The 226,844-nt window shown below is 71.2% G+C and carries 202 protein-coding genes, 2 tRNA genes and 1 pseudogene (1 of these 205 only partly in view); 95 read left to right on the forward strand and 110 right to left on the reverse strand.

Going from position 1 to position 226,844, the window contains the following annotated elements:
- Nucleotides 1–738: 738 nt before the first annotated feature.
- Entirely contained in the window at nt 739–2,181 is a 1,443-nt protein-coding gene (locus RC1_RS12630; RefSeq protein ID WP_012567787.1) for a M23 family metallopeptidase, read from the forward strand.
- A gap of 82 nt (nt 2,182–2,263) precedes the next feature.
- Complete coding sequence (locus tag RC1_RS12635) at nt 2,264–2,968, forward strand: rhomboid family intramembrane serine protease (RefSeq protein WP_012567788.1); 705 nt, start codon at nt 2,264–2,266, stop codon at nt 2,966–2,968.
- 78 nt (nt 2,969–3,046) lie between these two features.
- Here the strand turns inward: RC1_RS12635 and clpB are convergent, their stop codons facing one another.
- Entirely contained in the window at nt 3,047–5,692 is a 2,646-nt protein-coding gene (gene clpB / locus RC1_RS12640) for an ATP-dependent chaperone ClpB (RefSeq protein WP_012567789.1), read from the reverse strand.
- Between the two features lie 218 nt (nt 5,693–5,910).
- On the opposite strand from clpB, the gene RC1_RS12645 reads away from it, so the two are divergent.
- Nucleotides 5,911–6,717 (forward strand): MOSC domain-containing protein, encoded by an 807-nt coding sequence (locus RC1_RS12645; protein WP_012567790.1) that lies wholly within the window; start codon nt 5,911–5,913, stop codon nt 6,715–6,717.
- Nucleotides 6,718–6,823: 106 nt separating this feature from the next.
- Here the strand turns inward: RC1_RS12645 and RC1_RS12650 are convergent, their stop codons facing one another.
- The 3 genes from RC1_RS12650 to prfA form a co-directional block, all read right to left on the reverse strand.
- Complete coding sequence (locus RC1_RS12650; RefSeq protein ID WP_012567791.1) at nt 6,824–7,225, reverse strand: DUF4167 domain-containing protein; 402 nt, start codon at nt 7,223–7,225, stop codon at nt 6,824–6,826.
- A gap of 237 nt (nt 7,226–7,462) precedes the next feature.
- Nucleotides 7,463–8,341: a peptide chain release factor N(5)-glutamine methyltransferase gene (prmC, locus tag RC1_RS12655; RefSeq protein ID WP_012567792.1), complete on the reverse strand. Its 879-nt coding sequence runs from the start codon at nt 8,339–8,341 to the stop codon at nt 7,463–7,465.
- 5 nt (nt 8,342–8,346) lie between these two features.
- Complete coding sequence (gene prfA / locus RC1_RS12660; RefSeq protein ID WP_012567793.1) at nt 8,347–9,429, reverse strand: peptide chain release factor 1; 1,083 nt, start codon at nt 9,427–9,429, stop codon at nt 8,347–8,349.
- Nucleotides 9,430–9,566: 137 nt separating this feature from the next.
- On the opposite strand from prfA, the gene RC1_RS12665 reads away from it, so the two are divergent.
- Both RC1_RS12665 and RC1_RS21790 read left to right on the forward strand, forming a co-directional pair.
- Nucleotides 9,567–9,878, forward strand: coding sequence for a BrnT family toxin (locus RC1_RS12665; RefSeq protein WP_012567794.1), 312 nt, complete (start codon nt 9,567–9,569; stop codon nt 9,876–9,878).
- A gap of 25 nt (nt 9,879–9,903) precedes the next feature.
- The gene (locus tag RC1_RS21790; protein ID WP_184446392.1) at nt 9,904–10,065 is read left to right on the forward strand and encodes a hypothetical protein; all 162 of its coding nucleotides are present in this window, start codon (nt 9,904–9,906) and stop codon (nt 10,063–10,065) included.
- Nucleotides 10,066–10,140: 75 nt separating this feature from the next.
- Here the strand turns inward: RC1_RS21790 and RC1_RS12670 are convergent, their stop codons facing one another.
- From RC1_RS12670 to RC1_RS12695, 6 genes are all read right to left on the reverse strand, one after another.
- Nucleotides 10,141–10,563 (reverse strand): hypothetical protein, encoded by a 423-nt coding sequence (locus RC1_RS12670; RefSeq protein WP_012567796.1) that lies wholly within the window; start codon nt 10,561–10,563, stop codon nt 10,141–10,143.
- Nucleotides 10,550–11,683: a flavodoxin-dependent (E)-4-hydroxy-3-methylbut-2-enyl-diphosphate synthase gene (ispG, locus tag RC1_RS12675; RefSeq protein ID WP_012567797.1), complete on the reverse strand. Its 1,134-nt coding sequence runs from the start codon at nt 11,681–11,683 to the stop codon at nt 10,550–10,552. The genes RC1_RS12670 and ispG overlap by 14 nt, the downstream gene beginning before the upstream one ends.
- Nucleotides 11,684–11,878: 195 nt before the next feature.
- Nucleotides 11,879–13,120, reverse strand: coding sequence for a helix-turn-helix domain-containing protein (locus tag RC1_RS12680; protein WP_012567798.1), 1,242 nt, complete (start codon nt 13,118–13,120; stop codon nt 11,879–11,881).
- 233 nt (nt 13,121–13,353) lie between these two features.
- Entirely contained in the window at nt 13,354–15,651 is a 2,298-nt protein-coding gene (gene ptsP, locus RC1_RS12685; protein WP_049766705.1) for a phosphoenolpyruvate--protein phosphotransferase, read from the reverse strand.
- A gap of 259 nt (nt 15,652–15,910) precedes the next feature.
- The gene (locus tag RC1_RS12690) at nt 15,911–16,939 is read right to left on the reverse strand and encodes an NAD(P)H-dependent flavin oxidoreductase (protein WP_012567801.1); all 1,029 of its coding nucleotides are present in this window, start codon (nt 16,937–16,939) and stop codon (nt 15,911–15,913) included.
- A 70-nt stretch (nt 16,940–17,009) separates the two neighbouring features.
- Nucleotides 17,010–18,245: an aspartate kinase gene (locus RC1_RS12695; protein ID WP_012567802.1), complete on the reverse strand. Its 1,236-nt coding sequence runs from the start codon at nt 18,243–18,245 to the stop codon at nt 17,010–17,012.
- A 354-nt stretch (nt 18,246–18,599) separates the two neighbouring features.
- Between RC1_RS12695 and ubiG the strand changes: the two genes are divergently transcribed.
- The 3 genes from ubiG to RC1_RS12710 all read left to right on the forward strand — a co-directional run bounded on the left by ubiG (nt 18,600) and on the right by RC1_RS12710 (nt 22,567).
- On the forward strand, nt 18,600–19,391 hold the full coding sequence (gene ubiG, locus RC1_RS12700) for a bifunctional 2-polyprenyl-6-hydroxyphenol methylase/3-demethylubiquinol 3-O-methyltransferase UbiG (protein WP_012567803.1): 792 nt from the start codon (nt 18,600–18,602) through the stop codon (nt 19,389–19,391).
- A gap of 63 nt (nt 19,392–19,454) precedes the next feature.
- Nucleotides 19,455–21,293 carry a sensor histidine kinase gene (locus tag RC1_RS20190; protein WP_012567804.1) on the forward strand — a complete coding sequence of 613 codons (1,839 nt, stop codon included), beginning with the start codon at nt 19,455–19,457 and terminating at the stop codon, nt 21,291–21,293.
- 86 nt (nt 21,294–21,379) lie between these two features.
- The gene (locus RC1_RS12710; RefSeq protein ID WP_012567805.1) at nt 21,380–22,567 is read left to right on the forward strand and encodes a zinc-dependent alcohol dehydrogenase; all 1,188 of its coding nucleotides are present in this window, start codon (nt 21,380–21,382) and stop codon (nt 22,565–22,567) included.
- A 12-nt stretch (nt 22,568–22,579) separates the two neighbouring features.
- On the opposite strand, the gene RC1_RS12715 is transcribed toward RC1_RS12710, so the two are convergent.
- A complete protein-coding gene (locus tag RC1_RS12715) occupies nt 22,580–23,728 on the reverse strand; it encodes a pentapeptide repeat-containing protein (protein ID WP_012567806.1) in 1,149 nt (382 codons plus the stop codon).
- A gap of 226 nt (nt 23,729–23,954) precedes the next feature.
- Between RC1_RS12715 and RC1_RS12720 the strand changes: the two genes are divergently transcribed.
- A complete protein-coding gene (locus tag RC1_RS12720) occupies nt 23,955–24,314 on the forward strand; it encodes a hypothetical protein (protein WP_148213448.1) in 360 nt (119 codons plus the stop codon).
- Here the strand turns inward: RC1_RS12720 and RC1_RS12725 are convergent.
- From RC1_RS12725 to RC1_RS12740, 4 genes are all read right to left on the reverse strand, one after another.
- Complete coding sequence (locus RC1_RS12725) at nt 24,271–25,473, reverse strand: putative nucleotidyltransferase substrate binding domain-containing protein (RefSeq protein WP_012567808.1); 1,203 nt, start codon at nt 25,471–25,473, stop codon at nt 24,271–24,273. The two genes, RC1_RS12720 and RC1_RS12725, sit on opposite strands and share 44 nt — an antisense overlap.
- 157 nt (nt 25,474–25,630) lie before the next feature.
- Nucleotides 25,631–27,352 carry a cation acetate symporter gene (locus RC1_RS12730; protein WP_148213577.1) on the reverse strand — a complete coding sequence of 574 codons (1,722 nt, stop codon included), beginning with the start codon at nt 27,350–27,352 and terminating at the stop codon, nt 25,631–25,633.
- A 17-nt stretch (nt 27,353–27,369) separates the two neighbouring features.
- Nucleotides 27,370–27,675, reverse strand: a complete 306-nt coding sequence (locus tag RC1_RS12735) for a DUF485 domain-containing protein (protein WP_012567810.1) — start codon at nt 27,673–27,675, stop codon at nt 27,370–27,372.
- A 351-nt stretch (nt 27,676–28,026) separates the two neighbouring features.
- Entirely contained in the window at nt 28,027–28,506 is a 480-nt protein-coding gene (locus RC1_RS12740; protein WP_012567811.1) for a DUF1178 family protein, read from the reverse strand.
- A gap of 282 nt (nt 28,507–28,788) precedes the next feature.
- Here RC1_RS12740 and RC1_RS12745 point away from each other — a divergent pair, with 282 nt between their 5' ends.
- Complete coding sequence (locus RC1_RS12745; RefSeq protein ID WP_012567813.1) at nt 28,789–30,525, forward strand: PAS domain-containing sensor histidine kinase; 1,737 nt, start codon at nt 28,789–28,791, stop codon at nt 30,523–30,525.
- Nucleotides 30,522–30,938 carry a response regulator gene (locus RC1_RS12750; protein WP_012567814.1) on the forward strand — a complete coding sequence of 139 codons (417 nt, stop codon included), beginning with the start codon at nt 30,522–30,524 and terminating at the stop codon, nt 30,936–30,938. Before RC1_RS12745 ends, RC1_RS12750 begins: the two co-directional genes overlap by 4 nt.
- 44 nt (nt 30,939–30,982) lie before the next feature.
- On the opposite strand, the gene RC1_RS12755 is transcribed toward RC1_RS12750, so the two are convergent.
- The 3 genes from RC1_RS12755 to RC1_RS12765 all read right to left on the reverse strand — a co-directional run bounded on the left by RC1_RS12755 (nt 30,983) and on the right by RC1_RS12765 (nt 33,072).
- Nucleotides 30,983–31,807, reverse strand: coding sequence for a carbon-nitrogen hydrolase family protein (locus RC1_RS12755; protein ID WP_012567815.1), 825 nt, complete (start codon nt 31,805–31,807; stop codon nt 30,983–30,985).
- A 109-nt stretch (nt 31,808–31,916) separates the two neighbouring features.
- Nucleotides 31,917–32,180 carry a glutaredoxin 3 gene (gene grxC, locus RC1_RS12760; RefSeq protein ID WP_012567816.1) on the reverse strand — a complete coding sequence of 88 codons (264 nt, stop codon included), beginning with the start codon at nt 32,178–32,180 and terminating at the stop codon, nt 31,917–31,919.
- Nucleotides 32,181–32,280: 100 nt separating this feature from the next.
- On the reverse strand, nt 32,281–33,072 hold the full coding sequence (locus RC1_RS12765) for a ComF family protein (RefSeq protein ID WP_012567817.1): 792 nt from the start codon (nt 33,070–33,072) through the stop codon (nt 32,281–32,283).
- 211 nt (nt 33,073–33,283) lie between these two features.
- On the opposite strand from RC1_RS12765, the gene RC1_RS12770 reads away from it, so the two are divergent.
- Nucleotides 33,284–34,213: a methyltransferase domain-containing protein gene (locus RC1_RS12770; RefSeq protein ID WP_012567818.1), complete on the forward strand. Its 930-nt coding sequence runs from the start codon at nt 33,284–33,286 to the stop codon at nt 34,211–34,213.
- A 27-nt stretch (nt 34,214–34,240) separates the two neighbouring features.
- Here RC1_RS12770 and RC1_RS12775 read toward each other — a convergent pair whose 3' ends face one another.
- The 4 genes from RC1_RS12775 to RC1_RS12790 form a co-directional block, all read right to left on the reverse strand.
- The gene (locus tag RC1_RS12775) at nt 34,241–34,696 is read right to left on the reverse strand and encodes a (deoxy)nucleoside triphosphate pyrophosphohydrolase (RefSeq protein WP_012567819.1); all 456 of its coding nucleotides are present in this window, start codon (nt 34,694–34,696) and stop codon (nt 34,241–34,243) included.
- On the reverse strand, nt 34,686–35,234 hold the full coding sequence (locus RC1_RS12780) for a GNAT family N-acetyltransferase (RefSeq protein ID WP_049766707.1): 549 nt from the start codon (nt 35,232–35,234) through the stop codon (nt 34,686–34,688). The genes RC1_RS12775 and RC1_RS12780 overlap by 11 nt, the downstream gene beginning before the upstream one ends.
- 70 nt (nt 35,235–35,304) lie before the next feature.
- Nucleotides 35,305–36,549, reverse strand: a complete 1,245-nt coding sequence (argJ, locus tag RC1_RS12785; protein WP_012567821.1) for a bifunctional glutamate N-acetyltransferase/amino-acid acetyltransferase ArgJ — start codon at nt 36,547–36,549, stop codon at nt 35,305–35,307.
- A 248-nt stretch (nt 36,550–36,797) separates the two neighbouring features.
- The gene (locus tag RC1_RS12790; protein ID WP_012567822.1) at nt 36,798–37,745 is read right to left on the reverse strand and encodes a peptidylprolyl isomerase; all 948 of its coding nucleotides are present in this window, start codon (nt 37,743–37,745) and stop codon (nt 36,798–36,800) included.
- A 325-nt stretch (nt 37,746–38,070) separates the two neighbouring features.
- On the opposite strand from RC1_RS12790, the gene secA reads away from it, so the two are divergent.
- On the forward strand, nt 38,071–40,827 hold the full coding sequence (secA, locus tag RC1_RS12795) for a preprotein translocase subunit SecA (RefSeq protein ID WP_012567823.1): 2,757 nt from the start codon (nt 38,071–38,073) through the stop codon (nt 40,825–40,827).
- Between the two features lie 126 nt (nt 40,828–40,953).
- On the opposite strand, the gene RC1_RS12800 is transcribed toward secA, so the two are convergent.
- The 9 genes from RC1_RS12800 to RC1_RS12840 form a co-directional block, all read right to left on the reverse strand.
- Nucleotides 40,954–41,310, reverse strand: coding sequence for a HepT-like ribonuclease domain-containing protein (locus RC1_RS12800; protein WP_012567824.1), 357 nt, complete (start codon nt 41,308–41,310; stop codon nt 40,954–40,956).
- The gene (locus RC1_RS12805) at nt 41,310–41,564 is read right to left on the reverse strand and encodes a nucleotidyltransferase family protein (RefSeq protein ID WP_234703776.1); all 255 of its coding nucleotides are present in this window, start codon (nt 41,562–41,564) and stop codon (nt 41,310–41,312) included. Before RC1_RS12805 ends, RC1_RS12800 begins: the two co-directional genes overlap by 1 nt.
- 85 nt (nt 41,565–41,649) lie before the next feature.
- Complete coding sequence (locus RC1_RS12810; RefSeq protein WP_012567826.1) at nt 41,650–42,603, reverse strand: acetyl-CoA carboxylase carboxyltransferase subunit alpha; 954 nt, start codon at nt 42,601–42,603, stop codon at nt 41,650–41,652.
- 141 nt (nt 42,604–42,744) lie between these two features.
- A complete protein-coding gene (locus RC1_RS20195) occupies nt 42,745–43,398 on the reverse strand; it encodes a YbjQ family protein (protein ID WP_012567827.1) in 654 nt (217 codons plus the stop codon).
- Nucleotides 43,379–43,732 carry a YbjQ family protein gene (locus RC1_RS12820; protein WP_012567828.1) on the reverse strand — a complete coding sequence of 118 codons (354 nt, stop codon included), beginning with the start codon at nt 43,730–43,732 and terminating at the stop codon, nt 43,379–43,381. The genes RC1_RS20195 and RC1_RS12820 overlap by 20 nt, the downstream gene beginning before the upstream one ends.
- Nucleotides 43,733–43,770: 38 nt before the next feature.
- A complete protein-coding gene (locus RC1_RS12825) occupies nt 43,771–44,451 on the reverse strand; it encodes a DUF2889 domain-containing protein (RefSeq protein WP_012567829.1) in 681 nt (226 codons plus the stop codon).
- Between the two features lie 123 nt (nt 44,452–44,574).
- Nucleotides 44,575–45,930 (reverse strand): HlyC/CorC family transporter, encoded by a 1,356-nt coding sequence (locus RC1_RS12830; protein ID WP_012567830.1) that lies wholly within the window; start codon nt 45,928–45,930, stop codon nt 44,575–44,577.
- Nucleotides 45,931–46,116: 186 nt separating this feature from the next.
- Nucleotides 46,117–47,301, reverse strand: coding sequence for a 3-dehydroquinate synthase (gene aroB, locus RC1_RS12835; RefSeq protein ID WP_012567831.1), 1,185 nt, complete (start codon nt 47,299–47,301; stop codon nt 46,117–46,119).
- Entirely contained in the window at nt 47,298–47,894 is a 597-nt protein-coding gene (locus RC1_RS12840) for a shikimate kinase (protein ID WP_012567832.1), read from the reverse strand. Before RC1_RS12840 ends, aroB begins: the two co-directional genes overlap by 4 nt.
- A 275-nt stretch (nt 47,895–48,169) precedes the next feature.
- Between RC1_RS12840 and RC1_RS21795 the strand changes: the two genes are divergently transcribed.
- The 4 genes from RC1_RS21795 (at nt 48,170) to RC1_RS12855 (ending at nt 51,860) form a co-directional block, all read left to right on the forward strand.
- Complete coding sequence (locus RC1_RS21795; RefSeq protein ID WP_012567834.1) at nt 48,170–48,310, forward strand: hypothetical protein; 141 nt, start codon at nt 48,170–48,172, stop codon at nt 48,308–48,310.
- Entirely contained in the window at nt 48,291–50,138 is a 1,848-nt protein-coding gene (locus RC1_RS12845; RefSeq protein ID WP_012567835.1) for a hypothetical protein, read from the forward strand. Before RC1_RS21795 ends, RC1_RS12845 begins: the two co-directional genes overlap by 20 nt.
- Nucleotides 50,139–50,143: 5 nt before the next feature.
- Nucleotides 50,144–51,136, forward strand: coding sequence for a site-specific tyrosine recombinase XerD (locus RC1_RS12850; protein ID WP_012567836.1), 993 nt, complete (start codon nt 50,144–50,146; stop codon nt 51,134–51,136).
- A 73-nt stretch (nt 51,137–51,209) separates the two neighbouring features.
- Nucleotides 51,210–51,860, forward strand: a complete 651-nt coding sequence (locus RC1_RS12855; RefSeq protein WP_012567837.1) for a BglII/BstYI family type II restriction endonuclease — start codon at nt 51,210–51,212, stop codon at nt 51,858–51,860.
- Here RC1_RS12855 and RC1_RS12860 read toward each other — a convergent pair.
- The 4 genes from RC1_RS12860 to RC1_RS12875 all read right to left on the reverse strand — a co-directional run bounded on the left by RC1_RS12860 (nt 51,843) and on the right by RC1_RS12875 (nt 55,722).
- Entirely contained in the window at nt 51,843–52,502 is a 660-nt protein-coding gene (locus RC1_RS12860; RefSeq protein WP_012567838.1) for an MT-A70 family methyltransferase, read from the reverse strand. The two genes, RC1_RS12855 and RC1_RS12860, sit on opposite strands and share 18 nt — an antisense overlap.
- 213 nt (nt 52,503–52,715) lie before the next feature.
- Nucleotides 52,716–53,378, reverse strand: a complete 663-nt coding sequence (locus tag RC1_RS12865) for a dTMP kinase (protein WP_012567839.1) — start codon at nt 53,376–53,378, stop codon at nt 52,716–52,718.
- Nucleotides 53,379–53,514: 136 nt separating this feature from the next.
- On the reverse strand, nt 53,515–54,165 hold the full coding sequence (locus tag RC1_RS12870) for a Uma2 family endonuclease (protein ID WP_012567840.1): 651 nt from the start codon (nt 54,163–54,165) through the stop codon (nt 53,515–53,517).
- Between the two features lie 114 nt (nt 54,166–54,279).
- Nucleotides 54,280–55,722: a helix-turn-helix domain-containing protein gene (locus tag RC1_RS12875; protein ID WP_012567841.1), complete on the reverse strand. Its 1,443-nt coding sequence runs from the start codon at nt 55,720–55,722 to the stop codon at nt 54,280–54,282.
- 355 nt (nt 55,723–56,077) lie between these two features.
- On the opposite strand from RC1_RS12875, the gene aceA reads away from it, so the two are divergent.
- Both aceA and aceB read left to right on the forward strand, forming a co-directional pair.
- A complete protein-coding gene (aceA, locus tag RC1_RS12880) occupies nt 56,078–57,373 on the forward strand; it encodes an isocitrate lyase (RefSeq protein ID WP_012567842.1) in 1,296 nt (431 codons plus the stop codon).
- Between the two features lie 818 nt (nt 57,374–58,191).
- A complete protein-coding gene (gene aceB, locus RC1_RS12885; RefSeq protein ID WP_012567844.1) occupies nt 58,192–59,796 on the forward strand; it encodes a malate synthase A in 1,605 nt (534 codons plus the stop codon).
- 146 nt (nt 59,797–59,942) lie between these two features.
- Here the strand turns inward: aceB and RC1_RS12890 are convergent, their stop codons facing one another.
- The 6 genes from RC1_RS12890 to motA form a co-directional block, all read right to left on the reverse strand.
- Nucleotides 59,943–60,815: a manganese catalase gene (locus RC1_RS12890; RefSeq protein ID WP_012567845.1), complete on the reverse strand. Its 873-nt coding sequence runs from the start codon at nt 60,813–60,815 to the stop codon at nt 59,943–59,945.
- Nucleotides 60,816–61,007: 192 nt separating this feature from the next.
- A complete protein-coding gene (locus tag RC1_RS12895) occupies nt 61,008–61,712 on the reverse strand; it encodes an orotate phosphoribosyltransferase (RefSeq protein WP_012567846.1) in 705 nt (234 codons plus the stop codon).
- Between the two features lie 88 nt (nt 61,713–61,800).
- Nucleotides 61,801–62,454, reverse strand: a complete 654-nt coding sequence (locus RC1_RS12900) for a flavin reductase family protein (protein WP_012567847.1) — start codon at nt 62,452–62,454, stop codon at nt 61,801–61,803.
- A 37-nt stretch (nt 62,455–62,491) separates the two neighbouring features.
- Nucleotides 62,492–63,322: an enoyl-CoA hydratase/isomerase family protein gene (locus RC1_RS12905; protein WP_012567848.1), complete on the reverse strand. Its 831-nt coding sequence runs from the start codon at nt 63,320–63,322 to the stop codon at nt 62,492–62,494.
- A 132-nt stretch (nt 63,323–63,454) separates the two neighbouring features.
- Entirely contained in the window at nt 63,455–64,012 is a 558-nt protein-coding gene (locus RC1_RS12910) for a DUF2087 domain-containing protein (protein ID WP_012567849.1), read from the reverse strand.
- Between the two features lie 232 nt (nt 64,013–64,244).
- Nucleotides 64,245–65,105, reverse strand: a complete 861-nt coding sequence (gene motA, locus RC1_RS12915) for a flagellar motor stator protein MotA (protein WP_012567851.1) — start codon at nt 65,103–65,105, stop codon at nt 64,245–64,247.
- A gap of 264 nt (nt 65,106–65,369) precedes the next feature.
- On the opposite strand from motA, the gene RC1_RS12920 reads away from it, so the two are divergent.
- Together RC1_RS12920 and RC1_RS12925 are read left to right on the forward strand one after the other, a co-directional pair.
- Nucleotides 65,370–66,899: an acyl-CoA synthetase gene (locus tag RC1_RS12920; RefSeq protein ID WP_012567852.1), complete on the forward strand. Its 1,530-nt coding sequence runs from the start codon at nt 65,370–65,372 to the stop codon at nt 66,897–66,899.
- 196 nt (nt 66,900–67,095) lie between these two features.
- The gene (locus RC1_RS12925; RefSeq protein ID WP_012567853.1) at nt 67,096–68,793 is read left to right on the forward strand and encodes a methyl-accepting chemotaxis protein; all 1,698 of its coding nucleotides are present in this window, start codon (nt 67,096–67,098) and stop codon (nt 68,791–68,793) included.
- A 12-nt stretch (nt 68,794–68,805) separates the two neighbouring features.
- Here RC1_RS12925 and RC1_RS12930 read toward each other — a convergent pair whose 3' ends face one another.
- Nucleotides 68,806–69,528: an endonuclease V gene (locus tag RC1_RS12930; RefSeq protein ID WP_012567854.1), complete on the reverse strand. Its 723-nt coding sequence runs from the start codon at nt 69,526–69,528 to the stop codon at nt 68,806–68,808.
- Nucleotides 69,529–69,865: 337 nt separating this feature from the next.
- On the opposite strand from RC1_RS12930, the gene RC1_RS12935 reads away from it, so the two are divergent.
- A complete protein-coding gene (locus tag RC1_RS12935) occupies nt 69,866–71,860 on the forward strand; it encodes a transglycosylase domain-containing protein (RefSeq protein WP_012567856.1) in 1,995 nt (664 codons plus the stop codon).
- A gap of 57 nt (nt 71,861–71,917) precedes the next feature.
- On the opposite strand, the gene RC1_RS12940 is transcribed toward RC1_RS12935, so the two are convergent.
- Together RC1_RS12940 and RC1_RS12945 are read right to left on the reverse strand one after the other, a co-directional pair.
- Nucleotides 71,918–73,021, reverse strand: a complete 1,104-nt coding sequence (locus RC1_RS12940) for an alkene reductase (protein WP_012567857.1) — start codon at nt 73,019–73,021, stop codon at nt 71,918–71,920.
- A gap of 141 nt (nt 73,022–73,162) precedes the next feature.
- Nucleotides 73,163–78,031 (reverse strand): NAD-glutamate dehydrogenase, encoded by a 4,869-nt coding sequence (locus RC1_RS12945; RefSeq protein WP_012567858.1) that lies wholly within the window; start codon nt 78,029–78,031, stop codon nt 73,163–73,165.
- A 361-nt stretch (nt 78,032–78,392) separates the two neighbouring features.
- On the opposite strand from RC1_RS12945, the gene RC1_RS12950 reads away from it, so the two are divergent.
- The gene (locus tag RC1_RS12950) at nt 78,393–79,517 is read left to right on the forward strand and encodes a COX15/CtaA family protein (protein ID WP_012567860.1); all 1,125 of its coding nucleotides are present in this window, start codon (nt 78,393–78,395) and stop codon (nt 79,515–79,517) included.
- Between the two features lie 23 nt (nt 79,518–79,540).
- Here RC1_RS12950 and RC1_RS12955 read toward each other — a convergent pair whose 3' ends face one another.
- Nucleotides 79,541–81,154: a maltoporin gene (locus RC1_RS12955; protein ID WP_083759309.1), complete on the reverse strand. Its 1,614-nt coding sequence runs from the start codon at nt 81,152–81,154 to the stop codon at nt 79,541–79,543.
- Nucleotides 81,155–81,274: 120 nt separating this feature from the next.
- Complete coding sequence (locus RC1_RS12960; protein ID WP_012567862.1) at nt 81,275–83,653, reverse strand: sodium:solute symporter family protein; 2,379 nt, start codon at nt 83,651–83,653, stop codon at nt 81,275–81,277.
- A 282-nt stretch (nt 83,654–83,935) separates the two neighbouring features.
- On the opposite strand from RC1_RS12960, the gene RC1_RS12965 reads away from it, so the two are divergent.
- The 4 genes from RC1_RS12965 to RC1_RS12980 all read left to right on the forward strand — a co-directional run bounded on the left by RC1_RS12965 (nt 83,936) and on the right by RC1_RS12980 (nt 87,249).
- The gene (locus tag RC1_RS12965) at nt 83,936–84,817 is read left to right on the forward strand and encodes a transporter substrate-binding domain-containing protein (RefSeq protein WP_012567863.1); all 882 of its coding nucleotides are present in this window, start codon (nt 83,936–83,938) and stop codon (nt 84,815–84,817) included.
- A 95-nt stretch (nt 84,818–84,912) separates the two neighbouring features.
- Entirely contained in the window at nt 84,913–85,839 is a 927-nt protein-coding gene (locus tag RC1_RS12970; protein WP_012567864.1) for a transporter substrate-binding domain-containing protein, read from the forward strand.
- Between the two features lie 8 nt (nt 85,840–85,847).
- Nucleotides 85,848–86,558, forward strand: a complete 711-nt coding sequence (locus tag RC1_RS12975) for an ABC transporter permease (RefSeq protein WP_012567865.1) — start codon at nt 85,848–85,850, stop codon at nt 86,556–86,558.
- Nucleotides 86,559–86,568: 10 nt separating this feature from the next.
- Nucleotides 86,569–87,249: an ABC transporter permease gene (locus RC1_RS12980; protein WP_012567866.1), complete on the forward strand. Its 681-nt coding sequence runs from the start codon at nt 86,569–86,571 to the stop codon at nt 87,247–87,249.
- Nucleotides 87,250–87,346: 97 nt separating this feature from the next.
- On the opposite strand, the gene RC1_RS12985 is transcribed toward RC1_RS12980, so the two are convergent.
- Both RC1_RS12985 and RC1_RS12990 read right to left on the reverse strand, forming a co-directional pair.
- On the reverse strand, nt 87,347–87,694 hold the full coding sequence (locus tag RC1_RS12985) for a hypothetical protein (RefSeq protein ID WP_012567867.1): 348 nt from the start codon (nt 87,692–87,694) through the stop codon (nt 87,347–87,349).
- 186 nt (nt 87,695–87,880) lie between these two features.
- Nucleotides 87,881–88,108 carry a hypothetical protein gene (locus tag RC1_RS12990; RefSeq protein WP_012567868.1) on the reverse strand — a complete coding sequence of 76 codons (228 nt, stop codon included), beginning with the start codon at nt 88,106–88,108 and terminating at the stop codon, nt 87,881–87,883.
- A gap of 470 nt (nt 88,109–88,578) precedes the next feature.
- Between RC1_RS12990 and ahcY the strand changes: the two genes are divergently transcribed.
- The 5 genes from ahcY to RC1_RS13015 all read left to right on the forward strand — a co-directional run bounded on the left by ahcY (nt 88,579) and on the right by RC1_RS13015 (nt 94,439).
- Nucleotides 88,579–89,895 (forward strand): adenosylhomocysteinase, encoded by a 1,317-nt coding sequence (gene ahcY / locus RC1_RS12995; RefSeq protein ID WP_012567870.1) that lies wholly within the window; start codon nt 88,579–88,581, stop codon nt 89,893–89,895.
- A gap of 351 nt (nt 89,896–90,246) precedes the next feature.
- Entirely contained in the window at nt 90,247–92,712 is a 2,466-nt protein-coding gene (locus RC1_RS13000; protein ID WP_012567871.1) for a PAS domain-containing sensor histidine kinase, read from the forward strand.
- A gap of 127 nt (nt 92,713–92,839) precedes the next feature.
- Complete coding sequence (locus RC1_RS13005; protein WP_012567872.1) at nt 92,840–93,319, forward strand: hypothetical protein; 480 nt, start codon at nt 92,840–92,842, stop codon at nt 93,317–93,319.
- A gap of 446 nt (nt 93,320–93,765) precedes the next feature.
- Nucleotides 93,766–94,212, forward strand: coding sequence for a PA2169 family four-helix-bundle protein (locus RC1_RS13010; protein ID WP_012567875.1), 447 nt, complete (start codon nt 93,766–93,768; stop codon nt 94,210–94,212).
- Between the two features lie 38 nt (nt 94,213–94,250).
- The gene (locus RC1_RS13015) at nt 94,251–94,439 is read left to right on the forward strand and encodes a hypothetical protein (protein WP_012567876.1); all 189 of its coding nucleotides are present in this window, start codon (nt 94,251–94,253) and stop codon (nt 94,437–94,439) included.
- Between the two features lie 15 nt (nt 94,440–94,454).
- Here the strand turns inward: RC1_RS13015 and RC1_RS13020 are convergent, their stop codons facing one another.
- Nucleotides 94,455–94,667 carry a DUF1289 domain-containing protein gene (locus RC1_RS13020; RefSeq protein ID WP_012567877.1) on the reverse strand — a complete coding sequence of 71 codons (213 nt, stop codon included), beginning with the start codon at nt 94,665–94,667 and terminating at the stop codon, nt 94,455–94,457.
- Between the two features lie 442 nt (nt 94,668–95,109).
- Between RC1_RS13020 and RC1_RS20200 the strand changes: the two genes are divergently transcribed.
- Nucleotides 95,110–97,071: a sensor histidine kinase gene (locus RC1_RS20200; RefSeq protein WP_049766712.1), complete on the forward strand. Its 1,962-nt coding sequence runs from the start codon at nt 95,110–95,112 to the stop codon at nt 97,069–97,071.
- Nucleotides 97,072–97,084: 13 nt separating this feature from the next.
- On the opposite strand, the gene prmB is transcribed toward RC1_RS20200, so the two are convergent.
- The 10 genes from prmB to RC1_RS20835 all read right to left on the reverse strand — a co-directional run bounded on the left by prmB (nt 97,085) and on the right by RC1_RS20835 (nt 107,929).
- On the reverse strand, nt 97,085–98,101 hold the full coding sequence (gene prmB, locus RC1_RS13030) for a 50S ribosomal protein L3 N(5)-glutamine methyltransferase (protein ID WP_012567879.1): 1,017 nt from the start codon (nt 98,099–98,101) through the stop codon (nt 97,085–97,087).
- An 89-nt stretch (nt 98,102–98,190) separates the two neighbouring features.
- Nucleotides 98,191–99,354 (reverse strand): hypothetical protein, encoded by a 1,164-nt coding sequence (locus tag RC1_RS13035; RefSeq protein ID WP_012567880.1) that lies wholly within the window; start codon nt 99,352–99,354, stop codon nt 98,191–98,193.
- Nucleotides 99,355–99,423: 69 nt separating this feature from the next.
- Complete coding sequence (locus tag RC1_RS13040; RefSeq protein WP_012567881.1) at nt 99,424–100,557, reverse strand: hypothetical protein; 1,134 nt, start codon at nt 100,555–100,557, stop codon at nt 99,424–99,426.
- A 127-nt stretch (nt 100,558–100,684) separates the two neighbouring features.
- The gene (gene mtnA / locus RC1_RS13045; RefSeq protein WP_012567882.1) at nt 100,685–101,812 is read right to left on the reverse strand and encodes an S-methyl-5-thioribose-1-phosphate isomerase; all 1,128 of its coding nucleotides are present in this window, start codon (nt 101,810–101,812) and stop codon (nt 100,685–100,687) included.
- A 108-nt stretch (nt 101,813–101,920) separates the two neighbouring features.
- Complete coding sequence (locus RC1_RS13050) at nt 101,921–102,559, reverse strand: hypothetical protein (protein WP_012567883.1); 639 nt, start codon at nt 102,557–102,559, stop codon at nt 101,921–101,923.
- A 152-nt stretch (nt 102,560–102,711) separates the two neighbouring features.
- Complete coding sequence (locus tag RC1_RS13055; RefSeq protein ID WP_012567884.1) at nt 102,712–104,865, reverse strand: peptidase domain-containing ABC transporter; 2,154 nt, start codon at nt 104,863–104,865, stop codon at nt 102,712–102,714.
- Nucleotides 104,866–105,007: 142 nt separating this feature from the next.
- Nucleotides 105,008–105,160 (reverse strand): hypothetical protein, encoded by a 153-nt coding sequence (locus tag RC1_RS21800; protein ID WP_184446394.1) that lies wholly within the window; start codon nt 105,158–105,160, stop codon nt 105,008–105,010.
- A 124-nt stretch (nt 105,161–105,284) separates the two neighbouring features.
- Entirely contained in the window at nt 105,285–105,419 is a 135-nt protein-coding gene (locus RC1_RS21480; RefSeq protein ID WP_148213450.1) for a class IIb bacteriocin, lactobin A/cerein 7B family, read from the reverse strand.
- 404 nt (nt 105,420–105,823) lie between these two features.
- A complete protein-coding gene (locus RC1_RS21485) occupies nt 105,824–106,501 on the reverse strand; it encodes a hypothetical protein (RefSeq protein WP_148213451.1) in 678 nt (225 codons plus the stop codon).
- Between the two features lie 361 nt (nt 106,502–106,862).
- Nucleotides 106,863–107,929 (reverse strand): IS630 family transposase gene (locus tag RC1_RS20835; RefSeq protein ID WP_085978997.1). Its coding sequence is split into 2 segments (ribosomal slippage): nt 106,863–107,441 and nt 107,444–107,929, totalling 1,065 coding nucleotides; the frame shifts between segments, so codons are not numbered across the junction.
- A gap of 18 nt (nt 107,930–107,947) precedes the next feature.
- On the opposite strand from RC1_RS20835, the pseudogene RC1_RS20840 reads away from it, so the two are divergent.
- Nucleotides 107,948–108,435 (forward strand): annotated as a pseudogene (locus RC1_RS20840) (transposase).
- A 556-nt stretch (nt 108,436–108,991) separates the two neighbouring features.
- On the opposite strand, the gene RC1_RS21490 reads toward RC1_RS20840, so the two are convergent.
- From RC1_RS21490 to RC1_RS13085, 5 genes are all read right to left on the reverse strand, one after another.
- The gene (locus RC1_RS21490) at nt 108,992–109,327 is read right to left on the reverse strand and encodes a hypothetical protein (protein ID WP_148213452.1); all 336 of its coding nucleotides are present in this window, start codon (nt 109,325–109,327) and stop codon (nt 108,992–108,994) included.
- A gap of 60 nt (nt 109,328–109,387) precedes the next feature.
- Nucleotides 109,388–109,642, reverse strand: a complete 255-nt coding sequence (locus RC1_RS21495; protein ID WP_148213453.1) for a hypothetical protein — start codon at nt 109,640–109,642, stop codon at nt 109,388–109,390.
- A gap of 158 nt (nt 109,643–109,800) precedes the next feature.
- Complete coding sequence (locus RC1_RS13075) at nt 109,801–111,039, reverse strand: beta-barrel domain-containing protein (RefSeq protein WP_012567889.1); 1,239 nt, start codon at nt 111,037–111,039, stop codon at nt 109,801–109,803.
- A gap of 430 nt (nt 111,040–111,469) precedes the next feature.
- Nucleotides 111,470–111,546: transfer RNA gene (locus tag RC1_RS13080), tRNA-Asp, on the reverse strand.
- 28 nt (nt 111,547–111,574) lie between these two features.
- A tRNA-Arg gene (locus RC1_RS13085) sits at nt 111,575–111,651 on the reverse strand.
- A gap of 213 nt (nt 111,652–111,864) precedes the next feature.
- Here RC1_RS13085 and gpt point away from each other — a divergent pair.
- Nucleotides 111,865–112,350 (forward strand): xanthine phosphoribosyltransferase, encoded by a 486-nt coding sequence (gene gpt / locus RC1_RS13090; protein ID WP_012567890.1) that lies wholly within the window; start codon nt 111,865–111,867, stop codon nt 112,348–112,350.
- On the opposite strand, the gene RC1_RS13095 is transcribed toward gpt, so the two are convergent.
- From RC1_RS13095 to RC1_RS13105, 3 genes are read right to left on the reverse strand one after another with little or no spacing between them, the layout of a single operon-like run.
- Nucleotides 112,331–113,428 (reverse strand): P1 family peptidase, encoded by a 1,098-nt coding sequence (locus RC1_RS13095; RefSeq protein WP_012567891.1) that lies wholly within the window; start codon nt 113,426–113,428, stop codon nt 112,331–112,333. The two genes, gpt and RC1_RS13095, sit on opposite strands and share 20 nt — an antisense overlap.
- Nucleotides 113,425–113,958 (reverse strand): hypothetical protein, encoded by a 534-nt coding sequence (locus tag RC1_RS13100; protein WP_148213454.1) that lies wholly within the window; start codon nt 113,956–113,958, stop codon nt 113,425–113,427. Before RC1_RS13100 ends, RC1_RS13095 begins: the two co-directional genes overlap by 4 nt.
- Nucleotides 113,959–113,969: 11 nt before the next feature.
- Nucleotides 113,970–114,536, reverse strand: a complete 567-nt coding sequence (locus RC1_RS13105; RefSeq protein ID WP_012567893.1) for a TrmH family RNA methyltransferase — start codon at nt 114,534–114,536, stop codon at nt 113,970–113,972.
- Between the two features lie 133 nt (nt 114,537–114,669).
- Here RC1_RS13105 and RC1_RS13110 point away from each other — a divergent pair, with 133 nt between their 5' ends.
- On the forward strand, nt 114,670–115,857 hold the full coding sequence (locus tag RC1_RS13110; protein ID WP_083759312.1) for an asparaginase: 1,188 nt from the start codon (nt 114,670–114,672) through the stop codon (nt 115,855–115,857).
- Nucleotides 115,858–115,942: 85 nt separating this feature from the next.
- Nucleotides 115,943–116,917: an NADPH:quinone oxidoreductase family protein gene (locus RC1_RS13115; RefSeq protein WP_012567895.1), complete on the forward strand. Its 975-nt coding sequence runs from the start codon at nt 115,943–115,945 to the stop codon at nt 116,915–116,917.
- Between the two features lie 168 nt (nt 116,918–117,085).
- Here the strand turns inward: RC1_RS13115 and RC1_RS13120 are convergent, their stop codons facing one another.
- On the reverse strand, nt 117,086–118,414 hold the full coding sequence (locus RC1_RS13120) for an ammonium transporter (RefSeq protein WP_041785354.1): 1,329 nt from the start codon (nt 118,412–118,414) through the stop codon (nt 117,086–117,088).
- Between the two features lie 430 nt (nt 118,415–118,844).
- On the opposite strand from RC1_RS13120, the gene glgC reads away from it, so the two are divergent.
- The 3 genes from glgC (at nt 118,845) to RC1_RS20205 (ending at nt 124,353) form a co-directional block, all read left to right on the forward strand.
- On the forward strand, nt 118,845–120,137 hold the full coding sequence (gene glgC, locus RC1_RS13125) for a glucose-1-phosphate adenylyltransferase (RefSeq protein WP_012567898.1): 1,293 nt from the start codon (nt 118,845–118,847) through the stop codon (nt 120,135–120,137).
- Between the two features lie 12 nt (nt 120,138–120,149).
- Nucleotides 120,150–121,667: a glycogen synthase GlgA gene (gene glgA / locus RC1_RS13130; RefSeq protein WP_012567899.1), complete on the forward strand. Its 1,518-nt coding sequence runs from the start codon at nt 120,150–120,152 to the stop codon at nt 121,665–121,667.
- Between the two features lie 154 nt (nt 121,668–121,821).
- A complete protein-coding gene (locus RC1_RS20205; protein WP_012567900.1) occupies nt 121,822–124,353 on the forward strand; it encodes an ATP-binding protein in 2,532 nt (843 codons plus the stop codon).
- Between the two features lie 125 nt (nt 124,354–124,478).
- On the opposite strand, the gene RC1_RS13140 is transcribed toward RC1_RS20205, so the two are convergent.
- The gene (locus RC1_RS13140) at nt 124,479–124,718 is read right to left on the reverse strand and encodes a hypothetical protein (RefSeq protein WP_012567901.1); all 240 of its coding nucleotides are present in this window, start codon (nt 124,716–124,718) and stop codon (nt 124,479–124,481) included.
- 132 nt (nt 124,719–124,850) lie between these two features.
- Between RC1_RS13140 and RC1_RS13145 the strand changes: the two genes are divergently transcribed.
- The gene (locus RC1_RS13145; RefSeq protein ID WP_012567902.1) at nt 124,851–125,309 is read left to right on the forward strand and encodes an acyl-CoA thioesterase; all 459 of its coding nucleotides are present in this window, start codon (nt 124,851–124,853) and stop codon (nt 125,307–125,309) included.
- A complete protein-coding gene (locus RC1_RS13150; protein WP_012567903.1) occupies nt 125,306–126,655 on the forward strand; it encodes a class I SAM-dependent RNA methyltransferase in 1,350 nt (449 codons plus the stop codon). Before RC1_RS13145 ends, RC1_RS13150 begins: the two co-directional genes overlap by 4 nt.
- Nucleotides 126,656–126,671: 16 nt before the next feature.
- Here the strand turns inward: RC1_RS13150 and RC1_RS13155 are convergent, their stop codons facing one another.
- The 6 genes from RC1_RS13155 to RC1_RS13180 form a co-directional block, all read right to left on the reverse strand.
- Nucleotides 126,672–127,340: a GNAT family N-acetyltransferase gene (locus RC1_RS13155; RefSeq protein ID WP_012567904.1), complete on the reverse strand. Its 669-nt coding sequence runs from the start codon at nt 127,338–127,340 to the stop codon at nt 126,672–126,674.
- Between the two features lie 8 nt (nt 127,341–127,348).
- Entirely contained in the window at nt 127,349–128,224 is an 876-nt protein-coding gene (locus tag RC1_RS13160; protein ID WP_202795540.1) for a class I SAM-dependent methyltransferase, read from the reverse strand.
- Nucleotides 128,225–128,304: 80 nt separating this feature from the next.
- On the reverse strand, nt 128,305–128,601 hold the full coding sequence (locus tag RC1_RS13165) for a toxin-antitoxin system HicB family antitoxin (protein ID WP_012567906.1): 297 nt from the start codon (nt 128,599–128,601) through the stop codon (nt 128,305–128,307).
- Nucleotides 128,556–129,026, reverse strand: a complete 471-nt coding sequence (locus RC1_RS13170) for a putative toxin-antitoxin system toxin component, PIN family (protein ID WP_012567907.1) — start codon at nt 129,024–129,026, stop codon at nt 128,556–128,558. The genes RC1_RS13165 and RC1_RS13170 overlap by 46 nt, the downstream gene beginning before the upstream one ends.
- A gap of 47 nt (nt 129,027–129,073) precedes the next feature.
- A complete protein-coding gene (locus RC1_RS13175) occupies nt 129,074–130,105 on the reverse strand; it encodes an NUDIX hydrolase (protein ID WP_012567908.1) in 1,032 nt (343 codons plus the stop codon).
- A 286-nt stretch (nt 130,106–130,391) separates the two neighbouring features.
- A complete protein-coding gene (locus tag RC1_RS13180) occupies nt 130,392–132,668 on the reverse strand; it encodes a S9 family peptidase (protein WP_012567909.1) in 2,277 nt (758 codons plus the stop codon).
- Nucleotides 132,669–133,006: 338 nt separating this feature from the next.
- Between RC1_RS13180 and RC1_RS13185 the strand changes: the two genes are divergently transcribed.
- From RC1_RS13185 to RC1_RS13210, 5 genes are all read left to right on the forward strand, one after another.
- Nucleotides 133,007–133,225 (forward strand): hypothetical protein, encoded by a 219-nt coding sequence (locus RC1_RS13185; RefSeq protein ID WP_041785357.1) that lies wholly within the window; start codon nt 133,007–133,009, stop codon nt 133,223–133,225.
- Nucleotides 133,226–133,228: 3 nt separating this feature from the next.
- Nucleotides 133,229–133,558 carry a type II toxin-antitoxin system RelE/ParE family toxin gene (locus tag RC1_RS13190; RefSeq protein ID WP_012567911.1) on the forward strand — a complete coding sequence of 110 codons (330 nt, stop codon included), beginning with the start codon at nt 133,229–133,231 and terminating at the stop codon, nt 133,556–133,558.
- Nucleotides 133,559–133,649: 91 nt separating this feature from the next.
- Nucleotides 133,650–137,147: an FAD-dependent oxidoreductase gene (locus RC1_RS13195; RefSeq protein ID WP_012567912.1), complete on the forward strand. Its 3,498-nt coding sequence runs from the start codon at nt 133,650–133,652 to the stop codon at nt 137,145–137,147.
- Nucleotides 137,148–137,275: 128 nt separating this feature from the next.
- Nucleotides 137,276–138,001 carry a class D beta-lactamase gene (gene blaOXA, locus RC1_RS13200; RefSeq protein ID WP_202795541.1) on the forward strand — a complete coding sequence of 242 codons (726 nt, stop codon included), beginning with the start codon at nt 137,276–137,278 and terminating at the stop codon, nt 137,999–138,001.
- 1,415 nt (nt 138,002–139,416) lie between these two features.
- Entirely contained in the window at nt 139,417–140,109 is a 693-nt protein-coding gene (locus tag RC1_RS13210) for an HAD family hydrolase (RefSeq protein ID WP_012567915.1), read from the forward strand.
- 7 nt (nt 140,110–140,116) lie between these two features.
- On the opposite strand, the gene RC1_RS13215 is transcribed toward RC1_RS13210, so the two are convergent.
- The 5 genes from RC1_RS13215 to RC1_RS13235 all read right to left on the reverse strand — a co-directional run bounded on the left by RC1_RS13215 (nt 140,117) and on the right by RC1_RS13235 (nt 146,350).
- Nucleotides 140,117–141,013 (reverse strand): alpha/beta hydrolase family protein, encoded by an 897-nt coding sequence (locus RC1_RS13215; protein ID WP_012567916.1) that lies wholly within the window; start codon nt 141,011–141,013, stop codon nt 140,117–140,119.
- Between the two features lie 94 nt (nt 141,014–141,107).
- A complete protein-coding gene (locus RC1_RS13220) occupies nt 141,108–143,810 on the reverse strand; it encodes a bifunctional acetate--CoA ligase family protein/GNAT family N-acetyltransferase (RefSeq protein WP_012567917.1) in 2,703 nt (900 codons plus the stop codon).
- Between the two features lie 227 nt (nt 143,811–144,037).
- Complete coding sequence (locus tag RC1_RS13225) at nt 144,038–144,496, reverse strand: DUF4870 family protein (protein WP_012567918.1); 459 nt, start codon at nt 144,494–144,496, stop codon at nt 144,038–144,040.
- Nucleotides 144,497–144,646: 150 nt separating this feature from the next.
- The gene (gene ppa / locus RC1_RS13230; protein WP_012567919.1) at nt 144,647–145,186 is read right to left on the reverse strand and encodes an inorganic diphosphatase; all 540 of its coding nucleotides are present in this window, start codon (nt 145,184–145,186) and stop codon (nt 144,647–144,649) included.
- Nucleotides 145,187–145,333: 147 nt separating this feature from the next.
- Nucleotides 145,334–146,350, reverse strand: a complete 1,017-nt coding sequence (locus RC1_RS13235; protein WP_049766714.1) for an adenosine kinase — start codon at nt 146,348–146,350, stop codon at nt 145,334–145,336.
- A gap of 159 nt (nt 146,351–146,509) precedes the next feature.
- Between RC1_RS13235 and RC1_RS13240 the strand changes: the two genes are divergently transcribed.
- Nucleotides 146,510–147,190 (forward strand): EI24 domain-containing protein, encoded by a 681-nt coding sequence (locus RC1_RS13240; RefSeq protein ID WP_012567921.1) that lies wholly within the window; start codon nt 146,510–146,512, stop codon nt 147,188–147,190.
- Between the two features lie 208 nt (nt 147,191–147,398).
- Nucleotides 147,399–147,998 carry a bactofilin family protein gene (locus RC1_RS20210; protein ID WP_049766715.1) on the forward strand — a complete coding sequence of 200 codons (600 nt, stop codon included), beginning with the start codon at nt 147,399–147,401 and terminating at the stop codon, nt 147,996–147,998.
- A gap of 103 nt (nt 147,999–148,101) precedes the next feature.
- Here RC1_RS20210 and nth read toward each other — a convergent pair whose 3' ends face one another.
- Together nth and RC1_RS13255 are read right to left on the reverse strand one after the other, a co-directional pair.
- On the reverse strand, nt 148,102–148,788 hold the full coding sequence (nth, locus tag RC1_RS13250; protein ID WP_012567923.1) for an endonuclease III: 687 nt from the start codon (nt 148,786–148,788) through the stop codon (nt 148,102–148,104).
- A 107-nt stretch (nt 148,789–148,895) separates the two neighbouring features.
- A complete protein-coding gene (locus RC1_RS13255; RefSeq protein WP_049766716.1) occupies nt 148,896–151,283 on the reverse strand; it encodes a penicillin acylase family protein in 2,388 nt (795 codons plus the stop codon).
- Nucleotides 151,284–151,570: 287 nt separating this feature from the next.
- Here RC1_RS13255 and kynU point away from each other — a divergent pair, with 287 nt between their 5' ends.
- Nucleotides 151,571–152,809: a kynureninase gene (kynU, locus tag RC1_RS13260; RefSeq protein WP_012567925.1), complete on the forward strand. Its 1,239-nt coding sequence runs from the start codon at nt 151,571–151,573 to the stop codon at nt 152,807–152,809.
- Between the two features lie 17 nt (nt 152,810–152,826).
- Here kynU and RC1_RS13265 read toward each other — a convergent pair whose 3' ends face one another.
- Nucleotides 152,827–154,458: a peptide ABC transporter substrate-binding protein gene (locus RC1_RS13265; RefSeq protein ID WP_012567926.1), complete on the reverse strand. Its 1,632-nt coding sequence runs from the start codon at nt 154,456–154,458 to the stop codon at nt 152,827–152,829.
- A gap of 208 nt (nt 154,459–154,666) precedes the next feature.
- Between RC1_RS13265 and RC1_RS20845 the strand changes: the two genes are divergently transcribed.
- A complete protein-coding gene (locus tag RC1_RS20845) occupies nt 154,667–155,317 on the forward strand; it encodes a DUF3800 domain-containing protein (protein WP_083759314.1) in 651 nt (216 codons plus the stop codon).
- A 101-nt stretch (nt 155,318–155,418) separates the two neighbouring features.
- On the opposite strand, the gene kynB is transcribed toward RC1_RS20845, so the two are convergent.
- From kynB to RC1_RS13285, 3 genes are all read right to left on the reverse strand, one after another.
- Nucleotides 155,419–156,063: an arylformamidase gene (kynB, locus tag RC1_RS13275; protein ID WP_012567929.1), complete on the reverse strand. Its 645-nt coding sequence runs from the start codon at nt 156,061–156,063 to the stop codon at nt 155,419–155,421.
- A gap of 125 nt (nt 156,064–156,188) precedes the next feature.
- Nucleotides 156,189–156,494 (reverse strand): hypothetical protein, encoded by a 306-nt coding sequence (locus RC1_RS13280; RefSeq protein WP_012567930.1) that lies wholly within the window; start codon nt 156,492–156,494, stop codon nt 156,189–156,191.
- Nucleotides 156,495–156,499: 5 nt separating this feature from the next.
- On the reverse strand, nt 156,500–156,850 hold the full coding sequence (locus tag RC1_RS13285) for a hypothetical protein (protein ID WP_012567931.1): 351 nt from the start codon (nt 156,848–156,850) through the stop codon (nt 156,500–156,502).
- A 148-nt stretch (nt 156,851–156,998) separates the two neighbouring features.
- Between RC1_RS13285 and RC1_RS13290 the strand changes: the two genes are divergently transcribed.
- Nucleotides 156,999–157,484 (forward strand): Lrp/AsnC family transcriptional regulator, encoded by a 486-nt coding sequence (locus tag RC1_RS13290; RefSeq protein WP_012567932.1) that lies wholly within the window; start codon nt 156,999–157,001, stop codon nt 157,482–157,484.
- 24 nt (nt 157,485–157,508) lie between these two features.
- Here RC1_RS13290 and RC1_RS13295 read toward each other — a convergent pair whose 3' ends face one another.
- From RC1_RS13295 to RC1_RS13305, 3 genes are all read right to left on the reverse strand, one after another.
- On the reverse strand, nt 157,509–158,417 hold the full coding sequence (locus RC1_RS13295; protein WP_012567933.1) for a tryptophan 2,3-dioxygenase: 909 nt from the start codon (nt 158,415–158,417) through the stop codon (nt 157,509–157,511).
- A 112-nt stretch (nt 158,418–158,529) separates the two neighbouring features.
- Complete coding sequence (locus RC1_RS13300; protein WP_012567934.1) at nt 158,530–159,324, reverse strand: carbonic anhydrase; 795 nt, start codon at nt 159,322–159,324, stop codon at nt 158,530–158,532.
- 144 nt (nt 159,325–159,468) lie between these two features.
- Nucleotides 159,469–160,734, reverse strand: a complete 1,266-nt coding sequence (locus RC1_RS13305) for a UbiH/UbiF/VisC/COQ6 family ubiquinone biosynthesis hydroxylase (RefSeq protein WP_012567935.1) — start codon at nt 160,732–160,734, stop codon at nt 159,469–159,471.
- Nucleotides 160,735–161,035: 301 nt separating this feature from the next.
- On the opposite strand from RC1_RS13305, the gene RC1_RS13310 reads away from it, so the two are divergent.
- The 3 genes from RC1_RS13310 to RC1_RS13320 all read left to right on the forward strand — a co-directional run bounded on the left by RC1_RS13310 (nt 161,036) and on the right by RC1_RS13320 (nt 166,028).
- Nucleotides 161,036–161,374, forward strand: a complete 339-nt coding sequence (locus tag RC1_RS13310; RefSeq protein ID WP_012567936.1) for a P-II family nitrogen regulator — start codon at nt 161,036–161,038, stop codon at nt 161,372–161,374.
- A gap of 453 nt (nt 161,375–161,827) precedes the next feature.
- Complete coding sequence (locus tag RC1_RS13315; RefSeq protein WP_012567937.1) at nt 161,828–163,054, forward strand: aminotransferase class I/II-fold pyridoxal phosphate-dependent enzyme; 1,227 nt, start codon at nt 161,828–161,830, stop codon at nt 163,052–163,054.
- Between the two features lie 241 nt (nt 163,055–163,295).
- Nucleotides 163,296–166,028, forward strand: a complete 2,733-nt coding sequence (locus RC1_RS13320; RefSeq protein ID WP_012567938.1) for a DNA translocase FtsK — start codon at nt 163,296–163,298, stop codon at nt 166,026–166,028.
- 53 nt (nt 166,029–166,081) lie between these two features.
- Here the strand turns inward: RC1_RS13320 and RC1_RS13325 are convergent, their stop codons facing one another.
- Nucleotides 166,082–167,239, reverse strand: a complete 1,158-nt coding sequence (locus tag RC1_RS13325; RefSeq protein ID WP_012567939.1) for an ISAs1-like element ISRce1 family transposase — start codon at nt 167,237–167,239, stop codon at nt 166,082–166,084.
- Between the two features lie 226 nt (nt 167,240–167,465).
- Between RC1_RS13325 and RC1_RS13330 the strand changes: the two genes are divergently transcribed.
- The 6 genes from RC1_RS13330 (at nt 167,466) to RC1_RS13355 (ending at nt 171,464) form a co-directional block, all read left to right on the forward strand.
- Nucleotides 167,466–168,167, forward strand: coding sequence for a LolA family protein (locus RC1_RS13330; protein WP_148213456.1), 702 nt, complete (start codon nt 167,466–167,468; stop codon nt 168,165–168,167).
- 85 nt (nt 168,168–168,252) lie between these two features.
- A complete protein-coding gene (locus RC1_RS13335) occupies nt 168,253–169,059 on the forward strand; it encodes a gamma-glutamyl-gamma-aminobutyrate hydrolase family protein (protein WP_012567941.1) in 807 nt (268 codons plus the stop codon).
- Between the two features lie 76 nt (nt 169,060–169,135).
- The gene (locus tag RC1_RS22645; protein WP_012567942.1) at nt 169,136–169,411 is read left to right on the forward strand and encodes a type II toxin-antitoxin system RelE/ParE family toxin; all 276 of its coding nucleotides are present in this window, start codon (nt 169,136–169,138) and stop codon (nt 169,409–169,411) included.
- 65 nt (nt 169,412–169,476) lie between these two features.
- Nucleotides 169,477–169,773 carry a HigA family addiction module antitoxin gene (locus RC1_RS13345; RefSeq protein WP_012567943.1) on the forward strand — a complete coding sequence of 99 codons (297 nt, stop codon included), beginning with the start codon at nt 169,477–169,479 and terminating at the stop codon, nt 169,771–169,773.
- A gap of 76 nt (nt 169,774–169,849) precedes the next feature.
- Entirely contained in the window at nt 169,850–170,632 is a 783-nt protein-coding gene (locus tag RC1_RS13350; RefSeq protein ID WP_049766718.1) for a ferredoxin reductase domain-containing protein, read from the forward strand.
- Nucleotides 170,633–170,663: 31 nt separating this feature from the next.
- Entirely contained in the window at nt 170,664–171,464 is an 801-nt protein-coding gene (locus RC1_RS13355; RefSeq protein ID WP_012567944.1) for an exodeoxyribonuclease III, read from the forward strand.
- A 6-nt stretch (nt 171,465–171,470) separates the two neighbouring features.
- On the opposite strand, the gene RC1_RS13360 is transcribed toward RC1_RS13355, so the two are convergent.
- From RC1_RS13360 to hemE, 6 genes are all read right to left on the reverse strand, one after another.
- On the reverse strand, nt 171,471–171,767 hold the full coding sequence (locus RC1_RS13360) for a hypothetical protein (protein ID WP_041785364.1): 297 nt from the start codon (nt 171,765–171,767) through the stop codon (nt 171,471–171,473).
- Between the two features lie 209 nt (nt 171,768–171,976).
- On the reverse strand, nt 171,977–173,245 hold the full coding sequence (rho, locus tag RC1_RS13365; protein WP_012567946.1) for a transcription termination factor Rho: 1,269 nt from the start codon (nt 173,243–173,245) through the stop codon (nt 171,977–171,979).
- Between the two features lie 323 nt (nt 173,246–173,568).
- Nucleotides 173,569–173,943, reverse strand: a complete 375-nt coding sequence (locus RC1_RS13370; protein ID WP_012567947.1) for a bleomycin resistance protein — start codon at nt 173,941–173,943, stop codon at nt 173,569–173,571.
- Between the two features lie 10 nt (nt 173,944–173,953).
- Nucleotides 173,954–174,385, reverse strand: coding sequence for a protoporphyrinogen oxidase HemJ (gene hemJ / locus RC1_RS13375; protein WP_012567948.1), 432 nt, complete (start codon nt 174,383–174,385; stop codon nt 173,954–173,956).
- An 88-nt stretch (nt 174,386–174,473) separates the two neighbouring features.
- Nucleotides 174,474–175,544: a ferrochelatase gene (gene hemH, locus RC1_RS13380; protein WP_012567949.1), complete on the reverse strand. Its 1,071-nt coding sequence runs from the start codon at nt 175,542–175,544 to the stop codon at nt 174,474–174,476.
- 44 nt (nt 175,545–175,588) lie between these two features.
- On the reverse strand, nt 175,589–176,629 hold the full coding sequence (gene hemE, locus RC1_RS13385) for a uroporphyrinogen decarboxylase (RefSeq protein WP_012567950.1): 1,041 nt from the start codon (nt 176,627–176,629) through the stop codon (nt 175,589–175,591).
- Nucleotides 176,630–177,062: 433 nt separating this feature from the next.
- On the opposite strand from hemE, the gene RC1_RS13390 reads away from it, so the two are divergent.
- The 5 genes from RC1_RS13390 to dnaQ are packed head-to-tail and all read left to right on the forward strand — an operon-like array spanning nt 177,063 to nt 180,847.
- Entirely contained in the window at nt 177,063–177,926 is an 864-nt protein-coding gene (locus RC1_RS13390; RefSeq protein ID WP_184446380.1) for a pyruvate, water dikinase regulatory protein, read from the forward strand.
- A 54-nt stretch (nt 177,927–177,980) separates the two neighbouring features.
- Entirely contained in the window at nt 177,981–178,592 is a 612-nt protein-coding gene (locus tag RC1_RS13395; RefSeq protein WP_041785365.1) for a Maf family protein, read from the forward strand.
- Nucleotides 178,589–179,437, forward strand: coding sequence for a shikimate dehydrogenase (locus tag RC1_RS13400; RefSeq protein WP_012567953.1), 849 nt, complete (start codon nt 178,589–178,591; stop codon nt 179,435–179,437). Before RC1_RS13395 ends, RC1_RS13400 begins: the two co-directional genes overlap by 4 nt.
- Nucleotides 179,438–179,489: 52 nt before the next feature.
- Nucleotides 179,490–180,164 carry a dephospho-CoA kinase gene (gene coaE, locus RC1_RS13405; RefSeq protein WP_012567954.1) on the forward strand — a complete coding sequence of 225 codons (675 nt, stop codon included), beginning with the start codon at nt 179,490–179,492 and terminating at the stop codon, nt 180,162–180,164.
- Nucleotides 180,164–180,847, forward strand: coding sequence for a DNA polymerase III subunit epsilon (gene dnaQ / locus RC1_RS13410; RefSeq protein WP_012567955.1), 684 nt, complete (start codon nt 180,164–180,166; stop codon nt 180,845–180,847). The genes coaE and dnaQ overlap by 1 nt, the downstream gene beginning before the upstream one ends.
- Nucleotides 180,848–180,886: 39 nt before the next feature.
- On the opposite strand, the gene RC1_RS13415 is transcribed toward dnaQ, so the two are convergent.
- The 3 genes from RC1_RS13415 to RC1_RS13425 all read right to left on the reverse strand — a co-directional run bounded on the left by RC1_RS13415 (nt 180,887) and on the right by RC1_RS13425 (nt 184,794).
- Entirely contained in the window at nt 180,887–181,861 is a 975-nt protein-coding gene (locus tag RC1_RS13415) for a quinone oxidoreductase family protein (protein ID WP_012567956.1), read from the reverse strand.
- A 52-nt stretch (nt 181,862–181,913) separates the two neighbouring features.
- Entirely contained in the window at nt 181,914–182,609 is a 696-nt protein-coding gene (locus tag RC1_RS13420) for a dienelactone hydrolase family protein (RefSeq protein WP_012567957.1), read from the reverse strand.
- A 118-nt stretch (nt 182,610–182,727) separates the two neighbouring features.
- Nucleotides 182,728–184,794 carry a thioredoxin domain-containing protein gene (locus RC1_RS13425; protein WP_012567958.1) on the reverse strand — a complete coding sequence of 689 codons (2,067 nt, stop codon included), beginning with the start codon at nt 184,792–184,794 and terminating at the stop codon, nt 182,728–182,730.
- A gap of 222 nt (nt 184,795–185,016) precedes the next feature.
- Between RC1_RS13425 and RC1_RS13430 the strand changes: the two genes are divergently transcribed.
- From RC1_RS13430 to RC1_RS13465, 8 genes are all read left to right on the forward strand, one after another.
- On the forward strand, nt 185,017–185,277 hold the full coding sequence (locus tag RC1_RS13430; protein ID WP_012567959.1) for a DUF6489 family protein: 261 nt from the start codon (nt 185,017–185,019) through the stop codon (nt 185,275–185,277).
- Nucleotides 185,274–185,672 (forward strand): (2Fe-2S) ferredoxin domain-containing protein, encoded by a 399-nt coding sequence (locus RC1_RS13435; RefSeq protein ID WP_012567960.1) that lies wholly within the window; start codon nt 185,274–185,276, stop codon nt 185,670–185,672. The genes RC1_RS13430 and RC1_RS13435 overlap by 4 nt, the downstream gene beginning before the upstream one ends.
- Nucleotides 185,673–185,734: 62 nt before the next feature.
- Nucleotides 185,735–187,054: a tRNA uridine-5-carboxymethylaminomethyl(34) synthesis GTPase MnmE gene (mnmE, locus tag RC1_RS13440; RefSeq protein WP_012567961.1), complete on the forward strand. Its 1,320-nt coding sequence runs from the start codon at nt 185,735–185,737 to the stop codon at nt 187,052–187,054.
- Nucleotides 187,055–187,109: 55 nt separating this feature from the next.
- Nucleotides 187,110–188,969, forward strand: a complete 1,860-nt coding sequence (gene mnmG, locus RC1_RS13445) for a tRNA uridine-5-carboxymethylaminomethyl(34) synthesis enzyme MnmG (RefSeq protein ID WP_012567962.1) — start codon at nt 187,110–187,112, stop codon at nt 188,967–188,969.
- A 31-nt stretch (nt 188,970–189,000) separates the two neighbouring features.
- Nucleotides 189,001–189,651: a 16S rRNA (guanine(527)-N(7))-methyltransferase RsmG gene (rsmG, locus tag RC1_RS13450; RefSeq protein ID WP_012567963.1), complete on the forward strand. Its 651-nt coding sequence runs from the start codon at nt 189,001–189,003 to the stop codon at nt 189,649–189,651.
- A gap of 5 nt (nt 189,652–189,656) precedes the next feature.
- Entirely contained in the window at nt 189,657–190,481 is an 825-nt protein-coding gene (locus RC1_RS13455; protein ID WP_012567964.1) for a ParA family protein, read from the forward strand.
- Complete coding sequence (locus tag RC1_RS13460) at nt 190,474–191,373, forward strand: ParB/RepB/Spo0J family partition protein (RefSeq protein ID WP_012567965.1); 900 nt, start codon at nt 190,474–190,476, stop codon at nt 191,371–191,373. Before RC1_RS13455 ends, RC1_RS13460 begins: the two co-directional genes overlap by 8 nt.
- 25 nt (nt 191,374–191,398) lie before the next feature.
- A complete protein-coding gene (locus RC1_RS13465; RefSeq protein WP_012567966.1) occupies nt 191,399–191,842 on the forward strand; it encodes a DUF6841 family protein in 444 nt (147 codons plus the stop codon).
- A gap of 27 nt (nt 191,843–191,869) precedes the next feature.
- On the opposite strand, the gene RC1_RS20215 is transcribed toward RC1_RS13465, so the two are convergent.
- Together RC1_RS20215 and RC1_RS13475 are read right to left on the reverse strand one after the other, a co-directional pair.
- Nucleotides 191,870–192,673, reverse strand: a complete 804-nt coding sequence (locus RC1_RS20215) for a class I SAM-dependent methyltransferase (RefSeq protein WP_012567967.1) — start codon at nt 192,671–192,673, stop codon at nt 191,870–191,872.
- A 36-nt stretch (nt 192,674–192,709) separates the two neighbouring features.
- Nucleotides 192,710–193,468: an alpha/beta hydrolase gene (locus tag RC1_RS13475; protein ID WP_012567968.1), complete on the reverse strand. Its 759-nt coding sequence runs from the start codon at nt 193,466–193,468 to the stop codon at nt 192,710–192,712.
- Between the two features lie 25 nt (nt 193,469–193,493).
- Here RC1_RS13475 and RC1_RS13480 point away from each other — a divergent pair, with 25 nt between their 5' ends.
- From RC1_RS13480 to infC, 4 genes are all read left to right on the forward strand, one after another.
- Entirely contained in the window at nt 193,494–194,834 is a 1,341-nt protein-coding gene (locus RC1_RS13480; RefSeq protein WP_083759316.1) for a glycosyltransferase family 4 protein, read from the forward strand.
- Nucleotides 194,831–195,799 (forward strand): glycosyltransferase family 9 protein, encoded by a 969-nt coding sequence (locus tag RC1_RS13485; RefSeq protein ID WP_049766719.1) that lies wholly within the window; start codon nt 194,831–194,833, stop codon nt 195,797–195,799. Before RC1_RS13480 ends, RC1_RS13485 begins: the two co-directional genes overlap by 4 nt.
- 182 nt (nt 195,800–195,981) lie before the next feature.
- Nucleotides 195,982–197,937 (forward strand): threonine--tRNA ligase, encoded by a 1,956-nt coding sequence (gene thrS, locus RC1_RS13490; RefSeq protein WP_012567971.1) that lies wholly within the window; start codon nt 195,982–195,984, stop codon nt 197,935–197,937.
- Nucleotides 197,938–198,105: 168 nt separating this feature from the next.
- Complete coding sequence (gene infC / locus RC1_RS13495; protein WP_041785368.1) at nt 198,106–198,645, forward strand: translation initiation factor IF-3; 540 nt, start codon at nt 198,106–198,108, stop codon at nt 198,643–198,645.
- A 171-nt stretch (nt 198,646–198,816) separates the two neighbouring features.
- On the opposite strand, the gene RC1_RS20850 is transcribed toward infC, so the two are convergent.
- The 3 genes from RC1_RS20850 to RC1_RS13505 form a co-directional block, all read right to left on the reverse strand.
- Nucleotides 198,817–199,029 carry an antitoxin MazE-like protein gene (locus tag RC1_RS20850; RefSeq protein ID WP_148213459.1) on the reverse strand — a complete coding sequence of 71 codons (213 nt, stop codon included), beginning with the start codon at nt 199,027–199,029 and terminating at the stop codon, nt 198,817–198,819.
- 157 nt (nt 199,030–199,186) lie between these two features.
- On the reverse strand, nt 199,187–200,785 hold the full coding sequence (locus tag RC1_RS13500) for a phosphoenolpyruvate carboxykinase (RefSeq protein WP_012567974.1): 1,599 nt from the start codon (nt 200,783–200,785) through the stop codon (nt 199,187–199,189).
- Between the two features lie 268 nt (nt 200,786–201,053).
- Nucleotides 201,054–201,815 (reverse strand): HugZ family pyridoxamine 5'-phosphate oxidase, encoded by a 762-nt coding sequence (locus RC1_RS13505; protein ID WP_012567976.1) that lies wholly within the window; start codon nt 201,813–201,815, stop codon nt 201,054–201,056.
- A gap of 217 nt (nt 201,816–202,032) precedes the next feature.
- Here RC1_RS13505 and RC1_RS13510 point away from each other — a divergent pair, with 217 nt between their 5' ends.
- The 3 genes from RC1_RS13510 to RC1_RS13520 all read left to right on the forward strand — a co-directional run bounded on the left by RC1_RS13510 (nt 202,033) and on the right by RC1_RS13520 (nt 207,029).
- Nucleotides 202,033–202,731, forward strand: coding sequence for a response regulator transcription factor (locus RC1_RS13510; protein ID WP_012567977.1), 699 nt, complete (start codon nt 202,033–202,035; stop codon nt 202,729–202,731).
- Nucleotides 202,732–202,773: 42 nt separating this feature from the next.
- A complete protein-coding gene (locus tag RC1_RS13515; protein ID WP_012567978.1) occupies nt 202,774–204,594 on the forward strand; it encodes a stimulus-sensing domain-containing protein in 1,821 nt (606 codons plus the stop codon).
- Between the two features lie 200 nt (nt 204,595–204,794).
- On the forward strand, nt 204,795–207,029 hold the full coding sequence (locus tag RC1_RS13520) for a PAS domain-containing sensor histidine kinase (protein WP_012567979.1): 2,235 nt from the start codon (nt 204,795–204,797) through the stop codon (nt 207,027–207,029).
- A 10-nt stretch (nt 207,030–207,039) separates the two neighbouring features.
- Here the strand turns inward: RC1_RS13520 and RC1_RS13525 are convergent, their stop codons facing one another.
- Nucleotides 207,040–207,738: a 2OG-Fe(II) oxygenase gene (locus RC1_RS13525; RefSeq protein ID WP_012567980.1), complete on the reverse strand. Its 699-nt coding sequence runs from the start codon at nt 207,736–207,738 to the stop codon at nt 207,040–207,042.
- A gap of 446 nt (nt 207,739–208,184) precedes the next feature.
- Between RC1_RS13525 and trpB the strand changes: the two genes are divergently transcribed.
- The 7 genes from trpB to RC1_RS13560 are packed head-to-tail and all read left to right on the forward strand — an operon-like array spanning nt 208,185 to nt 214,025.
- On the forward strand, nt 208,185–209,399 hold the full coding sequence (gene trpB / locus RC1_RS13530; protein WP_012567981.1) for a tryptophan synthase subunit beta: 1,215 nt from the start codon (nt 208,185–208,187) through the stop codon (nt 209,397–209,399).
- Nucleotides 209,396–210,256, forward strand: coding sequence for a tryptophan synthase subunit alpha (trpA, locus tag RC1_RS13535; protein WP_012567982.1), 861 nt, complete (start codon nt 209,396–209,398; stop codon nt 210,254–210,256). Before trpB ends, trpA begins: the two co-directional genes overlap by 4 nt.
- Nucleotides 210,257–210,260: 4 nt before the next feature.
- Entirely contained in the window at nt 210,261–210,728 is a 468-nt protein-coding gene (locus RC1_RS13540; protein ID WP_012567983.1) for a hypothetical protein, read from the forward strand.
- Complete coding sequence (locus RC1_RS13545) at nt 210,725–211,147, forward strand: hypothetical protein (protein ID WP_012567984.1); 423 nt, start codon at nt 210,725–210,727, stop codon at nt 211,145–211,147. Before RC1_RS13540 ends, RC1_RS13545 begins: the two co-directional genes overlap by 4 nt.
- Nucleotides 211,144–212,283 carry an acetyl-CoA carboxylase, carboxyltransferase subunit beta gene (gene accD / locus RC1_RS13550; RefSeq protein ID WP_012567985.1) on the forward strand — a complete coding sequence of 380 codons (1,140 nt, stop codon included), beginning with the start codon at nt 211,144–211,146 and terminating at the stop codon, nt 212,281–212,283. The genes RC1_RS13545 and accD overlap by 4 nt, the downstream gene beginning before the upstream one ends.
- A gap of 7 nt (nt 212,284–212,290) precedes the next feature.
- Nucleotides 212,291–213,601 (forward strand): bifunctional folylpolyglutamate synthase/dihydrofolate synthase, encoded by a 1,311-nt coding sequence (locus tag RC1_RS13555; RefSeq protein WP_012567986.1) that lies wholly within the window; start codon nt 212,291–212,293, stop codon nt 213,599–213,601.
- A 43-nt stretch (nt 213,602–213,644) separates the two neighbouring features.
- Nucleotides 213,645–214,025, forward strand: coding sequence for an MAPEG family protein (locus RC1_RS13560; protein ID WP_012567987.1), 381 nt, complete (start codon nt 213,645–213,647; stop codon nt 214,023–214,025).
- Nucleotides 214,026–214,099: 74 nt separating this feature from the next.
- On the opposite strand, the gene trxA is transcribed toward RC1_RS13560, so the two are convergent.
- The gene (trxA, locus tag RC1_RS13565) at nt 214,100–214,423 is read right to left on the reverse strand and encodes a thioredoxin TrxA (protein WP_012567988.1); all 324 of its coding nucleotides are present in this window, start codon (nt 214,421–214,423) and stop codon (nt 214,100–214,102) included.
- Between the two features lie 315 nt (nt 214,424–214,738).
- On the opposite strand from trxA, the gene RC1_RS13570 reads away from it, so the two are divergent.
- Together RC1_RS13570 and RC1_RS13575 are read left to right on the forward strand one after the other, a co-directional pair.
- Nucleotides 214,739–215,851: a hypothetical protein gene (locus RC1_RS13570; RefSeq protein ID WP_012567989.1), complete on the forward strand. Its 1,113-nt coding sequence runs from the start codon at nt 214,739–214,741 to the stop codon at nt 215,849–215,851.
- Nucleotides 215,852–215,864: 13 nt separating this feature from the next.
- Nucleotides 215,865–217,226 carry a hypothetical protein gene (locus RC1_RS13575; protein ID WP_012567990.1) on the forward strand — a complete coding sequence of 454 codons (1,362 nt, stop codon included), beginning with the start codon at nt 215,865–215,867 and terminating at the stop codon, nt 217,224–217,226.
- 27 nt (nt 217,227–217,253) lie between these two features.
- Here RC1_RS13575 and RC1_RS13580 read toward each other — a convergent pair whose 3' ends face one another.
- Entirely contained in the window at nt 217,254–218,126 is an 873-nt protein-coding gene (locus tag RC1_RS13580; RefSeq protein ID WP_012567991.1) for an ion transporter, read from the reverse strand.
- A gap of 205 nt (nt 218,127–218,331) precedes the next feature.
- On the opposite strand from RC1_RS13580, the gene RC1_RS13585 reads away from it, so the two are divergent.
- Both RC1_RS13585 and RC1_RS13590 read left to right on the forward strand, forming a co-directional pair.
- Nucleotides 218,332–218,649 carry a type II toxin-antitoxin system HigB family toxin gene (locus RC1_RS13585; protein WP_012567992.1) on the forward strand — a complete coding sequence of 106 codons (318 nt, stop codon included), beginning with the start codon at nt 218,332–218,334 and terminating at the stop codon, nt 218,647–218,649.
- Between the two features lie 2 nt (nt 218,650–218,651).
- On the forward strand, nt 218,652–219,014 hold the full coding sequence (locus RC1_RS13590) for a helix-turn-helix domain-containing protein (protein ID WP_012567993.1): 363 nt from the start codon (nt 218,652–218,654) through the stop codon (nt 219,012–219,014).
- A 36-nt stretch (nt 219,015–219,050) separates the two neighbouring features.
- Here RC1_RS13590 and RC1_RS13595 read toward each other — a convergent pair whose 3' ends face one another.
- Nucleotides 219,051–219,917, reverse strand: coding sequence for a MaoC/PaaZ C-terminal domain-containing protein (locus RC1_RS13595; RefSeq protein WP_012567994.1), 867 nt, complete (start codon nt 219,915–219,917; stop codon nt 219,051–219,053).
- Nucleotides 219,918–220,194: 277 nt separating this feature from the next.
- Between RC1_RS13595 and RC1_RS13600 the strand changes: the two genes are divergently transcribed.
- A complete protein-coding gene (locus tag RC1_RS13600; RefSeq protein ID WP_012567995.1) occupies nt 220,195–221,607 on the forward strand; it encodes a spinster family MFS transporter in 1,413 nt (470 codons plus the stop codon).
- Here RC1_RS13600 and RC1_RS13605 read toward each other — a convergent pair.
- Complete coding sequence (locus RC1_RS13605; protein WP_202795543.1) at nt 221,556–222,638, reverse strand: alpha/beta fold hydrolase; 1,083 nt, start codon at nt 222,636–222,638, stop codon at nt 221,556–221,558. The genes RC1_RS13600 and RC1_RS13605 overlap by 52 nt on opposite strands.
- Nucleotides 222,639–222,842: 204 nt before the next feature.
- On the opposite strand from RC1_RS13605, the gene RC1_RS13610 reads away from it, so the two are divergent.
- Both RC1_RS13610 and RC1_RS13615 read left to right on the forward strand, forming a co-directional pair.
- Nucleotides 222,843–224,411 (forward strand): class I SAM-dependent methyltransferase, encoded by a 1,569-nt coding sequence (locus RC1_RS13610; RefSeq protein WP_012567997.1) that lies wholly within the window; start codon nt 222,843–222,845, stop codon nt 224,409–224,411.
- Nucleotides 224,412–224,592: 181 nt separating this feature from the next.
- On the forward strand, nt 224,593–225,435 hold the full coding sequence (locus RC1_RS13615) for a hypothetical protein (RefSeq protein ID WP_012567998.1): 843 nt from the start codon (nt 224,593–224,595) through the stop codon (nt 225,433–225,435).
- Between the two features lie 13 nt (nt 225,436–225,448).
- Here the strand turns inward: RC1_RS13615 and RC1_RS20220 are convergent, their stop codons facing one another.
- Nucleotides 225,449–226,844 carry the 3' portion of an ATP-binding protein gene (locus RC1_RS20220; RefSeq protein ID WP_012567999.1) on the reverse strand. 665 nt of this gene lie beyond the right edge of the window, so 1,396 of the gene's 2,061 nt are visible here — the last part of the coding sequence; the start codon falls outside the window, past its right edge; it ends in the stop codon at nt 225,449–225,451.

Consider the following 226,844-nt stretch of genomic DNA (forward strand, 5'->3'; position numbering starts at 1 on the left):
ACGGGGTCGTAACATTTTCTCCAAACGCCCGGTCCGGCGGGCTTTTCCGGGTCCCGGCCCGCACCCCGCCGGCGCCCCCCGGCGCGAAGCAACACAGGGGAACCGGGCAGGCCGCCTGGACCCCGAGCCGATGGCCGGCCGTGCGATCGAGAGGGACGGACGCGGAGGACAGAGGGCGGAAGGCGGAAGGCGGAGGACGGCGGAGAGGAGTGCCTGCAGGCGGAACCGCGCGGCGAGGGCGCACGCGGGAGCGCGGTGCGCGCGCGTGCATGTGTGCGAGGGTGCCTGGAAGAGGGGCAGGGAAAGGGGGGCACGATACGGCAGCCCCCCCTGGCCGCCGCACGAGCGGACCGACTCAGCCGCCCTGCCCCACTCCAGCCTCCCCCCCCCGAGCGGGCGGGGGAAGAGCCACCCCGCCGGCCATCCTCCCACCCGATCGGGTGGTGCAAATCCTTGCCGGATGCGCGAAAACCGACCGGAACAGGCGTTCCGGCCCGGATGTACGAACTATGTTCCCATTGACAGTGTTAATCCTGACACGCAAGGTTCGGAAACATTTGCCACAGGCGCCCTTTCCGGAGCGTCTGTGACCGGGTGGGGCCGGGAACCGGGAGACCGGGTTGCCCGAAACCTGGGGCGGGACAGGGGAGTCCCGCGAGGAAGACGTCACCGGGCGGGGACATTCCCGGCCGGTTCGCACTGTCCGAGTGGGGGGACGATGACCATGGAGATCGAGCTTTGCTGAGCCGGGGCGCCGTCACGGTGGCTGTCGCCGCCGCGATCGGTGGTCTGGCCCTGGCTGCGACCCTGATCCCGAGCCGCACACCGCAGACGGAGACCGCGGTCGCGGATTCCGCCGGTGCCGGAGAGATGGCCCTGGCCGCCAAGGCCCTTGCCAAGGCCCTGCCCGTCCCGCCCGACATCGACGCCCAGCAGGGCCTGGCGCTGGCCGGCGACGCCTGGGGCGACAACGAGGCGGTGGATGACCCGATCGAGCGCCGCCTGATCAGCCTGCGCCCCGGCGACACGCTGATGCAGATTCTGCTCAGGCAGGAGGTCCCCAAGGAGCACGCGCACGAGCTGGTGTCGGCCCTGCGCTCCGTCTACAACCCGCAGCGGCTGAAGAGCGGGCAGGAGATCGCCTTCCTGTTCGACCGCTCCGAGGGCGACGGCCGCTTCGTCGGGATCGAGTTCCAGCCGGCGGTCGAACGCTCCGTCTCCGTCAGCTTCGACGGCGTGCGGTTCCAGGCGGCCGAGGTGGCCAAGCCGCTCCAGCACCGGCTGTTCGCCGTGCGCGGCACCATCGATTCGAGTCTCGCCCAGGCCGCCAGCGAGGCGGGCGTGCCGATCGCCGTCCAGTCGATCCTGATCAACAAGATGTTCAACTATGATGTCGACTGGCAGCGCGACATCCAGCCCGGCGACCGTTTCGAGGTTCTGTACGAGCTGCTGACGACGGAGACGGGCGAGATCGCGCGGGTCGGCAAGGTCAGCTACGCGGCGCTCACGCTGTCCGGCAAGCGCCGGGAACTGTTCCTGTTCGAGGATGCGGACGGCCGCCCCGACTACTTCACCCGCAAGGGCGAATCGGTGCGCAAGGCCCTGCTCCGGACCCCGGTGGACGGGGCCAAGCTGACCTCCGGCTTCGGCATGCGGATGCACCCGCTGCTGGGCTACAGCAAGATGCACAAGGGGGTGGATTTCGGTGCCCCCACCGGCACCCCGATCTACGCCGCCGGCGACGGCGTGATCGAGGAGATCGGGGCCAAGGGAGCCTACGGCAACTACATCCGCATCCGGCACAACCGCGAGATCGCCACGGCCTATGCCCACCTGTCGCGTTTCGGCAGCGGTGCGCGGCGCGGCAGCCGGGTCTCCCAGGGCGAGGTGATCGGCTATGTCGGCACGACCGGCCGTTCCACCGGCCCGCACCTGCACTACGAGGTGATGCGCGGCGGCAAGCAGGTCAACCCGCTGTCGGTGGATCTGCCGACCGGACGCATCCTGGCCGGAAAGGAGCTGAAGAAGTTCCTGGCCGTGGCCGCAGAGCTGGAGCGCACCTTCACCGAGGAGCTGCAAGGCACCGAGGAGATGAAAGGCGGTGTCGATCTCCTGACCGTGAGCGGCAGCAGCCAACGCCCGGCCTCCCGCGGCGCATGCAGCAAGGCACCGGGCTGCTGAGCCTTCCGCCGAGCCCTCCGCCCCCTGTCCTCTGCAACGGCCGGTCTCCCACGACCGGCCGTTTCCGTTCGGGGAGCCATGGATGATCCCGCTCAGGACCGATGTCCCTGTCCGCCGACGCCCGCGGGTCGTCTGGACCCTGCTGGCGGTCAACACGCTGGTGTTCCTCTGGCAGACGACCCTGGGGCCGCGGCAGTCCTTCCTGCTGGCGGTGCACTGGGCGCTGGTGCCGCGGCGCTATTCCGACCCCGCCTGGGCCCTGGCTGTGGGGCTGGACCCGGCGAACCAGTGGCCGCTGCTGACCAACACCTTCCTGCACGGCGGCTGGCTGCACCTGATCGCCAACATGTGGACGCTCTGGCTGTTCGGCGCGGCCGTGGAGGACCGCATGGGCCATCTCCGGTTCGCCCTGTTCTATGTCCTGTGCGGGGTGCTGGCGAGCTGGGCCCACATGGCCGCCTATCCGACGAGCGAGGTGCCGGCGCTGGGTGCCTCGGGCGCCATCGCGGCCGTTCTGGGCGCCCACATCACGCTGCATCCGCGCTCGCGGGTGCTGCTGCTGGTGCCGATTCTCTTCATCCCCCTGATCCTGCCGGTGACGACCTGGGCCTATGCCGCCGTCTGGTTCGGTCTGCAGGTGCTGCAGGGAGCCGGCGACCTGCTGATGCCCGAGATGGGCGGCGGCATCGCCTGGTGGGCGCATATCGGGGGATTCGTCGCCGGGCTGGCGGTCGTGCGCTTCCTGGCCCCGCCCGACCCGCCGGACCCGTCCGCCCGCCGGCCGTAGCGGGCGGAGCGTCCGGAGAGAAGGACCCCGCGGCCGGGAACCGGCGGACCGGCTCCCGGGACCGCGGGGGTCACCGGGTCAGTGCAGAGTCGTCGGGCGCGCCGGGCCGCCCCAGCGCCCGGCCGGGGGCGGCATGCTCTCGTCCACCGCCTCGCCGTCGATCAGCAGCCCGTCGGGGCCGGCGGTGACGGGCACCGTCTGCCCGTCCGCGATCCGGCCTTCCAGGATGCGGGTCGCCAGCGGGTTCTGCAGTTCGCGCTGGATCACCCGTTTCAGCGGCCGGGCGCCGTAGACCGGGTCGTAGCCGGCATCGGCCAGCCAGCGCAGGGCCGCCTCGTCCAGTTCCAGGGTGATGGCGCGGTCGGCCAGCATCCGGCGCAGCCGGTCGAGCTGGATGTCCACGATGCCGGTCATGTGCTCACGCGACAGGCGGTGGAACAGCAGGATCTCGTCCAGCCGGTTCAGGAACTCCGGCCGGAAGGCGCCGCGCACCACCTCCATCACCTGCGCCCGCGCGGCGGCGCTGTCCGCCCCCTCCGGCAGTTCGGCCAGGAACTGCGAGCCGAGGTTGGAGGTCATCACGATGAGCGTGTTGCGGAAGTCCACCGTGCGGCCCTGACCGTCGGTCAGGCGGCCGTCGTCCAGCACCTGGAGCAGCACGTTGAAGACGTCGGGGTGGGCCTTCTCCACCTCGTCGAACAGAATCACCTGATAGGGCCGGCGGCGCACCGCCTCGGTCAGCGCCCCGCCCTCCTCGTAACCGACATAGCCCGGGGGCGCGCCGATCATGCGGGCGACGGAGTGCTTCTCCATGTATTCCGACATGTCCAGGCGGACCATGGCGGTCTCGTCGTCGAACAGGAACCCGGCCAGGGCCTTGGTCAGCTCGGTCTTGCCGACGCCGGTGGGGCCGAGGAAGAGGAAGCTGCCGATCGGCCGGTTCGGGTCCTGCAGGCCGGCGCGGGCGCGGCGGACGGCGTTGGAGACGGCGACGATCGCCTCGTCCTGGCCGACCACGCGGGTGCGCAGCTTCTCCTCCATCTTCAGCAGCTTCTCGCGCTCGCCGGCCAGCATCCGGTCCACCGGGATGCCGGTCCAGCGGCTGACGACGGCGGCGATGTCCTGGTCGCGCACCTCCTCGTTCAGCATGCGGTGCTGGTTGGCCTCCTGGGCACCGGCCAGCTTCTTCTCAAGCTCGGGGATGACGCCGTAGGTCAGTTCCCCGGCGCGGGCCCAGTTGCCCGCCCGCTGCGCCTGGTCCAGCTCGGCCCGGGCGGCCTCGAGCTGTTCCTTCAGCTTCTGGGCGCCGGTCAGGGTCTCCTTCTCCGCCTGCCACTGGGCCGTCAGCTCGGCCGAGCGCTGCTCCAGCGCCGACAGCTCCTCCTCCAGCTTCTCCAGCCGCTCGCGCGAGGCGCTGTCGGTCTCCCGCTTCAGGGCCTCGCGCTCGATCTTCAGGCGGATGATGCTGCGGTCCAGCTCGTCGATCGCCTCCGGCTTCGAGTCGACGACCATGCGCAGGCGGCTGGCCGCCTCGTCGATCAGGTCGATGGCCTTGTCCGGCAGGAAGCGGTCGGTGATGTAGCGGTTGGACAGGGTGGCGGCGGCGACGATGGCGCCGTCGGTGATCCGCACGCCGTGATGGACCTCGTACTTCTCCTTCAGCCCGCGCAGGATGGAGATGGTGTCCTCCACCGAGGGCTCGTCCACGAAGACGGGCTGGAAGCGCCGGGCCAGCGCGGCGTCCTTCTCGATGTACTTGCGGTACTCATCCAGCGTGGTGGCGCCGACGCAGTGCAGCTCGCCGCGGGCCAGCATCGGCTTCAGCATGTTGGAGGCGTCCATCGCCCCTTCGGCCTTGCCGGCGCCGACCAGGGTGTGCAGCTCGTCGATGAAGACGACGATCTCCCCGGCCGCGGCCTGGATTTCCTGCAGCACGCCCTTCAGCCGTTCCTCGAACTCGCCGCGGAACTTGGCCCCGGCGACCAGGGCGCCGAGGTCGAGCGAGAGGATGCGCTTGCGCTTCAGCCCCTCCGGCACGTCGCCGTTGACGATGCGCTGGGCCAGCCCCTCGACGATGGCGGTCTTGCCCACGCCGGGCTCGCCGATCAGGACGGGGTTGTTCTTGGTGCGCCGGGCCAGCACCTGGATGGTGCGGCGGATTTCCTCGTCGCGGCCGATCACGGGGTCGAGCTTCTGCTCGCGCGCCGCCTGGGTCAGGTCGCGGGCGTACTTCTTCAGCGCGTCGTAGGACTGTTCGGCGTTGGCGCTGTCGGCCGTGCGGCCCTTGCGGATCTCGTTGATGGCGCCGTTCAGCCCCTGCGGGGTGACGGCGGCGTCGGCCAGCGCCTTGGCAGCCGGCGTGCCGGTGGTCAGGGCGATGGCCAGCAGCAGCCGCTCGGCCGTGACGAAGCTGTCGCCGGCCTTCTGCGCCACCTCCTCGGCGGTGGCGAAGACCCGCGCCAGTTCGCGGCTGAGGGCGACGCCCCCGGCGCCCGGCCCTTCGACCTTCGGGATGCGGGCAAGCTCGCGCTCCACCCCGGCCAGCGCCCGCGCCGGGTCGCCGCCGGCCGCGCGGATCAGGTTGGCGGCCAGCCCCTCCTCGTCGTCGAGCAGGACCTTGAGCATGTGTTCGGGGGCGAGCTGCTGATGCCCGCTGCGCAATGCCAGCGCCTGCGCCGCCTGGACGAAGCCCTGCGCGCGCTCGGTATACTTCTTGAAGTCCATGGGACCTTCACTCCCTCGGCTAGCGGCCGGATCAGCGTCCCGCATGGGCCCGCCCCGGCCATGATCCACGTCAAAGTGCGATCCTGGGGATGCATCGGGAGATGTGGGACGCCCCGGCCGGCCGCGCAAGGGAGCGGACGGGAAGCGCGGGGCGCATCCGAAGGTCCCGGCGGCCCCCGCGTTGACAGGACCGGACCGCACGGCCATAAGCTTGGGGCATGTCGCAGACGTCCGGCCCGGCGCGCATCGCCGCCATCCATTATTATCCGGTCAAGGGCCTGTCGGCCCAGTCGCTGCCGGCGGTGACGCTGGCCCCGGGGATGGGCCTGCCCCACGACCGGCGCTTCGCCATCCTGCACGGGGCCAGCAGCTACGACCCCGAGGACCCGGTCTGGCGGCCGAAGACGAACTATCTGACGCTGATGCGGGACGAGAAGCTGGCCACGCTGGAGGCCCGCTACGACCCCGACACCTGCATGCTGGTGCTGAACCGCGCCGGCAAGCCGGTGGCACGCGGGCGGATCGACACGGCCACGGGCCGGCTGCTGATCGACCAGTTCCTGGCCGCCTACATGAAGGGCAGCGCCGCCCCGGGTCCCTACAAGCTGATCGATTCGCCGCCGCCCGCGGCCGGGGCGCCGCACGGGCACATGTTCTCCGACATCCAGGACAGGGCGGTGTCGCTGATCAACCTCGCCAGCGTCCACGACCTGGAGCGGGTGACCCAGCGGCCGGTGAACCCGCTGCGCTTCCGCGGCAACCTGCACCTGGAAGGGCTGGAGCCCTGGGCCGAGGCGGCCTGGGTGGGGCGGCGGGTCCGCGTCGGCACGGCCCTGCTCGAGGTGTTCAAGACCATCACCCGCTGCGCCGCGACCGAGGTGGACCCGGAGACGGGGGAGCGCGACCTGCCGGTGGTGAAGTCGCTGCAACGGGGCTTCGGCCACGTCACCTGCGGCATCTATGCCCGCGTCCTGGCGGGCGGCATGGTGACGGTGGGCGACACGATCGGGCCGGTCGAGGCCTGATCCGGGGACTCGTACCGGCGAAGCCCCAGACTGGCGAGACGTGACACTGGCGAAACGTGACCCGCCGCGCCGGGCGGCGGCCGGATGCCGCCGCCGCGGGGAAGGGTCAGGCCGTCATCGGCTCGCGGTCGTCCTCGCCGCCCTCGGCATCGTCGCCATCGTCGTCACCGTCGTCCATGCCGTTGCCCTGGGCATGGCCGTTGCCGTCGCCACGGGCACCGCCCTGGCGCTGGCGGCTCTCCTGCTCGTTGATCTGGCAGATGATCCGGTAATAGTGCTCGGCGTGCTGGAGATAGTTCTCCGCCGCGACGCGGTCCCCCGAGGCCTGCGCATCGCGGGCCAGGGCCTGGTACTTCTCATAGATCTGGAAGGCATTGCCCCGGATGCGCACATCCGGGCCGTTGCTGTCGAACGTCTGGTGACGCAGCGGTACGTTCTGACGGCGGCCCTGGTTGTTGTTGTTACCACCCCGGCCGCGCGAACGCCTCGAGTTCGGTCCCTGTCTCATTCGGATTTTGCTCTAGCCCCAGAAGTTGGCTGCCCTCCGGACATCGCCTGCGCATTCCGCTTCAGGCCATCGGCGCCGCCGTTACCGGCTTCCGCCCCCTGCCCCTGTCCGGGAGTCGTGACGCAGGACCGCGCCGGAGCGCCGGAGTCCGCGTGTGGCTGCGACCCTAAACGCAGCAGGGCGCCATTCCAACAGGTTTTTTCGCGTACAATGAAACGTCATTCCGGGAAAACGGCACTATTCCGAGGTGATGGCCGGGGTGGGAGCAGCCTGCGCGATGGCGGCCCGGTCGCGCCCGGCAAGGTCGCGTACCGTCCCGACGGGGCCCAGCCCCGCCGCTTCCAGCAGTGCGGCCACCGCCGACGCCTGGTCGGCCCCGTGCTCCAGCACGGCCAGCCCGCCGGGCAGCAGCAGCCGCGGCAGCTCCGCCGCGATGGCGCGGTAGCAGTCCAGCCCGTCCGCGCCGCCCGCCAGCGCCCGGCGCGGTTCGTGCCGGGCCACCTCCGGCTCCAGCCCGTCGATCTCATCGTCGGGGATGTAGGGCGGGTTGCCGACGACGACGTCGAAGCGGGCGGCCTCCCCCAGTGCCGCGGCCCAGCTTCCGGCCAGGAAGCGGGCGCGGCCGGACAGGCCCAGCCGGCGGGCGTTCAGGGCGGCGGTGGCCGCCGCCGCCGGGCTGAGATCGACGCCCAGCCCCGTCGCCCGCGGATATTCGCTGAGCAGGGCCAGCAGGATGGCGCCGCTGCCGGTGCCGAGGTCGAGCAGGCGCAGCGGCGCCGTGCGGTCGGGCCGACGGCGCAGCACGGCCTCCACCACCGTCTCGGTATCCGGGCGGGGGATCAGCGTGTCCGGCGCCAGGGTCAGGTCCAGGCCCCAGAACTCCCAGCTTCCCAGCAGGCGTTGCAGCGGCTCGCGCGCGGCGCGGCGGGCCACCAGGGCGGCGAAGCGGGACGCGGCAGCGGCCTCGGGGCTGTCGGTGCCGTGCCGGCGCAGCGCGGCGCGCGGCAGGCCGAAGGCGGCCTCGGCCAGATACTCGGCATCCAGGCGCGGGCTGTCCACCCCCGCCGCCGCCAGCCGGGCCGCGGCCTCGCGCAGCAGGTCGGACAGCGTCGCCATGGCCGCTACTGCAGCTCCGCCAGCCGCTCGGCCTCGTCGCTGGCGACCAGGGCGTCCACCAGTTCGTCCAGCGCCTCGCCCGCCATCACCTTGTCGATCTTGTAGAGGGTCAGGTTGATGCGGTGGTCGGTGACGCGGCCCTGCGGGAAATTGTAGGTGCGGATGCGCTCCGAACGGTCGCCGGAACCGACCTGGGTCCGGCGGCTGGCGGCGCGCTCGCTGTCGCGCCGCTGCCGCTCGATCTCGTAGAGGCGGGCGCGCAGCACCTTCAGCGCCTTGGCCTTGTTCTTGTGCTGGCTCTTCTCGTCCTGGCACTGCACGACGATGTTGGTCGGCAGATGGGTGATCCGCACGGCACTGTCGGTGGTGTTGACCGACTGCCCGCCCGAGCCCTGGGAGCGGAACACGTCGATGCGCAGGTCCTTCTCCTCGATGTGGATGTCCACCTCCTCCGCCTCGGGCAGCACGGCGACGGTGGCGGCCGAGGTATGGATGCGGCCGCCGGCCTCGGTCTCGGGCACGCGCTGGACGCGGTGGACGCCGCTCTCGAACTTCAGCCGGCGGAAGACGTTGCGGCCGGTGATGCTGGCCGACGCCTCCTTGTAGCCGCCCAGCCCGGTCTCGTTCACCTCGATCGTCTCGAAGCGCCAGCCCTGGATGCCGGCATAGCGGCGGTACATCTCGAACAGCTCGGCAGCGAACAGGGCGGCCTCGTCGCCGCCGGTGCCGGCGCGCACCTCCAGGATGGCGTTCTTCTCGTCCGCCTCGTCCTTCGGCAGCAGCGCCAGCATGATGCGGCGCTCCAGCTCGGGGATGCGGCGGTCGGCCTCCACCAGCTCGTCGCGGGCGAGCGTCGCCATCTCGGCATCGTCGCCTTCCGCCATGGCCTGGAGATCGGCCATGTCGGCGCGCGCCCTGCGCAGCTCGGCGATGGCCGTGGCGACCGGCTCCAGCTCCGCATACTCCTGGCTGGAGCGGACGAAGACCTCGCCCGACAGCGTGCCCGAGGCAAGCTGGTCGCGCAGCTCGTCGTACCGGAGCATCACCCGGGCCAGGGGCTCACCGAAGCGGGTTTCGAAGTCGGACATCAGATCGCTGGTCGTGTCGGGGCGGTCCAAACCGCTGGATATAGGCGATCCGCGTATCCCGGTCACGGGTTAACACGCACGGCTTTACGGCCGCAGGGGCATGAGCGAGGATGGGGCATCAAGGAGCGTCCGCACCGATGCCGCCCCGGTTCCGTCGGCATTTCCTGGTCACCGACCCGTCTCGGATCGAGTTCGATCCGGACAAGAGCGATCGGACGTTCGTGAACCGCGGGTTCGACTTCGCCTTCGCCGCCCTGGTCTTCCGAGGGGAGATCCTGCGCCGCCGGGATACGCGCCGGCAGGACGAGGACGTATTCCAGGTGATCGGAGAGGCTTCCGGCGTCGTCCTGTTCGTGGTCTATACTCAGCGGCACGGCCGCATCCGCATCATTTCCGCCCGCGCGGCAACCCGGGACGAGGCCCGCCTGTACCATGAGCGATCCGGTTAGGACTTCTGCCCCCCCCAGGGTGGACATGTCGCGCCTGCGCCAGGGGCCGAGCGCAGCGGACCTCCAGGACATTCCGCCGACCAGCGCCGCGGACTGGGAGGATGCGGAGTTGCTCGTCCCCGTCGATCCGGAGACCTGGAAGGATTTCCTGGCATTCCGGGAGAACCGCCGCCGGTCGAGCCGCTGACCGGTCGGCACACGGTCCTGACAGCCGACCGCCAGGACAGCCGACCACGGTCAAGGACCCGGCCGACCCGGCGCGTCACGCCCCCTGGCAGGCCGCGATCTGGCTCGGCACCGGGCGGCAGTGGCGGGTCAGGTTGCCGGGCATGACGACCTGCCGGTCCATGTAGACCGTGTGCGGCGTCCAGCCGGGGGCGCCGTAATCCTCCCGCATCGCCGGCGTGGGGGCATCGCTGCACAGGATCAGGAACTCGTGGCCGCGCCCGTCGTCATCGGTGGCGACGCCGACCATCTCGCCGCAACCGCGCACGCCGCGGGAGACGATGACGCGGCCGACCCGGAGGTCGTCCTGCGGGGAGAGCGGGCCGATGGCGCGCGCGGTGATCGCCCGCACCCGCTCCCCGGCCTCATCCTCCCCGCCGCAGCCGGCCAGCAGCGGCAGGACCAGCGCCAGCGCCGCCAGGGCGCCGGCGCGCGCGACGACGGGCCTACTCCGCCGCAACGGCGGCCTCGTCCTTCTTCGCCGCCTCGATCTCGGCGGCCTTCTGCTCGACCAGCCCGACCAGATGCTCGACGATGCCTTCGTCCTTCAGCCGGTGCGCCGGCACGCCGCCGAGATAGACCTGGTGGGTGCCCTTGCCGCCGCCGGTGAAGCCGATGTCGGTCATCGTCGCCTCACCCGGGCCGTTCACGACGCAGCCGATGACGCTGACCGTCAGCGGCGTCGTGATGTGGGACAGCCGCTCCTCCAGCACCTCCACGGTCTTGATCACGTCGAAGCGCTGCCGGGCGCAGGACGGGCAGGAGATGACGGTGACGCCGCGGCGGCGCAGGCCGAGGCTCTTCAGCATCTCATAGGCGACCTTCACCTCTTCCACCGGGTCGGCGGAGAGCGAGACGCGGATCGTGTCGCCGATGCCCGACCAGAGCAGCATGCCCAGGCCGATGGAGGACTTCACGGTGCCGGCGCGCAGGCCGCCGGCCTCGGTGATGCCGATGTGCAGGGGATAGTCGCAGGCTTCCGCCAGCCCCTGATAGGCGGCGACGGCCAGGAACACGTCCGACGCCTTGACGCTGATCTTGAAGTTCCGGAAGTCGTGGTCCTCCAGGATGCGCGCATGGTCCATCGCGCTCTCCACCAGCGCCTCCGGGCAGGGCTCGCCGTACTTCTCCAGCAGGCTCTGCTCCAGGCTGCCGGCGTTCACGCCGATGCGGATGGAGCAGCCATGGTCCTTCGCGGCCTTCACCACCTCGGCCACGCGGTCGGCGCTGCCGATGTTGCCCGGATTGATCCGCAGGCAGGAGGCGCCGGCCTCCGCCGCCTCGATGGCGCGGCGGTAATGGAAATGGATGTCGGCGACGATCGGGATGCGCGCCGCCTTCACGATCTCCTTCAGCGCCTCCGTGCTCTCCTGGTCGGGGCAGGAGACGCGGACGATGTCGGCTCCGGCCTCCTCGACCCGGCGGATCTGCTCGATGGTCGCCTTGGCGTCGGCGGTGACCGTGTTGGTCATGGTCTGGACGCTGATCGGCGCGTCGCCGCCGACGGGCATCGTGCCGACCATGATCTGGCGGCTCTTGCGGCGCTGGATCTGGCGCCAGGGTCGGATGGCAGCGGTCATGGCTCGATCGGGTCCGGTTTCCGGTTGCAGCCCCGGGACGCGGCGTCACGGGGGACGAACGACTGCCCCGCAGAGCGGCTCACCGCCCCCGCGGGGGTGAAGAGAAAGTGCGGCCGATGCGCACCGGGATCAAGGGCGCAAACCAGCGCGGCACCCCCGCGCGCCGGCATCACCCGCCGCGCGCCGCCGGCCGCGTCACCGCTGCGCGCGCCCGGCCAGATCCTGGGGCGTCAGGCGGATGTCGCGCATCACCTGGGCGCGGCCGCCGAGCGGCGGCAGATCCTGCCCGTCCAGGCTGACGACAAGGCCGCCGGCGTTACCCGTGTTCATCACCAGCCCCGGCACGTCCGGGGCGCGGAAACTGTCGCCCGGGCGCAGCACGCGCGACGCCCAGAGGGTGCCCTTGCCGTCGCGCACCTGGATCCAGCTGTCCTCCGTGGCGCGGACGACGACGCGGACGGTCCCGTCGGTCTGGCCGAAGACGCGGCCCGGCGGCGGCGCGGCCGGGGGCGGGGACGGTGCGGCCGAGGCCGCCGGTTCCTGCTGGGCCTCGGCGACCTCGGCCGGGGCCTCGGGCTCCTCCGCGGCGGAGGGCGGTACGGCGGGGCTGCCCAGATCGGGAAGCTGGGGCACCTCGCTCTCCTCCGCCTCGCCCTGCGGTTCGGCCGGCGCGGCGGCCGTGGTCTGGCCGGGGACGGAAGACGGGGCGGTCTGCGGACCGGCAGGCGCCGGCTGGACGGAGGGAGACTGGCCAGAGGGAGACTGCGCGGAGGGAGGCTGGGCCGGGGCGGACTGGTCCACGGAGGCGCCGACCTCCGGCGCCGTCGGCTGCGACTGCCCGACCAGCGCCTCGACCTGCCCGGGCGGCAGCACGGCCGCCGGGGCGGGGCTCTCTTCCGGGGCCGAGTCGCCGTAGATCAGGCCGGCCAGCCGGTCGGGCAGGGCCGGCACCATGTCCGACAGGCTGCGGTCGGAAGCCGACAGCATGTACCAGCCGCCATAGACCACCAGCCCGGCCAGCAGGGCGATCAGGATCAGCGCACCGCCAGGGACCCGGCTTTCGTTCGCAGGTTCAGGGAAATAGAGTTCGGCCGGCGGCGGCGCCCCTGCCGTATCCTCCTTGTAGCGGCGCAGGACGGGGCCGGGCTCCAGCTCCATGGCCGTGGCGTAGCTGCGCAGGAAGCCGGTGACATAGGCCTGGCCGGGCAGATCGGCCCAGCGCCCCTGCTCGATCGCCTCCAGATAGTTGAGGCGGATGCGCAGCATCTCGGAGAGCTGCGGCAGGTCGTAGCCAAGCTCCAGGCGGCGCTGCCGCAGCAGCTCGCCGACATGGCGGATGTCATGGCGGGGGGCCGGACCCGGTTCGGGGGAGCCCTGCCCGGCCTGTGCCGGATCACCCTCGATCACGTCGAAATACCTGCGCTTCTGTTCGGGCATGGGTCCCGCCGGCACTGTCTGGCACAGCACCCGTCAGGAGTGCTGCACGCCTATGGCGCTACACGTCCACGGCGCTGCCCTGTCGGGCATCGCACGCACCGGCCCTGCTGCACCGACTGGCACCTCCGGCCGGGGTCGTGCCTGCGCCCTGTCCCTCACGTCGCTCGTCCGGTTTCTTAGCAACCGGCGGACGGACTCGCAACGGCGGAGGGCCCCCGCGGGGTCCCGTCACCTTAAACTTTCACGCCATGGTCACGCGCATAGGCCCTGAGCTTCGGGCGCAGGCTGTGGTCGCTGCCGTCCAGCAGCCTGTCCAGATAAGCGGCGACACGCCGCAGCTCCAGCGAGCGCAGCATCCCTTTCACCTCACCGAAGGCCGGCGGCGCCAGCGACAGGGTGCGGAAGCCCAGCCCCACCAGCGCCATGGCGTCCAGCGGCCGGCTGGCCATCTCGCCGCAGAGCGACAGCGGCACGCCGGCCGCGTCGCAGGCCCGCACCAGATCGCGCAGCAGCCGCAGCATGGGCGGCGACAGCACGTCGTAGCGGTTGTTCAGGATCGGGTTGCCGCGGTCGCAGGCGAACAGGTACTGCAGCAGGTCGTTGGACCCGACCGACAGGAAATCCACGCGCGGCAGCAGGGCCGGCAACTGGAACAGCAGCGACGGCACCTCCACCATCACGCCCACCAGCAGGCGGGCGGGCGGCGTGCCGCCGTCGGCCCGCAGCCGCGCCAGTTCCAGGTCCAGCACGCGGCGGGCCCGGTCCAGCTCGGCCACCTCGGCCACCATGGGGAACATCAGCCGCAGTTCGCGCCCCGCCGCCGCCCGCAGCATGGCGCGGAGCTGCTTGCGCAGCATGGCCGGCCGGTCCAGCCCGATGCGGATGGCCCGCCAGCCCAGCGCCGGGTTCTCCTCCGACAGGTCGGGGAAGTAGGGCAGCGTCTTGTCGCCGCCGACATCCAGGGTGCGGAAGACGACCGGCCGGTCCCCGGCGGCGTCCAGAACCTTGGCGTAGGACTCCTGCTGGGCCGCGACCTCCGGATAGGAGGCGCGGACCATGAAGGGGATTTCGGTGCGGTAGAGGCCGATGCCGTCCGCCCCGGTGGCGTGCAGGTGCGGCAGGTCGATGTGCAGCCCGCAGTTCAGCATGAGCTGCACCGCCACCCCGTCGCGCGTGACGGCGGGCAGGTCGCGCAGGGCGGCGAACTCGCGCTGGCGCTGCTCGCGGGCCAGCAGGCTCTTGCTGAAGGCGTCCTGGATGTCCTCCGCCGGACGGACGAAGACCTGGCCGTTGTCGCCGTCCACGATCAGGTAGTCCAGCGGCTCCACCCGCCCCAGCACCTCGTGGCACTGGCCGACGACGGGAATGTCCATGGCCCGGGCGACGATGGAGACATGGCTGTTGCTGGAGCCTTCCTCCAGCACCAGCCCCTTCAGCCGGCGGCGGTCGTAGTCCAGCAGTTCGGCCGGCCCCAGATTGCGGGCGACCAGCACGAACTCGTCCGGCAGGGTGCCGCCCTGCACGTCGTCGCCGCGGCCGGCCAGATGCTGGAGCAGGCGGTTGGTGACGTCGTCCAGGTCCAGCAGACGGTCGCGGATGTAGGGGTCGGCGGCCTGCGACATGCGGGCGCGGTTGTCGTTCTGCACCCGCTGCACCGCCGCCTCGGCCGTCAGGCCGGAGCGGATCGCCTCGCGGATGCGGCTCAGCCAGCCGCGGTCGTTGGCGAACATGCGGTAGGTCTGCATGATCTCGGCATGCTCGCCGTCGCGCTCGCCCAGGGCGATCAGGATCTGGTCGATGGCCAGATGCATGCCGTCCACCGCCTCCTGGAGGCGGCGCAGCTCGTGCTCGGGATCGTCTGCCACCATCTGCCGGATGGTGAGCTGCGGCCGGTGCAGCACGGCCAGCCCCATGCCGACGCCGCGGTTCAGGCTGGTGCCGTCCAGGCGGGAGGGCAGCAGGATCAGGTCGTCCGCGACCGACAGTTCCCGCCCGTCCACCAGTTCGCCGGCGGCGACCAGTTCGGCCACCACCATGGCGACGGTCTGGAGCGTCTCCACCTCCTGCTCGTCATAGTCGCGGCGGTCGGTGTGCTGGATCGCCAGCACGCCGCGCACGCGGCCGCCGCGCAGGATGGGCACGGCCATGAAGCTGTTGAACGGGTCCTCGCCCGTTTCCGGGCGGTAGGCGAAGTTGGGATGCGTCGGCGCGTTGCCCAGGGCGATCGGCCGGGCGTGCGCCGCCACGTCGCCGACCAGCCCCTCGCCCACCCGCAGGCGGGTGCGGTGGACGGCCGAGGGGTTCAGGCCGATGGTGGCGAACAGCTCCAGCACCTCGCCCGCCCGCATGACGTAGCAGGAGCAGACGTCGGCGCCCATCTCGTGCGCGATGGTCTTGACGATCTTGTCGAGGCGGTCCTGCGCCGTGCCGCTGCCGGCCATGACGTCGCGCAGACGCGCCAGCAACCGGCGTCCGGCGGCGGCCAGGTCCGGAGCGTGGCGCGGTCCCACGGTTCCCAGCGGAAGCGTCATCTCGATCCTGGTCCCTGTCGGCCGGACAAGCCGGACCCTTGCCTCTCGCGTTGCTCGGACGGCGCATCATCGCACGGACCGCTGCCGCTGCCCATGCCGGAACGCCCCCTTCCCCGCGGCCCCCGCCCCGCCGGTTCTATAGGCCGCGCGGCCGGAGCGGAAGGGGGTAAAGGGATGCCCCGCCCGCCGACACCCTGCCGGAGCGGGGGCCGGGCGGCCGGTCGCCGCCCGGTGAGGGAGGCCGCGCGGTACGGGCGCGCTATTCGGAGGCGGGGTCGCGGCGGCGCAGGGCGGCGAGGGCCTGGTCGACCAGGTCGGCGATGATCTCGGCCGTGGGCTGCTCCCGCGTCACCATGCCGACCGACTGGCCCGCCATCAGCGAGCCGGTCTCCACATCGCCCTCGACCACGGCGCGGCGCAGGGCGCCGGCCCAGAAATGCTCGATCTCGAGCTGGGCCTCCTTCTGGTCCAGCTCGCCGCGGTCGAAGCGCGCGATCACCTCGTGCTGCTTCTCCTGGAACCGGCGGGTGCCCTCGTTCTGCAGGGCGCGCACGGGGATCACGGGGAAGCGGGTGTCCACCGCGCTGGAGAGCACGGCGTCGCGCGCACCGGCCCGGATGAAGGCCTGCTTGAAGCGGGGATGCGCCCGGCATTCCGTGGCGCAGACGAAGCGGGTGCCGAGCTGCACCCCGGCCGCCCCCATCTCCAGATAGCTCAGGATGGCCTCGCCGCGGCCGATGCCGCCGGCGACGAAGACGGGAACCTCGTGCCCCACCTCCGGCAGGATCTCCTGCGCCAGCACCGAGGTGCTGACCGGGCCGATATGGCCGCCGGCCTCCGCCCCCTCGATCACCAGGGCGTCCACGCCGCTGCGGATCAGCTTCTTCGCCAGCACCAGGGCCGGGGCGAAGCACATCACCCGCGCCCCGCCCTCCTTCAGCGTCCGGATGGCGCCGCCCGGCGGCAGGCCGCCGGCCAGCACGACATGCCCGACCTTCTCCTCCAGGCAGACGCGCATCAGCGCGTCGAGCTGCGGGTGCAGCGTGATCAGGTTGACGCCGAACGGCCGGTCCGTGAGCGCGCGGGTGCCGCGGATCTCCTCCCGCAGCACCTCGGGCGGCATGGAACCCGAGGCGATGACGCCGAAGCCGCCCGCGTTGGAGATGGCGGAGACGAGGGTGCGCTCGGACACCCAGGCCATGGCGCCGCCCATCACGGCGACGTCGCTGCCCAGGAACTCCCGACCGCGCTGCCAGAGCCGGTCCAGATGCTGGCGATGCGCCGTCATCGCGGCCCCCCGGTATGCGGAAGGGCCGGGCGGGCGGCGGCTCGGGCCGCGGTCACGGATACCGGCATGGTCACGCCTGGTCCAGGCCGTAGACGGTGTGCAGGGCGCGCAGGGCCAGCTCGGTGTACTCCTCGGCCACCAGGACGCTGACCTTGATCTCGCTGGTCGAGATGACCTGGATGTTGATGCCGCGGTCGGCCAGCGCCTTGAACATGCGCTGCGCCACGCCGGCGTGGCTGCGCATGCCGACGCCGATGACGCTGATCTTCACGACGTCGCTGTCGGCGACGATGCGGCGGTAGGACAGTTCGTCCTTCGCCTTCTCCAGCACCTGCACGGCGCGGTCCAGATCGGCCTTGCCCACGGTGAAGGTCATGTCGGTGGTGGTGCCGTCCTCCGACACGTTCTGCACGATCATGTCCACGTTGATGGCCGCGTCGGCGAGCGGCCCGAAGATGCGGGCGGCCACGCCGGGGCGGTCGGCGACCCCGACCAGGGTGACCTTCGCTTCGTCGCGGCTGTAGGCGATGCCGCTGACCAGTTCCTGTTCCACGATTTCGTCCTCGTCAACGACCAGTGTTCCCGGCAGGTCGCTGCCGGGGGCCTCCTCGAAGGTGGAGAGCACCTGCACCCGCACCCGGTGTTTCATCGCCATCTCGACCGACCGGGTCTGCAGTACCTTGGCGCCCAGGCTCGCCATCTCCAGCATCTCCTCGTAGGTGATGCGGGAGAGCTTGCGGGCCTTCGCCACGATGCGCGGGTCGGTGGTGTAGACGCCGTCCACGTCGGTGTAGATGTCGCAACGCTCCGCGCCCAGTGCTGCGGCCAGCGCCACCGCCGAGGTGTCGGAACCGCCGCGGCCCAGCGTGCTGATCCGGTTGCGGTGGGACACGCCCTGGAAGCCGGCGACCACCGCGACCTCGCCGGTCTTCATGCGGCGGTCGATCTCGGTGGTGTCGATCCGTTCGATCCGCGCCTTGGCGTGCACGTCGTCGGTCAGGATCGGGATCTGCCAGCCCTGCCAGGAGCGGGCGGTGATGCCCAGATCCTGCAGTGCGATCGCCAGCAGACCGCTGGTCACCTGCTCGCCCGAAGCGACCACCGCGTCGTACTCGCGCGCATCGTAGATGCGGCTGATGCTGCGGCAGTATTCCACGAGCTGGTTCGTCACGCCGGACATGGCGGAAACGACGACGGCCACCTCGTGCCCGGCATCGACCTCCTGCTTCACCTTGCGGGCGACGTTGCGGATGCGTTCGATGTCGCCGACCGAGGTGCCGCCGAATTTGAGGACGAGTCGCGCCATAATCTGTCCGCCGAAGGTCCTGACCGCCGAAGCGCCTGTCCAGGGGACCCGCGACGCCGGGCCGCATTGGGCCGGCACCGGGGGCCGTGGTCCGATCGGGCCGCCGCGGCGACCCGGTTCCGTGCGGAACCGGACGGGCGCCCGGCCCCCGCCCCCGGAACGGATGAAGTTGGCGCGCGGAAGCCGCGCCAGCCTTGCCGTCAAGGGGCGGGCTATCCATACTCGCTTGGCCGGGGTGGCGCAAGCCGGGCCCGGACCGGCGGGCATCCCTGCCAAATCTTGTTGCCACCCTGGAAGGATGCCGCCATGAAACGGCCCATCCGACGCCCCCCGTTGAACGTGAGGATTCCCCCGATGAACGCCGCGGCCAACGCGCCCCGCTCCACCCCCGGTTCCGGTGCGACCCCCGGTCCCCGCACCACCGTGGACCCCGGCGAGGTCGAGCGATTCTCCGCCATGGCGGCGGAATGGTGGGACCCGCGCGGCAAGTTCAGCCCGCTGCACAAGTTCAACCCGGTGCGTCTGGCCTATATCCGCGACGCCCTGTGCGACCGCTGGGGCCGCGATCCCATGGCGGAGCGCCCGCTGGAGGGCATCCGCATCCTGGACGTGGGCTGCGGCGGCGGCCTGATCGCCGAGCCGCTGGCCCGGCTGGGGGCGGAGGTGGTCGGCATCGACGCCTCCGAACGCAACGTGAAGACGGCCGCCACCCACGCGCTGGAGACCGGCACGACGGTGGACTACCGCGTCGGCACGGCGGAGGCCCTGGCCGCGACGGGCGAGCGTTTCGACGTGGTGCTGGCGCTGGAGATCGTGGAGCACGTCGCCGACGTGGATCTGCTGCTGACCGCCATCACCACCCTGACGAAGCAGGACGGCCTGCTGTTCATGGCGACCGTCAACCGCACGGCGAAGTCCTTCGTCATGGCGATCGTCGGCGCCGAGTACGTGCTGCGCTGGCTGCCGCGGGGCACGCATGACTGGCGCAAGTTCATCCGCCCGTCGGAGCTGGCGACCGGCCTGCGCCAGCTCGGCTTCGGCATCAAGAACCTGACCGGGCTGATCTACAACCCGATGACGGACCGCTTCTCGCTCGCGGAGCGCGACGTGGACGTGAACTACATGCTGTATGCCGCGCGGGACTGATGGCCTGTTCCCGCTCCCGTGGTAGAGTAACGCGCTTCTGCTGACGGGAACGCCACGACGACCATGGACGCCCAGCCCCCCCGGCCGGCTCTGCCCGGAACCCGCCCGGCATCGGGGTCCGCCGCGGCACAGGCCGCCGGCGCGACCCCCGCCGCGCACGGGACGGCGGGTCCGGACGGGAAGAGCGGGCCGGACGGGGTGGCGGGCCGGGACGGGAAGGACAGCCTGTCGGCAACCACCCTGGTCGGCGTGGCGGCGGGCGTGGTGCTGCTGTTCGTGCTGGCGATCCTGCTGCTGGTCGCGCGCGAGGACCGGCGGGAGATGGTCGCCCATGCCGGCCGGCTGGCCGCCAACACCGCCCTGCTGCTGGCGGAGCAGGCCGGACAGCTTGTCGCCGCCAGCGAGGTGGTGCTGGACGAGGCCGCCGCTCTGGCCGGCCCGCCCGACGCACCGATCCCGGACACCCTGGATGTCCATCGGGAACTGCGCCGGCTGGTCGCCACCTGGGACCATGCGAACTCCGTCTACCTGATGGATGCCGGCGGCCGCAGTGTCGTCAGCAGCCGCGAATTCCCCATGCGGGTCTTCGAAGTGCCCGAACGGCATTACCTGCAGGTCCAGCACCGGCGGACCGTGGCGGGAGAACCCCCGCTGATGGTCCTGGACCGGGTGGAGAACAGCATCTTCACCGGCGGCAACCTCCTGATCCTGACCAAGCCGCTGCCGGCACCGACGGGCATCTTCCGCGGCGTGGCCGGACTGGCCGTGGCGGAGGAGTTCTTCCGGAATTTCTACCAGCAGGTGGATGTCGGCTTCGGGCTGGCCATCCTGCTGCTGGGCGCGGACCGGCAGGTGCTGGTGCGGCATGTCCAGGGCGCCGATGCGGGAGCGGAAGAGAGAACGGCCCCGGAAGAGAGCCCGGCGCCGCCGGCCCCGCCGCCCGGCGGCATGCTGCGCCTGTCCACGCCCGGCGAGGGCGACCGCCTCTATGCCGAGGCCCCGGTCCGCGGCCGCGACCTGCGCGTCATGGTCGGGCTGGACGCCACGGCGCTGGAGACGCGCTGGCGGGAGCGGCTGCGCGTCTATCTGCTGATCGCCGCCATCGCCGCCACGGGCGTGGCGGGGCTGGGCCTCTTGGCGCTGCGCTGGGCGCGGCGCGAAGCAGAGGCGCGCGACCGGCTGGAGGAAGCCAACCACCTGCTGGAACAGCGTGTCGGCGAGCGCACGGCCGAACTGTCCGAAAGCAATGCGGAGCTGGAACTGGCGCTGAAGGACAGGGAGGTGCTGTTCCGCGAGGTCCACCACCGGGTGAAGAACAACCTCCAGCTCGTCTCCAGCCTGCTGCGGCTCCAGGCCATGCGACTGCCGGCGGAGCTGCGCCAGGGCTTCGAGGACAGCCTGTCCCGCATCCAGTCCATGAGTCTGGTCCACGAACTGCTGTACCGCACCAACCAGCCCTCACGGGTGGATTTCGCGGACTATCTGCGCCGGCTGGCGCCGACCCTGGCCGAGTGCTTCCTGCCCGACCCCGACCGGATCGCCATCGAGGTGGCGGCGGAACCGCTGGAACTGGAACTGGACACCGCCATCCCGCTGGGCCTGCTGGCCGGGGAGCTGATCACCAACGCCCTGAAGCACGCCTTTCCCGACGGCCGCGCCGGCTGCCTCACGGTCCGGCTGGAGCGCGGGACAGAGGGCGACGGGGTGCTGCTGACCATCGCCGACGACGGCGTCGGGCTGGCGCCCGGGCCGGCGGACACCCGCGCGGACGGCGGCGGGCTCGGCATGGTGCTGGTGCAGTCGCTGGCCGCCCAGGTGCAGGCCACGCTTTCGACCCGGCCCGGCGCGCCCGGCACGCGCCACCACGTCCTGCTGCCCGGGGCCGTAACGACCAGGGACTGACCGCGCCCCCCGCCCGGCCGTGGCCGGGGACGTTCCGCGCCGTCCGCTGTTGCAGGCCCGGCAACGGCAAAGGACGGAGGAGCGGCATGAAGGCCCTGTGCTGGCACGGCAAGGAGGATGTCCGGGTGGAGCGGGTGCCCGATCCCCGTATCGCGGAACCCGGCGACATCATCGTCAAGGTCACCTCCACCGCCATCTGCGGGTCCGACCTGCACCTCTATGACGGCTACATCCCGACCATGCGCCAGGGCGACATCCTGGGGCACGAATTCATGGGCGAGGTGGTGGAGACCGGCCGCGAGGTGAAGACCCTCAAGGTCGGCGACCGGGTGATCGTGCCCTTCACCATCGCCTGCGGCGGCTGCTTCTTCTGCAACCGCCAGCTCTGGTCGCTGTGCGACAACAGCAATCCCAACGCCGGGGTGGCGGAGACGATCTTCGGAAAGTCGCCCTCGGCGCTGTTCGGCTATTCCTTCCTGATGGGCGGTTTCGCCGGCGGACAGGCGGAATATGTCCGCGTGCCCTATGCCGATGTCGGGCCGATGAAGATCCCGCATGTCCGCGACGGCGGACCGGAAGACGACAAGGTCCTGTTCCTGACCGACATCTTCCCCACCGGCTGGATGGCGGCGGAGAACTGCGCGATCCAGGACGGCGACGTGGTCGCCGTCTGGGGCTGCGGCCCGGTCGGCCAGTTCGCCATCCGCAGCGCGCAGTTGCAGGGCGCGGCCAGGGTGGTCGCCATCGACCGCGTGCCGGAACGGCTGCGGCTGGCCGCCGAGGCGGGGGCGGAGACGATCGACTTCGACCGCAACGACGTGCGCGCCCGCCTGGACGAGCTGACCGGCGGCCGCGGCCCGGATTCCTGCATCAACGCGGTGGGGATCGAGGCGCACGGAACGGGCAGCGTGGATGCCGTGCTGGACCGCGCCAAGACGGCCGTGGGCCTCGCCACCGACCGCGGGCATGTGCTGCGCCAGGCGATCATGGCCTGCCGCAAGGGCGGCACCATCTCCATCCCCGGGGTCTATGCCGGGGTGCTGGACAAGGTGCCGTTCGGCGCCGCCTTCGCCAAGGGCCTGAACTTCCGCATGGGTCAGACGCACATGATGCGCTACATGCGGCCGCTGCTGGAACGGATCGAGAAGGGGGAGATCGACCCCTCCTTCCTGATCACCCACCGGCTGAGCCTGGAGGACGGGCCGGGGGCGTACCGCACCTTCCGCGACAAGCAGGACGGCTGCATCAAGGTGGTGATGCGGCCGGGCGGCTGAGCCGGCGGGAACTCACGCTGCCGGTGCCGCCGAGCCCGGCAGGACGGTGGCGCCGGCCAGCCCGTCGGGGTCGAGCACGGCGCCGTCGAACTGGCAGTGCTCGAACCGGGCGTCGGTGAGCCGGGTCCGCAGCATGCCCCCCGTTGCCAGCGGCAGGCCGGACAGATCCGCCGTCTCGAAGCTGCTGTACATCGCCTCGGCCCCCGTCAGGTTGGCGCCGCGCAGGTCCGCCCCCGACAGGTCGGTGTAGTGCAGCTTCGCCCCGGACAGGTCGGCAGCGGCCAGTTTCGCGTGCGCCAGCTTCGTCCCGGTCAGGTCGGCACCGCGGAAGGAGATGGCAGACAGCTCCCGCCCGCGCAGATCCACGCCCTTCAGCGAGCGCCCGGCGAAGTCGGCACGGCGGCCGGCCTTGCCGCGCGCCTCCACCCAGTCCTCGTGCCCGGCGGCGATGGCCTCCACCTCCTTCAGATTGCTCAGATGCTCCTCGAAGGCGGGCAGGCCGCGGAACATGCGGCGGGTCGTGTCGTCCAGATCGAAGACCGCCCCCGCGACTTCGGCCCCGAAGACGTTGGCGCCGTTCAGATGCGCCCCCAGCAGAACGCTGCCGCTGAGGTCGGAGCCGGAGAGGTCGGCCCCGCGCAGGTCGGCGTTGCGGAGGTTCGCCCCGACCAGCTTCACGTTGCGCATCACCGCCCCCTCCAGGGTCGCGTCCTGCAGATTGCAGTGCGACAGGTCGGAGCGGTACTCCCGCGCCACCAGGTCGGGCGTGCCCGGCCGGGCGCCGGCCCGGTGGATGGCGACGGAGCCGACCCGCAGGTCCGATCCGTCCAGCCGGACGTCCTGGAGGTCCGCCTTGTAGAAGCGCACCCCGCGCAGGATGGCGCGGGACAGGTCGCAATGGCGCAGATTGGCCGACAGGAACAGGCTGTTGGACAGGTCCGCCTCATGGAAGCGGCAGTTCTCCAGCACCGCATGCGACAGGTTGCAGGCGAACAGCGTGGCGCGCGACAGGTCGAAGCCGCGGAGACGCAGCCCGCTGAGATTGCTCAGCCGCAGTTCCAGACGTGTGCCCCCGCGGCCGCGGAGATAGAGGCTGTGCAGCGCGAAGGGCCTGGTGAGGTCGGCGGCGGCGGACCCGCCGGAAGCCTGAGAGGGCAGCATGGTGGATATGGACCGACGACTGTCATGCGGACGTCATATCGGAAAGTCATACGTCCGGATGCCGGCACCGATACAGGACCGAAATGCGCGCAGGCCGCCATGACGCACCCCCGTATGGACAGGCGATCCCGATGCATCGACCGGATACGAACGGATAGATGGTCCCGGGCGTGCCGCGGCCCCACCCTTGGAAGACCTGCGCCCCGCGCCCGACGATCCCCGCATCATGGCCCGCCACCGATCGACCCGGCTCCAGATCTCCCAGCTTCCCTTCGTCGCCCTGCGCGGCGACGGACGGCTGGGATTCTGGGTCGTGCCGGAGCCCGGCCCCGGGAACGCGACCGATCCGCGTCTTCTGGGCCGCACCTATGCCGGCTGGTTCCTGCTGTTCGAGGAAGCGAACGGCGCCGCGGCGGCCGACGATCTGCTGACCCGCATCGGCCGCGAGATGCCGTCGGCCCGGCCGGAGGTGGATGCCGCCTTCCAGGCGGCGCTCGCCGACCGCGCCGCACCGCGCCCGGACGGCCCGGGGGCCGCGGCGGTCAGAGCACCGCCAGATGGAAGTGGTAGGACAGCAGGTCCTTGAACCGCCGGACACTGCGCAGGGCGTCGCGCAGCGCGTCCCGGTCGGCGGCGGACAGCCGGGCCGGGGTCACCAGAGTGTCCGGCACCGCCCCGACGCCCACACGGCCATCCGCCCGGCCATCCTCCCGGCCGTCCCCCTGGGTGTCCACCGGGGCGTCCCCCTCCAGCCGGGTCCGCAGCCGCAGTCCGACCAGGACGTCGAAGGCCCGCCGCAGCTCCGCCGCGGTCACCCCGTCCAGCTTCCCCGCCTCGACCAGCAGTCCGATCCGGTCCAGCGTGTTGGTGGCGCCCTCCAGCCGCGCCTCCAGCGCCAGCGAGCGGACGCCGTGGACGATGGGAAAGATACCGCCCTTCTTGAGATCGAGCCGGCCCCTGTGCTCCCCGCCCTCGGTCACCAGATGACCGAACCAGCCGAGCGGCGTGTCGAACTGCAGGGCGATGCGCGCGAACTGCCAGAGAAAGGGCGTGTGGCCGCGGATCAGCTCCAGCAGCACGGCCCGGGTGCGGGCCAGCAGCGCCGCGTCGCCCGCCACGGCGGCAGCGTCGGCGAAGATGGCGACGGCCATGATGCCGTCCTCCCCCGGGCTGCGCACCCAGTGGCGGACGGCGTCCTGCCACTGGCGCTCCGTCATCACCCAGGCCGGATTGGTGACCATGACCCGCCCCGGACAGGGCGGCCAGCCCAGCCGGGCCAGCCCGGCGGAGAAGGCCGCCAGCCGCCCGGGCAGATCCGGCCAGTCGGCCCCGTCGGGGAGGATCAGCCCGTTGTCCTGGTCGGTCTTGAGGATCTGCTCGGCGCGCCCCTCGCTGCCCATGACGATCAGACAGCAGGACCGCGCCTGCTCGGGCGTCAGGACCAGATGGTAGAGCCGCTCCATCACCCGGTCGTTCAGGAGCGCCACGGCCCGGGACAGGGCCGCCACCGGGGTGCCGCTGGCCGCCAGGGTCCGAACCAGCCGGGCATGTCCGCCCCCCTCGGGCCCGCTCCCGCCGGAACCGCGCCCGTCCGCCCCGAGGGCGGCGGCGAGGTCGTCGAGGCTGGCGGCGGCGGCGACCCGGTCCAGCAGGTCCGGCGCGTGCGCCTCCAGCAGCGCCTGCGGAGACGGCGACCCGGCATCGCCTCCGCCCGGACCGTGCCGCCCGTCCTGCCGCATGGTCATGGGTCCCCTCCGTCACAGCCGCGCCGGTCACGCGCCTGACGCCGGCCCGCCGGGGGGAGCCGGCGCCGAGGACAGGAAGCACGCGGGCGGAAGGGCGGGATTCCCGGCATCCGGCCGGAGACCCCGCCCGCCGCCCTCCTGTCCGGGCCGCGCTCGCTCAGTGCGCCGCCGCCCCTTCCGCGCCCAGGCCCGTCTGCGAGCGGACGAACTGCGCCGCATAGGCCTGCTCCTCGGCCCGCGCCACCGCACTCCGGTCGGTCACCGAGAACAGCCAGGTGCCGAGGAAGGCCAGCGACATGGAGAACAGGGCCGGATTCTCATAGGGGAAGATCGGGGTGGCGTTGCCCAGCACCTTGACCCAGACGACCGGGCCCAGGATGACGCCGACCACCGCCGAAACCAGCCCCAGGAAGCCGCCGACGACGGCGCCCCGGGTGGTCAGCCGCGACCAGTACATGGAGAGCAGGATGATGGGGAAGTTCGCCGACGCCGCCACGGCGAAGGCGAGACCGACCATGTAGGCCACGTTCTGCTTTTCGAAGGTGATGCCCAGCAGGATGGCGACGATGCCCAGCGCCACCGTGGCGATCCGGGAGACGCGGATCTCGTCCCGCTCGTTGACCCGGCCGCGCCGGAACACGGAGGCATAGAGATCGTGGCTGACGGCGGAGGCGCCGGCCAGCGTCAGGCCCGACACCACGGCCAGGATGGTGGCGAAGGCCACGGCCGAGATGAAGCCCTTGAAGTAGTCGCCGCCCACCGCGTCGGACAGATGGATGGCCGCCATGTTGCCGCCGCCGATCAGCCCGCCGGCCGGGTCCACATAGGCCGGGTTGCCGGTCAGGTAGATGATGGCGCCGAAGCCGATGATGAAGGTCAGGATGTAGAAGTAGCCGATGAAGCCGGTGGCGTAGAACACCGACTTCCGCGCCTCCTTGGCGTCGGCCACGGTGAAGAAGCGCATCAGGATGTGCGGCAGTCCGGCCGTGCCGAACATCAGCGCCAGCCCCAGGCTGATGGCCGAGACCGGGTCCTTGATCAGCGCCCCGGGCTCCATGATGGAGGTGCCCTTGGGATGCACCTCGACCGCCTTCTGGAACATGGCCTCGGGACTGAAGCCGAAGGCGAACAGCACGGCCACGGCCATGAAGGTGGCGCCGGACAGCAGCATCACCGCCTTGATGATCTGCACCCAGGTCGTCGCCAGCATGCCGCCGAAGGTGACATAACCGATGATCAGCACACCGACCACCACCTCGGCCACCCAGTACTCCCAGCCGAACAGCAGCTTGATGAGCTGGCCCGCGCCGACCATCTGCGCGATCAGGTAGAAGGCCACGGTGACCAGCGAACCGCAGGCCGACAGCGTGCGCACCGGCGTCTGCTGCAGGCGGTAGCTGGCCACGTCGGCAAAGGTGTACTTGCCGAGGTTGCGGAGCTGTTCGGCGATCAGGAACAGGATGATCGGCCAGCCGACCAGCCAGCCGATCGAATAGATCAGCCCGTCGAAGCCCGAGGTGAAGACCAGCGCCGAAATGCCCAGGAAGCTGGCCGCCGACATGTAGTCGCCGGCGATGGCAAGGCCGTTCTGGAAGCCGGTGATGCCGCCGCCGGCGGCGTAGAAATCCTTGGCGGACTTGGTGCGCCGCGCGGCCCAGTAGGTCACGCCCAGGGTCAGGGCGACGAACACCAGGAACATGCTGATGGCATGCCAGTTGGTCGCCTGGAGTTCCGTCTGGCCGGCAATGGCATCGGCCAGGGCGGTGCCGGGCAGCAGCGCCGCCCCGACCAGGGCAGCGACGGTTCCGGCCGCAGCCCTGACCAGGGTCCCGGCCACGGCCGGAAGCGTGCGCGGACCCGTCCCGGCGGCCGCATGCATCATGGGGAGGGCGGGCATCAGACAGTGTCCTCGATGATCTGGCGGTTCAGCTCGTCAAACTCCGCGTTGGCACGGCGCACATAGATGCCGGTCAGCAGGAACGCCGTCACGATGATCAGGATGCCGATCGGAATGCCGACAGTGGTGACGCCGCCCGCCAGCGAGGCGCCCAGCGCCTTCGGGGCGAAGGCCACCGCCAGGATGAAGGCGAAGTACATCGCCATGACGATAAGGGAGAGGATGAGGCCGAGACGGGTCCGCCTCGTGACAAGCTCCGCGAACTTCGGGTGCGAGCTTATCCTCTGGGTTGTATCCTGTTGCATGCTCCGCGCTTCTCCCTGATCGACCGCTCTGGCGCAGGGGAACCGAGTCCCCGGATGCGCCCACGGCCTGTTCTGCCACGGTGCATGGGGTTTTTGTCCAGCGCAACGGCTACGAAAGGAAGAAAGCCTGTCGAGGGTTTGATTTTTGTTTTTATTGCTTTTGTGTGCCGTCTGGAAAAATCTTGTTTCGCGCCGCGGCGCATCCGCGCACCGGACCCGGAAGGGGCGGTGCTTTTCGGAGCGGTCCGGCATCGGAAGAGGGGCGAATCGGTTCCCGCGTGCAAGCTCTGCGCGCGAGTCCGCGAAGAAAGCCCCCGGCCCCCGAAGGGGCAACCCGCGCCGGAACCGCCGTCAGGCGTCGTGACCGGGAACCCAGGGGATGCGGCTGACGGCGACGCCTTCCTCGCGCAGTTCCTCCGCCTCCTGCGGGCTGGCCTCACCATAGATGGCGCGGCTCTCCACCTCGCCGTAATGGATGCGGCGGGCTTCCTCGGCGAAACGCTCGCCGACATAGTCCGCATTGGCCTCGACATGCCGGCGCAGCTCGCGGAGCTGGCGCATCAGTTCGGCCATGGGGGCACTGGCCGGAGCCGGTGCCCCGCCGGCATCGGGGGCGGTTCCCGGTGCGGCTGCGGGCGCGGCTGTGGGCGCGGATGCCGCGCCGCGGCCCTTCGTGATGCTGGGCGCCATCGGCGCCTTGCTGACGCCGCGGTCCCCGCAGACCGGGCAGGAGATCTCGCCCGCGGCCGCCTGCTGATCGTAGACCGCCCCGCTGCGGAACCACCCGTCGAAGGAATGGCCGGCACTGCACTGAAGCTGGTAAAGGATCATCATCCCCTGCCCGCGGCCCGACCTGCCGGCCGCCCTGCAACCGTGGTGTCATATACGATCGCCCGGGGAATGCTCAATCCCGGCCGGCTGACGGAACAGCCTCCATCCGGTCAGGACCGGGGCCGCCGGACGCCCCCCCTATTGCTTCCGCCAGGGCGATCCTATGACCCTTGTCGGGTTGACGCCCTCCCATCGGTCTGCGACTGAACCGAATCCCTGAACCGTCCGGCCGGCCTTGAACTGCTCTGGCACGGATGCGCCAGTATTTCGGAGTACGGATCGATGGATCTGTTTCGGCTGCTGTTCGATCCGGCGCCCTTCATGCCCCATGGCATGTGCCTTCTCTGGCATCCGGCCCTGATCTGGACGCATCTCGTCTCGGACCTCCTGACGGCTGCCGCCTATTTCACCATCCCGGCCGCGCTGGTCTATTTCGTCCGCCGCCGCACCGACATCGTGTTCGGCTGGATCTTCGTGCTGTTCAGCCTGTTCATCTTCGCCTGCGGCACCACCCACCTGTTCGGCGCCATCACCCTCTGGTATCCGTCCTACGTGCTGGAGGGGGCGGTGAAGGCCGTCACGGCCCTGGCATCGGTGGCGACCGCCATCGTCATCTGGCCGCTGCTGCCGCGCGCGCTGGCCCTGCCCAGCCCGGCCCAGCTCCGCCTCATCAACACGGCGCTGAGCGCCGAGGTGGAGGAGCGGATGCGCGCCGAGCGCGCCGTGCGCGAGGCCAACGCCCGGCTGGAGGAGCGCGTGGCCGCCCGCACGGCGGAGCTGGCCGCCGCCAACGAGGCCCTGCGCGAGGCGAACGAGACGCTGGAACGCCGGGTCGCGGAGCGCACCGCCGAACTGGAATCCGTCGTCCGCGCGCTGCGGGAGAGCGAGGCCCGCTACGCCGGCATCGTGCAGCATGCGGCAGACGCCATCTTCGTCGTGGATGTCGGCAGCGACGGCAGCTTCCGCTATGCCGCCGTGAACCCCGCCCTGGTGCGGGAAACCGGCCTGACCGAGGCGGTCCTGATCGGGCGCACCCCGGAGGAAGCGCTGGGCGGGGATTACGGCGCCGAGGTGGCCGGCTGGTTCGCCGCCTGCGCCGAGGCCCGGGCGCCGCGCCAGATGGAGCATGTCGTCGAGCGCAACGGCAGCCGCACCGTCTGGCTGACGGCCCTGGTTCCGGTGTTCGATCCGGAGACCGGGCGGGTGATCCAGCTTGTCGGTACCGCGCGTAACCTCACCGAATACCGCCAGCTCCAGGAGGAACTGGCGCAGGCGGCGAAGCTGGCCACCCTGGGCACCATGGCGGCCGGCGTGGCGCACGAGGTCAGCCAGCCGCTGAACGCCATCCGCATCACCGCCACCGACTGCGCCCTGCTGCTGGACGAGGAGGGGCCGCCCGACCTGGACTATCTGCGCAGCGGCCTCGCCACCATCCGCGACCAGTCGGCCCGGATGGGCGGGATCGTGGACCAGATGCGCCAGTTCGGCCGCCGCGCCCCGGAGCGGCCCCAGCGCTTCGATCCGGCGGAACCGCTGCGCCGGGCCGCGGGGCTGCTGGAGCGCCACTTCGCCAGCGCCGATATCAGCCTCTGCCTGGAGATCGAGGAGCCGCTGCCGGCAGTGACAGGCCATGCGGTGAAGCTGGAACAGGTGGTGCTGAACCTGCTGACCAACGCCCGCGACGCCATCGAGGAGGCGCGGGCGCACCCGGCACCGGACAGCGCCGACTCCCCCCCGCCGGGCCGCATCGGGCTGCATGCCGCCGCCGCCCCGGGCCGCACCGCGGTGACGATTTCGGTGGAGGATGACGGCGCCGGCTTGCCCGCCGGGATGGCCGACCGCATCTTCGATCCGTTCTTCACCACCAAGGCGTCGGAGAAGGGAATGGGGCTGGGCCTGTCCATCTGCGCCAGCATCGTCGCCGCCATGGGGGGCCGGATCGAGGCGGTCCCGCAGCCGCGCGGCACCCGCTTCGTCGTCACCCTGCCCGTGCCGGCAGCCCTGGAGAGTGCGGCATGATCGGAATCGACAGCATGACCGGCGACAGTCCCGCAACGACGGACAACGCCATGGAGCCCCACATCCTGGTGGTGGACGACGAGGTCGTCGCCACCATGGCGCTGGAGCGTTTCCTGGAGCGCCGGGGCTTCCGCGTCACCACCGCCTTCGACGGGCGGCAGGCGCTGGACGCCCATGCCCGCGACGCGGCCGACGTGGTGGTCACGGACATGCGCATGCCCCGGCTGGGCGGTCGGGAGCTGATCCAGGCCCTGCGCGGGCCACAGCCGGAGCTGCCGGTGGTGGTGGTCACGGGCTTTCTCTCCAGCGACGACGAGGCCGCCGCCCTGGTCGGGCCGCACACGGCGGTGATGACCAAGCCGCTGGACCCCGAGGCGCTGCTGCGCACCCTGAAGGGGCTGCTGGGCAGGTAGGGGCCGGCGGGCCGGGGGCACCGGCCCGGGTTCAGGGGCCGGGTTCAGGGACCCGCGAAACCGCGGTCGTGGCCGAGAGCCGGCACCATGCGCCGCGCCTCGTCCACCTCGGCGAGATCCAGGTCGGCGACGGCGAAGCCCGGCTCCTCCCCCGCATCGGCCAGCACCTCCCCCCAGGGCCCCACGATCAGGGCATGGCCGTAGGTGCGGCGGCCCTCGTCATGGCTGCCGGTCTGCGCCGGGGCCAGCACGAAGGCGCCGGTCTCGATGGCGCGGGCGCGCAGCAGCACATGCCAGTGGGCGCGGCCCGTGGGTACGGTGAAGGCGGCCGGCACCGTGACCAGCCGCGCCCCGCCCTTGGCCAGCGCTCGGAAAAGATAGGCGAAGCGGACATCGTAGCAGATGGTCAGCCCCAGCCCGCCCCAGGGGGTGGGGGCGATGACCGCGCGGTCCCCCGGCCGGTAGGTGGCGCTCTCCCGGTAGCTCTCGCCGCCCGGCAGGTCCACGTCGAACATGTGGATCTTGTCGTAGCGGGCGACGACGGCGCCGGCCGGGTCCACCACGAAGGCGCGGTTGGCGACACGGCCGTCCTCCAGCAGGCAGGCCAGCGTCCCCGTCATCAGCCAGGCCCCCGTCTCCCGCGCCAGATCCTGGAAGAAGGGCAGGCCGGGATGCTCGGCCTCGGGCCTGGCGCGGGCCAGCACCTTCTGCCGGCCCTGCACCATCATGGCGACGTTCTCCGGCAGGCAGATCAGCTCCGCCCCGGCGTCGCGGGCGCGGCGGACCAGGGTGCCGGCCGCCTCCAGGTTGGGGCCGATCTCGGGGCCGGCATTGACCTGCACCACGGCGGCACGGAGAGTTGCGGTCATGGTCCTTCTGTCCTTGCAGTGAACCCGGGCAGTGAGGCCCCGCCGGACAGTGAGGCCCCTGCCCGGCGCTGGCGGGTCGTGCGGGGAAACGGGAAGAACGGTCCGGGGATCAGCCGGCGAGCCCCAGGAGGGGGTCCAGCCGCCCCTCCCGGTCCAGGGCGTGGATGTCGTCACAGCCGCCCAGGCCGCGGTCGTCCACGAAAACCTGCGGCACCGTGGTGCGGCCCTCGGCGCGGCGGGTCATCTCCGCCCGGCGGCCGGGCTGCTCCATCACGTCGATCTCCTCATAGGCGACACCCTTGGCGTCCAGCAGGCGCTTGGCGCGGACGCAATAGGGGCAGAAGGGGCTGGTGTAGATCTCGACCTTGGGCATGGCGGAACGGCGTGCGGTGGGAGGGACCCCCACTATGACCGCCCCGCCCCGCCCCGCCAACCCCCGCCGGGCAGGCCCGGACGGGTGGGGGCGGCCCCCCTCACGACACGTCCACCGGCCGGACCACGCGGGCCAGTGTCAGCACGTCCACGCGGGCGGCGCCGGCGCGTTTCAGGACGCGGGCGCATTCCTCCACCGTGGCGCCGGTGGTGAAGACATCGTCCAGCAGCACGATGCGGGCGCCGCGCACCCGGTCGCGGCAGGCCGCGCGCACGGCGAAGGCGCCGGCGACGTTGCGGGCGCGGCCGCGGCGCGACAGCCCGCCCTGGCTGGGCGTGCGGCGCCGGCGCAGCAGCAGGTCGGGGCAGGCCGGCAGGCCGCTGCGGCGGGCCACGGCCAGGGCCAGCAGCGCCGCCTGGTTGTAGCGGCGGGCGAACAGGCGCCAGCGGTGCAGCGGCACGGCCGCGACCAGATCGGCATCCGCCAGCAGCTCCGCCCCGGCCCGCGCCAGCCAGGCGCCGAAGCCCTCGGCCACGTCGGTGCGGTCGGCATGCTTGAAGGCCAGGACCAGACCGCGGCTGCCCTCGTCGTACACCAGGGCGGAGCGGCAGCGGTCGAAGCGCGGCGGGGCGGCGATGCAGGCCCCGCACAGGCTGCGGTCCGGCGCGGCGTAGTCGAACGGCCGGCCGCAGCAGGCGCAGAGCGGCGGGCCGATGAAGGTGACCCGGCTCCAGCAGGCCGGGCAGAGCGTCCCCGGCGCCTCCACATCCGTCCCGCAGGCGAGGCAACGCGGCGGCAGCAGCAGGTTCAGCGCCCGGCCGCGCCAGTCGCGCAGGACGCGCACCGCCTGTCGCCATCGCTGCCCTACGGTCGTATCGCCTGCGGTCTCCATGCCGTCAGGGTAGCAGAAGCCGCCGGCCGGGGCGAGCCGCGCCGTGGGACGCTGGCGGCGGAAACAGCGGCCGCGGACGGTGGCGGGGGTTGTCCCGCGCCGCCGACGGTTATACCAACGCCCCGGAACCGGACCTTGGAACCGGACCGCGGCGCCGGGCCGGGACGCCGGACCGGAACGCCGGACCGCGGGTGGGAAGGAGACGCCGAGGATGCCCGACGCCGATACGATGACCGTGTTCGACCGGCGGATCGTCCGCCGCCACCGGGACCGGGCGGCCCCCGATCTGGGCCTGCACGACTTTCTGCTGACGGAGGTGGCGCAGCGTCTGGCGGAACGGCTGGACGGGCTGCGCCGGCAGTTCCCTCTGGTCCTGGACCTGGGCTGTCACGGCGGCGAAATGGCCCCGGTCCTGAAGGGCCGTTCCGGTATCGAAACGATCATCCATGCCGACCTGTCGCCGGCCATGGCGCGGCTGGCGGCAACGCGGACGGGCGGACCCGCCCTGGCCGCGGACGAGGAGTTCCTGCCGCTGGCGCCGGCCAGCCTGGATCTGGTGGTCAGCAACCTGTCCCTGCACTGGGTCAACGACCTGCCCGGCGCGTTGCTCCAGATCCGCCGCGCGCTGCGGCCGGACGGGCTGTTCCTGGCCGCCATGCTGGGCGGCGACACGCTGATCGAGCTGCGCCGGGCGCTGCTGGAGGCAGAGGCGGAGACGGCGGGCGGCGTCAGCCCGCGGGTCAGCCCCATGGCCGGGCTGCGCGACGCCGCGGGCCTGTTGCAGCGGGCCGGCTTCGCCCTGCCGGTGGCGGACAGCGACACGCTGACGGTCTCCTATCCCGACCCGCTGCGCCTGATCCGCGACCTGCGCGGCATGGGCGAGACGAACGCCGTGCTGGACCGGCTGAAGCGGCCGACCCGGCCGGCCGTGCTGGCCCGCGCGCTGGACCGTTACGGCGAGCTGTTCCGGGAGCCGGACGGCACCGTGCCGGCGACCTTCCAGGTGCTGTACCTGGCCGGCTGGGCGCCCGATCCGGGCGTGCAGCAGCAGCCGGCCCGCCGCGGCAGCGCCGACGCCCGGCTGGCCGACGCCCTGCGGACGGAGGAGATCGGCACCGGCGTCAGGCCGGACGGGACCTGACGGGGCAGCACGACGACAGGGGCGGCACTACAGCAGGTCGCGCAGCATCGCCACCAGCGGCAGGTCGGCCGGCGGCATCGGATAGTCGCGCATCCGCGCCGGCCGCACCCAGGCCAGCGCCTGCCCCTCCTGCGGCGTCGGCTCGCCCTTCCAGACGCGGCAGGCATAGAGCGGCATCAGCAGGTGGAAGCCGTCATAGCGGTGGCTGGCGAAGGTCAGCGGGGCGAGACAGCTCGACGCCGTGTCGATGCCCAGCTCCTCCCGCAGCTCGCGGACCAGGGCCTGCTCCGGCGTCTCGCCCTCGTGCACCTTGCCGCCGGGGAACTCCCAGAGCCCGGCGAGCGACTTGCCGGGCGGGCGCTGGGCCAGCAGCACGCGGCCGTCCACGTCCACCAGGGCGGCGGCGACGACCAGCACCGTGCGGACCGGCGGCAGCGACCGCACCTCCTCCTGCCAGCAGGGGGTATCGCCCTCAGCGGCCATGCATCCTCTCCCATTCCGTCCGCGTGATCCGCCACAGATTGGCCGGCCCCGGCGGGCCGCGCAGCCCGCGGTCGTGCGCCGGATCGACCCGTTCCAGCATCAGCCCGGCCTTGGCCAGCACCCGGTTGGAGGCGGTGTTGCCCGGCTCCGCCGCCGCCCGCACCGCGATCAGGCCGAGGTCGCGGAAGCCGGCCGCCACGAGGGCCGAGGCCATCTCCGTGCCGTAGCCGCGGCCCCAGACCTCCGGCGCCAGCCAGTAGCCCAGCTCCGCCTCCGGTGCGTCGGCCCGGCTGCGGACCAGACTGACGGCACCGACGATGCGGTCGCCCCCGCGCGGCAGCGCCACCCGGTGCAGCAGGGTGCCCGCCGCGCCCGCGGTGGTGCAGACACGCAGCCAGGCGCGGGCGTCGGCCTCGGTATAGGGATGCGGCACCCGGATCAGCCAGCGCGCCACCTCCGGGCGGCCGACACCGTCGATCAGCGCCGGCAGGTCCGCCTCGACGAGCGGCCGCAGCGACAGCCGCGCCGTCTCCAGCACGCCGGCAGGCCCGAGGGGAGGCCCCCCTTGGGAAGAGCCGCCTGCGGACGGGCCGGGCGCGCCCACCCCGTCAGCTCCGGTAGCTGCCGTTGATGTCGATGTAGCCGTGGGTCAGGTCGCAGGTCCAGACCGTGGCCTCGCCCTGGCCGACGCCCAGGTCGATGTCGATCCCGATCTCCGTGCCCTTCATGTGGGCGGCGACCGGCGCCTCGTCGTAGCCGGGCACCTCCATGCCGTCGCGGCAGATCGGAACGCCGCCGATGGCGATGACCAGCCGGTCGCGCTCGGCCCGCTCGCCGGCGCGGCCGACGGCGGCGACGATGCGGCCCCAGTTGGCGTCCTCGCCGGCCACGGCGGTCTTCACCAGCGGCGAGTTGGCGACCGTCAGCGCCACCCGCTTGGCCGCCGCATGGCTCTCCGCCCCGGTGACGCGCAGGGTGACGAACTTGGTCGCCCCCTCGCCGTCGCGCACGATCTGCTGCGCGAGGTCGAGGCAGACCGCCTCCAGCGCCGCGCGGAACCCGTCCAGGCGCGGGTCGCTGGCCTCGGTCACCGGGGCATGGGCGGCCTTGCCGGTGGCGGCCAGGATCACCGTGTCGGAGGTGGAAGTGTCGCCGTCCACCGTGATGGAGTTGAAGCTCCGCTCCGTCGCCCGCGCCAGCAGGCGCTGCAACGCCGCCGGAGCGATGGCCGCGTCGGTGAAGAGGAAGCCCAGCATCGTCGCCATGTCGGGCGCGATCATGCCGCTGCCCTTGGCGAAGCCGGCCACGGTCACCGGCACCCCGTCGATCTCCGCCACGGCGAAGGCGCCCTTGGGGAAGGTGTCGGTGGTCATGATGGCGCGCGCCGCCGTCTCCCAGGCGCCGCCCTGCGCCGGCCCCAGCGTCGGCCAGATCGCCGGCAGGTGGCGGGCGATCAGGTCGGCCGGCATGGGCTGGCCGATCACGCCGGTGGAGGCGGTGAACACCTCCGACGGGTCGCAGCCCGCGAGCCGGGCCGCCGCCGCGACGGTGGCGTCCACGAACGCCTCCCCGGCCTTGCCGGTGAAGGCGTTGGAGTTGCCGGCATTGACCACCAGCGCGCGGATGCTGCCGCCGGCCAGCGAGCGCCGGCAGCGGTGGACCGGCGCCGAGGCGGTGAGCGAACGGGTCAGCACGCCGGCCACGGTCGTGCCCGGTTCGAACAGGGCGACCATGGTCTCGTCCCGCGGGGTCTTGTAGCGGATGCCACATCGCCCGGCGGCCAGACGGACCCCCGCCACGGGGGGAAGCTGCGGAAAGGAAGCGGGCGCCAGCGGCGAAACCTTGGACGACATGGAACGGCTCCGATCTCGGGAAGCGCGGCCATGAAGCCGATGGGGCGGGAGGAGGTCAAGGGCCGGGTGCCCCGCCACGGCCCGGAACCCCGACGCCCGGCGCATGCCGGCGCTGACACAGGCGCAGGCCGGCAGGCGTCCGGTGCCGCTGGAACCGGAAAAGAAAAGGGCGGGCGCGGTCGCCCGCGTCCGCCCTGTCGTCTCTGTCAGCCTGGGGCCTGTCAGCCCGAAGACCGTCAGCCTCTGGCCTACTTGCCGTCCTTGCCGGCCGGCTTGGCCGCACCGTTGCCGGCGGGCGGGGCCGGCGGCGGCGGCATCGGGCCGCCGTCGATGCCGAACATCTCCACCTTCGCCTGCTTGCGCAGCCCTTCCACCACGTCGCCGGCGATGTCCTGCGCCACCACCTGACGCAGCTCCGGCGCCGCCTCCTCATAGGTCGGCGGGGTCTGCTTGCGCTTGTCCTCGACCTTGATGACGTGCCAGCCGAACTGCGTCTCCACCGGGGTCTGGCTGACATCGCCCGGCTTCATGGCGAAGGCTGCCTTGGCGAAGGGTTCCACCATCTGGTCCTTGGTGAAGTAGCCCAGATCGCCCTGCTGCTGCGCGGCGGCGGTGTCGATCTTCTGATCCGCGGCCAGCTTGTTGAAGTCGGCGCCGCCCTTGATCTGCTTGATCAGGGCCTCGGCCTCTTCCTTGGTCTGGACCAGGATGTGGCGGGCGCGCACCTCATCCTGCGGCGGATTCTCCTTCAGCCACTCGTCGAACTTCTTCTTGACCAGGGCGTCGGACATCTTCGCGTCGATGGCCTTCTTCAGGAACGCCTCCTGGACGAATCGCTCCTCAGCGGCCTTCAGGCGCTGCTTCACCTCGGTGGTGTCCTGGAGCTTGTCCTTGAAGCCGGCCTGGGTCACCAGATGGGCGTTGACCACCTGCTCCAGCACGGCCGGGTAGACCATGGGGAGCGGAAGCTGCTGCACCTGCGGCGGGAGCTGCTGCAACGCGGCCAGCACCTCGGTCCGGCGGATCTCCTTGCCGTTGACGCGGGCGACGACCGGGTTGTCGTCAGCCTGTCCGGCGGGGGCCTGGGCGGCCGGCTTCGCCTCCTGGGCAAGGAGGGGGCTCTGGCCCATCGCCACCGTCGCCACGGTGCCCAGTGCCGCGGCGGCGATCGCGGCGCGCACCTTCTTCGAAATCATGCCTTGGCGTTCCTTCGCGCGAGTTCTTGCTGACCAACCGGGTTGACGGACGCCCGGGTCGCGCCCGGGATGCGCGCCAGCGGTTAAAGCATGCCGGCCCGCCCCGGGCAAGCGGCGGCACCGGGCAGCGGCATCAAGGCAATTGGAAAATGGCGCGATCATGGTATGGTCCGCGCCCGTACCGTCCCCCCCCTGCCGCCCGGCCGCCGGGGTGCTGTCTCGCGTGTTGGCCGGGCGCGCGTTGACCGGGACGGCGCGCGGTCCCATGTGACAGCCTCGCGCGGCCGGTCCCGTGCGCAGCGTCTTCAAGAGTCCCGAGGTCTTCATGTTCGGTGCCATTGCCCGCAAGCTGTTCGGCAACGCGAACGACCGCGTGGTGAAGGGCCTGCGGAAGCAGGTCGAAGCCATCAACGCGATCGAGCCCAAGCTGACCGGCCTGTCCGACGCGGAACTGCAGATGCGCACCGACTGGCTGCGCGACCGGCTGGCGAAGGGCGAAACGCTCGACGACATCCTGCCCGACGCCTTTGCCACCGTGCGCGAGGCGGCCAAGCGCACCCTGGGCCAGCGGCACTTCGACGTGCAGCTCATGGGCGGCATGGTGCTGCACACCGGCAAGATCGCCGAGATGCGCACCGGCGAAGGCAAGACGCTGGTCGCCACGCTGGCAGTCTATCTGAACGCGCTGGAGGGCAAGGGCGTCCACGTCGTCACCGTGAACGACTATCTGGCCAAGCGCGACAGCGGCTGGATGGGCCAGATCTACCGCTTCCTGGGCCTGTCCGTCGGCTGCATCGTGCACGGGCTGGACGATGCCGAGCGGCGCGCCGCCTATGCCGCGGACATCACCTACGGCACGAACAACGAGTTCGGCTTCGACTATCTGCGCGACAACATGAAGTACCGGCTGGCCGACATGGTCCAGCGGCCCTTCAACTTCGCCATCGTGGACGAGGTCGACTCGATCCTGATCGACGAGGCGCGCACCCCGCTGATCATCAGCGGCCCCTCCACCGACAGTTCCGAACTGTACATCGCCCTGGACAAGGTGGTGCGGGAGACGGTGCAGGACGGCGACTTCGAGAAGGACGAGAAGGCGCGCGCCGTCAGCCTGACCGAAGGCGGCACCGAGAAGGTGGCGCAGCGCCTGATCGAGATCGGGCTGCTGAAGACCGGCGACCTGTACGACATCCACAACGTCACCCTGGTCCACCACGTCAATCAGGCGCTCCGGGCGCACAAGCTGTTCACCCGCGACGTGGACTACATCGTCAAGGACGACAAGGTCGTCATCATCGACGAGTTCACCGGCCGCATGATGGAAGGCCGCCGCTACTCCGAGGGGCTGCATCAGGCCCTGGAGGCGAAGGAGGGCGTGACCATCCAGCGCGAGAACCAGACGCTGGCCTCCATCACCTTCCAGAACTACTTCCGCCTCTACCCCAAGCTGGCCGGCATGACCGGCACCGCCATGACCGAGGCGGCGGAGTTCATGGAGATCTACGGCCTGCCCGTCGTGGACATGCCGACCAACCTGCCGGTCAGGCGCAAGGACCAGGACGACGAGGTCTACCGCACGGCGGACGAGAAGTACGCGGCGATCATCACCCTGATCGAGGAGTGCCGTGCCCGGCAGCAGCCGGTGCTGGTCGGCACCGTCTCCATCGAGAAGTCGGAGCTGCTGTCGGATTTCCTGAAGAAGAAGAAGGTCCCGCACAACGTCCTGAACGCCCGCTACCACGAGCAGGAGGCGTACATCGTCGCCCAGGCCGGCCGGCCGGGGGCGGTGACCATCGCCACCAACATGGCCGGCCGCGGCACGGACATCCAGCTCGGCGGCAATCTTGAAATGCGCATCGAGCACGAGCTGTCCGACCTGCCCGAGGGGCCGGAGCGCGAGGCCGCCATCGCCCGCATCCGCGATGAGATCGCGGCGGCGAAGGAGGTGGTTCTGAAGGCCGGCGGCCTCTATGTCGTCGGCACCGAACGGCACGAGAGCCGCCGCATCGACAACCAGCTCCGCGGCCGCTCCGGCCGTCAGGGCGACCCCGGCGCCTCGAAGTTCTTCCTGTCGCTGGAAGACGACCTGATGCGCATCTTCGGCAGCCAGCGCCTGGACGGCATGCTCCAGAAGCTGGGCCTGCAGGAGGGCGAGGCGATCATCCACCCCTGGATCAACAAAGCGCTGGAGAAGGCGCAGACCAAGGTGGAGGCGCACAACTTCGATATCCGCAAGAACCTGCTCAAGTACGACAACGTGATGAACGACCAGCGCAAGGTCGTCTATGAGCAGCGCCGCGACGTGATGGATGCCGAGGACGTCCAGGACACCGTCGTGTCCATGCGGCACGAGGTGATCCAGGAGATGGTGTCCAAGGCCATCCCGCCGAACGCCTATGCCGAGCAGTGGAACACCGACCAGCTGCACGAGGAGGTGATGCGCGTCCTGGGCGCGGACCTTCCGGTCAAGGAGTGGGCCAAGGAGGAAGGCATCGCCGACGCGGAGATCGTCGAGCGCCTGACCCGTTTCGCCGACGAGACGATGGCGGAGAAGGAGGCGGCCTACGGCGCCACCCTGATGCGCTCCATCGAGAAGAGCCTGCTGCTGCAGATCCTGGACCAGCAGTGGAAGGACCACCTGCTGAACCTGGACCATCTGCGCCAGGGCATCAATCTGCGCGCCTATGCCCAGCGCGACCCGCTGAACGAGTACAAGCGCGAGGCCTTCGGGCTGTTCGAGACGATGCTGGCGAGCCTGCGCGAGCAGGTCACCACCGTGCTGATGCATGTCCAGGTCCGGCAGGCCGACGCCGACCTGCCGACGCCGCCGGAGCCCGTGGGCGAGCTGACCCGCGAGGACCCGGCGCTGGTCCCGGCCGGGGCCGAGGCCCTGCCCCCGGGTATGGTGCGCCGGGCCGACGACCAGCGGCTGCGGCCCCAGGCCTACGGCGCCGGCGCCCTGCCGGTGGCCGAGACGCTGGAGCGCGACACGCCGGAATCCTGGCGCAACACCCCGCGCAACGCCCCCTGCCCCTGCGGCAGCGGCAAGAAGTACAAGCACTGTCACGGCCAGGCGCGCTGACGGCGCGCCAGAGGTCAAGGTCAGGCGCGCTGACAGGCGCGCCCGGGACCGGGCAGGAAACACGAAGGGCCGGAGCAGCGATGCTCCGGCCCTTCGTATTTCGGGGTTCTGCACATCCCTCCCGCGCTATCCGTCCGGGTCGGGGCGGGGCTCCCGCAGCGCGGCCTCGATCACGCCCGCCAGCGCCGCCAGCCTGGACGTGGCGATCTCCCAGATGATCGCCGGCTCGACATGGTGGTATTCGTGCCGGAGATGGTTCCCGATCGCGGCGATCGCCTTCCAGGGGATTTCCGGATGGCGCGCCTTGACATCGGCCGGGACATGGCGGCTCGATTCCGAGATGATCTCCAGGCCCCGTTCGACGGCACGCTGCATCTGCCAACTGGCGGTGTAGCCTGCAAGGTCCACCCCGGCCACGGTGTCCTGAACGCCCCTGATCGCGTCGCGGATATCGAGCAGCCGGAGATGACCGGATCGCGGCATCAGAAGACCCGTCTGGCCTCCCGCAGGATGGCGGGAGCGAGCACCGGGTGCAGGCCGCCCCGGGTTGTCAGGTCCGCGCGGCGCCCCAGCACCGTTTCCAGGTGCTGCTCGATCTCGATCAGGTCGATCAGGGAGAAACCGGCACCGGGCCGATAGTCCAGGAACAGGTCCACATCGCTGTCCGGCCCCGCCTCGTCCCTCGCGGTGGACCCGAAAAGATAGAGCGCCGCCACGCCGCGCCGCCGCAACGGCACAGCTTCCTTCCGGAGGAGGCGCAGCGCGGTTTCCCTGTCCATGCGGACAGGATAAGGCAGCCGGCCGGCCCCTTCAACCGGGGGCTCAGCCCAGGCCCTTCTGGCCTATGTCCAGGAACTTCTGGCGGCGGTTCAGGCGCAGGGTGGCGCCGTCCTGTTCGCGCAGATCGTCCAGCGCGTCCTCGATCGCGTTGCCGAGGGTGGCGATCATCTCCTCCCGGCGGCGGTGGGCGCCGCCCACCGGCTCCATCACCACGCGGTCGATGACGCCCAGCTCCTTCAGGTCCTGCGCCGTCAGCCGCAGCGCCTGCGCCGCGTCGGAGGCGTTGGCGGCGGAGCGCCAGAGGATCGAGGCGCAGCCCTCCGGGCTGATGACGCTGTAGATCGCGTGCTCCAGCATCAGCACCCGGTCCGCCGTGGCGATGGCGATGGCGCCGCCAGACCCGCCCTCGCCGATCACGGCGGAGACCAGCGGCACCTTCAGCCGCAGGCAGGTCTCGATGGACCTGGCGATGGCCTCGGCCTGACCGCGCTCCTCCGCGCTGACGCCGGGGAAGGCGCCGGCCGTGTCCACCAGCGTGACGACGGGCAGCCGGAAGCGGTCCGCGAGCTGCAGCAGGCGCTGCGCCTTGCGGTAGCCCTCCGGCTTCGCCATGCCGAAATTGTGCCGCACGCGGCTTTCGGTGTCGTGGCCGCGCTCTTGCCCGATGACGACGACGCTGCGGCCGCGGAAGCGGCCCAGCCCGCCGACGATGGCGCGGTCCTCGGCGAACAGCCGGTCGCCTGCCAGCGGCGTGAAATCGGTGATCAGGCGCTGGATGTAGTCCAGGCAGTGCGGCCGTTCAGGGTGCCGGGCGACCTGCACCTTCTGGGCGGGAGTGAGCTTCGCATAGGTCGAGCGCAGGAGCTTGTCGACCTTCTCCTGCAGCTTCTTGACCTCGTCGGCGATGTTGATGTCGCCACCGTCGGTCAGGGTGCGAAGTTCCTCGATCTTACCCTCGAGGTCCGCGATCGGCTTCTCGAATTCCAGGAAGTGCATCGGTCGGGAGTGGTAGGGGGACCAAGGCGCGGTGCTTACCACAGCCCACCCCCCGGTGCCAGAACGGAGTGTGCCGCAGCCGCATCGGCCGACCTGCGTCGCGTTGCCCGCTTCCCGCTTGCGGCGGAGGCGGCAGGGGGATCAGAGGAAGGGCAGCAGCCGCAGCAGCCGGCCCAGCGCCGGGAAGTCCTCGGCCAGCCGTTCCAGCCCCGGCACGACCAGGGCGCCCACGACGGCGGCGAGCGTGCCCGCCGCAACCAGCCCGACCAGCAGCCAGGGCCGGGGCGACGGCGAGCCCAGGGCCTCCGCCGGGCCGGCCGGCCCGCCATCCGCGGCCGTGCCCCGGATGGCCGTGCCCCGGATGGCCGTACCATAGGCGATCTGCGCCACCATGCCGGTGCCCAGCCGCACATCCGTCAGCCGCACGCCCAGCACGGCCGTGGCCCCCCGGGCGTGCGCCGCCTCGCGCAGGCGCAGCAGCACCTCGCGCCGGGTGCGGTCGGCCAGCCGGTGGCGCACCGCGACCCGGCCGCCGATCAGCCGGCGGACCAGCACCTGGAGCTGGCCCAGGGGGGAGGGCGACAGGGTGACGCAGGCCGAGACGAGTCCCAGCTCCTCCGGCCGGTCGCCGCCGGCCGCCCCGTCGGCGAAGAGGCCGACCGTCCAGGCGTCGCTGCGGGTGGCGAGACGGCGGTACTGGCGCAGCTCGATCGCCGCCCCGACCGCCAGCAGCGGCAGGGCGAGCGCCAGCGCGATGAGGGCGGCGGTCAGGAAATCAAGCGACGGAATCGGCATGGGCCGCGCCCTGCGCGGCCGGCTCCACCACCACGGCGGTGCCGTAGACCAGGATCTCGGCAGCACCGTCGGCGATGGAGGTGGAGCCGAAGCGCATCCCCACCACGGCGTTCGCCCCGGCCTGCCGCGCCGCGATCTGGAGGCGCTCCACCGCTTCGGCCCGGGCCTCGTTCAGCAGCTCGGTGTAGCCGACCAGCTCGCCCCCCACGAGGGTCTTCAGCCCGGCCATCAGGTCGCGGCCGAGATGCTTGGAGCGGACCGTGGAGCCCTGGACGAGGCCGAGCTGGCGCACGATGCGGAAGCCGGTGAGGTGGTCGAGGGTGGTGAGATGCATGGTCCTGGCCCGCTGACCCTTTCGCGTGGGGATCGAGCTTACCGGCGGGTGCCGGTGGCGGCAACGGGCGGCGGCGACATGCCCCGGTCGGAACCGGCAGGGTCGCCGCCGACGGGGCCGGTATCTGCGGGGGCCTTATCTGCGGGGCCGGCATCGGGGCCGGTGTAGAACTCCGGCCAGCGCTGCTTCACCACCGGCCCGTCGCTGGCGAAGGCGTGGCAGGTGTTCAGCAGCGGCGGGCGCCGGGGCGGCGCGGACCCGGCCCCCGCCGGCCGGTCCGGCGCCAGCCGGGAGAGATAGGGATAGATGGTCTGGAAGGCGGTAGTGGCGACGGGACCCAGCAGCTCGACCAGATGGGTGCAGCCCTTGACCCCGCCCAGCCGCTCCTTCACCGCCTGGGTCCAGCCGCTGGCGATGCGCAGCCCGACCAGCCGCTGGAAACTGGGGACGATGGCGGGACAGACCTCGAACGGGCTGGCGTCGGTGGTCACCTCCACCGCCCGGACCTGCATCCCGTCGTCCACGGTCAGCCGCACCCACATCTCATGCACCGGCATTCCCGGCTCCAGCCGGCCGCGCCAGGCGTTGTCGAAGGCGTAGCTCTTGGTATCGACCAGATGGCCCTCGATGTCCCACAGCCCGTCCGCCCGGCGGTAGCCGCGGCAGGTGACGGTGCGGGTGTGGACGGGCTCGCGCTCGGCAGGCGGGGACAGCGGCATCGGGGCTCACCGGATTGCGGGAGCAGTCAATATCGGCGGCCCGCCCGGACCGGGCAAGCGGGCGGCCGCGGCCCGTCCGCGCGCGACCGCTCCGCGGATGCCGTGGTCAGGGGCCGCGCCCGGTCACGCCCGTTCGGCCGGCGGGGTGGAAGCGGCCGGCGAAGCCGGCGGGGGAAGCGGCCGCGGCGGCGCCACCGGCGGCAGGTGCGGGCGCAGATGCTCGGGCGGGGTGATGCGCAGCGCCGTGATCTGATGGCGCTGCCGGCGCAGGATCTCGAACTTGAAACCGTGGAAGCTGAAGGCCTGCCCGACCTCGGGGATGCGCCGCGCCTCGTAGAGCACGAGGCCGGCGATGGTGGAGGCCTGCTCGTCCGGCAGGCCCCATTCGAACTCCCGGTTCAGGTCGCGGATCGTCACCCAGCCGTCCACGATGTAGGTGCCGTTGGGCTGCGGCCGCACGCCGGCCACGGCCACGTCCAGCTCGTCGGTGATGTCGCCGACGATCTCCTCCAGGATGTCCTCCAGGGTGACGATGCCCATCAGGCTGCCGTACTCGTCCACCACCAGGGCGAAGTGCTCCCGCCGCTGGCGGAACGCCTGGAGCTGGTCGAACAGGGTGGTGGTGTCGGGGATGAACCAGGCCGTGGCGGCGATGGCCTTCACGTCGATTCCGCCGGCCGCCCCGCCGCGGTTGCGCAGCTCCCGCAGCAGCGCCTTGACGTGCAGGACGCCGACGATGTTGTCGGGGTTGCCCTCCCACAGGGGCACACGGGTGAAGGGGCATTCCAGCACCTCCTCCGCGATGCGCTCGGCCGGCTGGCTGGCGTCCACCATCACCAGGTTGCGCCGGTGGGTCATGATCTCCAGCACCTCGACATCGGCGAGGTCGAGGATGGAGCGCAGCATGGCGCGCTCGTGCCGCACCTCCTCCTCCGGGCCGCGGTGCAGCTCGATGTAGCCGCGCAGCTCGTCCGCATGGTCGCCGACCGTGACATTCTGCACGTCGGCGCCCAGGGCCCGCAGCACCAGCCGCACGATCGCCGTGACCGCCAGCGTCACCGGGGCCAGCAGCCGGACGACGAGGCGCAGCGTCGGCGCCACGGCCAGGGCGGCACGGTCGGCATAGTGCAGCGCATAGGTCTTCGGCAGCACCTCGGAGAAGATCAGGATCAGCAGGGTCATGGCCAGGGTGGCCACGGCCACCCCCGCCTCCCCCACCAGCACGATCAGCACCGAGGTGGCGAGCGAGGAGGCCAGGATGTTGACGAGGTTGTTGCCCAGCAGGATGGCGCCGATCAGCCGGTCCTTGTGCTCGCGCAGGTCCTGCACCATGCGGGCGCGGCGGTCGCCTTCCTGCGCCAACTGGTGCAGCCGGGCGCGCGAAGCGGCGGTGAGCGCCGTCTCCGACCCCGAGAAGAAGGCGGAGAGCACCAGCAGCACGAGGATGCCGGCAACGGTGAGCCAGAGCGTCAGGTCCATGGGGCCCCTTCACGGCGGTGACGGCGGAACGGCGGCGCCACTATCGCGGAGACGCGCGGGAAAGGAAACGCCGGACGGACGGCAGGGCCGCCGCCGACCGGACACGGCGGCGCGGGCCTATCTGAGGGTGATCGGGAACGACCCGGACGCCGTGCGCCGGGCGCTGGCCGCGGAATAGGTCCCGCCCTACCCGGCCAGACTCTCCGCCAGCACGGCGGCGACGTCGGCCTGGGCCACGTCCCGGCAGCGGAAGGCGCGGCCGATGCCGCGGGCCAGGATGAAGGTCAGGCGGCCATCCTTCACCTTCTTGTCCTTCGCCATGTGGGCGAGCAGGCGGGCGGGGCTCCAGTCGCCGCCGGGCAGGGCGGCCCGGAGCGGGGCCGCCGTCACCGGCAGCCCGGCGGCCGCCAGATGGTCGCGCAGGCGCCGGGCATCCGCCGCCGGGCAGAGCCCCATCCGCACCGACAGGTCGAAGGCCATCACCATGCCGATGGCGACGGCCTCCCCGTGCAGTAGCGCGCTGCCGTAGCCGGCCTCCGCCTCCAGCGCATGGCCGAAGCTGTGGCCCAGGTTCAGCAGCTCGCGCAGGCCGCTTTCCGTCTCGTCCGCCGCCACGATGGCGGCCTTGGCCTCGCAGCTCACGCGGATGGCGTGGGCGCGCGCCGCCGCGTCGCCGTCCAGCACGGCCGGCCCGTGCGCCTCCAGCCAGTCGAAGAAGTCCGGCCGGTCGATCATCCCGTACTTCACCACCTCGGCATAGCCGGCCAGCAGTTCCCGCCGCGGCAGGGTGTCGAGCGCGGCCGTGTCGGCCAGCACCAGCCGGGGCTGGTGGAAGGCGCCGATCAGGTTCTTGCCGTGGCGGGAGTTCACCCCCGTCTTGCCGCCGACCGAACTGTCCACCTGCGCCAGCAGCGTGGTCGGCACCTGCACGAAGTCGATGCCGCGCAGCGCGATGGCGGCGGCGAAACCGCCCAGATCGCCGACGACGCCGCCGCCCAGCGCCACCAGGACGGAACGGCGCTCGATGCCGCGGGCCAGCAGCCCGTCCATCACCTCGGACAGCCGGCCCATCTCCTTGGTCGCCTCGCCCGCCGGCACCACGAGAGGCTCCGCCACCGCGGCCCCGGCGGCGGCGAGCCCGTCCAGCAGGGGGCGGAGATGGTGCCCGGCGACGGTCGCGTCGGTCAGCACCAGGAGCGGCCGGCCGGGCAGCCGGTCCGCGATGAGGCGCCCCGCCCGGGCGATCAGGCCGGGGCCGATCAGGATGTCGTAGCTGCGCGCGCCGAGATCCACCCGCACGGTGGCCGTGCCGCCCGTCGCCGTGCCGTCTTCCGCCCTGCCGTCCGCCGCCTTGCCGTCCGTCGTCGTCATGCGTCCCGTCCCCGACCGTCCGTCTGCACCGCGCCGTCCGCCGGCACGGCCGCCGCCGCGAGATGGTGGCGCAGCGCCGCCAGCACCCGCTCGGCCGTCTCCTCCGGCGGGCGCTCGTCGCTGTCCACGGTGATGTCCGCCTCGGCATAGACGGGATAGCGCTGCGCCATCAGGGCCGCCAGGATGTCGCGCGGGTTGCCCTGCTTCAGCAGCGGCCGGTTGTCGCGCCGGCCGGTGCGCGCCACCAGCAGGTCCAGCGGCGCGCGCAGCCAGACCGACAGGCCGCGCTCGCGGATCAGGGCGCGCGTCTCCGGGTGCATGAAGGCGCCGCCGCCGGTGGAGAGCACCCGGACCTGTCCTTCCAGCAGGCGCGCGATCACGCGCCGCTCGCCGTCGCGGAACTGGGCCTCGCCGAAGCGGTCGAAGATTTCCTGGATGGTGCAACCGGCGGCCGATTCGATCTCATGGTCGGCATCGACGAAGGGCAGGTGCAGCTTGGCCGCCAGCCGCTTGCCGATGCTGGTCTTGCCCGCCCCCATCAGGCCGACGAGCACGAGGGTCCGGGGCGGGACGAAGGCAGGATGCTGCGCCATGCCCTCAGCCCTCCCGCCGGGCGCCGCCGGAGGTGGCGTTGCCACGCCGGAAGGCGGACGGTAGAGTGCGGGCGGGGCGAGGCATGCGGCGTCTCTCCGGTCGGGCTGCCAGGTCCGGGCTTCGGGCTCCGGTCGGGGCCGCCGCGGAACCGCCACGGTCCCGGTCCAGGATGGCACCCCGGCTGCGATCCTTAAGCACCCGGCCGCGTTCTGTCCATCCCCGCGGCCGGGGTCCCCCGCACCGGGAACGGTGTCCGCGACCAACGTACCGAGTCATGAGCAAGCTGATCCAGATCCTCGTGCTGCTGCTGCTGATCCTCGTCATCGGCGGTGTCGTCTTCCTTGCGACCTGGGACATGCCGCCGCCCGCGGCGCCGGTCGAACGGGTGATCCCCAATGAACGCTTCGGCGGCTGAGCCCCCCGCCCCCCGCGCCCGCCGGCTGGCCGCCCTGCTGCTGGCCGGGGCTGTCGCCCTGCCCGCCGCCCTGGCACTGCCCGCTGCCGCCGCGGCCCAGGTGCCGGCATCCCGGCCGCCGCCGACCGGCGGGCCGATGCGGCTGGGACCGCCGCCCCAGGGGGACAGCTTCTTCCGCCCCCCCCTGCCGGAGCCGGGACCGGAGGTGTCCGTCGGCCGCGCCCCCGCGGGCATCGAGGTGGAGACGCTGGGCACCCTGTCGGCCGATGCCGGCGGCACGCTGGACCCCGCGTCGGGCGGGCTGCCCGCCGACCTCTGGTCCGCGACCCCGCGGGCCGCGGTGGAGCGGCTGCTGACCGGGCTGCCGGACCGCATGGCCTCGGGCGCCGCGCGCGACCTGACCCGCCGGCTGCTGCTGAGCCGCGCCGTGCCGCCCCGGGGCGAGGGCGGGCCGCGCGGCCTGACCGCGCTGCGGCTGGAGGCGCTGGCCCGCACGGGCGACGCCGCCGCGGCGGCCGCCCTGGCCGATGCCGCCCCCGCCGCCCTGGAGGATGAGGACGCTGCCCGCGCCTGGATGCTGACCCAGCTCCTGGCCGGCGACGCCGCGGCCGCCGAGGCTGCCTGTACCAAGGCGCCGGACCTGCTGGCCCGCTTCCGCCATCCGGAATGGCAGAAGGTGCAGATCGCCTGCCAGGTCCGCGCCGGGCAGGCGGGCGGCGTGACCCTGGGGATCGACCTGCTGCGCGAGCAGGGGGAGAAGGACGACCTGTTCTTCCGCCTTGCCGAAGGGGCAGCGGCCGGGACCAAGGCGCCCGTGAAGGGCATCGCCCAGCCGACGCTGCCGCAGCTCGCCCTGATCCGCGCCGCGGGGCGCGGCTTCGCCGGCGAGGTGACGGTGGACAGCCCCGCCGCCCTGGCCGCGGTGGCCCAGGCGACGGACACGCCCCTGGCCGTGCGGCTGGCGGCAGCGGAGCGGGCGGCGGTGTTGGGCACCCTGTCCGGCCGCGATCTCGCCCAGGTCTACCGGGCGGTGAAGGTGACGCCGGAGGACCTGAAGGACCCGGTGTCCGCCGCCGGCCGGCGCAAGGGCGCGGAGGCGCGGGCGCTGCTGGTCCGCGCCCTGGAGGGAGAACCGGCCCCCGCCGACCGGCCCGCCCTGCTGGCCCGGGCGGTGGCGGCCGGCGACGTGGCCCTGCTGTCGGGCGGCTATGGCGATCTGCTGATGCAGCAGGTCGGGCTGCTGCCGCCCACGGCCGCCGCCCTGGCCGCGGCCCCGGCGGCGGCGCGGCTGGCCCTGGTGCAGGGCCGCCCCGATCTGGCCCGGCCCTGGGTCGATCTGGTGCGCGCCGAGGCCGCTTCCGGCAGGCCGGCGTCCCGGGCCGCCTGGGCGCTGCTCTGGCCGCTGGCCGCCATCAACGGCCTGTCCGCGCCGGGGGAGATGGAGCTTGACGGCTGGCTGGACCTGTTCGGTGTGGAGGCGGATGCCACCGCCCGGCGTCAGGCCGGGGCCGTGCTGACCCTGCTGGTGGCCTCGGGCGTGCCGGTCGATCCGGCCCGGCGGCTGCGCACCCTGCCCGCCCCCGGCGACCCGCCGGAGCGGGGTGCGCTGCCCGACCCGACGCTGTGGTACGGGCTGGAGGCCGCGGCCGCGGAGCGCCGGCCCGGGGAGGCGGCGCTGCTGGCGCTGCACCTGCTGGGCACGGACGGGCCGGCGGGCGTGCCGCCCCTGGTCGCCACCCATGCCGCCCTGCACCTGTCGGGAGCGGGGCTGGGCGAGGCCGGGCGGCGGGTCGCCACAGAGGCCGCCCTGGCGCTGCTGGGACCGTGACCGCCATGGCGGGCGCCGGCAAGCCCCGTCCCGGCCGGCCGAAGGCGCCGCCGCGGCCGCTGCCGCCCGGGGTGGACGCCTTCCTGGACATGCTGGTGGCCGAGCGCGGCGCCGCCGCCAACACGCGTGACGCCTATGCCCGCGACCTGCGCGACGTCGCCGCCTTCCTGGCGGCCCGGCGCGGGGGCACGGCGCTCGACCGGGCCTCCACCGACGATCTGCGCGCCTATCTGGAGCATCTGCACCGGGATACCGGCAAGACGCCCTCGGCCGGGCGGACGGTGGCGCGGCGGCTGTCGGCACTGCGCCAGTACTACCGTTTCCTGGTGTCGGAGGGGCTGCGGGCGGAGGACCCGGCCGCCGTGCTGGACGGGCCGAAACCGGGCCGTTCCCTGCCGAAGATCCTGACGGAGGCGGATGTCGCCCTGCTGCTGGAGGGGGCGGCCCGGCGCGGCGGGCCGGAGGGGCGACGGCTGACGGCCCTGCTGGAACTGCTCTACGCCACCGGCCTGCGCGTCTCGGAACTGGTGGGCCTGCCGCTGGCGGCGCTGACCCGCGACGGCCGCGCGCTGGTGGTGCGCGGCAAGGGCGGCAAGGAACGGATGGTGCCGCTGTCGCAGCCGGCCAAGGAGGCGCTGGCCGCCTGCCTGCCCGACCGGCCCTACTTCATGGTGCCGGGGCGGGAGGCGCGGCAGCAGGGGCTGCTGTTCCCCTCGCGCAGCGCCGCCGGCGTGCTGACCCGGCAGCGCTTCGGGCAGTTGATGAAGGAGCTGGCGCTGGAGGTCGGGCTGGACCCGGGCAAGGTCAGCCCGCACGTCCTGCGCCACTGCTTCGCCACCCACCTGCTGGACCACGGCGCCGACCTGCGCAGCGTTCAGAAGATGCTGGGCCATGCCGACATCGGCACGACCCAGATCTACACCCACGTCGCCGGCGACCGCCTGCGCCGCACGGTGGAGACGCACCACCCGCTGGCGAAGCGGCGCGGAAGCGGCTGAGTGCGATGCTGGCGGACTGCGCGCCGGACGGGTATAAGCCCGGCCGGTTGCAGCAAACGTGACGGCGTGCCCGATGTCCACGGTCCATCTGGTTCCCGACGATCTACGGGATCTCTACCACGTCAAAGAATGGCGGAACGCGACCGGGGTCCTGGCCACGGCCTGCCCGCAGGAATGGGCCGAGATCATGGAGGTCCTGCGGTCCTTCCGGCTGCACCGTTCGGACGTGGTGGCGCCGGGGAAGAACCGCTCCCCCATCTCCCGCGGCATGGACGAAGCGTTCCGGGCCCGCGGATGGGTGGAGAAGAAGTTCGAAACGTCGATCAGGATCGATTCGGTCGAGTATGTGAGCCCGACCCACAAGGTGGACTGCGTCAAGGGACGGGTCGCGCTGGAGGTGGAATGGAACAACAAGGATCCGTTCTACGACCGAGACCTGAACAATTTCCGCCTTCTGTTCGACCTGCGGGCGATTGATGTCGGCGTCATCGTCACGCGGTCGAGCGAGCTTCAGCGGATCTTCGACGCCCTGGGCAAGGGCAGTTCCTACGGCAACTCCACGACCCATCACGAGAAGCTGTGGCCCCGGCTGGATGGTGGCGGCGGCGGAGGCTGCCCCGTGCTGACCTTCGCCATTACCCCGAAACTCTGGGTGGATGACGGCGACGACGCGCCGGGGTCCCCCGCCGGCGGCGGAGTGGAGACGCTATTCGGCGGCCGCTAGCCGGCGGTCGGCCGCGGAATTGTGCGAATAGGTGGTCCAGGTCGGCTCGTAACTCTCATCGGCCTGATTGCCCCAGACGCTCCAGTTCGGGCGGGTGCCCCGCGCGAACAGTTCGAGGTAGGGGCCAGGACTGCACGATTCGATGAGGCCGTACTGTTCGTCGGGCTTGCGGGAATGCTCGCGCTTGCGCGTCCCGATGTAGTTGACCTGGGTCCGGCCGGCATCAAGGGTGCGGGCATTCCGGCCCCGGACCCCGAACAGGATGAGTTCGGTCACGTTCCTGAAATAGAAACCGACGCCACGGCCGTCCGACCCCCCGTCCTTCCGGATCTTGTGCCAGACGATGTTGGATTTGTACTCGAACCCCCAGGCGCGGAGGACCTGGATGCCCTCGGGCAGGAGCGCGTTCGGCACCCAGAGATAGAGATGAGCCGTGGGGGCGACGATCCGCTGCACGGGCAGGGCGCAGATCCCGTCCAGTGTCATGGTGCCGTACCGGGACAGCCGTCGATGCTCCGGCGCCATTTTCCCGGTCCGGTTCGTGAAGCGCCACGGCGGGTCCGCGAGCACGGTGCTGAACGTCCGCCCCGCGGCGAACGCCAGCAGGTCCCTGCCCGGATCAATGGCCGCTTCACCCGTCATAAAAACCGCCTCCTGACTTCCCGCCCCAGATGATGGAGGCGACACGCGCGGATGACACTACATGCGGATGGCGACCGCAAGCGCGCCGAAGTCATGCCCGCATGTCATGTCACAGATCATGACGCCCCGGCCGGGCCGGTGAACCACCCGGAATAGTAAGGCCGGAACGGAACATTGCAAGAACATTCTGGCCGGTAACGATCGCGTCTGCCGCTACGGCAGCAGGGCCGCGACGACCTCGGCGGCGAGGTCGGCGGGGGGGCGCAGGGTACCGTCGCGGACGGGGTGCAGCACGATCCAGCGCCCCAGCACGCCGCGCGCCGCCAGATCGTGGTAGGTGGCCAGCACCCGCGCCTGGAGCGCGCGGTTCGCCTCCAGCGCGTCGAACGCCTTGTCCGTGTAGTCGCGCCCGCCCTTGCGGCGGATCAGGTCGGCCGCCGCCGTCTCCGGCGTTGCCACCAGCACCGTGGCGTCCGGCACGGGCAGGCCGTAGAGCCCCGTCTCCAGCGACAGGATCCAGGCCTCCAGCCCCGGCCCCTCCGCCGCGGGGGCGCGGGCGCGCTGGTAGGCGATGTTGGAGGCGATCCAGCGGTCGATCAGCACGACGTCGTGGCCCGCGCGCAGCCCGGCCAGCAGGCCGCGGCTTTCGAAACGGTCCAGCGCGTACCAGGCGGCGGCCTCGCGCGGGTCGATCCGGGCCAGCTCCTCCGGCCCCAGATTCAGCAGATCCTGCACCCCGCGCGCGGCACGGGTGCGGCCGTACTGCGGGAAGGAGGTGGCCGAACAGGTCAGGCCGCGCTCGGCCAGCAGCGTGGCGACGGCGTCGGTCAGCGTCCGCTTGCCGGCACCGTCGATGCCTTCAATGGCGATCAACATGGGGGGCGATCAGCATGGGGAACGATCAGCATGGGAAAACCGGCTTGAAAGGACGTCCGGTCCGGCAGGGTCCGGAAGCGGACGCCCAGGAATGGCGGCTCCGCCGCGGGATGGCAAGCCGGAAGGACGGTCCGTGTCAGCCGGGGCCGGTCGGGGCGGCCGTCTCCGGATCGCTGTCCGGTTCCAGGCCCAGCCCCTCGTAGAGGCGGGCGAGCGGCAGGTCCAGCCCCGCCGTCTCCAGCCGCAGCACCGCCCCCTCCCCCGCCAGCACGGCGGGCGCGGGCGGCCAGCCGCCATCGGGGGCGCGGCGGTGCAGTTCCGCCCGCACGGCCCGGCTGTCCAGGAACAGGATCTCCCGCACGGTCGGCAGGGCGGCGAACAGGTGCAGCTTGGCCCGCTGCTCCCGCTCCTGGCCGGGGGAGAGGATCTCCACGATCAGCACCGGCGCCTCGACCCAGGGCGGCGCGGTCGGTCCCGTCTCCTCGCAGGTGACCGCAAGGTCAGCGACACGGTAATTGTGCTCCGGGTCCAGCCGGGTACGGATGCCCGCCTCCGTCACCGGCTCGCAACGGGTGCCGTCGCGGGCATTGCGACGGTCCAGCGCCTGGCCCAGCGCACGGGCCAGCCTGGACTGTAGCCGGCCATGGACCTGATGCGGCGAGGCCTGGGAGACCGGCGCGCCGTCGATCAGCTCCCAGCGGCGGCCGGGGGCGAGCGGGGCCGCGAGGAATTCCGCCACCGTCATGCGGGGCGGGTCGTGCCGGGGGCTGCGGGCGGGCGCGGCCATGGGCGTCTCCGGGCAAGCGTCTCGGGGCCAAGCGTCACGGGGCCAAGCGTCACGGGGGCAGGCATCTCCGCGGTCCGTGATCCTACCATGCGGCGGCCGGGGGACCCAAGAGCGTCAGACCTCGCCCACCGCCACGTAGCTGCTGAGGCCGCGGATGTTCTCGTCCACCTCCAGCCGGTGGTTCAGCGGCGGGAAGGCGCGCTGGGTGCAGTCCAGCCGGGGGCAGAGGCGGCAGTTGACGCCGATCGGCGTCGCCGCCGCCTTGTTGTGCAGGTCCACCCCGTCGGCATAGACGAGCTGGCCGGCATGGGCGATGTCGGTGCCCAGCGCGATGGCGAACTGCCGGGCCGGGTTCTTCCAGCCGCCGCCGGCCTTCACCACGCGCCGCGAGACGGAGAAGTAGACGGTCCCGTCGGCGAGCTGCGCGAGCTGGGTCTGGATCGCGCCCGGCATGCGGAAGGCGTCATGCACGTTCCAGCGCGGGCAGGCGCTGCCGAAGCGGGCGAAGTGGAAGGCGGGCAGGGCGCTGAACCGCTTGGAGATGTTGCCGGCATTGTCGATGCGCAGGAAGAAGAAGGGCACGCCCTTCGCCCCCGGCCGTTGCAGGGTCGTCAGCCGGTGCGCCACCTGTTCGAAGCTGGCGACGAAGCGGTGCATCAGGATTTCCAGGTCGTAGCGCAGCGCCTTCGCCGCCTCCAGGAAGCGGCCGTAGGGCATCATCACCGCCGCGGCGAAATAGCTGGCCAGCCCGATCAGGGCCAGCCGCTTCGCCTCCTCGCTGGCGAAGGCGCCCTGCTCCACGATGCCGTCCAGCACGTCGCGGTGGCGCAGCAGGGCGAGCTGGGCGGCAAGCTGGAAGGTGCGCCCGGTCGGCGGCAGCATCTCCGAAACCAGCACCCGCTTGGAGTGCCGGTCGTAGCGCCGGACGGTGCCGCCCATCACCTCCACCGGCATCAGCTTCACCCGGACGCCGTGCCGCTTCTGGAGATGCGTCGCCAGACTGCCGTAGAGGTCGCCCGCATCCAGGTCGCCGTCGATCCACAGGCTCTCGGCCATGATCTCCAGATCGGGGAAATGGTTGGCATTGGCCTGGAAGAACTCCCCCACCTCCTCCTGCGGGAAGGCCTGCACGCTCTGGGTCTGGAGCTTGTCGCCGTCGGCCATGCTCTCGGCCAGGACCGAGAGGTCCTGCCGCGCCTCGCGGTAGGCGCGGTAGAGCTGCACCACCGCCTGCCCCAGGGTGGGGGCGACGGCCGCCAGCTCCTTCATGTCCTGGTTCTTGATGTCGCTGGTCTCGAACAGCGGATCGGCGAACACCTCCTTCAGCCCGGCGACGAGGCGGGTCTCGTCCGTCTCGGCGAAGGTGGAGAGGTCCACGTCGTAGATCTGGCCGATCTTCAGCAGCAGCGGCACGGTCAGGGGCCGCTGGTTCGATTCGATCAGGTTCAGATAGCTGGGGCTGATCCCCAGCTCGTCCGCCATCTGGGCCTGGGTCAGCTTCAGGTCGCGGCGCAGCCGGCGGACCTTGTGGCCCAGCATCGCTTTCTTCTCGGTCATGGCTCCCTCCCGGGGTCCGCCGCGGCGCCGGAGCGCAGCGATTCCAGGGGCTTGACTATTTACAGAATTTACAACTTTACAGCCCGGATGTCCACAAGCGTGACCGCAACACAATTTTACGCCCCGGCCGGTACCGGAAAGAATTGAACGCTTCCCCGCCGCCAGCCTTATTACCGGGTGTGCGCCGCACCAATGGACCGCCGCTTCCTTCCGGGCCTGGAGGGGAACCGGCGGAGCGGCCGCCGACGACAGACGTAGCGGACCACAGACCCCGCGGACCACTGAACCCGCGGCCCACTGAACCCGCAACGGCACGAACGCGACGACAGCAACCGGACGACGGACAAGGAGTGAGATGATGTCACCGCTCGACCACGGCGCCCCCGCCAAGGCCGACCTTGAGGCGATCCACGCGAAGCGCTGGGACGGCATCAAGCGCGACTACACGATGGAGGACGTCCGTCGCCTGTCGGGCTCCGTCAAGATCGAGTACACCCTGGCCGAGATGGGTGCGCGCCGCCTGTGGGAGCTGCTGCACACCCGCCCCTATGTCCATACGCTGGGCGCCTTCACCGGCAATCAGGCGGTGCAGCATGTGAAGGCCGGCCTGGAAGCCATCTACCTGTCCGGCTGGCAGGTCGCCGCCGACGCCAATCTGGCCGGCCAGATGTATCCCGACCAGAGCCTCTATCCGGCCAACTCGGTCCCGGCGGTGGTCAAGCGCATCAACAACGCGCTGCAGCGTGCCGACCAGATCCAGACGGCCGAGGGCAAGGGCGACACCCACTGGTTCGCGCCGATCATCGCCGACGCCGAGGCCGGCTTCGGCGGCCCGCTGAACGCCTTCGAGCTGATGAAGGCGATGATCGAGGCGGGCGCCGCCGGCGTCCACTTCGAGGACCAGCTCGCGTCGGAAAAGAAGTGCGGCCATCTGGGCGGCAAGGTGCTGATCCCGATCCAGCAGTTCATCCGCACGCTGAACGCCGCCCGCCTGGGCGCGGATGTCTGCGGCACCAGCACGCTGGTGATCGCCCGCACCGACGCCGAGTCGGCGCAGCTCATCACCTCCGACGTGGATGAGCGCGACCATCCCTTCATCGACCGCAACGACCGCACGCCGGAAGGCTTCTTCCGGATCAAGAAGGGCGTGGGCGTCGATTACTGCATCGCCCGCGCGCTGGAGTACGCGCCCTATTCCGACCTGATGTGGTGGGAGACGTCCAAGCCGAACCTGGACGACGCCCGCCGCTTCGCGGAGGCCGTCCACAAGAAGTTCCCCGGCAAGATGCTGGCCTACAACTGCTCGCCCTCCTTCAACTGGAAGGCCAACCTGGACGACGCGACCATCGCCAAGTACCAGGCTGAGCTGGGCGCCATGGGCTACAAGTACCAGTTCGTCACGCTGGCCGGCTTCCACTCGCTGAACCTCGCCACCTTCGAACTGGCGAAGGGCTACAAGGAGCGCGGCATGGCCGCCTACTCCGAGATGCAGCAGCGCGAGTTCGCGGCCGTGGAGAAGGGCTTCACCGCCGTGAAGCACCAGCGCGAGGTCGGCACCGGCTACTTCGACCAGGTCAGCCTGGCGATCTCCGGCGGCCTGTCCTCCACCACCGCCATGAAGGACTCGACCGAGACCGACCAGTTCCACTGATCGCCTCCCTCCGGATGCCGCCGGCCGCGCTGAAGCGGACGGCGGTCCCGGAGCCGGCGGGGGTGCGCTGGACCGCCCCCGCCCCGTACCAAGGACCCCGCCACGGGGATTGCACCGGGACCGCCCCGTTCTGCTGAAGGGACGGACGCGGCGCCCGACCGGAAACCGGCGCACTGGATCGCCGTGGACCGGCAAGCCCCGTGCGGGTCGCTTCTCTTCCCTCCGACCGGCCGGCGTCCGCAGCCGCGGGGGCCGGGAACCCAAGAAAGGTGGCGCGATGGATCGCTACATTGCCGATGGTTCCAAAGGTAGGACTGAAACCGCCCGCCCGACGGCCCCGATGGACGGGCACCGGGCACGACCCGAACCCACGCCGTGGATGGCATTCTGCTCCGTCGGTGGCTTCGCCGCGGTGCTGACGCACTGGAAGGAGCCGGACCCCGCCCCGGCCGGCGGTCTCTAGACCCCGGCGCGGACCGCTCTCCCGGAGCCGCCCGTCCGGCGGCTGCCGGGAGGTCCATGCCCTCCGCCACCGGGCCGTCCGCCGGTTCCGGTCGGGCGGAGCGTTCGCCGTTCCCCGACCCGTCGCGCTTCCGCAGAACGAGCGCCTGCAGCACGACCGCCCGCAGCACGGCCGTCCCCTTCCCGCCTGCCGCCCCCGGCGGCCGGCGCATCCCGATCCGGGCTCGACAGCCAGGGCCGCAGCCGCCATATCGGCGGCAGCGCCGGCCGTCACCCGGCCCGATCCCGACCAGCCGCGGCACGACCGGACCGCGGACCGAACCAACCGGACAGAGACCACCAGGAGGATGTGAGCGATGACCACCCTGCCCGCCGGCGTCACCTTGAAGGGCGCCGTGCAGCCCGGCTTCGAGCAGATCCTGACCCCCGAGGCGATCGCCTTCGTGGTCGAGCTTGAGCGCCGTTTCGGGGCCCGCCGGCTTGAGCTGCTGGCCGCCCGCGAGGCGCGGCAGGCGCGGCTGGACCGCGGCGAAAAGCCGGACTTCCTGGCGGAGACGGCGGACGTGCGCGCCGGCGACTGGACCATCGCGCCGCTGCCGCAGGACCTCCAGGACCGCCGGGTGGAGATCACCGGCCCGGTGGACCGCAAGATGATCATCAACGCCCTGAACAGCGGCGCGCGCCTGTTCATGGCGGACTTCGAGGACAGCAACACCCCGACCTGGGCCAACCAGATCGAGGGTCAGATCAATCTGCGCGACGCCGTGCGCCGGACCATCGAGTTCACCGATCCGGCCAGCGGCAAGCACTACCGGCTGAACGAGAAGCCGGCCGTGCTGAAGGTCCGGCCGCGCGGCTGGCACCTGGAGGAGCGGCATCTGCTGGTGGACGGCAGGCCGATCTCCGGCGGCCTGTTCGACTTCGGCCTGTTCTTCTTCCACAACGCCAAGGAGCTGCTGGCCCGCGGCAGCGGCCCCTACTTCTACCTGCCGAAGATGGAGGGCCATCTGGAGGCGCGGCTGTGGAACGACGCCTTCACCTACGCCGAGCAGGCGCTGGGCGTGCCGCACGGCTCGATCAAGGCCACCGTGCTGATCGAGACGATCCTGGCCGCCTTCGAGATGGACGAGATCCTGTACGAGCTGCGCGACCACTCGGCCGGCCTGAACTGCGGGCGCTGGGACTACATCTTCAGCTTCATCAAGAAGTTCCGCACCGACCCCGGCGCCGTGCTGCCGGACCGGGCGGAGGTGACGATGGCCACCCACATGATGAACAGCTACAGCCTGCTGGCCATCAAGACCTGCCACCGCCGCAACGCGCCGGCCATCGGCGGCATGGCCGCCTTCATCCCGATCAAGGGCGACGAGGAGGCGAACAGGGCCGCCTTTGCCAAGGTGAAGGCGGACAAGGAGCGCGAGGCGTCCAACGGCCATGACGGCACCTGGGTCGCGCATCCGGGGCTGGTCCCGGTGGCGCTGGAGGTGTTCGACCGGCTGATGCCGGGGCCGAACCAGATCGCGCGCCAGCGCGACGACGTGACGGTCACCGCCGCCGACCTGCTGCGCGTGCCCGACGGGCACAAGACCGAGGCCGGGCTGCGCATGAACGTCTCCGTCTCCATCGGCTATCTGGAGGCGTGGCTGCGCGGGCTGGGCTGCGTGCCGCTGTTCAACCTGATGGAGGACGCGGCCACGGCCGAGATCAGCCGCACCCAGATCTGGCAGTGGCTGCACAACGGCTCCGCCCTGGACGACGGCCGCAGGGTGGACCGGGCCATGGTGGAGACGGTCATCGCGGAGGAGCTGGCCGCCTGGAAGGAGCGCGTCGGCGCCGACCGCTATGCCGCCGGCAAGTACGAGGATGCCGGGCGGATGCTGGCCGATCTGGTCTTCACCGACCGCTTCGTGGAGTTCCTGACCCTGCCGGCCTATGAGCGCATCGTCGCCGAAGGCGCGTGAGACGGCCGTCGCCGAAGGCGCGTGAGAAGATCGTCGCCGACGGCGCGTGAGACGGCTCCCGCCGACGGCGTATGAGCCTGCACGGACCCGCCCGTCCCGGACCCTCCGGGGCGGGCGGTGCCGTATCCAGGGAAGGCCGCGGGCCGTCAGGTGCCGGAGGGCACCGGCTTCGCCGGGGTGCCGTGCAGGCGGGGATCGACCTGACCCAGCACCGGCGCCTCCCCCATCGGCCTGGGATCGGCGACATATTCCAGATCGCCGCGCCCGTCCGGCGCGCGGCCCCGGGCCCAGCGCCCCTGGGCGCTTTCCGTCCCCTCCGAGAAGTTCATGAACTGGTAGGCGACCTGCCCCAGCTCGCGCTCCTGCGGGAAGCTGGAGGGGCAGGGCGTCGATTCCAGCCCGTCGGCCTCCAGCTCCTGGATGGCGGCCAGCCACTGGTTCTGGTGCATGGTGTCGCGGGCGATCAGGAAGGACAGCAGGTCCCGCACGCCGTGATCCTCCGTCAACGCGTAGAGGCGGGTCGCCTGCAGGCGGCCCTGGCTCTCGGCCGTGACGTTGAAGCGGAAGTCGGCCAGCAGGTTGCCGCTGGAGACGATGTAGCGCGACGACCAGGGATTGCCGTTGCTGTCCGACGGAGCCGCCCCGCCGCCGCTGACGATGGCGTGCTGCGGGTTCATGCCGGCCAGGATGACGTCCTCGACCCGACTGCCGCCCAGCACGGCCCCGACGATGGAGTCCTTGGCGGCATCCTCCTGCGCCTCCACGGGCGAGCTTTCCAGCAGCCGTGCGACCATCGTCGCCAGCATCTCGACATGGCCGATCTCCTCGGTGCCGATGTCCAGGATCATGTCGCGGTACTTGGCGGGGCCGCGGCAGTTCCAGCCCTGGAACAGGTAGCCGAGCATGACCGACATCTCGCCCCACTGGCCGCCGATCAGCTCCTGGAGCTTGCGGGCATAGAGCGGGTCGGGCTTCGACGGCCGGGCGTGGTACTGAAGCCGGTTCTGGCGGATGAACATCGGGGCGGGCCTCCGTGCAGGGCGGCCGGCGGGATGCCGGGCGCGATCACCGATGCCGCACGCCCCGCATCGGCGGGCGCCCGGCATCGGCGGAGGCAACAGCGCCCGGCCCGGCCGGTCACCCGGCGGGTCGCCGCTTTCCGGTGTTTCCCCCTGCAAAGACGGGGGGCCCCCCGCCCGAAGGCGGGGCGGCTAGGCCCCGTCATCCTCCTCCACCCGGCGGCAGGTGGGGCACCAGCGGTCGGGGTTCCTGAGGAAGCGGTCGATCTCGTCCAGCGCGTCCTGCGGCAGGTAGGCGCCCTCCCGCGCCACCTCCAGCAGGTCCCACCAGGTCGCCAGCGCATGCAGCCGCACGCCCAGCGGCGACAGGTTCTCGTGGATGCGGTCGAAGACGCCGTACTGGAACAGCACGAACAGTTCCTGCACGTTCGCCCCGGCCTGCTGGAGCGGAGCGATCAGGCGCGCCTTGCGGTGGCCGTCGGTGGCGAGCTGTTCCACCAGCATCACCCGCCAGCCCCGCTCGACCCGGCTTTCCACCACCGACTTGTGCGGGTCGTCGCTGGGACCGCGGCGGACGAACAGCAGCGGCAGGTCCAGCCGGTCCGCGATCAGGGTGGCGAAGGGCACCCCCTGCCCCTCGGTGCAGGCGGCGATGGCGTCCAGCCCGTCGCCGCCGACATCCCGCTCGATCGCCTCCACCGCCAGATCGATCAGCCGGTTGCGCGGCCCCGGCCAGGCCAGCACACGGCGGGCGTCCACATGCAGGGGGCTTTCCACCCCCTCGCCGATCCTGAAGGTCGTGCCCGTGTCGAACCGCACCGCCCCGCAGTCCAGCAGCAGCCGGGCCGTGGCCAGGGCCTCCTTGCGCAGTTCCATGTCGGCATAGTCGGGAACCATGGCGTGCCTCCCCCCCTGATGGTGTCGGTTTCACGTCCAAACCCACCCCAACAGTACCAGCACCCGCCCCGTGCCGGGGTGAGACAGATCAATCCCCCGTTGAAGGGCCGACTTCTCCTTCCTTCGTCCGTTCGGGGTAGGTCATACGCTCCATCCGGAACAGGTCGCCCGTACGGGCGTACCAGCCGCTGCCATGCATGCGGGCGATCAGGCCCATCGCCTCTGTCCGGACATGGCGGCGGTCGGCATCGAAGAACTCGTCCCGGATGTGCAGCGAGACGATCCGGCCGATGTTCAGCGTGCCGCCGCCGCCCAGGTCCACCGCCTGCATCAGGCGGCATTCGAAGCTGGCCGGGCTTTCCGCGATCAGGGGCGGCCGCACGCACGCGGCGGGGACCGGGGTCAGCCCGGCCCGGCGCAGCTCGTCCTCCCCCGGCGGGAAGGGGATGGCACAGACGTTCATCGCCCCGGCCATCGCTTCGGAGACCAGATTGACGACGAACTCCCCCGTCTCCCGGATGTTGGCGCCGGTATCCTTGGGCCGGCCGTCGGCATGGCGTTCCGTGCCGATGACCAGGACCGGCGGGTCGCCGCCCATGACATTGAAGAAGCTGAAGGGGGCCGCGTTGACCCGGCCGGCCGCGTCCACCGTGGTGGTGAGCGCGATGGGCCGGGGCACGACGGCGCTGACCACCAGCCTGTAGCGGTCGCGCGGCGACAGGGTGTCGAGGTCGATCCGCATGGCAGGTCCCGGAGGGAGGGGGGAAGGGGGCGCCCCGTCAGCGGCCCTTGAAGGCAGGCCTGCGCTTCTCCAGGAAGGCGGCCATGCCCTCGCGGAAGTCGGCGGTGGCGACCAGCGTCAGCAGTTGCAGATAGACATGGTGGACATGGTCCGGGAAGGTCTGGTTCTGGCCCATCCGCATCATGCGCTTGGACGCCTGCACGGCAAGCGGCGCGTTGTCCGCGATCTCCCGCGCCAGCGCCGCGACGGCGGCGGGCAGGTCGGCATCCGGGACGACGCGGCCGACCAGCCCCAGCGCCTTCGCCTCCTCCGCCGGCAGGACGCGGCCGGTGAAGATCAGCTCGGCCGCCGTCTCCCAGCCGACCATGCGCGGCAGCAGCCAGGTGGAGCCGGACTCCGGCAGCACGCCGCGCCGGCAGAAGGCGGCGGACAGCTTGGCCGAGGCCGCCATCACCCGCAGGTCGCAGCCCAGCGCCAGATCCATGCCGTAGCCCGCCGCCGCCCCGTTCACGGCGCAGATCGTCGGCTTGTCCATGGCGTGCAGCACCGTCGGCGGGCTGCGCGTGAGGTCGATGCTGGTGGGGGTGGCGGACGGGGCGACGGGACCGTCGCCCGCCTCGAACTGGAGCCCGGTGCGCAGGTCCAGCCCGGCGCAGAAGGCCCGGCCGCTGCCGGTCAGCACCACCACCCGCACCGCCGGGTCGCGGTCGGCCCGCAGCAGCAGCTCGGCCAGCCGGTCCAGCATGGGGCCGGAGATGGTGTTCATCCGGTCCGGCCGGTTCAGGGTGATGGTGGCGATGCCGTCCGCCTGGGCGTACAGCACCTCCTCCCCCGCGGCGGTATCCGCCCGCTCGGCCTCTGTCTTCATGGCTCGTCCTCCCGTCGCCTGTTGCCGTCGCCCGTCGCCGTAGCGCGATGCGGCGGCAGTGTCGCCAGGGCCGGGGCCGCGGGGCAAGGCGCACCACGGCCCTGCCCGCGGGCCGGTCAGCCGGCCGGCCAGTTACCCGGTCCGGGCGCCGCCCCGGGTCTCCGCCACGAGGCGGATGAGGGCGCGGGCGTCCGGCGGCGGCTGCCGCTCCACCCGCCGGTAGGCGCTGCCATCGACGGCGCGCATCATCATGCCGTAGTCGATCAGCTCCCGCCGCAGCAGCGCGTGGTCGCCGAAATCGTGGTTCGCCGCCAGCAGGGCGTTGACCTCCCGCTCCGCGAAGGTGCGGCGGGCCGGGATGCGCGACCACAGCACCCAGAGGCAGGGCTCCTGGTGGCTGAACTTCGACGGCCAGCGGGCGAGCCGGCCCTGCGGCCCGAAATAGCGCAGGAGCTGCGCCAGCCGGACCTGGTCCACCGTCGGCTCCGGCACCGGCGGGCGGGCCAGCCGGTCGCGCGCCGCGATCTGGGCGCGGTAGTGCTGGAAGTTGCGGTAGCCGGCGGAGCGCGCCAGCATGTTCAGCATCTCGCAATGGCCGGGCGGGCGTTCTGCCGCGCCGAGCTGGGCCCGCAGCGACTTCGCCACGGCGGAGATGTCATCGGCAAGGAAGGGTATGTCGAGCTTGGTCATGGCGTATCCCCGGACGTGCCGGTCCTGCGGCGGGACTGCCCACCGTCGGGACCTGTCGGGGTCGCCCTTGCGACGCGGCACGGGAAGGATGGCCGTGGAAGCGCGTGTCCGTCGAAGCGGATGATGGCAGGTTCAGCATTCCCTTTCGGGATGGCGACGCCTGGGTGAACTGCCGACCGGGACGGAGCATAGCCCGGCGGGCGGCCGGGCTCAACCCGCCCGACAGGCCGCCTCAACTGATCGCCGAGAGCGCCTCTTCCAGCTCGTTGAAGTCGGGCATGTAGTCGCTGGGCACCTTCTTGCGCGCCGCTTCGATCGAGACCTGCGGCGCGTAGCCGGCGAGGTGCGCGGTGATGGCCGCCTGGATGACCATGTAGAACTGCATCTCCTCCTCCGTGATGGCCTTCAGCCGCGAGGCGATGGGCGCCACGATGCAGTAGGAGAGGAAGATGCCCATGAAGGTGCCGACCAGGGCGCCGCCGATCAGCTTGCCCAGCACCTCCGGCGGTTCGTTGATCGATGCCATGGTCTTGATGACGCCCAGCACCGCCGCGACGATGCCGAGCGCCGGCATGGCGTCCGCCATGGTCTGGAGGGCGTGGGAGGAGTGCAGATCCTCGTGCTTCGCCTTCTCGATCTCCTGCTCCATCAGCGACTCCATCTCGTGCGGATTGTCCACACCGATGGAGAACATGCGCAGGTAATCGGCAATGAACTTGATCGTGAAGGGGTCCTTCATGATGCTGGGATAAGCATTGAAGATATTGCTCTCCATCGGCTTTTCAATGTGCTGCTCGATGGCGAGGACGCCCTTGGTCTTCATCGTCTTGAGAATCTGGTACAGGAGCGACAGAAGCTCCATGTATTCTTTCTTATGGAAACGCGCGCCGCCGAAGATGCGCTTGATGTCCGCCATCGACTTCTTGATGACGTGCGAGCTGTTGGCGATCAGGAAGGAGGCCACGGCGGAACCGCCGATGATCATCACTTCCTTCGGCAGGGCCTCCACGATGATGCCGATCTTGCCGCCGAAGATGATGTATCCGCCGAAAACGCAGAAGAAGACGCCGAACAGGCCGATGGCGGGAAACATGGACTACCCCGGGTGGCTGCATCACTCCCGGTCTAAAGGTCGATGGTAAAGGAAGGGTTTGTCAAATCCCATCTATCGGGATGGGGCCGGGATGTGGCCGGGCTGCGGCCATACGAATCCGGTTCCCGCTCCCGGCGCCCGCCGGGCCGCACCCGCGCAGCGGACAGGCCGGCCCCGGCCCGGCGTCCCCTGCGGCACCCCTGCGCTACACTGCCCCGACCGCCGCCAGAGCGGGACAACGATAATCGGTCAGGGAGGAAACGGATGCAGGCCGGACTGGTCAGCGGCGACCGTGCGCTGTCGCTGCAGGAGCTTCGGCTGCGCGCCTTGCGCGCGGCCCGCGGGTTCGATGCGCTGGGGGTGGGGCGTGGCGACGCGGTGGCGCTGATGCTGCGCAACGACTTCCCGCTGCTGGAGGCGTCGCTGGCGGCGGGCGACCTGGGCGCCTATGCCACGCCCGTCAACTTCCACTACCGGGCCGACGAGACCGCCTACATCCTGAAGGACTGCGGTGCGAAGGCGCTGGTCATCCATGCCGACCTGATCCCCCGGATCGGTGCCGCCCTGCCGGCCGACATCCCCGTGCTGGTGGTGCCCGCCCCGCCGGAGGTCCGGGCGGCGCACGGCGTGCCGCCGGAACAGGCGGCCGTACCGCCGGGCATGACGGGGTGGGAGGACTTCCTGGCCGCGCACGCCCCCTGGGACCGGCCGCCGCAACTGCCGCCGGCCAGCCTGATCTACACCAGCGGCACCACCGGCCGGCCCAAGGGCGTGCGCCGGCTGCCGCCGACGCCGGAGCAGTACGCGCTGGTCAACCGCATGCGGGTGCTGGTGTTCGGCATCGACGGCCCGGTGCGCAGCGTGATGGCGGCCCCGCTCTACCACACGGCGCCGAACGCCTACGGCCTGTCGGTGCTGCGCGAGGGCGGGCTGCTGGTGCTGCAACCCCGCTTCGACCCCGAGGATCTGCTGCGGCTGATCGAGCGGCACCGGATCACGCATCTTTATCTGGTGCCGACCATGTTCGTGCGGCTGCTGAAACTGCCCGAGGCGGTGCGGCGGCGTTACGACGTCAGCTCGCTGCGCTTCGTGCTGCATGCCGCCGCCCCCTGCCCGCCCGACGTGAAGCGGGCGATGATCGCGTGGTGGGGGCCGGTCATCAACGAGTTCTACGCCTCGACCGAGGCGGCGACGGTCACCTTCGTCACGTCGGAGGAGTGGCTGCGCCACCCCGGCACCGTGGGCCGGCCGCCGCCCGACGTGGAGGTCCGCATCCTGGACGACCGGAAGCAGCCGGTGCCGCCCGGCACACCGGGGGAGGTCTACAGCCGGCACCGGCACATGCCCGACTTCACCTATCACGGGCAGGAGGAGCGCCGCCGCGAGGTGGAGCATGACGGGCTGATCACCTCGGGCGATGTCGGGTACGTCGATGCCGACGGCTATCTCTATCTCTGCGACCGCAAGCGCGACATGGTGATCTCCGGCGGGGTGAACCTCTATCCGGCGGAGGTCGAGCATGCCCTGATCACCATGCCCGGCGTGCAGGACTGCGCCTGCTTCGGCATCCCCGACGACGATCTGGGCGAGGCGATGATGGCCGTGGTGCAGGCCGAAGACGGCGTGGACCTGACGGCGGAGGCGATCCGGGCCTGGCTGCGCGCGCGGCTGGCCGGGCTGAAGGTGCCGAAGCGGATCGAGCTGCGCGACAGCCTGCCCCGGGAGGACAGCGGCAAGATCTTCAAGCGCAAGCTGCGCGAACCCTACTGGCGCGACGCCGGCCGGGCGATCTGAGTCCCGCTTCTGCCGGGCAGGCAGGCGGGCACGCACACCCCGCCTGCCCTGTGCGCGCAGGGGGCAGGCGCGGTGCGTCGCCGCAGCCCGTACTGGTCCCTTTCCAACGACCTGGGGGTTAATCGTTCATCAACCTATACTATCGAGAGTCGTGCGAAACGGCAGTCCGCTGCCGTGCCGGGAAAGGAGCACAGCCATGGTTCGCACGCTCAACAACCTCCCCCTGCTTGGAAAACTTGCCATCCCCATGATCGTCCTGGTTGCCGTGCTGGTCGCGGTCGGCTGGCAGGGATATGCCGGGGTGCAGCAGCTCAGCCGGGCGTCCAACGCCGCGATCGAGGGCGTGGCCAAGCGGCAGGCCCTGGCCCTGACCGTGGTCGCCCGCCTGAACGAAGCGACCGTGGCCGAAAAGAACGCCATCATCGAGTCGGAGACCGCCGCCAAGAAGGCGGCGCGGCAGAGTTTCGAGACCGCCTCCAAGTCCGCCCTGGACGCGGCCGAGGAGCTGGTGGCGCGCAGTTCCTCGGCGGAGCGCCGGGTCGGCAACGAGGCCCTGCGCGACGCGGTCGCCGCCTTCCGGGACGGCGCGACGCGGACCGTCGCACTGGCCATGGAGAACCGCGACGCCGAAGCGGCATCGCAGTCCGCCACCGTTGTCCGGATGCTGCGCCTGAAGGCCGAGGATCTGGCCGGCACGGTCGTGGGCCTGACCTCCGCCGACATGGACCGCACGGTGGCCGAGACGAAGGACCTGACGGCGAGCGTCGAGACCCGCCTCGTGCTGGTCTCCGCCATCGGCCTCGTCGGCGGGCTGGGGCTGCTGGCCTGGATCGTGCTGGCCTTCGTGGTCGGGCCGCTGGCGCGGATGGCCGGCGCCATGCAGACCATCGCCGGCGGCGTCCTGACCCTGGAAGTCGTGGGCACCGAGCGGCGCGACGAGGTCGGCACGCTGGCCCGCGCGCTCCAGGTCTTCAAGGACAACGGTCTCGCCATGCGGCGGATGGAGGCGGAGGCCGCGGAGCAGAAGGCGGCCGCCGAACGGCAGCGGCGCGAGGCCCTGCTGCGCATGGCCGGCGAGTTCGAACGCAGCGTGAAGGGCGTGGTCGAGGCCGTCGCCTCCGCCGCCACGGAGATGGAGGCCGCCGCCCAGGCCATGGGCGCCACCGCCGAGGAGACGACGCGGCAGGCCACGGCCGTCGCCAGCGCCGCGGAACAGGCCAGCGTGAACGTCAACACCGTCGCCAGCGCCACGGAGGAACTGTCCACCTCCATCCACGAGATCGCCCGGCAGGTCGCCAGCTCCAGCCAGATCGCCGATCAGGCGGTGCGGGAAGCGAAGCTGACGGACGAGACGATGCACACCCTGGCCGACACGGCCCAGCGCATCGGCGCCGTGGTGGAACTGATCAACACCATCGCGCAGCAGACCAACCTGCTGGCGCTGAACGCCACCATCGAGGCCGCCCGCGCCGGCGAGGCGGGCAAGGGCTTCGCGGTCGTGGCGAGCGAGGTCAAGGCGCTGGCCCTGCAGACCCAGAAGGCGACGGAGGAGATCGGATCGCAGGTCGATGGCATCCAGAGTTCGACCGATCAGGCGGTCAGGTCGATCCAGGCGATCTTCAAGACCATCGGCCGGATGAGCGAGATCTCCACCATCATCGCCAGCGCGGTGGAGCAGCAGCAGGCCGCGGCCCGCGACATCGCCAGCAACGTGGCCCAGGCGGCGGCCGGCACCTCGGAAGTCTCCAGCAACATCTCCGGCGTTACCCACGCCGCCGAGGAGACGGGCTCCGCCGCCACCCAGGTGCAGGGCACGGCCGGCGGGCTGGCCCGCGAGTCCGAGACGCTGCGCCGGCAGGTCGAGGGCTTCCTCGGCACCGTGCGGGCGGCCTGACCCCCTCCCGCGTCAGACGCCCGACCCTTCCGCCGCGCCCGTCCCCCAGGCGCGGCGGAAAGCGTTCGCGGCCTCATGGGCGCGGCGGGTCGGTTCCGGCAGGCGGTAGCGCCCGCCCAGCCGCAGGGTCCAGTCCACCGCCGCCTCCTCGTCGATCCGATGGCCGGTGCTGACATAGAGCGGCGCCACCCTGTCCTTGCTGCGCAGCACGGTGGCGATCGTCCGCCCCTGCCAGACCAGCGGCACCCGGCTGCCCCGGGTCCCGCCCAGCTCGCCCGCCGGCGCGCCGACCAGGATGCTCTTGGCGACGCCGATCGCGGGGATGTCCAGCAGCACCCCCAGATGGGCGGCGATGCCCAGGCCCCGCGGGTGGCTGGTTCCGTGCCCGTCCACCAGCACCAGATCGGGCCGGCGCGAGAGCGCCCCGAACGCGGCCAGCAGCGCCGGCACCTCGCGGAAGCCCAGAAAGCCGGGCACGTAGGGGATCGGCGCCACCCGCATCGCCGTGCCCACCTCCAGCACCTCCCGCGTCGCGGCGTCCAGCAGGACGACGGCGGCGAAGACCCGGCCCGAGGGGTCGCGGCCGAACTGGCTGACATCCACCCCGGCGACGGTGCGGACCGGCCCGTCGGGGCCGTGCGGCACCACCCGCCCGGCCAGGTCGCGCTGCACCCGGGCGGCGGTGGCGAGGTCGGGCGGGGTGAGCCAGTCGGCTTGTATCTCGGGCAGGTCCATGAGGGCTGAACGGACGGGCTGAACGGATGGCCTGAACGGATGGCGGCCGGGGCCCGCCCACTCTGGCGCGGAAACCGCCGGGGGCGGAAGGGGGAGACACCGCCAGAGGGGGCATTCACCGCGCTTTCATGCAGGCGCCGTAGTCTCGCCGCTTTCGCCTGCCACCTGTGCCGGGCGGGGGGTTGCGGCAGCCGCGCCACAGTGTCGCCGGCATTTGCGGCCGAGGCTTCCGCCGGCACCGCCGCGACCCTATCGTTCAGGGTCGTTCAGCATCGTTCAGCCCTGGCGCGACCCGGCGCCGCCCCGGACCCCGCCCGCACGGAACCCGACCCCGCCCGTGAGCACACCCGTCCCCCCCCTCCGCCCGCCGCCCCGCCCCGCCCCGCCGCCGCCGCAACGGCCGGTGCCGCGCCGGGCCGGACGGCGCTGGCCCGGCATCCTGCTGCGGACCGCCGTGGTGGCGTCGATCTGGGTCTTCATGGCCGGCCTGTTCGCCGTGGCCTGGTTCGCGCACGACCTGCCCGACGTGAGCGGGGCCGTGCAGGTGGAACGGCGGCCGGCGGTCACCCTGGTGGCGGCGGACGGATCGCCCTTCGCCCGCTTCGGTGACCTGCGCGGCGCCACGGTGGACGTGACGCAGCTTCCGCCGCATCTGGTCAATGCCGTGGTCGCCACCGAGGACCGGCGCTTCTGGAGCCATTTCGGGCTGGACCCGATCGGCATCGCCCGCGCCGCGGTGACCAACTACCGCGCCGGGCGGGTGGTGCAGGGCGGCTCGACGCTCACCCAGCAGCTCGCCAAGAACCTGTTCCTGACGCCGGACCAGACCCTGAAGCGCAAGGTGCAGGAGGCGCTGCTGGCCGTCTGGCTGGAGCGCCGCTACAGCAAGCAGGAGATCCTGACCGCCTATCTGAACCGGGTCTATCTGGGGGCCGGCACCTATGGCGTGGACGCCGCCGCCCGGACCTATTTCAACAAGCCGGCGACGGAACTGACGCTGCGCGAATCCGCCGTGATCGCCGGCCTGCTGAAGGCGCCGTCGCGCTACACCCCCGCCGCCAACCCCGACCGCGCCCTGGAGCGGGCGGAGGTGGTGCTGCGCGCCATGCTGGACGAGGGCTACATCAACGAGGCGGAGATGCGGGCGGCGCTGGACATTCCGCCGGTGCCGCGGCGCAAGCCGGGCAGCGAGGGCGAGGGCCGCTACTTCGCCGCCTGGGTGGCCGACCAGGTGGCCGCCTTCGTCGGTCCCGACCATGGCGATCTGGTCATCTACACCTCCTTCGATCCGGCCATCCAGCGCGCCGCGGAAAGCCATGTGGCGGCCCTGCTGCGCGGTCCGGGGGCGGAGGCGCGGGTCGGGCAGGCGGCCGTGGTGGTGATGACGCCGGACGGCGCCGTGAAGGCCCTGGTGGGCGGCCGCGACTACGGCGAGAGCCAGTTCAACCGCGCCACCCAGGCCCTGCGCCAGCCCGGATCGGCCTTCAAGCCGGTGGTCTTCCTGTCGGCCCTGGAGATGGGCTGGACAGAGACCTCCACTGTGCTGGACGCGCCCTACCGCAAGGGCAAGTGGGCGCCGGAGAACTATGACGGCAAGTACCGCGGCGAGATCACCCTGCGCGACGCCCTGGCCCATTCGGTGAACACGGCGACCGTGCGCCTGCTGGAGGCGTCGGGCGTGGACAACGCCATCAGCGTGGCCCGCCGGCTGGGCCTGACCTCGACCATGCGGCGCGACCTGTCGCTGGCGCTGGGCACCAGCGAAGTGACCCTGCTGGAACTGACCGGCGCCTACGCCACCTTCGCCAACCGCGGCCGGGCCGTGATGCCCTATGCCATCCTGGAGATCCGCGACGCCAACGGCCAGCTCCTGTACCAGCGCCGCGGCTCCGGGGCGGGCTATGCCGTCTCCGGGCCGGAGGTGGCGGCGATGACCCGGCTGCTGCTGGCGCCGATCGCCTACGGCACGGGCGGCGCCGCCCGGCTGGACCGCATGGCCGCCGGCAAGACCGGCACGACGCAGGACTACCGCGACGCCTGGTTCGTCGGCTTCACCGCCGATCTGGTGGCCGGGGTCTGGATGGGCAACGACGACGGCGCGCCGATGAAGCGGATCACCGGCGGCACCCTGCCGGCGCGGCTCTGGCACGACGTCATGATGGCGGCCCATACCGGGCTGCCGCCGCGCGACCTGCCGGGGCTGGACGGCGGGCCGGGCCGCGCCGTGCCGGAACCGCTGGTGGCGGAGCGCACGCCGGAGGAGGCGGTGGCCCCGTCCCCGCCCGCCAGTTCCATCGGCGAGCTTCTGGACCGGCTGACCGGCGGCCGCTGAGGGCCGCCGGACATTCCGCCACCGGCGGCCGCTGAGGGCCGCCGGCCCGCAAGCCCGTCAGACCGGCTGCAGTTCGGACAGGAACGGATAGTCCGTGTAGCCCTTCTCCCCGCCGCCGTAGAAGGTAGCAGGGTCGGCCGCGTTCAGCGGCGCATCCAGGCGGTAGCGTTCGACCAGATCGGGGTTGGCGATGAAGGGCACGCCGAAGGCGACCGCATCGGCCTGACCGTCCGCCAGGGCGCGCGTGGCCGTCGCCTTGTCGTAGCCGCCGTTGACGATGTAGGGACCCGTGAACGCCTGCCGGAGCTGGCGGGAGACGCGGGCGGTGCCCTTCGGGCTCATCGGGTGGTCGTCGCGCAGCGGCTCGATCACATGCAGATAGGCCAGCCCGAAACGGTTCAGCGCCGCGGCGGCATGGCCGAAGGTGGCCGCCGGATCGGCGTCGGACATGCCGTTCACGGCATTGGTGGGGGAGAGGCGCACGCCCACCCGGTCGCCGCCCAGCACGTCCGTCACCGCGGCCGTCACCTCCAGCAGGAGGCGGGCGCGGTTCTCCACGCTGCCGCCATAGGCGTCGGTGCGGGCGTTGGAGCCGCTGCGCAGGAACTGGTCGATCAGGTAGCCGTTGGCGGCGTGGATCTCCACCCCGTCGAAGCCGGCCTCGCGGGCGCGGGCGGCGGCGGCGGCGAACTTCCCGACGATGCCGGGGATCTCCTCGATCTCCAGGGCGCGCGGGGTGGGGGCCTCCACCAGCCCCTGGTGGGTATAGAGCTTGATCCCGGGGCTGATGGCGCTGGGCGCCACCGGCAGGGCGCCGCCGGGCTGGTAGCTCTGGTGCGAGACGCGGCCGACATGCCAGAGCTGCACGACGATGCGGCCGCCCGCCTCGTGCACGGCGTCGGTGACGGCGCGCCAGCCGGCGACCTGCGCGTCGGTGTGGAGGCCGGGCGTGTCGGGATAGCCCTGGCCCTCGGGCGTGACCTGCGTCGCCTCCGCGATGATGAGGCCGGCCGTGGCGCGCTGCCGGTAGTAGGTCACGGCCAGCGGGTTCGGCACGTTGCCCGCGACGGCCCGGGAGCGGGTCAGCGGCGCCATCACCAGACGGTTGGGCAGGTCCAGCGCGCCCAGGCGCACGGGCGTGAACAGGGTGGTATCGCTCATGGTCGGTTCCGGTTCGGGGACGGGGGTCCGGTGCGGGCCCGCGGACGGCACCCGCGCGCCAGGATTTAATGTACCGATCGGTAAAGTAAAGGGGGACGCCGACCCGCGTCCCCCCGCAATACCGGTCCCCGCCGGACGGCGCTACGCCGCCAGCAGGCCGCGGAGCTGGCGCACGGCCACCGCCAGCATGGCGAGGTCCACGCTGGCCGAGGTGTGCAGCTCCTGCAACAGCCCGTGCAGCCGTTCCATCGGGCCGGGGCAGGTGCCGGCGAAGGCATCCAGCAGGGCGTCGCGCCCGCCGTCGCCGCCGGCCAGCACGCGGGCCGCCAGCCGGGCCTGCAACGACCAGAGGTCGTCCACGATGGCCGCCACGGCCTGACGCTGCCAGTGGTTGGCGGCGACGATCCCGGCGGCGCGGTCGCGCAGCCAGTCGAAGCCCAGCCGTTCGCCCAGGGCGAAGTAGACGGCCGCCACCTCGCGCACCAGCGGCCGGCCGCTCTCCGCCGCGATCTGCGCGATGTCCGGCGCGCTGGCCAGCACCGGCAGGGCCGCGATGCGCGCGGCCAGGGCGGCCGGCACGCCGTGGGCCGCCAGCTCGGCCTCCCGCTTCGCCAGATCGTCGCCCCCCAGCACCTCGGCCAGACAGCCGGCCAGATCCTCCACCACCGGGGCCAGCCGCTCCACCTCGGCGCGGATGTCCAGCGGATGGTGGCCGTTCAGCAGCAGCCAGGGCACCGCCCGGCGCATCAGCCGGTGCGTCTCCAGGATCATGGCGGTCTGCACCTGCGCCGGAACGCGGGTGTCCAGCGCCTCGATCCCCTCCCAGGCGGCGCGCAGGGCGAAGGCGTCGCGGACGGCGATATAGGCGCGGGCCACGTCGCCCTCGCGCTGGCCGGTCTGCTCCGTCATCTCCCAGACGAAGGAGGGGCCGACACGGTTGACCATGGCGTTGGTGGCCACGGTGCAGATGATCTCCCGCCGCAGCCGGTGGCTTTCGATGGCCTCGGGGAAGCGGTCGCGCAGGGCGCTGGGGAAGTAGCGCTCCAGGTCGCGCGCCATGCGCGGATCGTCCGGCAGTTCGGACGCCAGCAGCTTGTCGTACAGGTCGATCTTGGCATAGGCCAGCAGCACGGCCAGTTCCGGCCGGGTCAGCCCCAGCCTGCGCTGGGCGCGCGCCGCCACCTCGTCATCGTCGGGCAGGAACTCGATGGCCCGGTGCAGCCGCCCGGCCTTCTCCAGATGGCGGGCGAAGCGGGCATGGTCCTCCAGCATCTCCGCCGCCCGGGCCTGGGCCACGGTCAGCGCCTGGGTCTGCTTGTAGTTGTCGTCCAGCACCAGGCGCGCCACCTCGTCCGTCATGGCGGCCAGCAGCGTGTCGCGCTCCTGGAGGTCCATGCCGGTGCGGTCGATCACGTCGCGCAGCAGGATCTTGATGTTCACCTCATGGTCGGAGGTGTCCACGCCCGCGGAATTGTCGATGGCGTCGGTGTTGATCCGCACGCCGGCCAGCGCCGCCTCGATGCGGCCGCGCTGGGTGACGCCCAGGTTCGCCCCCTCGCCCACCACCTTGGCGCGCAGCTCGCGGGCGTTGACGCGCAGGGCGTCGTTCGCCTTGTCGCCGACATCGGCGTTCGTCTCGTCGGCGGATTTCACGTAGGTGCCGATGCCGCCGAACCAGAGCAGGTCCACCGGCGCGCGCAGCATCGCCTGCATCAGCTCCGCCGGGGTCAGCCGGTCCACGCTCAGGCCCAGCAGCGCCTTGATCTGCGGCGTCAGCCCGATGGACTTGGCGCTGCGCTCGAAGACCCCGCCGCCCTCGCTGATGAGGGAGCGGTCGTAGTCCGCCCAGCTCGACCGCGGCAGCGTGAACAGGCGCCGGCGCTCCTCCCAGCCCCGGGCCGCGTCGGGAGCGGGGTCCAGGAAGATGTGCCGGTGGTCGAAGGCCCCGACCAGCCGGATGTGGCGCGACAGCAGCATGCCGTTGCCGAACACGTCGCCCGACATGTCGCCCACGCCCATGACGGTGAAGTCCTCCGCCTGGGTGTCCGTCCCCAGTTCGCGGAAGTGGCGCTTCACGCTTTCCCAGGCGCCGCGGGCGGTGATGCCCATCTTCTTGTGGTCATAACCGGCGGAGCCGCCGCTGGCGAAGGCGTCGTCCAGCCAGAAACCGTAGTCGCGGCTGACGGCGTTGGCGATGTCGGAGAAGGTGGCCGTGCCCTTGTCGGCGGCGACCACCAGATAGGGGTCGTCACCGTCCAGCCGGACCACGTCCACGGGCGGCACCACCTCCCCCGCCACCAGATTGTCGGTGAGGTCCAGCAGGCCGCGCATCATGGTCTTGTAGCACTCGACCACCTCGGCCATCAGGGCCTCGCGGCCGGCGGCCGCGGGCGGCGGGTTCTTGACCACGAAGCCGCCCTTGGAGCCGACCGGCACGATGACCGCGTTCTTGACCATCTGGGCCTTCAGCAGGCCCAGGATCTCGGTGCGGAAATCCTCCTTGCGGTCGGACCAGCGGATGCCGCCGCGGGCGACCTTGCCGCCGCGCAGGTGGATCGCCTCCGTCCGCGGGCTGTAGACCCAGATCTCCACCCACGGCCGCGGCAGCGGCAGATCGTCGATGGAGCGGCTGTCCAGCTTGAAGGAGATGTAGGATTTCGGCTGCCCGTCCGGCCCCTTCTGGAAGAAGTTGGTGCGCAGGGTGGCGCGGATCAGGTTCAGCAGCCGGCGCAGGATGCGGTCCTGGTCCAGGTTCGTCACCCGGTCCAGGGCATGGTCGATCTCCAGGATCAGGCCCATGCGCCGGCTGTCCACCTCGGCCACGCCGACCGCGGCGCGCAGCGCCGGGTCGTGGGTGGTGCGGAACAGGTCGAACAGCCGGCGGGTGATGTCGGCGTGCGCGGCCAGCGTCTCTTCGATGTATTCCTGGGTGAAGTCGAAGCGGGCCTGCTTCAGGTACTTCACATAGCCGCGGAAGACCGCCACCTCGCGCCAGGTCAGCCCGGCGCCCAGCACCAGCCGGTTCAGCCCGTCGGACTGGGCCTCGCCGGTCCAGGCGTGCAGGAAGGCGTCCTCGAAGGCGGTCTTCGTCTTCTCCAGATCCACGGCACGGCCGTCGGCCGTGCGCATCTGGAAGTCCTGGATCACCAGCGGGCGGGCAGCGGCGCCCTCCGGCCGGTCGGCGGGGGCCAGCTCGAACGGGCCGCCTTCCGCCAGGATGCGCAGCCCCAGATCCTCCAGCACCGGCAGGATGCGCGACAGCTCCACCGGCGTGTCGCGCTGGAACACCTTGAAGCACAGCTCGTCCGGTTCCGCCGCCACCGGGCGGTAGAGGTTCAGAGCGACGGGAACGCCGGCCATCACCCGCTCGAACCGCTCGATGTCCGCCACCGCCTCGGCGGCGGTGTAGGTCTCGCGGTAGCTGGCCGGCAGCAGCGGGGCATAGCGCCGGCAGAGCTGGATGCCGACGGCCTCCCCCTTCGACTCGACCAGGGCGTGCTGCAGACGGTCCTGCCAGCCGCGCGCCGCCTCGATGAGCTGGCCCTCCAGCACCGCCGGGTCCACCTCGGGCACCTGCCCGGGGGTGGTGCGGACGATGAAGTGGACCCGCGCCAGCACGCTTTCCGCCAGGGTCACGTTGACCTTGGTCGCGCTGCCGCCATAGGCGCGCTCGATCAGCGCCTGCATGCGCCGGCGCAGGTCGGTGTCGTAGCGGTCGCGCGGGACGTAGACGAGGCAGGAGACGAAGCGGCCGAACGGGTCCTTGCGCACGAACAGGGCGACGCGCTGGCGTTCCTGGAGATGCAGGACGCCCAGCGCGATCTCGAACAGCTCGTCCTCGCCGATCTGGAACAGCTCGTCGCGGGGGAAGGTCTCCAGGATGTGGACCAGCGCCTTGCCGTCATGGCCGCGCGGATCGAAGCCGGAGCGTTCCACCGTGCGGGCCACCTTCTGGCGCAGGAAGGGAATGTCGCGGGCGGAGCGGTTGTAGGCGGTGCTGGTCAGCAGGCCGCAGAAGAGGCGTTCGCCCACTTCCCTGCCTTCGGCGTCGAACAGCTTGACCATCACCGCGTCCAGCGGCACCGAGCGGTGGACGGTGGACAGCCGGTTCGACTTGGTCACCATCAGCAGACGCGGCTGCCGCACGAAGGCCCGGACCTCCGGCGGCAGATGGGAGAAGTTGCGCAGCCCGTCGAACACCGAGATGTCGTCGTCGCGCAGGATGCCCAGCCCGGCGCCGCGCTGCACGTCCAGCGTCTGCTCGCCGCCCTCCTCCGCGCCGAAGCGGTATTCGCGCGCGCCCAGGAAGATGAAATGGTCATCCTCCATCCAGCGCAGGAAGGAGAGGCCCTCGCGCACCTCGTCCGCCGGCAGGGGCGGCGGGTTCGCCTCCGCCTCGGCCAGGGTCTCGCGCACCCGCGCGCGCATCGCCGACCAGTCGGCGACCGCATCGCGCACGTCGGCCAGCACGCGGGCGATGCCGTCGCGCAGCGTATCCAGAAGCTCGGGGCCGGACTGCTGGTCCACCTCGATATGCATGAAGCTCTCGGCCACCGCGTCGGTGGGGGCGGCATGCGGCTCGTACAGTTCCAGCAGGCGGCCGTCGGCGTCGCGCGCGACCTTCACCACCGGATGGATGACCAGATGCACCGAGAGGCCGTGCCGGTTCAGCTCGGCGGAAACGCTGTCCACCAGGAACGGCATGTCGTCGTTGACGATCTCCACCACCGTATGGGCGGTGTGCCAGCCGTCAGCGTCCACCCGCGGGTTCAGCACCCGGACCAGGGCCTCGCCCGGGCGGCGGCGCGCGCCGACCTGCCAGATCGCCAGCGCGGCCCCGTACAGTTCGTCGGCACTGCTGCGCAGGATGTCGTCGGGCGGTACGTTCGCGTAGAACTGCCGGACGAAGCGTTCGGCGGCGGCGGCCTTCTCCCGCGCCAGCCGGTCCCGCACCCGCCCCACAACCTGTTCCGTCAGCTCCACCTTGCGCTGCTCCAGTCTGAGCGCCATGGCATCACTCCCTTGTCAGGCCCGCATTCTTGGCCGGCGGGCCTTCATCTAAGCTGTGACCACCATTACAGGAATCGGCACGGCCGCGTAGTATCCTGTAGGCGGGGTCCGTGCGAACGCAACGGACGTGCCGGCGGCGCTGCCTGCCGGTTGCGGCATTTCCGCCCGGCCCCGCCGCCGACAACTTTCCGTCCCCCCGGCGCCCGGTCCGGTCCGGAGATGTCGCCTTCGGCCGCGACGCGGACAGGAGGGGCATGGGAGCGCCCGGTCGGAGGGACCCCGTCCGGAGAGGGTTGGCCGCGGCGGGGGCGCGCGCCCATATGGCGCTGACCCCCTCCGTTTCCGGCCAAGGCATACCCCCGTGACCAGCCTCTCCCTCAGCCCCGCCGCCGGGCCGCAACGGTCCGCGGCCGCGCCGAAGGCCGTCGCCGTCTGGCTGCTGGTCTGCGCCGGCATGGTCTTCGCCATGGCGATCATCGGCGCCATCACCCGACTGACCGAAAGCGGCCTGTCCATCACCGAATGGAAGCCCGTCACCGGCGCCCTGCCGCCCCTGAGCGAGGCGCAGTGGCTGGCCGAGTTCGAGAAGTACCGCCAGATCCCGGAGTACCAGCTCCTGAAGCGCGGCATGTCGCTGGAGGAGTTCAAGGGCATCTACTTCTGGGAGTGGCTGCACCGCCTCTGGGGCCGGCTGATCGGAGTCGTCTTCCTGCTGCCGTTCGTCTGGTTCTGGGTCCGCGGACAGGTGTCGCGGGCGCTGGCGCCGACGCTGGCGGGCCTGTTCCTGCTGGGCGGGCTGCAGGGATTCATCGGCTGGTTCATGGTGCAGTCCGGCCTGACCGAGCGCACCGACGTGAGCCATTACCGGCTGGCGCTGCATCTGGGCATGGCCTTCCTGATCTATGCCGCGCTGCTGAAGGTGGCGCTGGGCCTGCTGGACCCGGCGCCGGCGCCGCAGCCGGCAGCCGGGCGGCTGCGGCCGCACGCCTGGGCGGCGCTGGCGCTGCTGGGCGTCACCATCGTCTGGGGCGCCTTCGTCGCCGGCATCAATGCCGGCTTCGCCTACAACACCTGGCCGCTGATGGGCGGCACCCTGGCCCCGGCGGAGATGTGGACCCAGACGCCGGTCTGGCTGAACCTGCTGGAGAACACGGCCGCCGTGCAGTTCGTCCACCGCTGGCTGGCCGTGGTCACGGCCCTGGTCGTGCTGTCCCTGTGCTGGCAGGCATGGCGGACGGGGGGCGGAACACGGCTGCGCGGCGTGGCCGCCGGGCTGGCGGCGGCCACCGTGGCGCAGGTCGGGCTGGGCATCGCCACGCTGCTGAGCGTCGTCTGGATTCCGCTGGCGACGGCGCACCAGGGCGGGGCCCTGGTGCTGACGGGGCTGCTGGTCTGGACCCTGCACCTGCTGCGGCCCCCGGAAACGCCCCGGCAGGCAACGCCCCTGACGGCAACGCCCCTGACGGAGATGCCGGCGCCCCGCTGAGCGCCGGCCCCCCTGCGGTGCCGCTACCACCACGCCTCGATCTGGGCGCCGAAGGTGATGTCGTGGGTATCGCCGTCGCCGGCGCCGACCAGCCCCGCCGCCCGTGCCGCCTCGTTCCAGTCGGCATAGGTGACGAACAGGCGGAGCTGCGGCCTGTCGAAGAACTCGCCCCCCGCCGTCAGCATGGGGGCGAGCGTGACCTTGGTCAGGGTCTGGGTGCTGCCGATCTCCGGCATCACCCGGTCGTGGCCGATCTCCAGCGCCACGGCCACGTTCTCGCTGTAGTGCCAGGTCGGGCGGCCGCCGATGCTGAACCAGTCGCGCCGGCTTTCCTCCGCGGCCCCGGCCTGATGCTCGTAGAGCACCACCGCCTGGGCCGAGAAGGCGCCCAGCCGGGACAGGTTGAACTGGTCGATCACCCGCCAGGTCTTGACGCCGGACCCCAGCGTGTCGTCGGGGATGTTGGAAAGCGTGGCGCCCGCCCCCTGGCCGTACTGCAGGGTCAGGGCGTTGCTGCCGCCCAGGATGCCCGTCTGGTTGTGCTGCACGTTGAGGAAGAAGCCGCCCTTGCCGTCGAAGCCGTCGCGGCTTTCCTCCGAGACGCGGAAGTCGCCGCCGACCATCAGCGTGCCGCCGGGATTGACCTTGAGATCGGTCAGCCGCAGGTCGTGGCGGCTGACGGCCCGGTCCACCACCTGGATGCGGGCGTCGGTGATGGTGCGCACGCTGCCCAGGCTGTCGCGGATGTCGAAGCTGTCGAAATCGTCCTCGGAATTGCGGAACCAGGCATAGGAGAGCTTGCCCCAGCCGAGGTCGATGTCCTCCACCCCGGCGCCCATGCCGGTGGCGTCCCAGTAGTAGAAGTCGATGATGTGGACGTCGTTGCGCTTGTAGAAGCGCTTGCCGCCCCAGAAGATGGCGTTCTCCCAGGCGCCGCCGAAGAGGTTCTGCGCCCCCACCCAGGCCTGCCGGAAGGCCGCGTCCGTCGTCTCGAAGTCGCCCTCGCCCTCGACCACGTAGGCCAGCAGGGTGGTCAGGCTGAAGCGGGCGCCGCTCTTGCTTTCCTTCACCAGCGCGTCGAACTGGAGTTCGCTGTAGACCTCGCACTCGTTGCCCAGGCGGTATTTCGAGCGCGCGGCGGGCAACTGGAAGCAGACCTGGTCGCCGCCCTCGGCGTTGCCGCCCAGCCCGGCGCGCAGGTAGCCGGAGAAGTCCAGCGCATAGTCGTCGAACAGGCCGGGCAGGCCCTTGTCCCGGCTCATGAACCCGGCGGCCGAGGGCTTCGAGGGCCGCTGCTGCACCATCGGGGCGCTGCCGCGGTCGGGCGGAAGGGCGGGGCCGGCGACCGGCCCGGCGCGGCTGGACACCTCGTCCAGGATGCGCCGGCGGTAGAGCGTATAGTCCTCGGCCGTGATGAGGTTCCGCTCGCGCAGCCCCTGGAGGTAGGCGAGCCGCTTCTGGAGATCGTCCTGCGCGGCGCTGTCCGTCCCGGCTCCGGGGGCCTGGGCCACCGCCTCCCGGGCGCCGGCCCCCTGGAGCCCCATGAACAGGGCGACCGCGAGCACCGTCGCGGGCAGGCTGCGTCCAGGGCGGCGGTGCACGGCTCCCGTGGTCCTGGCGGTTTCGTCTGGCGTCATGGTTCCCCCCTGTTGTTCTTCGCACCCGTCGGTCTGCGTGCCGATGCAGGCGCAACGGCGGACGGGTGGAAGTTGATCCCGGCGGGCGGCCGCGCCCGCCAGGATCGGGGGGCGACGCCGCTACTCGGCCGCGCGGGCGACCGGCTGCACCGCCGTCCGGTGCGCCGTGAGCACCAGCCGTTCCGCCCGGCGGCGGTCGGGCAACGCCTCGAACCGGCCGCAGACATGGCTCAGCCGCTCCGCCGCCCGCTCCAGCACGTCGAGCGTGGCGATGCGCCCGGGACCGACCGCCGCGCGCACCGGCGCCCCGAAATCGACCGGCGTCCCCAGCACGATGTCGATCCGGTAGAAGGAGCCCTCGCAGCCGACGACGATGCGCACCGGCCCCTTGCAGGTCGGGCCGGCCATGTGGATGAGCAGGTCCTGCACCACCTCGAACAGCAGGATGCGCCGCCCCTCCTCCTTCACCTCGTCCACGCCGTGGCTCTCCACCGTGGCGTCCATGCCGTAGACGAGGCGCATGTGCGTCGCCAAGAGGCGCAGGGATTCCATCAGCCCGCCCTCGGAGCGCAGCAGGGCGCGGTCGTCCACCTGCACGTCCTCCGGCGTGGCCGAGCGGTCGATCTCCGCATCCTCCCGCGCCACGTCGCGCCACCAGAGCGGCACCAGCGCCAGCCCGACCGCGACGAAGGCCCAGCTCCAGTACGGGTTGGCGGCGGGCGCCTGGACCAGCAGCCGGCCGGTGCCCAGCAGCAGGAAGAACAGCGACGCCGCCGTCACCAGCAGCGACTGGGCGCGCAGGCGCAGGGCCTGCAACGGCGCCCCCGGGCGGTCGCCGGCCAGGGCCGCCGTCGTGCCCCACCAGCCGTAGGGCTGCACCCGCTCATAGAAGGCCAGCAGGGTCTTCCGGTCGGTCGGCGGGGTGACGAAGGTGATGGCGATGGCGGCCCCGGTGGTCGCCACCGCCATGATCAGCAGCCGCACCCATTCGTCGGCCGGATCGGTGCCCATGGTGAAGAGCAGGATCGGCGCGACGATCAGCGATGCCGCCATGGCCGCCAGTTCGGACCACAGATTGATCCGCTCCCACAGCCAGCGCATCACCAGCACCGAGCCCATGCCGGCGCCGAACAGCAGCGAGATGAACCACGCCGTCTGGATCGAGCCCAGGTTCGCCATGATGACCAGGGCGAAGGTCAGGATCAGCAGGTTGGACAGGCGCGCGACCACCACCAGCTCGCGCCCCGTCGGCTCGCGCCTCAGCCAGTGCCGGCAGACCAGCCGGTCGTAGATGTCGTTGCTCCAGTAGCCCGCGCCCCAGTTCAGGTGCGTGTCCACGGTGGAGGCGAGCGCCGCCAGCAGGCCGGTCAGCATCAGACCGCGCACGCCCGGCGGCAGCAGATCGTCCACGCCGGTGACGAACAGGATCTCCCTCTGCGCGGTGAAGCCGTCGCCCGCCGCCTCCTGCGGGGTGAAGGGATAGACGATCAGCAGCCCGACCGCGATCACCAGCCAGAACAGGCTGCGCGCGAAGATCTGGGTCCAGGTGAACAGCACGCCGGCGATGCGCGCGTCCTTGTCGGTGCGGCAGGCCATGGAGCGCTGGGCGAGATAGCCCGTGCCGTCCGAGTTCATCTGGAAGAACCATTGCAGGCTGATGATGACGAGGAAGGGCATGATGATGTCCGCCGCCCCGACCGGGCCGAAGGACAGCATCTCGTTCGCCTTCTCCTCGCCGTAGAGCTGCACCACCCGGTCGCCCAGGGCCCCGAAGCCCCCGACATGGTCCAGCACGATCCAGGCATAGATCGCCGTCCCCACCAGGGCGAGGACGAGCTGCACCACGTCGGTGTTGATGACGCTGCGCAGCCCGCCGGTGGTCGAATAGGTCGCCGTGAAGGCCAGCGTCAGCAGGATGGAGATCAGGTTGTTGGTGGTGGCGACCTCCGGCGGCAGGCCGGTGACGCTCTCCCCCAGTTGCAGGCCGATGGCCTGGACGAAGCCGACGATGGGGTCGTAGAGCCCGCCGGGCAGCCACTCGTGCCAGGGCAGGAAGACCTCGGCGATGCGGATGGCGGCCACCAGCACCATGGCCAGCACGATGCAGTTGATGACCGTGCCGTAGTAGAAGGCCTTGAGCACGCGCAGCGGCAGCACGCCGCGACCGCTGTAGCGCGTCTCCGTCAGCTCGGCGTCCGTCAGCACGCCGCCGCGCCGCCAGGCGCTGGAGAAGACGTAGGCCATCAGCAGGAAGGCCAGGGCGTAGACCCAGAGCCGCCAGAGCGCGAAGACGCCGGCGGTGGCGATCAGGCCCGTGACCAGCAGCGGCGTGTCGGCCGCGAACTGCGTCGCCGCCATGGACATGCCGGACTTCCAGCCCGGAATGGTCTTTCCGGCCAGGAAATATTCCTGGAGGTTCTGCGAGGCGGCATGGCGTGCGCGCAGACCGGAACCGATCGCGTACACGACGAACGCCAGGACGATGAGCAGGTCGATCATGCTGGAATGGCCCTCCCACGCCGTTCCGCCGGCCCGGTTCTTTGGTTCGGCCGGCCTTGTCGGATGGGGGCAACCGGCGCTGGCGGCTTCTATTCCGGCCGGTGCACCCGCCCTGCACCGATTGCGCCCCGGCTACCCCTTCCGGACGGAACGGGCCGCAGCGGCGACCGGGAGGGGAGCGGCACGCTTGACGGGCCGTGTGCGGCGCGACGAAACTGCCCCCACAGAAGAAAGCCGGCAGGCCACACCGCCGGCGACGGGCCGCGGGGAGCGCGAAGCAGAATGACGTCTTGGTTTGTCCGGGGGCTGGCCGCGGCCTCCGTCCTGGTGCTTGCCGCCTGCGGCGAGCAGTCCGACGGGCAGGGCGCCGACCGGCCCGTCCCGGACCCGCTGCGGATCGCCACGGAAGGCGCCTATCCGCCCTACAACATGACGGACGCCGCGGGGAACCTGACCGGCTTCGACGTGGACGTGGCGCGCGAGGTCTGCGCCCGCATCAAGGTGGAATGCCGCATCGTGGCCCAGAACTGGGACGGCATCATCCCCGGCCTTCAGACCGGCAAGTACGACGCCATCGCCGCCGGCATGTCGATCACCGAGGAGCGCGAGAAGGTCGTCGCCTTCACCCAGGGCTACGCCACCACGCCGGCCTATTTCGTCGCCCTGAACGACAGCCCGTTGCAGGACATCGACACCGGGCTGGAGCGGGTCAACCTGACCGACCTGGACGAGGCCGAGAAAGCGGCGCTGGCGACCCTGCGGGAGCGGCTGAAGGGCCGGACGGTGGGCGTGCAGAGCGCCACCATCCACGCCAACTTCCTGGACGAGTACCTGGCCGACACGGTCAGCGTGCGCCGCTACGACACGCAGGAGAATCTGGCGCTCGATCTCGCCGCCGGGCGCATCGACGCCGGTCTGGCCGACGCCTCGGCCTGGGAGGCGTTCCTGGACAGCCCGGAGGGGCGCAACGCCAGCTTCTTCGGCCCCGGCTTCGACGGCGGCCTGTTCGGCCGCGGCATGGGCATCGCCATCCGCCAGAACGAACCCGCCCTGCTGGACGCGCTGAACGGGGCACTGGCTTCGATGCAGCAGGACGGCACGCTGAAGCGCCTGTCGGAACAGTGGTTCGGCTTCGACGCCTCGATGCCGGCCGGAACGCGCTGAGGCCCCTGCCACGGCTTGACGGGGTGGGGGCGGACCCCGAAACTCCGCCCGCACGCACCCCCTCCGGTCGGAGGGGGCAATCGGAGGACATGGGGATGTTGGGTCGGCGGACGCTGGGGGTGATGGCCGTATTGTTGCTGGCGGCCTGCGGGGACGGCGGGCAGGACGGCGCCCAGGACGGTGCCCGGGCGCCGCAGCAGACGGTCGGCACGCCCATCCGCGTCGCCACGGAGAGCGCCTATCCGCCCTTCGTCTCCGTCGATCCGGCCGGCACCCTGGTCGGCTTCGACATGGACGTGGTGCGGGAGATCTGCCAGCGCCTGGACCGGCGTTGCGACATCATTCCCCAGAGCTGGGACGGCATCATCCCGGGCCTGCTGGCCAACCGCTACGACGCCATCACCGGCGGCATGACGGTCACCGGCGAGCGCCGGCGCGTCGTCGCCTTCACCCGCCCCTATGTCAGCACGCCCCTGCGCTTCTTCGCCCCCGCCGGCCGCGTGCCCGAGGGGCTGGAGGGCGGCCCCGCCCTGATCACCCTGGACACGCTGGACGCGCCGGAGCAGGCGGCCCTGGAGCGCATCGCCCAGGCCCTGGCTGGCCGCTCGGTCGGGGTGCAGAGCGGCACCACCGCGGCCGAATTCGCCGACGCGCGGCTTGCCCCCGGCGCCACCGTCCGGCGCTACGACACGCATGAGAACCTGGTGCTGGATCTGGCCACCGGGCGCCTGGATGTCGGCCTTGCCGACTCCGTCGTGGTGGAGCCCTACCTCGCCAGCGAAGAAGGCAAAGACACCGTGATCGCCGGTCCCGCCATCGAGGGCGGCCCGGTGGGCGAGGGCATCGGCATCGCCGTGCGCCAGGGCGATGTGGAACTGCGCCAGCAGCTTGACGGGGCACTGGCCGCCATGCAGGCCGACGGCACGCTGCGCGCCCTGGCGGTGAAGTGGTTCGGCGCCGATGTCTCTGCCCCGCCGCCGGCGGAGGCCGCGCCCGACGCGCCCGCCGGCGCGACGCACTGAGGCCGGGGATGCTCGAGCTTCTGAGGTTCGGCGCCGGAGGCTGGGGCGACGAGATCCTGGGCGGCGCCGGTGTCACCGTCGCGGTGGCGGTGCTGTCCTTCGCCGGCGGGCTGGTCCTGGGATCGCTGGCCGCCGCCGCCCGGCTGGGCGGCAACGCGCTCCTGCGCGGCGTGGCGGAGGTCTATACCACCGTGATCCGCGGCGTGCCGGCGCTGCTGGTGATCTGGCTGCTGTTCTTCGGCGGCAGCGGTTTCGTGAGCTGGGTCGCCGGGGCGTTCGGCTATGGCGGGCGGATCGAGCTGTCGGCCTTTGCCGTGGGCGTGGCGGCCGTCGCCACCGTCTCCGGCGCCTATGCGGCCGAGGTGATCCGCGGCGCCGTGCAGGCCGTGCCGTCGGGCCAGACCGAGGCGGCGCGGGCGCTGGGCATGCATCGCGGCCTGATCCTGCGCCGCATCGTCGTGCCGCAGGCCCTGCGCTATGCCCTGCCGGGGCTGGGCAATGTCTGGCAGATGACCCTGAAGGACACCGCCCTGGTCTCCGTCACCGCGCTGGCGGAACTGATGCGCGTGTCCTATGTCGCCAGCGGCGCGACGCGGCAGCCCTTCCTCTTCTACCTGACGGCGGCGGCCATCTACATGGTCCTGACGACGGCCTCCAACGCCGCCTTCCAGTGGGCCGAGCGGCGGGCCGAGCGCGGCGTCCGCCGCGCCGTGCGCTGAGGGGGGCGGCATGGACCTGAACCTGATCCTGGAAAGCCTGCCGCAGCTCCTGTCCGGCACCGTCGTGACGGTGGAACTGGTGGCCCTGTCGCTGGTCCTGGGGCTGGTGCTGGCGGTGGGGATCGCCGTGCTGCGCCTGTCCGGCATCCGGGCCGTGTCGATGCTGGCGGGCGGCTACACCTTCCTGTTCCGTTCGACGCCGCTGCTGGTGCAGATCTTCCTGATCTATTACGGGCTCGGGCAGTTCGAGACGGTGCGGGAGAGCATCCTCTGGCCGTTCCTGCGCGAACCCTACTGGTGCGCCATCCTGGCGCTGACGCTGAACACCGCCGCCTATACCGGGGAGATCATCCGCGGCGGCATCCGCGCCGTGCCCTTCGGCCAGATCGAGGCGGCGCGGGCGGTCGGCATGTCCGGGCGGCTGCTGTTCCGGCGCATCGTGCTGCCGCAGGCGTTCCGGCAGGCGCTGCCCGCCTACGGCAACGAGATGATCCAGATGGTGCAGGCCAGCAGTCTTGCCTCCACCATCACCCTGATGGAGCTGACGGGCGCGGCCCGCGCCATCGCCTCGCGCACCTTCCAGCCGGTGGAGGTGTTCGTCATCGCCGGCGCCCTCTATCTGGCGATGAACTACGCCCTGACCCGGATCGTCCGCGCCGCGGAGGCCCGGCTGGCACACGAGCGCCGCTGATCCCTCGCGCCCCCTGCCCTCCCGGAGCCCTTCTCCCCTCCCGGAATCGTGCCGCGCTGCGGAACGGCCCGGTCGCCGCGGCGCGGCCCCCTGGGGCTCAGCGCTGCGGCCGGTCGTTGGCCGGGGTCCGGGTGATGACCAGGGCCAACTGTTCGTTCAGGAGCTGGATCTGCTTGGTCGCGCGCGTCGGCAGCGGAATCCGGTTGTGGATGCAGAAGAAGATCAGCGCCGCGGCCAGAGGCGCCCGCTCCACCCGGAAGACCTGGCGCGAGCCGTCGGCATCCAGCGCCAGATGCAGGAGGCAACAGAGATCGGGCAGGGATTCGTACTGGCAGCGGATCACCGCGCCGGGCGGCAGCGGGTTGCCTGACCGCTTATGATATTCCACCAGGGCGCGGATCACCTCGTCCCCGGTAAAGATTATATGGCGGATCTCGGTCGGCATCCGCGCGATGATAGGGAGAGGGCCTATGATCGCGCAAGCGGCCGGCAACGTGCCGCTCCGGAGAGCGGACGGCAAAGGAAAGGGCGCGGTCCCGCGGGGGAGCGCGCCCGTCATTACCGGCCGGACGCCGTTGCGGCCGCGAAGTCCGCGGCCCGCCCGACCTGTCCTGACCGGCCCGCGCCGGGATCAGTCGGCGTCGGTGTCGTTGAAGGTGGTGCTGGCCATGTTGGCGCCGATCATGCCGAAGAAGCCGGCGCCCAGCGCGGCCCCGATCACGCCGCCGATGGTGGCGCTGCCGCCGTCGCCCGAGGCGCCGAAGATGATCGCGCCGACCACGCCGCCGAAGCCCGCGCCCAAGAGACCGATGACGAAGCCCATCTCCATGCGCTTGCCGGCGGTCGGTTCCTTCAGCATCCCTGACTCCCTGGTCCGGCCCGCGGAGGGCCCCGAAACATGTTCGCCGCGGCAGGAGCGCCGCGTCGGGTCCGCTGGCCCGCGGCCGCCGTCCGGTCCCGGCAGGGCAGGACGTCCGGGCACGGGGGCCGCCGGCTCCCGGAACGGGGCGGCCGGCACCCCATGGACCGGGGCGCCGCCGATCATGCCGGCAGCGGGACGCGCGCTGGATACAGGGATTCCACCCGCCGCGCAAGACCCCGCCACGCCGCGGGACCGCGCGGTCCGGGGCGGCCGTCCGGCCCCGGACCGCGCCCTTCGGATAGACACATAAAGATATCTTTATGCTTGCCCGTCCTGGCCCCCGCTGGTAAACCCGAGCCCGGCCCGGCGCCCCGGCGGCACGCCGTCCGCGCGCCCGGCCCAGACCAGACCCGCGTCCGGCCCCCGCAAAGATCCCGGCCGGATCGCCCAACCTTCGAGGGACCGTCATGTCCGCCACCGCCTTCACCGACTACAAGGTCAAGGACATCTCCCTGGCCGAGTGGGGCCGCAAGGAGATCGCCATCGCCGAGACCGAGATGCCGGGCCTGATGGCCCTGCGTGCGGAATACGGCGCCACGAAGCCGCTGAAGGGTGCCCGCATCGTCGGCTGCCTGCACATGACGATCCAGACCGCCGTCCTGATCGAGACGCTGGTGGAGCTGGGCGCCACGGTCCGCTGGTCCTCGTGCAACATCTTCTCCACCCAGGACCACGCCGCCGCCGCCATCGCCGCCGCCGGCATCCCCGTCTTCGCCTGGAAGGGCGAGACCGAGGAGGAGTTCTGGTGGTGCATCGAGCAGACCCTGCGCGGGCCGGCCGAGGGTCCGCATGCCGGCTGGACCCCGAACATGATCCTGGACGATGGCGGCGACGTCACCCAGATCATGCACGACAAGTATCCGGAGATGCTGAACGGCGTGCGCGGCCTGTCGGAGGAGACGACGACCGGCGTTCACCGCCTGTATGAGATGATGAAGAAGGGCACCCTCAAGGTCCCGGCCATCAACGTCAACGACAGCGTCACCAAGTCCAAGTTCGACAACCTGTACGGCTGCCGCGAGTCCCTGGTGGACGGCATCCGCCGCGCCACCGACGTGATGATGGCCGGCAAGGTCGCCGTCGTCGCCGGCTTCGGCGACGTGGGCAAGGGCTCGGCCGAATCCCTGCGCAGCCAGGGTGCCCGCGTCCTGGTCACCGAGATCGACCCGATCTGCGCGCTGCAGGCCGCCATGCAGGGCTATCAGGTGGTGACCATGGACGAGGCCGCCCCGCTGGGCGACATCTTCGTTACCGCCACCGGCAACGTGGACGTCATCACGCTCGACCACATGCGGGCGATGAAGGACCGCGCCATCGTCTGCAACATCGGCCACTTCGACAGCGAGATCCAGATCGCCGCCCTGCAGAACTACCGCTGGGAGGAGGTGAAGCCGCAGGTGGACGAGGTCGTGTTCCCCGACGGCAAGCGCCTGATCGTGCTGGCCAAGGGCCGTCTGGTGAATCTGGGCTGCGCCACCGGCCACCCCAGCTTCGTGATGTCCGCCAGCTTCACCAACCAGGTGCTGGCCCAGATCGAGCTGTGGAACAACCACCAGAACTATGAGCGCAAGGTCTATGTGCTGCCCAAGCACCTGGACGAGAAGGTCGCCCGCCTGCATCTGGACAAGATCGGTGCGAAGCTGACCCAGCTCTCTTCCAAGCAGGCCGAGTACATCGGCGTGTCCCAGGCCGGCCCGTTCAAGCCGGACCACTACCGCTACTGATCGCGGACGGACATCGCTGGACGTCATGGACCGGCCGGGGGGCGACCCCCGGCCGGTTCCGTTTGCGGGGTCCGCACCCCGCCCCGGATGCGGGAAGCGGGTCAGGCTCCCCCGGACCACCGATTGTCACGCCCCTTTCGGGCGCTTGTGCCCTGCCCCGTGTGCTTTAGGAATGGCCCCTGCGGTCCCGGGACCGCACGGCGGAAGGCGGTATGGCCGCTTCCCCGCAGACGCGAGAAACCGTCTGTTCGATGGAGTCCATTACGGGTGACGTGGGAAAAACGGACTGCCGGCGCCGCCGACCGGGCGCACCGCTTTGCTTTGTCGGCCGGGGAGCCTAGAATCACTGGCGTGAGACCGCCTCTGGGGACATATCTGGCGGGCATCGGGGCGGGCATCCTGGGCCTGGCCGGCGTGGCGTTCCTTGCGCTCTCGGGCAGCGGCCTGCCGCCGGCGTTGCTTGCCGTCGCGGTCCTGGCGCTGGTCCTGGGCCTGGGGGGCGGGCTGTTGCGCGTCCGCGTGCTGGCCGAGGCCGACCGGGCGGACGCGCTGCGGGCGGAGGGGGAGGTGCGCAACCTGCGCGCCCTGGTCGCCGCCAGCCCCGATCCCTGGTGCGCCTGGAGCACCGGCGGCGCCCAGGCCGCCAGCCCCCGCTTCGCCGAGGCCCTGGCCATCCCCGAGGTCCGCCGGCTGGAGGATGTCGAGACGGCGCTCGCCCCGTCCGACGCCGCCGCCCTGCACGGCTCCTTCCGGCATCTCCAGGAGACGGGAGCGCCCTTCCTGCTGACCGTGTGCCGGGCCGACGGCGGGCGTGTCTTCCAGCTTGCCGGACGCCGTGCCGGAACGGATGACGGCGAGCATTTCGACCTGCTCTGGCTGCGCGACATCACCGCGACGGCCGCCGACCTCGCCCGCGGTGTGGAGGCCCGGAACCGGGCCGAGGAGGAGTGCCGGCGGCTGTCCCTGGCGCTGGACACCGTCCCCGTGCCGGTCTGGCTGCGCGGAAGCGACCTGTCCATCGTCTGGTGCAACCGGGCCTTCGCCCGGCTGCTGGACGCCGCCCCCCGGGCGGTGGTCGATCTGGGACTGGAGCTGCCGGGCGGGGCGCTGACCCTGCCCCCGCGCGAACTGGCGATGCGCGCCCGCAACGGCGCCCACGCCGAGACGGAGAGCCGCTATCTGGTGGTGGATGGCGACCGGCGCCTGTTCCGCCTGACCGAGATGCCGCTGGACCGTCCCGACCTGCAACTGGGTTTCGGGCTGGACATCACGGGCGAACAGGAGATCGCCGACGAGCTGGAGCGCCATGTCTCCGCCCATGCCGAGGTGCTGGAGCAGCTCGGCTCGGCCATCGCCATCTTCGGCGCCGACACCCGGCTGCGCTTCTACAACCGCGCCTACGCCCAGCTCTGGGGCCTGGACGAGGTCTGGCTGGACAGCGAACCCGGCTACGGCGAGTTGCTGGAGGACATGCGCGCCCGACGCAAGCTGACCGAACAGGTCGATTTTCCGCGCTGGAAGCGGCAACGGCTGGCCCAGTTCACCTCGCTGCTGGAGCCGGAGGAGGAGATGATCCACCTCCCCGACGGGCGGACCCTGCGCACGCTGACGGTGCCGCACCCCTTCGGCGGGCTGATGTTCGTGCAGGAGGACGTGACCCATACGCTGGCGCTGGAGACCTCCTACAACACGCTGATGGCCGTGCAGCAGGAGACCCTGGACAATCTGGAGGAAGCGGTCGCCGTGTTCGGCGGCGACGGCCGGCTGAAACTGCACAACCCGGCCTTCCTGCGGCTGTGGCGCCTGAGCGAGCCGGACCTCGCGGGAGAGCCGCACATCGCCGCCCTGATCGAGAGGGTGCGGCCGCTGATGGATGTGGGCGGCGACTGGGCCGCGCGCCGGGCCGAGCTGGTCGCGGGCCTGCTGGACCGGATGCCCCGCACCAGCCGGATGGAGCGGGTGGACGGCAGCGTGCTGACCTACAGCCAGGTCCCCCTGCCGGACGGGGCCGTGCTGTTCAGTGCCATGGACGTGACCGACAGCGCCCGGGTGGAGCAGGCCCTGCGCGCCACCAACGAGGCGCTGGAGACGGCGGACCGGCTGAAGTCGGAATTCATTGCCAATGTCAGCTACCAGCTCCGCACGCCGCTGAACGCGATCATGGGGTTTGCGGAGATCCTGAACAACCAGTACTTCGGCCCGCTGAACCCCCGCCAGATCGAATATGCCCGTGGCGTGCTGGAGGCGAGCCGGCGCCTGCTGGCCCTGGTCAACGACATCCTGGATCTCGCCACCATCGAGGCGGGCTTCATGGTGCTGGAGCGGGCGCCGGTCGATGTGGCGGGCCTCGTGAACGGGGTCGCCATGCTGACCCGCGACTGGGCGCGGCAGCAGGAGCTGGACCTGCGCACCGACATCCCGGCCGGCATCGGTACGCTCGAGGCCGACGAGAAGCGGCTGAAGCAGGCGCTGTTCAACCTGGTCAGCAACGCCGTCCGCTTCACGCCCGCCGGCGGCCGCATCATCCTGTCCGCCCGGCGCGCGGGGGACGAGGTGGTGCTGAGCGTGCGCGACACCGGCATCGGCATCCCGCAGGACGACCAGCAGCGCGTGTTCGGCCGCTTCGAGCGGGCGCACCACCAGTCGCGCAGCGGCGGCGCCGGGCTGGGCCTGTCCCTGGTCAAGAGCTTCATCGAGCTGCATGGCGGCCGGGTGGAGATCGACAGCGCACCGGAGCATGGCACCGAGGTGCGCTGTCACCTGCCGACCGCGCCGGCGCTGGCCGAACCCGTCGCCGGGAACGCCGCCGCCGGCTGAAGTGCCGGGAACAGGCAGCCGGCTGAAGCGCCGGGAACAGGCCGCCGGCCGAAGTGCCGGGAACAGAAAACCGGCCGGCGGGTTTTGCACCACGGGAGCGGCGGTTCCCTGGAACAGGAGACGGAGCGTGCGGACAACGGAGCGACCGGCGCGATCGGGCGCGGCAGGAGGGTGGGCGGCGCTGCTGGCGGCCTTGACGGCCCTGCCGCTGCTGGCCGGATGCACCTCCCGTCAGGCAGAGGAAGCGCAGGCTGCGCAGCAGATCCTGGTCGGCATGCCGGTGCAGACCCTGCTGTCCTGCGCCGGCGTCCCCGAGCGCCGCGAGCAGGTGGGCGGTACGGAGTACTTCACCTACACCTCCCTTCAGCCCGGCCGCAGCTCCGGCAGCAGCCTGGGCGTCGGGGTCGGGGGTGGCGGCGGCAATATCGGGATGGGGCTCGGCCTTGGCATTCCGCTGGGCGGGAGCGGCGGCCCGTCGGGCTGCACGGCCACCTTCACGGTCGAGAGCGGCCGGGTCAGCCGGCTGATCTACCGGGAGGATTCGGGCGACGCCGCGGCCTGTTACGCCATCGTCGAGAACTGTCTGGCGGCGGCACCCGGCCGCTGACAGGCAGCGTTTTCCCCGCCGCGGACGGGTCCGCCCGGCGCGGACCGCTTTTTCCGTGGACGGTCACCGTCCATTAGGATTTCTGACAGGTAATGGTGGCAAGCTGAGGATCGGCGGGACCGGACGGAACCCGGAGGACGTCTGGTCCGTTGCGGTCGGGCAGTCCGACCCCAGGAAAGGGACCGATCATGCCCGGCGGCGACACACCCGACTCCCGGCGTTCCCCCGGCCCGCAGCCGGGCGGAGACGCCAGCCAGGACCGACAGTCCGAACGGATCCGGCGGCAGAGCGACCGCATCCGCGAGATGGAGCGGCTGATGAAGGCCGCTGCCGCCTTCGCCCGAGGCCGCCCCCCGCGCTGACCCCGGAGGTCGCGGCACCGGCCGGCCGGAACCACGGTGCCGGTCCGGGGTTGCCAGAGGCAGGGGGTGATGCAGGGGGGCAGGATGGAACGTGACAGGATCGTCGATACGCTGAACGAGCTGATCCGGGCGGCCGAGGACAGCCATCTGGGATTCCAGCGGGCGGCCGAGAACGCGCCGGACCCTGATCTGAAGTCCCTGTTGAACGACATCGGCGCCCGCCGCGGCGCCATCGTGCGCGAGCTGCAGCGGCTTGTCGCCACCATCGGCGGCGCTCCGGAGGCCACCGGCACGCTGCTGGGCGGCGCCCAGCGGATGCTGGAGGACCTGCAGTCCGTTTTCCGCGACCGCGACGGCGGGACAATCCTGGACAGCCTCGTCCGCCGCGAAGACGGCACGCTGGAGCGGTTCCAGCAGGCGCTTGGCGCCGATCTGCCGCCGGAGGTGGCGGCCGGCGTCATGGAGCAGGCGGCGCGCATCCGCGACGACCGCGACCGCCTGACGGCCCGGCGGGCCTCGCACGCCGCCTGAGGGCGGTCATCCCCCCAGCCACCGCAGGAGAGAGAGCGATGAGCACCAACGCAGAGATCGCTGCCAGGCTGCTGCGCGATGCGGCCGAGTTCTTCCGCCATGTCGGCGACCAGAACGCGCCGATCCGACCGCAGATGGACCACAACGCCCGCGCCTTCGAGGCGGTGGCCGATCTGGTCGAGACCGATCCGACCGCCGAGTTCGAGACGGAGGGTCAGGACCGTTAGCGCGGGCCCCCGCCGTCAGCGGCGGGGCGGACGGCCGGCCCCGATCCACGCCGGGACGGAGCGGCCGGGCAGCTTTGCCAGCACCGCCCGACGTTCATCCGGCGACATGCTGCCCCACAGCGTGATCTCCTCCAGCGACCGCAGGCATCCGACGCAGAGCCGGGTTGCCGGATCCACCTTGCAGACACGGGTGCAGGGGCTGGCGACATGATCGTCCGGGTCCTGCATTCCCGCCGCCCTTCCTGCCGTCGGCCCGCCGGTCATGCCGGACTCCGGGGGGCGGGGCGGAACCGGGAAAAGGGCCGGCGCAGGGGCGGCACGCCCGGGGATCGGGCCGGCATGGGGCGGACGGACACGGGCTTCTCTTCTGATCGTGGCGCAGCAGGGAGGTAGGTCCGGCGGACCGGCCGTCCAGTGCCGGCGGATGTCCGGGGTCGGACCATTCCTGTCACGGATATCCGGCACTTAAGTGAAATTTAACGCGGCGGGAGGACCTTGGCAGGGTAGAGCAAAGGCGCACGCCATGACCCGTCGGGACCGCACCGGCACGATGCCCCCCATCCCGGTGCCCATCTCAGGACCGCACACCGCCGCCCCTTCACCCGTCCTTCCGCCACCGGACGGCCAGGGCCCGGGAGCGGAGGAGAAGGTCTGGCTCCGTCTTCCCCTGATGGTCGTCGCCGTTGGCGTCGCGGCCGCGATCCTGCTGACGGCGATCGTCCAGACGACGCTGCTGACCGACGCGCGCGACCGCCACCACATCACGGTGCATACCGCGGTCACGGATCTGCTGAACCGGATCGCCGCCGCGGATGCTGCCGCGGACGCCGCGGCCGCCCTGCTGGTCGGCGGGGCCGACGGCAGCACGCTGCCCCGCTTCGCCGGAACCCTGCTGGAGCGCCATCCGCATCTGGGTGCCTTCGCCTGGCGGCTTGCGGACGGCAGCACCGGCGTCCTGCCCGAGAGACAGGGACCGCTGCCGGACCTGCGGGCCGGGGACGGGGTGCGGCTGAGCGGCGACACGCTGGTCTTCGAGCGCACCGTCCCGGCCGACGGCGGTCCTGCCAGCGTGGCCGCCCTGGTCACGGCCCGCGAACTGTCGGACCATCCGCTGCCGGGCAGTCTGGCGTTCCGCGCCACCCTGCTGGCGCCCGGGACCGTGGCGCCGCCCGCGGGCCCGAACAGCCTGATGCTGGAACTGCCCGACCAGGGCTGGATCCTGCGGCTGGAAGCGCCGCCGGTGCCGCCGGTCTCACCCGCGATCCCGCTGGCGACGCTCTGCTTCGCGCTGGCGGTGACGGTGGCGCTGGCTGCCTACGCCCAGATGGTGCAGCGCCGGTCCCGTGCGCATGCCCGGATGTCCGCGACCCTGCGGCGCGCGAACCTGGAGCTGGAAGCCCGGATCCAGGAGCGCGACCGCGTCTCCGCGATCCTGACGGAGAGTGAGCGCAAGTACCGCGACCTCTACCAGAATGCGCTGGAAGGGATCTTCATCACCTCGCTGGAGGGGCGCTTCCTGTCCGTCAACCCGGCGATGGTGCGGATGCTGGGCTACGGGTCGGAGACGGAGCTGCTGGTCGGCCTGCTGGACATCGGTTCCCAGCTCTATGTCGATCCCGCCCGGCGGGGCGAGATGCTCCGCCAGATGCGGGAGAAGGGAACGGTGCAGGACTTCGAGGCGGAGATGCGCCGCCGGGACGGCAGCACCGTCTGGCTTTCCCTGACGGCCCGTGCCCTGCGCAACAGCGCCGGGCAGATCACCAGCTTCCAGGGCTCCTGCGAGGACGTGACCGAGCGCCGCCGGGCCGTCGAGATCATGCGCGTCGCCATGCAGCAGTCGGAAATGGCGAACCGCGCCAAGGGCGAATTCCTGGCCAACATGAGCCACGAACTGCGCACGCCCCTGAACGCCATCATCGGCTTCAGCGAGATCATCGCGGCCCAGTCCCTGGGGCCGATCGGCAATCCGGCCTATGCGGAATACGCCAGCGACATCCATGACAGCGGCCGGGTGCTGCTGGACGTGATCAACGAGATCCTGGATCTGTCCGCCATCGAGACAGGGCGGCGGGAGCTGAAGGAACGCACGGTGGATATCGGCCGCGTCGTGCGCGGCAGCCTGCGCCTGATCCGCGAGCGTGCGCTGCAGGGCGGCGTGACGCTGGAAACGGCGCTGGACGAAACCCTGCCCCTGGTCCGCGCCGACGAGACCGCGCTGAAGCAGATCCTGTCCAACCTGTTGAGCAATGCCGTGAAGTTCACCCCGCCCGGCGGCCGCATCACGGCCGGCGCCCGGGAGACGGAGGATGGCCGCATGCTGCTGACCGTGCGCGACACCGGCATCGGCATGCGGCCGGAGGATCTGGCCCATGCGATGGAGCCGTTCCGCCAGGTCGAAAAGCCGCTGACCCGGCATGCCGGCGGCGCCGGGCTCGGCCTGCCGCTGGTCAAGGCGCTGGTCGATCTGCACGGCGGCAGTTTCGAACTGGAGAGCACGCCGGATGCCGGCACACTGGCGAGCGTCTGGCTGCCGGCCGACCGGGTCCGCCGCGACACCCCGCCGGAGGCATCCCGGACCGGCGGCGGGAAGGCGGGAACCGCGACGGTGTGCGCCGCCCGGTTCCCCTTCTGACCCCCCGCCGGGATCACAGATCGTCGAGCTGCTCCCGGGTCAGCCAGAACACCTCGCCGAAGCTCTCCGCCGTCTCCAGCCAGGTGAACTCGGTGTCGGGATACTCGGCCTCCAGAATGGTGCGGCCGGTGCCGATCTCGCAGAGCAGGCCGCCCTCCTCCGTCAGATGCCTGTGCGCCTCGGCCAGGATGCGACGGACGATGTCCAGCCCGTCCTCGCCCGATCCCAGCGCCATCTGCGGCTCGTGCCGGTACTCCGGCGGCAGCTCCGCCATCGCCTCGGCCGAGACATAGGGAGGGTTGGTCAGGATCACGTCGTACCGCCGGCCCTTCAGCGGCTTGAACAGGTCGCCCTGGATCAGGCTGACCCGCTCCTCCAGCCCCGCCTCGGCCACGTTGATCCGGGCCACCTCCAGCGCCTCGGGCGAGAGGTCCACGGCGTCCACCGTGGCGTCGGGGAAGATGCCGGCGGCCAGGATGGCGAGGCAGCCCGAGCCGGTGCAGAGATCGAGCACCCGCCCCACCTCGGTGGGGTCCTCCACCAGCGTGAATCCGTCGCCGCCGAACAGGTCGGAGAACAGCAGCTCCCCGATGTAGGAGCGCGGCACGATGACCCGTTCGTCCACATGGAAGGGCACGCCCTGGATGTAGGCCCGGCCGGTCAGGTAGGGCGCCGGCTTGCGGGTGGTCACCCGCGCCTCCACGATGTCGGCCACCAGCCTGCGCTCGGCCGGGGTCAGCTTCGCGTCCAGATAGGGTTCGAGCTGGTCGATGGGAAGCTGGAGCGTCTCCAGCACCAGGAAGGCCGCCTCGTCATAGGCGGTGGTGGTGCCGTGCCCGTAGACCAGTCCCGCCGACCGGAAACGGCTGACGGCATGGCGCAGGAAGTCGCGCACCGTGACCAGTTCCGCCGCGGCGGTGGCCGCATCCACGGCCGGCAGCGGAAAGCGCCGGGCGGGTGGAACGGGCGGCGGGGCGGCAGCCGGGGTGCCTGACGAGGGGGCGGTCTTGGTACTGGACCTGGGGGGCATGGGCGGGGACCTCTCCGGCTGGGGCGGACCCCGGAGTCCTATCAGGTCCCCGTCCGGAGCACCAGCACCGGCCCCGCCCGGCGGGTGCGTCAGGAGATGGAGCGGACCTTGACGACGGACTTGCGGAGGTCCTGCACGGCGGCGGCCGGCCTCCCCCCTGACGGCAGCACCAGCGAGGCCGCGGCACTGCTGATGCCGCCACCGGCATCGGTTCCCGGAGCCGGCGTCACGTCCCAGCCGAACGGGGTCGTGATCGTGCCGCCGTACCCACCGGCGCCGGGTTCCACCGCCCAGCCGGACGGGACATGGAAGGCAGGCGGCTCGATCCGCCAGCCACCGGCGGTCCTGAAGACACGGTACCAGTCGGGTACCGTGATCGTGCCCTTCGACACGGAGGCGTCGTATGCCACCTTGAAGGGGACCGGAACGGTGAGCGTCGTCCCCGTCCCGGAGGGCAGCCTTCCAGGGAGGAAGGTGACGGCCGGGGCTGGCTTCGCCGCGAAAGTAGCGGCGGAAGTCGATGCAGCGACGGTGGTCGGCATCATGACCACGCTCTGCATGCCGGTGCTTGAGGACCTGATGATCTCGTTGCTGCCGGTCACCTCGATCCCGTGCCAGCCCAGGGCGGCGAAGGAGTCCACGGCGTCCGCCACGGCAGAGTTGGGGCCGGGGTTGACGACATCGAAGATCGGCTCCGTGAATGCCGGCCCCGAGGCCCCCCGCGCCGCCATGCAGAAGGCCATCGACAGGGTGATGAAGCCCTTGTCCGCCTTGTCGAACGGAAGCCCCGTTCCCCCGGTGAAGTGTGGCGCCGCCATCCCGTTGGCGTTCAGCCAGGCGACGAGCTTCCGCGCCGTGGTGCTGTCCACCGTCTTGCGGTCGCGGCTCCCCATCAGAAGGTTGCCCTTACCGTCGCCATGGCAGTTGATGCGGATCTTGCCCACCTGGCTCAGGTCCCCCGCCCACTTCATGTAGGTCCGGTAGACGGGCGTCGTCGTTCCCCTGTCGATATCCGCGACGGGGACGGCGACGGTCAGGTAGTTGTATCTGTCCACGTCCTTGGGCGGTGGCTTCGGCACCACGGACGTGACATCGCTGCCGAACAGGCTGGTCCTGATCGAAATGAGGCGCACCGCCCTCAGCGCGTGCTTCGTGCTCTGGTACTGGAGCTGCGGCTTGATGTCGGCGTGGAAATCGGTCCAGCCGCCAGGGCCGGTCAGGAAGACCTCCAGGAATCGGGTATAAACAGGCATGTGTCCTCCGCGACGCCGCGGCCGGGCGGGAGCCGCCCGGGGGCCGGATACCGGGGAGATGCAGGGCGGTCAGGAGATCGCCCGCACCTTGACATCGGAATGGGTGAGCGGCTGCCATTCGCCTGCGTTGACATCGGGGTTGAAGAGGATGCCACCGCCCTGGGCGTTGAGGCTGGGCGTCACCTGCCAGCCGGCCGGCGTCGCCATGCTGCCCCCGGCCCCGCCGGGGTCGCGCGTCACCAGCCAGCCGGCCGGAATGTGATAGGCCGGCGCCTGGATGTCCCAGCCGCCGGACGGGTTGTTCGTCACGTTGGCCGGATCGGGAGTCACCGTGCAGGTGGGCGGGATACGGATCCTGCCGGTGCCCGACCAGTAGGAGTATTCGACCAGGAAGCCATGCGGGACGGTGATCTGGGTGCCCGTTCCGTCCGGTCCCGCGTCCGTCTGGAAATCCATGCCCGCCGGGAAGCCGAGGGAGGTCATGGAGGGCGCGCGCACCGCCTGGTTCTGCCGGCCGCCGGTCGAGGCCGTGATCTCGTTGCTGCCGGTCACCTCCACCCCCCGCCAGCCCTGCGCCCGCAGGGCGGTGACGGCATCCGCCACCGCCGAGTTCGGGCCGGGGCTGAGGGCCCCGGAGAGAAGGCTCTGCGACGCCCCCTCGCCGGGGCCGCGCGCCGCCATGCAGAAGGCGAAGGCCAGCGTGACCAGCCCGTTCGAGGCCTTGTTGCCGAAGACCGTATCGACCAGGCCGATCGTCGGCTGCGGCAGACCGTTCGCCGCCAGCCAGGCGACGAGCTGGGCCGCGTTCGCCGCGTCCGAGGCGGCATGGGCCTGGTCATACATCAGGAAGTGGCCCTGGCCGTCGCCATGGCTGTTGATCCGGATCTTGCCGATCTGGCCCGTGTCCCCCACCCACTGCACATACTGCTGATAGGCCGGGTTCACGACGGCGCCGGCGATGTGCGCTACCGGAACCACGACGCCGACATAGCCCGAGACGTTCAGGGCCGGCGTCGGAAGCTGCGGCGTCAGCACGGCACCGCCGGGCGTCCCGGCGGCCGGCACTCCGGCGATCAGCACCTGCTGGGCCAGGCCATGGGCGGCGGTCTGATGGTTGGCCTGCTCCAGCACCTCGCCGGCGAAGTCGTACCAGCCGGACGAATGGGTCAGGAAGACGTCGAGGTAGCGGGTGTAGTCGGGCATGGGTCCTCCGCGGCAGGGGGGCGGCCGGATGCCCCCGCCGGAAGGACGCGCGGACCCGCGCCGCTGTGAACGCCCCTCTCCCGCTGCCCTTGCCCGCCGCCCCTGCCCGCGGACGCGCCCGTCCCGCTCAGGCGTCGTTGGCGACGCGCTGGCGGGCGGACCGCTCGGCCTGGTCGGGGAACAGGCCGGCCAGCCCCTCCTGGCTGGCGGCGCAGAGGCCGCGCTCGGTGATGAAGCCGGTCACCAGCCGGGCCGGGGTGACGTCGAAGCCGTAATTGGCGACGGGAGAGCCGTCGGCGACGATGCGCACCCGCTCGATGCGGCCGTCGGCGGTGCGGCCGGTGATCTCCGTCACCTCCTCGTCGCCGCGGGTCTCGATCGGGATGCCGTGGACCCCGTCCTCCAGCAGCCAGTCGATGGTGCTGCCGGGCAGGGCCACCCAGAAGGGCACGCCGGTGTCGTGCGCCGCCAGCGCCTTCAGATAGGTGCCGATCTTGTTCGCCACGTCGCCGCGGGCGGTGACGCGGTCGGTGCCGACGACCGCCAGATCCACCAGGCCGTGCTGCATCAGGTGGCCGCCGGTGTTGTCCGCCACCACCGTGTGCGGCACGCCGTGGTGCCCCAGTTCCCAGGCGGTGAGGAAGGCGCCCTGGCTGCGCGGGCGCGTCTCGTCCACCCAGACATGCACCGGAATGCCGGCATCGTGCGCCATGTAGATCGGCGCCGTGGCCGTGCCCCAGTCCACCGTGGCCAGCCAGCCGGCGTTGCAGTGGGTCAGCAGGTTGACCGGGCGGTGCGGGTTGCGCTTGTGCAGGCCGCGGATCAGCTCCATCCCGTGGCGGCCGATGGCGCGGCAGACCTCCACATCCTCCTCGGCGATGGCGGCGGCTTCGGCATAGGCGCGGCGCACCCGGTCGGCCGGGGGCGTGACGGACAGCACCTCGCGCAGGCGGGCAAGCCCCCAGCGCAGGTTCACCGCCGTGGGCCGGGTCGCCAGGAGACGGTCGTGCGCCGCCTCCACCGCCCGGTCGGTCGCATCCGCGCGCATGGCCAGCGCCATGCCGTAGGCGGCCGTGACCCCGATCAGGGGGGCGCCGCGCACCGCCATGGTGGTGATCGCCTCGGCCGCCTCCTCCAGCGAGGTCAGGCGGCGGGTGCGGAATTCGAAGGGGAGTGCCGTCTGGTCGATGATCCCGACGGACCAGCCGTCCGCGTCAACCCAGATGGTGCGGCGATGGATGCCATCGACCTTCATGCGCAGGCCCTTCCCGGCAACGGAGCAAGGGCCGCAGTTTCGGCAGGCCGGCCGCCGGGATCAAGTCCCCGCATCGGCCGGCCGGCCTGCACCGGCGCGCTGCGACGATCAGGCCCGGCGGCGGAACTGCACGTCCTGGAAACGCTGGCCGGAGCGCAGGAACATCGCCTCGACCTGATCCTCCGGCATCAGCCAGCCGCGCGGCCGGCCCGGCGTGGCCCGGGGCTCGTCGTCCTCGTCCTCGTCGTCCAGCGCGTCCAGGGCGGGACGGCGCAGGACGGCAGGCCGGGCCTTCTCCGCGGCGTGCAGCGCAGCACCGGGCCGCGGCGCCGGACGGCCGGCGGAGTGCAGGGCCGGGGCCGGGCGGGCGGGCGGCAGCACCGTGGCTGACGGGGCCAGGGCGGCGGACACCGGAGCGGCGGCGCCCAGGCCGGTGGCGCCCAGACCGGTGGCGCCGGGGGCCGCGCCATTCCCGGGAAGGTCCGCCGCGGAAACGGCGTCGTCGCGGTACTCGGGAGCACGGAACTCGGGGCCGTGGACTTCAGGGGCACGGGCTTCGGGACTGCGGCGCACGCCCATGGAGGGCGGCCGCAGATCAAGCGCCCGGATGCGCCCGATCACCTCGCTGATGCCGAGGCCGAGCTGGCGGGAGATCTCGATGGTGTTGGCGCCGCCCAGGTAAAGGGTGCGGATCAGGGCGTCGTTCGCCGGGACCGGCGGGGGGGCGTCGAGCGTTTCCGTCATCATGGTCGGGCGCGCCTCTGGCTGTGACCGTATCGCCCTTCTTTGTCACCCTTCCATGGTTAACGTCGGGTCAATGCACCGAAGAAAAATGCGGGTTGCGACGATCTTAAGTACAGGTCGGCCTTAAGTACAGGTCGGCGCTTCCGGACCGTCGGTCACGCGCACGTCATGGCGAGGGGCTCCACCGGCCTGTCCTCGGGCACGGCCTCCAGGATGCGGCCGTCCTGGAGCAGCAGCAGCCGGTCGGCGGCGGCGATGGTTTCGGGCCGGTGGGCGATGACGATGCGGGTGATGCCGAGCTGGCGGAGATGGGCGTTCACCTCCCGCTCCTTCGACACGTCCAGGTGGCTGGTGCCTTCGTCCATGAACAGGATGCGCGGGCGGCGGTAGAGGGCACGCGCGAGCAACACCCGCTGGCGCTGCCCGCCGGACAGCGCCGCCCCCATGTCGCCCACCAGGGTATTGTAGTTCATCGGCATCGCCATGATCTCCGCATCGATCCCGGCGATCGCCGCGCACTGGCGCATCCAGGCGAGATCGGGGGCGGGATCGAAGAAGGTGATGGTCTCCGCCAGCGTGCCGGACAGCAGGCTGTCGTCCTGCATCACCACCCCGACCTGCGCGCGGAAGCTGGCGGGGCCGACATGGTCCAGCGGCACCCCGTCCACCAGCACCTCCCCCGCCGTGGGCCGGAACAGGCCCAGCATCACCTTGAGCAGCGTCGTCTTGCCCCCGCCGGAAGGCCCCGTGATGGCGACGAACTCCCCCGGCGCCACCTCCAGGTCCACCCCGGCGATCACGTCGGGTTCCGTCTCGGCATAGCGGTAGGCGACGCCCTTGCAGGCGATGCAGCCCTGGAGCGGCCGGGTGATCAACGGTTCCGCGGCATCGCGCTCCAGGCCCCGCTCGCGCTCGGCCAGCGCGATGTCGCTGATGCGGTCCAGATGCAGGTCCAGCATGCGGTACTGGATGGCGGTCTCCAGCAGCTTGGTCGCCTTGTCCAGGAACTGCTGCTTGTAGGCCATGAAGGCGAACAGCATGCCGACCGTCAGGTCGCCGTCCATCGCCAGACGCGCGCCGGCATAGACGACCAGGACGTTCTCCACCCCGTAGATCAGGCCGTTCGCAAGGGTGAAGCCGATGTTCAGACGGCCGAGCCGGACGCCACGGGTGACCGTCTCGGCGAAGCGGTCATGCCAGACGCCTTCGCGCTCCGTCTCATGACCGAAGATCTTGATGGTCTGCATCGCCCGCGCGGTTTCGATGAAGCTGGTCTGCTCCTTGGCGCTTGCGGCGATCACCTCCTCCTCGCGCTGGCGCAGGAACCGGAACGCGGCGATGCGGACAGCGGCATAGAGCACCAGCGCCACCAGCACGATGCCGGCCAGCAGGGGCGAATAGAGAAAGATCACGACCAGGGTCAGGACGGCCATCACCCCGTCCACCAGGGCCGCCACCAGCCCGTCGGTGATCAGGTCCCGGATCGGCCGGGTCGAACCGAAGCGGCTGACCAGATCGCCGATGTGGCGTTTCTCGAACCAGTCCAGCGGCAGCCGGAGCATGTGGTGGAAAAGATTGACCACCATCTGGTGGTTGACGACGGATCCCAGGATCAGCAGCACCGTGGAGCGCAGCCACTGCGCCCCGAGATTGATCAGGGTGAAGAGACCGAAGCCGACGGCCAGGGCGATCATCAGGCCCCCGTCGCCCTTCATCACCGCTTCGTCCACGGCAAGCTGCATGTAGAAGGGGCTGGCCAGCACGAAGAGCTGTAGCACGACCGACAGGATCAGCGCCTGGGCCAGGGCGCGCTTCATGCCGTCCACCCGGCCGACCAGGGAGAAGAGGCCCAGCGTCGAGCGCGCCGCCTTCTTCTCGAAGCCGGTCGTGGGGGTGAGTTCCAGGGCCACGCCGGTGAAGTGCTGCGACAGCTCCGCCATGCGCATCCGCACGACGCCCTTGGCCGGGTCGTGGATGGTCACCCGGTCGCCCGTCACCGCCGCCAGCACGACGAAATGGTTCATGTCCCAGTGCAGGATGGCCGGCAGCTTGAGATCCCTGAGGTGCGCCGGCTCCAGCCGCAGCCCCCGGGGCGCCAGCCCCAGCCTCTGCCCCATCAGGGCGATGGTCTTCATCGTCGCGCCCTTGAGCGAGACGGAGAAGCGCCGGCGCAGGGCGGACAGGTCGGTGGCGTGACCATGATGGCCCAGCACCATGGCCAGGCAGGCCAGCCCGCATTCCATGGCTTCGGCCTGGAGAACCAGCGGGGTGGCCTGTCTGTACCCGAAAGCCGTGACCGCAAGACTCACGTCCGTTCTCCGCTCAATACCGTATCGGCCGGCACTCAGGCACAAGCAGAGCAGACGGCCGCCGGGGCGGCCGTCTGCCGAAGTGGATCGTCAATGTCCCTGTGGATGGACGGATGACGAGGTCCTGTTCACATCAGGACATTCACTTCATGATCTTCAGGACCGCGAGCGCCGTACCGGCGCCGGCGAAGAACCCCTTGACGAAATAGGCAGCGACAAGGGGAACCGCGCCACCGGCGACCTGATCCAGGTCATCCAGTTCGACGATCTGCACAGAGGTATTCTGCGGAGCCATGACACATCTCCCGTTTCAGTTCATGATCAGAAGGGTCAGCAGCGCCACCAGAGCGCCGGAGACCACACCGTAGACGAAGAACTTTGCAGGAAGTTCTTCGTCGTTCCGTTCCGTGATCATGGCTTCACTTGATGAGATAGTAGACGCCGACCACCAGAGCCGCCCCCAGGACGGCGCCGGACCCGAAGGCTGCGATCAGCACGAGGGGCTTGGGGCCGCCGCTCACATGATCGAGGTCGTCGAACGAGAGTTCGGTCATGACGGCCCCCTCGCCGAAAGCGGCCGCATCAGAGCAGATCAACGCAGAAGACATGAAACCTCCAGGTTCTGGTTGCCGCATACCACGCTCCAGGCGCCCGACATCCCGGGTGTGCGTCCGGATCGTGAGCCCATCGTCGGCTTGTTAATGGGCAAATGAATATGACTCCGGACAAATCCTCCCGATCCCACCGCAGACGAATAAATCAGGTATAGCTGCAAGCGGATCACCATTTCATGAGCACAAGCAATTCACACAGACACACAAGTGCATACAGCACAAGACTTTACTGCGATAGGCGACCATAGTGACCCGAAATCCAAATCTCTATACTCGGCATCAGGTATTTATTTCGACTGGCACCCTGTTATCCCGTATGGGGCAGGCTCTGGTCGTTGTACGCCCTATCCCTCGTCGCACCACAAGCCGGTCGTCCTCAGAAAGCGCTCAATTGTCTTCAGATAATATATCGGCAGCAAGCAGCTTATCAGTATGATCGCCTGTGCTGTGCTTGTATTCTCAAGATTTCCGCTGAGCCAGAGCGTTATGAATATTCCTGACGCGGAGTGAATGACGAGAAGCAGGGGGAGCAGGGTTCCCCCCAACAGAGTCAGACCCGGAACACTCTCCCGTCCACGCCCGTCATAGACACAGCTCCCGCCGCCGAGAATGGGAAAGAGCCTGTGTGTCGGGGATTGCGTGCGAGCGACAGCGAGCGAGTGCAGGTAGATCATCGGGGTAAAAACCCCCGAAAAAAAGCAGATGCCGATCACATATTCCTTCATGGGGTCATAGAGTAAGCTCAACAGAAACAGGGCAATGCATGAAAAATGGAATACGTATGTAATTTTTAATTTGAAGTTCCCCCCAAGGGCGTTGGCAAGCCATAAAAAAACAGCAAAAGCGTGATTTTGACGCCCGTATTCCCGATTAACTTCTGACATGTATTTTTTAAAACTCAAGAATGGAACCAGACTTCCCCCGATCAGCATCCCTCCGATGATGGACGTCGATGGATTGGCCGAGTTCAATGTGGCAAGCAGAATTGCCAGGCCGAGCAGGGCCGGTGACAAGGCGATCAATACCGCGATTTCCTGCGAGATAAATACTCTATTCATATTTAGCTCACTATCTTAGAGCCATCGGAGAGTCTGAACGCGTCCCTCCCGATGGGCTTTAATGATGGTGGGCTCGGAACCGGCCCCGACAAACACTCCTGCACACGATGGCTCATCGACCTCGCAGCCTATATTGCCCCCACAGATCCGGCACCTTTCCCTGAGCGACATAAACCTTGAGGCTTTTATCGCAGCGAACATCAACCTTACGGAATTTCGGATCGATCGCAATACCCAATATGGGTGGCATCAACGCAGGTTCTGGACGATTTTAATTGCATCCAGCCGGGGGAGGGCGGGCAAGGACCCGGTCATACCGCCGCGCCTAAGCATTGACACATGGGAGCCACGGATAGCTTGTGAGGGAGCGTAGACGTTCTGGTGTGGCGGTGAGGGCGTTCCAGGCGTCGCAGCAGGCTTGGACGACGGCGTCGTAGTCGTCCAGGATCTGGTGGGACAGAAAGCGCTCGCGCAGGTACAGCCAGACGCGCTCAACTGGGTTGAGTTCGGGGCTGTAGGGCGGGAGCGGGACCAGCGTGATGTTGTCCGGGACGACCAGCGCCCGCGCTCCGTGCCAGCCGGCCTGATCGAGCACGAGCACCGCCTGGACGTCCGGTTCCAGGCTCCGGGAGAAGCCGTCCAGGAACAGGCTCATGGCGGTGGTGGAGACGGTCGGCATCACCAGCGCGAAGTCGGCGCCGCTGGCCGGGCAGACGGCGGCGTAGAGCCAGGCCGAGGTGAAGCGCTTGTCGCACAGCCCAAGCGGACGCTGCCCGCGCTCCCACCAGCGATGCGCGGTGCGGCCCTTCTGGCCGATGCGGGCCTCATCCTGGAACCAGAGCTGGAGGCGGCGCTCCGGATGCGCGGCACCTGCGGCCTTCAGGGCTTCGCGCAGCCCCTTTTTTGGAAGGCGGCCTGGGCCTTGGCGTCGGACTGCGGATGGCGGGGCCGCGTCTTCTGCTTCGACAGGTTGAGCCGGCGCACGATGCGCGACAGGCTGGCCGGATGCAGCGTCTTGGCGAAGCGTTCGGCGATCACCTCGCACAGGATCGGCAGGGTCCATTCCACGCAGCCATGCCGCTTGGGATCGGGGCCAGCGAGGATGATGGCCTTGAGCGTCGCCTGCTCGCCTTCGCTCAGCCACTCCGGCCGGCCGGGCAGCGGGCGGTCGTAGAGCCCGGCTACGCCTTCCGCGTTGTAGCGCACAACCGCGTCGCGCAGGGCCTGGCGGTCCATGCCGGCCAGCCGCGCCGCTTCCGCCCGGCTCACCCCATCGAGCGCATGGGCGATGGCGAACATCCGCGCCGCCACCCGCCCTTTGCTCTCCCGCCGCGCCAGGGCACGCAATTCGCTGGCGCTCAGGTCTTCCCGGATCGGCAACGCCGCTGGCATTCGCTCCTCCCCATCGCGATGGGGAATCGAATCACGGATTGCCGGCCTTGGGAATCCCTCTCAGTGAGTCAGCGGCTCCGCTCGCCGGAACCGCTCAAGCCGAAGGACGGGCGGCCTCGGCTGGACAACCAGACGGCTTTGACCGGCATCCTGTTCGTGTTGCGCTCCGGCATTCCCTTGGACCTGCCGTCGGTGGAGATGGGGTGCGGTTCGGGCATGACCTGTCGGCGCCGGCTGCACGAATGGGCATCAAGGGGCTACGACTTCGCCCACTGCCGGCAAGCGCTGTGCCGGCGGGGGATCGTGCGGCGCATCGCCAGCGCGGTATCGAGAACAGCGAGCGCCTGGGACGGCACCGATGGGTGGTCGAGCGTACGCTTGCCTGGCTCGCCCGCTTTCGCCGCATCGCCGTCCGCTCCGAGCGACGCGCCGACATCTTCACCGCCTTCCACCATATCGCCGCCGGCCTTATCTGCTGGCGTTTCGTCCAGAAATGGTTCTGGTAGGCGCTCTTAGTCGATCGCCTGCGATATCACGGGTGTCTATTCCTAAACAGCCAGAACAAGCACAGTATAAAAACAAATATGCTCCCCATTCCGGCAATCAGGGAAAGCGTGTCTTCGTGCTCAAAAAAACGACGCAGATGAACGTATCCAAAAAAAGGTTGTGCAATAGTCATTGAAATGATGAGCAAATCCATTCCTGTTTTATTTCGCATATTTTGTCTCCGGTTGTAATTTATTGAAAATTCTTGGCATGTTTTTGCATGCCCAGAACTTCTCACTATCGGGTATAACACGACACAAATGTGCCGTAGGCAGTAAAACCAAAAGATATCCATCCGACGGGACCACTCACTCCTGCGACAAGGGCCAAGCTCATCATGCCAAAACCGCCCATACAAGCCCCAGCATCCCACATATCTCCACCCGCGCCATGGTCGAGATCATTCAGATCAATCATAAAGGGCTTACTCTTATTCACTTCGCAGTCAAGAACCGTCCCCGCATGATCAAGGATCAGTAAGTTTACTGTTGGGCGCTTGACATCAATGGTAACACATCACGATGAAACAACCATATTCTTAAAAACAAACACAATCAAGCCAGAAACTATAAATATGCCGGCATCTTCGATCGTATATTCATTTTTCTCAATTAACTTGTTTTTGGGACCAAGCCTATTAATGTTCTCGCGCCAGCCGTCGGGAAACACAATCAAAGAAAATGGCAGGAGAGAGAATATTATGATAAATGCGGAAAAATAGACGCCAGGACCCAAAGGTTCTGAAGCGAAAAATCTGCCGCTGATGTACACCATAAAGCATACAGGAAACGACACCGCCAGCGAATGGGTTGTTATCTTCCAAACTTTCTCATAAAAATGTTCTTTATTCATTTTTCCGCACTCAAAAAAGCAGGCACCATTGCACCATGAGGCACAATGGCACCTCAGTTATCATGAATCCATCAAGAACATTGCGACCTCATAAAGACCCCACCCGACGCCGACGGCAGCACCGACAGCACCACCGAAGGCAGCACCCACGACCGCGCGTCCGGCTGCACGGCCCGCAGCCTTGGCGAACTCTCGCTTGAACAGAGACCAGTTATCAGATCCGCCATGGACACCGCACATGTCATCCAGTGTTAGCTCGATTATTTCCATGTTCGGCATGAAAGATGAACCATGGCAAGAAACCATTGTAGTCATGTTCATTCTCCCCAGCTAAATAAATACGATAAGCGGATTGGGTCTACACCCCGATCCACTATGTCCCCACCAGCCCTGCGCTGGTGGGGGCTCCTTCTCCAGAGGCGGGCAAAAGGAACACACGAATCCATCCGCCTGCAAAGCCCCCGGCCCGGTCCTCACATCCGCCCCCGCGCACTCATCAGGGGCTCCAGCAGCCATTCCAGCAGGCTCCGCTCCTCCAGGACGATATCGGCCGTCACCGTCATGTCCGCTTGCAGGGGGACCTGCCTGCCGAAGGCATCCACCGTCGCCCGGTCCAGGGTCACGGCCACGCGGTAGACGGGCTCCTGGGCCCGCACCGGGCCGATGATCTCGTCCGGGGCCAGCACGGTTTCCGAGACGTCCGCCACCACCCCGCCATAGGCACCGAAGCGCTGGAACGGGAAGGCGTCGTACATCAGCCGCACCCGCTGGCCCGTATCCACGAAGCCGATGGCGCGGGAGGGAACGAACAGCTCCGCCTGCAACGCCGCCGCCTCGGGCACCAGGGTCAGCACGGGTTTCTGCGGGTCCACCCGCTGACCGGGCGCCGCCTGGAGTGCCGTCACCCGGCCCGCCGCCGGTGCGCGGATCACCTGCGCGCCCTGGGCCGCCACCTCCGCCTCGCGCTGGCGCAGATCGGCCAGCGAGGAGCGCAGACGGGCCAGACGGTCGGCCGTTTCGGCGGGAAGCTGGGCGCGCTGGACCCGGGTCTGCGCGATCTCCGCCTTCGTGGCCGTGATCTGCTGGTCGAGGACGGCGAGGTTCTGGCGCTGGCTGAGCCACGCCTCCTCCCGCGCCCGGTACTCGGCCTCCGAGACGTAGCCCTTGGCCCTCAGGTCGGACAGCGCCTTCAGGCGCTCTCCCGTCACCGCCGCGCGCTCGACCTGCAACCGGCGCTGTTCGGAAAGCGCCACCAGTTCCGCCTCCAGACCGGTGATCCGCGCGGCGACACGCTCGACCTCCGAGGCGCTGCGCGCTTCCTCCGCGGCGATCTGCTCGGCGAGGAACTCGGCCTGCTGTGCCAGCGACCGGCGCAGCGCGGCGTCCAGCGTGCTCCCGTCCTCAAGGGCATGCCGCGTGTCCAGGACGAACAGGGCGTCACCGGCGGCGACCCGGTCGCCGTTGGCGACCATGACCGATGCGAGCGTCCCGGCGCGCACGGGCACCACCCGCAGCGCCCCGGAGGCCGGAGCGAGAAAGCCCGTGACCGTCTCCTTACGCGCATAACCGGCCGTCGCGGCGAAGGCGAGGGCAAGGCCGACCGACCCCGCCAGGAACGCCGTCAGAACCGGCCAGGCGACAGGCGTCAACCCCAGCGGCAGGCTGGTGCGCTGACCCGCGAGGGCGGGAATCTGACGGAACTCTATCGCCACGATGCCCTCATCGACCTTGCCGATCCCTGCTCGATGCCTGACACACGACAGAACCCTTGAGGGTCATGTCTCCTGCAACATCAACCTTACGAAATTGCGGATTGATCGCAATACCTAATAAGGGTGGTATTGACGCCGGCTCGGAGCGATTTTAATGGCATGCAACCGTGAGGCGGACCGGACCGGGGCATCCGCAGCAGCCTGGGGTGGAAACACGAGGGAACGGCAGCGGCGGGCGGGCAGCGGCAGGCGCGCAGCGATGGAATGGCTGCGGACCAGCACCGGGGAGAGGCGTCTTCAGGGAGAGGGGGAACGGCGCAAGCGTCGTCAGGCAGCCGTATCGCAACCGCAGCAAGGGCAGCCGGGGGGCGCTGATCGGGAGGGCTATGAGGGCCGTGCGGCCCGGCGCAAGGGCAGGATCGTGAGGAAGTGGCGCGAGTGACGGGACTTGAACCCGCGGCCTCCGGCGTGACAGGCCGGCGCTCTAACCAACTGAGCTACACCCGCGTACTACACTTCGTCCGACAGGAAAGACTGGCGCGCCCGGGAAGATTCGAACTCCCAACCCTCAGATCCGTAGTCTGATGCTCTATCCAGTTGAGCTACGGGCGCGCGGTCTTCGCAGTCTTTCGTCCCGGCCGCCGGAAGGTACCGGCCGCCGAGGCCGCTGCTTCTAGCGGATCGATCCGGACCCTGCAAGCGCTTTTTTTCACCCCCGTCATTTCCGGGAGCTGGCCCGCCCGTCGCGGCCCGCGTTGAACCGGCCCCGCCGGTTGGGCTATCACTCCCGCCATCGTCCCCCGTCGCCCCCGTTCCGGTGCCCCGATGTCCGACCAGATCGCCGATCCCGCCAAGAACTTCCCCGTCACCTGGGAGGAGCTGCACCGCAACGCCAAGGCCCTGTCCTGGCGGCTGAGCGATCGCGGCCCCTGGAACGGCATCGTCGCCATCACCCGCGGCGGGCTGGTGCCCGCGGCCATCGTGGCGCGGGAGCTGAACATCCGCATCGTCGAGACCGTCTCGGTGAAGTCCTACGAGCACCAGTCGCAGGGCGAGGTGCGGGTGCTGAAGTCGCCCGACGCCGTGCCGGACGAGGGGGCGGGCTGGCTGCTGATCGACGATCTGGTGGATACCGGCAAGACCGCCACCGTGGTGCGCAAGCTGCTGCCCAAGGCGCATTTCGCCACCATCTACGCCAAGCCCGCCGGCCGGCCGCTGGTGGACACCTTCATCACCGAGGTCAGCCAGGACACCTGGATCCACTTCCCCTGGGACCTGAACCCCGTCAGCTTCATGCAGATCCCGCGCTGAGGCCGCCCCGCAGCGCCGGCCAGGGCGCCAGCGGTTCCGCCGCCCAGACGCCGCGCAGCACGGCCCGCGCCATGGTGTCGGCGGCCAGCGCGCCCAGCGCATAGAGCGCCGCCGCCCGCGGCTCCGGCAGCGGGCGGTCCCCGGCGGACAGCGCGAACACCGTGTCGCCGTCGAAGGGCGTGTGCGCCGGCCGGATGGCGCGGGCATAGCCGTCCTGCGCCATGATCGCCAGCCGCAGCGCCTCCCCGCGGGTCAGGGCGGCATCGGTGGCGACCACCCCGATCACCGTGTTGGCGCCGGCGGAGGCGGGCATTCCCGGAAACGGCCAGAGGTCCGCCGCCAGCCCGGCGGCATCCGGCGGGACCACGGGCGGCGGGGCCACGGGCGGCGGGGTCGCGGACGGCGGCACCCCGTCCTCCGGCAGCAGCAGCGGCCCGGCCCAGAGCCCCCCGCCGGGCATCGTCACCGCGCCCGCGGGGTTCACCGCGACCAGCGCGCCGACGGTGATCCCGGTCCCTTCCAGCAGGGCCGAGGCGCTGCCCAGCCCGCCCTTGATCCGCCCGGCCTTCGCCCCCAGCCCGGCCCCCGCATTGCCCAGGGCAAAGTCCGGCCCCGCGGCGGCACAGGCGGCCATGCCCAGATCGCGGTAGGGCGGCGGCACGGACCCGTCCAGCCAGGGCCTGTCGCCCTCCGTCGCCAGATCGAACAGGATGGCCGCCGGCACGATCGGCACCCGCGCCGGCCCGGCGGGATAGCCGCGGCCCTGCCGCAGCAGCGCCTGCATGACACCCGACGCCGCGTCCAGCCCGAAGGCCGAGCCGCCGGACAGCACCAGCGCGTCCACCCGCTCCACCAGGTTGGCGGGGTGCATCAGGTCCGTCTCGCGCGTGCCGGGGGCGCCGCCGCGCACATCCACCGCGGCCACGGCGGGGCGGTCGCAGAGCAGCACGGTGGTGCCGCTGCGCCCCGCCCGGTCCTCGGCATTGCCGACGGCAAGACCCGCCACGTCGGTGATCAGGTTGCGCGGGCCGGGGCGGAGGCGCCGGCGGTCCGCGGCGTCGGCAGTCGCCCCCGTCATTGCCCCGGCTTGCGGCGGAGGGTGTCGCGCAGCCGCGGCGCCTGGCGCAGGCTCTCGCGGAAGTCGGAGCGGTCGCTCGGGTCCTGCGCCGCCGGGCTGTCGAAGGACTCCTCCGCCCGCGGGGGCGGGGGGGGCGGCTCCTCGAACTCGGCGCGCAGCCGCTCGTATTCGGCCCGGTGGTATTCGTCCACCAGCATCATGTCGGGCATCGCCCGCCGCGGCGCGATGATGACGATCTCCTCCTCCGGGGCCACCGCCGGGGGCTTCGGCGGTTCCGGTTCGGGGGCCAGGGTGGGGCGCGGCCCCTCTTCCGGCGGGAGCAGGGGGTTGCGCGGCCGGGGCTGGTCCTGGGAAACGGCGGCAGGGGCGGCGACGGCAGGGTCGGCGGCGGCCTGGGCCAGCGCCCCGGCCCCCGGCCATGCGGCCGTCAGGCAGAGCGCCAGGGCGGCCATGGCAAGGGGGGCGGCTCCCGGGGCGAGGGCGGGGCGGGGCGTCGGGACGGGGAACGCTTCCGGCCGGGATGCTGTCATGGCGACCCCCTTCAGTCCCAGCCGCCCAGCAGCGGGCGCATGCGCTTGCTGGCGGGATTGCGGATCTTCTGTGCCCCGTGCACATGCACGGGCGGCCCGTCCGTCGGCCCGCCGGCGCGCACGGGGCGCTCGGCGAAGCGGCCCAGGCTGATCATACGGTCGTACATAACGACGGCGGCCGCGACGGAGACGTTGACGCAGAACTTTGTCGGAATCCGGACGATGTGGTCGCAGCGCGCGACCATGGCGGGCGACAGGCTGCCGCGCTCGGGCCCCAGCACATAGGCGGCGCGCAGCGGGTGGCGGAAGCTGGGCAGCACGACGGCATCGTCCGTCAGCTCCACCCCGACGAGCTGGCAGCCCTCCGGCAGGGCCATGTCCGCGACCCGGTTCCAGGCATAGAGGGGCACATGCTCGTCGCCGCCGGAGGTGTCGGTGCGGCGCACCTCCGCCATGTCCAGGGCGGCGTTCACCGTGAAGACGAAGCTGGCCCCGAAGGCATGGCCCGTCCGCAGGATGGTGCCGACATTGCCCGACTTGCTGATCCCCTCGGCGCCGAGGGCGAAGTACCCACGCATGATGTCCTTTCCCAGTCCCGGGCAGCTTGCACGAGCCCGACCGGCGCGGCAAGGTGTGCGCCCCGGGCCTGCCTACCGGAAAGGCACCCGACGACGCAACGAGACCGGGCCGCGACCGGCCCGCCGGTGACCCATGTCCCACGACCGACACGACGCTTCCCCGGCCGGCTCCTGCCGGGGCCACGGCCATCATCATCACCATGACCACCAGCACGGCCACCCGCAGGGTCAGGGCGGTTGCGGTTCGGCGGGCGGCTGCGGCTGCACCGCGGCCCCGGAGGCGGACGCCGCCGACGCCCGCGTGACCCTGCCCGACGCCGCCGCCAACCCGATCCTGATCGAGGTGACGCGGGGGCCGCTGGCGGAGTCCGTCCACCGCGGCCGCGCCGTGGCCGTGGGGGCCGACGGCCATGTGGTGGCGTCCTGGGGCGACTGCCGGTCCCTGGTCTATCCGCGCAGTTCCAACAAGGCGTTGCAGGCCCTGCCGCTGGTCGAGACGGGGGCGGCCGACGCCTTCGGCCTGGGCGACGCGGAGCTGGCGCTGGCCTGCGCCTCGCACAGCGGCGAGCCGATGCACACGGAGGCCGTGGCCGCCTGGCTGGCCCGCATCGGCCTGTCCGCGGACGATCTGGAGTGCGGCGCCCACGCGCCCTATGACGGCCCCACCTGGGAGGCCATGCTGCGCCGGGGCGAAGGCTTCAGCGCCCTGCACAACAACTGCTCGGGCAAGCATACCGGCATGCTGACGACGGCGCTGCACCGGGGCGAGCCGACGCGCGGCTATGTCGGCTACCAGCATCCGGTGCAGCAGCGCATCCTGGGCGTGCTGGAACAGATGACGGGCCAGGACCTGGGCAGCGCCCCCTGGGGCACCGACGGCTGCTCCATCCCCACCATCGGCGTGCCGCTGGAGTCGCTGGCCTTCGCCATGGCGCGGCTGGCCGACCCGGTGGACCTGCCGGCCCGCCGGGCCGAGGCCGCCACGCGGCTGCTGCGCGCCTGGGGAGCACGGCCGGAGCTGGTGGGCGGCACCGGGACCTTCGACACCCGCTTCATGCAGGCGACGGGCTCGCGCCTCCTGGTCAAGTCGGGGGCGGAGGGCGTCTGCTGCGCCGTCGTGCCGGAGGCCGGCATCGGCATCGCCGTGAAGATCGACGACGGCACCGGCCGCGCCGCCGGCCCGGCCATGGCCGCCGTGCTGCGCCGGCTGGACCTGATCGACGCGGCGGCGTGGGAGCGGGTGCAGGCCCTGGCCCGGCCGCCGATCCTGAACCGGCGCGAGGTCCGCGTCGGGGAACTGCGGGCGGCGCCGGGCTTCTGACGCCCGGCCGCCGTTCCGGTCAGACGCAGCAAGAAACAACGGCCGGAAATCAACGGCCAGAAAACGACAGGAGGAGACGGACGAGATGAAGGCAGTGGTGTGCAGGGCGTTCGGGCCGCCGGAGAGCCTGAGCCTGGAGGAGATGCCGGCACCCGAGCTGGGCGCCGGACAGGTGCGGATCGCCATCAAGGCGGCGGCGATCAATTTCGCCGACACCCTGATGATCCAGGGCAAGTACCAGGAGAAGCCGCCCTTCCCCTTCGTCGCCGGCTTCGAGTGCGCGGGGCTGGTGACGGAGGTGGGCGAGGGGGTCGGGCATCTGCGCCCCGGCATGCGGGTGATCGCCCTGTCGCAGCAGGGCGCCTTCTGCACCGAGACGGTGGCCGACGCCGCGGGGGTCATCCCGCTGCCCGAGGAGATGGGCTTCGCCGAGGGCGCCGCCTTCCCGGTGGCCTACGGCACCTCCCACATCGGGCTGGTGGACCGCGGCCAGCTCAAGGCCGGGGAGACCCTGCTGGTGCTGGGCGCGGCCGGCGGCGTCGGGCTGACGGCGGTGGAGATCGGCAAGGCCCTGGGCGCGCGCGTGATCGCCGCCGCCTCCAGCCCGGAGAAGCTGGCCATCGCCCGCGCCCACGGCGCCGACGAGACGATCGACTATGCGGCGGAGGACCTGCGCGCCCGGGTCAAGGAGCTGGCGCCCAAGGGCGTGGACGTGGTCTACGACCCGGTCGGCGGCGACGCCTTCGACGCCGCCCTGCGCTGCATGGCCTGGGACGGCCGGATCGTCGTCGTCGGCTTCGCCTCGGGCCGCATTCCCACGGTGCCGGCCAACCTGCTGCTGGTGAAGCAGATCGCCGTCACCGGGCTCTACTGGGGGGCGCACATGCGCAACAACCCGCAGCGGCTGGCGTCGAGCCTGATGGAGCTGCTGGGCCTCTACCGCGCGGGGAAGCTGAAGCCCCATGTCTCCCACGCCCTGCCGCTGGAGGACCATGCCCGCGCCTTCCGCCTGCTGATGGAGCGGCAGGCGACCGGCAAGGTGGTGCTGACGAACGACTGAGGCCGGGGCCGGAGAGCGCGGACAGCAAGGCCGGCCTTAAAGAAGACCGCCGCCGGGGAAGACCCCGGCGGCGGCGGTGGGGGAGGTCACGGAGGCCTGGAGGACCATCCCCCGAGGAACTGCGGAACCGGGTCCCCGCCCCCCCTCGGGCCGGGGACCCGTCCGGGATCAGTGGACCGCCTCGCCGTGCAGGGCGATGTCGAGACCGTCGCGCTCGGCCTCCTCATCGACGCGCAGGCCGACGATCAGGCGGGTGATCAGCAGGATCACGGCGGTGCCCACGGCCGACCACAGGATGGTGGCGCCGATGCCCCAGATCTGCGTCCAGACCTGACCGAGATTGCCGTCGATGAGACCGACGGCCGCGTCGCCGCCGATGGCCTGCCGGGCGAACACGCCGGTCAGGACCGCGCCGATGATGCCGCCCACGCCATGGACACCGAACACGTCCAGGCTGTCGTCATAGCCCAGCAGCTTCTTCAGGCCGGTGGAGGCGATGTAGCAGATCACGCCGGCGACAAGGCCGATGACCAGCGCGCCGACCGGATCGACGAAGCCCGACGCCGGGGTGATGGCGACCAGACCGGCCACGGCACCGGAGATGATGCCCAGGACGGAGGGCTTGCGCTTCACCGCCCATTCCGTGAGCAGCCAGGACAACGCCGCAGCCGCCGCAGCCACCATGGTGACCGCCATCGCCATGCCCGCACGGCCGCCGGCGGCACCCGCGGAGCCCGCGTTGAAGCCGAACCAGCCCACCCACAGCAGCGAGGCGCCGATCAGGGACAGGACGAGGTTGTGCGGCTTCATGTCCACGGTGCCGTAACCGCTGCGCTTGCCCAGGATGATGCAGGCGACCAGACCGGCGATGCCCGCATTGATGTGCACGACCGTGCCGCCGGCGAAGTCCAGCACGCCGTCCCCGAACAGGAAGCCGTTCGGATGCCAGACCCAGTGCGCGATCGGCGCGTAGACGATCAGCAGCCAGAGGGTCGAGAAGACCAGCAGGGCGGAGAACTTCATGCGATCGGCGAAGGCGCCGGTGATCAGCGCCGGCGTGATGATCGCAAAGGTCATCTGGAACATCATGAACACCGATTCCGGGATCGTGAAGGCCACGGGGGCCTCCGTCCCGTCGCCCAGCGTGAAGGGCGTGTTCATGACATCGACCAGGCCCAGCAGGAACGCCTTGGACAGGTCACCGACGAAGGCGCTGCCGTTCCCGAAGGCAAGGCTGTAGCCGATGATCATCCACAGCACCGCGGCCAGGCAGCAGATGGCGAAGCTCTGCATCACCATGGCCAGCACGTTCGCCTTGCGGACCATGCCGCCATAGAAGAGGGCGAGACCCGGAATCGTCATCAGCAGCACGAGCGCCGTGGACGTCAGCATCCAGGCCGTGTCGCCGGTGTCGATGGTGGGCGTATCCTGGGCGAAGGCCGCGCCCGGAAGCAGGGCCACGCAGGCCGCTAGCAGGAATGAAGTCAGACGGTTCATGTGGCTCCCCATTCTAGTGGGCGCGGGACCCGATCGGCCGCCGCACGCGCCGGGGTTCCCTAATTCAAGGATCGTGCCGGCCCGGGAATCCGCGGATTCCCTGGACCCGCTTCCGGACGATGCGTCATCGGGAAGCAGAAAGGGGGGCGTCCGGGCGGGGGGGTATGCCCAAGGATTGTGCAGATACCGACAGCGCCAGAACCGCCGGATTCCTTCAGCCTTGCCGCCCGATCCCCCCGATCCGGAAGCCGCAAGCGGCCCGATCCGCACACCTGCACAGGAATTGGGCAGCTCTGCGCGCGCCGGTGCCGGCCGCAGCGCGACGACACCCCCGCGCGGGCATGGCCGCGCCGGCCCGGATATGGCACCTTCGCGCCTGCAACGGCCGGCCGATGCCGGACGGCTCGAAACGGCAGAGGGGATACGATTGATGTTGCCCCAGGGGATCACCGACCCGCGGCTTGACCAGGAGCTGCGCCAGGCGCCGCGTCACGCGATCGCGCTGGTGCTGGCCGGCGGCCGCGGCAGCCGGCTGCGCCAGTTGACCGACCGGCGCGCCAAGCCGGCCGTCCATTTCGGCGGCAAGTTCCGGATCATCGACTTCGCCCTGTCCAACTGCATCAATTCCGGCTTCCGCCGCGTCTCGGTCATGACCCAGTACAAGTCGCACAGCCTGCTGCGACACCTGCAGCGCGGCTGGAACTTCCTGCGCGGCGAGATCGGGGAGTTCATCGACCTGCTGCCGGCGCAGCAGCGGATCGACGAGACGAGCTGGTATCAGGGCACGGCCGACGCCGTGTACCAGAACCTGGACATCCTGCGCGGCCACCGCGCCGAATGGGTGCTGATCCTGGCCGGCGACCACATCTACAAGATGGACTACGCGGCGATGCTGTCGTGGCACATCCTGAACGGCGCCGACTGCACGGTGGGCTGCATCGAGGTGCCGCGGGCCCAGGCGACCGGCTTCGGCGTCATGCATGTGGACGACCAGAACCGGGTCGTCGGCTTCCTGGAGAAGCCGGCCGATCCGCCGGGCATGCCGGGCCGGCCCGACATGGCGCTGTGCAGCATGGGCATCTACATCTTCAACGCCCAGTTCCTGTACGACCAGCTCGACCGCGACGCGCGCGATCCCGCCTCCTCCCGCGATTTCGGCAAGGACCTGATCCCCTGGCTGGTGCCGCGGGCCAAGGTGCTGGCACACCATTTCTCGGACAGCTGCGTCTACAACCGTGCCCCGGGCTCGGAACCCTACTGGCGCGACGTCGGCACGGTGGACGCCTACTGGGAGGCCAATCTGGACCTCTGCCACGTCTCCCCGTCCCTGGACCTCTACGACCGCAACTGGCCGATCTTCACCTACCAGGAGCAGTTGCCCCCGGCGAAGTTCGTGTTCGACGACGACAACCGCCGCGGCCATGCCGTGGACAGCATGGTGTCGGCCGGCTGCATCATCTCGGGCTCGGCGGTGCGGCGGTCGATGCTGTTCAACAATGTGCGCGTCCATTCCTATGCGTCGCTGACGGACGCCGTGGTGCTGCCCGAGGTGGAGGTCGGCCGCAACGCCCGGCTGAACCGGGTGGTGGTGGACCGCGGCTGCCACATCCCCGAGGGGCTGGTGGTGGGCGAGGACCCGGAGGAGGATGCCCGCCGCTTCCACCGCACCGAGGGCGGCGTCGTGCTGATCACGCGCGACATGCTGGCGCGGCTCGCGGGGTAAGTGGGCGGCACCATGCGGGTTCTGTTCGTTGCCTCCGAGTGCTTCCCGTATGTGAAGACGGGCGGCCTTGCCGATGTCGTGGCCGCCCTGCCGGCGGCGTTGCGGGAACTGGGGATCGATGCGCGCCTGCTGCTGCCCGGCTATCCGCCGGTGCTGGCGGCGCTGGGGGAGGCACGGCCGCTGCGCGACCTGCCGCCCCTGCCGGGGGCCGGCGTCCCGGGCGGCCGCCTGCTGGCCGGAACGGGGACGGCGGACGGGGCGCGCGGGCCGGGGGCGCTGGACCCCGCGGTGCCGCTCTACGCCCTGGACCTGCCCGCCTTCTTCGGCCGCGGGGGCAACCCCTACAGCGACGCCGACGGGACGGACTGGCCCGACAACGCGCTGCGCTTCGCCAGCCTGTCGGCGGCGGCCGCCCGCATCGGCCTGGAGGGCGACGGCGAGGGCTGGCGGCCCGAGATCATCCATGCCCACGACTGGCAGACGGGGCTGGTCCCCGCCTATCTGCGCTTCGCCGCAGAACGGACGGGGGCGAAGCGCCCGGTCAGCGTCTTCACCATCCACAACCTGGCCTTCCAGGGGCTGGTCCCGCCCGCCCTGCTGGCGGACCTGGACCTGCCGCCGCACAGCTTCTCCATCCACGGGCTGGAGTTCCACGGGAAGATCGGGCTGCTGAAGGCGGGTCTCTACTATGCCGACAAGCTGACCACCGTCAGCCCGACCTACGCGCAGGAGATCCAGGGCCCGGCGATGGGATTCGGGCTGGACGGGCTGCTGCGCGCCCGCGCCCGCGACCTGAGCGGCATCCTGAACGGGGTGGACCTGGGGCTGTGGAACCCGGCGTCCGACCCGCTGATCCCGGCGCGCTACGACGCCACCCTGCTGGAGGCGCGGCAGGCCGCGAAGGCGGAACTGCGGCACGCCTTCGGCCTGGGCTCCGTCCCCGACGGCCCGCTGTTCGCCGTCGTCAGCCGGCTGACCCACCAGAAGGGCATCGACCTGGTGCTGGAGGCGCTGCCGCGCCTGCTGGCCCTGGGCGGCCAGCTCGCCATCCTGGGCACCGGCGACAAGGTGCTGGAGCAGGCGGCAGCGGCGGCCATGCACGACCATCCCGGCCGCGTCGGGCTGGTGCGCGCCTATGACGAGGCCCTGTCGCACCGCATCCAGGCCGGCGCCGACGTGCTGCTGGTGCCGTCGCGCTTCGAGCCCTGCGGCCTGACCCAAATGTACGCCCTGCGCTACGGGGCGCTGCCGCTGGTGTCGCGCGTCGGCGGACTGGCCGATACGGTGACGGACGTGACGGAGTCGAGCCTCGCCGACGGCAGCGCCACGGGCTTCGTCTTCGAGCCCGTGGGCCTGATGCCCCTGATCCACGCGATGGAGCGGGCGGCGGCGCTGTGGCGGCGGCCGGATCTGTGGCGGACGGTGCAGCGCAACGCCATGGGGCGGGATGTCGGCTGGGCCGCCTCCGCCCGGCACTATGCCGACCTGTACCGGCAGGCGGTCATGGACACGACCCTGCTTTCCAAGTAATATCTGCTGCGAGCCGAAGGAAAAATGGCTGAATTCTTCCGCCTCATCGAAATGTGCACCGATCGTACTACCTCGGAAGTATAGTTTTCCTTATTTCCGACGGGACAGGACCGGCAGCAGGGCCGATGAACTCCGCAAGGCTGCGGGAAGGTCCATGAAATATTTCCGATGGCTGGTCCCCGCAACGATCGCCGTTCCGTTGCTGATGCTGGGCGCGATCATCTCCCTCAACCGTGTCGAGGTGCGCCGCGAGGCGGAGGCCGGCCTGCTGCGGGATACGGACGTGCTGTACGAGCACGCGTTGAAGGTCTTCGAGACACAGGAGCTGCTGGTCGCGGAGATGGCCCGCCGGGCCGAGACCCGCCGGGCCCGGGACATGGGCTGGGACCGGATCGCCCAGGAACAGGACCTGCACGGCTGGATGGCGGGAATGGTCGCCCGCTACGCCCAGCTCGATTCCCTGGCCCTGGTCGATGGCGACGGGCAGGTGCGGCTGTCCAGCCGCATGTTCCCGACGGCCGGCGTGGACATCGCGGACCGCAGCTACTTCCAGAAGCTCCGGCAGGGCGGCTCGCTGGCGGTCAGCGAGACCCTGCCCAGCCGCATGACGGGCCGGCCCCACTTCAACCTCGCCCGCCGGCTGGAGCGGCCCGACGGGAGCTTCGACGGGCTGGCCCTGGCGTCGATCCGGCCGGACTATTTCCTGGAGTTCTGGCGCTCTGCCGTGAGCCTTCCCGGCACCGCGGTCGCGCTGGTCCGGCTGGACGGGGCGGTGCTGGCGCGCTGGCCGGCGCTGCCCCGGGACGGGACGGACCGCCATGCCGACGACTCCCCCCTGGTGCGGCAGATCAACGACACTTCGCAGGGGCTGATCCCGCGCGCCGTGACGCCGGACGGGATCACGCGGCTGGTCGCCTTCCGGCGGCTGGGGCGCTATCCGCTGGCCGTGCTGGCCGGGCGGACACCGTGGGAGATCTATGCACCCTGGCGGCGTGATGCGCTGGTGACCCTCCTGGTCGGGCTGGCGGCGATGCTGCTGCTGCTGCCGCTGGCCCTGCTGGCCCGGCGCTCGGCCCGGCGGGAGCAGGGGGCGGTCGCGTCGCTGCGCCACGAGGCGGCGCGGCGGGCCTCGACCGAGCAGGCTCTGCGCCAGAGCGAGGCCCGCTACCGCGGCTATTTCGCCAACACCGGCGACCTTCAGTTCGTGCTGGCCGTGCGCCCGGACGGCGGCTTCGGGATCGAGGATGTGAACCCCGCCTTCGAGGCCGCCGCCGGGCCGGGACTTGCGGCCTTGCGCGGGCGCGGCCCGGACATGCCGGAACCGGACATGCTGGAACCGGACACGCTGGAACCGGCCGGGCCGGGTCCCCTCCGGCGCGACTGGTGCCGGCGCTGCGTCGAGACCGGCGAGCGGCAGGTCTATCAGGAGAGCAGCGCCGGGGCGGAGGGAAAGCGCGACTACGAGGTCCTGCTGGTGCCGCTGCGCGACGATGCGGGCGCCATCACCCGCATCCTGGGCTCTGCCCGCGACGTGACCGAGCGGCGGCAGGCGCAGGAACGCCTGTTCCAGGCCCAGAAGCTGGAGACGGTGGGGCAGCTCACCGGCGGCGTGGCGCACGATTTCAACAATCTGCTGACGGCCATCGTCAACAATCTGGAACTGGCCCGGCGCGACCCCGCCGGCGCAGCGGAACGGCTGGAGGGGGCGCTGAAGGCGGCGCGGGCCGGAACCGAACTGGTCCGCCGGCTGCTGGCCTTCGCCCGCATGCAGCCGCTGGAACCACAGCCGACCGACCCTGGCCGGCTGCTGCACGACATCCTGCCGCTGCTGCGGCGCGCCGTGGGAGAGCGGGTGGAGGTCAGCGTGACGGCCGGCCGTCGCCTGCCGCCCGTCCTGGTGGACCCGGTGCAGTTGGAGAACGCGCTGCTGAACCTGGCCGTGAACGCCCGCGACGCCATGCCCGGGGGCGGCAGGCTGGAAATCCGCGCCGGGGTGGAACTGGCGGAGGACGGCACGCCCCAGGTGGTTCTGACGGTGGCCGACACCGGCACCGGCATGACGCCGGAGGTGGCGCAGCGGATGTTCGAACCCTTCTTCACCACCAAGCCGCCGGGCAAGGGCACGGGGCTGGGGCTGGCCAGCCTTTACGGCTTCGTGCGCCAGTCGGGCGGACAGGTCCGGGTGGAGACGGCGCCGGGCCGCGGCACCGTGTTCCACCTGTCGTTCCCGGCGCGTCCCGGCCTGTCCGTGCCATCGCAGCCGGCCGAGCCGTCGCCCCCCGCCATGACGGGGGTACAGGGCGCGCGCGTTCTGCTGGTGGAGGACGAGGCGCTGGTGCGGCTTTCCACCGTGGCGCTGCTGCGCGACCTGGGCTACCGGGTGGAGGACTGCGCCTCGGCCGAAGCGGCGCTGGAACGGCTGGCCGGCAGCCCGGACGGAAACGGGGAGTTCGACCTGCTGCTCACGGACATCGGACTGCCCGGCATGGACGGGCGGACGCTGGCGTCACGGGCGGCGGAGCTGCGGCCCGGCATGGCCGTGGTGCTGATGACCGGCTATGACCGGACGGGCAGCGATGGCGGCGGGCGCTGGGCCCATCTGGACAAACCCTTCGCACCACAACATCTGGCGGAAACCGTGGCCCGGGCGCTGGGGGGAGAGCGGCCGCTGGCGCAGGCGGTATGACACCGGCGGGATCTGATCCGGCGTGAAGGGGCATGGGAGCGCCTGGCAGGGGCGCCAGGAAGGGGCGCCCGGCAGACACGGAACGGGGCCGTTCGGCCCCGTTCCGCCGACGGGTCCGGGAAACCCTATTCCTCGTCGTCCTCGCCGTCCTGCTCGATCTGGTTGGCGAGATCGCGCAGCATGTCGACGACATCCTCATGGCTGGTCTCGTCGACCGCCTGATTGACGGCCACCTCGATCATGGCCACCGCGACGTAGGCCGAGAGGGAGCCGCCCTCCTTCATGGCCGCTTCCAGGTGCCTCTCGGCGATGTCCAGCGCCTTGTCGAACAGCTGTTCTGCGGCAGAATTGTTGGTGTCAGTCATGGGAAGGACCCTTTCCCGTCTTGGGGGTAGCTCGACGCGCCCCTCATATCACCGATTTCCCTGCGCCGCTTGCCAAATCGACGGGCAGCACCTATGCCGTTCCCGTCAACCCGATGTCTGTCCGGAGGTTCCTTGGAGTCCCGTTCCCGCGGCGATGCCCCGCCCGTCCCGGCCCCCGATCTGGCCGCGTCCGGCGCCTACCGGATCTGGGTGCGGGAGCATGTCCGCTTCGCCGATCTGGACCCGCTGGGCCATGCCAACAACAACTCGATCGGCGTCTATTTCGAGAGCGGCCGGCTGGGCCTGCACGACGCCGCCGGGCTGCCGGTCCTGATGCGCGGCACCGCCGTCGTGCTGGCCCGGCTGGCGATCGACTTCCGGGCGGAGATCCATTTCCCGAACGAGCTGCGCATCGGCGTCGGCGTGCTGCGGGTCGGCCGCACGAGCTGGACGACGGGCGCGGGCCTGTTCGTGGACGGGCGCTGCTGCGCCACCAGCGAGGCCGTGACCGTGCTGATCGACCGCGAGACGCGGCGTCCGATCCCGCTGCCGGCGGACATGCGCGACGCGCTGTCGGAGTTCCTGCTGTGAGCCCGCGCCGTCCCCCCGGGCGCGGCCGCCCCGGGAACAGGCCGGAACGCCGGTCGGAGTCCCGCCCCGAACCGCCCGTCCGCGGCCCCGTCGAGATCGTGGTCGAGCGCGTCGGCGCCCGCGGCGACGGTCTGGCCGAGTGGCAGGGCCACCGGCTCTACGTGCCGCAGGCGCTGGCCGGCGACCGCATGATGGTGACCTTCGGGGAGCCGCGGGCGGACGGCTGGGAGGCCGTGCCCGTGACCCTGCTGGCGGAAGCGCCCGGCCGGGCCGACCCGCCCTGCCCGCACGCCGGCCTGTGCGGCGGCTGCGCGCTCCAGCACATGGACGACGCGACCTACGCCGCCTGGAAGACGGACCTGCTGGCCTCGGCGCTGGAGCGGGCCGGGCTGGCGGGGCCGGAGGTGCGGCTGAACCCGCTGGTGCGAACGCCCCCCGGAAGCCGGCGCCGCGCCGTGCTGACGGCCGTGCGGCGGGGCCGCCGGCTCTGGCTGGGCTTCAACGAGCGCGCCTCGCACCGGCTGGTGGATGTGGAGACCTGCCCCGTGCTGGCGCCGGCCCTGGCGGCACTGCTGGCGCCGCTGCGCGCGGTGCTGGCGGACATCCTGTCCGACGGGCAGCAGATCGATGTCGCCCTGACCCTGCTGGACGACGGTCCCGACCTGGTGCTGGAGGGGCTGCCGGAGCCGGACCTGCCGCGGCTGGAAGCCCTGTCCGCCTTTGCCGGGGCGCAGGATCTGGCGCGGCTGTCCTACCGGACGAAGCCGGGCGGCGACGCCCTGCCGGTGGCCCGCCGCCGCACCGGGCTGGTCGGCTTCGGCGGCGTCACGGTCAGCCCCGCCCCCGGCGCCTTCCTCCAGGCCAGCCGGGAGGGGGAGGCCGCCCTGGTCGCCGCGGCCCTGTCCGGCTGCGCCGGGGCGGAGAGCGTGGCCGACCTGTTCGCCGGCAGCGGCACCATCGGCTTCCCGCTGGCGGCCCGGACCCGCGTCCACGCGGTGGAGGGGGACGCCCAGGCCCTGGCCACGCTGGACCAGGGGGCGCGGCAGCTTGCCGGCCGCCTGACGATGGAGCGGCGCGACCTGTTCCGCGATCCGGTGACGGCCGCCGAGCTGGCCCGCTTCCAGGCCGTGGTGATCGACCCGCCCCGCGCCGGCGCCCAGGCGCAGGCGGCGGAGCTGGCCCGGTCCGCCGTGCCGGCCGTGGTGGCGCTGTCCTGCAACCCGGCCACCTTCGTGCGCGACGCCCGCACGCTGGTGGAGGGCGGCTACCGCCTGCTGGAGGTCACGCCCATCGACCAGTTCCTCTGGTCGCCGCACCTGGAACTGGCCGCCCTGTTCCGGCGCTGACGGGGGCCGGTGCCGGTCAGCCTCCGGCCGCAGGCCCCCCGGCCCGATGGCCCCCGGACAGATGGCCCCCGGACAGATGGCCCCCGGCACGATGATCCCCGGCCCGCAGCCGGTACAGCACATGCCGCCGCATCGGATGGTCGGGGCCCAGCCGGGGATGGTCGAAATCGTCCGCCGGGTTGCGCGCCATGCCCAGCCGCTCCATCACCGCGCGGGAGGCGCGGTTGTCGGGCCGGGTCAGGGCGACGATCTCCGCCAGCCCCAGGGTGCCGAAGCCGAACGACAGGCAGGCGCGGGCCGCCTCCGTGGCGTAGCCGCGGCCCCACCAGGGACGGGCGAGGCGCCAGCCGACCTCCACGCAAGGGGTGAAATGCGCCTCGAACGCCGTCACCAGCAGGCCCACCATGCCGACGAAGGGGGCCGTGCCCGGCACCTCCACCGCCCAGAAGGTGAAGCCGTGCCGGTCGTAATGCGCCATGATCCGATCGACCAGGGCGTCGCTCGCCGCCCGGCTGAGCGTCTCCGGGAAGTGGCGCATCACCTCGGGATCGGCGTTCAACGCCGCGAACGGCGCCAGATCATCCGCCCGGAACGGCCGCAGCACCAGCCGCTCCGTGCGCAGCGAGGCCGGCGGCACGGACAGGGTCCGGGGGTCCTGGACCGGAGAGTCCGGGCGGATGTCCATGGCCTGCCTCAGCCCGCCGGCTTGACGAACTTCAGCGTCATCCGGTCGCTCTCGCCGATGGCGAGGTACTTGTCGCGGTCCTGGTCCTTCAGCGTCAGCGTCGGCGGCAGGGTCCAGACGCCCTTGGGATGATCCTTGGTGTCCTTGGGGTTGGCGTTGACCTCGCTGGACCCGGCGAAGGTGAAGCCCGCCTTCTCCGCCAGGGCGATCACCGTGTCCTGGCGGACATAGCCGCTGGCGGCCTTGGGATCCTGCGGCTGGTCGGCGGCGGCGCGGTGCTCGACCACGCCCAGCACGCCGCCCGGCTTCAGCGCCGCATACATGGCGGCGAAGGCCTGCTCGGCCCAGCCGGCCGCCATCCAGTTGTGGACGTTGCGGAAGGTCAGCACCAGATCGGCCGTGCCCGCCGGCACCGGGGCCAGATCGTCCGGACCGAACTCCGCCACCTCCACCTTGCCGTAGACCTCGGGGGCGGCCTTCAGCTTCTCGTCGAAGCGGGCCAGGGTGCGCTGCATGTACTCGCTCTTGCTCTGCCGGTCCGGGCCGGCGGCGACATAGCGGCCCTTGTCCTTGAGGACGGGGGCCAGCACTTCGGTGTACCAGCCGCCGCCGGGCGAGATCTCGACCACCGTCTGATCGGCGGAGAGGCCGAAGAAGGCCAGCGTCTCCTTCGGGTGGCGGTACACGTCGCGCGCCTTGTTGGCGTCCGAGCGATGCGCGCCGGCCAGCGCCGTTTCCAACGCCGCGGCCGTGGCGGCGTCCAGCGCCGCCGGCGTCAGGTCAGCGTGGGTCCGGTCCGCGGACGCCGTGTCCGCGCGGGCCGGCCCCGCCAGCGCCAGACCCGCCAGCACTGCCGTGGCGAGCATCTTCGTTGCCGTCCTCATGGGTCCTCCCTTGGTTCTGCGCATCGGTCGCGCGCCCCGGAGGTAATGTCGCCCACCCGGTTCCGCCAGTCCCGGCCGGACTACCGGGCCGCGTCCGCGCCGTCCGCTCCGGTGCGCTCCAGCCAGCCCTCGGGGATCTCGTCGCCCTCCCGCACGGAGGCGCCGCCCGCCTTGGCGAGCAGCCGCTCGAAGTCGCCGGGGACGGCACGGGCCTGCCGCAGGGCGAAGTATTCCCGCGTGCGCAGAGCGGCGAGCTTCTCGGCGATCGCCATGACGATGAGCTGGTTGACCGAGGTTTCGTCCTTCTCGGCCCGCTCTTTCAGTTCCTGCATCATCGATGGCGGAACGCGGAGAGCGAAGTTGCTGACGGTCGCCATTCGAGCCTCCCCAGTACGTCGCCCGGCCGGCCGACCGGGATTCCCAGGCCGGGATGCCGGTCATCGGCGGGGCGGAAATCCCGCAGGTTGAACGTCACGATCATGTCGGCTGCCCCGTTCAGGGCAACGTCGACGAACAGTTCGTCATCCGGGTCCCGGATGGAAGGGCGCCAGGAAAAATGCGGTTCCACCCAGTCCGCAAGGGCCGTCCACTGATCCAGGAAACGGTCCACCTCCGCGCGGGAAAGCCCCATGGCGATCAGATTCCCCGGGCGCTTGAGGACGGCCTCGTACTCCAGCAGGGTGGACAGGCTGACCAGCGGGGTGACGACGCCTTCCCATGCCGCAATGAGAATGACCCGGGACGCGCCCATCCGACTCATCAGGCCGCTGAGCATCACGTCCGTATCAAGGACCAGTCTCATACTGCGGACGATATTGCTCAGAACGCATCTCGGTCAAGGGATCGCCCCTACTCCGTGATGCGGATGGCCGGCAGGCCGACGCCGGCCGCGGCGCGTTCGCGCAGCACGTCGCGGCGGAAGCGGTGCAGTTCCGCCGGGCGGCCGCCCGTGTTCGCCTCCAGCGCGCCGGTCGGCTCGACCAGCCCGCCGGCCAGGACCAGACGGCGGAAGTTCTGCTTGTGCAGCCGCACGCCCGACAGCGCCTCCACCACCACCTGCAACCGGCCCAGGGTGAACTGCGCCGGCAGCAGGTCGAAGACGACCGGACGGTACTTCAGCTTGCCGCGCAGACGGCCCAGTGCCACGGCCAGGATGCGGCGGTTGTCGTGCGCCATCGGCGTGCCCAGGCCGGCCGCCGCCGCCGGCGCGTCGGTCCAGTCGGGATCGGCAAGGCCGTGGGGGGCGCGGAGGGCGCGGTCGCGCCAGGCCTCCTCCACCAGTCCCGCGCTGTAGAGAAGCTCGTAGCGTTCCAGCACCCGTTCGGGGTCCCAGAGGTCGTCATCCGCCGGAAAGGTGGTGGAGACGCGCTCGGCCCGCTTGCGCCCGGCGGCCTCGTCCGGGGCCGCGGCGGCCCAGCGGTGCAGGGCCGGCAGGATGGTCTGGGTCAGCAGGTCCGGCTTGCCGTCGCGCCAGTCCTCCCAGGGGAAGTGGTCGTACCAGTCGTGCCATTCCGCCCCGCCCGAGCCGGAGAGCGGCGCCTCCTGCACCAGCGCCATGTAGCCGACCGAGACGACGCGCGGCCCGCCGTCCAGTTCGCGCGGATCGCGGTAGCGGTCCCCGAAGGTGTAGAGCTGCTCGACATAGCGCAGCGGCAGGCCGGTCTGTTCCGACACCCAGCGGCGCAGGCCCAGTTCCAGCGTGCGGTCGCGCTCGGGGGCGAAGGGACCGAAGGGCAGGCTGTCGGCGGGGGCGGCATCCGGCCCCTCCTCCCGCGCGCTGCGCTGTTCGGGCGTGGCGAGGTCGTGGGTCAGGCGGCGCACGGCCAGCACGCGCGGCACCTCCTCCGTCACCGCGACGATGACGGCGGTCAGCCCCAGCACGGTCGGCTGCGGTCCTCCCGAGGGCGCCCCCTCTGCCCGTGCGCCACCCGCCTGTGCGACGCCCGATGGCGCGGACCCCGGCGATGCGGCCCCGTCCCGTCCGGTCCGTATGAATTCCCCTTCGGCCACCCGTTCCCCCCGACCCGATGTTCCGGGCGGTCGGACTATCGTCCAGGGGCGGGGTCCGGGGCAACGCCCATCGGCCCCGAAGGCGTTCCGGCAGATGGCAGGGAAAGCGGACGGCGGGGGAGCGGACGGCCCTGCGACGGGCCGCCCGCCATACCCGTTACTGCACCCCGTGCGCCCGCAGCAGGAAGGCGGTGGACAGCGCCACCTCCTTCAGCTTGTCGAACCGGCCCGAGGCGCCGCCGTGCCCGGCGCCCAGGTTGGTGTAGGAGAGCAGCACGTTGTCGTCCGTCTTCCTGGCCCGCAGCAGCGCCGCCCACTTCGCCGGTTCCCAGTAGGTCACCTGGCTGTCGGCGATGCCCGCCGTGATCAGCGTGTGCGGATAGGCGCGGGCCGTGACGTTGTCGTAGGGGCTGTACGACTTCATCCGGAAATAGGCGTCCTTCTCGTTGGGATTTCCCCACTCGTCATATTCGCCCGCGGTCAGCGGCAGGCTGTCGTCCAGCATGGTGGTGACGACGTCCACGAAGGGCACATGGGCGACCGCGGCCCCGTACAGCCCTTCCGGCGCCATGTTCATCACCGCCCCGACCAGCAGGCCGCCGGCCGAGCCGCCGGACAGGCTGACATTGCCCGCCCGGGCATAGCCCTTCTTCACCAGGAACTGCGTGGCGTCGATGAAGTCGGTGAAGGTGTTGACCTTGTGCTCCAGCTTGCCGTCCTCGTACCAGCCGCGGCCGAGATCGTCGCCGCCGCGCACATGCAGGATGGCGAAGGCGAAGCCGCGGTCCAGCAGCGACAGCCGGCTGGGGGAGAAGGTCGGGTCGGTGCCGTAGCCGTAGGAGCCGTAGCCGTAGACATGCAGCGGCGCCGAACCGTCGGTCGGCCGGTCCTTGCGGTAGACGATGCTGACCGGGATCATGGTCCGGCCGTCGCGGGCCGGGGCCATCAGCCGCTCGCTGGTGTAGAGACTGGCGTCGTAGCCGCTGGGGATCTCCTGCACCTTGCGCACGGTCAGGGTGCGGGCCTTCATGTCGTAGTCGTAGGTGGTGGGCGGCGTCACCAGCGACTGGTAGGACAGGCGCAGCGTGCCGGTCTCGTAATGCTCGTTGGCGCCCGCGCCCACGGTGAAGGCGGCGTCGGGGAAGGCGACCGTGTGCTCGTTGCCCTGGGCATCGCGCACCCGCACCCGGTCCTGGCCGTCCAGCTTGTCGAAGATGACCAGCCAGTCCTTGAAGGCGATGACATCGGTCAGATAGACGTGGTCGTCGCCGGGGAGGACCTCGACCCAGTTCTCCTTGCGCGGGTCGGCGGCGGGCGCCTTGACCAGCCGGAAGTTCCGGTGCGTGTCGTTGGTGCGGATCCAGAGCGTGTCGCCCTGGTTTGTGACATAGGTCTCGACGAAGGGCTTGCGCTCCACGAACAGGGTCGGCTTCGCCTCCGGCCTGTCGGCCGGCAGCAGCCGCACCTCGTTGGTGGCATTGTTGTCGGAATAGATGACGAGGAGTTCGCCCGACAGGGTGCGGCCGATGCCCACGGTCCAGGGCCCGTCCGGTTCCTCATGCACCACCACGTCGTTGCCGGGCGCCTCGCCCAGGGTGTGGCGCAGGATCTTCTTCGGCCGGATGTTCTCGTCCTGAAGGTTGTAGAACAGGTACTTGCCGTCGGCCGACCAGGCCAGGGAGGCGCTGCTCGTCTCCGTCAGGTCGGGCAGGAACTTGCCCGTCTGAAGGTCCTTGATGCGGACGGTGAAGCGGATCGAGCCGTCATCGTCCTCGGCGAAGGCGAGATAGCGGCCGTCCGGGCTGGGGGCGAAGGCGCCGACCCGGGTGTAGCCGGTGCGCCCGGCCAGCTCGTTCACGTCCAGGATGGTGGCGAAGGGGGCGTCGGTCTTCCCCCAGGGGCGGCGGACGAAGATCGGGTACTGCTTGCCCGTCTCGAAACGGGACTGGTACTCCCAGTCGCCCTCGCGGTAGGGGACGCCGGTGTCGTCCTGCTTGATGCGGGCCAGCATCTCGTCGAACAGCGACTTGCGCAGGCCCGTCTCCTCGCCGCCCAGCACCTGGTCGATATAGGCGTTCTCGGCCTTCAGCTGGGCCAGGATCGCCTCGTCGTCCACGGTCGGATAGTCAGGGTCGCGCATCCAGAAATAGTCGTCCACCCGCACGTCGCCATGCTTCTCAAGCGTGGTCGGGGCGACCTTCGCCACCGGCGGCGGACCGAAACTGCTCTGCTTGAAGGCCACGGTCTTGGCATCCTTGGTTGTCGCGGCGGAAGCGGCGGAGGCGCCCGTCGCCGGCAGCGCCAGCAGGGCCAGCCCGAGGGCGGCCCCGATCAGGGCCCGGGACGCGGCCCCCGGAGCGGGGACGCCGCCGGTCGGGCGATTGCCGGCCGGCCGGCCGGATGGGGTCTGGCCGGATCTGGAACGTGCCGTCATCAACACACCACTCCCTGTCTGAGGTCCTGAACGAGAATAGGATCGCCCCCGCCGCCCGGCCATATCCATTTGCGCGGGGACCGCTGGGGCCGGAGGTCGAAGCCCGGCCATCGGGTCACGTTGATGTCGTCAACGATGATCCAGGAGGGGGCGGCGTCCAGCCCGAGATGCGGCTTGACCTTCGCGGGGATCGGGATGCCCCGTCCCGCCGCAGGCTCCGTGTGCGTGATGGGAAGCAGACAGGCGCGGGGAATGCCGTCCTTGACGCCCGTGGCGAGGATCAGCGCGGGCCGGTCCGGTGTTGGACGGTGGCGTCATTGGCGTGCTACAGTCCTCCCATGCCTCCGATCCCGCGCCCCCATCCCGCCTCGACGGACGCCGCCGGCAGCCGGACCGGCGACGCGGATCTGCGCCGCGCCGTGGAGACCGGCGTCGCCCAGCTCGACCGCGGCGAACGGATCGCGCTGGAGGATGTCGAAGCCTGGGTCGCCTCCTGGGACGGCGCCGGGGAACGCCCGATGCCCACGGCCGGGGCCGGGCGGGACGACCGCCGCTGACGCATGGGCCGGAGGGTCTTCCTCTCCCCCGCGGCGGTCCGCGATCTTCAATACATCAGGGACTGGTATACCCAGGCGGGCGCCGGACCGCGCGCGAAGGCGACGGTCACCCGTATCCTGCGAGGTATCCGCGATCTTGCCCGCACCCCGTTTCTCTGGCCGCTGCGCGGCGGGAGCGACGGCACTCGCCAAGCCGTGGTCGCCGGGCATGTCATCCTCTATCGCGTCAGCGGCGATCAGGCCGCCCCTGCCGGCGACGTGGAGGTGGTCCGCATCCGCGGGCCGGGCCAGGACCATCCGGAGGTCCCGCGACCGGAGCGCGGGCATGAGTGACGGCAGTCATTGCGTCACATCAACGAGGGGCTGCGGTGACCGCGCTATGCAGGCATAGTCTCCGTCCCCTGCAACGAGCGCCCGTCCCGTCATGAGCGACCTGCGACTTTCCTTCGGTCTCGGCTTCGGCGACCTCTACGACCGCGACGGTCTGGTACGGATCGACAAGGCGTTCCTGACCCATCTGGGCGAGGCGGATGCGGCCCTGCGCGACCGCCTGCTGGCCGGCCGGGCCGATCCCGCCGCCCTGGACGCCAAGGTCGAGAGCGAGCTGCTGATCGCGCTGGGTCCGCACCTGGAGGATTTCCTCGCCCGCCTGTTCGGCATCGAGGGCGCCGTGCGGGAGCTTCAGGCCCGGCACCACGATCTGGCCCCGCTCTATACCGCCAAGCGGCTGTTCGTGCAGCGCCGCGCCGCCAAGGCCGCCCGCCCGGAGGAGGCGGCAGCCCTGGACGGTGACGCCCTGCGCGCCGTCCTGGGGCTGGCGGAGGAGCCCGGCACCCCGGCCTTCGAGCTGGCCTTCGCCACCGCCGTGCAGGCCTGGGAGGCCGACGAGGCGGCCAACGCCGACCGGCTGGACGCCGCACTGAAGTACGGCGCCTGGGCGCTGTACGCCCCGGCCGGCCGGGCGCTCCACGGGGCCGGCGTGCTGTTCCAGGTCCCCGCCAGGACCGACCCGATGCATCTGGTCCATCCCGAGACGGTCGAGGTGGACGGCGTCACCATGCTGCAGCTTCCCTGGACACAGCGGCGGCACCGCGAAGGCTTCGCCCTGACCGACCAGGGTACCGACCTGCTGGGGGCGCTGGACGAGGCCAACTACTGCATCTGGTGCCACAACCAGGGCAAGGACAGCTGCTCCAAGGGCCTGCGCGACCGCAAGTCGGGCGAGTTCCAGAAGTCCGCCTTCGGCGTGCCGCTGGCCGGCTGCCCGCTGGAGGAGCGGATCAGCGAGTTCCACACGCTGAAGGCCGGCGGGGCGCCGCTGGGGGCGCTGGCGATGATCGCGGTGGACAACCCGCTGTGCGCCGCCACCGGCCACCGCATCTGCAACGACTGCATGAAGTCGTGCATCTACCAGCGGCAGGAGCCGGTGGACATCCCGCAGGCCGAGACGCGCACCCTGAAGGACGTGCTGTCGCTGCCCTGGGGCTTCGAGATCTACGGGCTGCTGACCCGCTGGAACCCGTTGAACCTGCGCCGTCCGCTGCCGCGGCCGGAGAGCGGGTACAAGGTGCTGGTCGTGGGGCTGGGTCCGGCCGGCTTCAACCTGTCGCACCACCTGCTGAACGACGGCCACACCGTCGTCGCCGTGGACGGGCTGAAGATCGAGCCGCTGCGGCCGGAGGTGTCCGGCGTGGACGCGCTGGGCCGCCGCGTGCCGTTCCAGCCGATCCGCGACATCGCCGACCTGCGCGAGCCGCTGGGCGGGCGCGTCATGGCCGGCTTCGGCGGCGTGGCCGAGTACGGCATCACCGTCCGCTGGGACAAGAACTTCCTGAAGGTCGTGCGCCTGCTGCTGGAGCGGCGGGCCGCCTTCGCCATGATCGGCGGCGTCCGCTTCGGCGGCACGCTGACCATCGACGACGCTTTCGAAGCCGGCTTCGACCACATCGCGCTGTGCATGGGGGCCGGCCGGCCGACCGTGATCCCGATGAAGAACGGGCTGGCCCGCGGCGTGCGGCAGGCCAGCGACTTCCTGATGGCGTTGCAGCTCACCGGGGCGGCGCGGCCCGACAGTCTGGCGAACCTGGAGGTGCGGCTGCCCATCGTGGTGATCGGCGGCGGCCTGACCGCCATCGACACGGCGACGGAGAGCCTGGCCTACTATCCGGTGCAGGTGGAGAAGTTCCTCTCCCGGTACGAGGTGCTGGCGCGCGAGCTGGGCGAGGAGCGCCTGCGCGCGGGCTGGAGCGAGGAGGAGCGGCTGACGGCGGACGAGTTCATCGCCCATGCCCGCGCCCTCCGCGCGGAGCGGGAGGTGGCGGCGCGCGAGGGGCGCACCCCCGCCGTGCAGCGCCTGCTGGCGGACTGGGGCGGCGCCACCCTGGCCTACCGCCGCCGCATGGTGGACGCGCCGAGCTACACCCTGAACCACGAGGAGATCGAGAAGGGCTTCGAGGAGGGCATCCGCTTCGTCGAGAACGCCACACCCAAGGCCGTGGAGACCGACCGGTTCGGCCATGCCGCCGGGCTGACCGTGGCGCTGGCCGACGGCACGGAGAAGACCCTGCCCGCCCGCACCGTGCTGGTCGCCGCCGGCACCCAGCCGAACACCGTGCTGGCCCGCGAGGACGGGCGCATCCTGCTGGACGGCAGGTACTTCCGCGCCCTGGACGAGGACGGCAACCCGGCCACGCCGGAGCGGCTGTCGAAGCCGGGGGCGGTGCATGTGCTGATGCACCGGCACGGGGACGGCCGCGGCGTCAGCTTCTTCGGCGACCTGCATCCGAGCTTCGCCGGCAATGTGGTGAAGGCCATGGGCGGGGCCAAGCAGGGCTATCCCGTGGTCAGCCGCATCCTCTCCCGCCGTCCGCCCGCCCCGGTCGAGGGCGCTGTGGGTGGCACGCCCGCCGGCGCCATCATCGGGCGCATGAACGCCGACCTGCGCGCCGTGGTCGAGCGGGTGGAGCGGCTGACGCCCACCATCATCGAGGTCGTGGTGCGCGCCCCGCGCGCCGCGCGCCGCTTCCAGCCCGGCCAGTTCTACCGCCTGCAGAACTTCGAGATGCTGTCCGACCGGGCCAAGGGCACGACCCTGGCGATGGAGGGGCTGGCCCTGACCGGCGCCTGGGTTGACAAGGAGAAGGGCCTGCTCGCCACCATCGTGCTGGAGATGGGCGGGTCCTCCGACCTGTGCTGCCTGCTGAAGCCGGGCACCCCGGTGATCCTGATGGGCCCGACGGGCGAGCCGACGGAGATCCCGGAGGGCGAGACGCTCTGCCTCGTGGGCGGCGGCCTGGGCAACGCCGTGCTGTTCTCCATCGGGCAGGCGGCGCGGGCCAAGGGCAACAGGGTGGTCTACTTCGCCGGCTACAAGAAGCTGATCGACCGCTACAAGGTGGAGCAGATCGAGGCGGCCGCCGACGAGGTGATCTGGTGCAGCGACGAAGCGCCGGGCTTCGCCCCGACCCGGCCGCAGGACCGCAGCTTCGTCGGCAACATCGTGCAGGCCATGGTGTCCTATGCCAGCGGGGCCCTGGGCGCGCCGGGCGTGCCGCTGGACCGGGTGGACCGCATCGTCGCCATCGGCTCCGACCGCATGATGGCGGCCGTCGCCATGGCCCGGCACGGGGCGCTGGCGCCCTACCTGAAGCCGGTCCACGCCGCCATCGGCTCCATCAACTCCCCCATGCAGTGCATGATGAAGGAGATCTGCGCCCAGTGCCTGCAGCTCCACAAGGACCCGGAGACGGGGGAGGAGACGGTGGTCTTCTCCTGCTTCAACCAGGACCAGAGCCTGGACCGGGTGGACTGGGGCGTGCTGCGCGAGCGGCTGGGCCAGAACGCCGTGCAGGAGAAGCTGACCGTCGCCTGGATCGACTGGTGCCTGGAGACGGGCCCCTGGGCACGGGCGGCGGCGGAGTAGGCAACCCGATGCGCCCGACGGCGGGGTGGCGGACACGGCGGACGGCGGCGCTAGTCACGGCGGGGCTCGCTGCCGTTCTTTTCTGCCTGCCGCCCGCGGCGGCGCGGGCGGAACCCGCCTGTTCCCTGGTGGTCGAAGCCGCGGATGGCACCGTCATCGCGCGCGAGGGGCCGGACTGCGCGGTGCCGGCCAGCCCGGCCTCGACCTTCAAGGTGGCGCTGGCCCTGATCGGCTTCGACAGCGGCATCTTGGAGGGACCGCACGCCCCGGCCTGGCCTTACCGGGAGGAATACGACGCCCCCCTGGAGAGCTGGAAGCGCACCATCGACCCGTCCGCCTGGCTGGCGGAGTCCGTCATCTGGTATTCGCAGGAACTGACCCGCCGGCTGGGGATGGCGCGGTTCCAGGCCTATGTTGACCGGCTGGACTATGGAAACCGTGACCTGAGCGGCAATCCGGGGAAGCATGACGGCCTGACCCGCGCCTGGCTCAGCTCGTCGCTGAAGATCACCCCCGTCGCGCAGGCCGCGCTGCTGCGTCGGCTGCTGGCCGGCACTCTGCCGGTGTCCACGGCGGCGCAGGAGAAGACCCGCGCCACGATGACGCCGGCAGGACCCGTCGCCGGCTGGGCCGTGCGGGGCAAGACCGGCACCGGCTTCCAGCCCGGCGCGGACGGCACGCCCGACCGCAGCCGCCCCTTCGGCTGGTATGTCGGCTGGGCGGAGAAGGACGGGCGCGCGCTGGTCTTCGTCCATCTGCTGAAGGACGGTCCCGGCGACGATGGCAGCCCCGCCGGCCCGCGCGCCCGGGCCGCCCTGCTGGAGCGGCTGGAGCGCCTGCTGCCGGCCCTTTGAGCCGCATGCCCGGCGGCGCTATACTCCGGCCATGCCCGCCACGCCCGCGCCCGCCACGGAGAAGCCCCTGTCCGACGCGCTGCCGCCAGAGCGGGTGGCGGACCTGATGGCGGTCAGGCGCGCGGCGGAAGCCACCCTGCCCGGCCGCGTGACGGGGGTCGTCCTGTTCGGCAGCCGTGCCCGCGGCGATGCAGATCCATCGAAAGCCCAAGACCCATGCGTGCTGGCCTCCAGACCCAGCCAGCAGCATGAATCACAAAATCAGCCCCGCGGGAATCCATCACGACTCCTCTCGCTCAGGAACCTCTCTAGAATCTTGATTAAATCTAAGGTATTTGTAAGTTCATGCGATTTCGCTTGTTCTTTTCGCCCGTATGGTCGGGCTCGGAACCCCCGCTTGCATGGAACCAGTGGGGAGGTGCCCGCCCGGTGCAGCAGCACCGGACGGGGTTACGGCTACAACGAACATGGAGATCATTGATGTCCGCATCGGCTTCGCGGCCGGTGCCGTTGGAGGCGCAGCGAGTCGTTGGCTCAGCATTAAGAAGTGGTGACCTCTTGCCGCGCCGGTGTTCCCGGCGCGGCAAAAACAAGTCCGAATCAAAGAGGAAATTATGATTTGGCTTGCGCTTCTTGCTGTTTTGCTTTTACTTGATCACATTACTACAGAATACGCCATAAGAAAACATGGGGTTGATATTGAATCAAATCCCCTTTCAAGGTGGATGCAAATCCGGTTCGGTGGAAATTTAACCTTCTTGGCGCAGTCCACATTAATGATGTCGCTTATGTTTTTAATGTATTATAATTTGCCTGAAATTATGTTCGTGCTGCCTTTAGCATTTTCTATAACGATTTTGAATAACTTGAGAGTAATTTTCTGCCTTTTGAGATCGAGAAGCAAAACCAATATTCTCTGACACGAGACTCGGTATGGGACAATATCGTCATGGCAAGTTGAGACTCAAAATGATGATTGCGCAGCAAAAAGTGATACGCCAATCAGAAGCCACCGAGTGCGGCATCGCCTGCATGGCCATGGTGATGGACCCCCATCGTCACGGGGAAGACCCTGTCCGACGTGCTGCCGCCCGAGCGGGTGGCGGACCTGATGGCGTTCAGGCGTGCGGCGGAGGCAGCCGTGCCCGGCCGCGCCGCTCTCGACCCTGGGACAGGCCCCCATCCGGCACGACACGGTTATCCAGGCATTCGGCAGGCTTGCCTCCGATCAAGGGGACGAGGTGCTGATCCACTGCGCCCGGCTGGTCCTGAGACGGCGGGAAGTCGCCGATTACGAGGGCTCGACGCCCGGCGCAGATGATGCCAGAGACACCCTTGAGACCACCCGCCGCTTCCTGGCCGTCTGTGCCGGATGCTTCGGCTTCCCCCCGCCCTGATCCCATGGCCCTGATCCCGTGACCGGCCCGACACCCCTGTCCCCCCTTCCCCGCCCCGTCCGCGCCGTCGTGTTCGACATGGACGGGCTGCTGCTGGATACCGAGCGGCCGGTGAAGGCCGCGGCCATGCGGGCGGCGGAGCGGCTGGGCCGGCCGATGGACGACGCCTTCTATGCCGGCCTGATCGGCCAGCCCTTCGCCACGACGAAGCTGCGGCTGGCCGAGCATTTCCGCACGCCGGCGCTGATGGAGGCCTTCACCGCCGAGTTCCGCACGGCCCTGGCCACGGTCGGCGGCGGGCTGGCGGAGGGCGGCGGCATCCGGCAGATGCCGGGGGCGGCGGAGCTGGTCGGGCGGTTGCAGGAAGCCGGGCTGCCGCTGGCCGTCTGCACCTCCACGGCGCGGGAGCGGGCGCTGAAGCATCTGGCCCTGGCCGGCCTCGCGGACCGCTTCCGGGCCGTGGTCGGCGGCGACTGCGTGACCCGCGGCAAGCCCTTCCCCGACCCCTACCTGAAGGCGGCCGGGCTCTTGGGCGTCGAGCCCGCGGACTGTCTGGCCCTGGAGGACAGCCACAACGGCATCCGCGCGGCACACGCCGCCGGGATGATGGCGGTGATGGTGCCGGACCTGCTGCCCTGCACCGAGGAGATCCGGCCGCTCTGCACCCATGTGGCGGCCGACCTGCACGCCGTCGGGGCGCTTCTCCCCTGACGCCGGCTCAGCCGGGCGGCGCCCCGGACCGGACCGCCTGCGCCTCCAGCCAGTCCGCGGCCTCGGCCCAGAGGGTCGGGGCGAAGGTGTCGCGGAAGAAGCCGAAATGGCCGATGGCCGCCGCCCCCGCCTGTGCCGGGGTGACGAAGCGGTGCTCCCGGCACGCACCGCCGTACCAGGAGAGCAGCTCCGCCGCCGCCGCCCGCGGGGCGTAGAAATCGTCAGGAAAGCTGTAGAGCCGCAGCGGCATGGCAAGGTCGCGGAAGCGCTGCCGCAGCTCCGGATGGTAGCCCAGGATGTAGTCGGGATGCCGGCCCCAGCGCGCCCATTCGCGGGCGATGCCCGCCGGCAGGGGCGCGCTGCCCATGGCATAGCCGGGCAGGTGGCCGTGCAGCCGCGTCAGCAGCGGCACCGCCGCGTACCAGAAGGCCGCCAGCCGCAGCCGGTCCAGCCCCCGCCAGTGCCGCGCCGCGCCGGACTGGGAGGCGACCAGCAGCACCGCGGCGAGGCGACCGGCCGAGGGCGCCAACGGAAGGATCTGGCCGCCGACGCTGTGCCCGACCAGCAGCGGCGGCGTGCCCGGATGCTCCGCCGCCACCCGCGCCAGCACGGCCTCCAGGTCCAGCCGCCCCCAGTCCTGCATGCGGGCGTCGAAGCCGCGCAGGGTCCGGGGCCGCGAGCCGCCGACGCCGCGGTAGTCAAAGGTGGTCACGGGGTGTCCGCGCCCGGCCAGGAAGCGGGCGAAGCGGCCGTAGTAGCCGCGCGGCACCGCCGTGGCCCCGGCGACGATCACCGGGGCCAGCGGCGGCACGCGCGCCGGAGGCTCGAACCGGGTGACCGCGAGGATCATCCCGTCGGCGGCGCGCAGCGTTTCTTCCCTGGACGGAACCTGTACCGTGGACATCGCCGTCTCCGGTCGGGTTACCTTTACGTAAAGGTAAATCCCACGCAGAACGGCAGCGCCACCCCGGATTTCCCGGCATCCGCCCTGCGGACGGTCACTCCCCGGCGGGCTTCGGGACGCGGTAGCTGACCTCCATCACGCCCGGATCGTCGGGGTTGTCGTGCTGGGTGAAGCCCAGTTCCCGGCACATCGCGAGCATGGTGGTGTTCTCGCGCAGCACCTCGCCGAACACCTCCTTGATGCCGCGCATGCGGGCGTAGTCCAGGATGCGGGTCATCATCACGTAGCCCAGGCCCTTGCCCTTCATGTCGGAGCGGACCAGCACGGCGTATTCGGCCCGTTCGTTGTCCGGGTCGGCGGTGATGCGGACGGTGCCGTGGATGGCGGGCTCGCCCGTCTCCTCGTCCGGCCGCTCGGCCACCAGGGCCATCTCGCGCCCGTAGTCGATCTGGGTCAGGCGGGCGGCGAGCTGGTGCGACAGGCGCTTCATCGGGGCGAAGAAGCGCAGCCGCAGATCCTCCAGGCTGGTGTGGGCCACCATGTCGTGGATCAGCGGCTCGTCCTCCGGCCGGATCGGGCGGATCAGATATTCCCGCCCGTCGCGCAGCCGCACCGTCTGTTCCAGCTTCTTCGGATAGGGCCGGATGGAGAGGCGGCGGCTGCCCTCCATCTTGGGCGTCGCCACCTTGATGCGGGCGTCCAGCGCCAGCACGCCCTTGTCGTCGGCGAACAGGGGATTGATGTCCAGCTCGACGATCTCCGGGAAATCGGTGACGAGCTGGCTGACCTTGATGAGGGACAGCGCGATGGCGTCCAGGTCCGCCTTCGGGCGCGAGCGGTAGCCCAGCAGCAGCCGGTGGATGCGGGTGCGGGACATCATCTCCCGCGCGAGGTTCATGTTCAGCGGCGGCAGGCCCAGCTCCTTGTCCGCCACCACCTCGACCCCGGTGCCGCCGGCCCCGAACAGGATCACCGGCCCGAACAGCTCGTCGTCGATCATGCCCACGATCAGCTCGTGCGCGTCGGGCCGATGGGCCATCTCCTGCACGGTGAAGCCCTCGATGCGGGCGGTGGGCATGAACGAGCGGACGCGCTCCAGCATCGCCTCCGCCTCGGCCCAGACCTGGTTGGGCGCGAGGTTCAGGGCGACACCGCCCAGGTCCGACTTGTGCGTGATGTCGGGGGACAGGATCTTCAACGCGATGCGGCCGCCCAGCCGGCGCGCGGCGCGCTCGGCTTCGGCCGGGGTGGCAGCGGTGACCGTCTGCACGCAGGGGATGCCGTAGGCGCGCAGCACCTCCTTGGCCTGGTACTCCGACAGCCAGTCGCAGCCGGTGGCCAGGGCCTCGTCGATCTGGTGGCGGGCGACGGCCATGTCCACGTCGAACTGCTCGGGCACGCTGGGCGGCGTCTCCATCAGCAGTTCCTGGTTCTTGCGGTAGCGGACCAGGTGCATGAAGGCGCGCACCGCCTGATTGGGCGTGTGGTAGTCGGGGATGCGCTGCTTGGCGAACTGGCGCCGCGCCTCCGCCGCCGCCGTCTCGCCCAGCCAGCTCGTCAGCACGGGGGTGCGCTTGTTGCCCTTGGCCTTCAGCACGCTGACGACGGCGTCCGCCGCGTCCACGCTGTCGGCCACGGCGGTGGGGCAGTTCATCACCAGCACGGCGTCGCAGCCCGGGTCCTCCAGCAGGATGCCCAGCGCGTCGGCATAGCGCTTGCCCGGCGCGTCGCCGATGATGTCCACGGGGTTGCCGTGGCTCCAGGTGGGCGGCAGCACGCGGCCCAGCTTCTCGAGCGTCTCCGGCGTCAGCGCCGCCAGCCGGCCGCCCTGGCCGACCAGCGCGTCCGTCGCCAGCACGCCGATGCCGCCGCCGTTGGTCAGGATGGCCAGCCGGTCGCCCTTGATCTGCACGCCGGTCGCCAGCGTCTCCACCGCGTCGAACAGCTCGTCCAGCTCGGAGACGCGCAGCATGCCGGCACGGCGGAAGGCGGCGTCGTAGACCGCGTCGGCGCCGGCCAGCGCACCGGTGTGCGAGCTGGCGGCCTTCGCCGCCTCGTCGCTGCGGCCGGCCTTGATGACGATGACGGGCTTGGCACGGGCGGCGGCGCGGGCGGCGGACATGAACTTCCGCGCATGCGTGATCGCCTCGACATACAGCAGGATGGCGCGGACGTTGGGGTCCTGCGCCAGATAGTCCAGCATGTCGCCGAAATCGACGTCCGCCATGCCGCCCAGGCTGACCAGGTGGCTGAAGCCGATGCCGCGGGCGTTGGCCCAGTCCAGGATGGAGGTGACGACGGCCCCCGACTGCGCCACCAGGGCGATGTCGCCCTTCAGCGGCGGCAGGTGGGCGAAGCCGGCATTGACGCCGCGCGCCGGCACCATGACGCCCAGGCAGTTCGGTCCGACGACGCGCAGCAGGTGCGGCCGGGCGGCGTCCAGCACCTGCTGCTGCAGCTTCCGCCCGTCCTCCCCCATCTCCGCGAAGCCGGCGGTGATGACGACGGCGGCCTTGGTGCCGCGCTCCCCCAGCTCCGCGATCAGCCCCGGGATCGTCTGCGGCGGCGTGGCGATCACGGCCAGATCCGGCGTCAGCGGCAGGGCCGCGACGGAATTGTAGGCCAGCACGCCTTCGACCGAGCGTTCATGCGGGTTCACCGGCATGATCGGCCCGTCGAAACCGGCGTTGAACAGGTTGCGGGCGACCACCTGGCCGATGGACTGGGGATGCCGGCTGGCCCCGATCAGGGCGATGGAGGACGGCTTGAACAGGCGGTCCAGGTTGCGGATCGTCATGATGGTCGTCCTGCTCCGTCAGAGGGCCCGGGGCGGGCATGCGCGGGAAGATCGGGAACCGCCCGGCGGCGGTCCTGATGCTGAACGCGTCATGCTGCACTGCAATGACATGGGTCAAAGAGACACGGGTCAAAGGTGTCGGCGGGGGAGCATCGGCATCCCCCGGTCCACCCGAAGGTGGGGCGCTCCGCGGCTCCGACCAGGAGGGACGGCGAAGTGCCGCGGCCTCAGACCACCCAGGCGTCCGGATCGACGATCGGCTTGCGTTCCAGCGCACGCTGGAGCGCGCCGACGCAGCGCATCAGCCACCAGAGCGGCAGCAGCGCCAGCCCGATCAGGCCGACGAAGGCCGACAGCAGCAGCAGGCTGATCGACAGCACGATCAGCCACGCCCAGAAGCCCCGGATGGCGAAGGCGAAGTGGTTTTCCCAGAGGGTGCCGCGGGCAGCGCCCCGTCCGAAATAGGCCAGGACCACGCCCAGGATCGGTGTGACAACCGCGGGCGGGATGATGAAGGCCAGCAGCGCCAGCAGATTGAGGCTGTAGATGACGATCAGGACGGTGCGCAGATCGTTGCGCTCCCGTCCGGCCTCCTCCTGGGTGGGCCGGGTGTCGTCCGACGGCGGGATGTCCTCCTGCCGTTCCGCGTCGTCCTGCTTCTGAACGCTGTCGTCCACCTGGACCATCGCCGCTAGCCCCTGCCCTGAGCCCGTGACCGTTGCCGTAGGAAGGCGGCATTTACGGCAGCGGGGCCGGCGTTCCGTCAAGCGGGGTCGGGGCGGCGCGCGGCTTGGCCGCACCCGCCCCTGCCCCCGTGCGGGATCCGTGCGGGGGGATCAGCCCTCGCCCTTCTCCTGATAGCGGGCGATGCTCTCCTGGATGATGCGCGCGGCCTCGTCCGGTTCGCCCCAGCGGACGACGCGGACCCACTTGCCCTTCTCCAGGTCCTTGTAGTGCTCGAAGAAGTGGGAGATCTGCTCGACCAGGATCTGCGGCAGTTGCCGGAAGCTGGCGACGTTGGAATAGAAGGGGTGCAGCTTGTCCACCGGCACCGCCAGGATCTTCTCGTCCACGCCGGCGTCGTCCTCCATGATCAGCACGCCGATCGGGCGGGAGCGCAGCACCACGCCCGGCACGACGGGGGTGGAGGCCACGACCATCACGTCCGCCGGATCGCCGTCCAGCGCCAGCGTGTGCGGCAGGAAGCCGTAGTTGGCCGGGTAGAACATCGCCGTGTGCAGGAAACGGTCGACGATCAGCGCGCCCGAATCCTTGTCCATCTCGTACTTCACCGGCTGCCCGCCCTGCGGGATCTCGATGATGACGTTGACGTCCCAGGGCGGGTTCTTGCCGACCGGGATCTTGGTGATGTCCATGCTGCTGTCCTCGATGACTGGCGGATGCGCCGGGCGACGGCCCGCGTGCGGCCGACGGCCGCACACTACGCCATCGCATCCGCTAATTGAAGCCGGCCCGGCGGACGGGAACCGGCCGGAAGGGGCCGCGGACGGGTGCGGGCGCCCTCAGGCGCCCATCTTCCCCGCGACCAGGGCCTTCAGGTCCACCTGCGGCCGGGCGCCGACATGGCTGATGATCTCCGCCGCGCAGATCGCCCCCATGCGGGCACAGTCGCCCAGCGCCATCCCCTGGGTGAAGCCGCGCAGGAAGCCGGCGGCGAACAGGTCGCCCGCGCCCGTCGTGTCCACCACGGTGGTCGGCTCCGCCGCCACGCTGACGGTCTGCCCGCCGGCCAGGATGATGGCGCCCTTCTCGCTGCGGGTCAGCACCGCCACGTCGCAGTGCTGCTTCACGGCCTCGGCGGCCGTGTCGAAGTCCGTCTGGTAGAGCGCGGTGATCTCGCTCTCGTTGGCGAACAGGATGTCGATGTGCCCGGCCACGAGGTCGAGGAAGCTGTCGCGGTGACGGTTGACGCAGAAGGCATCGGAGAGCGACAGCGCCACCTTGCGCCCGCCCGCATGCGCGAGCTGCGCCGCCTTCAGGAAGGCCTCCTTGGCCGGCGGCGGGTCCCAGAGATAGCCCTCCAGGTAGGTGACCTGGGAGCCCTGGATCACGGCCGGGTCGATGTCGGCGGGGGTCAGCACGACGGCGGCGCCCAGGAAGGTGTTCATGGTGCGCTGGCCGTCCGGCGTCACCAGGATCAGGCAGCGGCCGGTCGGGGTCCCGTCGGACAGCGGCGGCGTATCGAAAGAGACGCCGGCGGCGCGGATGTCGTGGCGGAAGACGGTGCCGAGCTGGTCGTCCGCGATCTTGCCGACATAGGCGCCGCGGCCGCCCAGGGTGGCGATGCCGGCCATGGTGTTGCCGGCGGAGCCACCGGACACCTCGATGCCCGGCCCCATCTTCGCGTACAGGTGCTCGGCCTCGGCCGTGTCGATCAGGCGCATGCCGCCCTTGGCGAGCCCGTGCGTCTCCAGGAAGGCGTCCTCGATCTTGGACAGCACGTCCACGATCGCATTGCCGATGCCCACCACGTCGAATGCAGCGTTGCGCTCCACCGTCACGACCCCTCTTGCCTTCATGGAATTCGGGGCCTTGTAAGGCTGCGGTGGCCTTGCGGCAAGCCTGCGCTTGGTCCTACAAGGACCGGCGGCGGTTCTGTGGGCGGAATGCCACAGACCGGGGGTCCCGCCCCGGTTGACGCCCCCCGCCATCCTGTCTCCGCCGTTTCCGAGGCGCGCATGATCCGTGCATTCGCCCGTGCCCTGACCCAGCTTTCCGACCCGGCCTTCGGGCGGGTGATCCTGCTGTCGATCCTGGCGACGCTGGGGCTGTTCGCGCTCCTGCTGACGGCGGTCTCCTGGACGCTCTACGAGACCGACCTGTTCACCATCCCCTGGCTGGACACCACGGTGGACGTGCTGGGCAGCCTTGCGGTGCTGGGCATCGCGTGGCTGCTGTTCCCGGCGGTGGTCATCACCGTGTCGTCGCTGATGCTGGAGAGCGTCGTGCAGGCGGTGGAGCGGCGCCACTATCCGGGCCTGGGTCCGGCCCGGCCGCAACCGGTGCTGGAGGGGATCGCCAACTCCGCCAAGTTCCTCGGCGTAGTGATAATCCTCAACCTGCTGGTCCTGCCGCTCTACCTGATTCCGGTCCTGAATCTGGTGATATATTACTGTCTTAATGGTTACCTTCTTGGACGTGAGTACTACGAACTTGTATCCCTCAGAAGGCTTGATCCGGAAAGGATGCGGTATCTACGATCGGAGGAGTCGATGGGACTTTTTTTGGTCGGCATCATTATTGCCTTCCTATCCGTGGTCCCGATCGTGAATCTTCTGGTGCCCGTCATCGCCACCGCATTCATGGTCCATGTCTTCGAGGACATGCGGAGACGCTTGCCGCACCCGGGAGCCGCATGATACGTCCAACGGGGCCGGCTGGGCGATGACACGCCGCTTATTCGAGTGATTCTGGGGGCTGATCGTCATGTCTTGGTTCAAGCGCCAAAATCCCTCCGGGGATGCCAGCAGCACCGATACCGCGGCGTCCGGCACGCCGTATTCCGCGTACAACTCCCCCGGGTCGCCTGCCGACAAGGGAAACGACATGCTCACGAGGTCGTCCGCCATGAATACTACGCCCTCCGGTGCATCGGGCGCCGGCCAGAACAGCCTGACCGGCGGCTTCAAGCCGGACATCCCGCGCCGCGTCGTGGACATCCCCGCCACGCCTGCGAAGCGGGTCGCGCCGACCGGCACCGAAGGAAATGCCATGGGCTCCGCGGAAATGCGCAAGCTGATCGTCGGCCGCGACATCAGCCTGTCCGGTGAGATCGCCGCCTGCGACGTGCTGGTGGTGGAAGGCACCGTCGAAGCGAAGCTGCGCGACGGCCGCACCATCGAGATCGCCGACACCGGCCTGTTCAAGGGCTCGGTCGAGATCGACGAGGCCGACATCGGCGGCCGCTTCGAGGGCGACATCACCGTGCGCGGCACCCTGCGCATCCGCGCCTCGGGCAAGATCCAGGGCAACATCCGCTACGGCGTGCTGGAGGTGGAGCAGGGCGGCCAGATGTCCGGCTCCATCGAGGTGCTGACGGCGAAGCCCGTGGCCGCCCCGACGTCCGCGCCGGCCGCCGCCCCGGCCCCGGTGACCCCGATCGCGCGCGTGGCCGAGCCGATGACCCCGCGGATGAGCAGCGAGCCGACCTCCGGCGCCGCCGAGTAAGCCGGGCAGGAAGGAACCCCCGCGGGGGTCCTTTCCACCGCATCCGACCAGAACCCCGCCCCCGGCCCCGCCGGGCGGCGGGGTTCGTCGTTCCGGGCTCCCGTCAGGCCGGATCGGGCCGGGCCAGGGGACCGCGGCGGGGACCCGCCATCGCCTCCGCCGTCGTCTTGTCGGGAAAGGCGCAGAGATCGCGCACCGGGCAGAGCGGACAGTCCGGCCGCCGGGCCTTGCAGACATAGCGGCCGTGCAGGATCAGCCAGTGGTGCGCGTGCAGACGCCATGCGCCGGGCACGACCTTGAGAAGCCCCTGCTCCACCGCCTCGGGCGTCTTTCCGGGCGCCAGACCGGTGCGGTTGGCGACGCGGAAGATGTGGGTGTCCACGGCGATGGTGGGCTCTCCGAAGGCGACGTTCAGCACCACGTTGGCCGTCTTGCGGCCGACGCCGGGCAGGGCCTCCAGCTCCTCCCGTCGGCGGGGGACCTCGCCACCATGCGTCTCCAGCAGGATCTGCGACAGGCGGAAGACGTTGGCCGCCTTGGTCCGGTACAGCCCGATGGTGCGGATGTGCTCGCGGATGCCGTCCTCACCCAGCGCCACCATGGCGGCCGGCGTGTCGGCCACGGCGAACAGGGTGCGCGTCGCCCGGTTCACCCCGGCGTCGGTGGCCTGGGCCGACAGCACCACGGCCACCAGCAGGGTGAAGGGGTTGGTGTAGTCCAGCTCTGTCCTGGGCTCGGGGTCGCGCTCGGACAGGCGGCGGAACAGTTCCTCGACCCAGGCCTTCTTCATGCGGACGGCATCCCCTGACGGCCGCCGGCCCGGCGGCGGCCGGGACTCTACCCAGCCGCCCTGCCCCCGGCAACGGCGTCCGTCAGGACGCTCCGGCGCCCCGCGGCTCAGGAAGCCCCCGGCTCCAGCCGCAGGGTCCAGCGCGCCGGGCCGGGCAGGAAGGGCACCGGCCGGCCCGCCACCCAGTCGTCATGGCCGGCCAGATAGTAGGGCGCCAGCGGATGCCCGGACTGGCCGCCCGGCATCTGAAACAGGCCCTGCGCCTCCCGACCGGGGGAGACGGCGAAGCGTTCGCTGGCCCCGAAGGAGGGCGACTGCGCCCGCGGCTGGTAGACGTCGCCCGGCAGCCTGTCCGCCGGCGCATCGGTCAGCCAGCCAAGGCCCGGCACGAAGCGGCTGAGCGGGTGGCGGATGGCGGCGCGGTTGCGCTCGCCCCAGCGGTAGCGGGAGAGATCGCCGCCCGCCGCCTTCGCCACGTCCTCGCGCACCTTGTCCAGCGCCGCGGCGACCACCGCATCCCAGCCGGCGAAGCCCGGCGGCACCAGATGCGCCGGCCGCTCCGTCAGCAGCCGCCAGGCCGGTTCGTCCGCCTGCCGCGAGGCCAGCCGGAAAGCCGCCGGCCCCTCGGTCTCCGGCGGGGCAACGAAGGCGCCGTAGAGGGCGGTCAGCAGCTCCGCCCGGAAGGTGCGGACCAGCCGGTAGCCGACCGCCTCCGGCACGGCGCGGTTGTCCCAGTCCGTGAGGTAGGCAAGCATGTCCGCGACGGCCGGATCGTCCGCGCGGGCCTTCACCGCCTCCAGCATCAGCCCGTGCCAGCGGTCCAGCACCGTGCCGCGGTCGTCGAGCTGGATCGCCAGCAGGGCCTTCTCGTCGAACCGTTCCTGTGCCAGCAGCGCGTCGCGGATCTGCCGCGCGCGGGACCCGTGGGCGTAGCCGCCGTCGCCCAGCAGCGCGAAGGCCTCGCCCCCGACGACACGGGAATTGGCCGACCACAGCCGCCCGGCCTGCGGATCGATCACCGCCGGCACCCGGTCGGGCGGCAGGAAGCCGTCCCAGCGCCGGCTGCCGTCGGCGAAGGAGACCGGCGTGCGCCCGTCGAAGCCGACGCGGGCCGGCACCCGGCCGATGATGGTCCAGGCGATGCGGCCGTCGCGGTCGGCCAGCATCAGGTTCTGGTTGGGGATGGCGGAGCGGTGGGCGATCCGAACCGCCTCCTCCACGTCGCCCGCACGCTCCAGCTCCAGCGCGGCGCCCAGGGCCCGGGCGCCCGTGTCGTGCGCCACCCAGCGGTAGGCGAGACGCAGCCCGCCCTCCTCCGCGATGACCGGCCCCCAGACCGTCTCCCGCACGGTGAGCGTCTCGCAGGGGCCGGAAACGGAGCAGATGCGCTCCTCCGCCACCACGGGGGTGCGGTCGCCCTCGGGCGTGCGGTAGCTGTCGCCGCCCGCCGCCCCGGGCTCCAGCACCACCACGTCGCCGGTATCGATCTGGCTGTTGGTGTAGCCCCAGGCGACCCGGCCGTTGCTGCCCGCCACGATGTTGGGGGCGCCCGGCAGGGTGACGCCGGTGGCGTCCAGCACGGGCGCCTCCCCCGTCCCGGTCACCACCAGCCGGGCGCGGTACCAGAGGTTCGGCACGCCGTGGCCGAGATGCATGTCGTTGGCGACGATGGCGCCGCCATGGCTGCTGTGGCTGCCGGCGACGGCCCAGTTGTTGCTGCCGGGAACGGTGGCGTCCTCGGCCACGGGTGCCGCCGCGCCCTCAAGCCCGGCCGTGCGGCGGGGGAAGCCGGGGGGCAGCGCCTCCGGCCCCGGCAGGGGCGGGGCGTCGAGCCGGGTCCCGTCGATCGGCGCGTCCCAGGAGGTGCCGACCGGGTAGAGGAAGTCCGCCAGCGCCGGCCCCAGGGTCGCGCGCGCCTGCGCCAGCCGGCGGTCCAGCCCGCCCTCCTCGTCCTGGAGGTCGAAATACATGGCGACGACGGCCAGCAGGCTGTCCTCCGGCGCCCAGGGCTGCGGCTCACCGCCCAGCAGCGCGTATTCGAACGGGGTCGCCCCCAGCGCCGCCAGCCCCTGGTTCACCCCGGCGGTGTAGGCGTCCAGCACCGCCCGGTCGTCCGCCGGCAGGGCCGCCAGTTCGGCCTGCATGCGGGCGCGGAAGCGGTGGACGCGGCGCTTGCGGTCCAGCGGCAGGGCGGCGTCGCCCACCAGCGCGGCCAGTTCCCCCGCGGCGGAGCGGCGGATCGTGTCCATCTGGAAGAAGCGTTCCTGCCCGTGCAGGAAGCCCAGCGCATGGGCCACGTCGGCGCGGCTGGTCCCGGTCACGGTGGGCACGCCGCCCGCGTCGCGCGCGACGGTGACGGGGGCGGACAGGCCGGGCAGGGCCAGCGACCCTTCCAGCAGCGGCCGGCTGGCCCCGAGATAGATCCAGGCGGCGCCGGCAGCGACCGCCCCCAGCCCGAGAAGCCCCAGGGCGGCGATGCCGGCCCCCCGCGCCACGCGCCTGCCCGGCGACCGCCTCGCCCTGCGACTGGACCCGACCGGCATGCTCTGTCCCCATCCCGTGTTCCTGGTGGCGGCACTGTAGCCGCCCACCCGTCCGGATGGCAAAGCGCCAGGCGCCGGACCGCCGCCCTGCGGCGGGAACGCCGCGCCTGTCCCTGCGGCGGGAACCGGCGCGCGTGTTTCCCTGCGGGGGAACGCCGCGCGCGCTTCCCTGCGGCGCTTGAGGCGCCGGCGGGTGCCGCCTATGCTGCCGGCCCCGCCCGCAGGACCCCGGAGCCGCCATGACCCTCGGCCGTGCCGACCTGGAAGCCCTCGACGCCGCCGATCCGCTGGCCCCGTTCCGGGACGAGTTCGCCCTGCCCGAGGGCGTGCTCTATCTGGACGGCAATTCCCTGGGGGCGCTGCCCCGGGCGACGCCGGCGCGGCTGGCGCGGCTGGTGCAGGAGGAATGGGGCCGCGACCTGATCCGGTCCTGGAACACCGCCGGCTGGATCGACCTGCCCCGCCGGGTGGGAGAGGCCATCGCCCCCGTCGTCGGCGCAGGCCCCGGACAGGTGATCGCGGCGGACTCCACCTCCGTCAACCTCTTCAAGCTGGCGGCGGCGGCCGTGGGGATGCGGCCCGGCCGGCGGGTGATCCTGTCGGAACCGGGCAACTTCCCCACCGACCTCTACGTGCTCCAGGGGCTGGCGGAACTGCTGGGCGACCGGGTGGAGCTGGTGCTGGCGGAACGGCACGAACTGGCCGACGCGCTGGACGGCGACGTGGCCCTGCTGCTGCTGACCCATGTGCATTACAAGACCGGCCGGGTCCACGACCTGCCCGGCCTGACGGCGGCGGCGCATGCCGCGGGCGCCCTGACGCTGTGGGACCTGTCGCACAGCGCCGGCGCGCTGGAGGTGGGGCTGGACGCGGCCGGTGCGGACTTCGCCGTCGGCTGCGGCTACAAGTACCTGAACGGCGGGCCGGGGGCGCCGGCCTGGCTCTATGTCGCGCAGCGCCACCAGGACCAGGTGCGTCCGCCGCTGGCCGGCTGGATGGGCCATGCCGCCCCCTTCGCCTTCGAGGACCGCTTCCGCCCGGCGGACGGGATGGCGCGGCAGCTCTGCGGCACGCCGGGCATCCTGGGCATGGCGGCGCTGGAGGAAGGGGTGCGGATCGTCGCCCGCGCCGACCGCGCCCGCCTGCGGGAGAAGTCCCGCCGCATGGGCGACCTGTTCCTGGCCCTGGTGGCGGAACAGTGCGGGCCGGACACCTTCGCGCTCGCCTGCCCGGCGGACGGGGCGGAGCGCGGCAGTCAGGTCAGCCTGTCCCATCCGGAGGGCTACGCCATCATCCAGGCGCTGATCGCGCGGGGCGTGATCGGCGATTTCCGGGCGCCGGACATCCTGCGCTTCGGCTTCGCCCCCCTCTATCTGCGCTACACGGACATCTGGGACGCGGTCGTGCATCTGGCCGCGGTGATGCGCGACGGTGAATGGCAGGCGGACCGCTTCCGCCAGCGCGCCGCCGTGACGTGAGGTGAAGGCCGTCCCGGTCAGCGGCCGCTGCCGGGCGCCCAGGACAGCCAGCGCACCAGATGCGTGTCCACCGGATTGTCCACCCAGCCGCGCAGGGCGGGGCTGACCAGCCGGCCGCTGGCGCCGCCGGTCAGCGGGATCACCGGATCGTCGTCCAGGGCGATGGTCTCGGCCGCGCGCAGCCGGTCGAGGAAGTCCTGCGGGTCCACGGCGGCGTCCGCCGCCGCCATCGCCCGGTCGAAGGCGGGGTTGGCGTAGCCGTTGCCGTTGCGCGTCTCGCGCGAGCGCAGCAGTTCCAGGTAACGCTCCGGGAACGCCCACTGCCAGGTGCGCAGGACAAGGCCGGGATAGTCCATGGCCCGCTGCCGGGTCAGCACCACCCGCTGTTCCTGGTTCACCAGACTGGTCCGCACGCCCAACACCTGGTCCCACATGGCGGCGACGGCGACGGCGATCTGCCGGTTGCGGTCGCTGGAGGGGAAGAGAAGCTCCACCGTCAGCGGCCGGCCGGGGCCGTAGCCCGCGGCGGCGTAGAGGCGGCGGGCCTCCCGCTCGCGCTGCTCGCGGCTCCAGCCGGCCCAGTCGGGAACGACCCCGCGGTAGCCGCCGACCCCGTCCGGCACGAAGCCGTAGGCGGGCCGCACCGTCTTCACCACCCGCTCGGCCAGAACCTCGCGGTCGATCGCCAGCGACAGGGCGCGACGCAGCCCGGGATGGGACTTCCAGGGCTCCACCGTCAGGTTGGGGGCCAGGAACAGGATCGCCCCCAGCGGCGCGATGCGCAGGTCGGCCGGCAGGGTGGCGCGCAGCCAGTCGGTCTGCGCCCCCGGAAAGGTGTAGGTGACGTCCAGTTCGCCCGCGCGGTAGCGCAGCAGCTCCGCCTGCTGGTCCTCGGTGACGTGGAAGATGACGCTGCCGATGGCGACGTTGGCGGCATCGTGGAAGAAGGGATTGCGCTCCAGCCGGATCAGGCTCTGCGGCACCGCCTCGGCCAGCCGGTAGGGGCCGTTGCCGACCAGGGCCCCGGGCCGCACGAAACCGTCGCCGTGGCGCTCCAGGCTGGCGCGGTGCAGCGGATAGGTGGTGCGGTGGTAGAGATAGTCCGCGAAGTTGGGCTTCGGCCGCTCCAGCCGCACCTCCAGCCGCAACGGGTCCAGGGCGCGCACCCCGGCCGCCTCCGGCGGCAGGTCGCCCTTGGCCACGGCCTCGGCGTTGCGGACGGGATAGAGAAGGTCGGCGAACAGGGCGCGGCTGCCGGGCGTCAGCGCGCGGCGCCAGGCGAAGACGAAATCGTCCGCCGTCACCGGGCTGCCGTCCGACCAGCGCCCGTCGGGGCGCAGATGGAAGACCCAGGTCAGACCGTCGGGCGACACCTCCCAGCGCGCCGCGGCGCCGGGGACGGTGGTCCCGGCCGCGTCGCGGGTGGTCAGGCCCAGGAACAGCTCCTGGAGCACGCGCGCATCGGTCACGGTGGTGGAGCGGTGCGGGTCCAGGCTTTCCGACTGCGGTCCGGCGCCGATGTTCAGGCCGCGGGACTGACTGCGGCCGCCGTCCTTCGCGGGCGCCGCCGCCGCAGCGGCCTGTGCCGAGACCGTCACCGCAGCCAGCAGCAGGCCGGCGGCGAGCACCCGCCGGAGCATCCGTGCCATCCCGCCTCTCCCGGGTCCGTTTCGCCGGCGCGGATGGTGCCTCCCCCCGCCGCCCCCGGCAAGAGCACCCGTTGCCGCCCGTGCGTCAGGCGGACGGGCGGGGGTGGAAGGGACAGGGGAACTTCAATCACAGGTGTGGTATGGACTCGAGTCCTGACCGCGGACGGGTCAGACAGCAGGGGCATTTCGATCGAATGGGGCTCTTCCAGTGCTGGTCTTCATTGATGAAAGCGGAGACCCGGGTTTCAGTCTGGACAAAGGGGGCACGCCGACCTTCGTGATCGCAATGGTGCTTTTCACAAATCCGGCCGACGCATCTCTGACTCAGCGCGCCATTGAACAGAGCGGAGCGCGCAGGCTTCACAAGCCAGAATTCAAGTTTGGCAAATGCTCGAATGACGTGAGGGACGCCTTCTTCGATTGTGTCAGAAGCGCACCATTCCGCATCAGAGCGATCGCCATTCGCAAGGACGCAGTTTCATCGTCAGTTCCGAAGCACAGCAACGAGAGTTTCTATCGGTATTTTGTCCACCAGATGCTGAGCCGGAATGCCAGCGCCCTGCGCAACGCACGGGTCATCATCGACGGGTCCGGGGACCGCCTGTTCAAACGGAACCTGAATGCGGAACTCCGTCAGCGGATCGGTGGGGATGCTATCCGCGACATCCGCTTCAAGGATTCCCGCTCCGACGTGCTGCTTCAACTTGCCGACATGTGCGCCGGTGCCATCGCCCGGTCGCTCCGGACGGACCGCGCAGACGCGGCACGCTGGCGCAACGGGCTTGCACCGCATATCGACGATGTATGGGAGCCCTGGAGCATCGGAGAGGGCGCACCCCCGCAGCCTAGTCCGACCTGACGGACACGCACACCATACGGCGGCGGTTCGGACTGCGGGGGCGACTTTGCACAAGGAATCTTGTGAGTCTGGTTCCCGGAGTCAAGCGCTCCCTGTCCGGCTCACCCCTGCCGCGGGAGGTCGCGCAGAATGGCGCGGACGGGGGCGGCGTCGGCGGTGGCGAGCTTCAGCGGCAGGGCGATCAGTTCGTAGGCACCCTCCGGCACCCCGTCCAGCACCAGCCCCTCCAGGATGGAGAGGCCGTGGCGGTGGACGGCGTGGTGGGCGTCCAGGGTCTTGCTGTCCTCCGGGTCGAGGGAGGGGGAGTCCACCCCGATCAGCCGCACCCCCAGCCCGGCCAGCAGATCCACCGTCTCCGCCGCCAGCGCCGTGAAGCGGCTGTCCCAGGCCGCATGGGGAAAGCTGCCCATGGTGCGCAGCAGCAGGCGGCGGGTGCCGGGGGGCACGCGCCCGTCCAGGTGGGCGGGCTCCACCCGCGGCAGGCCGGGGCGGACATGCAGCAGCAGCGCCGGGCCGAGATAGCGGGTCAGGTCCAGCGCCCCGGCCGGTTCGCCGTCCGCCGCATAGTGCAGCGGCGCGTCGGCATGGGTGCCGGTGTGGCTGGACAGGGTCAGGCGGCTGACCGTGACGGGACAGCCCGGCCCGATGCTCCAGGTCCGTTCCTCGGCATAGGCGGTGTCGCCCGGCCAGACCGGAATGCCGGTCCGCACCGGCTGGCTGATGTCCCAGATGCGGCGTTTGCCCATGCCCCGTCCCCCTGCTGTCCTCCGGTGGCAACAGGAAGTAGGGCCGGACGGTGCCCGCGTCACCCCCGTTCCGCGCCGCCCCGGTTCGCACTGCCCCGGTTCGCGCCGGCGGGCGCCGGGGGAACCTACCCGCGGTGGCGTTCGGAGGTCAGCACCTGCCGCACCAGGGGCACGGCGCGCAGGCTGCGGGCGATGTAGTCGGACTCGTCGCGGGTCAGGGTGCGGACCTGGAGGTCGATGCTCAGCTCCTCCTCCAGTTCCAGCAGGCGGACCTGCACGGAGCTGGGGACGAGGCCGCGCTTGGCGAAGGGTTCCAGCAGGCGCGGCAGGGTGCCGGGGTCGGGGTCCGCCAGGACATGGAAGCAGGCGGTGCGGGTCAGGTCCACCGGCCGCGCCTCGGCGGCCGGCGGTTGCAGGGCCGGGAGCGCCATGGCGGTCAGGCCGCGACGGCGCCGGCCGCTTCGGCCGGCAGTTCCAGCCCGACGCGCAGGCCGTCCAGCTCCACCCGCTCCAGGCAGCGGGCGAGCGCGCCGCGGGGATCGGCCTCGGCCGCGCGACCGGGCAGCACCACGGCGAAGGCCGGGCAGCGGCCGGCCCCGCGCAGGGCCCCCTCCACCGCCTCGTCCAGCCCGCCCCGCATCCGGCGCCACGCGACGGCAGCGCCCGACCGGCCGGGACGGCCGACGGCCAGCGCGATGCGCATGCCGGTGGACGGATCGGTGTAGACGGTCAGGCTGGCCTGGGGCGGCAGGACGGACGGGGTGGACAGGACAGGCAGGGCGGACATGGCGGGCTCTCCGGAAACGGGCCGCGGAAGGCGCGGCGGCGACCCCGGAAAGCTAGCGCCGGCGCCGGGAAAAATGTTTGCGTAGTTGAAGGCTGACGCGGATTTCCTGCATGATCCATGCGGTAACATCGGCTTCAGGGGAAAAATCATGTCCAGGGAGACGCCGAAGGATCTGGACCGCACCGACTGGCGCATCCTGGACCACCTTCAGAAGGACGGGGCCGCCACGGCGGCGGAAGTGGCGGAGCGGGTGGGGCTGTCGCAGTCGCCCTGCTGGCGCCGCATCCAGCGGCTGGAGGGGATGGGGGTGATCCGCCGCCGGGTGGCGCTGCTGGACCGCAAGCGGCTGGGGCTGAACGTGCTGATCTTCAGCCACGTCAAGCTGGAGGCGCACAGCGGCGACCGGCTGGAGGAGTTCCGCGACGCCATCCGCCGCATCCCCGAGGTGCAGGAATGCTTCGTGCTGATGGGGCAGGTGGATTTCCTGCTCCGCATCGTCGCCGCCGATATCGAGGCCTATGAGAAGCTGTTCTTCGAGAAGCTGTCGAAGCTGCCCGGCGTGCGGGAGATCAACTCCATGATCGCCGTCTCCGCCATGAAGGAGACGACGGAGCTGCCGCTGCCGATGCCCTGAGCGGCGGGATCGCAGGCCCCCCGGTCAGAGCGCCGTGCGGACGCTGCGCAGGTCGGGAAAGAAGCTCTGGTCCAGCGCCCGCACCAGATAGCTGGCGCCGGCGGTGCCGCCGGTGCCGGTCTTGAAGCCGATGATGCGCTCCACCGTCTTCATGTGGCTGAAGCGCCACTGTTGGAAGCGCCAGTCCAGATCCACCAGCTTCTCCGCCAGTTCGTACAGGTCCCAGTGCCGCTCCGTGTCGCGGTAGACGGCGAGCCATGCCGCCTCCACCGCCGCATCGGGCCGGTAGGGCAGGCGCCAGTCCCGCTCCAGCCGGTCGTCGGGAAGGGCGAAGCCGCGCCGGGCCAGCAGGCGCAGGCAGTCGTCATAGAGCGACGGCGCCGCCAGCACGGCCTGGAGATCGGCGTACACCTCCGGCTCCCGGCGGTGGACCTCGGCCAGCCGGGCGTTGCGGTTGCCCAGCAGGTACTCCAGCAGCCGGTACTGCCAGGACTGGAAGCCGCTGGACTGTCCCAGACAGGACCGGAACCGCCCGTAGTCCGCCGGGGTCAGGGTGGACAGCACCTCCCAGCCCTGGATCATCTGGCGCTGCACCTGCGCCACCCGCGCCAGCATCTTGAAGGCGGGACCCAGCCGGTCGGCCCGGATGGCAGCCTGGGTGCCGCGCAACTCATGCAGGCTGAGCTTCAGCCACAGCTCGGTCACCTGATGGATCAGGATGAACAGCAGCTCGTCATGGGCGTCGGAGCGGGGATGCTGGGCGGCCAGCAGCGTGTCGAGCCCGAGATAGGCGCCGTAGCTGAGGTCGGGCCGCAGATGCGCGCCGCCGTCGGACGGATCGTCGGCACCGGGCGCCGGAGCGGCAGGAGGCGGTCTGACAGGCGACAGGCTGGCAGGCGACGGGCTGACAGGCGACGGGGGCTCGGCGGTCATGGGTCGTTCCATCCGAAACGGGATGGGCGAGTATCGGTGCTTCCGCCGGGCTGGAAAAGGAAAAGGCGCAGCGGCCGCCGCCGATGCGCCTTTTCCGGCAAGACGGAAAACCCTACCGGCCGGCGGACTCCAGAATGAAGCGGCGGTTCAGCGGCTGGAGCGGCCGGGCATTGTCGTCGTAGAGTGCGGCGAACTGCCCGATCTGCGCGTCAGACGCGGTGACCGGCTGCTTGTAGGTGATCCAGTGGACCACCTCGGAGCAGGGCGGCGTGGTCAGCGAGCCCTCATAGCGGAAATAGGCCGGGTCCGCCGGCAGCAGCCCGGCCGGATCGACCGCGACCGGGGCGGGGGCCGTGCCCTCCTGCGCCGGCATCGCCGCCCAGACGGCGTCCAGCACGGGGCTGGCGGCCCCGGGGACGATCATCACGCCCAGCACGGCCAGCTCGCCCGTCGCGGCGTTGCGGTGGACCAGATGCAGCTCCATCGGCGCGCGCTTGCCGTCCACGGCGTGCTCGCTGGGATGATGGAAGTGGAACTGGACCAGATCGTAGCGCCCGCCTTCCAGCTCGATGAAGGAACCGGGCGCGGCGTTGGCCTGGATGGTGTGGCCGTTGTTCACCACCTGCATCGGCCCGGCCTGGTAGTGGACGGCGACGGGGCCCAGCGTCGCCGGGACGGGGTGCACGATGTCCACCGGCGACTGCGCCCGGCCCGCCTCGCAGGCGGCGAAGTCGGTGGACAGGCGGCCCCACTCGGCGGGGCCGCCGGCGCCGGCATAGCCCCAGTGGGCATGGTCGTGCTCGGACGCGCCGGCAGCGGCAAGGGAGAGGACGCCGGAAAGGGCGAGGGCGGAGGTCGCCAGCGCAAGGCGCCGGGCAAGGGGCGGGGCAAGGGGCGGGAAGGTCATGGGCATCACCCGTGAAGTTGACCGTCGGAACCCGGCGCCGACGGCGCGGGTCCCTCACGGTCTACCTCCAACGGGTAAAGAATACCCTCTCCAAACGGGCGGACGCGGCCCGCATCGCGGGAATGACCGGCGGGCCGGGAGGAGCTACAGCGCCTCTCCCTTCATCAGCCGCGGCAGCTCGCCCACCACGCCCATGGCATGGCGCATGAACAGGCGCTTCAGCGGCTTCAGCGGCGGCAGGTCGTTGACGGCCTTCATCCCCAGCCGGCGGGCCAGCGCCAGGGGGGCGATGTCGTTGCTGAACAGCCGCGTCAGCAGGTCGGTGGTCGCCAGCAGGGAGACCGTGTCCACCCGGCGCCAGCGCTGGTAGCGGTCCAGCGCATCGGCGGCGCCGGGGTCCAGGCCCAGCCGGTGGGCGTCCACGATGACCTCGGCCAGCGCGGCGGCGTCGCGCATCCCGACATTCAGGCCCTGACCGGCGATCGGATGCATGGCATGGCACGCCTCGGAGATCAGGGCCAGCCGGCGGTCCACGTAGCGTTCCGCATGCATCAGCCCCAGCGGGTAGGAGGCGCGCGGCCCGATCGGGCGGATGCGGCCCAGCCAGTCGCCCACGCGGGACTGCAGTTCCGCCGTGAAGGCGGCCTCGCCCAGCTTCAGATACCAGGGCGCCAGTTCCGCCCGCTCCGACCAGACGATGGAGGTGCGGTTGCCCGTCAGCGGCAGCATGGCGAACGGCCCGGCCGGCAGGAACAGCTCCACCGCCGTGCCGCCGTGCGGCAGCTCATGCTCGATGTTGGTGATGATGGCGTGCTGGCCGTAGCTCCAGCTCAGCGTGTCGATCCCGGCATCCTCGCGGCACAGACTCTTCTTGCCGTCGGCGCCGACGATCAGGCGGGCCCGCACCGTGCGGCCGTCGGCCAGCCGCACCGTGGCGCGGGGACCCGAGCGGTCCAGGCCGGAGACGGCGACCGGCGCCAGATGCGTGACCGACGGCAGCTCCGCCAGCCGGCGCATCAGGGCGCGGCGGATCACCCGGTTCTCCACGATCCAGCCGAACGGCCGCGCCCCCACCTCGCGGTGGTCGTAGTGCAGGAACAGGGGCGCGTTCTGGTCGGTGACGCGGATGTCCAGGATCGGTCCCGCCTCGTCCGCCAGATAGGGCCACACCCCGGCCCCGTCCAGCACCTTGCCCGAGCCGTAGGCGATGGCGGTGGTGCGGCCGTCGAAGTGCGGCGCCATCTGCGCCGACGGCGGGTCGCGGTCGATCACGACGACCGGCACGCCGGCGCTGCCCAGGGCGCAGGCCAGGGTGAGACCGGAAAGGCCACCGCCGACGATGGCGACTTCGGTCGTGACCGCGTCGGAAGCGTCCGACGCGACGGAGGAGGGGGAGGCGACGGTATCCATGCGAAGGAAAGTCGGTCACCCGGAGCCGATTGTCCAGTGGGCCGACGGCACCTGTCCCCGCACACCTCCGGGACTGTCCCGATCGACCGCCTTCAGGGTGGAAATCCGGCCCGTCTGCACAAGAATTGTGCAGCACCTGCCCATCGCTAAGCCGACGGGTGGGGAAGGCCCGGAACGGATGCGCTGGAAGGTTGGACCTTCAGGCGCGGCACGCTTCTTGTATCATGGTTTCCGAGCGGCCGGACCCTCATGCGGAGACCGGCCCGGCGGAACAAGGCCCGAGGAACGAAAGGGGAGCCCGATGAAACTCGTGATGGCAGTGATCAAGCCGTTCAAGCTCGACGAGGTCCGCGAGGCGCTGACCGGGTTGGGCATCCAGGGCCTGACCGTGTCCGAGGTGAAGGGCTTCGGGCGCCAGAAGGGCCAGACCGAGATCTACCGCGGCGCGGAATACTCGGTCAGTTTCCTGCCCAAGGTGAAGATCGAGGTCGCCGTGACCGACGACCTGACCGACGCCGTGGTGGAGGCCATCCAGAAGGCGGCCAACACCGGCCGCATCGGCGACGGCAAGATCTTCGTGCTGGAACTGGCCCAGGCCATCCGCATCCGCACCGGGGAGTCCAACGCGGACGCGCTCTGATCCGGCTGCCGCAGGCAGCCCGACGGGCAAACCAGGGGCAGGGTCCCGGGGCCGGCTGCAGATGCGGCCGCCACCCGGCGGCGCTGCCCCTTTTCCGTATCGCTCCGCCTTGCGGCCTCTCCTTGCCGCCTCGGGCCGCCGGCATCGCCTCGGGCGGTCGGCCCTGCATGCCGCCACCGGCCCGATCCTTAAGCGGGGGTTACAGGGAATCCAGGCCCCTGCGGCCGTTTTCCCGTCACTTATCCACAGGGAATACCCCGTTTCCGGCGCGATTTCGTGAATCGGATCAATGGGTTAGCGCAGTTTTCAACGCTTTTCTCAGCAACTGTCCACAAGCGACGGATTCGGCAGGGCTTTTCCGGGCGCCCCGGTCTTGTGCCCCGGCGCCCGCCCGGGTAAACTCGTTTTCGTTTCGTACCCGCTGCTCCCCGCATCGCCCGTGGATGACCGCAGATGACCGGCGCGTCGCCGTCGCAGGCCCCGATGCCGACGGGGAACCCCCGGCTTGAGGGACTGACCGACTATCCCTTCACCCGGCTGGCCGCGCTGCTGGCCGGTGTGCCGCCGCGCGCCAACCTGGAACCGCTGAGCCTGGCCGTGGGGGAACCGCAGCACGCCCCGCCGGCCCTGCTGACGGAGGCGTTGCAGGCGAACGCCCGTCTCTGGGGCCGTTACCCGCCCGTGGCCGGCACGCCGGAATTCCGCGCCGCCGTCGGCGACTGGCTGGAGCGGCGCTATGCCCTGCCGCCGGGCTTCGTGGACCGGGAAACGGGCATCCTGCCCGTCGCCGGCACGCGCGAGGCGCTGTTCCAGTTGCCGCTGCTGACCGTGCCGGAGCGCCGGGCCGGCCGCCGGCCGGCAGTGCTGATCCCCGACCCGTTCTATGCGGTGTACGAGGGGGCGGCGGCCATGGCCGGGGCGGAGCCGGTGTTCCTGCCGGCCTTCGCCGATACCGGGTTCCTGCCGGACCTGGACGCCATCCCGGCCGAGGTGCTGGAGCGCACGGCGCTGTTCTTTCTCTGCACGCCCGCGAACCCGCAGGGCGCCGTGGCCGACCTGGACTATCTGCGCAGGGCCCTGGCGCTGGCCCGCGCCTACGGCTTCGTCCTGGCGGTGGACGAATGCTATGCCGAGATCTGGGACAGGGCGGCACCCCCCGGCGCGCTGGAGGCGGCCCGGGAGACGGGGAGCACGGCCGGTCTCGTGGTGCTGCATTCGCTGTCCAAGCGGTCCAGCGCCGCCGGCCTGCGCTCCGGCTTCATCGCCGGCGACCCCGGATTGTTGCAGCGCTTCGCCCGGCTGCGCAGCTATTCCTGTGCCGGCACCCCGCTGCCGGCCCTGGCCGCGGCCACGGCGCTCTGGCGCGACGAGGCGCATGTGGAGGAGAACCGCCGCCTTTACCGCGCCAAGGTCGATGCGGCAGACTCCGTCCTGGCCGGGCGGTTCGGGTTCTACCGCCCGCCGGGCGGCTTCTTCCTGTGGCTGGACGTGGGCGACGGGGAGGCGGCGGCCCGGACCCTGTGGCGGGAGGCGGCGATCCGCGTCCTGCCGGGTGCCTACCTGTCGCGGTCCGATGCCGATGGCGGCAACCGCGGCCGGCCCTATGTCCGTGTCGCGCTGGTGCATGACGCGGAGACCGTGGCCCGCGCCTGCGAGCGGATCGCCCGCCTGCTGGGCTGACGCCCGCCGGGGTGCGGACCCCCGGGCGGGGGCCGGCGCGGCGCCGCGCCCGGAACAGAAACGCCGGACCCCGGCAGCGGCCCGGACGCGCGTACTGCCTGGACCGCCTGATGACTGAATTGCCTGACGACTGGATTGCCTGACGACTGGACCCGTAGCCCGACAGCCTGCGTTCCGATGCCCTGCACCCCGACCCCACCAGCCCGATCCCACCGGCGACGACCTTTCCCTGGATGACAGCATGAACCCGAGACTGGCCGCGACCCGCCCCGCCCCCCGCGGCAGCAATCCCCGCGGCGTCCCGCCCGGCCGCGGCACCGGCCCCGCCGTGCCCGGGCGGAACCGGAACGCCCTGCTGCCCGACGGTGCCGCCCGCTTCCTGCGCGCGCGGCTGGTGGAACTGGCGGGCCTGCTGACGGTGGGCGTGGGCGCGGCCCTGGCCGGCGCCATCGCCAGCTACACCCCGGCGGACCCGTCCTGGAACACCGCCGTGCCCGCGGGCACGACGATCGTGCGCAACTGGCTGGGCCTGCCGGGCGCCTATGCGGCCGACATCCTGGTGCAGACGCTGGGCCTGTCCGCCTATCTGATCGCCGCCCTGATCGCCGGCTGGGGGCTGTCGGTGGCACGGCACCGGCCGCCGGACCGCTGGGCGCTGCGGGTGCCGCTGGGCCTGGGCTCGGTGCTGCTGACCGGCGTCGCCCTGGCCGGGCTGTCGTTCGCCGCCGGCGGGGCCATGGGGGGCAGCGTCGGGCTGATCCTGCTGAACCAGGTGCGGCTGCCGCTGCTGTCTGCCGGTGTCGGCGTCCCGCCGGGGCTGCTGGGGCTGGTCGCCGCCGTGCCGGCGCTGTGGATGCTGCTGACGGCCCTGGGCGTACAGACCGGGGGGGTCCTGGCCGGGCTGCGCCGGCTGGGCGAGCGCCGGCAGGTGGAGCAGCCCCGCACGCCTTCCGCGCCGCGCCGGCCGGTCGCCGCCCCGGCGGCGCAGCAGGCCGCCCCGGAACGGCCGGAAACTGAACGGGCAGGGACAGGGCTGGCCGGGCTGGCTTCAGGCGGCTTGGGTGGCCTCAGCGGGCTGGCGGCCCGCGCCAGCGCGGCCGCGGGCGGACTGCGGGAGGATCTGGGCGACCGGCTGCGCGGGCTGTTCGCCCGTACGGAGGCGGAACCGGCGCGGCCCGTGCGACGGATACCGCCGGCCCTGACCCCGGTGCCGCCGCCACGGCCCGAGCGGGGTCCCGAGCGCATGGAGCCCGGCCTGACCATTCCCCGCGTCGAGCGCCCGGCCCCGCCCGTCACGGCGGAAACCGGAGCGGCGGGGGAGGAGACGGAGGAACCCCGGCGGCCCCGGCTGGCGCCCGTGGTGACGCCGCGGCCGGCGCCGGTCATCCCGCTCCGCCGGCCGGAGAAGCAGCGCCATCCCTCGCTGCCGCTGGAGGAGCCCGACGCCGGGGAGTACGAGCTGCCCCCGGTGGAGATCCTGCAGCTTCCCCCGGCCGGCCAGTCCGCGGCCCTGGACGAGGAGGGGTTGCAGCGCAACGCCACCCTGCTGGAGGGCGTGCTGGAGGATTTCGGCGTCCGCGGCGAGATCGTGAAGGTCAGCCCCGGCCCCGTCGTGACGCTCTACGAGCTGGAGCCGGCCCCCGGCACCAAGTCCAGCCGCGTCATCGGTCTGGCCGACGACATCGCCCGTTCCATGAGCGCCGTCAGCGTGCGCGTCGCCGTGGTGCCGGGCCGCAACGTCATCGGCATCGAGCTGCCGAACCAGCGGCGCGAGACGGTCTATCTGCGCGAGCTGCTGACCGCCGACGCCTATGAGAAGAGCCCGCAGAAGCTGGCCCTGGTGCTGGGCAAGGACATCGGCGGCGGCCCCGTGGTGGCCGATCTCGCCCGCATGCCGCACCTGCTGGTCGCCGGCACCACCGGCTCGGGCAAGTCGGTGGCGATCAACACCATGATCCTGTCGCTGCTGTACCGGCTGCCGCCGGACCGCTGCCGCTTCATCATGGTCGATCCGAAGATGCTGGAGCTGTCCATCTACGAGGGCATCCCGCACCTGCTGGCCCCCGTCGTCACCGACCCCAAGAAGGCCGTGGTGGCGCTGAAATGGGCGGTGCGGGAGATGGAGGACCGCTACCGCGCCATGTCCAAGCTGGGCGTGCGCAACATCGACGGCTACAACGCCCGCCTGAAGGAGGCGCGGGAGGCCGGCGAGGTGCTGACCCGCCGGGTGCAGACCGGCTTCGACCCCGATACCGGCAAGCCGATCTTCGAGGAACAGCCCATCGACCTGACGGAGCTGCCCTACATCGTCGTCATCGTGGACGAGATGGCGGACCTGATGCTGGTCGCCGGCAAGGACATCGAGGCCGCGATCCAGCGTCTGGCCCAGATGGCGCGCGCCGCCGGCATCCACCTGATCATGGCGACGCAGCGCCCCTCGGTGGACGTCATCACCGGCACCATCAAGGCGAACTTCCCGACCCGCATCAGCTTCCAGGTCACCAGCAAGATCGACAGCCGCACCATCCTGGGCGAGCAGGGGGCGGAACAGCTCCTGGGCCAGGGCGACATGCTCTACATGGCCGGCGGCGGCCGCATCACCCGCGTCCACGGCCCCTTCGTCCGCGACGAGGAGGTGGAGCAGGTGGTGAAGTTCCTGAAGGCGCAGGGCGAGCCCAACTATGTCGAGGCCGTGACCGAGGACGAGGAGGAGGCGGGACCGGCCGGAGACGAGGGCGCGGGCGGTGGCGGCGGGGCCGGCGGCGGCGACCTGTACGACCAGGCGGTCGCCATCGTGACGCGCGAGCGCAAGGCCAGCACCAGCTTCATCCAGCGCCATCTGCGCATCGGCTACAACAGCGCCGCGCGGCTGATCGAGCGGATGGAGAAGGAAGGCGTCGTCAGCAAGGCCAACCATGTCGGCAAGCGCGAGGTCCTGGCCCGCGACATCGACGATACCGAACGGGTGAACTGACCCGGACGGGACAGGGCCGGTCGCGGGCGGCTGGTCAGGGCTTCGAATCCAAGTTAAGGGATGGCGGGGTTGAGGAGAGAGGCGAGGTAGTCGTCCGACCATCCGGCCATTTTTCGGCGCGTCTTGAGCGACTTTTGGTCGTTGGCTGCGCGGATGAGGTTGAGGGCGAAGTGGCGGACGACGGCCATGTTCTTGGCACCGTGGCCGGTTCGCAAGCGCGAGAGATCGTCCTTGAAGAGGACGTCGAGCACCCAGTGCAGCCTGTTCTCGATGCCCCAGTGCCCGCGGACGGCGTCGGCGGCGTGTTCGGCGGTGAGCGGGGCGGAGGAGATGAAGTAGCGGGTGTCGGTCCGCGTCCGGTCGGCGATGTGGGCTGTGGTGTGGACGCGGACGATGGCGGCGACGTCGGGCAGGCGCATCTCCCCAGGAAACCGGCGCGTGCCGGAGAGCCAGTCGACCTCACGGATCACGCTCACGTGGCGTTCTTCGACCCGGCCGTGCCCCTTGTCGAGGTCGTGGTGGTGGTCAGCGCCGTCGCCGACGGCGAACGCCGCCTCGAGCTCCGCGCGCAGCGTGGGCTGGTTGGCCTTGACGGCGAGGAGGTAGTCGGCGCCCTGGCCCCGGATCGCGGCGGCGATGGTCGGGTTGGTGGCGATGGCGTCGATGGAGACGAGGGCGCCGGCCAGCCCGCCGTTCTCGCCGAGCCGATCGAGCAGCACCGGAATCGCCGCAAGCTCGTTGGCCTTGTCGGGGACCGCCTCCTGGGCGAGCACCAGGCGGGAGGTCGTCGCGAAGGCGGATACGAGGTGGATCGGCGCGGTCCCGGCGCGGCGGTCGTGGCTGCGCCGCGAGGTCTTGCCGTCGATGGCGACGAAGTCGGCCCGCCCCGGAAAGGTCGCACGTACCCACGCGGTGAAGGCGGCCGAGAACAGCGCCGGATCGATCCGGTTCATCAGGATCGTCAGCCACCGCTCGCCGGGAACGCCGTGCGCGTAGGGCAGATGCCGACGCAGGAACGGCAGGTGCGCCGCACCCCAGGCCGCGATGTTCTCGTAGTCGTCGCAGTCCGCCATCGTGCCGCACACCACCAAAAGCAGGATCTCCGGCAGCGGATGCAGGATCCGCCGCTCATCCCGCGGGTCCTCTATCCGGCTGAAATGCTCCAAAAGCACCCGAAGCCGCGACTTCGAACCCCAATCGTCCTCGTCCATGACGCCGATCCCGTGCCGTCCGATAACACCGGCCCACAGAATCAGCAGTTCCGCAATCTGTCACCCGCTGTCACATGAGTTCAGTGCCCTGGGCGGCTGGTCGGGGCGGTTGACCCGCCGCGGCCGCCCCTCCATTCTTCCACCGCCCCTCCATTCTGCCAATGCGCCGCGCCGTGTCGGGGTCCGCGTCCGCAATCCCGCCACGATGCCCGGCCACGATACCCGCATGAAGACCATTCTCTCCCCGACTGGGATCACCCCGACCGCACGACCCGGAACGGTCCGCTCCCTGCTGGCCGCGACGGTCGCCGCCGCGGCACTCGCCCTGGCCGTGCCGGCGGCCCCGGCCCGGGCCGCCCCGGCGGCATCGGAGGTCGCCCGGACGCCGGAGGTCGCGGCCGATCTGGCGCGGGTGGAGGCGTATCTGAACGGCATCGGCACCCTGCGTTCCCGCTTCCTCCAGGTCGCGGACGACGGCAGCTCGGTGAAGGGCACCTTCGCCCTGGCGCGGCCCGGGCGGATGCGGATCGACTACGACCCGCCGGTCGGCAACTTCATCGTCGCCGACGGCCGCTTCGTCTATTTCTGGGACGCCGAGCTGAAGCAGCAGTCGAACGCCCCGATCGGCAGCACCCTGGCCGACTTCCTGCTGCGCCCGCAGATCAGCCTGTCCGGCGATGTCACCGTCACCGAGGTGGCGCATGACGGCGGCGTGCTGGAGGTGACCCTGGCCCAGACCAAGGACCCCGCCCTGGGCCGGCTGACCCTGGTGTTCGAGGAACGGCCCTTCGCCCTGCGCAAGTGGCGGGTGCTGGACGCCCAGGGGCTGACCACCGAAATCTCCCTGCTGTCCCCGGAGACCGGGGTGGAGCTGAAGGACGAGCAGTTCTTCTTCCGCGACCCGACCCGCCGGCGGGAGCGGGACTGACCGTCCGTCTTTCCGGACCGTTGCGGTTCCGGCGGGGGCTGGCGCACACTCGGGACGCGCCATCCCGCTTTCCGAGACGGTCCCCATGAGCCTGCCGATCCCCCCGAGCCCCTCCCGACCGGCCCCGTCCCGACCGGCCACCATCCGGCCCCCGGTCGGCATCCCCGCCTGCGCCCGCACCCTGGGGCAGCATCCGTTCCATGTCGTCGGGGACAAGTATGTCCGCGCCGTCAGCGAAGGGGCGGGGGCGCTGCCGCTGGTGCTGCCGGCGCTGGGGGACTGGTACGACGTGGACGCCCTGCTGGACCGGCTGGACGGCCTGTTCTTCACCGGCAGCCCGTCCAACGTGCATCCCGCCGCCTACGGCCGTGCGCCGGGCACGGAAGCGCCCCCGCATGACGAGGCGCGCGACGCCACCACCCTGCCGCTGATCCGCCGCGCCCTGGAGCGGGGCGTGCCCCTGCTGGCGGTCTGCCGCGGCTTCCAGGAACTGAACGTGGCCCTGGGCGGCACCCTGCATGCGCGGGTGCAGGAGGTGCCGGGCATGATGGACCACCGCGAGGACAAGGACGCGCCGGTGGAGGTGCAGTACGGCCCCGCCCATACCGTGGCGCTGGCGCCGGAGGGGCGGCTCGCGGCTATCACCGGCCGGCGGGAGCTGCGGGTGAACTCCGTGCATTCCCAGGGCATCGACCGGCTGGCGCCGGGCCTGGTGGTGGAGGGAACGGCCCCCGACGGGCTGATCGAGGCGGTGCGGGTGGAGGGGGCGCCCTTCGCGCTGGCGGTGCAGTGGCACCCGGAATGGCGCTTCCGCGACGACCCGGCCTCCACCGCCCTGCTGGCCGCCTTCGGCGCGGCCGTCCGCGACCACGCCGCCGCACGGGGGCGGTGAGGCCGCACGGGGGCGGTGAGGCGGAGGGTGTAAAGCACGACTTGACATCTTCGGAATGTAAAGCCATACATTACAGATGATCCGGTCGTTCCGAAGCAGGGCACTGGCGCTTTACTGGGAGCAGGCTGACGGCCGGAAGCTCCCGGTTCAGAACCACGCGCGAGTGCGACGCCAGTTATCCGCCTTGGACGCCGCTGGGATGCCAGAGAACCTGAACCTGCCCGGATACGGTTTCCATTGTCTGAGCGGGACACCCAGGCGCTGGTCGATCTGGGTATCGGGAAATTACCGGATCACCTTCGGCTGGGATGGAGTCGACGCCGTGGACGTCGATATCGAGGACTACCACTAGGAATGCCAGACGCTCTGCGTCCGTATCCATATCAGTGCGAGTATTTCCCATTAGGGAGACCCACAATGTCCACCGCCCTTCCGCCGCTGCATCCGGGTGAACTGCTCCGGGAGGATATCCTGCCGGCCCTGGGTATCACCGTGTCGGAGATGGCGGAGCATCTGGGCGTGTCGCGGCAGACCCTGCACGCGATCCTGTCCGAGCGCGCCGCGGTGACCCCGGCCATGGCCCTGCGCCTGGGCAAGCTGTGCGGCAACGGGCCCGAGATCTGGCTGAACCTCCAGGCGAAGTGGGACATCGCCACCCTGACGACCGCCTTGAGCGACGAGCTGGACCGTATCCCCACGCTGACCACCGCCTGAGAGGCGGGGCGCGCCCCGGCCTTGATCCCGCCGCCGGTCCCGCCATATCGCAGGGATGGGAATGGAGCGGAGAACCATGGGCGGGACGATGGTGGCGGCCGGAGCGAACGGCCCGGCTGGGGCGCTGGCGGAGGAGCGGACCTTCACGGTCAGCGAGCTGATCCAGGCCACGCCCGACGTGCGGATCGTGCGGCTGGTGCCGGCAGACGGGCGGCCCTTCGACTTCCAGGCGGGCCAGTATGCCCGCGTCGGCTTCGCCGGACTGCCGGCGCGGGATTTCTCCATCGCCAGCCGGCCCGGCGAGCCGCATCTGGAGTTCCACATCCGCGACGCCGGGCAGGGCACGGGTGCCGCCCACTATGCCGTGCGCCATCTGCGGCCGGGCGAGCGGGTGGTGCTGAGCGGCCCCCTGGGCGACGCCACCCTGAAGCCGGAGCACCGCGGCCCGATCCTGGCCATCGCCGGCGGCTCCGGCCTGGCGCCCGTGAAGTCCATCGTGGAAACGGCGCTGGAGCGCGGCCATGCCGGGCCGCTGCACCTCTATTTCGGGGTGCGGACGGCGCGCGACCTGTATCTGGACGGACACTTCGCCGCCCTGGGACAGCGCCACCCGAACCTGAGCTTCGTCCCCGTCCTGTCCGAACCGGCCGGCCCCGGTCCCTGGCGCACCGGCCATGTCGGGCCGGCGGCGGTGGCGGATTTCGCCGACCTGTCCGGCTTCAAGGCCTATCTGGCCGGCCCGCCGGCCATGGTGGAGGGGACGGTGCCGCTGCTGCTGGAGAAGGGCATCGCCGCGGTGGACATCCACGCCGACGCCTTCTACACCGGAAACCGGACGCCGCAGCGGACCGGCCGCTGAGGCCGCCCGCCGTCCTTCCGGGGTCCCGCCCGTGCGCCTCTGCACCTGGAACATCAATTCCGTCCGCCTGCGCCTGCCGCTGCTGCTGAGGCTGCTGGACGAGCACGCCCCGGACGTCGTCTGCCTGCAGGAAACGAAGACCGTGGACGACACGTTCCCCCTGCGGGAACTGGCGGAGCGCGGCTACCGCTTCGCCCACATCCACGGCATGAAGAGCTACAACGGGGTGGCGATCCTGTCCCGGCTGGAGCTGGGCGCGCGGGAGGTGCGGCACTGGTGCGGGCGGGAGGACTGCCGCCACATCGCCACCACGCTGCCGGTCGGGCCGGGGATCGAGCTGCACAACCTCTACATCCCCGCCGGCGGCGACGTGCCGGACCCGGCGGTGAACGAGAAGTTCGCGCACAAGCTCCAGTTCCTGGACGAGATGATCCGCTGGTGGCCGGAACAGCGCAGTCCCGACCGGCCCATGATCCTGGTCGGGGACCTGAACATCGCACCGCTGGAGACCGACGTCTGGTCCCACCGCCAGCTCCTGGACGTGGTCTCCCACACCCCGGTGGAGGTGGAGAAGCTGACCCAGGTGCAGCGCACCCTGGGCTGGGTGGATGCCGTGCGCCGCTTCGTGCCGGAGACGGAGAAGCTCTACACCTGGTGGTCCTACCGCTCCGCCGACTGGGCCGCCAGCGACCGCGGCCGCCGGCTGGACCATGTCTGGGTCACCCCGCCGCTGGCCCCGGCGCTGGCCGGCACGACGGTGCTGCGGGAGGCCCGCGGCTGGGAGCCGAAGCCCAGCGATCATGTCCCGGTGCTGGTGGACTTCCGCTTCTGATCCCCGTCAGGCCCGCCGGTCCCCCCGCGGCATCATCAGGGCCAGCACCCAGAAGGGCGGCGCCCAGAGCACGGGGCTGACCGCAACCAGGGGAGCGGCCGCCAGCGCCAGCAGCGCCGGGGAGAGGAACCCGTCCAGCACCGCCGGATGCACCGGCGCGGGCGGACGTGCCGGGGTGATAGCCTGCGCCGCCGGGGTAGCCGCTGCCAGGGAAGCGGCTGCCGGGCGAGAGACTGCCGGCAGAGCGGGGTGCGGCGCGACACCATGGTCGTGCAGCAGATCGTGCAGCGCGTGGTCCAGCATCACTTCCTGCCTTGGCCGTTCCCGGCCCCTGCCGTGGGGCCGGGGTGGATGATCCTCCCGGCCAGTGCCGGGCGTCCAGCGCATCCCCCGCATGGCCGGGACCGCCCGGAGACGGGGGCCTCCCGAAAGCGACGGAGCCGGCCACCCTGGGGGCGGCCGGCTCCGGATCGAAGCGTGTCCAGGGCCCGCGGACGGGCCGACGGACCGCGCTACTGGTTCATGCTGTCGAAGAAGTCGTTGTTCGTCTTCGCCTGCTTCAGCTTGTCGATGAGGAACTCGACCGCGTCCTGGGTGCCCATGGGGTTCAGGATGCGGCGCAGGATCCACATCTTCGCCATGGCGCCCTTGTCCACCAGCAGCTCTTCCTTGCGGGTGCCGGACTTCTGAATGTCGATCGCCGGGAAGACGCGCTTGTCGGAGAGCTTGCGGTCCAGGATGATTTCCGAGTTACCGGTGCCCTTGAACTCCTCGAAGATCACCTCGTCCATGCGCGAGCCCGTGTCGATCAGGGCCGTGGCGATGATGGTCAGCGAGCCGCCTTCCTCGATGTTGCGGGCGGCGCCGAAGAAGCGCTTGGGCCGCTGCAGGGCATTGGCGTCCACGCCGCCGGTCAGCACCTTGCCGGAGGAGGGCACGACCGTGTTGTAGGCGCGGCCCAGGCGGGTGATCGAGTCGAGCAGGATGACCACGTCGCGCTTGTGTTCGACCAGGCGCTTGGCCTTCTCCAGCACCATCTCCGTCACCTGGACGTGACGGGTGGCGGGTTCGTCGAAGGTGCTGCTGATGACCTCGCCGCGGACGCTGCGGGCCATGTCGGTCACTTCCTCCGGCCGCTCGTCGATGAGCAGCACGATCAGGTAGACCTCGGGGTGGTTGGTGGCGATGGAATGGGCGATGTTCTGCAACATCACCGTCTTGCCGGTCCGCGGCGGCGCCACGATCAGGGCGCGCTGGCCCTTGCCCAGCGGGGCGACCAGGTCGATGACCCGGGTCGTCATGTCCTTCTTCGACTTACCGGAACTGTCGACCTCGATCTCAAGCCGCAGCCGGTCGTCGGGATAGAGGGGGGTCAGGTTGTCGAAGTTGATCCGGTGCCGGACCTTGTCCGGATGGTCGAAGTTGATCGAATTGACCTTCAGGAGGGCGAAGTAGCGTTCCCCTTCCTTCGGGGAGCGGATCTGGCCTTCCACCGTGTCGCCCGTGCGCAGGCCGAAGCGGCGCACCTGGGAGGGGGAGACGTAGATGTCGTCCGGGCCGGGCAGGTAGTTGGCCTCTGGCGATCGCAGGAAGCCGAAGCCGTCGGACAGGACCTCCAGGACGCCCTCCCCGTAGATCGGGACGTCGTTCTCGGCGAGCTGCTTGAGAATGGCGAACATCATGTCCTGCTTGCGCAGGGTGCCCGCATTCTCGATCTGGAGCTCTTCTGCGAATGCGAGGAGCTCGGCGGGCGTCTTGGCCTTCAGGTCCTGAAGATTCATGGTGTATCGATTGTGGGGGTCGGTTGGCGGTGACCGGGGAGGGCGATGGGCAGACGCGACATGTCCGGTATAGGTGTCCGGCAAGGTGCCAGTGAAGCCGGGACCATCGATGCCGGGTGGAGCTGACCGGCTGTCGGGAGTTCGGCCTGATGCGGTGGCCAGTCTCTTCTAGACCACTCTGACGCCGGCCCGGGGAGGGACGACGGAGAACGCGTTGAGTTCTCAGGGGAGTGGACTCGCAGGCAAGAATTATGGTTAGCCGATGCCACGGATCAAGTCAAAGCAAAACATCCGCCACGCGGCCACTCTTCCGGGTAGCGGCCTCAATCTCTGTCCGTCGCATCCTCGTCGGCGTCCTGCCCGACCTTCAGCAGGCAGCCCGCGGGATCGAGGTAGTAGACCTCGCGCATCCCCCAGGAGCGGTCGGCCGGCGGGCCACGGAAGGGTTTGACCCCCGCGGCCAGCGCCGCGGCATGGAAGCCGTCCACATCGTCCACCTGCAGATAGACAGACGATGCCCGGCAGAGTGCCGGATCGTCGGTGCGCCAGAGATGCAGGATCCAGCCCTCCCGCTCCAGCAGGGCGAACCCGTCGCCGTGGCGTCCCTCCACCTGGAAGCCCAGCCGTTCGTAGAAGGGCAGGGACAGATCCAGGTCCGGACTCGGCAGTTCGGCGCGCAGCGAGAGGATGCGGGCCATCCGGGCGTCCTCAGAACGGCTTCACGATCACCAGGATGACGATGACGATCAGCAGGATCGTCGGGACCTCGTTGAAGACCCGGAAGAACTTCTCCGAGCGGGCGGAGCGCGTCTCCTCGAACTCGCGGCGGTACCTGCCCAGCAGCATGTGCGCCGCCGTCATGCCCAGCACCAGCAGGATCTTGGCATGCATCCAGCCCTGTCCCGACAGCAGGGACGGGTTCAGCGCAAGCATCGCCAGACCGAACGTCCAGGTCGCGATCAGTGCCGGATTCATGATGTATTTCAGGAGCTTGCGCTCCATCACCACGAACCGCTGGTAGTCCGCGGCGCCCGGCGTGGTCTGGGTGTGATAGACGAACAGCCGGGGCAGATAGAACATGCCCGCCATCCAGGCGACCATGGAAATCACATGGAAGGACTTGATCCAGAGATACAGCATGGACGGCAACTCCACGGGAACGCGGGCGCCTTTGTAACCGCTTCGGCCGGGGAGGGAAAGACGGCCCTTGGGCCGTCGCCGCTGCGGCTCAGCCTGCCGCAGCACCCTGCGGGCAGCCGAGCGCTGTGGTCGGGCAGAAACGGCCGCCGTTCTGGGAGCACATGGTGCAGCCGGTCCCCAGGGACTGCCGCACCAGTTCCGCCAGACCGCGGATGAAGTCGGGTTCCACCCCCACCGTCGGCACCGCGACGAAGTGGGGCACGCCGTTTTCCTCCGCCAGCTCGCGGTACTCGTGGCCGATCTCCACGATCGTCTCGGAATGCTCCGACACGAAGGAGATCGGGACCACGACCAGCGGCACCCGGTCGCGCCCGGCGCGCAGGACCTCCTCCTCGGTGGAGGGGCCGAGCCATTCCAGCGGGCCGACCCGGCTCTGGTAGCAGGTCACCCAGTCCAGGCCCGGAATGTCCAGCGCGGCGATCACGGCCTCGGCCGTGCGGTCGCACTGCCAGGGGTAGGGGTCGCCGGCCTCCACGATCTTCATCGGCAGGCCGTGGGCCGAGAACAGCACCCGCGGCGTGCCGTGCGCCGCGGCCTCCGCCACCGCCCAGCGGATCAGCCGGGCGTTGGCCTGGATGAAGCCGGGCTCGGTCGGATAGCAGCAGATCGTCCGCGTCGGCTTGTCCAGCCCGGCGGCCTTGGCTGCCAGATCCCAGACACGCAGGCTGGAGGCCGTCGTGGTGGTGGACCACTGCGGATAGAGCGGCAGCAGCACCACCTCGTCCGGGTCCCAGTCGCGCACGTCGCACGCCGTCTCGTCGCTCATCGGGTGCCAGTAGCGCATGGCGATGAAGGCGCGCACTTCACCCGCATCCCAGAGCGCTTCTTCCAGCGCCCGGGCCTGCGCCCGGGTGTTCTCCAGGATGGGCGATTTCCCGCCCATCTTCTCGTAGATGCCCCGGGCGATCCGCGCCCGGCGCCCGGCGATGAAGTGCGCCAGCAGCATCCGGAACGGATTGGGCAGACGCAGGATCGCCGGGTCCGAGAACAGGTTGAACAGGAACGGGTGGACCGACTCCAGCCGGTCCGGGCCGCCCAGATTGAACAGCACGATGGCGATCTTCCGGCGGGATGCCGGGAAGGCGGCGGACTCTGTCACGCTGCTGGTGTCCGGGAGGCTACGGGAAGGCTGGGTCGTGGCGATCAGCCGCGCAGGAGGCGCGTCAGCTCGGCCACATGCTCGGGCGGCGTCTCCTTCAGGATGCCGTGACCGAGGTTGAAGATGAAGGGCCTTCCGCTCATCGCCTCAAGCAGTTCAGTCACGCCGCGGCGCATTGCCGCACCGCCGGTCAGGAGCAGCACCGGATCCAGGTTGCCCTGAAGCGTGACGCCCTTGAGCGTCTCGGACGCCCAGGCCGCCGGCACGCCCGGATCGAGCGAAACGCCGTCCACCCCGGTCTCCCGCACATAGGCTTCCAGGTTCAGACCGGCCTGACGCGGGAAGCCGATGATCGGCACGCCCGGATGACGCGCCCGCAGCGCGTCCACGATGGCACGGGTCGGCTTGATCACCCACTGGTGGAAGCCGTCCACCGGCAGCGCGCCGGCCCAGCTGTCGAAGAGCTGCACCGCTTCCGCCCCCGCCTTGATCTGGGCGGAGATGTACTCGACCGTCGCCCGCACCAGCAGGTCGATGAGCTGACCGAACCCCTCGGGATCGCTGAACGCCCACTGCTTGACGTGCATGTACTCCTTCGAGCCCTGACCTTCGACCATGTAGCAGGCGACCGTCCAGGGCGAGCCCGCAAAGCCGATCAGCGCCGTCGTCGGGAAATCCTTGTCCAGGTTCTCCCGGATGCGCCGCACCGTCTCGTAGACCGGCTCTGCCCGGCGGTGCAGGCCGTCGAAATCCAGCGCGCGCAGCCCGTTCATGTCCCGGATGGCGGCGAGACGGGGGCCTTCGCCTTCCGCGAAGCCGACGGACTGCCCCAGCGCATGCGGGACCAGCAGGATGTCCGAGAACAGGATCGCCGCGTCCATGCCGTAGCGGCGCAGCGGCTGCAACGTCACCTCGCAGCCCAGCGCCGGCTTCAGGCAGAGATCGAGGAAGCCGCCGGCCTGCGCACGCACCTCACGGTATTCCGGCAGATAACGGCCGGCCTGGCGCATCAGCCAGAAGGGCGGGCGGGTCTGGGTCTCACCGGCCAGGGCGCGGAGAAAGGGCTTCGTCGGGGCTGCGGTCATCGTCGCTGATCCAGGTTGTTCGGCGTCCCCCCTATACCTTGAATCCGGTATCAGAAGGAATGGGGGTGACAGTTGTGACTGTGGATAACGGGAATTCATGTTTCCCGCAAATCCATCCACAGGCTGCGGCAATCGTCATCCACGCCGAAAATGTCTGTGGACAGTTCGTCGGGTATCGCGCGGCAGGCCGCATCTGCGCTAGGTTCCGGCGGTCTTGAGTCCTGGGGATAATGTCGCGGTGCGGGATCGGTCGTCCCGGTGTTTCGGAGAGGTGCGACGGTTTTCTCCCCCGGCGCGCATCCCTGCTGCCAAGTCGTAGCGGCCACGTGGACCGATTTCGGGCATGCTGTCGCAGGCCCCGGGTTATCCCCGCACCCGACGGGTTGTTCACCCTTTGATTCCGGTTTCCGTAACGGGAGCGGCGCTGCGCCAGATGAACACGGACACGATGACGAAGACCTTCCACCTGCACCTCGTCTCCGACGCGACGGGAGAGACGATCAATTCCGTGGCGCGGGCCTGCGTCAGCCAGTTCGACCGGGTGCAGCCGATCGAGCATTTCTGGAACCTGGTGCGGACCGAGCGGCAGCTCGACATGGCCATCGAGGGCATCCGGGACACGCCGGGCCTGGTCATGTTCACCCTGGTGAACGACAAGCTGCGCCGGCGCCTCCAGGACACCTGCCGCGACCTCCAGGTGCCGTGCATCCCGGTGCTGGACCCGCTGATCGCCGCGCTGGGCGCCTATCTGGGGCTGGAAAGCCAGAGCCAGCCCGGCCGCCAGCACGCGCTGGACGCGGAATATTTCGGCCGCATCGACGCCATGGACTTCGCCCTGAACCATGACGACGGGCAGAGCGCCTGGGACCTGCACGAGGCCGACGTGATCCTGGTCGGGGTCAGCCGCACCTCGAAGACGCCGACCTGCATCTATCTGGCCAACCGCGGCATCAAGGCCGCGAACGTGCCCTTCGTGCCGGGCTGTCCGCTACCGCCGGAACTGGACCAGCTCCGCCGGCCGCTGGTGGTGGGGCTGACAAAGGATGCCGAGCGGCTGGTGCAGATCCGGCGCAACCGTCTGCGCCTGTTGAACCAGGGCGAGGACACCAGCTACACCGATCCCGAGAAGGTCCGGGCGGAACTGTCGGAGGCGCGGCGCCTCTACAGCCGCAAGGGCTGGCCGGTGATCGACGTCACCCGGCGGTCGATCGAGGAGACCGCGGCCGAGGTGATGATGATCCTGGCCCGCCGGCGCGCCGTTCCGGGCGAAGCGGGTCCCGGCGGCACGCCGGTCTGAGCCGGGTCAGGAAGGGTCGGGTCCGCAGGGGTGGAGACGGGAAGAACGGTGGCCATGGTCGCTCTCTCGAACGAGCCGGTCGTGCTGGCGTCCGGCAGCACCACGCGGCGCCGCCTGCTGGAGTCGGCGGGGCTGGCGGTGATCGTCGATCCGCCGACGGTGGACGAGGACGCGGTGAAGCGGTCCTGCCGCGCCGGCGGCCTGCCGCCGCAGGCGGTGGCCGAGGCCCTGGCCGAGCTGAAGGCCGCCCGTGTGGCGGCCCGCCATCCCGACCGCCCCGTCATCGGCGCCGACCAGATGCTGGAATGCGACGGTGTCTGGTTCGACAAGCCGGCCGATGCCGCCGCGGCACGGGCACAGCTTCTGGCCCTGGCCGGGCGGCGCCACCGGCTGATCTCCTGCGCCGTGGTCTTCCAGGGCGGACAGCGGGTCTGGCACACGCTGGACGAGGCGGTGCTGACCATGCGCCCGCTGGAGCCGGCGTTCCTTGACCGCTATCTCGCGGCGGCCGGGCCTTCCGTGCTGTCCTCCGTCGGCGGCTACCAGCTCGAAGGGCCGGGTGCCCAGCTCTTCACCGCCGTGACCGGCGACTTCTTCACCGTGCTGGGGCTGCCGCTGCTGCCGCTGCTGGGCTTCCTGCGCACCCGCGGAGTGCTGCCATCGTGATCCTGTCCGGCAAATCCAGGATCGCGGGCGTCATGGGCTGGCCGGTCGGGCACAGCCGCAGCCCGCGCCTGCACGGCTTCTGGCTGCAGCAGTACGGCATCGACGGCGCCTATGTGCCGCTGCCGGTGCCGCCCGACCGGATCGAGCCGGCCATCCGCGCCCTGCCGGCGCTGGGGCTGGCCGGCTGCAACGTCACCGTCCCGCACAAGGAGGCGGCGTTCCGGCTGGTGGACCTGCTGGACCCGGCGGCGAAGCGGATCGGCGCGGTCAACACCATCGTCGTCCGGCCCGACGGCAGCCTGGAGGGGCGCAACACCGACGCCTTCGGCTTCCGGGAGAATCTGCGCGACGGCGCCCCCGCCTGGGACCCGGCGGCCGGGCCGGCCGTCGTGGTCGGCGCCGGCGGGGCGGCCCGCGCCGTGGCGGTGGCGCTGCTGGACAGCGGCGTGCCGGAACTGCGTCTGGTCAACCGCACCCGTGCCCGGGCGGAGGAGCTTGCGGCCGACCTCGGCCCCGGCGTGCCGGTCCGGGTGATCCCGTGGGAATGGCGCGCCTCGGCCCTGGCCGATGCGGGGCTGCTGGTGAACACGACGACCCAGGGCATGGCCGGGCAGGCCGGGCTGGACCTGCCGCTGGCGGGGCTGCCCCCGGCCACCGTGGTGACGGACATCGTCTACACCCCGCTGCTGACCCCGCTGCTGAAGGAGGCGAAGGCCCGCGGCAACCCGGTGGTGGACGGGCTGGGCATGCTGCTGCACCAGGCGCGGCCCGGCTTCCAGGCCTGGTTCGGGCTGGCGCCGAAGGTGACGCCGGAGTTGCGCCGCTTCGTGCTGGAGGGGTTGTGAGCGGGTCTCCCGCCGGCCGGCCGGTGCTCCGCTCCCGGGCCGGGGGGCGGCGATGATCGTGCTGGGGCTCACCGGCTCCATCGGCATGGGCAAGTCCACCGCGGCGGCGATGCTGCGCCGGCTGGGCTGTCCGGTGCATGACAGCGACGCCGCCGTCCATCGCCTCTATGCCCGCGGCGGGGCCGCGGTGCCGGTGGTGGCGGCGCTGTTCCCCGACGCGGTGCGCAACGGCGCCGTGGACCGTGCCGCCCTGTCGGCCCATGTCGTCGGCCGGCCCGAGGCGCTGCGCCGGCTGGAGGCGGCGGTGCATCCGCTGGTGCGGGCCGACGCCGACCGCTTCCTGCGCCGCGCCGCCCGCCGGAAGGCAAGGGTGGCGGTGCTGGACATCCCGCTGCTGTTCGAGAGCCGCGGCGAGGGGCGGGTGGACCGGATCGCCGTCGTCTCCGCCCCGGCATCCGTGCAGCGCGCCCGCGTGCTGGCCCGGCCGGGCATGACCCCGGCGAAGCTGGCCGCCATCCTGGCGCTTCAGATGCCCGACCGGGAGAAGCGGCGCCGGGCCGATTTCGTGGTGCCCACCGGCCTGGGCAGACGCCATACCTTGATCGCGCTGACCCGGATCGTCAGAGTGCTGGGGATGGAGCGGGGCCGGATCTGGCCGCCGCGGGGCTACCGGCCGCCGGCCCCGTCCAGGGGCGTGCGGCCGCCCAGGACACCGGGACGGACCTGATGCGCGAGATCGTGCTGGATACGGAAACCACCGGCATCGACGCCCTGAACGGCGACCGGGTGGTGGAGATCGGCTGCGTCGAGCTGATGAACCATGTCGCCACCGGCCGCACCTACCACCAGTACATCAACCCCGAACGCGACATGCCGATCGAGGCGTTCAACGTCCACGGCCTGTCCACGGAGTTCCTGTCCGGCCAGCCCACCTTCGCCGAGATCGTCGGCCCGTTCCTGGACTTCATCCAGGACAGCCCGCTGGTCATCCACAACGCCACCTTCGACGTGGGCTTCCTGAACGCGGAGCTGACCCGGCTGGGCATGCGGACCCTGCCCGCGGCCCGCGCCATCGACACGGTCGTGCTGGCCCGGCGCCGCTTCCCCGGCGCGCCCGCCAGCCTGGACGCGCTCTGCCGCCGGTTCGAGATCGACAATTCGGCCCGCAGCTACCACGGCGCGCTGCTGGACGCCCAGCTTCTGGCGGAGGTCTATCTGGAGCTGCTGGGCGGCCGCCAGCCCGACTTGGTGCTGGCCCCCACCGGCGCCCAGGCCGCGGCCTCCTTCCGCACCGACCGCCCCCGCCGCGAACCGCGGCCGCACGCCCCCCTGCCGGAGGAGCTGGAGGCGCATGAGGCCTTCCTGAAGGGCTTCAAGACCCCGCCCCTGTGGCAGACGCGGTCGTCGTAGGTCGCCCGCGCGGGCGGTGCCCGCGGGGCGATGGCACCATCAGGGCAGCAGCACCGTGGAGCCGGTGGTGCGGCGGGCCTCCAGGGCGCGGTGCGCTTCCGCCGCGTCGCGCAGGGGGAAGGTCTGGCGCACCTCCACCTTCACCGTGCCGTCCTTGACCACGGCGAACAGGTCGGCGGCCGTCTCCTCCAGCTCCGCGCGGGTGGCGACATAGTGGAACAGCGACGGCCGGGTCAGGAACAGCGCGCCCTTGGCCGCCAGCAGCCCGGTATCGAGCGGCGCCAGCTTGCCCGAGGACTGGCCGAAGCTGACCAGCATGCCCAGCCGGCGCAGGCAGTCCATGCTCTTGAGGAAAGTGTCGGCGCCGACGCTGTCATAGACCACGTCCACCCCCCTGCCCCCGGTGATCTCCTTCACCCGGGCGACGAAATCCTCCCGCGTGTAGTTGATCGCGTGATGGCAGCCGTGCGCCCGCGCAAGCTCGGCCTTCTCCTCCGATCCGACGGTGCCGATCACGGTGGCGCCCAGCGCGTTGGCCCACTGGCAGACGATCAGCCCGACCCCGCCGGCGGCGGCATGGATCAGGATGCTGTCGCCCGGATTCACCCGGTAGGTCCGGCGCAGCAGGTACTGCGCCGTCATGCCCTGGAGCAGCATGGCGGCGGCGGTGCGGTCGTCCAGCCAGTCCGGCAGGGCGACCAGCCCCTGGGCCGGGATCAGGCGCGCTTCGGCATAGGCGCCGATCGGCCCGGAGCAGTAGCCGACGCGGTCGCCCGGCGCGAAGCCGGTCACGCCCTCGCCCACCGCCTCGACCACGCCCGCGGCCTCCATCCCCGGCACGAAGGGCAGCGGCTGCGGGTAGAGGCCGCTGCGGTGGTAGGTGTCGATGAAGTTCAGCCCCACGGCCGTGTGGCGCAGGCGTACCTCGCCGGGGCCGGGGTCGCCCACCGCCACCTCTTCCCAGCGCAGCACGTCGGGGCCGCCCGTCTCGTGGATACGGATCGCGTGGACCATGTTCCGCCGTCCTTCGGCTGTGGTTGCGGCGCCCCGATGGCGCCGCCGGCCATCAGAACAGATGTTCGCGGAAGAAGGCCAGCGTCCGTTCCTCCGCCGCCTGTGCCGCGTCGGGGTCCCAGTGCTGGCCCTCGGTCCGGGCGAAGGCGTGCTGCTGGTCCGGATAGTCGTAGATGGCGACCAGACTGTTGCCGCCCAGGGTGTCCTTGATCTGCGCCTGCGCCTCGGGCGGGACGAAGCTGTCCTTGCCGGCGATGTGCATCAGCAGGGGCCGGGTGATGGCGGCGCATTCATCCAGGTGGCGGTCGATGCCGACGCCGTAATAGGCGACCGTGGCGTCGCTGTCCGAGCGCGTCGCCATCAGATAGGCCAGCTTGCCGCCCAGGCAGAAGCCGACGGCGCCGACCTTGCCGGTCACGCCCGGATGATCGCGCAGAAGCTCCATCGTGGCGATCAGGTCATCCACCCCCTTCACCTCGTTGAAGCCCTGATAGAGCTTGAACGCCTTCTGCCATTCCGCCTCGGTCCGGTCGGTGAGCTGGACGCCCGGCTCCTGCCGCCAGAACAGGTCGGGGCAGAGGGCGAAATAGCCCTGCCCGGCCAGGAAGTCGCAGTAGTCCCGGATCTGTTCGTTCACGCCGAAGATCTCCTGGATCACCACGATGCCCGGTCCCTGGCCCGACGGCGGTTCGGCCAGATAGCCGGTGAAGCTGCCCCCGTCGGTCGCCTGGATCGTGACGTCGGTCATGCGCGCCCCCTTGCTCGGTATGTGGGATCGGTTCCGGTCCGGCCGGAACGGTCCCGCCCGCTGGCGTGCGGGCCGGGACGAAAAGCCGCGGGAATGCTATACGCGGGTCCCCGCCTTGTCACGGTGCGGGCGGCGGGGTAACCCGATCTTCACGCAGAAGTGCGGCCAGGGCCGCCGGGTCCGTCACCGGCAGCGAACAGGCCATGGCGCGGCAGACATAGGCGGCCGCCCTGCCCCCGACCATGCCCTTGCCCGCCGCGGGATGTCCGTCCGGCAGGGCCGTCCCCGGCGTGACCGGGGTCAGCACCAGGGTCGGCAGGCCGGCGCCGTGGACCGCCCGCAGCAGCGCGCCCGTGTCCGCCGCCGCCGGGTCGCCGGCCACCACCACCTGCACCGCCCGGTGCAGCAGCTCGACATTGTTGAGGAAGGTCGCCAGCGGGAAGAAGTTGCGGCCCGGCTCGCCGCCGAAGGCGGTGACCAGGGCATCGGCGCGGCGACGCCAGCCCTCTTCCCCCGTGATGAGCCAGAGCCGCGCCAGCACCCCCAGCATGGTGCCGTTGCCCGAGGGCACGGCGTTGTCCTGGGCGTTGCGCGGCCGCACGATCAGATCCGTGGCATCGGCCGCGGTCAGGAAGTAGCCGCCGGACTCCGTGTCCCAGAACTGCGCGTCGGCCACCGCGGCCCAGCGCCGGGCCTGCTCCACGCAGGTGCCGTCGCCGGTGACCTCGAACAGGGCCAGGGCGGCGCGGGCCATGGCGGCCTGATCGTCCAGCGTGCCGCGGTGGCGCAGCGTGCCGGCCCGCCAGGAGTGCCAGAGGCGGCCGTCCGCATCCTGCATGTGGGTCCGCACGAAGTCGTAGGCACGGCGGGCGGCGGCGATCCAGTCCGGTTCGTCGAACACGGCGCCGGCGCGCGCCAGCGCCGCGATCATCAGCCCGTTCCAGTCGGCCAGCACCTTGTCGTCCCAGCCGGGGCGGACGCGGGCGCCGCGCGCCTGGAACAGCACGGCGCGCATCTCCGCCAGCGCCCCCTCCTCCGCCGGCGTGCCGGGCTCCGGCCGCTTCAGCCGGTTCAGGATGGTGGTGCCTTCCCAGTTGCCGCGCTCGGTCACGTCGTAGGCACGGGCGAAGGTCTCGGCGCGGTCGCCCAGCAGCCGGTCCACCTCCGCCCAGGTCCAGACGTAGAAGCGGCCCTCCTCCCCCTCGCTGTCGGCATCCAGGGTGGCGGCGAAGCCGCCGCCCACGGGCCGGCCGGGTTCGGAGACCATCTCCCGCAGCACCCAGCCGACCGTCTCCCGCACCCGCGCCTCGAACAGCGGGTCGCGCGTGTCCTGCCAGACGGTGGTCAGCAGGTCGATGAGCTGGGCGTTGTCGTAGAGCATCTTCTCGAAGTGCGGCACCAGCCATTCCTGGTCGGTGGAATAGCGGGCATAGCCGCCGCCGAGATGGTCGTAGATACCGCCCTGGCTCATCTGCGTCAGGGTGGTGACGACGGCCGCGCGGCAGTCCTCCCGGCCAGTGCGCTTCCAGGCGCGCCAGAGCAGCTCGACGATGCCGGTCTGCGGGAACTTCGGGGCCGAACCGATGCCGCCATGGACGGGATCGACCTCCTGCACCAGCCGCGCCGCCACCTCGTCCAGCAGATCGACGTCCACCCCCGCCCCCGGCCGGTTCTGCGCCAGCCGGTGCAGCGCGTCCTTCAGGGCGGTGGTGTTGCGCACCACCTTGTCCGGCTCCTGCCGGTAGGTGGTGCTGACGCCCAGCAGCACGTCGGGGAAGCCGGGGCGGCCCCAGCGGCGTTCCGGCGGAAAGTAGGTGCCGCCCCAGAACGGCTCCCCCTCGGGTGTCAGGAACATGGTGAGCGGCCAGCCGCCCTGCTGGCCCAGCAGGCCCAGCGCGGACTGGTAGATCTGGTCCACGTCCGGCCGCTCCTCCCGGTCCACCTTCACGTTGACGAACAGGTCGTTCATCATCGCGGCGATGGTCGGGTCCTCGAAGCTCTCATGCGCCATGACATGGCACCAGTGGCAGGCGGCATAGCCCACCGACAGCAGCACGGGCTTGCCCTCCGCCCGGGCGCGGGCGAAGGCCGCCGGTCCCCAGGGCATCCAGTGGACCGGGTTGTCCTTGTGCTGCAACAGATAGGGGCTCGTCTCCTGCCCCAGCAGGTTCGCGGGGTCCGCCATGTCTCTCGTCCCTCTGTTCGGCATCCGGTTACCGGACCGGCCACCGTTTCCCGGCGGCGCCTTTGCCTGCAGGATAGCGTCGTGTAGACTGGCATGCGCCGGAAAAATGGCCCTGATTCAATTACGGTTTTCGCTTTCGCCCGATACCCGGCCCGCCCGCCGCGGATGCCGGGCAGAGGGACGCCGGACAGGGCGGTCCGCCGGAACGGAGGGGAACAGCGCATGAAGATTTCCGTCGATATCGACTGCACCCCCGAGGAGGCCCGCGCCTTCCTGGGGCTGCCGGACGTGAAGCCCATGCAGGATGCCCTGATGCACCAGCTTCAGGAGCGGATCAGCGCCAACATCGCGGCCATGGACCCGGAGGTCATGCTGAAGACCTGGCTTCCGGTCGGGCTCCAGAACCTGGAGCAGATGCAGAAATTCATGTGGAACCAGATGGCCTCCGCCATGGGCGGAAGCGGCAAGGATCAGAAGAAGTGAACGACCAGGATAGCCAGGACCCGGCCCCCTACTACCGGGCCCATGTCTTCTGCTGCACCAACGAGAGGCCGGAGGGCCACCCGCGCGGGAGCTGCAAGCGCCGCGGCGCCGAACCGCTGCGCGACTACATGAAGAAGCGGGCCACGGCCCTGGGCCTGCGCGGCATCCGGGTCAACGCCGCCGGCTGCCTGGACCGCTGCGAACTGGGTCCGGTCATGGTGGTCTATCCGGAGGGGGTCTGGTACGGCTTCTCGTCGGAGGCCGACATCGACGAGATCCTGGAAACGCATCTGGTCCGGGGCGGCCGGGTCGAGCGGCTGATGCTGCGCCCGGAAGACCGGAAGCCGGAGGATGTGGCCGCCCGGCTGGCGGCGGAACAGGCCGCGGCGGAATAGAGCCTGTGTGACGGCCCGCCCCTGTGGCGCGAGCCCCCCGTGTTTCACGTGAAACATCGACGATGACGACGGATACCATCTTCGCCCCCGCCACGGCCCCCGGCCGCGGCGGGGTGCAGGTCGTGCGCCTGTCCGGGCCGCTGGCCGGTCCGGCCCTGGTCCGGCTGTCGGGCCGGCTGCCGCCGCCGCGGCAGGCCACGCTCGCCTCTCTGCACGACCCCGCCGGCGGGGAGGTCTTCGACCGCGCCCTGCTGCTCTGGTTCCCCGCCCCGGCCAGCTTCACCGGAGAGGACGTGGCGGAGCTGCACCTGCATGGCGGCCGTGCCGTGCTGGCCGCGGCGGCGGAGGCGCTGACCGCACTCGGCCTGCGCGTGGCGGAGCCGGGCGAGTTCAGCCGCCGCGCCTTCGAGCATGGCAAGCTGGATCTGACGGAGGCGGAGGCCATCGCCGATCTGGTGGCGGCGGAGACGGCGGCCCAGCGCCGACAGGCCCTGCGCCAGATGGACGGCGCCCTGGGCCGGCTCTACGAGGACTGGCGGCACCGGCTGGTGCGGGCGCTGGCGCATCTGGAGGCGGAGATCGACTTCCCCGAGGAGGACCTGCCCGGCGGGCTGACGGACTCCGTGCGCCCCGTGGTGCGGGACCTGCTGGCGGAGATCGCGGCGCATCTGGCCGACGGGCACCGCGGGGAGCGGCTGCGCGACGGCATCGCCATCGCCATCCTGGGCGCACCGAACGCCGGCAAGTCCAGCCTGCTGAACGCCATCGCCCGGCGCGATGTCGCCATCGTCAGCGCCCAGGCCGGCACCACCCGCGACGTGATCGAGGTGGCGCTCGACCTCGGCGGCTATCCCGTCACCCTGGCGGACACGGCCGGCCTGCGCGAGACCCTGGACGCGGTGGAGAGCGAGGGCATCCGCCGCGCCCTGGACCGGGCGGCGCGGGCCGACCTGACGCTGCTGGTGTTCGACGCCACCCTTCCCCCCGATCCGGCGACGCTGGCCCTGGCCGGAGAAGATGCGCTGGTCGTGCTGAACAAGGCCGATCTGGCCGGGGAGCTGCCGTCGGAGGTGGCGGGCCGGCCGGCGCTGGCCGTCTCCGCCGCCACGGGCCAGGGGCTGGCGGCACTGCTGGCGACCCTGACCGCGGCGGTGGAGATGCGCTACGCCCCCGCCGCCGCCCCGTCGCTCACCCGCGCCCGGCACCGGGCGGCGCTGGAGGCGTGCGGCGCCTCCCTCGCCCGCGCGCTGGAGGCGCCGCTGCCCGAACTGGCGGCGGAGGATGTCCGCCTTGCCGCCCGCGCGCTGGGCCGGATCACCGGCCGGGTGGATGTGGAGGACCTGCTGGACGTGATCTTCCGCGATTTCTGCATCGGCAAGTGAGATCCGCCGCGGGAGCGGCTGGACTCCGCCCCGCCCCGCCCATACATTCCGCGCCATGCGAAGCTTCGACGTGATCGTGGTGGGCGGCGGCCATGCGGGCTGCGAGGCCGCGGCGGCGGCCGCGCGGATGGGCGCGCGCACGGCGCTGCTGACCCACCGCATCGAAACCATCGGCGAGATGTCCTGCAACCCGGCCATCGGCGGTCTGGGCAAGGGCCATCTCGTGCGCGAGATCGACGCGCTGGACGGGCTGATGGCCCGCGTCATCGACCAGGGCGGCATCCAGTTCCGCGTGCTGAACCGCTCCAAGGGCCCGGCCGTCCGCGGTCCGCGGGCGCAGGCCGACCGCCGGCTCTACCGCGAGGCCATGCAGGCGGCCCTGCGCGCCCAGCCGGGCCTGGATCTGATCGCCGCGGCGGTGGAGGACCTGCTGCTGGACGCCGCGGGCGCCTGTTGCGGCGTGCGGACGGCGGACGGGGAGGAGATCCGCGCCGGGGCCGTGGTGCTGACCACCGGCACCTTCCTGCGCGGCCTGATCCATATCGGGGAGCGCCGGATTCCCGCCGGCCGCGTCGGTGAGGCGCCGGCGCTCGGCCTGTCCGACACGCTGGCGCGGCTGGGATTCCCGCTCGGCCGGCTGAAGACCGGCACCCCGGCGCGGCTGGACGGCCGCAGCATCGACTGGGCCGGGCTGGAGAGCCAGCCGGGCGACGATCCGCCCCCGCCCTTCTCCACGCTGACGGAGCGGATCACGACGCCGCAGGTCGCCTGCGCCATCACCTGGACGACGCCGGCGGTGCATGCGCTGATCCGCGCCAACCTGCACCGGGCGCCGATCTATTCCGGCCAGATCGAGTCCACCGGCCCGCGCTACTGCCCCAGCATCGAGGACAAGGTCGTCCGCTTCGCCGACAAGGAGCGGCACCAGATCTTCCTGGAGCCGGAGGGGCTGGACGACGACACGGTCTATCCCAACGGCATCTCCACCAGCCTGCCCGAGGAGGTGCAGCGGGAGATGCTGGCCGCCATCCCGGGGCTGGAGCGGGCCGTGATGCTGCGCCCCGGCTATGCCATCGAATACGACTTCGTGGACCCGCGGGAGCTTACCGCCACGCTGGAGACGAAGCGGCTGCCGCGCCTGTTCCTGGCCGGTCAGATCAACGGCACCACCGGCTATGAGGAGGCGGCGGCCCAGGGCCTGATGGCCGGCGTCAACGCCGCCCTGGCCGTGGCCGGCGGCGAGCCCTTCGTGCTGGACCGGGCCGAGGGCTATATCGGCGTGCTGATCGACGACCTGATCACCCGCGGCACGACCGAGCCCTACCGCATGTTCACCAGCCGCGCCGAATACCGGCTGCTGCTGCGCGCCGACAATGCCGATCAGCGGCTGACCCCGCGCGGCCTGTCGGTCGGCGTCGTCGGCAGCCGGCGGGCGGAAGCGTTCCAGCAAAAGGCGGACGCCCTGGCCGCGGCGCGGGCGCTGGCGACGTCGCTGGCCGCCACGCCGAACGAACTGGCCCGCCACGGCATCCATGTGAACCGCGACGGCGTGCGCCGCACGGTGCTGGACCTGCTGCGCTATCCGGAGGTGGACATCGCCCGCCTTGCCGCCGTCTGGCCGGAGCTGGCGGCCCTGCCGGCGGCGATCGCCGAGCAGGTGGAGATCGACGGCAAGTATGCCGGTTACCTGGAGCGGCAGGAGGCCGACATCCGCGCCTTCCGCAAGGACGAGGCGCTGGGGCTGCCCGCCGACCTGGACCCGGACGCCATCGCCTCCCTCTCCGCCGAGATCCGGCAGAAACTGCGGCAGGTGCGTCCCGCCACCCTGGGGGCCGCGGCCCGTATCCCGGGCATGACCCCCGCCGCCCTGACCGCCCTTCTGCGCCATGTCAAGCGCCGCCCCGCGGCCGCCTGATCGCGGGCGCCCCCAACGACCCACGGACCCGATGAGCAATACCCGTCTCCCGGCCCCATCCTTCCGGGCCACCGACTTTCAGGCCGCCTTCGGTGTTTCACGTGAAACACTGGACCGCCTCGCCGCCTACGAGGCGCTGCTGCGCAAGTGGAATCCGGCGATCAATCTGGTCGCCCGCTCGACCCTGGACGATGTCTGGGAGCGGCACTTCGCGGATTCCGCCCAGCTCTTCGCGCTTCTGCCGGAGGGCACACGGGTGCTGGTCGATCTCGGCTCGGGGGCGGGCTTCCCCGGCCTTGTCCTGGCGATCCTGGGCGTGCCGGAGGTGCATCTGATCGAATCCGACGGACGCAAGGCCGCCTTTCTGCGGGAGGTGGCGCGGGTCACCGGGGCCCCCGCCACGGTTCATGCGCAGCGGGCGGAACAGGCGGAGGCGCCGCCGGCCGATGCCGTGTCCGCCCGCGCGCTCGCCGATCTCTCCGCCCTGCTGCCGCTGGCGGCCAGATTCCTGAGGCCGGGCGGTATCTGCCTGTTTCCCAAGGGCCGCACCGCCGCCGACGAATTGACCCGCGCCCGGGATTCCTGGACAATGCGGGTCGAGGAATTCCCGAGCCGGACCGACCCGTCCGGCGCCCTGCTCCGCTTGAGCGAGATCGCCCCCCGGGGCATGCAGATAGGCTGATCCCCGTGCCAGACGGAACCACTTCCGCAGCCCAGGCCAGGCCGACCCCGCGGGTCATCGCGCTGGCCAACCAGAAGGGCGGCGTCGGCAAGACCACGACCACCATCAATCTCGGCACCGCGCTGGCCGCCATCGGCAAGCGCGTGCTGATCATCGACAACGATCCCCAGGGCAACGCCTCCACCGGGCTGGGCATCAGCCAGAGCGACCGCGGCATCGGCATCTACGACCTGCTGTTCGGCGACAGCCGGCTGGAAGAGGTGACGGTGCCCACGGACGTGCCGAACCTCTCCCTCGTCACCGCCTCGGTCGAACTTTCCGGGGCGGAGGTCGAACTGGTGAACGTGGAGCGGCGCGAGTACCGGCTGAAGGACGCGCTGGCCCGTTCCCACGGCGGCTACGACTACATCCTGATCGACTGCCCCCCTGCCCTGGGCCTGCTGACGCTGAACGCGCTGGCCGCGGCGGATGCCGTGCTGGTGCCCTTGCAGTGCGAGTTCTACGCGTTGGAGGGGCTGTCGCACCTGGTCCGCACGATCGAGCGGGTGAAGCGCGCCTTCAACCCGGCGCTGGACATCCAGGGCGTGGTGCTGACCATGTTCGACCGCCGCAACAACCTGTCCGACATGGTCGCGGCCGATGTGCGCGGCTTCTTCGGGGACAAGGTGTTCGAGACGGTGATCCCCCGCAATGTGCGGGTCTCCGAAGCTCCCAGCCATGGCAAGCCGGTGCTGCTCTACGATTATCGTTCGGCGGGCGCGCAGGCTTACATCCATCTGGCCGGGGAAGTTCTGAAGCGTGAGCGGAAGCGGCAGCTGGCCTATGGATGACGTGCGCAAGGAAGACTCCCGCAAGCGGCCCGGCGGTCTGGGCCGCGGTCTGTCCGCCCTGTTCGGGGACGCCGCCCCGGCGGAGGGGGAACCGGCCGACCGCGCCCGCCTGACCCGGCTGGTCCCGATCGACCAGCTTCATCCCGGCCGCTACCAGCCCCGCCGCCGCTTCGACGACGAGGAGATGCGCGCGCTGGTGGACAGCGTGCGCGAGCGCGGCGTCCTGCAGCCCCTGCTCGTCCGCAAGGACGAGGACTCGCCGCCCGGCGCGCCCAGCTATGAGATCATCGCCGGCGAGCGGCGCTGGCGGGCCGCCCAGCTTGCCGGGCTGCACGAGGTGCCGGTGCTGGTCCGGACCCTGACGGACCGCGAGGCGCTGGAAATCGCGCTGATCGAGAACATCCAGCGCCAGGACCTGACCCCGCTGGAAGAGGCCGAGGGCTTCCGCCGGCTGATGGACGAGTTCTCCCACACGCAGGAGGACCTTGCCCGCGCCGTCGGCAAGAGCCGCAGCCATGTCGCCAACATGCTGCGTCTGCTGGCCCTGCCCGACGAGGTGAAGCGGCTCGTGCAGGAGGGGCAGCTCAGCATGGGCCATGCCCGCGCCCTGCTCACGGCGCACGACCCCGCCGCTCTGGCGCAGGAGGTGGTGAAGCGCGGCCTCAACGTGCGCCAGACCGAACAGCTCGTGAAGGACGCCGCGGCCGGGCGGCAGGCGAAGCTGCCGGCCGTGAAGCCGCCCGACACCGTGGCGCTGGAGCGTGAGGTCTCGACCGCGCTGGGGCTCAAGGTCGTCGTCGCCGGGCGCGGGCCCAAGGGCGTGCTGCAGATCCACTACAAGACGCTCGACCAGCTTGACGGGGTGCTGTCCCGTATCCTGGGACAGCGCTGAACCGACGACACCAGGGAGGGACCCCATGGCCGACGAAATGACGGCGGAGAAGGCCGGCGCTTTCTTCCACACCTATTCGGAGGCCTTCGCCGCCTATGACCTGGACCGGGTGATGGACCACCACGACCATCCCCTGACGGTGGTCACGGCGGCCGGCCCGCAGGTCTTCCCCGAGCGGGAGCAGGCCCGCGCCTTCCTGGGCGCCCAGATGGAGGCGTACCGCCGGCTGGGCATGGCCTGGCCGGTGCCGGCCGCGGCCATCACCGTGGCCTACAACCACGATCTGGTGCGGGCGGAGGTGCGCTGGATCCTGCGCTCCCGCGATGGCGAGGGCATCGCCGGCTGGACGACGATCTATCTGCTGCGCCGGGCGGAGACGGGCTGGAAACTCGCCATCGTCGTCAGCCCGGAGGAGCCGCAGGCCCTGGCCGCGCTCGGCACGCCCGGCCCCGCCTCCCCCGCCGTATAGGCCGTACAGCCTGCCCGGCCGCCGGGATCACCCGGCCCGGCGGCGGGCCCGCATGCGGTGGCCGGGCTTCAGGTTGAAGCCGAAAGCCACGTCGAAGCCATGCCGGTCGAACAGCCGGCGCAGGGCGTCGCGGGTGAACCAGCGCAGATGCTCCGGCGGCTTCACCTCCGGCCAGCGGGTGAAGTCGCGCGGCACCCGCCAGTGGCCGCCGTCCGGCGTGGTCAGGAACAGCACCGCCCCCGGCGCCGCCAGCCGCGCCAGCGCCGCGGCGAAGGCGTCGGGATCGCGCACATGCTCGATCACCTCGGTGCAATAGAGGATGTCGAACGGCCCCTTCCCCGCCGCGGCGAAGGCTTCGGCATCGGCGATGTGGAAGGTGGCGTTCTCCACCCGCACGCGGGCGCGAGCCACGGCATCGGGGTCGATCTCGATGCCGGTTGCCTGCAATCCCAGGTCGCGCGCGGCCTCGACGGCAAATCCCAGATTGCAGCCGATATCCAGGAAGCGAACCCCCGGCGCCGCCGCCTTCAGCCCGGCGATGCGGCGGCGGGCGCGGCGCAGCTTGCTGGCCGCTTTCGTCGAATAGGACCGGCTGGCATAGTAGGCCGTGTAGAAACCGGCCAGGGCGTCCGCCGACGGGATGCGCTCGACGCTCACCAGACCGCAGCGCCCGCAGCGGCACAGACCGCCGAAATCCAGCGCCGGGTCGGCGGCGACCAGGGCCGCCATGTCGCGGCGCTGGTCCGGGGCCGTGCGGGCCGTGGCGGCCCAGTCCTCGTGGCTGGCCACCGGGGTCCAGGTCTCGGCCCCGCAGGCCGGGCAGGCAGGCATGCTCACGTCCCCTCCGCAATGGTTCGGCGGCCGTTCTCAGGCTGCCGTCAGTTCCCCCACCGTGCGGCACAGCAGGTCGATGTCCTGTGGCCGCGACAGCCGGTGGTCCCCGTCCTTCACCAGCACGACGCGCACGTCGTCGCTTTCCAGGTCGCCGGCCAGATCCAGGCTGAAGCGCCAGGGCACGTCGGCGTCGCGCTGGCCGTGCAGCAGCCGCACCGGGCAGCGGACCGGGATCGGCCGGCCCAGTAGCAGATGCCGCCGCCCCTCGTCCAGCAGCGCCCGCGTGATGCGGTAACCGGCGGGGTCGTAGGCGCTGGGCTGCACGAAGAAGCCGTCCCGCTCCAGCGCCGCGGCCTGCTCCGGCGACAGGCGCTGCCGGATCAGCCGCTCGGTGAAGTCGGCCGCCGGGGCGACGCAGACCAGCCCCGCGACCCGCTCCGGCCGGGCGATGGCGGCCAGATGCGCGATCCAGCCGCCCATGCTGGAGCCGACCAGCACCTGCGGCCCCTCCGTCTGCCGGTCCAGCACGGCCAGCGCGTCCTCCAGCCAGGTGCCGACGGTTCCGTCCTCCCAGCGGCCGGAGGAGCGGCCGTGGCCCTGGTAGTCGAAGCAGACGCAGCCGAGCCCTGCCCGCTCCGCCCAGGCCTCCAGCGCCACCGCCTTGGTGCCGGTCATGTCCGAGCGGAAGCCGCCCAGGAAGATCACGCCCAGCACGCCCGGGCGCCGGGGCGGGGTCCGTCGATAAGCTATGGTGGCGGCGCCCCGGGTCAGGCTATGTATCGGCGCACCCATGCCGTCCCCTGTCGATGCTACGCCCATGACCGTCCCGGCCGAGCTGCCCGGCACCCTAGCGGCCACCGAACCCGACGACAACCCGGCCCCGCCGGCCACCGCCGCGGAGTACGCCTCCGACGGAGAGGACGATGCCGGCTTCCCCGGCGCCGCCCAGGCCGGTCCGGAGGCGGCGGAGGCCGTGGCTTCCTGGTTCGGCGGCGGCCGGCCGGTGGTGCTCCAGGTCATCCCCACCCTGGTCACGGGCGGGGCGGAGCGCGGCTGCATCGACATGGCGGCCGCCATCCAGCGGGCCGGCGGCCGCGCCCTGGTCGTCTCCGCCGGCGGGCCGATGGCGCGCGAGCTGGAACGCTACGGCGCCCGCCACATCACCCTGCCGGTGGACAGCAAGAACCCCGTCACCATCTACCGCAACGCCGCCCGGCTGGCGGCGCTGATCCGGGCGGAAGGGGTGGACATCGTGCATGCCCGCTCGCGCGCCCCGGCCTGGAGCGCCCTCTGGGCGGCGCGGCGCTGCGGCGTGCCGTTCGTCACAACCTTCCACGCCCCCTACAATTTCAAGGGCCGCCTGAAGCAGCGCTACAATTCGGTGATGGCCCGGGGCGACCGGGTGATCGCCGTCAGCGGCTTCGTGGCCGCGCATGTCGCGGACAGCTACGGCGTCGGGCCGGACCGGCTGCGGCTGATCCACCGCGGCGTGGATGTCGCCACCCTCGTCCCGGCCAAGGTGACGCAGGCGCGCATGGCCGTGCTGGCGCGCGACTGGCGCCTGCCCGACGACCACCGGGTCGTGCTGCTGCCGGGCCGGCTGACCCGCTGGAAGGGCCAGCTCGTGCTGATCGAGGCGATGGCGAAGCTGGGGCGGAACGACGTGCGCGCCGTGCTGGTGGGCGGCGACCAGGGCCGCACCGACTACCGCCAGGAGCTGGAGGCCCGCATCCGCGCCCTGGGACTGGACAGCCAGGTCACCATCGCCGGCCACTGCGCCGACATGGCGGCCGCCTACATGCTGTCCGACGTGGTGGTCAGCGCCTCGGTCGAGCCTGAGGCGTTCGGCCGGGTCATCGTGGAGGCGCAGGCCATGGGCCGGCCGGTGATCGTCTCCGACCTCGGCGCGGTCAAGGAGACGCTGGTGAACGGCCAGACCGGCCTTGTCGTGCCGCCCGGCGATGCCGAGGCGCTGGCCGGCGCCATCGCGTCGGTGCTGGACCTGACCCCGCTGGAGCGCCGGGCCGTGGGGCTGGAGGCGATGCGCTACGTGCGCGAGCGATTCACCCGCGACGGCATGTGCCTCGCCACGCTCGCCGTCTATGCCGAACTGCTGGCGGAACGGGCGGCCGGGGGCCGGCCCGCCGGGCTGTCGTGAGCCCGCCGGCCCCGGTGCCGGAGACCGCGGCCGCGGCCGCGGCGGGGACTGTGGCCGGGGGCACGGCCCGGCGCGTGCTGGTCATCCGGCTGGGCGCGCTGGGCGACCTGATCCAGTGCTTCGACGCCTTCCATGCCGTGCGCGCCCGTCATCCGGGGGCGGAGATCGCGCTCCTGACCAAGCCCGCCTTCGCCGGCTTCGGCCGGACCATGCCCTGGTTCGACCGGGTCTGGGAGGACGGGCGCAGCCGCAGCCCGGCGCATTACTGGCACATCCGCTCGCTGCTGCGCGGGGCGCGGCTGGATGTCGTCTACGACCTCCAGGCCAAGCCGCGCACCCGGCTCTACCGCCGCCTGCTCTGGCCCGGTCCGGCGCCGCGCTGGCCGGTGGCCGATCCCGCGGCGCTTGCGGGCCGGCACAACCGCGACCGCTATCTCGCCGTGCTCGCCGCGGGCGGGGTGCCGGATGCGGGCGCGGCCGATCTCTCCTGGCTCGCGGCGCCCGTGGACGGGGTGGCACCGGCTGGCCCCTTCGTGCTGCTGGTGCCCGGCTGCTCCCCCCACCTGCCGCACAAGCGCTGGCCGCCGGCGTCCTATGCGGCGCTCGGCCGGGCGCTGCTGGAGGCCGGCACCGTGCCGGTGCTGGTCGGTACCGCGGCTGACCGCGACGCCGCCGACCGCATCCTGGCCGACTGTCCGGGGGCGCTGGATCTCGTCGGCCGCACCAGCCTCGCCCAGCTCGGCAGCCTCGCCCGCCGGGCGCGGGCCACCGTGGGCAACGACACCGGGCCGGTCTTCCTGACGGCCGCGGCGGGCTGCCCCACCCTGATGCTGATGTCCCACCACACCGATCCCGTCCGCTCCGCCCCGTGGGGGCCGCGCACGGCCTGGCTCAAGCGCGACGACCTGTCGGCGCTGCCGGTGGCGGAGGTGGTGGCGGCGCTGGCCGGCCTCGCCAGGGTCTGAACCGGCCGGCGTTCCGGGGATGTGTCGCACGCAACCCTTCCCCGCGTCACGGGAATCGCCCATCTCCCGGTCTTGACATCGGGAGGAACGGCTCACCAAAGTCCCACCTCCCGAAAAGGGTTCCTTCAACTACCAAGATACCGGTGAGTGCCATGACGATGGCGGAAGCCTCTGCGCAGGATATGGTCTCCATCACGCTGCCCGACGGCGGCGTGCGAACCTTTCCGCGCGGCACTACCGGGGGCCAGATCGCCAGCGCCATCGCCAAGAGCCTGGGCAAGGCGGCGCTGGCGGTGAAGATCGACGGCAAGCAGCGCGACCTCGCGCTCCCCGTCGAGCAGGACTGCCGGCTGGAGATCCTGACGCGCGAGAGCCCGGAGGCGCTGGAGCTGATCCGGCACGACGCCGCCCACATCATGGCGGAGGCGGTGCAGGCCCTCTATCCCGGCACGCAGGTGACGATCGGCCCGGCCATCGCCACCGGCTTCTACTACGACTTCGCCCGGTCCGAGCCCTTCACGCCCGACGATCTGGTGAAGATCGAGGCGAAGATGCACGAGATCGTCAACGCCGACGCCCCCTTCACGCGGGAGGTCTGGAAGCGCGACGACGCGATCGAGCACTTCAGGTCGATCGGCGAGAAGTACAAGGCCCAGATCATCGAGGACCTGCCGGCGACGGAGACGATCACGATCTACCGCCAGGGCCGGTGGTACGACCTCTGCCGCGGTCCGCACCTGCCCAGCACGGGCAAGGTGGGCCACGCCTTCAAGCTGATGAAGGTGGCCGGCGCCTACTGGCGCGGCGACGCCCGCAACGAGATGCTCCAGCGCATCTACGGCACGGCGTGGCGCACCGAGAAGGAGCTGGCCGACCACCTGCACCAGATCGAGGAGGCGGAGAAGCGCGACCACCGCAAGCTGGGCCGCGAGATGGACCTGTTCCATGTGCAGGAGGAGGCCGTCGGCTCCGTCTTCTGGCATCCCAAGGGCTGGGCGCTCTACCGGACGCTGGAGAACTACATCCGCACCAAGCTGGACGCCGCCGGCTATGTGGAGGTGCGCACGCCCCAGCTCTATGACAGCAGCCTGTTCAAGGCGTCCGGCCACTGGGACATGTATGGCGACAACATGTTCAAGATCCGGGAATCCGTGGCCGAGGACGGCACCGAGAAGTTCCTCGGCGTGAAGCCGATGAACTGCCCGGCCCATGTGCAGATCTTCCGCCAGGGGCTGAAGAGCTACCGCGACCTGCCGCTGCGCATGGCCGAGTTCGGCAACTGCCACCGCAATGAACCGTCGGGCGCCCTGCACGGCATCCTGCGGGTGCGCAACTTCACCCAGGACGATGCCCATATCTTCTGCACCGAGGATCAGGTGGGGCAGGAGGCAAAAGAATATTTCGCGCTCCAGCTCGGCGTCTACAAGGACCTGGGTTTCGACAAGATCGCGGTGAAGCTGGCGCTGCGCCCCGACGTGCGTCTGGGCACGGACGAGACCTGGGACAAGGCGGAAGAAAGCCTGCGCGTGGCCCTGCGTGCCAATGATCTGGAATTCGAGGAACTGCCGGGCGAGGGCGCCTTCTACGGCCCGAAGGTGGAATTCCACCTGACCGACGCCATCGGCCGGTCCTGGCAGTGCGGCACCCTGCAGCTCGATTTCCAGCTTCCCGAACGGCTGGACGCCAGCTACATCGGGCAGGACGGCGCCCGGCACCGTCCGGTCATGCTGCACCGGGCCATCCTGGGCAGCCTGGAACGGTTCATCGGCATGATGATCGAGCATTATGCCGGCAAGTTCCCGCTCTGGCTGGCCCCGGTGCAGGTCGTGGTCGCCACCATCGTGTCGGAAGCCGACGCCTATGCGCAGACGGTGGCCGAGACCCTTCGCCGCGCCGGGCTGCGGGTGGAGGCCGACGTGCGCAACGAAAAGATCAACCTGAAGGTCCGGGAACACAGCCTGGCCAAGGTTCCGGTCATGCTCGTGGTCGGCGCGCGGGAGGCCGAACAGGGCACCGTGGCGGTGCGACGCCTTGGCGGCAAGGATCAGGAAGTCCTTGCCCTGGGCGATGCCGTTGCTAGACTCAAGGATGAAGCCCGCAGTCCCGCGGGTGCCGAAACCGTTTCGCCCGCGTTCTGACCTTGCGGTCCGGCCGCGGGGTCCGGCGGAGCCCCTTCGGGAGTTCCGCCGGAGCGACGACACAGGTAGAGTGACAACCAGTCAGAGTGACAACCAGGGCGTTCCGCTGAACCGGCCGGGTCCTTCCGGACCCCGCGGCGGGCCCCCTCAGACGAAGGAGAAGGTTCCATAGCACGGCCTACCCCCCAAGACCGGGAACCCCAGCGCGACGGACCCCGGATCAACCGCGAGATCAATGTCCGCTCCGTCCGCCTGATCGATCAGAACGGCGACATGGTCGGCGTGGTCAGCCTGCGTGATGCGCTGATCGCCGCCGAGGAGGCTGGACTCGACCTCGTGGAGGTGAGCCCGAATGCCGATCCGCCGGTCTGCAAGATCCTCGACTATGGCAAGTTCAAGTACGAGGCGCAGAAGAAGGCCAACGAGGCCCGCAAGAAGCAGAAGATCATCGAGGTCAAGGAGGTCAAGCTCCGGCCGAACATCGATGATCACGACTACGACATCAAGATGCGCAACATGCGCCGCTTCCTTGAGGAAGGCGACAAGGTCAAGGTGACCATGCGCTTCCGCGGCCGTGAGATGGCGCACCAGGATCTCGGCATGGTCATCCTCGTGAAGGTGCGCGACACCCTGGAGGATCTGGCCAAGGTCGAGCAGATGCCGAAGCTCGAAGGCAAGCAGATGATCATGGTGCTGGCTCCCCGCTGACCGCGGTGGGCCCGGCCGGCGCCCTGCCCGGCCGATCCCGTCCTTGCAAAACCCCCGCCTGCGGCTCCGCGGCGGGGGTTTTCCGTTTCCGGGTCCGCGACGGACATCGGCGGCGTCAGCCGAAACCTCAGCCGAAACCCAGGAAAAGCGCCAGAGAGCGCGTGACGGCGATCAGGCTCCCCTCGTCCAGCCGGCCGAACGGGGCGCCGACCTTCTCCGGTCATCCAGGTCCGCCCCGGCGGCATCCAGGAAATCCAGCAGGGCGGGATCGGCACGATCGGCCCGGGCCGTCACCCGCGCCTGCCGCCGGCATTCCTCGGCCAGGCCCGGCCGCGCGCAGGGCGGCGCGGCGCCTGCGGACCCGCTTGGCCGACGATGCGGCATCGCTCCCTCCCGTTGCAGCCCGGTACAGGAGACATGCGCCGCGGGCCGGACCCGGGTCAATCCCCTCCCCGATTCCGCGTCCGGCCCCCGCAAAAGCGAAGGGCCGGGGGATCGCTCCCCCGGCCCTTGCCGATCCGTTGCGCGGGGGCGCCGCCGGTCAGGCGGCGACCTTCACGCCGGCGCCGCGCACCTTCTCGTCCACATGCTCGGCGAACTGGGTGAAGTTCGCCTCGAAGCGGCGGGCCACCTCGCGCGCCGTGTCCTCGTAGGCGCGCTTGTCGGTCCAGGTGTTCTTCGGCTGGAGCACCTCGGTCGGCACGCCGTCGCAGCCCTCTGGCACCATGAGGCCGAAGCTCGCCTCCGGGACGTGCGGCACGGTGGCCAGACGGCCATCCAGCACCGCGCGCACCAGGGCGCGGGTGTGGGCGATGGACATGCGCTTGCCGGTGCCGTAGGCGCCGCCGGTCCAGCCGGTGTTGACCAGCCAGCAGTTGGCGCCGCCGCGGGAAATGCGCTCGCCCAGCAGCTTGGCGTAGGCGCTGGGGTGGCGCGGCATGAAGGGCGCGCCGAAGCAGGTGCTGAAGGTCGCCTGCGGCTCCGTCACCCCCTTCTCCGTGCCGGCCACGCGCGAGGTGTAGCCGGACAGGAAGTGGTACATCGCCTGTTCCGGCGTCAGCTTGGAGATCGGCGGCAGCACGCCGAAGGCGTCCGCCGTCAGCATGATGATGTTCTGCGGCTGCCCGCCCATGCCGCTGTTGCTGGCGTTGGGGATGAAGTCGATCGGGTAGCAGGCGCGGGTGTTCTCGGTGTGGCGCGCATCGTCCAGGTCAAGCTCCCGGGTGCCCGGGTCCATGACGACGTTCTCCAGCACCGTGCCGAAGCGGCGGGTGGTGGCGTAGATCTCCGGCTCGGCCTCGGGCGACAGGCGGATCACCTTGGCGTAGCAGCCGCCCTCGAAATTGAAGACCGAGGTGTCGGACCAGCCGTGCTCGTCGTCCCCGATCAGGGTGCGGCTGCCGTCGGCCGACAGGGTGGTCTTGCCGGTGCCCGACAGGCCGAAGAAGATCGCCGTGTCGCCGGCCGGGCCGATGTTGGCCGAGCAGTGCATCGGCAGGATGCCGCGCGCCGGCAGCAGGAAGTTCAGGATCGTGAAGACCGACTTCTTGATCTCGCCGGCGTAGCTGGTGCCGCCGATCAGGACCAGGCGCTTCTTGAAGTTGACCAGGATGAAGGTCTCGGTCCGGGTGCCGTCGCGCTCCGGCACCGCGCGGAAGTCCGGCACCTGCAGCACGGTGAAGCCCGGCTCGAACTCCCGGCGGTCGCACAGCTTCGGCCGGATGAACATGTTCTGGGCGAACAGGTTGTGCCAGGCGTGCTGGGTCACGATGCGGACCGGCAGGCGGTGGTCCGGGTCGGCGCCGGCGTAGAGATCCTGGACGAAGACCTCGCGGCCCTGGAGATAGGCCTGGACACGGGCGAGCAGACGGTCGAACGCGTCCTCGGAGATCGCCTTGTTGTTGCCCCACCAGATCTGGTCGGCGGTGGTCTCTTCCTGGACGATGTACTTGTCGTTGGGGGACCGGCCGGTGTGCTGGCCGGTCAGGGCCACCAGGGGTCCGTCCTTCGCCATCTGCGCTTCGCCGCGGCGGATCGCCTGCTCGTAGAGCGCGGCGGCGGAAAGGTTCCAATGCGCGGCCTTCAGGTGGCTCAGGCCCAGGTAATCCAGGCCGAAGCTGCTGATGACGGGACCGGTCATGTGCACTTTGGCGTTCTCCTCTGGTGCGATCGCACGGGGGCGACGGGCCCGGTTCCCTGCATGCCCGGCACACTGCACGCAAGCGAGGGGGCGGCGCGCGGACCGGCGCCTGCCCCTGTAACGGTGCCCTGATGTAACGGCGGTGTAGACTTACCGTTCTGCCCGACGGGCCGCAACCCTCCGCCAAGGAGGGAGCTACGCGAGCTTTGCCATACGACATTTCGGATTACGCAGGGCAGAAGGCTCCCGGCACCGTTTCCGGCCCTTCTCACAGAGGTTGCGCGGCCCGTGCCTGCCGGACCAGCCGGACCAGTTCCGCCCGCGCCTCCTCCGCCGTCGTGACGGTCCTCCCGAAGGGCAGGCGCGCGCTGGCGCCGCCGGCCCGCAGGTCGCAGCCCTCCGGGTCCAGCCCGGTCAGGCGCCAGTCGCCGGCCGGCCGGCCCAGCAGCACGGTGGCGTAGAGCGCCACGGCATCGGCATGGTCGGCGTTCATGTGGCCGATGATGTCCCCTTCCCGCGCCGTCAGTTCCGCGCAGGCCGCGGCGGGCAGCAGCAGGTCGGCGGCGGCGATCCAGCGGATGCGGCCGAAGCCGGCCACCAGATGCGCCCGCTCCGGCCGCAGCCGCCACAGCGCGAAGTCGGAGAAGCCGGCATACTGCGCCGCCTCCGGGTGGCGCGCCACGAAACGGTCGCGCAGCCGCGGCTCCGCCGTGCGCTCCATCTTACCCAGCACGGACAGGCGCGGCCCGGTCAGCGGCTCGTCCAGCCCGCCGGTGCCGTCGAACAGCAGCCCGGCCCGCGGGTCCTGCTCCAGATTGCGGGTGTGCTCCGCCAGCCCGGAGATCAGCAGCAGCGGCGTGGCGTCCAGGTCCAGGGCCACCAGCACCAGGGACGGCAGCGGCCAGCCTTCACGGTCACGCTGCGCCGTCGCCAGCGCCGCCCGGCCGCAGCCGCGCATCACCGCCCGGCCGGTCGCCGGCCCCTCGCCCGTCCAGGCATCCTCCGGCGGAGATGGGGTCATGTCGCTCATCGTTCGCCTCCCCTGCTGCACGCTCCCGGGTGGTCCCACCCGTGCGGCCCCTTCCGCGCGGTTTCGTCCGTCCGCTGCGGCAGGCCCCGTGTCCTGCGATCCAAATGATGCCATATTGCAGGCGATCCTGAACCCGATGGATCGGGCGGGACCGCCGGGCGGCGGCTTCGCCCCCGGGAAACGCCCACGCTGCGCAGGAAGGCAGGAGAAGAAGACGGTGGCCCAGACGATCGCCCTGGTCGATGACGACCGCAACATCCTCACCTCGGTCTCGATCGCGCTGGAGGCGGAAGGGTTCGAGGTGCGGACCTACGGGGACGGCGACGAGGCGCTGCGCGGCCTGACCTCGCGGCCGGTGGACCTGGCCGTGCTGGACATCAAGATGCCCCGCATGGACGGCATGGAACTGCTGCAGCGTCTGCGCCAGACCTCGGCGGTGCCGGTGATCTTCCTGACCAGCAAGGACGACGAGATCGACGAGCTTCAGGGGCTCCGCATGGGGGCCGACGACTACATCAGGAAGCCGTTCAGCCAGCGTCTGCTGATCGAACGCATCCGGGCGCTGCTGCGCCGGCAGGAGCTGACGCACGGCCGCGGCGAGGCGGATCCCGGCCAGATGCTGGTGCGCGGCGAGCTGGTGCTGGACGGCGCCCGCCATCTCTGCACCTGGAAGGGGCAGGAGATCGACCTGACCGTCACGGAATTCCTGCTGGTCAAGGCGCTGGCGCAGCGCCCGGGCCACGTCAAGAACCGCGATCAGCTCATGGATGCCGCCTATGGCGAGCACATCTACGTGGACGACCGCACCATCGACAGCCACATCAAGCGGCTGCGCAAGAAGTTCAAGGCGGTGGACGAGAACTTCGCCCAGATCGAGACGCTCTACGGGGTCGGCTACAAGTACCGCGACAACTGAGACAGCGGCGATCGACGACGCAACCACGGACCGGGGCCGGGCATGACCTTCGACCTGCGCGCCGAGCGGCGGGAGGCTCCGGCCGGTGACGCCACCGCCCGGCGGCGCACGCCGCGCGGCCGTTCTCCGGTGCCGGACGGGTCCGCTCCGCCGGACGGCGGCAGCCGCGGCACGGCTCCGCTCTGGCCGCCGCCGGCCGAGGCGCCGCCGGCGCGGCCCCGGCGGCGGATGCGGCTGCGCCGCCCCGTCTCCCCCATCACGCTGCGCATCCTGGCGGTCAACGTGCTGGCGCTGGCGATCCTCGTCGGCGGCCTGCTCTATCTCGGGCGCTATCAGGACCGGCTGATCCAGGCCGAACTGGAGGCGCTGGCGACGGAGGCGCGGATCTTCGCCGGCGCCCTGGGCGAAGGCGCGGTCCGGCCCAGCTACGACGAGTTCAACGAACCCTCCGCCGAGCTGTCCTGGGAACTGGCGCGGCAGATGGTGCGCCGGCTGGTGGAGACGACCGACACCCGCACCCGGCTCTACGCCCCCAAGGGCGACCTGGTGGCCGACAGCCGCATCCTGGGCGGGCCGAAATCCATGGTCCAGATCGAGGAGCTGCCGCCGCTGCGCGACGGCAACAGCCTGAGCGAGCTGGGCATCGCCCTCTACGACCGCATCGTCAACAGCCTGCCGGGGCGCGAACACCTGCCGGTCTACCCCGAGGACCGGGTCCAGGACGCGGCCCAGTTCCCCGACATGCAGCGCGCCCTGGCCGGCGACATCGCCACCGGCGTCTGGCGCGTGGCGCGGGAGAGCGACCGCACCGACATGCTGCTGACCGTGGCTGTGCCGGTGCAGCGTTACAAGCAGGTGCTGGGGGTGGTCTACCTGTCCCGTGCCGGCACCGACATCGACCGCGAGGTGCGGCAGCAGCGGGTGGACATCCTGAAGCTGTTCGGGGTGGCGCTGGGCGTGACGGTGCTGCTGTCCTTCTATCTGGCCCGCACCATCGCCGGCCCGATCCGCAAGCTCGCCCGCGCGGCGGACGAGGTGCGCCATGGCCATGGCCGTCAGGCCATCATCCCCGATTTCGGCCGCCGCCACGACGAGATCGGCGAGCTGTCCGTAAGCCTGCGCGAGATGACGGCGGCGTTGTGGAACCGGATGGACGCCATCGAGCGTTTCGCCGCCGACGTGGCGCACGAGATCAAGAACCCCCTGACCTCCATGCGTTCGGCCGTTGAAACGGTGCAGCGGGTGAAGGACGAGACGCAGCTCCGTCGGCTGCTGGCCATCATCCACCATGACGTGCAGCGGCTGGACCGGCTGATCTCCGACATCTCCAACGCCTCCCGGCTGGACGCCGAACTGTCGCGCGCCCAGGCCTCCCCGGTCGATGTCGGCACGGTGCTGACCATGCTGCGCGATGTCACCATGGCAACCTGGGAGGAACCGGACCCGGGCGAGCCGGTTCCGCCGCGGCTGGTGGTGGAACTGCCGGCCGGCGCCGATCTCGTGGTGCCGGGCATCGAGGGGCGGCTGACGCAGGTGTTCCAGAACCTCGTCTCCAACGCGCTCTCCTTCTCCCCGCCCGGCGGGGTGGTGACGCTGCGCGCCCGGGCCCTGCCCGACCGGGTGGAGGTCACCTGCGAGGACCAGGGGCCGGGCATCCCCGAGGGCAAGCTGGACGCGATCTTCGACCGCTTCTACAGCGAGCGCCCGAAGTCGGAGGATTTCGGCCGGCATTCCGGCCTCGGCCTCTCCATCTCCAGGCAGATCGTCGAGGCGCATGGCGGCACCATCGCGGCCACGAACCTGCGCCGGCCGGGCGGCGAGATTTCCGGCGCGCTCTTCACCGTCCGTCTGCCGCGGCGCTGACGCCCCCTCCCGGTTGCACCGGCCCGGGGTCCCGTTAACCATGATGGTGACGGGAATGCCGTCCGGTCAAGAGTTGCCGCAACCGTTCCTCCGGCGAACAGAATATTCGTTCACAGCCGTTAAAGCTCAGCCCCCCCCGATCACACCCGCGTAGCAACCTTGTCTGGAAGTGGAATCAGCTTCCGTGCGATAAAGAGAGGATGAACCTGTCGCCGTTCTTCAACCTGTCGCAGGACCTGCTGTCGATCGTCCGCACCGACGGCACCATCGTCGCGCTGTCCCCGGCCTGGGAGCGGGAGCTGGGCTGGTCGGTGGCCGAGCTGGTGGCGACGGACGGCCTGGATCTCCTGCACCCCGACGACCGCAGGGCTGCCCGTGACCGGCTCCGGCTGCTCGCGGCCGGACAGTCGCCGCAGCGGTTCGAACTGCGCTGCCGGCGTAAGGACGGACGCTATCTCTGGCTGAGCGGCCAGTCCGCCCTGTCGGCCGGGGACGGGCGCATCTACAGCGTCTGCCGCGACGTGACGGAGTCTAAGCGGACCGCCCTGCACCTTCTGGCGGTGGAAAGCCATTCCCGCGTCGGCACCTGGGATCTGGATCTGGAGACGGGGGTCCTGAACTGGTCGCCCATGACCCACCGCATCCATGCCACCGACCCGGCGACCCACCGGCCCTACCTGGAGGAGGCGGGGCGCTTCTTCCCGGGGGAGGCCCTGCCCGCCCTGCTGGGGGCTGTCGCCGACCTGCATCAGGGGGGCGGGCCGGTCCGCCTGGAACTCCCCTTCCTGACGGCGGACGGGCGGGCGCGCTGGGTCCTGTTCTCCGCTGCCGCCGAAGCCCATGCCGGCCGGCCGCGGCACGTCTACGGCACGCTGGAGGACATCACCGAGAAGCGTCAGGAACGGCTGCACCTGCTGGCCTTCAAGGACATCGTCGAGCGCTCCAACGACGGCATCTGGGTCCTCGGCCCCGACGGGCGGACGCAGTACGCCAACGGCCGCATGGCCGCGATCATGGGCTGTTCCGAGCAGGATCTCCTGCCGGCCCGTTTCCTCGACCATGTGCTGGCGGAGCCGCGGCCGCGGGTCGCCGACCTGCTGACCGGGATCGTGCGGGTCGAACGCGACTGGTCGGACTTCCAGATGTGGCGGATGGACGGAAGCGCCTTCTGGGCCTCCGCTTCCATCCATCCCCGGCGGGCTCCGGACGGCACGCTGCATTCGACGGTCGTGCTGGTGCGCGACATCTCCGCCTGGCGACGGGTGGAGCTGGAGCGGGAGGTGAACCGCGCCCGGCTGGAGCTGTCGCAGAACATCGCCCGGCTGGGCTACTGGGAGCTGGACCTGCGCTCCGGTTCCGTCTTCTGGTCCGACGTGGTGTACGACATCTTCGGCGTTTCGAAGGACCAGGGTGCCCATGAGCAGCCCGCCTTTCTGGCCGCCGTGCATCCCGACGACCGCGACCGGGTTCTGCAGATGCAGCAGCGTATCGAGTCGATCGGGTTCGCCGACGTGGAGCACCGCGTCGTCCGCCCCGACGGGGAAGTCCGCTGGGTGCACGAGGTGGCTAAACTGGACAGGGATGCGGATGGCCACCCGTTGCGGATCATCGGCACGGTGCAGGACATCACGCCGCAGAAGGCGGTGCAGGCCCGTCTGGATCAGGCCGTCGCCCAGGCCGAGGCGGCCAACCGCGCCAAGACGCAGTTCCTCGCCACCATGAGCCATGAGCTGCGGACACCGCTGAACGCCATCCTCGGCTTCTCGGAGATCATCCGCGACGGGACCTTCGGACAGGTGTCGCCCGGCATCTACCAGGAATATGCCGGGCACGTCTTCGACAGCGCCAGCCACCTGCTGGACATCATCAACGACGTGCTGGATCTGGCGAAGGTGGAGTCGGCCACCGTGACCCTGACGCCGGAGCCGGTCCCGCTGGAGGAGACGGTACGCCGGGCCGTGCAGACGGTGCGGCCGATCGCCCGCGACCGCCGCATCAGCTTCGCTGTCCAGGGGGGGCCGGCGGTGACGGTGCTGGCGGACCGCCGGGCGCTGTTGCAGTCCCTCTACAACATCCTGTCCAACGCCCTGCGCCACAGTCCGGAGAACGGCACCGTGGAGGTCCGGCTGGAGCCGGAAGACGGGTTCGGCGCCCTGACGATCCGGGATTTCGGTCCCGGCTTCCCGCCCGACGTGCTGGCCGAACTGGGCCAGCCCTATCCGGGCCGGCGCAACGTCTATGTCAGCGCGGCGCGCTCCACCGGCCTCGGCTATGCGATCACCGCGGCCCTGCTGGGCGCCATGGGCGGGGAGATCGAAGCCTGCAACGCGCCGGACGGCGGCGCCTGCGTCACGTTCCGCCTGCCGCTGGCACCCGCCCCCGGTGCCGGGGCACAGGTGTCCGATCCGGTCACCGCCCCGGCGCCCACGGCCTGAGGGCGCAGGGTCAGCGGTTGGAGACCGGCTGGTCGGGGAAGGCCAGTTCGTGCCGGGACTGCCACTCCGCCACCACGTAGTTCACCATCAGGGTGCGGCGGACGCCCCGCACCGGACGCGGCTCGAAGCCGTGCCAGGTGTTGCTGCCCGGCACGAAGATCAGCGCCCGGTTGAACGAGGCGTCGGTGCGCGCGACCGGGGCCGCGGCGGGATCGGCATAGATGTCCGTGCCCCAGTCCTGCGCATCTTCCGGCGGATTCAGATAGATCAGCAGGGTCAGCAGCTTGGCGCCGATGTCGGTGTGCGGCCGCAGCCAGAAGCCGGCCGTGTCCAGGCAGTACTCGATGCGCAGGAACGACCCGGCCAGCGGTGCGCGGCAGCGCGAGGACAGCAGCGCCACCGTCTCCGGATGCTGGAAGGCATGGGCGATGTCGGCCGCCACGGGATGCCGCTGCTGCTGGTCGGGGTTGAAGAAGATGCGGCTGGCGTTGTGCGTGTCGCGCCGGCCCTGCGTGTCGCCCACGGCGGCCGGGGCGTGCGGCAGCCGGGTCACCCCTGTCGCCACCGGCTCGGGCAGCGTGTCGGTCAGCAGCCAGTGGCGGAACGGCCATTCCTGCTGGCGGCTGGCCTCCAGCGCATGGTGCAGGTGAAGGGCGGTGGCGGACGGGCGGACGATCGTGCTGACAGGCATCGTCAGGGCATGGGGCATCGGGACCCTCTCTCCTCACATACGCGGTCCGGTCGGCCGCGCGGGGCGGCGGACGAACAGGGACGGGCGGTTTCCCGCCGGGCGGTGACGCCGAAGGTCGCTGCCGACGGCCATCGGGGGCGGCGAACGATCCTCCTGCCGGCAGTCCTGTGCCGGAATGCCGCAGGCGCGGCCTGGGACCGGACATGCCGAACATCCCCGCCCTGCCGGCCCTTCCCGCTCATGCCGGGCACTGCCGCCAGGACCGGGCGTCGTTCCGCCGGAGTCTTGCTGCGTCGCACACTAATCCGGCCGGGGTGCCCCGACCTTGACCGAGATCAATTCGCGGTCCGCCGCGGCGCGACCGTTCCACCGTGCACGACCCCCGTGTCGCCCTTGGCATCCGCGGGCCGACCGGCTAGGGTCCTCACCCTTGCGGACGAGCGGAAACGGGACGGCCAGCAGCCATGACCCAGCCCCTGAACACCTACCGGACCGGACCGGACGAGCGCGGGCATTTCGGCCAGTTCGGCGGCCGCTATGTGGCCGAAACGCTGATGCCCCTGATCCTGGACGTCGAGCGCGCCTATGCCGAGGCCCGGCAGGACCCCTCCTTCAAGGCGGAACTGTCCTACTACCTGACCCATTATGTCGGCCGGCCCAGCCCGCTCTACTACGCCGAGCGGCTGACGGCGGAGCTGGGCGGCGCCAAGATCTATCTGAAGCGCGAGGAGCTGAACCACACCGGCGCGCACAAGATCAACAACTGCATGGGCCAGATCCTGCTGGCCAAGCGCATGGGCAAACGCCGCATCATCGCCGAGACCGGCGCCGGCCAGCACGGCGTGGCGACGGCCACGGTGTGCGCCCTGTTCGGGCTGCCCTGCGTCATCTACATGGGCGAGACCGACATCGCGCGGCAGCAGCCCAACGTCTTCCGCATGAAGCTGCTCGGCGCCGAGGTGCGCCCTGCGAAGTCCGGCGCCCGCACGCTCAAGGACGCCATGAACGATGCCATGCGCGACTGGGTGACGAACGTCGAGGACACCTTCTACATCATCGGCACGGTTGCCGGCCCGCACCCCTATCCGGCCATGGTGCGCGACTTCCAGTCCATCATCGGCGAAGAGGTGCGTGAGCAGATGCAGCAGGCCGAGGGCCGGCTGCCGGACAGCCTGGTCGCCTGCGTCGGCGGCGGCTCCAACGCCATCGGCATCTTCCACCCCTTCCTGGATGAACCCAGCGTCCGCATGGTGGCGGTCGAGGCGGCGGGCTACGGCATCGAGACCGGCCAGCACGCCGCCAGCCTGACCGGCGGCCGGCCGGGCGTGCTGCACGGCAACCGCACCTACCTGCTGCAGGACGAGGACGGCCAGATCGTCGAGGGTCACAGCATCTCCGCCGGGCTGGACTATCCCGGCATCGGGCCGGAGCATGCCTGGCTGCACGACGTGAAGCGCGTGGAGTACGTCTCCGCCACCGACCAGGAGGCGCTGGACGCCTTCAAGCTGCTGGCCCGCACGGAGGGCATCCTGCCCGCGCTGGAGCCGGCGCACGCGCTGGCCCACGTCACCCGTCTCGCGCCCACGCTGCCCAGGGATCACCTGATGGTGATGAATCTGTCGGGCCGGGGCGACAAGGACATCTTCACCGTGGCCCGTCACATGGGGGTATCGCTGTGAGCCTCGCCACCGAGATCGACGCGGGCACGGAGACCTTCCGCATCGCCCGCCGCTTCGCCCGGCTGCGGGCCGAAGGCCGGGCCGGCCTCGTCACCTTCCTCACGGCCGGCGATCCCGACCATGCGACCAGCCTCGCCCTGCTGAAGGGGCTGCCGGCGGCCGGGGCCGACCTGATCGAACTGGGCATGCCCTTCACCGACCCGATGGCGGACGGTCCCGCCATCCAGGCCAGCTCGCTGCGGGCGCTGACGGCCGGGGCGCGGATGACCCGCACGCTGGATCTCGTGCGCGACTTCCGCCGCGACGACCCGGACACGCCGGTGATCCTGATGGGCTACTACAACCCCGTCTTCAGCTACGGCGTGGACCGCTTCCTGGCCGACGCCCGCGAGGCCGGGGTGGACGGGCTGATCGTCGTGGATCTGCCGCCGGAGGCGGATGACGAGCTGTGCCTGCCGGCGCTGAAGGCCGGCGTCAGCTTCGTGCGCCTGTCCACGCCGACGACGGACGAACGCCGCCTGCCGGCCGTGCTCGCCCACACCTCGGGCTTCGTCTACCACGTCTCCATCACCGGCATCACGGGTGCGGGCTCGGCCAGCGAGGAGTCGGTCAGCGCCGCCGTCGCCCGGCTGAAGCGCCACACCGACCTGCCGGTCGCCGTCGGCTTCGGCATCACCACGCCCGACCAGGCCGCCGCCATCGCCCGCGTGGCCGACGCCGCCGTCGTCGGCAGCGCCATCGTCCGGCGGTTGGAACAGACGCTGGACGCCGACGGCCGCGCCACTGCCGCGACCGTGCCGGCCGTGCTAGACTTCGTCCGCACCCTGGCCGAGGGGGTGCGCACCGCCCGGGGGTGAGGCCATGGCCTATGTCTATGATCCGGACGACGGCGTGTCGGACCCGCTGCCGACGGCCGAGGAGGTGCGTGCCCGTGTCCGGAACTGGAAGGCGCGGCTGAACGCGCTCTACGACCGGATCGAGGACTGGCTGCCGGCGGACCGCGGTTTCGCCGTCAATCGGAGCCTGGGCCAGCCGATGGCGGAACCCCTGATGCGGATGACGGGCGTGGACAGGGACGTGGCGCCGATCCTGGTCGTCCGCTTCCCCGATCCGGACAGGCGGCTGGGCCTGACGCCCGACGGCCTCTGGGTCTACGGGACGAACGGCCGGCTGCACGTTTCGGGACCGGTCGCCGGCCGGCGGACCTACCTGATCGATGTCGGCAGCGATGACCGACCCGACTGGAGGATCTATCCCTACCGCGACACGCGCCGGGCGGTGCCGTTCGACCGGAATGAGTTCCGGACCCTGCTGGGCGAGGTTCCTTGAGGGAGTTCGACAGCATCCTCTCGGCCTACCGGCGCACGGACCTTCTTCTCGACCCGACGGAAGAGAATGCTGAGGCCCGAGCCCGCATGGACCAGGCCTATTTCGTGCTGCTGTTCGCCCAGTTCGAAAGCCTGGTGAACGATGCGGCCGAACGCCTCATCCGCGCGGAACGGGCGAACCCGTCCTGGGAGGCGCGGCGCGCCTGGACCCTGTTCGATGAGAAGAGCCGCCGCCTGACCTTCCTTGAGAAGCTGAAGCTGTTGATCGACCCGGCCTCCCCGGACTATCAGAAAATCAAGGAAGACTTCGAGCAGCGGAACCAGATCGCCCATGGGAAGCCGCGCCAGCTCGCCGTCGACATGAACCTAACCATCGAGCGATTGCAGGCAATCGCCGCCCGTCTCCAGGAACCCCGATGAACTGGCTCACCAATTTCGTCCGGCCCAAGATCCGGGCGCTCGTCTCCTCCAAGAAGGAGGTGCCGGACAATCTCTGGCTCAAGTGCCCCTCCTGCGAGGCGATGATCTTCCATCGTGACCTTGAGGAGAACCTGCACGTCTGCCAGCACTGCGGGTTCCACATGCGCCTGTCGCCCGACCGGCGGCTGGAGATGCTGCTGGACGAAGGGTTCCAGACCATCGAGCTGCCGAAGGCGATCCAGGACCCGCTGAAGTTCCGGGACCTGAAGCGCTACACGGACCGGATGAAGGACGCCCAGACCAAGACGGGCCGCAACGACGCGATCATCGTCGCGCACGGCCGGATGGACGGGCATCCGGCCGTGATCGCGGCGTTCGACTTCTCCTTCATGGGCGGCTCCATGGGCATCGCCGTGGGCGAGGGGCTGCTGGCCGCCGCCAAGCTGGCCGTGCTGCAGCAGGCGCCGCTGATCGTCGTGCCGGCGTCGGGCGGCGCGCGCATGCAGGAGGGCATCCTGTCCCTGATGCAGATGCCGCGCAGCGTCATCGCCGTGGAGATGGTGAAGGAGGCGGGCCTGCCCTATCTGGTGGTGCTGACCGATCCCACCACGGGCGGCGTCACCGCCAGCTTCGCCATGCTGGGCGACGTGCATCTGGCCGAGCCGGGGGCGCAGATCGGCTTCGCCGGGGCGCGCGTCATCGAGAACACCATCCGCGAGACCCTGCCCGAAGGCTTCCAGCGTTCCGAATACCTGCTGGAGCACGGCATGGTGGACATGGTCGTGCCGCGCAAGGACCTGAAGCAGACCCTGGTCCGCCTGATCGACCTGCTGCGCCGCCCCGGACCGGAGGCGGAGCCCCTGCCGGAGCCGGAGAAGGTTCCGGAGGCGCCGGCCGCCACCGTGCCGCCGCCCCCTCCTCCCCCGCCGCCGCCGCCGGCCGCCGCCGCCGCGGTCGTGGTGGCTACCGCCGCAGCGGCCACGGCCGCGGTGGTCGGGGCCGCCGGGGTCGCCACCGCCGCCCCGGCAGGGTCGGCCACCCCGCCCGCATCCAGCACGGCCGCCGCCGCGGTGGTGGGGGCTGCCGGCGTGGCGACGGCCGCGCCCGCCAGCACCCCGGCCCCCAGCGAGGACTGATCCCGGCATGATCAAGGCCACGGTCGTGCCGGCGGCGCCGCGGCTGGAGGCCGCCCTCGACCGGCTGCGCCTGCTCCACCCCAAGGTCATCGACCTGTCCCTGGGGCGGGTGGAGCGGCTGCTGGCCCGCCTGGGCAACCCCGAACGGCGCCTGCCGCCGCTGGTCCATGTCGCCGGAACCAACGGCAAGGGCAGCACCGTCGCCTTCCTGCGCGCCATGCTGGAGGCGGCGGGCGCCCGGGTGCATGTCTACACCTCGCCGCATCTGGTGCATTTCAACGAGCGCATCCGGCTGGCCGGCCGGCTGATCGGGGACGAGGCCCTGGCCGGCCTGCTGGAGGACTGCGAGCGGGCCAACGGCGACGATCCGGTGACCTTCTTCGAGATCACGACGGCCGCCGCCTTCCGCGCCTTCGCCGACGTCCCGGCGGACATCTGCCTGCTGGAGGTGGGCCTGGGCGGCCGGCTGGACGCGACGAACGTGATCGAACGCCCCGCCGTCAGCCTGCTGACCCGCATCAGCATGGACCACATGCAGTTCCTGGGAAGCACCCTGGCGGAGATCGCCTGGGAGAAGGCCGGCATCCTGAAGCCCGGCGCTCCCGCCGTCGCCGGGCCGCAGGCCGACCCGGTGGTGCTGCACGTCTTCCGCGAGCGCGCCGCCGACCTGGGCGTGCCCCTGCGCAGCTACGGCGAGAGCTGGACGGCCCGGCCGCGCGACGGCGGCTTCCGCTTCGAAAGCCCGGCCCGCAGCCTGGACCTGCCGCTGCCGGGGCTGCCCGGCGCGCACCAGATCCTCAATGCCGGGCTGGCGCTGGCGGCGCTGGAGCATCTGCCCGTCGCCGTGGACGACGGGGCCGCGCGGGAGGGCATGCGCCGGGTGGAGTGGCCGGCCCGGTTGCAACGTCTGCACCGCGGCCCCCTGACCGAGGCCCTGCCGCCGGGCTGGGAGCTGTGGCTGGACGGCGGCCACAACGACAGCGCCGGCGAGGTGCTGGCCGTGCAGGCCGCCGCCTGGGCGGACCGGCCGCTGGATCTGGTCTTCGGCATGCTGGGCAGCAAGCAGCCTCTCGATTTCCTGCGGCCCCTGGCGCCGCATGTCCGGCGCCTGCGCACGGTCGCCATTCCCGGCGAGGCGAACGCCCTGCCCCCGGCCGAGGCCGCGGCCCTGGCGCGCGAGGCCGGCATCGCCGACGCCGCCCCGGCCGACGATGCCGGGCAGGCGGTGGCCGGTCTTGCGGCGGCGCCCGGCCCCGGGCGCATCCTGATCTGCGGCTCGCTCTATCTCGCGGGCACGGTGCTCAAGGACAACGGCTGAACCCCGCCGGGAAAGGCGCGGGGCTGCCTGAAGGGAGGAGAGGATGGAGATCGCCTACTGGTGCGTCGTCGCGGCGGCGCTGCTGCCCTATCTCACCGTGCTGCCGGCCAAGGCCACCGGCCGCTACGACAATGCCGCCCCGCGCGACTGGGCGGAGAAGCAGTCGGGCTTCCGGCGCCGCGCGGTGGCGGCCCACCTGAACGGGTTCGAGGCGTTTCCCCTGTTCGCCGCGGCCGTCATCGCGGCCGACGTGCAGGGCATGCCGCAGGACGCCATCGACACGCTGGCCGTGGCCTGGGTCGTGCTGCGGATCGGCTATGTCGGCTGCTATTTCGCCGGTCTGGCGACGCTGCGCTCCATCGTCTGGATCGCGGCGCTGGCGATGGCGCTGGCCATCCTGACCATGCCGGCCTGGCTGATGTGAGGCCGGCTCATCCCTGAGGTGCCGCGGGGGCGGTCCGCCGCCCCCGCTGCCCGACGGGTGACGTGTCGGCCGGGTCAGAGGTTCTCTTCGATCCAGTTGCGGAGCTGCTGCTTCGGCAGGGCCCCGATCTTGGTGGCGGCGACCTTGCCGTCCTTGAAGATCATCAGGGTCGGGATGCCGCGCACGCCGTAGCGGGTGGGCGTGCCCGGGTTCTCGTCGATGTTCAGCTTCGCCACCGTCAGCTTGCCCTGCAACTCGCCCGCGATCTCGTCCAGCGCGGGCGCGATCATCCGGCAGGGGCCGCACCATTCGGCCCAGAAGTCCACCAGCACGGGACCGGAGGCCTCAAGCACGTCGGTGGTGAAGCTGGCGTCGGAAACCGCGGTCGCGTTGCTCATGGGTGCATCCCCAAGGATTGTGTCGGGTACGGCCGGGTGACCACGGCCGCTTGTCGGTCAGGAATGTATGGGGGGCCGCCCGCGCCGGTCAAGCCGGCGGCCGGCGCGCGGCTGGCGTGCGTCGTCCCCCCTTGCCGGCTCCCTTTCCGGCCCCCTTTCCGGTTCCTGGGGCGGCCCTGCAGCGGCACCCGCCGGGGGCGGCGTCCGCGGCGCCGGACGCACGGAGAGAGGGGACCCTCCACCATTCCTTAAAATGCTGTCCATAGTATAAGCTGGCGTCGGGTATCCCTGGCGTACCCCTGGAAGGACGCGATCTTGACGCTGTTGACCGCAGAGGAGTTCCTGCCCTCCACCTTCGCCGAGCGCGGGGTGGCGGTTCCCTTCACCACGCCGCTGCTGAACCAGGCCCGCCTGCGCCAGGACCGCAACGAACGGTTCGAGTTCCTGCTGCCCAGCTTCACCGGCGGCAAGGGCATCTATGTCATGCCCTGGAAGAGCCTGCCCTCCGTCATGACGGTCACCCTGCACGACCGCCTGCTGTTCGAGGAGATCGAACGGCTGGAGACCCATTCGCCGGAGACGATCCGCGGCGCCGCGCTGCGCGTGCAGGCCACCGGCGTGGCCGGACCGGATGCCGCCGCCGCGGCCCGGCGGTCGCTGACCGAGGCCGGGCAGCAGCTCATCCTGACCCAGTTCATCCTGGTCACCGAGCTGCTGAAGCTGGTCGGCATCGGGGCGCGGGACCTGCTGCGGCCGGGCATGACGGCGCAGGAATCCCAGCGGCTGGCCCGTCAGGCGCTGGCCAAGGTCGCGGCCCTGGTGAAGATCCCGCCCGACGACATGGCCCAGCGGGTGGAGACGCTGGGCACCGCCATCGCCCCCGTGGGCATGCCGCAGAGCCCGCAGCCGGGCCGTCTGCGCGCCCTCTTGAAGCAGCTCGACGCCATGCGCGACGCCCTCATGACCTGGGCGCAGAAGGATGCCTCCGACGTTTCGGGCCTGGGCGACTACGTGGCGGACATCGCCGGCCACACCATCGCGCTGGGGGCGGAGCGGCTGAAGCAGCTCGATCTGGTCTGTGGCGATCCGAAACAGATCATCCACGACGAACCGCGCTTCCGCGCCGCCATCACCCAGCATGTCTCGCGCCTGTCCTGGCTGCTGGACGGCTGGGATTTCCTGATCGCGCTGTGGAACGCGGCCCAGGACAGGCCGGAGGAGGCGCAGCGCGCCGCGGTGGTGGAGCTGTCGCGGCTGGTGCCGGTGATCCCGCGGGAGGAGCTGGGGGTGAGCTTCACGGAAACCGACCTGGAGGCGGTGGCGAAGGTGCAGCGCCGCTGGGTCCGTATGAACGAGGACTGGCGCACGGGGGCGCTGGACATGGATGCGGTGATGCGCCTGGAATCCCTGAAGACGGCCGCGGCGTGACGGGACGGCCGGCATGAAAGACCGCTCTCCCCCCGACAGCCTGGCGCGGGAATGGACCGCGCTGGCCGCCGACGCCGCACGGCTGGACGACAGCCGTTTCCTGAAGATCTACCATCTGCTGGAACAGGTGGGCGACAAGGCCCCGGTGCAGGGGGCGCTGGACACGCTGCGCCCGCGTCTGGCGGCCCTGCGCCCGCCGCGGCGGCCCAGCCTGTCGCGCCTGTTCTTCCGCCCGGTCGAGGATCTGCTGGACGATCCCCAGACCTATGCGCGGCGGCTGAACCGGATCGCCCGTTCCACCCTGGCGCCCTGCTGGCGCACGGCGCGCGAGCGCATGGACCCGGCCCTGCTGGCCGAGATCCAGCGTGAGCTTGGCCGCACCGACCCGCGCGACCTCCGCGCCTTCGTGACGCTGGGCGAACCGCTCTGGATGTCGGGCGCCCTGGCCGTGCGCGAGGTGGTCCGGGCCTGCCATGAGGGCCTGAAGTTCAAGGTGGACAATTTCGGCCGCGACGACGACGTGCTGCGGCAGCTCGAGGCCATCGCCGGGTTCCTGGAGGTCGGCCGCGAGATCGAGACCCTGAAGCTGACCCTGCCGGAGAAGCCGATCGGCGAGCTGGCGGAAAGCCATGTGGAGGCGATCAAGGAGGCGCTGGCCGAGCTGGGGGCGGTCGATCCGGGCCGCACCACGCCCCTGCTGCTGGTGCTGACCTCGCGCATGAAGCGGCCGGGCGAGCTGCTGAAGATGCTGGGCGACGTGAAGCTGGGCGGCACCGTGGCGGAGAAGGAGGGGCTGGCCCGCGACCTCTCCGGCTATGTGGTCGGCAACCTGCTGCGCCAGACCTCCGACATCGAGCGGGCGAAACCCGGCGTGGAGCAGGCGGCCGATCTGGCGAAGGCGGCGGAGCGCCTGACGGAGGGGCTGAACTCCGTCAACGACACCGTGGCCGGCCTGCGCGACAAGGAACTGACCGGCCGGGTCGCCGCGGCCCGGACGGGGATCGCCAACCTGGTCGTGCGCAACGTGGTGGCGGAGATCGACCAGACGCTGGTCGATACCCTGTTCGCCGGCACCCCGGACGGCGGCCTGCCCGATGCGCAGGTGCGGCAGGCGGAGGAACTGGCGCTGGCCCTGCGCCGCTCCGCCAGACTGGCGCCGCACCTGGGCATCCAGCGCGAGGTGAACGCCAAGATCGGGGACGTGCGGCGGCGGCTGGAGACGGAGACGGAGGGGCGGCTGCGCGGCGGCCGCAGCGCCGCGGACGATCCCGAGGTGCAGCGGCAGGTCTTCAGCAGCCTGCGCATGATCGAGATCCTGGCCGGCTCCGACGAGGCGGAGCGGCTCTACCGGGACTGGAAGCGGCGGCTGGGCTGAGCCGCCGCCGTCCCGCCACCCCGGCTGTCAGTCGCGCCGGAGCACCGCCTCCTTCAGGCCGGCGATCTCCGCCCGCAGGGCGCGCAGCTCGTCCGCCATGGCGGTGCGTTCCCCGTGCGCCTTCAGCTCCCGTTCCTCGGCCTCGGCCTTGGTGTCGGCGTCGTGCAGCGACTGCATGCTGTTCACGATGATGGCGATGAACAGGTTCAGCACCGCGAACGTCACCAGCACGATGAAGGGCACGAAGAAGACCCAGGCGTAGGGATAGACCTCCATCACCGGGCGGACGATCCCCATGGACCAGCTTTCCAGGGTCATGATCTGGAACAGGCTGTACATGGACCGGCCGATGCTGCCGAACCAGTCGGGGAAGCTGGTGCCGAACAGCTTCGTCGCCAGCACGGCCGAGACATAGTAGATCAGCGCCAGCACGGCGATGATGGCCCCCATGCCCGGCAGCGCCCCGAACAGGGCCTGCACCACGGCCCGCATCTGCGGCACCACGGACAGCAGCCGCAGCACCCGCAGGATGCGCAGCGCCCGCAGCACCGACAGGTTGCCCGCGCCGGCCACCCCGATCAGGGGGGCGAGGCTGAGCGCCACGATGGTGAAGTCGAAATTGTTCCAGCCCTGGCGGAAGAAGGACAGGCGGTAGACCGCCAGCTTCAGCCCCAGCTCGACGACGAAGACCGCCAGCGCCAGCCGGTCCAGGACCGTCAGCAGCGGCCCCGCCGCGGCCATCGCCGTGGCCGAGGTCTCCAGACCCAGCGTCACGGCGTTGACCAGGATGACGGCGACGATGAAGCGCTGGAATCCGACCGACTCCACCAGCCGGCGGAGGGCGGAAGGGGCCGGCGCGGCGGGCGCATCGGCGGCGGCGGGCAGGGCGGAGTCCGTCATGTCCTTGGCGTCGCAGGCGATTGTGGCGAACCCCTTAGAAGGTGTCGCCCCCGCCCGCCGTCAAGCCCCGGTGCGCCGTCAAGCCCGGTGCTCCGCGGCCCTGCCGGGGTCACGGCGTCGGTCCTGCGGTCAGGCAAGGGGACTGTGTTCCACTTTTCGGAACGCCCCCTTGTTCCGGTTTCTGGAACATGGTAACTGATCGCTCATGAAGGTCGTCGGCCTTGAAATCCTCACCACCCTGATTGCCCGCGAAAAGCGTGAACGGCCCCAGCAGGCCCGCGCCCTGGATCGCCGGATCGCTGCCTGGATACAGGAAGTTCAGCAGGCACGGTGGACGAAGCCGACCGAAATCAAGGCCGTTTATGGCACGGCCGATGTGGTGGGCAACAACAGGATCGTCTTCGACCTCTGCGGCAATCGCTATCGGCTGATCGTGCAGTTCAACTACGTCGCCCAGGTTGCCCGCATCCGGTTCGCCGGAACACATGCCGAATACGATGCTGTCGACGCAACAACGGTGTGACCATGGATATCCGACCGATCAAGACCCCCGAGGACCACAAGGCCGCGCTGGCGCGCATCGACGACCTGATGGACGCCGCGGAAGGCACGCCCGAGGTGGCCGAACTGGAGGTGCTCTCCATCCTGGTGGAGCGGTACGAGCGCGACGCCTTCCCCATCGATCCGCCGTCGGCCCTGGACGCCATCCAGTTCCGTATGGAGCAGGCGGGCTATGAGCAGCGTGACCTTGCCAAGGTGCTGGGCAGCCGCTCCCGCGCATCGGAGATCGTGCATGGCTCGATCCAGCGGCTGTCGCTGACCCAGATCCGCCGGCTGCATCAGGCGTGGAAGATCCCGGCCGATGCCCTGATCCGCGACGTGGTGTGAGGGTACGTCCTGGCGGCAGGCTCTCCACCCCGCCGGTCACACCCACTCGACCACGCCGTTGGTCAGCACCACCAGGTCGCGCTCCACGACCCGGGCGCGCAGGGCGGCGCGGCCGGGGCCTTCGTGCCAGATCTCCGTGCGGATCGTCTCCCCCGGGAAGACGGGGGCGGAGAAGCGGCCGTCCAGCCGGCGCAGCCGGGCGGGGTCGTTGCCGCAGAGAAGCCGCAGCACCGCCCGGCCCGCGACGCCGTAGGTGCAGAGCCCGTGCAGGATCGGCCGGCTGAACCGGGCAAGGGCGGCCACGCCGGGATCGACATGCAGCGGGTTCCAGTCGCCCGACAGGCGGTAGATCAGGGCCTGCTCCGGCCGGGTCGGCAGGTCCAGCGTCAGGTCGGGCGGCCGGTCGTCGGGCACCGGGTGCGGTTTCGGCGCCCCGTCCGCCTTGCCGCCGAAACCGCCGTCGCCGCGCAGGAAGGCGCTCTGCCCCACGGTGGCCAGCAGCTCGCCCGTGGCGGCGTCGCGGATGTCCCGCCGGGTGTAGAGCACGGCCCCCTTGTCGGCCCCCTTGTCGTAGATCGCGTCGATCACCGTCGCGGCCACCACGGTCCCCTCCACCGGCAGCGGCCGGTGCAGGCGCAGGGTCTGCTCCCCGTGCAGGACCTTGTGCCAGGTGATGCCGAAGCGTGGCTCCATCAGCCAGACGCCGGGATAGGCCAGCACCACCGCCATGGTCGGCAGGGCGTGCAGGTCGGCCTCGTAGGTGTATTTCAGGTCGCCGGGGTCCAGCGGGTCGGGCACCCCCGCCGCCACGCCCAGGGCGTAGAGGATGGTGTCGCGCGCCGTGTAGCTCTGCCGCACCTCCTCGGGAGGCAGCGACATCAGCAGGTCGTAGTCGAGCGGCATCGGGGGCCTTCCGGGTATCGGGCTGGGGCCGGCTGAGGGGCGGGCCGGGCGGCAGGGCCGAGGATAGCGGCCGCGCGGAAAGCCTGTCCACGCGCCGGGACCGGCCACCGGCGCCGCTGCCGCACCGTCACCGCAGGGCGGACGCCGACCGGAATCGCCCTCCTGCCCGCCGTTCCGCCCTGGCCGTCCGGCCGGGACCGGCTGCTATGGTTCGATAACGCAAGCCGGATCGACCGGCAGAAAAGTACAGAGAAGAACGGAACAGGGAGGATACCCCGTGACCGCCGAGACTGCCGCCGACGGGCGCGGGCAGGCCGCTGCCCCCGTGCCGGAGCCCGCGACCGTTTCCCCGGGGGGAACCGCCGTCCCGGCCCCGGGCGCCGCCCAGCCGCCCTATCCCCGGCCGCTCTACGCCTGGTACGTGGTGGGCGTGCTGATGCTGCTCTACGTCGTCTCCTTCGTGGACCGGCTGGTGATCAACCTGCTGGTGGAGCCGATCAAGCGCGACCTCCAGGTCAGCGATTTCGAGATCGGGCTGCTGTCCGGCCTGTCCTTCGCGCTGCTCTACACGCTCCTGGGCCTGCCTGCCGGCCGGCTGTCCGACCGCTACAGCCGGCGCTGGATCATCGCCGGGGGCGTCCTCGTCTGGTCCTGCTTCGCCGCGGCCTGCGGGATGGCCAAGACCTACTGGCATCTGATGATCGCCCGCATGGGGGTGGGGGTGGGCGAGGCGGCGCTGTCGCCCGCCGCCTACAGCCTGCTGCCCGACTATTTCCCGCCCGACCGGCTGGGCCGGGCCTATTCCGTCTACGGCACCGGCATCACCGTCGGCTCGGGCGTGGCCTTCATCGTCGGCGGGCTGGTCGTCGGCTTCGCCAGCGCGGAGAACGCGATGATCGCGGTGCCGCTGCTGGGCGAGGTGCGGCCCTGGCAGTTCGTCTTCCTGGTCACCGGCCTGCCGGGCATTCCGCTGGCCCTGCTGATGCTGACGGTGAAGGAGCCGGTGCGGCGCGGCCGGGTGCAGGGGCAGGCGCAGGTGCCCTTCCGCGCCGTGCTGGCGCATGTGCGTGCCCGTGCCGGGGTGATGGTGCCGCACTTCCTGGCCTGCGGGCTGATGTCGCTGGTCGGCTACGGCACCGCGGCCTGGATGCCGGCGCTGGCGGTGCGGACCTTCGGCACGCCGCCGGGGGAGGTCGGGCTCTATCTCGGCGGCATCACCATCCTGTTCGCCACGGCGGGGATGTTCACGGCCGGGTTCCTGGCCGACCGGCTGACCCGGGCGGGGGCGGCGGACGCGCCGGTGCGGGTCTGCCTCTGGGTGGCGCTGGCCGCATCCGTCTTCAGCACGGCGGTGCCGCTGATGCCGTCGGAGACGCTGCTCTGGAGCGTCGCCTGCCTGTCCGGCTTCGTCGGCACGGCCTGGGCCGGGGTGGGGGCGGCGGCGGCCAACCTGATGACGCCCGGGACCATGCGCGGGCTGGTCTCCGCCCTCTATCTCTTCGTCGTCAACATCGTCGGGCTGGGGCTGGGGCCGGCGGTGGTGGGCGGCGTCACCGACTGGGTGTTCGGCGACCCCGCCCTGGTGCGCTATTCCCTGGCGCTGGTCAGCGCCGTCTGCCTGCCGCTGGCGGCCCTGCTCTACGCCGTGGCGCTGCCGGGCTTCCGGCGGTCGGTCGGCGGCGCGGCCTGACCGGCGCGGCGGCCGATCCAGTCCAGGAGGCGCGGCCAGAGCCCGGCGTGCAGCGCCGGGCCGACCAGGGCGGCGACATGCCGGAGGGCGACGCCGCGGTCGCCGCCGTGCTCCAGCACCAGGCTCTCCGGCCGGGCGAAGGCGGGGACCGGCGGCACGGCCGAGCCGCGGGGCACCACCCGGCTGGCGGGATCGACGACGGCCAGCACCGGGCAGTCGATGGCCGACGCGGCGGCCGGCACCCCGTCCAGCGCCAGGGTGCCGCGGGCGAAGCGGTCCTCGCGGTAGAGATGCTCCACCACCTCCTCGAACAGGCGGGCGGGCATGGGGAATTCGTCCAGGGTCCAGCGCCGCACCCGGCCGTGGCGGCGCCGCGCCTCGGGGTCGCCCCAGCTCTGCAGCCGGTCCGCCAGCACGGACCAGAGAAAGCTGTCCGGTGCGGCCGCCAGCGATCCGTAGGTCAGCAGCGATCCCGGCGCGTCGCCATAGGTTGCGGTGATGCCCGCCGCACCGGGGCCGGCGGCGACCAGCGGCGCCAGCGCCCCCGCCTCCGGCCCGAAGCGCAGGGGGGCCTCCAGCAGCACCAGCCCGCGCACCCGGCCGGGGCGCGACGCGGCGAAGATGGCCGCCAGCGTCCCGCCCAGGGAGTGGCCGGCCAGCACGGGCCGCGGCCGGCCGCTGTCCGCTTCCACCGCCGCCACGGCGCGGTCCAGCAGGCGTCCCGCATGCTCCGCCAGCCCGCCGGACGGGGTTCCCGCCGGCTGCTCCAGCCATTCCACCAGATAGGTGGGGAAGCCCGCCCCGGCCAGTCGGCGCACGGCGCTGACGCCGGGTTCCAGGTCCCAGATGTAGTGGCGCTTGATCGGCGCCGGCACGATCAGCACGGCCGGTTCCCCGTCGCCGCCATAGGCGCGCAGGCGGAAGCCCGGTTCCGCCAGGACGATCCGGCTCGGGGCCGTCTCCGGTCCCAGCCCCAGGCTGTCCAGCAGGTTTCCCTGGCGGCGGCGCATCTGGTCGAGAAGGTGGAACAAGGGTGGCTCTCCTCCCGCAACTCCCGCGGGCATGGCGCCAGTCCCGGACCGGGCCTGTCAAGCGGAACGGGGCCGGGAAAACGGGGCAGCCCGACGGACCCCATGGGAAAGGACGGCCGCGCGCTTCCCGCCGCGGCGCCGGCGGACTAGGCTGCGCCGATCCTGCCCGCCCGATCTTTGCCGTCCGATCTCTGCCGCCCGCCCATGACCCTGCCCCCTGTTTCTTCCCCCGCCGTTCCCGATGCCGGACACCGGGCCGGGGCCGTCACCGCAATCGGCTACACCGCCAGCTACCACCGCGAGATGACGCCCGCCCTGCTGTCGCTCTCGCTGCTGCTGCGCGGGGTCGCGCCGCCCGACTTCGGCCGGGCGTTCACCTGGTGCGAGCTGGGCTTCGGCCAGGGCGTGAACCTGGCGGTCGCGGCGGCGACGCATCCCCAGGGCCGCTTCTTCGGCACCGATGTGAACCCCGAGCACGCGGCCCACGCCGCCGGCCTCGCCCGGGCCGCGGGGCTGGGCAATCTGGCGGTGGAGGCGCTGGACTTCGACGCCTACGACCGGCTGGACCTGCCGCCCTTCGACGTGGTGGCGCTGCACGGCGTCTGGTCCTGGGTGGGAGAGGGGCCGCGCCGGCGCATCGTCGATTTCCTGCGCCGGCGGCTGAAGCCGGGCGGTGTCGCCTATGTGAGCTACAATGCCCTGCCCGGCTGGGCCCCCTACATGCCGCTCCGCCGGCTGCTGACGGCGCATGCGGCGCAGGGGCAAGGGGCGCAGGCTCCGCTGCCGGAACGGATCGCGGCGGCGCTGGGCTTCCTCCGCCGGCTGGCGCGGGAGGGCGGCTACTTCGCCGTCAATCCGGCCGTGCTGCCGCGGCTGGAGGAACTGGCGGAGCGGCCCGCCGCCTATCTGGCGCACGAATTCTTCAACGCGGCCTGGACCCCCGACTATTCCGCCGACGTCTTCGCCGCCCTGACCGGGGCGGACCTGAGCTTCGCGGCACCGGCGCTGGCGTCAGACCATGCCGACGTGCTGCCGGAAGGCGCGCGTGCCCTGCTGGCGGAGGTGGCGGACCCCGCCCTGCGGGAGACGGTGCGCGACACCCTGACGAACCAGCCGTTCCGGCGCGACGTCTTCGTGCGCGGCCCCCGCACGCTGGACCCGGCGGAGCGCGACCGGCGGCTGGACGCGCTGCCCTTCGCGGCCCTGGCCCCGGCCCGGACCCTGCCCGGCATCGCCCGGCTGCCGCACGGGGAGCTGCCGCTGGACCGCGACGCCGGCATGGCGCTGCTGGAGGCGCTGGCGGACGGGCCGGCCAGCCTGGAGGCGCTGGCGGCGCGGGCGCCGGAGGTGGCGCGGCTGGGGCGGGCGCGGCTGCGCGCGGCGCTGGTCCAGCTCCATGCCCTGGCCCGGATCGCCCCGGCGCCGGGCGGGGAGGCCATGGGCGCTGCCGGGTCCGACGCCTGGAACCGGCTGGTGCTGGCGCGCAGCCTGGACGGCGACACCCTGTCGGCCCTGGCCTCGCCCGTGCTGGCCGGCGCGGTGGAGACGGACCGGCTGGAGCGGCTGTTCCTGCTGGCCTCGGTCCGTGGCGTGGACCCGGCGGCCTTCGCCTGGTCCGTCCTGGCTGCGCGCGGCGAAGCGGTGCTGCGCGACGGCCGCCTGCTGGAGGGGGAGGCGGCGAACCGGACGGAGCTGGCCGAGCGCGCCGCCGCCTTCCGCCGCGCGCGCCTGCCGCTGCTGGCGCGGCTGGGCTGCGTCCCCTCCCGCACATGAAGGGGCCGCCCGTCCGCCGGTCATAATTCCCGGACCTTGAAAAACGGGTATTTCGGGTTATTCTGCGCAACCCATGGGGCGCCAAGGCTGCGGACCCCGCCGCACCGTCAGCCAAGGCGCGGCGCGCAGAAAAGCACGCAGAACGGCACGCGCCCCACGGCAAGCGGAAGAGGGGACGAGGATGAGGGGGCCGTTCCAGTTTCTCGCCACGGTCGCACTGATCGCCGGGGTGAACATCGCGTTTCTGCGCTTCGACACCGTGTCCTGGCGCACGGTCGCCTTCCTGGCGACGGCGGCGCTGCTGATCCTGCTGCTGCGCCAGTTCGGTCTGGCGCTCACCGGACATGCGGCAGGCGTGCTGATCGACGGGCGCAACCGCATCAGCCTGGACCGCCTGCAGGTGATGGCCTGGACCGTACTGACGACGGCGGTGCTGGTGGTGGCCGCCGCCTCCAACCTTGCCGGTGTCGGCGGGCCGCTGCCGCCGGGGACCAGTCCCCTGGACATCACCATCCCGCAGTTCCTGCTGGCGGCCCTGGGCATCAGCAGCGCCACGCTGGCCGCGTCGCCCCTGATCCTCAGCACCCGGCCCGTGGCCGATCCGGCGCGCAGCGCCGCCCAGGCCGCGGCCGGCCCGGCCGACAGCGCCGCTGTCTTCACCCGCGAGACCTCGCAGCAGGCGGACTGGACCGACATCGTGCAGGGGGAGGAGGTGGGCAACGCCGCCACCGTGGATCTGGGCAAGGTGCAGCAGATCTTCTTCACGCTTCTGGTGCTGGGCGCCTACACGGCGGAGGTGTTCGCCGCCTTCCGGGTCGAGGCGCCGGTCACCGCCCTGCCGGAGCCGAGCGAGACCTTCCTCTACCTCATGGGCATCAGCCACGCCTCCTACCTCGCCTACAAGGGCGTGCCGAAGACGGCGGCCCGCGGCGGGCTCCGCGCCACAGCCGCTCCGGCGCCCTCCACCGCGGCATCGCCCGCCCCGGCATCGCCCGCACCGGAGGGGGCGTCCGGACCCGGCTGACGGGTCGGTCAGGTCAGGTCCGGGCCGTGGCCTTGACGAGGGAGCGCAGTTCGTCGGGCCGCACCGGCTTGCGCACGAACTGCACCCCGGCGGCGCGGGCGCGCGGTTCCACATCGGCGGTGACGTCGCCGGTCAGCAGGATGGCCGGAACGCTCCGGCCCAGTTCGGTGCGGATGCGGCGCACCGTCTCCAGCCCGTCCATCGCGCCCGGCAGGCGGTAGTCGGCCAGCACCAGCCGCGGCTGCGCGCCGCCGGCGATGATGCGCAGCGCCTCGTCCCCGTTGCGCGCCTCCACCACCGGGCAGTCCAGATCCTCCAGCAGCATCCGGGTGGCGGTCAGCACCAGCGGGTCGTCCTCCAGCAGCAGGATGGGGAAGCCGGTGGCGGCGGGTTCCGCCGGGCCGTCCGCGGCCGGTATGTCCGGCTCCGCCGCCACGACATCCGCCCGCGGCAGCACGACGGAGAAGCGCGAGCCCCGGCCCGGCCGGGAGCGCACGTCCAGCGGGTGCTGCAACAGGTCGGCGGCCCGGCGCACGATGGCGAGGCCAAGCCCGTGGCCGCTGCTCCGTTCCCGCGCCGCGTTGCCGAGCTGCTGGAACTCCTCGAAGATGTCGTCCAGGCAGCCGGCCGGGATGCCGGGGCCGGTGTCCACCACGTCGATGCGCAGATGGCTGCCATAGCGGCGGACGCCGACCAGCACACCGCCCCGGTCGGTGTAGCGCACCGCGTTGGCGACCAGGTTGCGCAGGATGCGCTCCAGCAGGGTCGGGTCGCTCAGCCCGTACAGGGTCGTGGGCACCACCCCCAGCCGCAGCCCCTTCGCCCGTGCCGCGGGGGCGAAGTCCCGTTGCAGCCGGTTCAGCAGGGGTTGCAGCGGCACCGGCCGCACGTCCAGCTCGACACCGCCGCTCTCCAGCTTGGAGATGTCCATCAGCGACTCGAACAGGTCGATCATCGCGTCCAGCGAGCCCTCGATCTGGTCCAGAAGCTCCCGCGCGCCGGGATCGCCCACCCGGGTGCGCAGGTTGCAGGTCAGCAGGCTGATGGCGTTCAGCGGCTGGCGCAGGTCGTGGCTGGCCGCGGCCAGGAAGCGGGACTTGGCGCGGTTCGCCCGCTCCGCCGTGTCGCGGGCCGCGGTCAGGGCCTGCTGTGCCTGCCGCTCGCCGTCGATGTCGGTGGCGGTGCCGAACCAGCGGACCACGTTGCCGGCATCGTCGAACAACGGCCAGGCGCGCGACAGCATCCAGCGCCAGCCGCCCCCGGCGCGGCGGATGCGGTGCTCGATCTCATAGGGGGTGCGGGTGGCGACGGCGGTGGTCCAGGCATGCAGGGTGCGCGAGGCGTCGTCGGGGTGGATGGCGCTGTCCCACTCGCCGCCGGTGCCCTTCTCCACGCTCAGCCCGGTATAG

It is taken from the genome of Rhodospirillum centenum SW (assembly GCF_000016185.1).
Classification (GTDB): Bacteria; Pseudomonadota; Alphaproteobacteria; order Azospirillales; family Azospirillaceae; genus Rhodocista; species Rhodocista centena.

Bases quoted from the DNA above. Each gene is read 5' to 3' on its own strand.
- RC1_RS12635 (WP_012567788.1), top strand. From the start codon at position 2,264: ATGATCCCGCTCAGGACCGATGTCCCTGTCCGCCGACGCCCGCGGGTC.
- clpB (WP_012567789.1), bottom strand. From the start codon at position 5,692: ATGGACTTCAAGAAGTATACCGAGCGCGCGCAGGGCTTCGTCCAGGCG.
- RC1_RS12645 (WP_012567790.1), top strand. From the start codon at position 5,911: ATGTCGCAGACGTCCGGCCCGGCGCGCATCGCCGCCATCCATTATTAT.
- RC1_RS12650 (WP_012567791.1), bottom strand. From the start codon at position 7,225: ATGAGACAGGGACCGAACTCGAGGCGTTCGCGCGGCCGGGGTGGTAAC.
- prmC (WP_012567792.1), bottom strand. From the start codon at position 8,341: ATGGCGACGCTGTCCGACCTGCTGCGCGAGGCCGCGGCCCGGCTGGCG.
- prfA (WP_012567793.1), bottom strand. From the start codon at position 9,429: ATGTCCGACTTCGAAACCCGCTTCGGTGAGCCCCTGGCCCGGGTGATG.
- RC1_RS12665 (WP_012567794.1), top strand. From the start codon at position 9,567: ATGCCGCCCCGGTTCCGTCGGCATTTCCTGGTCACCGACCCGTCTCGG.
- RC1_RS21790 (WP_184446392.1), top strand. From the start codon at position 9,904: ATGTCGCGCCTGCGCCAGGGGCCGAGCGCAGCGGACCTCCAGGACATT.
- ispG (WP_012567797.1), bottom strand. From the start codon at position 11,683: ATGACCGCTGCCATCCGACCCTGGCGCCAGATCCAGCGCCGCAAGAGC.
- RC1_RS12680 (WP_012567798.1), bottom strand. From the start codon at position 13,120: ATGCCCGAACAGAAGCGCAGGTATTTCGACGTGATCGAGGGTGATCCG.
- ptsP (WP_049766705.1), bottom strand. From the start codon at position 15,651: ATGACGCTTCCGCTGGGAACCGTGGGACCGCGCCACGCTCCGGACCTG.
- RC1_RS12690 (WP_012567801.1), bottom strand. From the start codon at position 16,939: ATGACGGCGCATCGCCAGCATCTGGACCGGCTCTGGCAGCGCGGTCGG.
- RC1_RS12695 (WP_012567802.1), bottom strand. From the start codon at position 18,245: ATGGCGCGACTCGTCCTCAAATTCGGCGGCACCTCGGTCGGCGACATC.
- ubiG (WP_012567803.1), top strand. From the start codon at position 18,600: ATGAACGCCGCGGCCAACGCGCCCCGCTCCACCCCCGGTTCCGGTGCG.
- RC1_RS20190 (WP_012567804.1), top strand. From the start codon at position 19,455: ATGGACGCCCAGCCCCCCCGGCCGGCTCTGCCCGGAACCCGCCCGGCA.
- RC1_RS12710 (WP_012567805.1), top strand. From the start codon at position 21,380: ATGAAGGCCCTGTGCTGGCACGGCAAGGAGGATGTCCGGGTGGAGCGG.
- RC1_RS12715 (WP_012567806.1), bottom strand. From the start codon at position 23,728: ATGCTGCCCTCTCAGGCTTCCGGCGGGTCCGCCGCCGCCGACCTCACC.
- RC1_RS12720 (WP_148213448.1), top strand. From the start codon at position 23,955: ATGGCCCGCCACCGATCGACCCGGCTCCAGATCTCCCAGCTTCCCTTC.
- RC1_RS12725 (WP_012567808.1), bottom strand. From the start codon at position 25,473: ATGACCATGCGGCAGGACGGGCGGCACGGTCCGGGCGGAGGCGATGCC.
- RC1_RS12730 (WP_148213577.1), bottom strand. From the start codon at position 27,352: ATGCATGCGGCCGCCGGGACGGGTCCGCGCACGCTTCCGGCCGTGGCC.
- RC1_RS12735 (WP_012567810.1), bottom strand. From the start codon at position 27,675: ATGCAACAGGATACAACCCAGAGGATAAGCTCGCACCCGAAGTTCGCG.
- RC1_RS12740 (WP_012567811.1), bottom strand. From the start codon at position 28,506: ATGATCCTTTACCAGCTTCAGTGCAGTGCCGGCCATTCCTTCGACGGG.
- RC1_RS12745 (WP_012567813.1), top strand. From the start codon at position 28,789: ATGGATCTGTTTCGGCTGCTGTTCGATCCGGCGCCCTTCATGCCCCAT.
- RC1_RS12750 (WP_012567814.1), top strand. From the start codon at position 30,522: ATGATCGGAATCGACAGCATGACCGGCGACAGTCCCGCAACGACGGAC.
- RC1_RS12755 (WP_012567815.1), bottom strand. From the start codon at position 31,807: ATGACCGCAACTCTCCGTGCCGCCGTGGTGCAGGTCAATGCCGGCCCC.
- grxC (WP_012567816.1), bottom strand. From the start codon at position 32,180: ATGCCCAAGGTCGAGATCTACACCAGCCCCTTCTGCCCCTATTGCGTC.
- RC1_RS12765 (WP_012567817.1), bottom strand. From the start codon at position 33,072: ATGGAGACCGCAGGCGATACGACCGTAGGGCAGCGATGGCGACAGGCG.
- RC1_RS12770 (WP_012567818.1), top strand. From the start codon at position 33,284: ATGCCCGACGCCGATACGATGACCGTGTTCGACCGGCGGATCGTCCGC.
- RC1_RS12775 (WP_012567819.1), bottom strand. From the start codon at position 34,696: ATGGCCGCTGAGGGCGATACCCCCTGCTGGCAGGAGGAGGTGCGGTCG.
- argJ (WP_012567821.1), bottom strand. From the start codon at position 36,549: ATGTCGTCCAAGGTTTCGCCGCTGGCGCCCGCTTCCTTTCCGCAGCTT.
- RC1_RS12790 (WP_012567822.1), bottom strand. From the start codon at position 37,745: ATGATTTCGAAGAAGGTGCGCGCCGCGATCGCCGCCGCGGCACTGGGC.
- secA (WP_012567823.1), top strand. From the start codon at position 38,071: ATGTTCGGTGCCATTGCCCGCAAGCTGTTCGGCAACGCGAACGACCGC.
- RC1_RS12800 (WP_012567824.1), bottom strand. From the start codon at position 41,310: ATGCCGCGATCCGGTCATCTCCGGCTGCTCGATATCCGCGACGCGATC.
- RC1_RS12810 (WP_012567826.1), bottom strand. From the start codon at position 42,603: ATGCACTTCCTGGAATTCGAGAAGCCGATCGCGGACCTCGAGGGTAAG.
- RC1_RS20195 (WP_012567827.1), bottom strand. From the start codon at position 43,398: ATGCCGATTCCGTCGCTTGATTTCCTGACCGCCGCCCTCATCGCGCTG.
- RC1_RS12820 (WP_012567828.1), bottom strand. From the start codon at position 43,732: ATGCATCTCACCACCCTCGACCACCTCACCGGCTTCCGCATCGTGCGC.
- RC1_RS12825 (WP_012567829.1), bottom strand. From the start codon at position 44,451: ATGCCGCTGTCCCCGCCTGCCGAGCGCGAGCCCGTCCACACCCGCACC.
- RC1_RS12830 (WP_012567830.1), bottom strand. From the start codon at position 45,930: ATGGACCTGACGCTCTGGCTCACCGTTGCCGGCATCCTCGTGCTGCTG.
- aroB (WP_012567831.1), bottom strand. From the start codon at position 47,301: ATGACGACGACGGACGGCAAGGCGGCGGACGGCAGGGCGGAAGACGGC.
- RC1_RS12840 (WP_012567832.1), bottom strand. From the start codon at position 47,894: ATGGCGCAGCATCCTGCCTTCGTCCCGCCCCGGACCCTCGTGCTCGTC.
- RC1_RS21795 (WP_012567834.1), top strand. From the start codon at position 48,170: ATGAGCAAGCTGATCCAGATCCTCGTGCTGCTGCTGCTGATCCTCGTC.
- RC1_RS12845 (WP_012567835.1), top strand. From the start codon at position 48,291: ATGAACGCTTCGGCGGCTGAGCCCCCCGCCCCCCGCGCCCGCCGGCTG.
- RC1_RS12850 (WP_012567836.1), top strand. From the start codon at position 50,144: ATGGCGGGCGCCGGCAAGCCCCGTCCCGGCCGGCCGAAGGCGCCGCCG.
- RC1_RS12855 (WP_012567837.1), top strand. From the start codon at position 51,210: ATGTCCACGGTCCATCTGGTTCCCGACGATCTACGGGATCTCTACCAC.
- RC1_RS12860 (WP_012567838.1), bottom strand. From the start codon at position 52,502: ATGACGGGTGAAGCGGCCATTGATCCGGGCAGGGACCTGCTGGCGTTC.
- RC1_RS12865 (WP_012567839.1), bottom strand. From the start codon at position 53,378: ATGTTGATCGCCATTGAAGGCATCGACGGTGCCGGCAAGCGGACGCTG.
- RC1_RS12870 (WP_012567840.1), bottom strand. From the start codon at position 54,165: ATGGCCGCGCCCGCCCGCAGCCCCCGGCACGACCCGCCCCGCATGACG.
- RC1_RS12875 (WP_012567841.1), bottom strand. From the start codon at position 55,722: ATGACCGAGAAGAAAGCGATGCTGGGCCACAAGGTCCGCCGGCTGCGC.
- aceA (WP_012567842.1), top strand. From the start codon at position 56,078: ATGATGTCACCGCTCGACCACGGCGCCCCCGCCAAGGCCGACCTTGAG.
- aceB (WP_012567844.1), top strand. From the start codon at position 58,192: ATGACCACCCTGCCCGCCGGCGTCACCTTGAAGGGCGCCGTGCAGCCC.
- RC1_RS12890 (WP_012567845.1), bottom strand. From the start codon at position 60,815: ATGTTCATCCGCCAGAACCGGCTTCAGTACCACGCCCGGCCGTCGAAG.
- RC1_RS12895 (WP_012567846.1), bottom strand. From the start codon at position 61,712: ATGGTTCCCGACTATGCCGACATGGAACTGCGCAAGGAGGCCCTGGCC.
- RC1_RS12900 (WP_012567847.1), bottom strand. From the start codon at position 62,454: ATGCGGATCGACCTCGACACCCTGTCGCCGCGCGACCGCTACAGGCTG.
- RC1_RS12905 (WP_012567848.1), bottom strand. From the start codon at position 63,322: ATGAAGACAGAGGCCGAGCGGGCGGATACCGCCGCGGGGGAGGAGGTG.
- RC1_RS12910 (WP_012567849.1), bottom strand. From the start codon at position 64,012: ATGACCAAGCTCGACATACCCTTCCTTGCCGATGACATCTCCGCCGTG.
- motA (WP_012567851.1), bottom strand. From the start codon at position 65,105: ATGTTTCCCGCCATCGGCCTGTTCGGCGTCTTCTTCTGCGTTTTCGGC.
- RC1_RS12920 (WP_012567852.1), top strand. From the start codon at position 65,370: ATGCAGGCCGGACTGGTCAGCGGCGACCGTGCGCTGTCGCTGCAGGAG.
- RC1_RS12925 (WP_012567853.1), top strand. From the start codon at position 67,096: ATGGTTCGCACGCTCAACAACCTCCCCCTGCTTGGAAAACTTGCCATC.
- RC1_RS12930 (WP_012567854.1), bottom strand. From the start codon at position 69,528: ATGGACCTGCCCGAGATACAAGCCGACTGGCTCACCCCGCCCGACCTC.
- RC1_RS12940 (WP_012567857.1), bottom strand. From the start codon at position 73,021: ATGAGCGATACCACCCTGTTCACGCCCGTGCGCCTGGGCGCGCTGGAC.
- RC1_RS12945 (WP_012567858.1), bottom strand. From the start codon at position 78,031: ATGGCGCTCAGACTGGAGCAGCGCAAGGTGGAGCTGACGGAACAGGTT.
- RC1_RS12955 (WP_083759309.1), bottom strand. From the start codon at position 81,154: ATGACGCCAGACGAAACCGCCAGGACCACGGGAGCCGTGCACCGCCGC.
- RC1_RS12960 (WP_012567862.1), bottom strand. From the start codon at position 83,653: ATGATCGACCTGCTCATCGTCCTGGCGTTCGTCGTGTACGCGATCGGT.
- RC1_RS12965 (WP_012567863.1), top strand. From the start codon at position 83,936: ATGACGTCTTGGTTTGTCCGGGGGCTGGCCGCGGCCTCCGTCCTGGTG.
- RC1_RS12970 (WP_012567864.1), top strand. From the start codon at position 84,913: ATGTTGGGTCGGCGGACGCTGGGGGTGATGGCCGTATTGTTGCTGGCG.
- RC1_RS12975 (WP_012567865.1), top strand. From the start codon at position 85,848: ATGCTCGAGCTTCTGAGGTTCGGCGCCGGAGGCTGGGGCGACGAGATC.
- RC1_RS12980 (WP_012567866.1), top strand. From the start codon at position 86,569: ATGGACCTGAACCTGATCCTGGAAAGCCTGCCGCAGCTCCTGTCCGGC.
- RC1_RS12985 (WP_012567867.1), bottom strand. From the start codon at position 87,694: ATGCCGACCGAGATCCGCCATATAATCTTTACCGGGGACGAGGTGATC.
- RC1_RS12990 (WP_012567868.1), bottom strand. From the start codon at position 88,108: ATGCTGAAGGAACCGACCGCCGGCAAGCGCATGGAGATGGGCTTCGTC.
- ahcY (WP_012567870.1), top strand. From the start codon at position 88,579: ATGTCCGCCACCGCCTTCACCGACTACAAGGTCAAGGACATCTCCCTG.
- RC1_RS13010 (WP_012567875.1), top strand. From the start codon at position 93,766: ATGGAACGTGACAGGATCGTCGATACGCTGAACGAGCTGATCCGGGCG.
- RC1_RS13015 (WP_012567876.1), top strand. From the start codon at position 94,251: ATGAGCACCAACGCAGAGATCGCTGCCAGGCTGCTGCGCGATGCGGCC.
- RC1_RS13020 (WP_012567877.1), bottom strand. From the start codon at position 94,667: ATGCAGGACCCGGACGATCATGTCGCCAGCCCCTGCACCCGTGTCTGC.
- RC1_RS20200 (WP_049766712.1), top strand. From the start codon at position 95,110: ATGGTCGTCGCCGTTGGCGTCGCGGCCGCGATCCTGCTGACGGCGATC.
- prmB (WP_012567879.1), bottom strand. From the start codon at position 98,101: ATGCCCCCCAGGTCCAGTACCAAGACCGCCCCCTCGTCAGGCACCCCG.
- RC1_RS13035 (WP_012567880.1), bottom strand. From the start codon at position 99,354: ATGCCTGTTTATACCCGATTCCTGGAGGTCTTCCTGACCGGCCCTGGC.
- RC1_RS13040 (WP_012567881.1), bottom strand. From the start codon at position 100,557: ATGCCCGACTACACCCGCTACCTCGACGTCTTCCTGACCCATTCGTCC.
- mtnA (WP_012567882.1), bottom strand. From the start codon at position 101,812: ATGAAGGTCGATGGCATCCATCGCCGCACCATCTGGGTTGACGCGGAC.
- RC1_RS13050 (WP_012567883.1), bottom strand. From the start codon at position 102,559: ATGATGACGGAAACGCTCGACGCCCCCCCGCCGGTCCCGGCGAACGAC.
- RC1_RS21800 (WP_184446394.1), bottom strand. From the start codon at position 105,160: ATGGCTCCGCAGAATACCTCTGTGCAGATCGTCGAACTGGATGACCTG.
- RC1_RS21480 (WP_148213450.1), bottom strand. From the start codon at position 105,419: ATGACCGAACTCTCGTTCGACGACCTCGATCATGTGAGCGGCGGCCCC.
- RC1_RS21490 (WP_148213452.1), bottom strand. From the start codon at position 109,327: ATGAATAAAGAACATTTTTATGAGAAAGTTTGGAAGATAACAACCCAT.
- RC1_RS21495 (WP_148213453.1), bottom strand. From the start codon at position 109,642: ATGACTACAATGGTTTCTTGCCATGGTTCATCTTTCATGCCGAACATG.
- gpt (WP_012567890.1), top strand. From the start codon at position 111,865: ATGTCCGACCAGATCGCCGATCCCGCCAAGAACTTCCCCGTCACCTGG.
- RC1_RS13095 (WP_012567891.1), bottom strand. From the start codon at position 113,428: ATGACGGGGGCGACTGCCGACGCCGCGGACCGCCGGCGCCTCCGCCCC.
- RC1_RS13100 (WP_148213454.1), bottom strand. From the start codon at position 113,958: ATGACAGCATCCCGGCCGGAAGCGTTCCCCGTCCCGACGCCCCGCCCC.
- RC1_RS13105 (WP_012567893.1), bottom strand. From the start codon at position 114,536: ATGCGTGGGTACTTCGCCCTCGGCGCCGAGGGGATCAGCAAGTCGGGC.
- RC1_RS13110 (WP_083759312.1), top strand. From the start codon at position 114,670: ATGTCCCACGACCGACACGACGCTTCCCCGGCCGGCTCCTGCCGGGGC.
- RC1_RS13115 (WP_012567895.1), top strand. From the start codon at position 115,943: ATGAAGGCAGTGGTGTGCAGGGCGTTCGGGCCGCCGGAGAGCCTGAGC.
- RC1_RS13120 (WP_041785354.1), bottom strand. From the start codon at position 118,414: ATGAACCGTCTGACTTCATTCCTGCTAGCGGCCTGCGTGGCCCTGCTT.
- glgC (WP_012567898.1), top strand. From the start codon at position 118,845: ATGTTGCCCCAGGGGATCACCGACCCGCGGCTTGACCAGGAGCTGCGC.
- glgA (WP_012567899.1), top strand. From the start codon at position 120,150: ATGCGGGTTCTGTTCGTTGCCTCCGAGTGCTTCCCGTATGTGAAGACG.
- RC1_RS20205 (WP_012567900.1), top strand. From the start codon at position 121,822: ATGAAATATTTCCGATGGCTGGTCCCCGCAACGATCGCCGTTCCGTTG.
- RC1_RS13140 (WP_012567901.1), bottom strand. From the start codon at position 124,718: ATGACTGACACCAACAATTCTGCCGCAGAACAGCTGTTCGACAAGGCG.
- RC1_RS13155 (WP_012567904.1), bottom strand. From the start codon at position 127,340: ATGGACATCCGCCCGGACTCTCCGGTCCAGGACCCCCGGACCCTGTCC.
- RC1_RS13160 (WP_202795540.1), bottom strand. From the start codon at position 128,224: ATGAGGACGGCAACGAAGATGCTCGCCACGGCAGTGCTGGCGGGTCTG.
- RC1_RS13165 (WP_012567906.1), bottom strand. From the start codon at position 128,601: ATGGCGACCGTCAGCAACTTCGCTCTCCGCGTTCCGCCATCGATGATG.
- RC1_RS13170 (WP_012567907.1), bottom strand. From the start codon at position 129,026: ATGAGACTGGTCCTTGATACGGACGTGATGCTCAGCGGCCTGATGAGT.
- RC1_RS13180 (WP_012567909.1), bottom strand. From the start codon at position 132,668: ATGACGGCACGTTCCAGATCCGGCCAGACCCCATCCGGCCGGCCGGCC.
- RC1_RS13185 (WP_041785357.1), top strand. From the start codon at position 133,007: ATGCCTCCGATCCCGCGCCCCCATCCCGCCTCGACGGACGCCGCCGGC.
- RC1_RS13190 (WP_012567911.1), top strand. From the start codon at position 133,229: ATGGGCCGGAGGGTCTTCCTCTCCCCCGCGGCGGTCCGCGATCTTCAA.
- RC1_RS13195 (WP_012567912.1), top strand. From the start codon at position 133,650: ATGAGCGACCTGCGACTTTCCTTCGGTCTCGGCTTCGGCGACCTCTAC.
- RC1_RS13215 (WP_012567916.1), bottom strand. From the start codon at position 141,013: ATGTCCACGGTACAGGTTCCGTCCAGGGAAGAAACGCTGCGCGCCGCC.
- RC1_RS13220 (WP_012567917.1), bottom strand. From the start codon at position 143,810: ATGACGATCCGCAACCTGGACCGCCTGTTCAAGCCGTCCTCCATCGCC.
- RC1_RS13225 (WP_012567918.1), bottom strand. From the start codon at position 144,496: ATGGTCCAGGTGGACGACAGCGTTCAGAAGCAGGACGACGCGGAACGG.
- ppa (WP_012567919.1), bottom strand. From the start codon at position 145,186: ATGGACATCACCAAGATCCCGGTCGGCAAGAACCCGCCCTGGGACGTC.
- RC1_RS13235 (WP_049766714.1), bottom strand. From the start codon at position 146,350: ATGAAGGCAAGAGGGGTCGTGACGGTGGAGCGCAACGCTGCATTCGAC.
- RC1_RS13240 (WP_012567921.1), top strand. From the start codon at position 146,510: ATGATCCGTGCATTCGCCCGTGCCCTGACCCAGCTTTCCGACCCGGCC.
- RC1_RS20210 (WP_049766715.1), top strand. From the start codon at position 147,399: ATGAATACTACGCCCTCCGGTGCATCGGGCGCCGGCCAGAACAGCCTG.
- nth (WP_012567923.1), bottom strand. From the start codon at position 148,788: ATGAAGAAGGCCTGGGTCGAGGAACTGTTCCGCCGCCTGTCCGAGCGC.
- kynU (WP_012567925.1), top strand. From the start codon at position 151,571: ATGACCCTCGGCCGTGCCGACCTGGAAGCCCTCGACGCCGCCGATCCG.
- RC1_RS13265 (WP_012567926.1), bottom strand. From the start codon at position 154,458: ATGGCACGGATGCTCCGGCGGGTGCTCGCCGCCGGCCTGCTGCTGGCT.
- kynB (WP_012567929.1), bottom strand. From the start codon at position 156,063: ATGGGCAAACGCCGCATCTGGGACATCAGCCAGCCGGTGCGGACCGGC.
- RC1_RS13280 (WP_012567930.1), bottom strand. From the start codon at position 156,494: ATGGCGCTCCCGGCCCTGCAACCGCCGGCCGCCGAGGCGCGGCCGGTG.
- RC1_RS13285 (WP_012567931.1), bottom strand. From the start codon at position 156,850: ATGTCCGCCCTGCCTGTCCTGTCCACCCCGTCCGTCCTGCCGCCCCAG.
- RC1_RS13290 (WP_012567932.1), top strand. From the start codon at position 156,999: ATGTCCAGGGAGACGCCGAAGGATCTGGACCGCACCGACTGGCGCATC.
- RC1_RS13295 (WP_012567933.1), bottom strand. From the start codon at position 158,417: ATGACCGCCGAGCCCCCGTCGCCTGTCAGCCCGTCGCCTGCCAGCCTG.
- RC1_RS13300 (WP_012567934.1), bottom strand. From the start codon at position 159,324: ATGACCTTCCCGCCCCTTGCCCCGCCCCTTGCCCGGCGCCTTGCGCTG.
- RC1_RS13305 (WP_012567935.1), bottom strand. From the start codon at position 160,734: ATGGATACCGTCGCCTCCCCCTCCTCCGTCGCGTCGGACGCTTCCGAC.
- RC1_RS13310 (WP_012567936.1), top strand. From the start codon at position 161,036: ATGAAACTCGTGATGGCAGTGATCAAGCCGTTCAAGCTCGACGAGGTC.
- RC1_RS13315 (WP_012567937.1), top strand. From the start codon at position 161,828: ATGACCGGCGCGTCGCCGTCGCAGGCCCCGATGCCGACGGGGAACCCC.
- RC1_RS13320 (WP_012567938.1), top strand. From the start codon at position 163,296: ATGAACCCGAGACTGGCCGCGACCCGCCCCGCCCCCCGCGGCAGCAAT.
- RC1_RS13325 (WP_012567939.1), bottom strand. From the start codon at position 167,239: ATGGACGAGGACGATTGGGGTTCGAAGTCGCGGCTTCGGGTGCTTTTG.
- RC1_RS13330 (WP_148213456.1), top strand. From the start codon at position 167,466: ATGAAGACCATTCTCTCCCCGACTGGGATCACCCCGACCGCACGACCC.
- RC1_RS13335 (WP_012567941.1), top strand. From the start codon at position 168,253: ATGAGCCTGCCGATCCCCCCGAGCCCCTCCCGACCGGCCCCGTCCCGA.
- RC1_RS22645 (WP_012567942.1), top strand. From the start codon at position 169,136: ATGATCCGGTCGTTCCGAAGCAGGGCACTGGCGCTTTACTGGGAGCAG.
- RC1_RS13345 (WP_012567943.1), top strand. From the start codon at position 169,477: ATGTCCACCGCCCTTCCGCCGCTGCATCCGGGTGAACTGCTCCGGGAG.
- RC1_RS13350 (WP_049766718.1), top strand. From the start codon at position 169,850: ATGGGCGGGACGATGGTGGCGGCCGGAGCGAACGGCCCGGCTGGGGCG.
- RC1_RS13360 (WP_041785364.1), bottom strand. From the start codon at position 171,767: ATGCTGGACCACGCGCTGCACGATCTGCTGCACGACCATGGTGTCGCG.
- rho (WP_012567946.1), bottom strand. From the start codon at position 173,245: ATGAATCTTCAGGACCTGAAGGCCAAGACGCCCGCCGAGCTCCTCGCA.
- RC1_RS13370 (WP_012567947.1), bottom strand. From the start codon at position 173,943: ATGGCCCGCATCCTCTCGCTGCGCGCCGAACTGCCGAGTCCGGACCTG.
- hemJ (WP_012567948.1), bottom strand. From the start codon at position 174,385: ATGCTGTATCTCTGGATCAAGTCCTTCCATGTGATTTCCATGGTCGCC.
- hemE (WP_012567950.1), bottom strand. From the start codon at position 176,629: ATGACCGCAGCCCCGACGAAGCCCTTTCTCCGCGCCCTGGCCGGTGAG.
- RC1_RS13390 (WP_184446380.1), top strand. From the start codon at position 177,063: ATGAACACGGACACGATGACGAAGACCTTCCACCTGCACCTCGTCTCC.
- RC1_RS13395 (WP_041785365.1), top strand. From the start codon at position 177,981: ATGGTCGCTCTCTCGAACGAGCCGGTCGTGCTGGCGTCCGGCAGCACC.
- coaE (WP_012567954.1), top strand. From the start codon at position 179,490: ATGATCGTGCTGGGGCTCACCGGCTCCATCGGCATGGGCAAGTCCACC.
- dnaQ (WP_012567955.1), top strand. From the start codon at position 180,164: ATGCGCGAGATCGTGCTGGATACGGAAACCACCGGCATCGACGCCCTG.
- RC1_RS13415 (WP_012567956.1), bottom strand. From the start codon at position 181,861: ATGGTCCACGCGATCCGTATCCACGAGACGGGCGGCCCCGACGTGCTG.
- RC1_RS13420 (WP_012567957.1), bottom strand. From the start codon at position 182,609: ATGACCGACGTCACGATCCAGGCGACCGACGGGGGCAGCTTCACCGGC.
- RC1_RS13425 (WP_012567958.1), bottom strand. From the start codon at position 184,794: ATGGCGGACCCCGCGAACCTGCTGGGGCAGGAGACGAGCCCCTATCTG.
- RC1_RS13430 (WP_012567959.1), top strand. From the start codon at position 185,017: ATGAAGATTTCCGTCGATATCGACTGCACCCCCGAGGAGGCCCGCGCC.
- mnmE (WP_012567961.1), top strand. From the start codon at position 185,735: ATGACGACGGATACCATCTTCGCCCCCGCCACGGCCCCCGGCCGCGGC.
- mnmG (WP_012567962.1), top strand. From the start codon at position 187,110: ATGCGAAGCTTCGACGTGATCGTGGTGGGCGGCGGCCATGCGGGCTGC.
- rsmG (WP_012567963.1), top strand. From the start codon at position 189,001: ATGAGCAATACCCGTCTCCCGGCCCCATCCTTCCGGGCCACCGACTTT.
- RC1_RS13460 (WP_012567965.1), top strand. From the start codon at position 190,474: ATGGATGACGTGCGCAAGGAAGACTCCCGCAAGCGGCCCGGCGGTCTG.
- RC1_RS13465 (WP_012567966.1), top strand. From the start codon at position 191,399: ATGGCCGACGAAATGACGGCGGAGAAGGCCGGCGCTTTCTTCCACACC.
- RC1_RS20215 (WP_012567967.1), bottom strand. From the start codon at position 192,673: ATGCCTGCCTGCCCGGCCTGCGGGGCCGAGACCTGGACCCCGGTGGCC.
- RC1_RS13475 (WP_012567968.1), bottom strand. From the start codon at position 193,468: ATGGGTGCGCCGATACATAGCCTGACCCGGGGCGCCGCCACCATAGCT.
- RC1_RS13480 (WP_083759316.1), top strand. From the start codon at position 193,494: ATGACCGTCCCGGCCGAGCTGCCCGGCACCCTAGCGGCCACCGAACCC.
- thrS (WP_012567971.1), top strand. From the start codon at position 195,982: ATGGTCTCCATCACGCTGCCCGACGGCGGCGTGCGAACCTTTCCGCGC.
- RC1_RS20850 (WP_148213459.1), bottom strand. From the start codon at position 199,029: ATGCCGCATCGTCGGCCAAGCGGGTCCGCAGGCGCCGCGCCGCCCTGC.
- RC1_RS13500 (WP_012567974.1), bottom strand. From the start codon at position 200,785: ATGACCGGTCCCGTCATCAGCAGCTTCGGCCTGGATTACCTGGGCCTG.
- RC1_RS13505 (WP_012567976.1), bottom strand. From the start codon at position 201,815: ATGAGCGACATGACCCCATCTCCGCCGGAGGATGCCTGGACGGGCGAG.
- RC1_RS13515 (WP_012567978.1), top strand. From the start codon at position 202,774: ATGACCTTCGACCTGCGCGCCGAGCGGCGGGAGGCTCCGGCCGGTGAC.
- RC1_RS13520 (WP_012567979.1), top strand. From the start codon at position 204,795: ATGAACCTGTCGCCGTTCTTCAACCTGTCGCAGGACCTGCTGTCGATC.
- RC1_RS13525 (WP_012567980.1), bottom strand. From the start codon at position 207,738: ATGCCCCATGCCCTGACGATGCCTGTCAGCACGATCGTCCGCCCGTCC.
- trpB (WP_012567981.1), top strand. From the start codon at position 208,185: ATGACCCAGCCCCTGAACACCTACCGGACCGGACCGGACGAGCGCGGG.
- RC1_RS13540 (WP_012567983.1), top strand. From the start codon at position 210,261: ATGGCCTATGTCTATGATCCGGACGACGGCGTGTCGGACCCGCTGCCG.
- accD (WP_012567985.1), top strand. From the start codon at position 211,144: ATGAACTGGCTCACCAATTTCGTCCGGCCCAAGATCCGGGCGCTCGTC.
- RC1_RS13555 (WP_012567986.1), top strand. From the start codon at position 212,291: ATGATCAAGGCCACGGTCGTGCCGGCGGCGCCGCGGCTGGAGGCCGCC.
- RC1_RS13560 (WP_012567987.1), top strand. From the start codon at position 213,645: ATGGAGATCGCCTACTGGTGCGTCGTCGCGGCGGCGCTGCTGCCCTAT.
- trxA (WP_012567988.1), bottom strand. From the start codon at position 214,423: ATGAGCAACGCGACCGCGGTTTCCGACGCCAGCTTCACCACCGACGTG.
- RC1_RS13575 (WP_012567990.1), top strand. From the start codon at position 215,865: ATGAAAGACCGCTCTCCCCCCGACAGCCTGGCGCGGGAATGGACCGCG.
- RC1_RS13580 (WP_012567991.1), bottom strand. From the start codon at position 218,126: ATGACGGACTCCGCCCTGCCCGCCGCCGCCGATGCGCCCGCCGCGCCG.
- RC1_RS13585 (WP_012567992.1), top strand. From the start codon at position 218,332: ATGAAGGTCGTCGGCCTTGAAATCCTCACCACCCTGATTGCCCGCGAA.
- RC1_RS13590 (WP_012567993.1), top strand. From the start codon at position 218,652: ATGGATATCCGACCGATCAAGACCCCCGAGGACCACAAGGCCGCGCTG.
- RC1_RS13595 (WP_012567994.1), bottom strand. From the start codon at position 219,917: ATGCCGCTCGACTACGACCTGCTGATGTCGCTGCCTCCCGAGGAGGTG.
- RC1_RS13610 (WP_012567997.1), top strand. From the start codon at position 222,843: ATGACCCTGCCCCCTGTTTCTTCCCCCGCCGTTCCCGATGCCGGACAC.
- RC1_RS13615 (WP_012567998.1), top strand. From the start codon at position 224,593: ATGAGGGGGCCGTTCCAGTTTCTCGCCACGGTCGCACTGATCGCCGGG.